This is a genomic window from Nocardia sp. X0981 (genome assembly GCF_977089955.1).
Map to the genome: position 1 here is coordinate 5,674,313 of NZ_OZ372435.1, position 230,686 is coordinate 5,904,998.

The following is a 230,686-nucleotide window of genomic DNA, read 5'->3' on the forward strand; positions in this document are numbered from 1 at the left end:
GTCCAGGGCGCCGGGGATCCGTTGCGCGAGGGGAACCAGCCCGTACATGACGCCGCCGTAGGTGGGTGAGGCAAGCCCCACCCAGGTCCCGACCGCGGGCGCGCCGCCGAGTTTGTTGATGTAGTAGCGGGTGACGGTGGCGCCCTGGGAGAACCCCACCAGGTCCACCTGATGAGCCCCCGTCGCCGCCCGCACCTCGGTGACGAACGCGGCGAGCTGGTGGGCGCTCAGCACGATGTCCTCGGTGCCGAAACTCACCGCACCCGGTTTACCGCCGTAGTTGAGCGCGAAAACGCAGTACCCCTGCCCCACCAGCCGGGGCCCGATGACCGACCAGTCGGTGTAGGCACTGGCATCGGTGCCATGGGCGAGGACGACCGGTCGCGGATGCGCGGCATCCGGGACACAGGAGAAGTCGTTGACGCCCTGGGGTACCGCGTCGGGATGCGATTTCATGTACAGCGCCGCACCCAGATGATCCGGTTGCGGCGGAGCCGGATCGGCGGGAATCACCGGCGGCAGATAACCGGGCGGCTGAGCGGCCCCGTGCGCGGTCCCGAACACCACCGCCCCGACCAGTACGACGACCACGGTCACCATGCGCAGCAGCCCGCGGCGTTGTGAACCGTCCCGCCCCGTCGGCCATCGATATTGTTCCATGCCACAATCTTCCACCCTGGCGGCAGGGTAGAGCAGCGAGGGTCGCGGTTTTCACCACCCCGTTACTTTTCGAAGGTGTCGTCTCCGGCGAGAATGCGGTACAAGGATTTCCGCGCTTCGGTGAGCACCTCGGCCGCCTTGGCCGCTTGGTCCGGCGTACCGACGGCGGCCACCTGCGCGACCGCGCCCATGAGCGGCGGGATCAGGGCGCGCAGATCACTGGTGTGCGCCCCCACCCCCTCCTTCACCTCGGTCCAGGGATCACCGAGTTCCTCCCGGTGTTCGGCGATATAGGCGGTACCCGCCTCCGTCAACTGCGCGGTTTTGCGGCCCGCGACCTTCTCGATCGTGATGAGTCCTTCGTCCTCCAACTGGGACAGCGCGGGATAGATGGACCCCGGACTGGGCCGCCAGAGATCGTCGCTGCGCTCCCGGATCCGCTGGATCAGTTCGTAGCCGTGCATAGGGCGCTCGGTGAGCAGTAGCAGCACCGCGGCCCGTACGTCGCCGCGGCGACCCCGGCCGCCACGGCCCCGGCCGCGCCCGAATCCAGGGCCGAACCCGGGGCCGAAACCCGGATCGAAGCCGGGACCGAAAACCGGCCCGAACCCGGGCGGACCGCCGTGCCGGAATCCGGCCCCGCCGGGACCGCATTCCGCGTCCGGGCGATGGCGGCGGTTCCACCGCCCCCGGCCCTTGCGGAACTCCGCGTTCTCCATGTTCTCCATAGCAGCCTCCTCAGCCACTCGATCTACTTTATTAGTATCGACGATATATCGTCAATCTATCCAGGGCAAGGGCCGCTCGAGGATTTCGAAAAACGCCGCATAGCAGCGGCCGTCGGGCACGGCTGCGCGAACTCCCTACCGACCTCGGACGTCCCGCCGGACCGGCGAAGCCGGGACAAGAACCCGGACAGCGACCTCAGCCGATATCCAGAGGATCCATCTGCACCCGTAGCGGCGCCTCCGCGCGGCGACTACTACGCACCGCCTGGGCGGCGGTGAGGGCACGAGCCAGTTCCGTACCGCGCGCACGAGCAGCCCGCAGCAGCACCCGTTCGACCGGGACGGCGTCGTCACCGGGCCGGGCGCCGGAGGGCAGCCGGGCGGTCGCCGGCAGCGGCACCGGCCCCAGGATCTCCACCGCGGCCGGAAGCGCGGTATCGGCGAGCAATTCCGTGATCGCGTCGGGCGTACCGTCGACGACGGCCATCCGGACCGCGGGCGGAAACCCGACCTCGGCACGCTGAGCCAATTCGGCGGCGGCGTGACCGGCGGGGTCCCAGCGCAGCAGCGCCTGCACGGTGGGTACGGCCGGGTCGGCCATCACGAGCACCTCACCGTCCGGCCGTACCAGCGCGGCCGCCCCCAGCCAGCGGCGCAGCGTGTCCTCGGCGGCGCGCAGATCGGCGCGGCCCAGCAAGGCCCAGCCGTCCAAGAGCAACCCCACGCCGTAGCCACCGCTCACCAGTGGTTCGGCGCCGACGGTCGCCACCACCACCTGGGGCCCCGGCGGAACGGTGTCCAGCATCGCCGCGCCACTCGAGCCACGGATCGGTACCCCCGGAAAGGCCCGGCCGAGTTCCTCCGCCGTCCGCGCGGCCCCGATGACCACGGCCCGCAGTGCCCGGCCCCCACAACCCGGACAGCGGAAAGCCGCCTCGGTCCGGCCGCACCAGCGGCACACCGGGCTGTGCGCCGTCTGCGCACCGGTACCCGCCTGCGCACCCGGTAGCGACAGCGGTCCCGCGCACTGGCGGCACCGGGCCGGTATCCGGCATCTGGTACAGGCCAGAGCCGGAACATACCCACGGCGCGGCACTTGGACCAGGACCCCGTGCCCGGCCGCCAATGCCCGCCGCGCGGCGGCGAAAGCGGCACCCGGGATCCGCACCGCCCGGGCGATCGGATCGCGTTCCAGGGCCACGTCGGTATCACCGGGCGCGCTGATCCGCGGCGCCGCGGCTCGGACGACCGCCCGGTCGGCCACGAGGTCGTGCGCCCACCCCGACTCCACGACCGCCTGCACCTCCGCGGTCCGCGCGAACCCCGCCGCGACGAAAGCCGCGCCGCTGTCGTGCGCCCGGAGCATGGCGACCTCGCGGGCGTGCGGATACGGCGCGCGGGGTTCGGCATAGGTATCGTCGCCGTCGTCCCAGATCGCGACGAGGCCCAGATCCGCCACGGGCGCGAACACCGCGCTGCGTGTGCCCACCACCACCCGGGCGGTTCCGCGCAGCACCGCCAGCCAGCGCCGGTACCGTGCCGCGGGCCCCAGCCCGGCCGACAGTCCGACCGCCGCGTCCCCCACCAAACGTTCGCATTCCCGGAGCACACGGTCCAGGTCCCGCTGGTCGGGAACCATCAGAATCGCGCTGCGCCCCCCTGCCGCGACAACCGACGCGAGTTCGGCCAACCGGCGCGCCCAATTCTCCCCGGGCAGTGCCTGCCAGGCCGCCCGCGCCCCCTGATGCCGGGCGAGCGCGGTGAGGAACGCCTCGCCGTGCCGGTACCGACGCCAGGCCTCGGCATCGACGGTGTCCGGGGTGATTCCCGGGCCGGATCGGGCACCGCTCGCACCGGGCCCCGGCCCGGATACCGCCGGATCCGTGTCCGGACCCCGCGCACGCCGGGAACGGACCGCGCCCGGCTCCTCCGGTTCCGGCTCGTCCCCGCACGATTCCGGGCCGGCGGGCGCCGCCGGTATCGTTTCGGCCCGGCACTCACCGTGGACATCCGCCGCCGGACCCCGTGCCGAAGTAGCGACCGGGCCCGCGCCGGCGGCCGACAGGTCCCCTGCTCGACGGGTTTCCGTGCCACGGAGCGTATCCGCGGGCGTAGCAACGCTTCCGCGGGCGGAAGCGCCTGCGGAATCCGGGTGGTCGCCGAGATCGTCGTTGCCCGAGACCTTCCCGGCATCCGTATCGGAAAGTCCGCCGACGCCCGGCGGCCGCGGCACCACCGACTCCTCCCCTGCCGTCCGCGAATCGCTTCGCGGCGCCTCTTTTTTCCCGTCACCGGCCTTCTCCACCCGGGCGTGCCGAGGCGGGATCGCCAGGCGCAGCACATCGGCCCGGGTCCCCGCACACCGGGCCGCCACCGTGGTGACCAACCGCAGGATCTCCGGGGTCAGAACCCGTTCCGCCGAAACCACTCGCTCGAGACGGACGAGTTTGCCCGGATGATCGGACCCGGTATGGCGGGAAAGCAGATAACCGTCCACCAACCGTCCGGCGAAACGGACCCGCACCCGGACCCCCGGCCGGGCGATCTCGTCCAGTTCGGGTGGGACGAGATAATCGAAGTCCCGGTCCAGGTGCGCGGGCGTGAGCAGCGGCAGCACCCGGGCGATCGGATGGGTGATCGTCACCGGGGCCGCGGACGCGGACTCACGAGCCGCCGCACGTGACGGGCCCGAATCGGACGACACCCCCGGCGACGCGGCGTCGCCGGGGGTGTCGTCCGTTGCACGGTCCACGCGAGACGCGGGTCCTACAGACCGGCGGCGGCGCGCAGCTTCTCCGCGCGGTCGGTACGCTCCCAGGGCAGGTCGATATCGGTGCGGCCGAAATGACCGTAGGCGGCGGTGGGCGCATAGATCGGACGCAGCAGGTCCAGATCGCGGATGATCGCCCCCGGACGCAGATCGAACACCTCGGTGATAGCGGAGGAGATCCGGGCCGGATCGGTCTTCTCGGTACCGAAGGTCTCCACGAACAGACCCACCGGCGCCGCTTTGCCGATCGCATACGCCACCTGCACCTCCACCCGGTCGGTGAGTCCGGCGGCGACCACGTTCTTGGCGACCCAGCGCATCGCGTACGCGGCCGAGCGGTCGACCTTGGAGGGATCTTTACCCGAGAACGCGCCGCCACCGTGCCGCGCCATACCGCCGTAGGTGTCGACGATGATCTTGCGGCCGGTCAGCCCGGCGTCGCCCATCGGACCGCCGAGCACGAATTTCCCGGTCGGATTCACCAGCAGCCGGATATCGGAGATATCCAGGTCGGGGATCGCGATATCGGCCAGTACCGCGTCCACGACCTTCTCCCGGATATCGGGGGCCAGCAGGTTGTCCAGATCGATATCGGCGGCGTGCTGGGTGGAGACGACCACCGTATCCAGCCGGACCGCGCGGTCACCCTCGTATTCGATGGTGACCTGGGTTTTACCGTCCGGCCGGAGATACGGGAGCACCCCCGTCTTGCGTACCTCGGTGAGCTTGCGGGACAGGCGGTGCGCCAGCGCGATCGGCAGCGGCATGAGTTCGGGGGTGTCGGTATTGGCGTAACCGAACATCAGGCCCTGATCACCGGCGCCCTGCTGTTCGATTTCGTCGTCGGAGCCGCCGACCCGCGCCTCGTGCGAGGTGTCCACACCCTGCGCGATATCGGGTGACTGGGCACCGATGGCGACGTTCACACCGCAGGAGTTGCCGTCGAAACCCTTTGCCGAGGAGTCGTATCCGATCTCCAGGATCTTCTCCCGGACGATATGCGGGATATCCGCATAGGCCTCGGTGGTGACCTCACCCGCGACATGCACCTGACCGGTGGTCACCAGGGTTTCCACGGCCACCCGGCTATGCGGGTCCTGGGCCAGCAGAGAGTCGAGGATGGAATCGCTGATGGCATCACAGATCTTGTCCGGATGACCCTCGGTCACGGACTCACTGGTGAAAAGCCGGCTACCGGACGTGCGCACAGTTTCCCTCATTCCTCAACGGTTACTCGTGTCCGGGAGGGACCGAAGCGCACCGCTCCGATCGCGACCCTGAACTTTCAGACTATTAGAACGAACGGCCTCTTTGGGGATTCGGACACCAACCCGGCGGGGTTTCCCGATCCGGCCGTGCCCGGGTGGCGGCCGATGCCACCGGGCGGCCGGCCACGGCGGCGGCACGGCCCAGCCGCCCGGAGCACGGCACAGCGGCATCCGGCCCGCGCGGGTGCGCGGCGCGGCCCGGGTGCGGCGAACCGGCGGGACTCAGCGCAGCAGCGGACCCAGCGCGTCCAGCACGCGGCTGGCCAGCAGCGCTTTGGAACCGTGATCGAGCGCCTGCTCGCTACCGTCGGCGCCCAGCAACCACCCGTCGTTGGTGTCCACCTCGAAGGCCTTACCCTCCCCCACCGCGTTGACCACCAGCAGGTCACAGCCCTTTCGGGCCAGCTTGGCCCGGGCATGGGTGATCACGTCGCCGTCCTCGTCACCGGTTTCGGCGGCGAATCCGACAATGGCGGTGCCGGGCAGCTGACCGTCCCGGCGGGCCTGGACCAGGCCGGCAAGGATGTCCTCGGTCCTGGACAGCGCGATGGTGTCCGGTTCGCCCTTACCCTTCTTGATCTTGGCCGCGGCCACCGTGGTGGGCCGGAAATCGGCGACAGCGGCGGCCATGATCACCGCATCCGCGCCGACCGCGTGTTTCTCGACGGCGGTCTTGAGCTGTTCGGCGGTGGTGATGTGGACGAGCTCGACCGCGGCGGGCGGGGCCATCTCGATGGTGTTACCGGCGATGAGGGTGACCTGGGCGCCGCGCTGGGCGGCCACCCGAGCCAGCGCATAGCCCTGTTTACCGGAGCTGCGGTTGCCCAGGAAACGGACCGGGTCCAACGGCTCCCGGGTCCCGCCCGCGGTGATCACCACTCGCCGGCCGGTCAGGTCCCGCGGGATCGCGTCGGCGCGTTCGAGCAGCAGCGACGCCAGACCGAAGATCTCCTCGGGTTCGGGCAGCCGGCCGGGGCCGGTATCGGTGCCGGTGAGGCGGCCCGAAGCGGGCTCCATCACCGTGGCACCGTGGGCACGCAGGGCGGAGACATTCGCGACGGTCGCCGCATGCTCCCACATCTCGGTGTGCATGGCGGGTGCGAACAGCACCGGACATCGGGCGGTGAGCAGGGTGGCGGTGAGCAGGTCGTCGGCTCGGCCGTGCGCGGCCCGCGCCATCAGGTCGGCGGTGGCGGGGGCGATCACGACCAGTTCGGCCTCCTGCCCCAACCGCACATGCGGAACCTCGGGCACATCGGCGAACACCCCGGTGTGCACCGGGTGGCCGGACAGCGCCTCGAAGGTCGCCTTACCCACGAACTGCAACGCCGCGTCGGTGGGGATCACCCGCACGGTGTGCCCGGTCTCGGTGAACCGCCGCACCAGGGCGCACGCCTTGTAGGCGGCGATACCGCCGCCCACACCGACAACTACCCGCGCCATCGCGCCTCCTGCCCTATCGGCTCCGCCCCGGTTACCGGGTCATTCGCCTTCGGTGTGCTCGAGCAGATCGCTGTGGATCTCCCGCATGGCCACCGACAGCGGCTTCTCCTGCGGCAGCGGCTCCACCAGCGGGCCGACATACTCGAGGATGCCGTCGCCCAGCTGGTTGTAGTAGTCGTTGATCTGGCGGGCCCGTTTGGCCGCGTAGATCACCAGGGCGTATTTGGACGAGGTGCGGTCGAGCAGCTCGTCGATCGGCGGGTTGGTGAGACCGACCGGGGTGTCGTAGGCGGGCGCGGCGGCAATGTCCGTACTGCTCACTGAGGAAGCTCCTGCGGGGTCGGGGGCGCGGATACGCGGCGGCTCTCCGGCCGCGTATCTGGCTACGAATTGGAATTCGTGCTGACGAACAACGATACCAACTGCTCACAGGCGCTGGTCACGGTGTCGTTCACGATCACGGTGTCGAACTCGTCACGCGCGGCCAATTCCACCCGCGCCGTCTCCAGCCGGCGTTCGATCACCTCCGGTGATTCGGTGCCGCGGCTGCGCAGCCGATCCACCAGCTCCTCCCAGCTCGGCGGAGCGAGGAACACCAGCACGGCCTCCGGCATCACCCGGCGGATCGACCGTGCTCCTTCGAGGTCGACCTCGATCAGCACGTGCAGACCCTCCGCCAGCGCGGCACGCACCGGCAACGCCGGGGTACCCGACCGCTGCAACCCGCCGTGGATATCCGCCCATTCGAGCAGTTCGCCGGCCTCGATCATCGCGTCGAACTCGGCCCGGCTGACGAACCGGTAGTCGCGGCCGTCGACTTCCCCGGGACGCGGGTCCCGTGTCGTCGCCGAGACGCTGAAAACCAGTTCCGGCAGCCGTTCGCGGACACAGCGCACCACAGTGGACTTGCCCACGGCCGAGGGGCCGACCAGTACAACCAGCCGACCCTTCGTCATGTTCTCGATCACCGAAACTGTCAGGCGCCGAGATCGAATTTGGCGAGCAGCGCCTTGCGCTGCCGATCACCGAGACCACGCAGCCGTCGGGTCGGCGCGATCTCGAGCTCGTTCATGATCTCCTCCGCCTTGACCTTGCCGACCTTGGGCAGGGCTTCCAGCAGTGCGCGCACCTTCATCTTGCCGATGATCTCGTCGGTCTCGGCCTTGCCGAGGACCTCTTTCAAGTCGGTGCCGCCGCGCTTCAGGCGATCTTTGAGCTCCGCCCGAGCACGGCGAGCGGCAGCCGCCTTCTCCAGAGCAGCGGCGCGCTGCTCGTCAGTCAGCTGGGGAAGGGCCACGGTTCCTCCGTCTCATCGTTCATTGCTTCAACTCCCTGCCGATAACCCGGCAGTCTCAGCGACCGTACCCACGACGCCCCCGGATTGCGAACCCACCCCCCAGGTCAGGGCATGAATCGCAGCCCTGCACCACGCCCCGCCGACCTCTCCGCATCCCTGCTTGCCCATGCCCCGAATACCCGCTACCGAACCGCGAAACACCGCTTCAGCAGCGGGTTTTCGGCAAGCACCGGGGGTAGCGGTGCGATAACCACGGCACCCTGCCACGGTCTGGCTACCTCCCAGCCGCCCTACCAGGAATTTTCTCGGAAATTTTCGTCAGCGGCCCTGACGAGGCCCGCAGGCGTGGCCCAGGGGTTGTGAACCGGGCGGCAAAGGGGACGAAAACACACGCGAGCGGGGGTACCGCAAAGACGAACGAGCGAGTGGGGCTGCCCACACAAAAGCGAGTAGCGGTATCTTCGGCCCCGCTTGCGGTGAGGCGTGGCTCGGGTCCCTTGCGTCTCGGGTCCGCACTCCTGCGCTCGGTCGCTCCGGACCCGAGACAGGCCCGAACCACGAACGCGAACCATCCGAAAAACAGGACACGGGTGCACCCCACCACCATTTCCCCGCCACGCAACCGCGCCCCGCCTCCCTCGCGAAGCAGCTCACCACCCCACCCTCGCGGGCCGGCTCACCTTCCACCTTCACGAGGCGGCCTCTCCCGCCTTCCGCGAATCCATCCACCTTCCGTAAGGCCCGCTCACCCCAGGAAGGAGAACTCCTCCTGCAAGGCCGCCAGGCGGGCGCGCAGAGCAGGCACCGACGGCCCCGCCCGGAGTACGTCGCGGGACACGGCCGGCACCGCCGCCGGCCATACCTCCTCGGGCAGCAGGGCACGGACCGTGTCCGGGGTGCCCCCCTGCGCGCCGACACCGGGCAGCAGGATCGGCCCGTTGAGCGCGGTGAGGTCCGGGATATCGGTGAGCGTGGCACCCACCACCACGCCCACCGAACCGTATTCCTCGCCCCGGTTGCTTTCCGCCACGGCGTCGACCACCGTCTGGGCGAGGGTCCGCCCGCCGGTGTCGGCCCGCTGTACGGCGGCGGCCTCGGGATTCGAGGTGGCGGCGAGCACGAACAGGCCGCGCCCGTTCTCCCGGGCCGTGTCGAGAGCCGGTCGCAGGGCACCGTAGCCCAGGTAGGGCGAGGCCGTGACCGCGTCCGCGCCGAGTGGCCCGTCGGCGAGCCAGGACCGGGCGTAGGCGGCCATGGTGGAGCCGATATCGCCGCGTTTGGCGTCGGCCAGCACCAGGGTCCCGGAGCCGCGCAGCGACTCGAGGACACGTTCGAGCACAGCCATACCCGCGGACCCGTATGCCTCGAAAAAAGCGACCTGGGGTTTGATCACCGCCGCGAAGCCGGCGAAGGCCTCCACGCACCGTTCGGCGAAGGCTTCCAGCCCGCTCACATCATCGGTGAGCCCCCACTCCGCCAGGAGGGCGGGATGGGGGTCGATACCGACGCAGAGCGGTCCGTATTCGCGCAACGCCGCGTCCAGGCGCGCACCGAAGGGGGTTGTCACGGTCGCGCCCCTCAGCCCCGCAGCGCCGAGTGCAGTTCCTGCAGAGAGCGCACCCCGAGTCCGCCGTTGCTACTGGCCTCGATGCCCTGGACGGCCGCGGCGGCGCCCTGCACGGTGGTGATACAGGGGATGTTGACGCTCACCGCGGCGCTGCGGATCTCGTAGCCGTCCACCCGGGGGCCCGAGTTGCCGTAGGGCGTGTTGATGACCATATCGACCTCACCGTCGCGGATCTGGTCCACGATGGACGGCGCGAACGTTTCGCCCGTGCCGGGCTCGGGCACCGGGTCGGAATGCTTGCGCACCTGTTCGCAGGGAATACCGTTGCGACGCAGCATTTCCGCGGTGCCCGCGGTGGCCAGGATCCGGAAGCCGAGATCGTGCAGCCGTTTCACCGGGAACACCATGGCGCGTTTGTCCCGGTTGGCGATCGAGACGAATACGGTGCCCTCGGTGGGCAGCGACCCGTAGGCCGCCGACTGGCTCTTGGCGAAGGCGGTACCGAAATCGGCGTCGATACCCATGACCTCTCCGGTGGATTTCATCTCCGGGGAGAGCAGCGAATCGATGCCGCTGCCGTCGGCGCGACGGAACCGGTGGAAGGGCAGGACCGCCTCCTTCACCGCCACCGGGGCGTCCAGCGGTACATGCCCGCCGTCGCCGTCGGGCAGCATGCCTTCGGCGCGCAGTTCGGCGATGGTGGCGCCCAGCATGATACGGGCGGCGGCCTTCGCCAGCGGGACCGCTGTGGCCTTGGAGACGAACGGCACGGTACGGCTGGCGCGCGGGTTGGCCTCGAGCACATAGAGGACATCGTCTTTGAGGGCGTACTGCACGTTCAGCAGACCGCGGACGCCGATTCCCTTGGCGAGTGCGGCGGTGGACCGCCGCACCGCCTCGATATCGCTGCGGCCGAGCGTGATGGGAGGCAGCGCACAGGCCGAGTCGCCGGAGTGGATACCGGCTTCCTCGATATGCTCCATGACCCCGCCCAGGAAGACCTCGTCACCGTCGCAGAGGGCGTCCACATCGATTTCGATGGCGTCTTCCAGGAAGCGGTCCACCAGTACCGGGTGTTCGGGGCTGAGTTCGGTGGCCCGGGAGATGTACCCCTCGAGCGACTGCTCGTCGTAGACGATCTCCATACCGCGTCCGCCGAGCACATAGGACGGACGGACCAGCACCGGGTAGCCGATATCGGCGGCGATCTTGCGGGCCTGGTCGAAGGTGGTGGCGGTGCCGTACTTGGGAGCGGGCAGACCCGCGGCGACCAGGACGTCACCGAATTCGCCACGATCCTCGGCCAGGTCGATAGCGGCTGCGCTGGTGCCGACCACCGGGACCCCGGCGGCGGTGAGCCGCTGTGCCAGCCCGAGCGGTGTCTGCCCGCCGAGCTGCACGATGACGCCGGCGACCGTACCGGATTCCGATTCCGCGTGGTACACCTCGAGCACATCCTCGAAGGTGAGGGGTTCGAAGTAGAGGCGGTCGGCGGTGTCGTAGTCGGTGGAGACGGTCTCCGGGTTGCAGTTGACCATCACCGTCTCGTAGCCGGCGGCCGACAATGTCTGTGCGGCGTGCACACAGGAGTAATCGAATTCGATGCCCTGCCCGATCCGGTTCGGTCCGGAACCGAGGATGATCACCTTGTCCCGGTCGGGCTGTGGGGCCACCTCGGATTCGGCCGCCGGGTCGAGTTCGTAGGCCGAATAGTGGTACGGGGTCCTGGCCTCGAATTCCGCGGCGCAGGTGTCGACGGTTTTGAACACCGGTCGCACGCCGAGCCGGTGCCGCAGGGCGCGCACCCCGTTCTCCCCGGCCAGCTCCGGCCGCAGCGCGGCGATCTGCCGGTCGGACAGTCCGTGGTACTTCGCGCGGCGCAGCAGCGCCTCGTCCAGGACCGCGGTCTCGAGGAGTTCCCGGCGCAGATCCACCAGCCCGGCGACCTCGGCCACGAACCACGGGTCGATACCGGAGGCCGCCGCGACATCGTCGATGCTCGCGCCGAACCGCAGGGCCCGTTCCACCTGGTAGATACGGCCCTCGGTGGGCGTGCGCAGATCGTCGAGGATTGCCTCGATCGCCGCGTCGATATCGGCCTGTGCCGCGGAGGCGGGAGCCCATTTCCCATCGTCGGCGGTCCAGAAACCGGTGGCCTTGGTCTCCAGCGAGCGCAGAACCTTGCCGAGGGCTTCGGAGAAGTTACGGCCCAGCGACATGGCCTCCCCCACCGATTTCATGGTGGTGGTGAGGGTGGGATCGGCACCGGGGAACTTCTCGAAGGCGAATCGCGGCGCTTTCACCACCACGTAGTCGAGGGTGGGTTCGAAACAGGCCGGGGTTTCCTTGGTGATGTCGTTGACGATTTCGTCGAGCGTGTAGCCGATGGCCAGCTTGGCCGCGATCTTGGCGATCGGGAAGCCGGTGGCCTTGGAGGCCAGCGCCGAGGACCGCGAGACGCGCGGGTTCATCTCGATCACGATGAGGCGCCCGTCGCGGGGATTCACCGCGAACTGGATATTGCAGCCGCCGGTGTCCACGCCGACCTCACGCAGGATCGCGATACCGAGATCGCGCATCTTCTGGTATTCGCGGTCGGTGAGGGTGAGCGCGGGGGCCACGGTCATCGAATCGCCCGTATGCACACCCATCGGGTCCACGTTCTCGATCGAGCAGACGATCACGACATTGTCGCGGCCGTCGCGCATCAGCTCGAGCTCGTATTCCTTCCAGCCCAGGATGGATTCCTCGATGAGCACGTTCGCGGTCGGCGAGGCGGCCAGGCCGCCCCCGGCGATCCGGTCGAGGTCGGCGTCGTCGTAGGCCATCCCGGAGCCGAGCCCGCCCATGGTGAACGAGGGGCGCACCACCACCGGGAAGCCCAGCTCGGCGACGGTGTCGCGGACCTCGTCCATGGTGTAGCAGACGCGGGAGCGGGCGCTCTCCCCGCCGACGCTCGCCACGATGTCCTTGAACTTCTGCCGGTCCTCACCGCGCTGGATGGCATCGAAATCGGCGCCGATCAGCTCGACCCCGTACTTCTTCAGCACGCCGCGATCGTGCAGAGCCACCGCGGTGTTCAGCGCGGTCTGCCCGCCCAGGGTGGCCAGCAGCGCGTCGGGGCGCTCCTTCTCGATGACCTTTTCGACGAATTCCGGGGTGATCGGCTCCACGTAGGTGGAGTCGGCGAACTCCGGATCGGTCATGATGGTCGCCGGATTGGAGTTGACCAGCGAGACCCGCAGCCCCTCCGAGCGCAGCACCCGGCAGGCCTGGGTACCCGAGTAGTCGAACTCGCACGCCTGACCGATGACGATCGGGCCCGAACCGATGACCAGGATGTGTTCGAGATCGGTACGGCGTGGCATCAGGCTCCCTCCATCAGACCGGCGAACCGGTCGAACAAATACGCGGCGTCATGGGGCCCGGCTGCCGCTTCCGGGTGGTATTGCACGGAGAAGGCCCGGCCGTCGACCAGGCGGACCCCCTCCACGGTGCCGTCGTTGGCGCAGACATGGCTGACCTCGGCTTTACCGAACGGGGTGTCGAACCGCTCGCCACGCTCACCTTCCAGCGCGAATCCGTGGTTCTGCGCGGTGATCGAAACGCGCCCGGTCTCGTGTTCGACGACGGGGATGTTGACGCCCCGGTGCCCGAACTTCATCTTGTAGGTGTCGCGGCCCAGGGCGCGGCCCAGGATCTGGTTGCCGAAGCAGATACCGAACAGCGGCAGACCCTTGTCGAGGATGCTCCGGGTGAGCGCGACAGCGGTATCCGCGGTGGCCGGGTCGCCGGGCCCGTTGGACAGGAAGGCGCCGTCGGGTTTCAACTCCAGGATCTGATCCAGGGTCGCCGAAGAGGGCACCACGTGCACGCGCATACCACGCGCGGCGAACATCCGCGGGGTGTTGGATTTGATCCCGAGGTCGACCGCGACCACGGTGAACCGCGGGGTACCCGCGGGGTCGATCGTGTAGATCTCCTCCGTGCTGACCTCACCGGCCAGATCAGCGCCGAGCATGGACGGCTGGCCGGTCACCCGGGTGAGCAGTTCCTCGGTCTCGGCCAGCGCCGGGCCGGAGAAGATACCCGCCTTCATCGACCCGCGGGTGCGCAGATGCCGCACCACCGCGCGGGTGTCGATACCGGCGATACCCACGATGTTCTGCCGTTCCAGCTGCCCGGGCAGGGTGCCGGTGGAACGCCAGTTCGAGGCGCGGCGCGCGGGATCGCGTACCGCGTAGCCCGCCACCCAGATCCGCTGCGATTCGTCGTCCTCGTCGTTCCAGCCGGTATTACCGATCTGTGGGGCGGTGGCCACCACGATCTGCCGGTGGTAGCTCGGATCGGTGAGGGTTTCCTGGTAGCCGGTCATGGCGGTGCAGAACACCGCCTCACCGAGGGTCTGGCCCACGGCACCGTAGGCGGTACCCCGGAAAACCCGGCCGTCTTCCAGAACCAGGGCGGCTGCTGTCGTACTCGTCATTCCTCGTCGTCTCCCGTCTCTGCCCCCACCCACGCCGGATACACCGTTTTGTCGTCGCCGCGGAACCCGGTATCGATCTCGGTTCCGGTCGGCAGGATCCAGCGGATCACCAGCACTCCGTCTTCGGTCATCACCTTGCCCGCGTGCCCGCGTTCGGTCCGGATCGCGGTGACGGACTCCGCCGGGATCCAGATCGCTGCCGCGCCCTGCCTGGCCAGCAGGATGCCGCGTTCGAAACGGGTGAGTTCCGCGGTGGCGCGGAAACCCAGACCACCTGCCGCGATCCGGTCCTGCCAGCTCGGCGCCACAGTGCTGCCGAGGTAGAGGCCGGTGGTCGGTTCCAGTAGTTGTGCCCCGGTGTCATCGGGCACCGGCGGCAGTTCGCCGATCAGGTCCGCCTGCCGGGCCGCACGGTTACGCCAGCCCCGGTACATCAGGTAGATGAACAGAGCCCAGAGTACAACGCAGGCGACAACCCACAGTGTGCGTTCCATCAGCGCTCCCCCGCTCCGGCACCGGCGGGCGCTGCCACGACCCCGTCACGGGCGGTGATCCGGCCGCGCAGCAGGGTGGTGGTGACCCGGCCCGGCAGGGTCATCGACTGGTAGGGCGTATTGCTCGCGATACTGGCGAGGTCTTCGCCCCGGACGGTCCAGGTGGCGTCCGGATCGACCAGTACCAGGTTCGCGGGTTCACCCTCGGCGATCGGCCGCCCGTGCTCGTCGAGCCCGACGATCTGCGCGGGCCGTTCGCTCATCACCCGCGCCACCCCGCGCCAGTCCAGCAGACCGGGCCGCACCATGGTCTCCACCACGATGGACAGGGCGGTCTGCAGGCCCAGCATGCCGGGCCGGGCCGCCGCGAACTCGCAGCATTTGTCCTGTTCGGCATGGGGTGCGTGATCGGTGGCGACACAGTCCACGATCCCCTCGGCCAGCGCCCGCCGCAGCGCCTCGGTATCGGAGGCCTCGCGAAGCGGCGGGTTCACCTTGTTCACCGCGTCGTAGGTTTCCAACCGCGCGTCGGTGAGCAGCAGATGATGGGGGGTGACTTCCGCGGTGATGGAGATCCCCTGCTCTTTGGCCCACCTCACCAGTTCCACGGTGCCCGCGGTGGAAGCGTGACAGATATGGACGCGGGCGCCGGCGTCCCGGGCCAGCAGCGCGTCCCGGGCCACGATGGATTCCTCCGCGGCCCGCGGCCACCCCGCCAGACCCAGCCGGGCCGCGATGGGGCCCTCGTGCGCGACCGCGCCGGAGGTCAGTCGCGGTTCCTCGGCGTGCTGGGCGATCAGCACGCCGAGCGAACGCGCGTACTCCAGCGCTCGGCGCATGATCAGCGGATCGTGTACGCAGTGCCCGTCGTCGGAGAACATGCGCACCGCGCCGGTGCTACCGGCCATGGTTCCCATCTCGGCGAGTTGCTCACCGGCGAGTCCGACGGTGACCGCACCCACCGGGTACACATCGACGAGCCCGACTTCCCGTCCGCGCCGCCAGACGTGATCGGTGACCACATGGGTATCGGCGACGGGCGAGGTATTGGCCATGGCGAAAACCGCCGTGTACCCGCCCAGCGCCGCCGCCGCGGACCCGGATTCGATGGTCTCGGTGTCCTCGCGTCCGGGTTCGCGCAGGTGGGTGTGCAGATCCACGAACCCGGGCAGCAGGATCTGGCCGTCGGCCGCGACGATTTCGGCACCGTCCGCCGACAGATCGGTCCCGATTCGCTGGATCACTCCGCCGGAGATCAGTACGTCGACCGGGTCCCCGGCTCCATAAGGCCGCACTCCGGTGAGCAGTACGGACTCGCTCATGCCGTGGTCTCCGGGCGCTCCGTGGTCACGCTCCGCTGCCTCCTCCGGACCCGGCCCGCTCATGCCGCGGCCTCCTGCACTCCGACCAGCAGGCGGAACAGCACCGCCATCCGCATATGAACTCCATTCGTCACCTGTTGCAGGACGGCCGCGCGGGGCGAATCGGCCACCGACGACGCGATCTCCATACCGCGCAGCATCGGCCCGGGATGCAGCACCACCGCATGCTCGTCGAGCAGCGCCAGCCGGCGTTCGGACAGGCCGTAACGGATGGCGTACTCCCGCGCCGACGGGAAGAAACCCCCGTTCATCCGCTCGGCCTGCACTCGCAGCATGAGTACCGCGTCGGCGCCGGGCAGTTCGGAGTCCAGGTCCACCGAAACGCGCACCGGCCAGTCCTCGACTCCCACCGGCAGCAGGGTGCGCGGGCCCACCAGCACCACTTCCGCGCCCAGGGTGGACAGCAGGAAGGCATTGGACCGGGCGACCCGGCTGTGCAGGATATCGCCGACGATCACCACCCGCCGCCCGGCGATATCGCCGAGCCGCTGCCGCAGCGTGAGCGCGTCCAGCAGCGCCTGGGTGGGATGTTCGTGCATACCGTCCCCGGCGTTGATCACCGCGGGTACCGAACTGCCCGACCGCCGCGACCAGTCCTCGAACCAGCGGCTGATCTGATGCGCGGCGCCGGAGGCGGGATGCCGCACGATCAGCGCGTCGGCCCCGGCCGCGTGCAGGGTGAACGCGGTATCGCGCAGGGATTCACCCTTGGCCACCGATGAACTGCTCGCGCTCACATTGATCACATCGGCGCTCATCCATTTACCCGCCACCTCGAAGGAAACCCGAGTACGGGTGGAGTTCTCGAAGAACACCGTCATCACCGTGCGACCGCGCAGGGTGGGTAATTTACGTACCTCACGACCGAGTAGTGCCTGTTCGAAGCGTTCGGCCTCGTCGAGCAGTCCGGTGGCGGTGGCACGGTCCAGATCGGTCACCGTCAGCAGATGTCTCACTGTCCCTCTCCCTGGTGCAGGAATACACCGTCGCGGCCGTCGTGTTCGGTCAGCAGCACCGAAACGTCCTCGGTCCGGGCGGTGGGCACGTTCTTACCCACGAAGTCGGCGCGAATGGGCAGTTCGCGGTGACCACGGTCGACGAGGACCGCGAGCTGGACGGCGCGGGGACGGCCGAGATCGCGCAGCCCGTCGAGGGCGGAGCGCACGGTCCGCCCGGAGAAGAGCACATCGTCGACGAGTACGACGAGCGCGTCCTCGATTCCACCCTCCGGAACGGAAGTGCGCTCCAGCGGACGATGCGGTTTGCTGCGCAGATCGTCGCGGTAGAGCGTGATATCGAGCGAGCCGAGCGCGGGCCGGACACCGGAGAACTCCTCGATCTTGCCGGTGAGCCGCGCGGCCAGGGTGGTCCCCCGGGTGGGGATGCCGATCAATACGACGCGCGGTGTCCCCGGATCACCCGAATCGAGGGCGGTACGTTCGATGATCTGATGCGCGATCCGCGCGATGGTCCGGCCGACATCGGCGGCGGACAACAGTTCCCGCCCCGCCGCCACCCATTCGGGCGTATGCCGTTCCGGGGGTGGCGTCGCCTCGGCAGCGCCGCGTTCTTCGGGCACGGCCATACCGACCTCCTTCCCCGCCTCACTGGACGGTCCGTTAAAGGATGTCTTACGCCGAGCAGCCTATCAGCCGCTCACCGGCGACTTTCACCAGGTGAGGGGCACGGGCGGGGTGTGAGCGAGACCACCACGCGCACTGTGAGCAGCATTACTCCGGGCTCATCGCCGGACGGAGAGAAGGTATCCGGTCCCGGAGCTCCGCCGCCGTAGCCACCAGCGCGCATGCTCCGCGCACAGGAGAGGACCGAGGAATTGCGAACGTATGTTCGAACAGGGCGTAGGCTGTCGCCATGACACTGCAGGGATCGCTGCTCGGCGGTTTCGGCGACACCGAACTCGGCCCGCTCACGGGCGTGCACCGAACCCCGCTGGCCCACGGCGCGTGGATCGATCTGCTCCCGGGATGGCTGCACGGCGCCGACGAACTGTTCGACCGGCTCGCGGCGAAGGTACCGTGGCAGGCGGAACGCCGGCCCATGTACGAACGGATCGTCGATATCCCCCGGCTGCTCTGCTTCTACGGTGAATCCGACTCTCTACCGGACCCCATCCTCGACGAGGCACGTACCGCGCTCAGCACCTACTACCGCCCCGAGCTCGGCGAGCCGTTCCGCACCGCCGGACTCTGCTACTACCGGGACGGGCGCGACAGCGTGGCCTGGCACGGCGATCGCATCGGTCGCGGCGCCGTCGCGGACACCATGGTCGCGATTCTCACCCTGGGCGCACCACGCCCGCTGCTCCTACGGCCGAGTGGCGGCGGTCCGAGCCTCCGCTTCCTCCCGGGGCACGGCGACCTCCTCGTCATGGGTGGTTCGTGTCAGCGCACCTGGGAGCACGCGGTCCCGAAGACCCGGCGGCCCACCGGGCCGCGGATCAGCATTCAGTTCCGGCCACGCGGGGTGCGGTGAGCGGTTGTTCCCGGATGGGCACCGCCGGTAGCCCGCGACGGCGGATGACACAGGCGCGCTCCTGGATACGCGATTCGACGGTATCCTCCGGATCGGTGGATACCGCGCATACTTCGGCCCGCGCCCGGCGCGCGGCACCGACCATCCGCCGGTACTGCCGGAAGATCTGTACTTCCCCTGCACCGGCCTCGTCGAGAAATACGTAGTCCGACCCCCCGGGCGCATCTTCGCCGAGCCAGGCGACGGACACCGCCCAACTGCGCAGCCACTGCGCGGAACCCGCGAACACGAGCAGCCGGCCGACCCGGTCCACCCGGCCGTGACCCCGCGGGGCGGGCATATGTTCGTACGTGCCCGCCGACATCCGTTCCCGCCATTCCCGCAGCTTGTCCGACTCCGCGGCCAGACCGAACGTCTGCCACCGGACCGTGCCCGCCGACCGGCCGCGCAATGGTAGTTTCCGGCGCAATTCCGCGGCGGCCTTTCTGGTGAACACCGTGCGATCCGAGGGCACCAGCACGATCGGATCGGCCGGCGCGGCATCGAACGGGTTCGGATCCAGATGCGCCGGGTCGAGCAGCACCAGCGTCCCGGGACGCCGCTGGTACGACAGTCCCCACAGCAGACGGGCGAGCACCCGGGCACCACGCCAATCGGAGAGCACATGCCATGTCTCGTGGAAGCGGTTGGTGGAAAAGCGGAAATCGGTGCCCGGACGCAGGGTCACCACCGTGTACACCCGGCCGTCGAGCATCAGGACGCGCCGATGCAGTTTCAGTGGTTCGCCGGTGGCCGCCACCCGGCGCGGCCTGCTGTTGCGCACGGTCATGTCACCTCCGAGAGCACCTCGCGTAGCCGGATCAGAAAAGCACGGAGAGCGAAGGGGGGCAACGAAGTTTCCGGACTCCGGTCGCTAGGAGGCCCGCAGCACCGATGCGACCAGGGCACGCACCGCCGCCAGCAACCGATCGGTCTCCTCCGCGTGGACCATCTCGGGGACGGTGGGGCCGGCGAGACCGTCCATCAGCAACCGGCCGACCGGCTCGGCGTCCAGATCCGGGCGCGCCTCACTCAGCAGAGTGGTGACGTGGTCACGCCAGAACCGGTGGAACTCTTCGGTCCGAGGGGCACGAACTCCTGGAATCGCGCACACCACTCGGGAAGGTGATCCCGGTACCGGACGCCGCCGCGCGCTGACCGCTCAGCGCTTCAAGACGAAGAAATACGGTTCGGGCAGGCCCCGCATATCCATCACCCCGAGCAGGGTGGCGTCGTCGACCCGGCGGAAATGGTCGATGATCGGCAAGTGGTCGTAGACCATTGCCGCGCTCACCACGCCCCGGTACTCGATATCACGCAGTCGTGCCGTCGCCTTACGAGTGCGCAGTAGCGGGGCCAGGGTTCGCAAGCGGTTCCGGACGGGCCGCAGCCAGTGCGCCGGGATCTTGCCGGCGAGCCCCAGCGGGACCCGGCGCGGGTCCACCGCGAACACGGTGCCGAGCTCATCGGTGAAGAGTAACGGATGCACCTGGTCGGGAGCGTCGAACTGTTTGCCGTACCAACCGGATTCGGAAAGTGTGCCGTCCATGGGGTGGCCGGTGGGCAGTTCCGCGCCGCGCCAGCGGCCGGTGGTGACCTCGTCCACCCGGGCCGCCGGGAGGGAATCGAAAATCTCCCAGGCCTGCGCGGCGGTACAACCGCCCTCGGGCAGGATGGCGATCTTCTCGCTCATTGTCCGCACTCCTCGACATCAGGGGACGTTGCGATAGATAGACTATCGTCCTCTCATTTGCGCGGAACCGGGCATACCGGATGGCCGGACAGCGATCCACCGGATCGATCAGCCGGTGATCTCCCACTCGTACACGGTCAGTTCCGAGGCGCCGGTGGTGTGCAGCGGGTCGCTGTACACCACCGCCTCGGCATCCGCCCGCGAATCGGCGAACACGATGTAGGCGCCGCCGCTACCGTCGGTGAACGGCCCGGTCTCCCCCAGCATGCCCCGCTCGCGCAGACCGTCCAGGAACTGCCGGTGCGGCTGGACCACCGAATCGTCGAAGGCCGGCGTTCGCATCGCCAGGACCAGATACTTGCGCATCTCAGCCCTCCTGCTCGGGCTCACCGGACCGGGCCGCGGCCGCGGCCCGGATCTGGGGTGCCACCAGCACCACCTGACCGAGCACCCCGTTGACGAATCCCGGCGAATCGTCGGTGGACAGTTCCTTGGCCAGTTCCACCGCCTCGTCCACCGCCACGACCGGGGGCACATCGGTGGCGTAGAGCAGTTCCCACACCGCGACCCGCAGGATGGCACGATCCACCGCGGGCAGCCGGGACAACGCCCAGTCGTGCAGATACGACTCGATGGTCCCGTCCACTCGATCGAGATCCTCGGCGATACCGTCCACCAGGGTGCGGGTGTAGGCGTGTACGGGCGCGACAGCCTGATCCCGGGCGGCCAGCTCGACCCGCTCGTCGGCCAGATCGGCGGGATCGATATCGCGAGCTTCGGCCTCGAACAGCAGGTCCACCGCTCGGCGGCGGGCCTTGTGGCGGGCGCCGAGTTTCTTGTACGCGGATTTCTTCTCCGCCGGCTGGTCCGCCACGATCAGGAGTTGACGCGGCCCAGGTAGCTGCCGTCGCGGGTATCGATGCGGAGCTTGTCGCCGGTGTTGATGAACAACGGGACCTGCACCTCCGCGCCGGTTTCCACGGTGGCCGGTTTGGTGCCGCCGGTGGAGCGGTCGCCCTGCAGGCCGATATCGGTGTGGGTGACCTCCAGCTCGACCGAAACCGGGAGCTCCACGTACAGCGGCTCACCCTCGTGCGTGGCGACCTGCACGGTCATGTTCTCCAGCAGGAAGCGGGCCTGCTCACCGATGGTTCCCTCCGCGATGGAGATCTGATCGAAGGTCTCACCGTCCATGAAGACGTAATCGGACCCGTCGTGGTAGAGGTAGGTCATATCCCGGCGATCGACGGTGGCGGTCTCCACCTTCACACCCGCGTTGAAGGTTTTGTCGACGATCTTGCCGGACAGCACGTTCTTCAGCTTCGTCCGCACGAACGCGGGACCCTTGCCCGGCTTCACGTGCTGGAATTCGACGATCTGCTGGAGATTACCGTCGATCTTCAGCACGAGGCCGTTCTTGAAGTCGCTGGTGTCCGCCACTGTGTTCGGGTCTCCTCGGTTCTCGGGCGACCGGCGTCATCCGACGACGGTCAGGTCTTTGCTGGTGTGGGTGAGCAGTTCCGGGCCCCCTTCGCGCACCACGAGCGTGTCCTCGATCCGGACCCCGCCGCGGCCGGGAAAGTACACACCTGGTTCGACGGTCACCGCCACGCCAGACAGCAGTGTACCCGTGCCCGTTTTGGCGATTCCGGGCGCTTCGTGGATACGCAACCCCACCCCGTGCCCCAGGCCGTGGACGAACAACCGGCCGTGCCCGGCGGCGGCGATCACGTCGCGGGCCGCGGCGTCCACATCGGCGCACGGCACTCCCGGCCGCAGGGCCTCGCACCCGGCACGCTGCGCGGCCCGGACGAGATCGTAGACCTCCCGCTGCCAGTCCGCCGGCTCGCCGAGCACGAAGGTGCGGGTCATATCCGAGTGATAGCCGTCCACCACCGCCCCGAAATCGATCTTCACGAAATCCCCGGGGGCCAGCACCGCGCCGGTGGGCCGGTGATGCGGGACCGCCGAGTTCGCCCCGGCGGCGACAATGGTTTCGAAGGCGACCCCCGACGCCCCCCGCTCGAACATGGCCCATTCGAGATCGCGGGCGACCTGCCGCTCGGTGCGGCCCGGCCGGAGCGCACCGGCCGCGAGCAGCGCGGCCAGCGCCTCGTCGCCGACCGCGCAGGCCGCGCGCAGCCGATCGATCTCGTACTCGTCCTTGACCATCCGCAACTGCTCGACCAGGCCCGGTGTGGCGACGAGATCCAGTCCGGTACCGAGTTCGGACAGGGACCGGTACTGGTCGACGGTGACGATATGGCTCTCGTATCCCAGCCGCCCGAACTTCCATTCCCCGGCCAGTTCCACCACCCGCCGGGTGACGGCACGGGCGATCTCGGCGCGCAGATCGGGCACCTGGGCGGCGACCTGGGTGTCGTAGCGGCCGTCGGTGGCGATCACCGTGCGATCCTCGGCGGGCGCGGTGTCCCACGAGTGCACCAGCAGCGCGGCGTTGGAGCCGGTGAAACCGGTGAGGTAACGGATGTTCACCAGATCGGTGACCAGCAGACCGTCGATTTCGTTCTCCACCAGCAGGTTGCGCAGCAATCCGCGGCGGGCGGCGTAATCGGGCCGAGTCTCCGGGGCGCGGCCGGCATCAGCAGACATGGCACAAAAGTACCGCCGACACGGTCTGCGTACACCTGCCCGCACGGGGCGGGCCGCATTCCGGAGCATGCGATGTTCACATGACACCGCCGCGCTCGCGGTTGTCCACATTCCGTATCCGCCGGCCCCGTCGTCGCGGCAGCGGCCCGATGGTGGTGGTGTGACGGCTGTCTGCTTTCCGCTCTTCGCCGCGTGGTGCGGGGTCTTGAGCGTTATCGATATCCGGACCCGGCGACTACCGAATCCCCTCACCCTGCCGGGCGCGGCCGCCGTATTCGGCTATGCGCTGTTCATCGGGGAATTCCCCGCCGCGGCCCGGGGAGCGGCCCTGCTCGCTACGCCCCACCTCCTGCTGCACCTGCTGCGCCCGGCGGCGCTGGGGGCCGGTGATGTGAAACTGGCACTCGGTCTGGGTGCCGCCGCGGGGCTGGGCGGCGCACAGGCCTGGGTCTGGTCGGCCGTGACGGCGCCGCTGCTCACCGCGAGCGCCGGGATCGGTCTCCTGCTCGCCCGCCGCTACTCGAGCGGGCGCCGCGGAACGGGTCCCGGCATCCGGCCTCTATCGCCGGATTCCCCGGCCACGACCGTCCCGCACGGCCCCTCGATGTGTGCTGCGACACTTCTGGGGCTACTGCTGTGCTGACCATCCGGTGCTCCCGCCCGCCGCCCGGTCATATGCCCGGTGGACACCACCGCCCGCATGCCCCGGTCGTCGCGCCGACATGGGAAGATGGTCGGCGTGCTGCGCTGGATAACTGCTGGAGAATCCCACGGACCCGCTCTCGTCGCCATCCTGGAGGGGATGGTGGCCGGTGTCGAGGTGACCTCGGAGGAGATCTCCGCACAGCTGGCGCGCCGGCGGCTCGGTTACGGCCGCGGCGCCCGGATGAAGTTCGAGGCCGACAAGGTCACCGTGATCGGCGGGGTCCGGCACGGGCGCACCATGGGCGGTCCCGTCGCCATCGAGGTCGCCAATTCCGAATGGCCCAAATGGACCACCGTGATGTCGGCCGACCCGGTCGACGAGGCCGAACTCGCCGAATTGGCCCGCAATGCCCCGCTCACCCGGCCGCGGCCCGGCCACGCCGACTACTCGGGCATGCTCAAATACGGTTTCGACGACGCCCGCCCCGTCCTGGAACGGGCCAGCGCCCGGGAAACCGCCGCCCGGGTGGCGGCCGGCACCGTGGCGCGGGCATTCCTGCGCCAGGCACTCGGGGTCGAGGTGCTCTCCCATGTGGTGTCCATCGGCACCGCGGCGAACACCAGCGGTGTCGTACCCGGCCCCGGCGATCTGGCCGCCATCGACCGGAGCCCGGTCCGGGCCTTCGACGCGGACGCCGAGGCCGCCATGATCGCCGAGATCGATGCGGCGAAGAAGGACGGCGACACCCTCGGCGGAGTCGTCGAAGTGGTGGTCGCGGGGCTCCCGATCGGCCTGGGTTCCTTCACCAGCGGCGAGAAACGTCTGGACTCGCGGCTGGCGGCGGCCCTCATGGGCATCCAGGCCATCAAGGGGGTAGAGGTCGGCGACGGCTTCGAAACCGCGCGACGGCGCGGGAGCCGGGCCCACGACGAAATGCGACCGGGGCCGGACGGTGTCCTGCGTTCCACCAACCGCGCCGGCGGCCTGGAGGGCGGTATGACCAACGGTGAGGCGCTGCGGGTGCGCGCCGCGATGAAGCCGATTTCCACCGTTCCCCGCGCCCTGGCCACGGTCGATATGTCCACCGGTGAGGAGGCCGTGGCCATCCACCAGCGCTCCGATGTGTGCGCGGTACCGGCCGCCGGTGTGGTCGCCGAATCGATGGTGGCGCTGGTGGTGGCGCAGGCGGCGCTGGAGAAGTTCGGCGGCGATTCGGTGGCGGAGACGGTGAGCAATCTCGACGGTTACCTGAAGCGGATCAGCGGGCGCCCCCACCTGAATCCGGGCGATCCCGTCGCCGCCGACCCGGCGTAATGAGCGTGCAGACCGATCCGCACAGCCCCCGGGTGGTGCTGATCGGCCCACCGGGTGCGGGCAAGACGACGATCGGGCGGAAGCTGGCCCGCGAGCTCGGGGTGGATCTCTACGACACCGACGCCGGTATCGAGGAGACCACCGGCCGGACCATTCCGGAGATCTTCGCCGCCGACGGTGAGGCCGGTTTCCGGCGGATCGAGGAAGAAGTGGTGGGCCGTGCCCTGCGTACCCAGCCGGGCGTGGTCTCGCTGGGTGGCGGCGCGGTGCTCTCCGAACGAACCCGGGCCCTGCTCCGCGAGCGGACCGTGGTGTACCTGGAGATCAGCATCACCGAAGGACTCCGCCGCACCGGGGCCGGCGATACCCGGCCGCTGCTGGGCGGCGCCGATCCGGGCGCCAAGTACCGGGAACTCATGCGGATCCGGCGGCCGCTGTACCGGGAGGTGGCCTCGGTACGTGTGCGTACCGACGGCCGCAGCCCCGGCCGGGTGGTCCGTGCCATCCTGGGGAAACTATCCCTGGAATCGGTCCGCACCGATACGGATACGGATACGGCGGGCGTCACGACCCCTGCGGGCCCGAGCTCACAGCGCACCAGCAGGTCTCGCGCGCGACGTCGCGCGCGGGCCCGGGCGCGACGGGCAGCGGCCGCCCAGCAGCGCACCGGGGTGGCATCCTCCGGTGCCGCGACACAGGCACCGGAGGCGACCGCCGGCGGTCCGGGCGCATCCGCGACGAACAACGCCGCCGCGGCACCGGACCCGGGTACGAACGGCGGCACAGCGGGCCCGGCTCAGGGCGACAACAGTCTGCGTACCCCTGGCCGTTCCCGGCGGGCGCGGGCTCGGCGGGCGCGCGCCCGCCGGCAACAACGTGAACAGGGCGAGCAGCCACAGACAGGATCGGAGCAGCACACGTGACAGAACCGACGCGTATCGAGGTCCGCACCGCCGAGCCCTACCCGGTGATCATCGGCCGCGGACTGCTGAACGAACTCGTCGAGGCGGTCACCGGTACGGGCCGGGCGCGCACGGTAGCCCTGTTCCACCAGCCGTCTCTGGTGGAAACCGCCGAAGTGGTGCGCACCGCCCTGGCCGAGGCCGGTCTCGACGCGCACCGGATCGAAATCCCGGATGCCGAGGCCGGTAAAGAACTCGCGGTCGCCGGTTTCTGCTGGGAGGTACTCGGCCGGATCGGCCTCACTCGTAGCGATGTGGTGGTCGGCCTCGGCGGTGGAGCGGCCACCGATCTCGCCGGTTTCGTCGCCGCCACCTGGATGCGCGGGGTGAAGATCGTGCACGTCCCCACCACCCTGCTGGCCATGGTGGACGCGGCGGTGGGCGGCAAGACCGGAATCAACACCGAAGCCGGGAAGAACCTGGTCGGCTGTTTCCACGAACCGGCGGCGGTGCTGGTGGATCTGGTGACTCTGGAGACCGTACCGCGCAACGAGATCATCGCCGGGATGGCGGAGATCATCAAAGCGGGTTTCATCGCCGACCCGGTGATCCTCGACCTGGTCGAGAGCGATCCGCAGGGGGCCCTCGATCCCACGGGCGAGATCCTCCCCGAGCTCGTACGGCGGGCCATCGCGGTCAAGGCGGAAGTGGTGGCGGCCGATCTCAAGGAGTCCGCGCTGCGCGAAATCCTCAACTACGGCCACACTCTGGGACATGCGATCGAACGCCGGGAACGCTACCGCTGGCGGCACGGTGCGGCCGTTTCGGTCGGGCTGGTCTTCGCCGCCGAACTGGGCCGCCTGGCGGGTCGTCTCGACGACGCCACCGCCGACCGGCATCGCCGCATCCTGGAAAGCGTCGGTCTGCCCACCACCTACGATCCCGACGCGCTGCCCCAGCTACTGGAGGCGATGCAGACGGACAAGAAAACCCGGTCCGGGGTGCTGCGTTTCGTGGTACTCGACGGGTTGGCGAAACCGGGCCGGCTGGAGGGCCCGGATCCGGCTCTGCTCGCCGCCGCGTACTCGGCGGTCGCCGGGGCCGGTACGACCGGGGGCGGGGCGATCCTGCTCTGAGCCGGAGTCGGCGGATCGGGCAACCGGCGCTCGCCGAGGCGCAGATGGCCGAAGCGTTCGTCTCGCTCCGGGTGTCGCGCCGGTTCCCGGATGCCTCGCCGACCCGGATCCTTTCGCATCCCGCAGCGGTGAGCACGTCGATCCGTAGTCGCCTTTCTGTCCGCGCATGGATACTCGCGCGGATCCGAACCGAGCCATGCCCGGACCGTCCCTCATAGGGACCGACAGCCCCGGTTGCGTTGGTGCTACCCCGCCTGGTTCATCAGCACATCGACCTCGCCGCGCGGCGTGGCCGGGTCGAAGCCGTACTCGACCGGCGGACTCCCCGCAGGCTCCGTAAACGACCACCACGCACGGATCATGTCGAGGTCGACGTCGGTGCGGGTCCGGTCGGCGTCGATCTTCAGGAAGATATCGCCTACGCGCAGGGTCGCGCGCTCGTGATGGGCCACGACGACCTCGACGTGTTCCACGCCCGGCAGCCGTCAGGCTGCCGAACCGGCCGGGCGCAGGGCCCCGGTATCCGCCGAACGATCGTTTTCCCGGCTCGCCAGCCGGCGCCCGATCGCCACACCGATCAGGGCGGGAACGAAGATCAGCAGCACGATGAACGCCGCGGCGGCGGTGGCCTCGAACAGCAGACCACCGTCTCCGAGATCGACCCGGGGCAGGAAATCCAGTGCCCAGGAGAGCAGACCGCTGCCGATACCCCCCGCCACCGCGGCCTGCAGCCAGCGGATGGTCAGATCGGTACCGCGCTCGGGGTTCGGCTCGGCGCGGCGGTCGGCGCGACCGTCGGCCAGTCCCCAGGCCACCGCGGCGCCGATCAGCACCACCAGGCACAGCAGCCGCAACCACAGCCCGTAGGTCGGGATGTAACCCATCGCGAAACCGAGGAGTACCCGCAGCACGACGGCCAGCCCACCGAGCGCCGATGCCCGCAACAACCACGCAGTCATGCCGATCACCATAACTCTCCGCGCGCCCCGACTAGAACCCGTTACAGAATTTCGGCAGCGAACCGCAGGACCGTCTCGGATCGGGTTCAGGCGGGAAGGTCGAGCACCGCGGCCATGGCCGCTCGGGGTGCGGGTTGTCCGGTGAACTGTTCTACCTGGCCATAGGCCTGTTCGAGCAACATCCGGAGTCCGCCGACCACGGTATGACCGGCGGCGGTGACCACCTCGGCCAGCGGCGTGGGCCAAGGGTTGTACAGGACGTCGAGCACTACGGGCGCGGCCGCGACCTGCGTCGCCACCGTGGCGGCCGCTCCAGACGGGATGGTGCTGACCACGGCACCCGCGCGGGCGCATCCGGCCGCCAGCTCCGGGGCATCGAAACCGATCACCTCCGGTTTCATCCCCAGCCGCTCGGCGAGTTCACGCGCCCCCGCCGCCCGTCCGGCATCGCGAGCCACGATGGTCACGCCCTCGGCGCCGAGACCGGCCAGCGCCAGCAGTGCGGGCCGGGCGGTACCGCCCGCCCCCAGCACCACTGCCTCGGACAGTTCCGTCACCCCGCCACCGCGCAGCGCCCCGAGCACACCGTCCACATCCGTACAGTCCGCGCGCCATCCCGTCGCGGTACGGACCAGGGTGTTGGCCGAGCCGACCAGAACCGCCCGCTCGCTCCGTTCGGTGGCGTACGCCAGAGCCGCCTCCTTACCCGGCATGGTCACCGAGAGCCCGACCCATTCCGGGCCCAGCCCGTCCACCAGCCGGGGCAATCGTTCGGCCGTACACTCGATCCGCTCGTAGAGCCAGTCCAGCCCGAGAGCACGATAGGCGGCCAGATGCAGCTGCGGGGAGCGCGAATGCGTTATGGGGCTGCCCAGGACCGCGGCACGCCGCGGTCCCGCCGCTTCACCGGCCACTGTCGAGAATCCCGCTTTCCAACGCGAGTTCGATGTTCTGCAGATGCTCGCTGTAGCTCTCGGTGAACAGCGTGGTGCCCTCCTTGTCGATGGTGACGAAGTAGAGCCAGGTACCGGGTTCGGGCTGCTCCATGGCCTCGAGCGCGGCGAGGGACGGCGAGGAGATCGGCGTCGCGGGCAGGCCGGCCATGGCATAGGTGTTCCAGGGGGTGACCTGCGAACGGTCGGCATCGGTGGTGGCCACTTCGGTGGTGTCGAGCGCGTAGTTGACCGTGGAGTCGAACTGCAGCGGTTGGTCGATCTCCAGCCGGTTCACGATGACCCGGGCGACCTTGCTCATATCCTGGGGCAACGCTTCCCGTTCCACCAGAGAGGCGCCGATCAATGTTTCGTACGGGCTCAGACCGTTGGCATTGCCGGACTCCAGCAATCCGGTGGCTTCGTAGCTGCGGGCGCTTTCGCTGACCAGATGCCGCAGGATCTCCTGCGCCGAACCGCGCGGATCGAAATCCCAGCTGCCCGCGGCGATGAGACCTTCGAGCTGGCGGGCGCGGTCGGGAACCTGCCGCACCGCCTCCATGGCCCATTCCGGTACGCCGAGGGCAGCCAGATCGGTGCCGGCACCGGCCTGTTCGAGTTGTTCGTAGGTGACGCACCGGCGTTCGGGCTCGCTGCCCACACAACTGGCCGCGGCGATCTTGGTGTAGATCCCCTCCTTACGCGCGCCGGTGTTCACATCGTGCTGGTCGTGTAGCTGCCGCCCCTCGGAAACCACCACATTGCCGACCCGGGATTCCGCTGAAACCAGTGCCGCGACCGCGTCCCGCGCCGGGCTGCGCTCGGGGATCTCGTAGTAGCCGGGCTGGACCGCGTTCATCCCCTCGTTCTGCACCGCGGCCTCGTAGAAGGCGGCGGAACTGGCCACCACCCCCGCCTCCTCCATCGTCGAAGCGATCTCCGAGGCGGTATCCCCGGCTTTCACCTGTACCACCACGGGCGCCCCACCGGGACCGGCGAAATCCTCCGCCGGGGTGTAACGGTTGACCAGCTTGTAGACCCCGGCCCCGAGGACGAGCACCACCAGAACGGCGGCCGTGATCCACAGGAGCCGACGACGTCCGCCACGTTCCCGCTCCGCCGCCCTGCGGGCAGCGGCCCGCCCCCCGCGGCGAGGCGCCGGACGCGCGGTGGCGCGGGCGCGACCACGCGCGCGGGATCGGGGCGCGGGGGTGGGCTCGTCGTACTCGTCGTCGTACTCGTCCTCGTCGATATCGTCCTCGTCGACATAGCGCGGGATGACGGTGGTGTCATCGTCCTCATAGGGATCCCAGCCGCTCTCCGGCTCCTCGTCCCACTCCGGATCGTCGGCGACCGGCGCGGACGCCCGGCGGGACCGCTCCCATGCCTGATCGTCGCGACGGTATTTCCGCTCGGCCTCACGCTGCCGGAATCGCGCCTCCGCCTGCGCCCAACGGTCCGTCATACATCGTCTCCGGACAACGCGGTACGGGCCGCGTCCTTGGCCGACCTCATCATCGAACTCCGTTCGTCCAACCAGCTCTGCAGGATCGATACGGCGGCCGCTTGGTCGATCACCTGCCGCTGTCCGCGCGCTCGAACACCGCTGTCCCGCAGAGCGCGTGCAGCAGACACCGTAGTCAAACGTTCGTCGGAAAGCCGGATCGGCGTATCGGGCAGCGAGTCGCGCAACCTTCCGGCGAACTCCGCCGCCATCCGCGCCGAGGTTCCTTTTTCACCGCGCAGCGTCCGCGGCAGGCCGACGATGATCTCCACCGCCTCGTACTCGTGGACGATCTCCACTATCCGCGCGATATCGGTACCGGGGGCGGTCGCGGCACTCGCGGAGCCGGCTCCGGATGGGGCGTGGTTCCCGGCGGGACGCGGCCGCCGCCCGGTCCGGCGGAACCGGGTATCCCGCGCCACGGTCTCCACCGGCGTCGCGAGAATCCCGTCGGGGTCGCTGGCCGCCACACCGATGCGCACGCTGCCCACATCGATGCCCAGCCGACGGCCCCGGCCCGGATCCGTCACGGGATCGGGCCGGTCGACCGGCGGGTCGTCTCCCGATGGCCCGGCCATCAGCCGGCGTGCGCGCCGATATGGTCGCGAACCGCCGCCAGGCCCGCGTCGATCCCCGACGGATCCGAGCCGGCGCCCTGGGCCATTTCCGGTTTACCGCCGCCGCGACCGGCGATACGCGGCCCGAAAACGGCCACGAGATCGCCTGCGGCATATCCCAGCGCCTGCGCGGGCTTGTTCACGGTGACCACGAAGGGGACCTTACCCTCGTTATTTCCGAGCAACACCACAATGGCGGGACTGCTGCCCAGCCGTCCACGGATATCGGTGGCCAAGGTGCGCAGATCGCCGGGCGCCACACCCTCCGGCGCGGCGGCGGCGACGAGCAGCACCTCACCGACCCGTTCCGCGGCATCGGCGTAGGCGCCCGCGGAGGACAGCACCGCGGCGATCTTGGTCCGCTCGAGTTCCTTCTCGGCGGCCTTGAGCCGGTCCACCAGCTGCTCGACCCGGCCCGGCACCTCCTCCGAGGGCACCTTCAGCATCGAGGCGACACCGGCGAGCAGTGCCCGCTCCTTGGCCAGGTGCCGGTAGGAGTCCAGGCCCACGAACGCTTCCACCCGGCGCACCCCCGACCCCACCGAGGACTCTCCCAGCAGGGTGATCGGGCCGATCTGCGAGGAATGGGCCACATGGGTGCCGCCGCACAGTTCCATGGAGAACGGTCCGCCGATCTCCACCACGCGCACCCGGTCGCCGTAGTTCTCCCCGAACAGCGCCAGCGCCCCCATCTCCCTGGCCTTGGGCAGATCGGTGACGAAGGTGTTGACCTGGAAATCGGCGCCCACCCCGTCGTTGGAGACCGCCTCGATATCGGCTTTCTGCTGTTCGGAGAGCTGGCCCTGCCAGTTGAAGTCGAAACGCAGATAACCCGGCTTGTTCAGCGAACCGGCCTGGACGGCGTTCGGGCCGAGTACCTGCCGCAGCGCGGCATGGACCATATGGGTACCGGAATGCCCCTGGGTGGCGCCCCGCCGCCAGGCCGGATCGACCTGTGCCAGCACCACGTCGCCCTCGGTGATCTGCCCCTGTTCCACCGTGCAGCGGTGCACCCACAGCCGCTTGGCGATCTTCTGCACATCGTTGACGACGAGTTTGGTGCCCGACGCGGTGATCGTGCCGCGGTCGGCGATCTGCCCACCGGATTCGGCATAGAGCGGACTGCGGTCCAGGATCACCTCGATATCGGTACCGGCCACCGCGGTCGGCACCCGGACCCCGTCACCGATGAGCGCCAGCACCCGCGCCTCGGAGGTCAGCTCATCGAACCCGGTGAACTCGGTATCGCCCCGGTCGACCAGTTCCTTGTACACGGACAGATCGGCGTGCGCGTGTTTACGCGCGTGCGCGTCCTCCTTGGCCCGGCGCCGCTGTTCGGCCATCAGCGTCCGGAAGCCCGCCTCGTCCACCGCCAGCCCGGCCTCCGCCGCCATCTCCAGGGTGAGGTCGATCGGGAAACCGTAGGTGTCGTGCAGGGTGAAGGCGTCGGCGCCGGAGATGGTGCCGGTGGCGCCGCCCGGCGTGGCGGCCTTGACCTGCGCGGCGGTTTCGTCGAACAGTTTCGAACCGGTGCTCAGGGTCTTACGGAAGGCCGTCTCCTCACCGACCGCCACCGTTTCGATCCGCGCGTAATCGGTGGCCAGGTCGGGATACGAGGGAGCCATCAACTCGCTGACGACCCGCATGAACTCGCTCATCACCGGTTGTTCGGCGCCGAGCAGCCGGGCCGAGCGCACGATCCGGCGCAGCAGTCGACGCAGCACATAGCCCCGGCCGTCGTTGCCCGGGTTCACCCCGTCGGCGATCAGCATCGCGGAGGTACGCGCGTGGTCGGCGATCACCCGGAACCGGACGTCGTCGGCGTGCTCGACGCCGTAGGAGCGGCCGGTGAGTTCTTCGGCCTTGTCGATGATGGGCCGCAGCAGATCGGTTTCGTAGACATTGTCCACGCCCTGCAGCAGCAGCGCGATACGTTCGATACCCATCCCGGTATCGATGTTCTTCTTCGGCAGCACACCCACCGGCGGATGCCCCAGCTTCGGGCTCAGCTCGCCGCGGATGTCCTGCATGAAGACCAGGTTCCAGATCTCCAGATAGCGATCCTCGTCGGCCACGGGCCCGCCCTCGCGGCCGTATTCCGGCCCCCGGTCGTAGTAGATCTCCGAGCAGGGCCCGCCGGGGCCCGGCACACCCATATCCCAGTAGTTGTCCTTACCGTCGCGGAACTGGATCCGCTCCTCGGGGATCCCCGCGACCCGCCGCCAGATCTCGGCGGCCTCGGGATCGTCCTGGTAGGCGGTGACCCAGATGCGCTCCGGGTCGAAACCGTAGCCGCCGTCCTCCTGGGCATTGGTGATCAGTTCCCAGGCGAAGCGGATGGCGCCTTCCTTGAAGTAGTCGCCGAAGGAGAAATTGCCCGCCATCTGGAAAAAGGTGTTGTGCCGTGTGGTGATACCGACTTCCTCGATATCACCGGTGCGCACGCATTTCTGCACGCTGGTCGCGCGCGGGTACGCCGGCGTCTGCTGACCGAGGAAATACGGTTTGAACTGCACCATGCCCGCGTTCACGAACAGCAGGTTCGGGTCGTCGAGAATCAGCGATGCACTGGGCACCTCCGTATGCCCGGCACGAACGAAATGGTCCAGGAATCGCCGTCTGATCTCGTGGGTCTGCACGGATATCCAGCCTACCGGTGCGGTTCACCCGATTTATCACCGAGCCGGTTTTGCGGGGCGCAGGCCGCGGACGATTCTGCGCAGGGTGCTCACCCGTGGGCCCACGGCCCGTTCGTTACCGTGATCGGTGGGGTGGTAGTAGTCCACGCCCACGAGTTCGTCCGGCGGGTACTGCTGGGCGAGCACTCCGTCGGGGTCGTCGTGCGGGTAGCGGTAGCCGCGGGCGTTCCCGAGACGTTCGGCACCCGCGTAGTGCCCGTCGCGCAGATGCGGGGGCACCGCCCCCGCCTTACCCGCCGCCACATCGGCCATGGCCGCACCGATGGCGGCCACCACCGCTCCCGATTTCGGTGCGGTGGCCAGGTGGATCGTCGCCTGCGCCAGGGCCAGCCGGCCCTCCGGCAGGCCGACCAGCTGCACGACCTGCGCGGCGGCGGTGGCGACCTGCAGCGCGGTGGGATCGGCCATCCCGATGTCCTCGCTGGCGTGGATCATCAGCCTGCGGGCGATGAAACGCGGATCCTCTCCCGCCGTCAGCATCCGGGCGAGGTAGTGCAAGGCCGCGTCGACATCGGAACCGCGGATCGATTTGACGAACGCGCTGATCACGTCGTAGTGCTGATCCCCGGCACGGTCGTAGCGGACGGCGGCCCTGTCGATACTGGCGGCCACCAGATCGAGGTCGATGGTGCCGTCGAGCGAGGATTCCGCCGAGGCCTCCAGCGCGGTGAGCGCACGCCGGGCATCGCCGCCGGCGATCCGCACGATATGGTCGAGCGCCTCGGCGGTGAGGGTGTACTGCCCGTCCAGACCCCGCGGATCGGCCAGGGCACGCTCGAGAACCGCACGGATATCGTCGGCGCCCAGCGACTGCAACTGCAGCACCAGCGAACGTGACAGCAGCGGCGCCACCACCGAGAACGACGGATTTTCCGTGGTCGCGCCGACCAGCAGCACGATGCGGTTCTCCACCGCCGCCAGCAGCGCGTCCTGCTGGGTCTTGGAGAACCGGTGTACCTCGTCGATGAACAGGACGGTCTGCTCACCCGCGGTGAGCCGCCGCCGCGCCACATCGATCACCGCCCGCACCTCCTTGACCCCCGCCGACAGCGCGGACAGCGCTTCGAACCGGCGGCCGGTGGCCTGCGAGATCAGCGACGCGAGGGTGGTCTTCCCGGTACCGGGCGGACCGTAGAGCAATACCGACGCCGCACCCGACCCTTCGACCAGCCGCCGCAACGGGGAACCGGGACCGAGCAGATGCCGCTGTCCGACGACCTCGTCGAGCGAGGCGGGCCGCATCCGTACCGCGAGCGGAGCCCGCGCACCGGCTTCCCACGCGGCCTGCCCGGGGGAGGCGACGTCCGGCGCGACCGCCGGCGCGCCGGGCATATCGAACAGACCATCACTCATGTCTGCGACGCTACCGTTGGCCGCCGACGCCTTCGGGCCCTAGCTGAAGTGCTCGTCGAGGAGCGCGCAGACGCCCTCGGCGAAATCGCCGACCGCGTCGTTGCCGAGGCAGCGCGCGTCCTCGGCCAGGCCGGCCCAGCGGTTGAGCAGGGCATCCGAACGAGGTACCGACAGGCCGTGCTCCCGGGCGGCGGCGATCCGGGCGTGATCGGCGGGCAGGAACCAGTAGGTACTGAGCCAGACCCAGATGAGCCGGGCCTCGAGGATCTTGTCCGCCAGCAGGGCGTCGTCGGCGAGGGCGGGCCACACCCCGACCACTTCCGCCCGCCAGGCCTCCACCATCTGGTTGGCGCGCTCCCGGGACAGTTCGATATCGCAGAGGCAGCCGGGGAAGGACACCAGGGCGTAGGCGATATCGAGGACGGCGTCGCGGAACCCGCCCCATTCGTAGTCGAGGATGCGGGCGCCCTCGTCGTTGATGATGACATTGTCGGGGCACAGATCCGAAGGGCTGAAGGCCCGGAAGCGGCCCCCGGAGAACAGCCGGGCACCGTGCGCGACCTGCTCGACGACCTCGTCGGGGACCTCGATGCCCAGTTCGCGGCGCAGCAGACCGGGCACCTCGGCGACGGCCGCCTCGGCCTGCTGGGCGATTCCGTCGACACGGTGGGTGACGTCGACGCGGCGCAGCAGGGCCACGAAATCGGGTTCACGCCCGACGGTCGCGGCGTGCATCCGCCCGAGCGCCTGCGCGAAGGCCATCATCGCGTTGCGGGTGGCCGGTTCGGCACCGGAGCGCAGCACATCGGTGAGTTTGGTGTTCTCCCCCAGATCGCTGAGCACGAGCAGGCGGTCGGGCAGGCTGTGCGCGATCAGATAGGCGCCGGGCCGTTCGCCGCGGCTCAGCGCCGTGGTGAACTGGTAGGACACGGCTTCGCGGAGGAACGCCGAGTCGACGCTGGCGACACCGGGGGCAATCGTCACGTTCTTGGGGTCGCGAACGGCACCGCGCACCTGCTTGACGATCAACGTGCGTGGTAGGGAAAAGGCGTTCTCGGCAACCCGGACGCGTAGGACTGTCGTCCTACCGCTGCCACTGAGTTCGACGGGGTCGCTCAGCTTCACCGGAGCACCCATTCGCTTTGTGAGCAACTGCTGCGCTGCGGATACGACTTCGGTGGCTCGTTCGGCCAGTAGTGCAGTCATCGCATCTCAAGTTACTCGCATCCGGTCACTTCTAGCGAGCGGTTCGACAACCTTTCCGTGTCGTCCGGCGTGTCCGGTGTGTTCGGCGCCCTGCTTGACACCGCACTTCCGGTCGGGTTTTCTCGATCTGAACTGCTGTGCGCCGCACCGGAAACCGCCCGAGCCGAAAGGTATGCCAGCGTGACCGACACCTCGCGTTCCACCCCCGGCTCACCCGGTGAACCCGGTGCGGCAGGCCGGCCACCCGCCGCCGCGAACAACCCCCACCCCGCGTCCGGGACACCCGCGGAAACCCCCGCGACCGGTGCGCACCCCGCTCCGGGGCCGGCGCCCTCGGGCCGGGGCCCTGCCGCGCCGCCGCCCCCGGCTGCGGGTAAGACCACCGGCCCGGACGCACCGCCCGGCACCGGGCACGGAGATTCCTCCGGCCGGCCGGTCTACGGACCACCGGGGACCGGACCGGCCCCCGAGGAACCGGTCTACGGATACCAGACGCTCGGTACCGGGATACCCGGCCGGCTCGATATCGGGCACGCGCTGAGCTACGGATTGGAGAAGTTCCGCCTGAACTTCGGCCCCTGGGTGGCGGTGACCTCGCTCGGCCTGATCATCTATCTGCTGTTCACCCTGGTCGTCCGGATCGTCGAACCGCGATCGATGCTCGCTCTGCTGGTGCTCTTCGCCGCTGTCATGGCCGGCCTGTGGGTGCTCCAGGCCGCGCTGGTACGCGGAGCACTCTACGAAACCGACGGCTACCGGCCGGGTTTCGGCTCCTACTTCTACTTCGGCAACCTCGGCAACGCCTTCCTCACCGCATTGCTGGCCTTTCTGGCCACCACCCTCGCCTCGGCGCTGTGCCTCGTCCCGGGGATCCTGGTGGGGATCGGCTGTATGTTCTCGCTGCATTTCGCGATGGAACAGGGACAGACCCCGGTCGAGGCCATCAAATCCAGCTTTCTGCTGGTTCTGCAGGATCCGTGGCGGGTCTTCCTGCTCGTACTGACGGTCATCGTCATTACGGTGCTGGGTCTGCTCGCATGCGGTTTCGGCCTGCTCGCGGCCGGGCCGGTGGCGGCGATCGCGGTCACCTACGCGTATCGCACGCTCACCGGCGGACCGATCTCCCCGGTGTAGCCGTGTCCTACGCGGTGCCGCCCGCCGCGGCCCGCGCCACGCCGTTACCGGTGGCCTTGTCCCCGGCCCGCGGATCCACGTCGAGCCCGGCTTCTTTGCGCTGCAGCGCGGTGATCGGCGCGGGCGCATCGGTGAGCGGGTCCACACCGCCGCCCGTCTTCGGGAAGGCGATCACCTCGCGAATCGAATCGAGCCCGGCGAGCAGGGCCACGATACGGTCCCAGCCGAAGGCGATACCACCGTGCGGCGGCGCACCGAAAGCGAACGCGTCCAGCAGGAAGCCGAACTTCTCCTGCGCCTCGGCTTCGCTGATCCCCATAACCTGGAAAACGCGTTCCTGGACATCTTTCCGGTGGATACGGATGCTCCCACCACCGATCTCGTTCCCGTTGCAGACGATGTCGTAGGCGTAGGCGAGCGCGGAGCCGGGGTCGGTGTCGAAGGTGTCGATCGATTCCGGCTTCGGCGAGGTGAACGCGTGGTGCACCGCGGTCCACGCCGAGTATCCCAATGCCACATCACCACCGGCGGTGGCATCGGCGGCGGGTTCGAACAGCGGAGCGTCCACGATCCATACGAACGACCAGGCGTTCTCGTCGATGAGCCCGACCCGCTGCGCGATCTCCGACCGCGCCGCGCCGAGCAGGGCCCGCTGTGCCTTGGCCGGACCGGCCGCGAAGAACACGCAGTCCCCCGGTTCGGCGCCGACATGGGCGGCCAGGCCGGCGCGTTCGGCCTCACTCAGATTCTTGGCGACGGGGCCACCGAGCGAGCCGTCCTCCCCGATCAGCACATAGGCGAGCCCCTTGGCGCCGCGCTGCTTGGCCCATTCCTGCCAGGCGTCGAGCTGGCGACGCGGCTGGCTCGCCCCGCCCGGCATCACCACCGCACCCACATAGGGCGCCTGGAACACGCGGAACGGGGTTTCGGCGAAGTACTCCGTGCACTCGGTGATCTCCACCCCGAAACGCAGATCCGGTTTATCGCTACCGAAGCGGCGCATCGCCTCCTCGTAGGTCATATGCGGGATGGGGGTGGGGATCCGGTAGCCCACCAGATCCCACAGCGCGGTGAGGATCTCCTCGGCCAGCAGGATCACATCCTCCTGGCGCACGAAGCTCATCTCGAGGTCGAGCTGGGTGAACTCGGGCTGGCGGTCGGCCCGGAAATCCTCGTCGCGGTAGCAGCGCGCGATCTGGAAGTACCGCTCGATACCGCCCACCATGAGCAGCTGCTTGAACAGCTGCGGGCTCTGCGGCAGCGCGTAGAAGTTACCGGGCTGCAGCCGGGCCGGCACCAGGAAGTCACGGGCACCTTCAGGAGTGGAACGAGTCAGTGTCGGCGTTTCCACCTCCACGAATTCGTGCCGGGCCAGCACCGAGCGCGCGGCGGCGTTCACCTTCGACCGCAACCGGATGGCATGAGCGGGAACCTCACGCCGCAGATCCAGGTAGCGGTATTTGAGGCGGGCCTCCTCACCGGGCTGCTCATCGAGCTGGAACGGCAGCGGGGCGCTTTCGTTCAGCACCTCGAGCTCCTTGACGTTCACCTCGACCGCGCCGGTCGGCAGTTCGGGGTTCTCGTTGCCCTCGGGTCGCTGTTCGACCACGCCGACGATCCGTACGCAGTATTCGGCCCGCAGCCGGTGTGCCTGCTCGGCCGCCGGACCTTCCCGGAACACCGCCTGCGCCACACCGGAGGCATCGCGCAGATCGATGAAGATCACGCCACCGTGGTCACGCCGCCGAGCCACCCAACCGGAAAGGGTGACGGTCTGACCGGCCTGTTCGCTTCGCAGTGAACCGGCCAAGTGGGTGCGCAGCACGGCTTTCCTTTCGACGTTCGGAGCACACCGGGACGGCCTCCGGGATGCGGTTGCCATCGTAGTGGGCCCCGCGCGAGGGGTGGAAACGGATATCCTGCGAACACCCGAGCAAAGCCGCAGCGACAGCTCACAGACGGGATCACTCATGACCTTCAACGAGCATGTGTCGATCGACCCCGGCCGGGCCTCGTCGGGCGGAGGCCCGGGGCCGGGCGGCAGAATCGCCCTCGGCGGTGGCGCCGGAGGGCTGATCGTCCTGGTCCTCGCGCTACTGATCGGCGGAGATCCGAGTTCGGTACTCGGCCAGTTCACCGGCGCCCAGGACACCGGGCAGCGTGAGGCGGGAACGGCCGGAACCCCGGAACACTGCCGGACCGGCGCGGATGCCAACACCTACGTGGATTGCCGGGTGGTGCTCACCGCGCAGAGCCTGGACGCGGTCTGGTCCCAGGAGCTGCCCGGGCAGACCGGCACCGGGTATGTCCCGCCCGATGTACGGCTGTTCAGCGGCGCCATCTCCACGGGCTGCGGTTACGCGACGAGTGAGGTCGGGCCGTTCTACTGCCCGACCGACCGGACCGCCTATTTCGACGTGACCTTCTTCCAGGAGCTGGTGGACCGGTTCGGCGCGACCGGTGGACCGCTCGCCCAGGAATACGTGGTGGCCCATGAGGTGGGGCACCACATCCAGAACCTGCTCGGCGACCTCGGCCGGGCCCAGCAGGATCCGCGAGGCCCGGACTCCGGCGCGGTACGCACCGAGCTGCAGGCCGACTGCTATGCCGGTATCTGGGCGCATTACGCCGACCGCACGCCGGCCCCTGGTTCGGATACGCCGTTTCTACGCCCGCTGATCGATACCGATATCCAGGACGCGCTCTCGGCCGCCGCGGCGGTGGGCGACGACCGGATCCAGGAGGCGGCGCAGGGCCGCGTCAATCCCGAAGCCTGGACCCACGGGGCGTCCGAGCAGCGGCAGGTATGGTTCCTCACCGGCTACCGAACCGGCCAGGTCGCGGCCTGCGATACCTATTCGGCGCGCGACCTGGACAATCCCTCCGCCCTGCGCTGATCCCCTCAGAACTGGCTGTCGTACCCGGCGTCCTCGTCGAGGTCCACCGCGCCGATGACCTCCGGTGCGGATTCCCCGAGCGGTCCGGTGAGATCGTCGTTACCGGTGGGGCTCCGATAGGACTCGACCGTGCGGGAATGCTGCTCATCGCTGCCGCGCTGGCCCGCCGCCGCGGCGCCCGGACCACCCATGAAGGAACTCGCGGGCGAGGTGGCCGCCGCGGTGGGCAGGCCCGTGGTCAGCGCGCCGGGGCGCAGCACACCGGTCAACGGGTTCTGGCTCGTGCCCGGGGCGCCGGGGGTCGCCGGTGATCCCGGAAGGCTCGGGGCGCCGCTCGGTGATCCGGTCGGCGTTCCGGGGCCGCCGGTCGAGAGCCCCGGACTGCCCGTGGTGCTCGGGGCACCGGAATTCAGGCCCGCGAGGGTGGTCGAGGCGGGATCCTCCCCGGATGAGCCCAGAACCGATTCCAGAGCCGAGCTGTCGGAGAGCACGCTCTGTGCCTGCTGCATGATCGGCTCGCCCACGCTCTGCGCCACGGATTGCGCCGTCTGAGCGACCTGCTGCCCGTCCACACCGAGCAACTGCTGCACCACCCCGCCCAGTTCCGCGGTCTTACCCGCGAGGTCGCCACGGGTGATGTTGGCGACGCTCACCGCTTGCCCCAGATGCGCGGTGGCCGAGGCGATGAGCGCGGTCTGCGCGGGCGGGGTCATCACCACGGGGGCCAGGGCGACCGCCTGACTCAGGAACGAGGAGGCGATGGTGTTCAGCTGGGCGTTGCCCTGCTGCACGACCGCGGCCGCCGCCTGGGTGAGGGCAGCGATATCGATACCGCGCTGGCTGGTCTGCCGGCCGGAGACGTTGGCTTCCTCCCCGGCGGTCTGGGCGGTGCGCGACGCCTCGCTCTCCCAGGCCTGGCCCATGGCGGTCAGGCTGCTCTTACCCACTCCCATCGCGATTTCGATGATCTGTGAGGACTGGCTCAGGATGGCGGTGGGGTCCAGCGCGCCGATGATCCCGGTACCGAAACTGCCGAGCAGCTCACGGATCGGCTGGAACAGCACATCGATACCGGGGAGCGCGGGCAGCGCGGCTCCTTCGAGCAGCGCACCCACCGGATCCGAGGGTAGGGCCGGGGCCGCGGCGGCCGGTGCCGCGCCGGTCGCCGCGGGGGGCGCACCGGTTCCGGTTCCGGTTGCGGTCAGCGCCTGACCGAGCACGCCCTGCGCTGTCTCGACCAATGGCGCCGCGGCCGCGTTCACCACTCCCAGCAGCGCGTCCGCCTGGGTGGACACCTCTGCGACGGTACCGGCGAGGATGTCCTGGGCCTCCGGTGCGCCGCCGTCGAGCCCCGAGAGCCCGGGAAAACCCGACAGTCCGGCCGAGGCGGGCGCGTCATCGGAGACACGCTGGGACAGGACGAATTCGGGCGCCTCGCCGGGCTGTTCTCCCTCGGGGAGCTGGGCCAGGGGTACGTCCTGGATGGCGGCAGCCGGATCCGGTCCGCCGGTATCGGGCGCGACCGGTGCCGTGGCGGGTACCGCCCGCTGCAGTTCGGGAGCGATGACCCCCGCGGAGCCGGTGCTGTCGAGCGGTTTCACAGCGCACCTCCCACGGCCCCCAGCACACCCGCGGTACCACTGTCGGTGCCGTCGTAGTTCAGCGCCGAGGAGAACGCCGCCTGGGACAGTTTCTGGTATTTGGCCGAGAGATCGTTGATATCGCGTGCCTGCAGCACCTGCGCGGCGGCGAACATGGCCAGGTAGTCCGCCCCGATCAATCCGAACACCGGTGTCAACGCCGCGACATGGGCGACGGCGTCGAAATTGCCGGCGGCCGCGATCTCGGTGCCGATTCCGGCATTCGTGACCCCGAACGCCCGCAGCGCTTCGGTTTCTACCGAGAGATCACTCATCGAGCTCCCCCCTGATTCGTCGTGGACATCATCATGACCCCCGGGTGGGATTCCTCGTTCGCCGCAACGACAACCCACCCCCGGCGGTGCCATATGGTTGCTGCCCGAATATAACCCACCGGGACACACGTGGACGAGGCAGCGGCACGGCCAAAACTAGAACCTGTTGCAAATTAGAACAAGTTCTATATTCTCGTCCCCATGAAGGTCGCAGTGACCGGCGCCGCCGGCTACCTGGGTTCGAATCTGCTCCCGCTGCTCACCGAGCGCGGCGACGATATCGTCGCCATCGACCGGGTGGCGCCCCGGCAGCCCACGGCGAACGTCACCTGGGTCGACGCCGACGTACTGGACCCGGCATCCATGCGGTCCGCGCTGGATGGAGTGGAACTGGTCTACCACCTGGTCGCCGTGATCACCCTCGCGGACAAACACGACCTCGCCTGGCGGGTGAACACCGAGGGCGTGCGCGTGGTCGCCGAGGCCGCCCACGCGGTGGGCGTCCGCCGTCTCGTGCACGCCAGTTCGATACACGCTTTCGACCAGTACAGCTGCGGTGGCAACATCGACGAGAACACGCCTCGTTCCACCGATCCCGGCCTCCCCGTGTACGACCGGTCGAAATGGGCCGGCGAGATCGAGCTCGGCAAGGTCGTCGCGGCCGGTCTCGATGCGGTGATCTGCAATCCCACCGGGGTTTTCGGCCCCGTCGACCACGGGACGCCGCTGTCCCGGATCAACCGCTCCCTGCGCGACGCCGCCCGGGGCCGCATCCCGGCCATGATCGACGGCGGTTTCGACCTGGTCGATGTGCGTGATGTCGCGCGCGGTCTCGTCCTGGCCGGTGAACACGGCCGGAGCGGCGAGAACTACCTCATCGGCGGCGAGATGATCTCCATGCTGGAACTGTGCCGGATGGCCGCCCGGCACGGCGGCAAGAAGGGCCCACGCTTTTCCATCTCCCCGAAACTCGTCTCGGGTCTCATCCCCCTGCTGGAGCCGGTCGGCAAACGACTCGGCACCGATATCATCTCCAAAGCCGCCCTCGGGGCGCTGGTTTCGGCCCCTCTGGTCGACCACGGCAAAGCCACACGCGAACTCGGCTACCGGCCGCGCCCGATCGACGACACCGTACGCGATCTGGTGGCCTTCTTCGCCGACCCGCACACGCCACTACCGGATTTCACGCCGACCGCTTGACACCCCCTAGAACGCGTGTTCGACTGGTTCGGTGCGGTGGCAGAACCAGACCCTGGACGACGGCGCACTCCCCGGCCTCGACCGGGCCGGGTTCACTCGCACCGTACAGGTCCCGGAATTCGACGGCATCACCTTTCACGAAGTGCTGTGCACGAGCGCGCTGAACAAGGTGGCCGACGAATCGGATCTGCCCTTCCGGTGGACGGTGAATCCCATGCGGGGATGCTCGCACGCCTGCCGGTACTGTTTCGCCCGCGATTCCCACGCGGGCCCGGAATTCGACGGCGGAACCGATTTCGACACCCGGATCGTGGTCGAAACCAATATCGCCGCGGTGCTGCGCCGCGAACTCACCCGCCGGTCCTGGCGCCGGGAACGGGTGGCGCTGGGCACCGACACCGATCCGTACCAGCAGGCGGAGGGCCGATACCGGCTGATGCCCGGAATCATCGGAGCCCTCACCGATTCCGGGACACCGTTCTCGATCCTCACCAAAGGCACGCTGCTGCACCGCGATCTGCCGCTGCTCACCCTGGCCGCCCGCGAAGTGAGCGTGCGTCTCGGGATCTCGCTGGCACTACTGGAACCCGAGCTGCACCACGGCCTCGAACCCGGCGCCCCCTCGCCCCACGCCCGGCTGGACCTGGTGCGCGCGTGCAGTGATGCCGGGTTCGCGGTGAACGTCATGGTGGCACCGATCGTCCCCTATCTCACCGACGGCCGCGCCCAGCTCGACGCTCTCTTCGGCGAATTGGCCGCGGCGGGAGCGGCTTCGGCCGTACCCCTGCCCCTGCGGTTGGGCGGCAGTACCCGCGGCTGGTTCCTGAGCTGGCTGACCGAGAACCATCCGGCGCTGCTGCGCCGCTATCGCCAGCTCTACCGCGGCACGGCGGTCGCCCCCGAATACGCGGCCTGGCTGCGCGAGCGGATCGATCCGCTCCTGCGCGCGCACGGCCTGCTCCGGGAAGAACCCGAACCGCCGCACGCGGAGCCCGCTCCGGAACCGGAGGCCACGTCCCAGCTGGAGTTGTTCGCCTGACCGCCACCTCCCGGGGAGACCGCGCGGACCGGGCTTCGTCACCGTCCGGCATACCGGCGGGACGAGGGCCCACCGCGGCCGCGCCGCCGTACGGCACCCGAACCCGGCGGCCCCGGAGCGGTAATACGCGCCCCGCGCCTTACTCGACCCCACCGGAAAGGAGATATAGCCTGGTAGAAGCCCTGTGGCGCTGCGCGGGGGCGCCACCGCGCCCGCACCGGCCGCCCACCCGGCATACGTTTTCCCGGCGCCGCACCCCGGCACCGGGGTAGGTTGGCGACTGGTAGCTCATTTCGACGAGGAAGTGAAGCACGCGTATGGTCTCGCACCACGACAATATCGCCCCTCCCGATACCGCACGCACCGAGAACGGTTCCGGCGCAGCGGTATTGGACCGCGTCGTCATCCGTTTCGCGGGCGATTCCGGCGACGGTATGCAGCTCACCGGCGACCGGTTCACCCATGAGGCGGCAGCCTTCGGAAACGACCTGGCGACCCAGCCCAATTTCCCGGCCGAGATCCGGGCACCCCAGGGCACGCTGCCCGGAGTGTCGTCGTTCCAGATCCAGATCGCCGACCACGACATCCTCACCGCCGGCGATCAGCCCGACGTCCTGGTCGCGATGAATCCGGCGGCGCTCAAGGCCAACCTCGACGAGTTACCCCGTGGCGGCACCGTCATCGTCAACACCGACGAGTTCACCAAACGCAATCTCACCAAGGTCGGCTACACCACCGACCCGCTGGCCGACGACAGCCTCACGGATTTCGTCGTGCACCAGGTGCCGATGACATCGTTGACGCTGGCCGCCACCGAAACGGCGGGCGTGGGCAAAAAAGACGGTCAACGTGCCAAGAACATGTTCGCGCTGGGGCTGCTGTCCTGGATGTACGGGCGGCCCATCGGCGGTACCGAGAAATTCCTCCGGGAGAAATTCGCGAAGAAGCCGGAGATCGCCGAGGCCAATATCCTCGCCTTCCGGGCCGGCTGGAACTACGGCGAGACCACCGAGGCCTTCGCCACCACCTTCAGCGTGGCCCCGGCCGCACTACCCGCGGGCACGTACCGGCAGATCACCGGTAACACGGCGCTGGCCTACGGGCTGATCACGGCGGGCTCGCTCGCCGGTCTCCCCCTGTTCCTGGGGACCTACCCGATCACCCCGGCCTCCGATATCCTGCACGAGCTGAGCAAACACAAGAACTTCGGTGTCACCACCTTCCAGGCCGAGGACGAGATCGCCGGTATCGGCGCGGCGCTGGGAGCGGCACTCGGCGGCGCCCTCGGGGTCACCAGCACCTCCGGGCCCGGGCTGGCCCTCAAGAGCGAAACCGTCGGGCTGGCCGTGATGACCGAACTACCGCTGGTGATCGTGGACGTCCAACGCGGGGGCCCGTCCACCGGCCTGCCGACCAAAACCGAACAGGCCGACCTGCTGCAGGCCCTGTACGGACGCAACGGCGAATCACCGGTCGCGGTGCTGGCACCCCGCTCCCCCGCCGACTGTTTCGCCACCGCTGTGGAGGCCGCCCGCATAGCCCTCACCTACCGCACACCGGTACTGCTGCTCTCCGACGGCGCGATCGCCAACGGATCCGAGCCGTGGGCGATCCCGGCGGTCGAAGAACTCGAGCCGATCGACCCGAATTTCGAGAGCGGTGGCGAGGGCGACTTCCAGCCCTACGCCCGGGATCCGGAAACCCTGGCGCGCCCGCTCGCGGTTCCGGGAACGGCGGGGCGGGCCCACCGGATCGGCGGCCTGGAAAAAGCCGACGGTAGCGGTGATATCTCCTACGATCCGGCCAATCACGACCTCATGGTGCGGTTGCGGCAGGCCAAGATCGACGGAATCACGGTCCCACCGGCGGAGGTGGACGATCCGGATGGCACCGCGGAGCTCCTGCTGGTGGGCTGGGGCAGCTCCTACGGTCCGATCGGTGAGGCATGCCGCCGGGTGCGGCGGCGCGGTGTCCGGGTCGCCCAGCTGCATCTGCGCCATCTCAATCCCCTACCCCCCGACCTGGGTGAGGTACTGCGGCGGTACCGCACCGTTGTCGCGCCGGAGATGAACGGGGGTCAGCTCGCCTTGCTGCTGCGGGCGAAGTACCTGGTGGACGTGCAACCCTGGACGAAGGTCGCGGGTACGGCGTTCTCCGCCCAGGAACTCGTCGGCGTCATCGACGCCGCGTTGGACGGCTCGCTCACCGAGCTGGAGCAGGACAAGGTCTTCACCGCGCGAGCGCGGGCCACCTATCGCACGAACGGGGGTGCGGCATGACGATCATCGAAACCTCGCCGGTCGGCAAGGAGCTCGGCATCACGCCGGTATCCGGCCAGGCCGGGGTACCGGCCGCGGAGGGCCCGCAGAAGGCCAAGGACTTCACCTCCGACCAGGAGGTGCGCTGGTGCCCCGGTTGCGGCGACTACGTGATCCTGGCCACGGTGCGCGGTTTCCTGGCCGACCTGGGTCTACGCCGGGAGAACCTCATGTTCGTTTCCGGGATCGGCTGCTCGAGCCGGTTCCCCTACTATCTCGACGCCTACGGTATCCATTCGATCCACGGCCGGGCCCCGGCGATCGCCACCGGTCTGGCGGTGACCCGGCCCGATCTCTCGGTCTGGGTGGTCACCGGGGACGGCGACGCCCTGTCCATCGGCGGAAATCACCTGATCCACGCGCTGCGCCGCAATGTGAACATGACGATCCTGCTGTTCAACAACCGGATCTACGGGCTCACCAAGGGGCAGTACTCCCCCACCTCGGAAGCGGGCAAGGTGACCAAATCCACGCCCATGGGATCGGTGGACCATCCGTTCAACACCCTGTCGGTGGCGCTCGGCGCCGAGGCCACCTTCGCCGCCCGGGCGCTGGACTCCGACCGGGCCGGCCTCACCGAGGTCCTGCGCGCGGCCGCCGAGCACCGCGGCACCTCGTTCGTGGAGATCCTGCAGGACTGCCCCATCTTCAACGACGGATCGTTCGATGTGCTGCGCCGCGGCGACAGCGAATCCCGGCTGATCCGGCTCCGACACGGCGAGCCGCTGCGTTTCGGCGCCGAGGGCGAGTACGCGGTGGTGCGGAAGGGTTTCGGCATGGCCGTGGTGCCGGCGGCGAGCGTGCCGGGCGGTGAAGTCCTGGTGCACGACGCGCATACCGACGACCCGGAATACGCCTACGCGCTGTCGCGTCTGTCCGACCAGGACCTCGGGCACGTGGTGACGGGCGTCTTCCGCTCGGTACGGCGCCCCACCTACGACGACGGTGTCCGCGCGCAGACCGCCGCGGCCCGGGAGAAGTCGCCGGTGGGCGCCGATTCGCTGCAACGTCTGCTCACCGGGCCGGAAACCTGGACGGTCGCCTGACCGCCCGGCCCCGGCGGGCGCGGATCGACCCGGCACCGGTACGTCCATCCGGCCCCGACGGCACGGCGACGGCTGTGCGCACCGGCCCCGGCCACTCTAGTAGAGGGCCGCGATCTCCTGATCGGTGAGAACGACCGTGCCGACATAGTCCTTCGCCCGTGCCACGGTGACGGCGCGGTACAGCGGCCGGTCCGCGAGCCCGGCATCGCGGGCTTCGGCACGCAACTGATGGACGAGCACGTCCGCAACCAGCACCGCCGAGGCCAGCTCGCTACATATCAGCGCGTCGGCCAGCCGCCGTAACCCCAGCAGATGCAGCTCCCGTCCGCTCCCGGAATCGGTGTACAGCGCCAGTGGTATCAGCTGACGGTCCGGCCCGGCGGTCAGCCTCAGCGCCACCCGGCTGAACCGGCCCGGATACACCAGCAGTTCGACGCCGGTCGCGGCCGATACTTCCAGCTGGCGGGTCCGCAGCAGCCGGCGGGCCTCGACAGTGGTTCCGCGCAGCCACAGGCGGCGCCGCGGCGCCATCAGTACGTGGCCCACGGCGGGCACCGCCACCACGAGACCGGCCACCAGCCCCGCGACCGGGCCGAACAATACGGTCGCGATCGCTCCCACGACGACGGCGAGGCCCAGCGCCACCAATGCCAGCCGGCGCAGCGTCGGTGCGTACACCTCAGGCGCCACCAGGTCCAGTCCGATGGGTTGGTCGGCGGCGGGAAACGGGGCATCGGTCACAGTGGGGCGCTCCGGTCCGGGGAGAGAGTCGCTCCGGACAGTACTACGCCCGGCCGGATCACGTACTCCACCGGCACGCCCTCGGACCACCGGCGAGCCGGCAGCTCAGGCTGTCGCGGCGGTCAGGGTGGCGACTATGTCGTCCAGCGGGATCTGCCGCTGTTCACCGGTGCGCATATCCTTCAGGCCGATGGTCCGCTCGGCCAGATCACGGTCACCGAGGATCAGGGTGAATCCGGCGCCCGAGCGGTCGGCGGCCTTCATGGCGCCCTTGACCCCCCGGTCGCCGTAGGCGAGGTCCACGCGAACCCCCGCGGCCCGCAGTTCCCCGGCCAGCACCACCAGCCGCTGTTTGGCGGCCTCGCCGAGTGGCACCCCGAACACCTCACAGCGGGCGGGATCGCCCGCGGTGACCCCCTCGGCGGCCAGCGCCAGGACGGTGCGGTCCACTCCGAGGCCGAACCCGATACCGGACAGCGCCTGCCCGCCGAGTTCGGCCATCAGGCCGTCGTAGCGCCCGCCACCGCCGATTCCGGACTGGGCCCCGAGGCCGTCGTGCACGAATTCGAAGGTGGTCTTCGTGTAGTAGTCCAGTCCGCGCACCATCCGCGGGTTCAGCACATACGGCACGCCGAGGGCATCCAGATGCGCGAGGACCTGTTCGAAATGGGTCTTCGCGGATTCCGAGAGGTGATCGAGCATCAGGGGGGCGTTGGCGGTCATCTCCCGCACCGCGGGCCGTTTGTCGTCGAGCACCCGTAGCGGGTTGATCTGCGCGCGCCGCCTGGTCTCGGCATCCAGATCCAGCCCGAACAGGAATTCCTGCAGCCGCTCCCGGTACTGCGGACGGCAGGTCTCGTCGCCGAGCGAGGTGATCTCCAGCCGGAAACCGCTCAGGCCCAAGCTGCGGAAACCGGCATCGGCGACCGCGATGACCTCGGCGTCCAGCGCCGGATCGTCCACTCCGATGGCCTCCACACCCACCTGCTGCAACTGCCGGTAGCGGCCCTTCTGGGGTCGTTCGTAGCGGAAGAAGGGTCCGGCATAGCTCAGCTTGACCGGCAGCTGGCCGCGGTCGAGACCGTGTTCGATGACCGCGCGCATGACCCCGGCGGTGCCCTCCGGGCGGAGGGTGACACTGCGCTCACTGCGGTCGGAGAAGGTGAACATCTCCTTGCTCACGACATCGGTCGACTCGCCGACGCCGCGGGCGAAGAGTTCGGTGTCCTCGAAAACCGGCAGTTCGATATGCCCGTACCCGGCGAGTCGGGCGGCCCGGATCAGGCCGTCGCGTACCGCGACGAACTCGGCCGAACCGGGCGGGACATAATCCGGCACCCCCTTCGGGGCGGAGAAGCTGCTGGTCTTGGTCACGGTGAACCAGTTTCCCCCACCCGGCCCGGCCGCGTCCAACCGGTTCCGCCACGACCACCGCCCCGAGAGATCATCCCGGGCGATCTCCTGGTACGCGGCGGCGGAGATGGCAGACTCTAGAACCGGAAGTAACAGACCAGCAGCGACCGGCCGGGCCCTGCCCGGCCGCCGCACGGGAGGAACGTGGTAGTGCCGAGCAACGAACAACGCCGAGCGGCGGCGAAACGCAAGCTGGAACGACAGCTCGCGAACCGGGCCGAACGCGCGCGCAAACGTAAGCAACTCACCATCGCCGGATCCGCCCTCGGCGTGGTCGTCGCGATCGCCGCGGTAACCGGTGTGTATTTCCTGACCCGCGGCGGTGACGACGCCGATACGGCAGCGCAGAGCAGCGCCTCGCAGACGCCCGACGCCTCGCTGTCCAGCACCCCGGGCGCGGCGCCGCCACCGGCGGCGGCCGCCAAACCGGCCAGCGTGAACTGCACCTACCGCGATACCGCCGAACCCGCGGCCAAACCGGTGCAGAAGCCGCGGACCGAGGGCATCCAGACGGCCGACGGCAACGCCACCCTCAGCCTCAGCGTGGACACCAACCACGGTCCCCTCGGTCTCACGCTGAACAACTCCGAGTCGCCGTGCACGGTGAACAGCTTCGCGAGCCTGGCCGGCCAGGGCTATTTCGACGGCACCCAATGCCACCGCCTCACCCAGGGCGAGGGACTGAAAGTGCTGCAGTGTGGTGACCCGACCGGTACGGGCACCGGCGGTCCGGGCTACGAATTCGACAACGAATACCCCACCGACCAGTACGCGCCGAACGACCCGGCACTGCAGCAGCCGATCAGCTACGAGCGCGGCGTGCTGGCCATGGCCAACGCCGGTCCGGGCACCAACGGCAGCCAGTTCTTCGTCGTGTACGGCGATTCCATGCTGCCGCCGAACTACACGATCTTCGGCACCGTGGACGAGGCAGGGCTGGCGACCCTGGACACGATCGCCGGGCACGGCCAGGACGAATCCAACGGCCCCGGTGACGGTAAGCCCACCCAGCCGGTGACGCTGAACTCGGTGCGGATCGACTGATCCGCACCGGCGGCCGCGTCCCCCGGAACCGGTTCCGTGCGATATATGCTGGTCGGAAATGCGTTGCGGCGACTATGCCCCTGTTTCTCGGGTAACCTCGAAACAGGGAGTGCGCGTGACCATCTCGTGCCCGCCGGTCGCAGTTCCGGGCCGGGGGCGTTGTTCGCGGGTTCTCCCGGTGTTCGCGTCAGACCGGGCGAGCGATCGCCGGGCGGTCAGCGGGTCGTGTGGCGGATCCCGGTTCGCCCCGTGGCTCGCCGCGCCGGGGCACCACAACATCCAATAGTGAACACCGCAGTATCGGGGAGCAGCCATGTCCGAGGAACTGGACGACATCGGCCGGGAAACCGCGGCCATGATGAAGACGATGTTGCAGATCGCGACACTTGTCGCGCTCAAGGCTCGGGAACGCGGTCAGCGTGAGGCCGAAATGCGCGTGAAACTCACCGAGGCCCGGGTGAAAGAGGCCCGGGAACTGCAGATCCGCGAGGCGCGTGACGCCAAGGCGAAGGATCCACGCAACCTGGCTCTGGCCCAGACCATCTCGCGGTCGGTGGCGGAGGTGAAAGCTCCGCCGACACCGCAGCGCGGATCGACCGGATACCGGGGAGTTCATCTGGAGAAGGACCGCTTCTCCCTCGGCGGGTCCGGTCAGGCGAGCAGCGCGGCCGAGACGGTACGCTACGACTCCGCCGAACGCCGGGCGGCCCTGGCCGCACATCTGGCCAAGATCGGTATCGCGCCCGAACTCGCCGCCGCCCGGATGCTGGTGGACGTCGGGCAGGCCACTCCCCCGAGCGAGGCGGTCCGTACCCGTCCCGACCGCACCCCGGCGGTCCAGCGGGCCCGTGAGCAAGAACTCGCCCGCGGTCTCGAACGCAGCCGCTAGGTTCGGCCCCGCGCGGAAAACGCCCGTCGGATGACGGGCGTTTTCGTTTTCGCGGCGCAGGCGCGGCCGGTCAGGGACGCGGCTCGCTGCCGGCGGGCTCGGCCTCACCCGCCGGGTCCACGGCATCGCCCGGATCGCTGAACATTCCATCCGGCGGCGGCGTCAGCGGCAGGGCGCCGAGCATATCCTTGTGCCCGTTGCGCACGCTGCAGTACTTGAACGGGCCCTTCGGGTCGAGGAGAACGGCCATGTGCTGATCGGCGTGGTCGAGGAACCAGACACTCATCCCGGTGGCGCCGTTCTGCCGCAGATGCTCCCAGGCCCGCCACATCGCGTCGAGCCGCGCGATGGCCTCCGTATGCTTCCACCATTCGGGGCACCAGACGGTATCGCTGAGATCGCTGACCTGCCGGCGGTAGACGACACTGAGGTAGTTCTCGACGAACTCCACCACGTTCTTGTAGGTCGGTGTCTGCTGTCGGGAAGACTCGGTCACGACGGTCGAACCTCCTGCCTTTCTCCCGGGCCGTTCTCCGGGCCCGGGGGTGTACTACCCGGACCGTTATCCGGTTCCGTCAGTGCGGCTGCCGGACCGTTGTCCGGCTGCGTGGGGGTCTGTTTGATCAGCGACGGGGAGCCGATGAGATCGGGGACCAGGGTTTTGCGCTGCGGATCGTGCTGCTCGATGGACTTCTTCACCGCGGCCGCGTATTCACCTTCCCACCACGGCACGGTGCGCACCAGCACCGGCGGTGCCCCGGAGGAGAACACGATGGCCCGGCCCCGCGGCAACGTGGCCAGGGCCTGCACGGTGAAGGTTTTGGACGAGCCCAGCGACCGCGAATAGCTCTTCCCGCCCTTGGACTCCGATACCGATGCCGAAATGGACGAATGCTCGCCGATGGCCTCCGAGCGCTCCCGCAGGAAGTTGGTGTCGTCCACACCGCTGCCGAGCACCTTGATATTCGCCGCCGACCACAGGGCGTTCATACCGTCCTCGCCCCAGCAGCGGGCGCCTTGCGCCCACGACTGCAGCACGGTCATGACCACGATGCCCCGGGAACCGAAATGGCTGTACTGCTTGGGCAGATCTTTCCAGCGGACCACGTTCGCGGCCTCGTCCAGCACCGCGAGCAACGGGATCGGCAGCCGTCCGTAGGCCGACCGCGAGGCCTTGCGCACGGCCACATCGATCACGGCCTCGGTGAGCGCGCTCACCAGCGGAGAGGCCGAACCCCGGCCCTCCAGGGACAGGCTGTAGAGCGTGCCGTTGTTCTCGATGAATTCCAGTTCGTCGAACGGCAGGCGCTGCCGCTCATCGCTCGACGTGCTCGGCGTAACCCATTTGTGCACATTACGCAGCTTCAGGCAGCGCACCATCTTCTTCGCGGTGCCGAAGATACCGCTGCGCGTGCGCGGATCGGCGTTGTACTGCGCGGCCAGACCGGAGGCGGAGAAATCGTGGCCGGCGTCCCGCAGATATTGGATGGGTTCGATGTTCTGCTGATCGGTCACCCATTCCCAGATCTGGGTGATCGGTTTCTCGGCGATCGCCGCGGCCAGGAACAACCCGGCGAGCAGATCCTCGGCCTCGGGATCGAAGTAGGCGTCCTGCCGGGAATCGGAACCACTGTCGCTGTCGGCGAAATGGCCGGCCAGCCGGGCTGCCCGCATTTCGCACCCGTCGCTGTGCGCGTCCACCCAGGACAGGGGGTTCCAGTACCACGTGGGTTCCTCACCGGCCACACCCTGCGGGTCGAAAACGAAAGTGCGGCTGCCCTTCGATTCACGGACATCCCGCGTCGCATCCACCACATCGCGTTTGTTGGAGGTGGCCAGCACCGGGCCGATGGCGGTGAGAATGGCCGGAATCACCCGCGAGGTGGATTTCCCCTGCCGAGGACCCCAGATATCCAGGTGCAGATCCTCGTAGGAGCCGTAGAGCATGGTGCCGTCGGCGACCGCTACCCCGATGGGCACGCCCGGGGAATCGTTGTAACCGAGCCGGACGCCGATCTGCTGTGCTTTCTCCCGCACTCCGGCTTCGGTGAGCGCGGCGATGGCGCCACCGTTACCCATCACATCGGCCTTGTCGTCCACGGCGAGCCGGCCCACGAGTCGTTTGGCCGCGGCGCGCCGCCGGAACACCACGAAACCCACCAGTGCGACGAGGACGAGCACGAGGATCACCGTCGCCCCGGTGGGCCAGCGCAGCTCTCCCTTGGCCAGCCCGACCACGATATCGATGGGGTTGATCGGCATGTCCTGCTTCTGCAGCGAGAACATATTGCCGAGGTGCAACGCCAGCCACAGGGTTGCCAGGACGGCGCCGCCGACGTAGATCGCGATGAGGCTCAGATCGGGCCCGACTACGGCCGGATCCTTCACCGGTTTCTTCTTCGCCATACCTGCCTCCTGAACGGTCCCTTCCGGTGGTCACCGATACCCGTCGAGCCGCCAGCCCTCGGGCGTGCGCACGACGGTCGCGATAACGGTGGACGGTGCCAGGGATTCCTCGCGGCCGTCCGGGTAAACGACAGTCTGCTCGATTCCGATCTTGAATTGCTGTACTGCGGGATCCGGCCCGGCGGGCGGGCGATCGCCGGAGGCGAAGGTGAACGCTTCGACCCGCGCACCCGCGGCCGCCCATTCGCCCCACCGTAGCGAGACTCCCGGCCCACCGGCGGTATCCGTGGAAGCATCCACTACGCGGAGCAGGCTGGGCCCCAACCATTTCCGAGCTCGCTCCAGCGACGCACCCGGTACCTCGACGGCGGGCTCCCACCGATAGATTTCGCGGATCGCCGCCACCGCGACCCCGTCCGGGGTCACCGGATCCGGTGCGGGCACGGCCTCGAGCCGCCGGACCGTCGTGGTCACCGGGCCGGTAGCCGTGCCCGGATCACCGGCGCCGCCGCCACACCCCGCGAGCACCGTGATGCCCAGCATCAGCATCACCACCAGTCCCGTACCCGCACGCTCGTTCTCGTTCCAGGCTAACCGCCGAGAAGCCGTACCCGGCAACGATCCGCGTGTGTTCACAGCACCCTCCTCGCCCGAGCGTCACCCGGTACGGCGGCCTCGGCCACCCCACCGGCGGAGCGCGCGCCCTCCGGGGGCGCGGCGTGGATCATCTGCCCGTTCCCGGCATAGATACCGACCTGCGCGGGCCCCCGGGGTCCGAAATCGCTGAAAACCAGGTCGCCGGGCCGTATTTCCGTGAGCGATACCTCCGCACCGGCTTCCCACTGCTGTTCGGCGGTGCGCGGCAACGATACGGCGCCCGACGAGGCGGCGAAAACCGCGGCCGCGGTCAGACCCGGGCCGTCGAGCCCGCCGCCGCTGGGCCCCTGCGGCCCACCGCCGCCCCAGACATAGGGGGTGCCGAGCCATTCGTGCGCGGCCCGCACGATCTGGTCGCCCGGTTCCCCCTCCTCGCCCGGGGTGAACCGGCCCGACGCACCGGGATCGCGGTACTCGGCCTCCATCGCCAGGATGTTCGCGACATACGGCTGGGTTTCGGAATAGTGCGCCGCCACCTGGTTGGGCATACCGCCCGAGGCCAGCACCGCGCCCTCACCGGCGTTGTAGGCGGCCAACGTCAGCGCCACCACATCGCCGTGGACCCGGCCCTCGGCGATCCAGCCCTGGATCTTGCCCGCGATGGCGCACATGTACCGGCCCTGGCCCATGATGGCGTCCCCGTCGTCCCATACGCTGGCCACCCCGTTGCCGTCCGCATCGATCACATAGGGTTGCCCGTCGTCGGGATTGGTGCTGGTCGCGGTACCCGGCAGGAACTGCGCGAGACCCTGTGCCCCCGCCGGGGAGGTGAGGCCCCGCCGGAAACCGGACTCCTGGCGCCCCTGCGCGGCCAGCAACGACGGCGTGACCTGCGGGCACAACGATCCCGCCCGCCGATACCAGATCTCCAGTTCCGGCGGAACTTTGCCGTCGGCCAGCGATCCCCCGGGCGTACCGAAACCGCGCACGCACCGCGGATCGGTCGAATAGGCGCGGGCACCACCCAGATCCGGGGTCGGAGCGCCGTCCAGCCAGGGCATCGGGTCGATCTGGCGGCCGCCGGTGAACCGGCCACCGGGTACGACCTCGAAATGCAGATGGGGGCCGCTGGATTCCCCGGCCGAGCCGACCGCGCCGATATGCTGCCCGGCCCGCACCGTCTCGCCGACCCGCACCAGTACCCCGTGGTCCCACATATGCCCGTAGACCGTGGAGAACGCGCGCCCGTTACCGGCGTCGACCGAATCGATGACGATCCAGTTCCCGAAACCGGAGGCCGGACCGGCGGCCACCACCACCCCGTCGGCCACCGCGAAGATCGGCGTGCCGTCGGCCGCGGCCAGGTCGATCCCTTTGTGCCCGCCACCGCGGGAGCCGAACACATCGGAAACCGAATAGGTACCGGCGGCCATCGGCTGGACACGGTCCAGCCGTCCGACACCCGCGGCCAGCGACGGTGTCGCGGTCGCGGCCGGGTTGGCGGTCGCGGTCTCCTCCGGCCCGGGCGATACCGCCGCGGCGCGCCGATCCCCCAGCGGGGGCGTCGTTCCCGCCCCGGGGTCGAGCACCGAGCCGCCCTCGCATACATCGTCGACCGCGGGCATCACGATCACCAACACCACTGTCATCAGGCCGAGCACCAACCCGAGGGCCGTCCCCAGCACCGATTTCGCGCTCACCGCCGGGTTCCGGGGGTCACGTGTTGCGCCGGGTCTCGTTGAGGGTGTCGGCCAGGGCGCGATTCACCTCCGCGGCGGCCGCCAGCTGCTGCTGTAGCAGAGCGACCTTGCGCCGCAGCGCGGCCGCGTCCATCCGCTCCAGGCTCGGTCCCTCGGCGGCCCGCACCCAGTTGCGCACCGAATTGGTGTGCACCCCGATCTGTTCGGCCACCACCCGGCACGCCTCCGATTCGCTGCGCAATTTTCCGGTGAGCGCGAGAACCTGTTCGACGGCGGCGGCCCGCACCTCGGGGGACACCCGACGATAGGACCGATGCGGCATCATACGCCGCTCCCGCCCGCCGGGTGCGCGCCGTCCGGTACGGCGGCCGGCTCACCACCGGACCGCCCGGGGTAGGAGGTGAACTCGTCGAACCGCTGATTGGTGTCGTGGATACCGCTGAGCTTCTCGGCGGCGGTGAATTCCATGTGGAACGGAATTCCGGGCCGGCGGTCCTCACCGATCTTCAGCAGGAATTTACCGGTGCCGGGCGGAGCCGGTCGCAGCTGTCCGGGTTTGAGTGCCTCCCCCGTGAGCGCTTGCGGCGCAGACCATGCGGTCACCATCTCCTCCTCGGCGGCGGTGAACGGCACCGTACTGTCCAGCCGTTTGATCTCCTCCGCGGGCAGCGCGCCGAAGATCTTGGCGCGCGCGCGTTCCAGGAAACCGAGCGCCTTGGCGATGGCGGCTTCCGAACCCAGCGCCTGCAGGTCCTTGATGGTGTGGCTGATCATGATCAAGGCGGTGGCGATACCACGCTGCAAGCGGGTGAGTTCGTCGACCCGGTCCACCATGAAATCGCCCAGGCCCAGAACCTGCCACAGCTCGTCCATCACCACCTGGAAGTACCGCTGCGGAGCCATCCCCGCGTCGGTGAGCGTATGCGCCGCCTCCACCGCGGCGAAACCGTCCGCCCAGCAGGCCAGCATCACGGCGGCCTTGAGTTTCTTGTCGCCGTTGGGGATATGGGAGACATCGATGCACACCGCCACCGAATCGGTATCGATCGGCACGGTGGTCTGGCCGTTGAACACGGCTCCGAACGGCCCCTGGGTGAGCGCGCGCAACGAGCGCCGCAGGCCCCGGATCGCGGCGTGGTATTCGGCCGGATCGTCGGCGCCGGCGTCGAGCATCATCTCCTCGCCTCCGGCGACGATGACCTCGAGCAGATTCTCCATGATGGGCGGCCGGTCAGGGGTGTAGCCACTGCCCGGCCGGTACAGAATGCGCAGGGCGGTGGAGATCAGGGTCTCCTCGTAGTCGCGCACCCGCGCCCCGCGTACCAGTTCCACCAGGCCCGCGATCAGGGTGACCTGCCGGGCCCGCAGATCCTGCAGCACCTGCAACTGCAGTTCCGGATGCCCGTCCAGGCGGGGCACGATATCACCCAGGACCCCACCGGCCAGCGGGTTGAGTTTGCCGTGCCCGTAACCGAGGTCGATCACCTGGCCGCCGACCAGTTCCACCAGCCGCCGGTAGTCGGGTTTCACATCGGCCAGGATCAGCGGGGTGATGTTCTGCGCCACCCCGCCGAGTACGATCCGGCGCACCAGCGAGGATTTACCGAAACCGTTGAGCCCGAGCACGAACAGGCTCGGCGCGGTGATGAAACTGCCGCGCATGAACCAGTTCATCGGATCGAAGCAGACCGGGGCGCCCGTGTGCAGATGGGAGCCCAGCGGGGTGCCGATGAGCGGTGCGCCGGCACCCACCGACCACGGCCACAGACCGGCGACCTGGGCTGTGGTGGCCCGATATTCCACCGGACGACCCACCACGTTCATCCGGCCGCCCCCGGCGCCCGCGAAACCGCGATCGGTGAGCTGCGCGGTCTGCCGGTCGAAACCGTCCTGGAATTCCTGTTCGGCCCGCGCGGCGTAGTTGCGGCGGCGGATATCGTCGGTGCGGACCCGGAACGTCGCCCACGCCGCGCGCAGTCCGGCGCCCTCGCGACTGATCTCCTCCAGTCGCGACCGGGTGGCCGCGTCCAGCAGCGGCGGGCCGGATCGACGCCGTTTCTCGGCCCGCATCCGGGCGCGGCGGGCGGCCTTGTCGAATTCCGGTGTACCCATGGCCCGGTCGGCGGTGGTGTCCACCCGGGTGCGGCGAGCACGGTCCCGGCTTGCCGGGGCACCGTCGCTGTCGGCCCGGTTCCGGCGCGGGGCACGCGAGCGTTCGCCGTCGCGCCACTCGGCGGGCGCACCGCCGCGCAGCCCGCCCCGGTCGCCGTCGCGGCCGGGGCGCGCCCGGTCGCCACCGGTGACCCGGACCCGGTCGCGTTCCCGTACGGGTGGCTCGTGCTCGCGTGCCATCAGTCGTTCACCCCGCCAATGCTTTCGGAATGGTCGCGTGCTCGGGCAGGATCACCCCGCAACCGAGCGATGCCGCGAAGGCCGCCGCCTGGTAGCGGTAGCAACGGCGAATCTTCAGCCGGGCCTGCGTGGACAGATCGCGGGTGATGGCCTCGATACGCGGCAGATCACCGCGCAGCGGTTCGGTGATGGTGACCAGCGCACCGAACCGGGTGACCCCGTGACCTCGTGCCTGTTCCTCGCGCGCCTGCTGGGTGGCGCCCACCCGCAGCGTCGCCGAGGCCGACACCACACCCCGCTCGCTCTGCTGGGCGACCAGGGCGTTCTTGAAATCGTCGTCCACGATCTCGGCCGCGTCGGCCGCCGAATGCGGCCGGTACACGATGGCGATCCGTTTCCGCGGCACCTCGGGATTGGGTGCGAGCAGCCGCTGCAGCACCCGTTCGTCCACCGCGCCCTCCGGAGCGGTGTCCATTTCCCAGGTGACCGATCGCCCGCCGTCGTGGATGAGGTGATCCCATTTCTCGTCGTGCGATACCGGGCCCGCGTCCGCCCAGTCCAGGCCGTGTCCCTCCGGTTCACCGGCGGCCACCTCGAGATCGGCCTGGGAGGCGGGATCGTAGCTGCGGCGGATGAACGAGATCACCTCGTCCGCCGACATCGGCTGGGCACGGACCCCGGCCTCGGCGAGCGCGGCGCAGATACCGGGCAGCCGGCGGCCGATCTCCACCGCTTCCTCCGCCGGGTTCTTCCGGCGTTCGGCGGTGGTGGCCTTGAAGGTGATCGCGACCCGCGGCAGCAGTTGCACCCGCTCCTGCGGCAATTCGGTGGCGAGTTCGTACATCACCTGCTGAGCCAGATCGGGCGCTTCGGGCCGGGTGATCGTGGAGACCTCGGTGAGCAACCGGTTCCCGGTTTCGGGGACGGTGTCGATCACCGGAACCACCGCGACGATATCGCTGGTCTGGCCCACCGAGGCCAGGAAGGTCCCCCACGCCGATACCCAGCGGTCGATCACCGGCTGGTCCACCGCCTCGTGCCCCTGGGGCCAGGCACGCAGCACCACGGTGTACTGCGCGAACTGGGGCAGGTGGATCATGCCGAAGCTGTAACCGCCGGCATCGATTCCCTCGTAGAGCTTGGAGGGGGCGAGCAGCCCCGGGAGCCGGGTGAAACCACCCGGGACCCGGGAGAACCGGCCGCCGCGATACACATGCTCACCGCGGCTGCGCGAACGCATCCAGTGGAACATCATCAATCCCGTCTCGTAGCCCGAACGGCCCCCGCTCCGCATGACCAGGGGCGCCATGATCACCACACCGGCCCCGCCCACGATCGCACCCCACTGGAAACCACCGACCATGGCGGTGACCAGCGCGGTGATCACCACGGCGAACCCGAGCACGGTCTCTTCCCAGCGCAAGCCGAAAAGACCGGCGCTGCGCGGTTTCTGCCACAGCCCGTAGGAGCGGCGTTCGTAGGTTTCGGTGCTCGTCATCGCGGGATCGTGCTCCTACCGAGGTCGGGGGAACGGTTGGCCCAGCGGTCGCCCGCGACATCACCCATGGCCTGATCCGCGCGGGACATCCCGGCGGTCGCGGATCTGGCAGCGCCGATCCTGTTGGCCACCCGGGACGCTCCGGACGGTACACCGCCGGCTCCGGACGGTTCACCCGACCGCTGGCCTCGTGCGGCCGGAGCAGGCGCGCCGCCGCCTCCGCCCCCGCGTGGGGGCGGGGTCGGGCGGGGCAGTCCGCCCCCGCGAGGCGGCGGGGGCGGACCCGCGGCGCCGCCGACGTATCCGGCTCGGCCGGGTGCGGCGGCGCCCTTGGCGCCCACCGCCTTGGTGCCCATGGCACCCAGTCCGGCCGCCGCGATCAGCGTGCCACCGGCCGCGGTCAGACCGGAACCGCCGCTGCCGACGATGGCGACCGCCGGGGTCACCAGGCGCATCAGCGCGGGTAGGACGAAGGCCACGCTGCACAGCAGGACGATCGCCACCAGCATCCGCTGGGCTTCCTCCGCCTCGGGCAGCCCGGCCGGAGTCATCTCGTCCACATGCCCGGCCGTGGTGAACGCGATCATGTACACGATCGCCGCCACGGGCTTCCACAACATGAAGGCGATGATCCAGCCCACGAGTTTCTGATACGACTGCTTACCGGTGTTCATCCCGGAGGCCGCGGCCGCCAGGGGCAGTACGCCGGCCGCGATCACCAGCAGGCCCTGCCGGACGATGGCGAGCACGATCTGGGCGAGCGCGCCGAGCAACCCGACGATCGCGATGATCAGCACCAGACCCGGCGAGAACGCTTGCAAAGCACTGGTTTTCACCATGAGTTCGGCCATGTTCCGGGCGTTGCCGTCGGTGGCGTCCTGGATGATCCACTCGGCGAAGCGGTCCGAGGCCTGTGTGCCGGCGACGATCACCGCGCCCAGCATCCAGGAGCTGAACACCACTCTGGTGAACATACGGAACGATTCGGCCGCTTCGTCCATCGCGGCCCCGCGTCTGGCCTCGGCCAGGCGTAGACCGGTGATGATGATCGAGGCTATGAGCAGCAGTATCTGTACTTGATAGGTGTAGTCGTTGATCTTGGTGAACAGGGTGCCGGAATCACTGGTCACCTCATTGGGCACCTTCATCCAGAAGGTGAGCGCCAGAATGATGGCTTCGCCCAAGCCGTTCATCAACGAATCGACCACCTTGCCGAAGGTCGAATCCCACGCCTTGTCCTTGACCGCGGTGGCGGCCTCGCCCGGATGTGCCGCCGCGTTACCCGCCTTGCACACCGCCGCCGCGGCATCGCCCAGGGAGAGCCCGGGCAGACCGATCTCGTCGAGAGCGTCGTGTATCTCGTTACAGGTCTCGTCGAATCCGTAGGTCTGACCGTAGGCCACGGTGGGCGTCGCCACCATCACGGTGAAGATCACCGCGAAAATGGTGACGAACCGTCTGGCCAGCGATACCCGTCGCGATATCGCGGGGTCCCGCTCCCGGTCGGCGGGCGAGCTGTCTTCGCGTGCTACCTGAGCTTCCACTTTCCGTCCCAACATCGGAATCACCATCGAGTCCACCCCTCGAGCGATTCGACATACTCGGTCTGTGTGTTCGGCGAGGTGGTCGGCTTGAGCCGCCAATCGCCCGCGTCCCACACCATGATCAGCCGCAAGGTCACCCATATCGGTTTGCCGTCCAGCGCCGGGGCGCGCAACGCCAATCGCACGATCGCCATATCGTCCGCGTAGTCGTCGATCTTGAACGCGTCGGAGGCCACGAGATACCTGGTCACCGATTCGGGCTGCTGCTGGGGCAGCAGATCCGATTCCAGCGCCTTGTCGTAGGCCGCGATCTGCTGCGCCGAAACCCGCACCTGACGCACGTACAGGTCACGATGCGCGGGCCGGGCATTGAGCCGGTAGGTGATCTGGGCCGCTGCCAGCGCGGCGCCCTGCGGGGTATGCGCATACCCCACGGCCAGGCCGTCCTCGATCCGTTGCGGACCGTCGGAAGTCGAGAACGGCACCGAGGCTCCGTACACCCGCTGCCAGCCACGGGGCTCGGTCGTGCCCGCCGGCGCCGCGGTCAGCCAGTCCGGGTCCGCCGGATTGCGCTGCGGCGACGGGTCCTGCGGGAGAACCTGTCCGGCCGGGTTGTTCGGGATATCCACCCGGCGGTTGAAAACGTCTACATCGGGATCGGCGAACCCTTCGCCGACCGCGGGCGGAGGCGCCGGAGCCGATTCGGGCTTCTCGTCCCGGCCGGTCCACATGACGACACCGACCACCACGATCAGGGCCAGTACCGCCGCGGACGCCACGACACCGAAGGAGACGCGGTCACGCTGATAGGTCTCCTTCCCGCTCACTTCGGTGCCTCCAATTTCACTGTGTCACTGGGTAATTCGTCAACGGCATCGATGGGACGCGTGGTCGATTCCGGATCCGGCAGCCGTAACCTCCAATCCTGCGCGAACCACTCCACCACGGTGTGGTTCACCGCCCTCGAACTATCCGAGTACTCGCTGTACACATCCACCGCCGCGCGCTGATCGGTGTACTCGGTGATCCGGTACCCCAGCAGTCGCGGCGCGTAGACCGGATCCGCGGGCCCGCTGATCGACAACTGCACCCGGTTCACCGCCCATTCGTCCTTCGCCGGGCCCGGAACAACTTCCCGGGCAACGATATTCGACCATTGCCCATCGTCGGCCACCGAGAGCCGCACGGTGTGCACCATGGCCGCCACGGCGGCACCCGGTGGAGAATGCTCGAAACCTGTTGCGGCACCGTTGGTTTCCGCCGAAGGACCTTGGTCGGTATGTGGCAACGATACGCCCTGGAAGGCTATCCAGCGCACATTCGTCGGCGGCGCGGACAAATCCGGCGGCGCGGTGGTGTCGCCGTCGCCACAGCCGACGGCACCGGCCAGCAGGGCCGCGGCGGCCAGCACGACCGCGGCACACGGCCGGCGGAACCGGCGCGCGGCCGGTATCACGGTCGAATTCATGCCCAGTTGTTCCCCTCGCCTCGCCGCCGGATCACCCGGGCAGGAACGCCAGGGCGATACCGGAGGCAGTGCTGGCGACGGTCGCGCCGAGCAGACTCATGAGTACCCCGTGCGAGGCGTCGTTCATCGCCAGATCACCCTTGAAGGTCAGCCACAGTTTTCCGGCCGAAACGATCATCCACGCGAGACAACCCATGAGAACGAACCACAGCAGCCAGTTCAACAACTGCATCAACGGTTCCAGAACCTCGGCCGGCATCTGCTTGTACGCCAGTACACCGACCGCCCCGACCACATCCATCACAACCTCACGTTCCGATAACGGCGTTCATGATGGTGCCCGCGCTGGTGGCGACCACACCGCCGATCATCGCGCCCGCCACCATCTTCGGAGATTCCAGACCGCCACCGGTCCACTTCTCCCAGGCGAATTTACCGCCCGCGTAGATGATGCCGCAGATACCGGACAGCAGCACGAACCAGGTGAGATACCGGACCAGCTGCAGGATCTTCTCCGACCCGGGCGGGGCCTCGGGGGTCGGATTGCCCACCTGCGCCACAACGACGGTGTCGTAGGCCTGGTGAACCGCGAGAAGTACGGTGCTCATCGGGTGCCTTTCTCGATAGCTGAGGTGCAATTCGGGGTCCGCGCGAGCGCGGGGAGCACAGAACGGGATACGTGCTCGACGGCGATCACGGCATCACTCCTCCACGAATCTCGATCGGCCCCGGACAGGGGCGGCCTCCGGTTCCTCCAGCGCGGCGCGGGCCGCCGCGACGATCTCCGAACCGATTTCCCGGACGTCCAGGGGAACCTCGTCCAACGGGTCGATCCGGCGGCGACGCTGAACCGCGGTGGCCGCCCCCGGAGTCCACACCGGCAGTTTCTCCGGTTCCACCAGCGTCCACTCCTCGTACCACGGCACCTGCCACACCTGACCGGCCAGTGAGGCCACCACATCCCGGTAGCGCCGGATCTCCGGTGCCATCCGTCCCGGGCGTGCGGCCACCGTGATCAGGCCCAGGACCCGGCTGGGGCCGGCGAATCCGGAGTGGTGCTGGCGCAGCAGATCATGGGCGTGGGTCAGACCGGCGATGGTTTCGCGGGCCACCAGCACCACGAAAGGAGACTCCCGGTCGAAGACGCCGGGCCAGCGACGGCCCGAATCCGCGGCGGGGGCGAGCACATGCGCCAGAGTGCTGACCCCGGCGCCCCCGTGGACACCCAGCAGCCACACCAGCGGCGCCCGTCCGGCGCCGGGAACGGGTCGGTCCCAGATCGCGGCGCAGCGCGATTCCGGTGGCGGCACCACTCCGGCGGTAGCGGTACGGTCGGGTCGGCGAGGAAGATTCATAGCAAGAGACATGATGCCTCCCTCGGAGACGCCGCACACGGTCCGCGGAGACCGCAGCGAAGGCGAAGGTACCGCACCTCCCTCGGAGACGCCGCACACGGTCCGCGGAGACCGCAGCGAAGGCGGAGGTATCGCATCATGACGCCATCCCCGCCAACAGTCGCTCATAGATCCGGCGGGTCTCCTCGGCGAGTGCGGTATGGCATACCAATTCGCCACGCGCCAGATGCGGGTCGTAGGGCACCTCGACGATATCGCGAACCCAGCCGGAGAGATGCTCGCGCAGATGGTCGGCCACCCGCGAATCGGCGCCCGGGTGCTGGTGTGAAACGACGATGGTGGTGTCGCCGACGATTCCGCCGCCCATCGGTTCGGCGGCATCCCCGTACTCGTCGTCCAGCCACTCCAGTGTCACCCGCAGCCGGTTCGCCGCGTCGCTACGCGCCGGGATGGTCAGGACCAGTGCCACATCCGCGTCGTCGAGCAGGGGACGTAATTGGCGGCTCGCGATGGGGCTGCCGCCGTCGTAGACGGCGGTGTATCCGTCCCGGTCCACCGCCCGCGCCACGGTGAGATAGCTGGCGCGGCGGCGCAGCGGCGCGGCATCCCGCCACAGCAGGCCGATCCCCGACGTGGCCCGCGACATACATTCCTTCAGCGGTGCCGCCTCGTCGTCGCCGCGCCCGTAGAGCCACTGCTGGAGGCTGATCGGGTGCAAATGCTCGTCGGCGCCGCGCAAGGCGAGATCACCCCCGGCCGGGGTGGCGTCGACCGCTACGGTATCGGTTCCCCCGAGACCGAGCTCGCCCGCCAGACCCAGTGCGGTGGTGGTCGTTCCGGCACCACCGCATCCGCCTACCACCAGGATCGGCCGGGCCGCCCCGGCGGCACGGTACCGGCTTTCGCCCCGCAAACGCACCACGGGCGCATTCCCGGCCGCGTCGGGCTCGTCGGCCGCACCGGAATCCGGTGCGGTATCGAGCCAGCGGCTCCAATCCTCTCCCATCGCTGCACTCTCCTCTACCCGGCCGCGATACCCGTGATGAGGGTGCGGCCGTCGACCACCGCGGTGGTGACCGTCTGCCTGCTGTAGGTGGCGGGTTCGCCACCGGGCCGGTACTCGGTGACCTCGACGGAGTACCGCCCCTCGGCCAGCGTCACGATCCGCACGCAGTGCCCGGTACCGGGCTCGACGCTGTCGATCCCGGCTTGGATGACCTCGGCGGTGGACACGGGTGCTCCGGGAGCGACGACCGCGTGTGCCTCGGTACCGGAACGCTGCACGTAGTAGGCGTATTGGAAGCGCAGTATCGCGGCCGGTCCGGAATCCGTTCCCCCGGGACCCGCGCCGCGCACCATGGTGCCGGTCTGTTCGGTGGGGCACCGATCGGCGGCCGGTCCCGTATCGGTGCTGCCGGAGGTGAATCGAAGGCCGGCGCCGTCGTCGGGAGTTGCGGCCTGCGGCGCCCCCGGGGCCAGGAGATACAGCACGACGGCCGCGGCGATGGCGAGTAGTACCACCGCGGCGGCGAGTACGACCAAGACACGGCGCCGCTGGACCTCGGTGCCCCCGGAGGTTTCCCGTGGTCGGGCGCGGCCGATCCGGAGGGGCTCGGCGGGTTCCCCCTCGCCGTCCGGCCACGGAAACCGCACCAGATCGCCCTCGTGATCGGTCTCGGGTTCGTCCACCCAGTCGGACCAGCCCCCGGTGAACTCGCTACGCCTGCCGGACAGTTCGGCGGGCGCCGGATCGGGTGAGGCGGAAGCGCTGCCCGCCTCCGCGATGTAGTCGGGATACCGGGCCGGACCGTCGTCCGCCGACTCCGTGACCTCGGCCCCGCGATCTCCGTGGCCGGCCGGCACGGTCGTGTCGCTCTCCGCTTCCGGCTCGAGCGGATCGTACCATCGGTCGAGCTTTTTGTAGGACTTCAACATTCCCCCATTCCCGTGGCGCCGGGCACGTGATATCGCATCATCGATCCCTCTCGGCGATCAGTTCACGGAGAACGAGTAGGTTCCGGTTGTCGACGGCGCGCTGGACGGGGCGGCCGCCGGCCCGTCCGAGGAAGCACCGTCGGCTCCTGTCCCAAAAGGAAATTGTCCCGTACCGGAGGGAGCGGGGGGAGGCGACGCGCCGGGGTCGGCGCCGAAAGATCCTTCCGAGGGCGGGACCTGCGCTTTCGTGGTTCTCTCGACTCGCGGCGAGTCGGCGGAAACCGGTTTGTTGCCGCTGCCGTGTACCGCGGCGAGATCTCGCGCGGCGGCGGCGAACCAGTCGGCGATGAACTTGGTCGGCGCCTCACCGGTGGCCGAAACAGCCGCGTTGCCATAGGCCTGATGCCGCTGGATGGTGTCCCAGTACCGGACCCAGGTCGTGGTGTCGAGCAGAGCGTGGTTATCGGTGATGTTCTCGACCACCGCGTCGAAAGCCTGGCTCACCAGCCGGATTCCGGTGGTCGGCGGGATGAGCTGCGGTATCGCGCCCAGCAGCTTGGTACCCAGGAGCAGCAGCGCCGCCGGAGGATTCGCCAGGCCCGCGGTGGCGAGTTCGGCGATCGCGGTGGGGTTCAGCACGGTGCGCACCACGGTGACCACCGCGTTCAACCCGATCAGGCCGACCTTCAGCAACGCACGCATGGCGCCCGGAATATCCAAGGGGGTGCGCGGATCGGCGGCGTCGGCCAGCCGTTCGGAGATCGACTTCTTGGGCGAGATGTTCAGCGTCGCCAGTGAGGTGCCCTGAATATCCTCGTTCACGACCTTGGTGGCGGTTTTGATCGAGGTGAACGCGAGCGCCTGCGCGACCGAGGTCAGCGAGGCGATCGGATCGCCACCACTGAGCTTGGCCTGGCCCACGATACCGGCCACCGCCTTGAGGATCGGCGCGCCCTCGGGTGCGTCGCAGGCGAGATCGCCGGCGGCGCAGAAACTGGCCACCCGTCCGGTGAGCGTGCCGAAATCCTCCGCCGCGTCCCGGTTCGGGGCGATACCGCCGCCGGTCGCCGGAGTCTGTGGCAGCGCGGCGATCTGCGCCGTCTGCGCACCCTCGGTGCCCGGTACGGGATCGGGAGTCGCCTTGCCCGGAGCGCCGGGGAAGAGCGGGGCGCCGGGAGTGCGGGTGGGGTCGCCGATGAGCGCCACCGCCGCGATCTTCTCGGCGGGCAGCGCCCCGTCGCCCTGGCCGATCTCCTGGGCGAACAGGGAAGCCACATGGGCGCCCTGGGAGTACCCGACAATGGCGAACCGGGTTTCGGGGCAGCGCTTCGCCACCGAACCGGCCATACTCCGCAACCGCATCAGGCCACCGCTGACCGAATCCGAATACGGTGTGGCGCTACCACCGTCCACACCACCGAAACTGGACTCGTAGGGCACGTAGGCCCGGTCCACCAGCCCCTGTTCCGGAGCAGCGGCCATAAGCGGCCGGAACACGGTGGAGAGCATGCCGGTATCGGTGGTGGGCGCCGCGTCCGGCGACGATTCACCGGTGCCCTGAATCCCCAACGCGTACAGCGCCGGACACGAGGAAACCGCGAGTTCGGTGGACGGGCCCGCCGGGTTCGGCGCCTGAGCGTACGCGGGGGCGGCGAGAGTGCCTGCTGCCGCGGTCGCCAGAGCGACGGTGAGTGCGAACAGCATCCCCGAAATTCTTGTGCATCCAGCCATAGCGACCCGCAATCAGTCCTACCGCAGTTACCGAGCGCGATGAAACGCAATAGACGGTAACAGATTCCGGCTATGACCGCTGAAAGGGCGAAGAGTTTACGCGACCCGCCTGGCCGACCCGCATACATGACGGCGCGCCGACGCCCGAATGTTACAAATTTTCCGGTAGAGCCAGTGGGGTTGACAAGTCCCCGAAACGCTCAGGCGGCGGACGTCACCCGGTAGACGTCGTAGACACCCTCGACGTTGCGGACAACATTCAGCAAATGCCCGAGATGCTTCGGATCGCCCATCTCGAAGGTGAACTTGCTGATCGCCACCCGGTCCCCGTGCGTGGCCACCGAGGCGGACAGAATGTTGACCTTCTCGTCGGCCAGCACCTTCGTGACATCGGAGAGCAGCCGGGTACGGTCGAGGGCTTCGATCTGGATCGCCACCAGGAACACCGAATGCGGCGACGGGGCCCATTCCACGTCGATGATGCGCTCCGATTGCGCCCGTAGCGAATCGGCGTTGGTGCAGTCCACCCGGTGTACACTCACCGCGCCACCGCGGGTGACGAAACCCATGATCTCGTCCCCGGGAACGGGGGTACAGCATTTGGCGAGCTTCGCGACGGTGCCCTCGGCGCCGGGGATCAGCACCCCGGCATCGCCGGTGAGCCGCTGCCGCGACGGGGTGGTGGACGGTGTGGAGCGTTCGGCGAGTTCGTTTTCCACATCGCCGATACCGCCCAGTTGCGCCATCAGCCGCTGCACCACGTGGTGGGCGGAGACCTGATGCTCCCCGACCGCGGTGTACAGCATGGAGATATCCCCGTAGTGCAGTTCGTGCGCGACCGCGTTCATGGCGTCGACGTTCATCAAGCGCTGCAGCGGCAGCCCGACGCGGCGGACCTCCTTGTTGATCTGGTCCTTACCGCTCTCCAGAGCCTCTTCGCGACGCTCCTTGGCGAACCACTGACGTATCTTGGCCTTCGCTCGCGGCGAGACCACGAAACTCTGCCAGTCGCGGCTCGGACCGGCATTGGGGGCCTTGGAGGTGAATACCTCGACCACCTCACCGTTCTCCAGCTGCCGCTCCAACGCCACCAGCCGCCCGTTCACCCGCGCGCCGATACATTTGTGCCCTACCTCGGTGTGCACCGCGTAGGCGAAATCCACGGGGGTCGACTTCTGCGGCAGGGTGATCACATCGCCCTTCGGGGTGAAGACGAAGATCTCCGGCGCCTTCAGATCGAACCGCAGCGATTCCAGGAACTCGGCCGGATCCGCCGCCTCCCGCTGCCAGTCGAGCAGCTGCCGCATCCAGGCCATATCGTCGACCTCGGCGGCGTCACCGGAATGGCGGCCCTTGGTCTCCTTGTAGCGCCAGTGCGCGGCGATACCGAATTCGGCGGTCCGGTGCATATCGTGCGTGCGGATCTGCACCTCGAGGGGTTTACCGTCCGGGCCGACCACCGTGGTGTGCAGCGACTGGTAAACGCCGTAGCGGGGCTGGGCGATGTAGTCCTTGAACCGTCCGGCCATCGGCTGCCACAGCGAATGCACCACGCCGACCGCGGCGTAGCAGTCGCGGACCTCGTCACAGAGGATCCGGATACCCACCAGATCGTGGATATCGTCGAAATCCTTCCCCTTGACGATCATCTTCTGATAGATCGACCAGTAGTGCTTGGGCCGGCCTTCCACGGTGGCGGGGATCCGGGACGCGGCCAGCGTGTTGACGATTTCCGCGCGCACCTTCGCCAGATAGGTGTCACGTGACGGCGCCCGGTCGGCGACCAAGCGGACGATCTCGTCGTACTTCTTGGGATGCAGGATCGCGAAGGCGAGATCCTCGAGCTCCCATTTGACGGTGGCCATACCGAGCCGGTGCGCCAGCGGCGCGATCACCTCGAGCGTTTCCCGCGCCTTCTTGGCCTGTTTCTCCGGCGGCAGGAACCGCATGGTCCGCATATTGTGCAGCCGGTCGGCCACCTTGATCACCAGAACACGCGGATCGCGCGCCATGGCGATGATCATCTTGCGAATGGTCTCGGCCTCGGCCGCCGCCCCCAGATTGACCTTGTCGAGTTTGGTGACCCCGTCCACCAGGTGCGCGACCTCGGAGCCGAAGTCCGCGGTGAGCTGCTCCAGCGAATACCCGGTGTCCTCGACGGTGTCGTGCAGTAGGGCCGCGACCAGGGTGGTGGTGTCCATCCCCAGTTCGGCGAGGATGTTCGCGACGGCCAGCGGATGGGTGATGTAGGGGTCGCCGGATTTGCGGAACTGGGTCGCGTGCCGCTCGTCGGCCACGTCGAAGGCGCGCTGCAGCAGGGTGAGGTTGGCCTTCGGGTACAGCTCACGATGCACGGTGGCCAAGGGCTCGAGCACCGGTTTCACCGCCGGGATACCACGCTGACCCGTCATCCGGCGGGCCAGCCTGGCGCGCACCCGCCGGGACGCCGAACTGGGCACGGCCCCCGACTGCCGTACGGCCCCCGTTTCGGCTGCCGAGCCGCCCTGCGCCCCGGCAGTGGGCGTGGGGGCATCGGCACCGTTGGACCGCGAGCCGGATGTCTGCTCGACATTCGCCTCGCCCAGATGCTGAGTCATGCCACCACCTCTCCGTGCCGCGGTCTGTCACCGCAACGTTCCAGACCACCAACTTTAGCCCCCGAGGTAGTGCGGGAAGCCCGCACCGCAACACCATCGACACCTATCGATACACATATCGCGCCGATCCGGCCCCGGCGCGAGCCAGAACTTCCCCGGCCCGGGCGGTTCCGGTTCATTCCATCAGCCCTTCCGGGGTGAGTTCCAGCCGCCGGGTCACCCCGATATCGTCAAGGAACCGCGGATCGTGACTCACCACGATGAGCGCCCCCTGGAACGCCGCCAACGCCTGGGTGAGATGGCCGAGGCTCACCAGATCCAGGTTGTTGGTGGGTTCGTCGAGGATCAGCAGCTTGGGCGCCGGTTCGGCGAGCAGCAGCATCGCCAGGGCCGCCCGGAGCCGTTCACCGCCGGAAAGCGCCGCGGCGGGCACATCGGCGGCGGCACCCCGGAACAGGAACCGGGCGAGCCGGGCCCGGATCCGCTCCGGATCCGCGTGCACCGCACCGTCCGCTACGTTCTCGTATACGGTCCGGCGCTCGTCGAAGAGGTCCAGCCGCTGCGGTAGCAACCGCCAGGGCACCCGCGGGGGTTCGTCGGTGATCCGCTGGAGCAGCGTCGTCTTACCGGCCCCGTTGCGGCCGGTGATCGCCACCCGCTGCGGACCGTCGATCGCCAGCGAGACCACCGGCCCGTTGGCCAGTGTCACCTCCGCCAGCGTGACGACCTCCTGCCCCGGGTACAGCCGGGTATCCGGCAGGTCCACCCGGATCTCCCGGTCGTCACGCAACAACTCCTGGGCCTGCTCGAGCCGCTCCTTCGCGTCCTCCACCTTCTCGAGATGGCTGTTGCGCAGTTTGCCCGCCGCTACCTCCGCCTGCCGTTTGCGCTCTCCCATCACGATCTTGGGTTCGCGCTTGTTCTCGTACATCTTCTGTCCGTACCGCTGCCGCCGGTCGAGTTTGATCCGCGCCTCCACCAGTTCGCGTGCCTGCTTACGGACATCGCTGCGCGCCTCGCGGATGGCCGCGCGGGCCGCTTCCTGCTCCTGGTCGATGATCCGCCGGTATTCGCTGTAATTACCACCGAAGAGGCGCAGCAGACCGCCGCGTAGTTCCGCGGTGGTCTGCATCCGCTCCAGCAGTTCCCGGTCGTGGCTGACCACCACCACGGTCCCGGAGAACTGCGCGACGACGTCGTACAGCCGCGTCCGGGCCACTCGGTCGAGATTGTTGGTGGGCTCGTCGAGGACGAGCACATCGGGCTCCCCGAGCAATTCGGCCACCAGGCCGAGCAGCACCGTTTCGCCCCCGGACAGTGTCTCCAACCTGCGGTCCAGGTGTTGTACCGTACCGGCCAGATAGTCCAGCCCGAGCCGGCCGAGCAGCGCCACGGCGCGCTCCTCGACATCCCACTGGGTACCGACGAGGTCGAAATCGGATTCGTCACCGGTACCGGATTCGATACGGTGCAGAGCACCGCGCACCCGATGGATGCCGAGCACCTCGTCCACTCGCTGTCCCCCGGCGAGGCCGAGATCCTGGCGTAGATACCCGAGGCGCCCGGTCACGGCGACGGAACCGCGAGCGGGCCGCAACTCTCCCGCCAGCAAACGCAGGAAAGTCGATTTACCGGCACCGTTGGACCCGACGAGACCGATATGCCCGGGCCCGAGCAGCGCGTCGAGCCCGTCGAATACCGGTGTGCCGTCCGGCCAGGAAAAGGAAAGATCGGAAACGGAGATATGCGCCATGCTGCCCCTGGGAGGTATCGAACCGAACGCGACGCGCATGGTGCGGGTCGCACGAGCGACTACCTCATGAGAGCAACGGCGACTCCGATCCCCGGGAACAAGACCTCGGCTATTATACTCGAACGAAAGCTGATCCGCAAAATAATCCTGCCGTGACCCGTATCCGGCGACGCTACCGAGGGCTGCGGCGACGCCGGGCGTCCCCTGCCGCGGTGAAGGTGTAGCGGGACGTCATACGGTGACTATCGCCGTAACGGGGTAGTCGCCCTGACGCGCGCGTCCGCCCAGCGCCTCGATCTCCAGGACGACAGCCGCGGCCACCACCTCCGCCCCCACACTGCCGAACAGGTCCGCCGCGGCGGCGAGGGTGCCGCCGGTTGCCAGCACATCGTCGAGCAGCAGCACGCGGCGGCCCGCCAGCGCGACCCCACTCGCGGGCACCTCCAGTGCCGCGGTGCCGTACTCGAGCCGGTACTCCTTGGTGATCACCGGTGGCGGAAGCTTGCCGCGTTTACGAACCGCGAGCACGCCGGTGCCCAGAACGGTCGCTACTCCCGCGCCGAGCAGGAAGCCACGGGCGTCGACCCCGGCCACCAGGTCCACATCGGGTACCAGGGTCGCCAGGCATTCGACCACGGCCCGGAAACCTTCCGGATCGGCGAAAACCGGGGTGAGGTCGGCGAATCGTACGCCCGGCTCCGGGAAATCGTCGGCCCAGCGGGTGCATCTGCGCACCGACGCGGCGGCCCGGCCGATTCTTTCGGAGACCGCGTCCACGGGTTCGGTTGCCGCGGACTCATTCATCGACCTACCTCCATTGTCCGTACCGGGATCACCGCTGCAGAACCCAGCGGTCCATGTTCCAGCCGGATCCGGCCCGGGTGGGCCCCGCGATGCCGTGCTGCAGGCCGCCGGCGAACGCGATGGTGCGCGGCGTCGCGAACAACGGCACACTCGGCAACTGCGTCCACAGCAGGTTCTCGGCCTCGGTGAGCAGATTCAGCTGATTCGTCGAATTGTCGTCGGCCGCGAGCTGAGCCATGATCGAGTCGAAGCGGTCGTTGCGGAACTTACCCACATTGAGCCCACTGCCGGTACGTAGCCCGCCGATGGCCGCGATACCGTCGATCGATCCGGCCGGGCCCGGAGCACCGCCGGGGCCACCGAGTATCGCGTCCACCGCACCACCGGTGAGTTGTGCGGGAGTGAAATCCGGTGTGCCGGCGTCCTGTACGGTGATGCCCGCCGGTTCACAGGCAGCGGCGATCATCGATACCGTCCGCGCCCGCCGCGCGTCGGGAGCGAGATAACCGATACGCACGGTGAGCTGTTTCTCCCCGGCCTGGGCCAGAGCCGCCTTCGCACCCGCCACATCGGCGCCGGTGAACGGCCCGGAGGCCGCCTCCGTAGCCGCCGGATAATACAGCGAATCCTGCTGCAGGGTGCGCGAGTTGGAGACCGCCGAACCCGGCCCCGATTCCGGCGCCTCGGGGGTGCGGCCGAGCTCGTCGAACAGCGCCTGCCGGGGTACGCACAGAGCGAAAGCCCGCCGCGCCGCGGCTGATTCGAATACACCGCCGGTATCGAGCACCAACTGTTCGACACCGCGACTGGGCAACCGTTCGACGGAGAACGCGTCCAGATTCAGCTCGGGCAGCGCTCCGGTACCGATATCCACCACCGCCACCGAGCCGTCCTCGATACGGGCGGCCAGATCGACCGGTTTCGGATACACCACGACCCGGCCGGTCGCCGGCGCCTCACCCCACCAACGCTCATTGGCCACCAGGACGAGACCGTCCTCGAGGTCGAAGGATTCGATCCGGTACGGGCCCGAAGACGGGAAGCGGGTGATGTCGAGGTCGCCCGGGGCCATATCCCAGCCCTTGTTCCAGAACTCGGCGAGCCGGTCCAGCGCGGCACGGTCGTCGTGCTGCACCGCCGCCACGATATCCGGGACGTTCGCGCTCTGGGTGGCCACATGGGCCGGCATCAGCTCCCCGGCGCCGAACAGGGTGCGCCACGGCAGGTAGCGCCGACCGGGCCGGAACACCACGGTGGCGTCCTTGGACCCCGGCTGGCACTCCACCCGCTCGATATCTTCGTACCCGGCCGTGCTCGCCGAATCGAAGCCGGGGAAACGACCGCTGCGAGCGGCCCAGGTGAACACCAGATCGTCGCAGGAGGTGGGTACGCCGTCGGAGTAGACGCCGCGGGGGTTCAGCCGGTACTGGATGGTCTGCGCCTCACCGGGCACCTCCTTGGCGGTGCCCGCATCGGAGTCGGCGACCGCCTGACCGTCGGGCCCGGTGTAGAAGAATCCCGTCAGGACCCGGCCGAACACCGCCTGCGCCGAGGCGGCGCCCGCCGTGGTGCCACCGTTGTAGGTGGTCACGGCGGTGTCGACGGCGTACCCGATCGACGGGACCTGATCCTTATCGGAGCACCCCGCCACCAGTCCGGTGGCCGCGGCGGTGGTAGCGAGCAGGGCGAACGCCCGGCGCAGATATGGCTGTCGCATCGATCCGTACCCCTCGTATGTCAGTGCCGCCTCTGTCGTTTACCGGTGGGACGTGCGCCGGGCGTCGGGCCGGCCGCGCCGGTGCGCCGCGGGGGCTGGGCGTTCCGGTTCTCGGCACCCACGGGCCGAGAACCGGGACCGGCGCCACGTTCGGGTGCGGAGCCGGGCCGAGCCCCGGATCCTTGGCCGGCGCGCCGCGCGTGCACCTTCCTGGTGTGCGCGGCCACCGGTCCCCAGCGTTCCTTGATGGATACCAGCAGCGGGGTGGCGAAGAAGATCGACGAATAGGCGCCGACCACCGTGCCGACCAGCTGCACCAGGGCCAGATCCTGCAGGGTGCCGACCCCGAGCATCCACACCGCGATGACCATCAGGCCGATGATGGGCAGGGCACCGATCAACGTGGTGTTGATGGATCGCATCAGCGTCTGGTTGACGGCCAGATTGGCCTGTTCCGCATAGGTGCGCCGGTTGGTGTGCAGAACACCCCGGGTGTTCTCCTCGACCTTGTCGAAGACGACGACCGAATCGTAGAGCGAGAAACCGAGGATGGTGAGCATACCGATCACCATGGCCGGGGTGACCTCGAAACCGACCAGGGAGTACACCCCGGCGGTCACCACGAGGTCGAAGAAGAGCGCGGCCAACGCCGCCAATGCCATATCACGCTCGTAGCGGATACCGATGTAGACGCTGACCAGCACCAGGAAAACCGCGAGTGCGATCAGCGCCTGGCGGGTGATCTGGCCGCCCCATGTCTCGCTGACATCGGAGGCGCTGATGGCGTTACGGCTCGGAGTGCCGCTGTCGTCGGTGGGCTGGAACTCTTCGAACAGGGCGTTCTGCAGGACACCGAGCTGTTCGGCGTCCAGCGTTTCCGAACGGATCAGGATGGTCGCGGAATCACCGGTCCCCACGGTCTGCACCGATTCGGGATCCGAGCCGATCGCCTCGGAGTACACCTGCTCCACCTGCTCGGTGGTGGCGTCGCCGGCCGGAAGCTGGATACGGGATCCGCCCACGAAGTCGATACCGAAGGTGAAACCGCGCACCGCCATACTGGCCAGGCAGACCAGCACGATCAGCGCGGTCACCACATACCAGCGGCGCCGATTGCCGACCACGTCGAGGACACCGGTGCCGGTGTAGAGACGGTTCATCCAGCCGCGCCGGGGCCCGGAGGGGCGCGGGGCGGGAGCTTTGTCCATGGTCATGCTCATCGTCACGCCTTCCCCACCGCGGCCTCGGCCGCCTTCCGCTCGCGGGCGAGCTGCTGCATCGCACCGAGCCCGTTCACCGACGGTTTGGCCCAGAACGCCGAACGCGAGGCCAGCAGCACCAGCGGCGCCGTCACCAGGATCACGACGACCACATCCAGGATCGTGGTCAGGCCCAGCGTGAACGCGAACCCGCGCACCTGCCCCACCGCCAGCACGTACAGCACCGCGGCGGCGATGAAGCTCACCGCGTTACCGGACAGGATCGTTTTCCGGGCGCGCTGCCAGCCACGCGGTACGGCGGAACGGAAACTGCGCCCCTCGCGCATCTCGTCCTTGATGCGTTCGAAGAAGACGACGAAGGAGTCCGCGGTCATACCGATACCGATGATCAGACCGGCGATACCGGCGAGGTCGAGGGTGAAGCCGATCCAGCGTCCGAGCAGCACCATGATGCCGTATACCGCGATACCGGAGCCGATCAGCGACAGGGCGGTGAGGAACCCCAGCATGCGGTAGTAGATCAGGCAGTACAGCAGCACCACGGCCAAGCCGACCGCCCCGGCGATCAGGCCCGCGCGCAGTGACGACAGGCCGAGGGTCGCGGAGACCGTTTCGGCTTCGGAGGTCTGGAAGGACAGCGGCAGCGAACCGTATTTGAGGGTGTTGGCCAGGTCCTTGGCGCTGGAGGCGGTGAAATTACCGGAGATCTGGGTCCGGCCGCCCAGCTGGGGACCCTGCTGGACCACCGGGGCGCTGACCACCTCCGAGTCGAGGACGAACGCGACGCGCTGCTGGATGTACTCACCGGTCAGCGAGGCCCACGCATCGCTGCCACCGGATTTGAAGGTGAGATTGATTTCGTGCCGAGCTTGTTCGGTGTTGAAACCGGAGGTGGCATCGGCGATCTCCTGGCCGTCGATCCGGCTCTTGTCGAGCAGGAAGACCTCGGTGCCGTCGGTGGAACAGGTCACCAGCGGCAGATTCGGATCGTCGTTACCGGCGAGCGGATCGGCCGCGGCGCAGTCCATGGCGGACATGGCCAGCTGCTGCATGGTGGGGTCGGTGCTCTGCCGGAGGGTGCGCGCGGCGTCGATTTCCTTCTGGGCCTGCTCCTGCGGCGTCAGCGATTCGTCGGCGGGGGCCGGCTCGCCCGGGGCGGGAGCGGGAGACGGCTCGGCGGGCACCGGGGTGGTTTCGGCGGGGGGCTGCGGTTCCTCGGTCACCTGGGCCGGCCGGACCTGGAGTTCCTCGGCGGGCACCGGGGCGGCCGCCGGGGTTTCCGCAGCCGGGGCGGACTGGTCCTGCGGCGTACCTTCGGCGGGAATGTCACCGCCGGTGGGCGCGGTCCCGTCCGTCGGCGCCGGCGCCGAATCGGTCGGCGTGCCCTGCTCCGGTGTCGTGGGCTGTCCCGGGGCGGCGGGCTGACCGGGCGCCTGCGGCTGCTGTGCGGTGGGCGCCGGGGCCGCTCGGAGCACCGGCCGGATGTACAGCTTGGCGGTGGTGGCCAGGGTGCGGGCCTGCTGGCTGTCGTCGCCGGGGACGGTGATGACGAGGTTGTCCCCATCGATCACAACCTCGGAGCCGGACACCCCGAGACCGTTGACCCGGTTCTCGATGATCTCCTGCGCCTTGGTGAGGCTGTCCTGGCTGGGCCGGTTCCCGTCCGGGGTCCGGGCGGTCAGCGTGACCCGGGTACCGCCCTGTAGGTCGATGCCCAGTTTGGGTGTCGGTGATTTGTCACCGGTGAAGAACACCAGCGCGTAGATCGCGGCCACCAGCACGCCGAACAAGGCGAGCCAGCGGAGTTGGTGCGCCGATCCCTGAGACGGTGGCACAGGTCGTCATCTCCTAGGCGGAAGTTCTGGGTGAAACGGCCACGGCACATGCCGGGACCACCGGTCGCCCGGAGTGTCCGGACCGGTGGCCGGGCCGTGGAAATCAGTCCTTGGTCAGCCGGATTTCGGTCTGCTCGGGGGTCTCCTCGGCAGCCGGGGCGGCCGGAGAGGCGGTGGACTCGGCGTCCGTGTCGTCGCTGTCGTCACCTGTCTCGTCGTCGGTGAAATCGTCGACGCGCACCTCACGGATCGCCTGACGCAGCCAGGTGGTGACGACATCCTCGGCGATCTCGATATCGACGGTGGTGTCGTCGACCTCGACCACGGTGCCGTACAGGCCCGAGGTGGTGGTGACCCGGTCACCGGCCTTCAGGCTGTCCTGCATCTGGGCGACCTTGTCGGCCTCTTTCTTCTGGCGGCGCATACCGAGGAACATCACTCCCAGCATCGCGGCCAGTACGAGCGGAAACAGCAGATCCATGATCGAAGTCGGTTCCTGATCTGGGTGAGGAGAGGGACAGGTACGCACACAGTCTGCCAGCTCTTCCGATCCGCGCCACACCCGCACGCCGGAACCGGCGCGTACCGGCGGCCCCCGGCCGATGTGCGTGGCCGATATCACCATCCCCCGGATACCCCGCGGGGGGCGGGGCCACCCGCCCATAATCGCGTCATGACCCCGGAAGATGTGCGGCATGTCGTATTCCGCAGGGCCCCGTTCGGCCGCCGCGGCTACCAGGAGAAAGCGGTGGACGACCTCCTGGACGAGATAGCCGCCGCGCTGGCCGGCGGCCCGCCCCTGACCTCCGAGCGCCTACGCGCCCTCCCGCCGCCCCGCGAACTGTTCGCCCGCGGCTACCACCCCGACGAGGTCGACGCCTTCCTCGCCAGAGTCCGCACCGAGCTCGGCCTCTGAACCACCGCCCGCGTCGTGTTTCAGCACTCGAAGCGCATGCGCCGCGAAATCAATCGAACAAATCCAGGGTGGGCTGCGGTTCCCGTCCCCGGACCTCGAGCGCCCCGACCGTCAGATCCGCCGGCGGGGTCAGGCCGAGATGCTCCCAGGCCGCGGCGGTGGCGACCCGGCCGCGCGGTGTGCGCGCCACCATGCCCGCCCGCACCAGGAACGGTTCGCACACCTCCTCCACGGTGGAGGCCTCCTCCCCGACCGCGACCGCGAGCGTGGACACCCCGACCGGACCACCGCCGAAACCTCGGACCAGCGCCCCCAGTACCGCGCGGTCGAGCCGGTCCAGGCCGAGCGGGTCGACGTCGTAGACCTCGAGCGCGGCCCGGGCCACGGGTACGGTGATCCGGCCGTCCGCCCGGACCTCGGCGTAGTCGCGGACCCGCCGCAGCAGCCGGTTGGCGATGCGGGGCGTGCCGCGTGAGCGGCCCGCGATCTCCGCCGCGGCGTCGGTATCGATCTCCACGCCCAGGATCTGGGCGGAGCGCTGCAGGATGAGCAGCAGTTCGGCGGGCTCGTAGAAGTCCATATGGCCGGTGAAGCCGAATCGGTCGCGGAGCGGCCCGGTGAGCGCGCCGGACCGGGTGGTGGCGCCGACCAGGGTGAACGGCGCGATATCGAGCGGAATGGAGGTCGCGCCCGGCCCCTTTCCCACCACCACGTCGACGCGGAAATCCTCCATCGCCAGATACAGCATCTCTTCGGCGGGCCGGGCTATGCGGTGGATCTCGTCGATGAACAGGACATCTCCGGTGACCAGGTTGCTGAGCATGGCGGCCAGGTCCCCGGCCCGCTCCAGAGCGGGCCCGGAGGTGATCCGCAGTGAGGTGCCCAGTTCGGTGGCGATGATCATCGCCAGGCTGGTTTTACCGAGGCCGGGCGGACCGGACAGCAGGATGTGGTCCGGGGTTCCGCCACGCCCCCGGGCGCCCCGCAGGACCAGGGCGAGTTGCTCCCGCACTCGCGGCTGACCGATGAAGCCGTCGAGGGAGGTGGGGCGCAGTCCGGAGTCGGTATCACCGTCCGAAGCCAGGTAACCGGCGCTGACGGGGGATTCTCCGGGGTCCGGCGCATCGTCGTATCGCGGATCTTCCATCACGGCCTAACGATTCTTGCCGAGCATGCCGAGCGCGGTGCGCAACGCCGTGGAGTTGCCGGCATCCGGGTGTTCGGCCAGCACGGCGTCGACGGCCGATTCGGCGTGTTTGAGCGGGAAACCGAGCCCGGTGAGCGCCTCCACGACCTGCTCGCGGACCGGGGTCCGCACCACCGCCGAGGTGGTTCGGGTGGTATCCGGCGGCACCGGGACGAGGTTCACCTTGTCCCGTAGTTCCACGACCATTCGTTCCGCCCCGCGTTTACCGATACCCGGCACCCGGGTGAGGGCCGCGATATCTCCCGCGGCCAGTGCCTTGCGCAGCGCTTCGGGTTCCAGGACGGCCAGGACGGCCATGGCCAGCCGAGGCCCCACCCCGGACACGGTTTGCAGCAGGCCGAACAGGTCCCGGGCCTCGGTATCGGCGAACCCGTAGAGGGTCATCGAATCCTCGCGCACGATCAGGGCCGTATACAGCAGCGCCTGTTCGCCACGGGTGAGCCCGGCCAGGGTCGCGGGGGTGGCATGGAGCTGGTAACCGACTCCCGCCGTCTCGAGGACCACATGGTCGAGGGCGAGTTCGAGGACCTCCCCGCGAATGGACGCGATCACCCGCGCACCGCCTTCCGCTGCTCTTCCAGTCGTTGGGTGTACTGCTGCCGGGCCCGTTCGGCCAGCGCCTCGGCCCGGGCCATCCGCTCCAGCAGGGGCGCCCGCCAGCAGTGGCAGATGGCGAGGGCCAGCGCGTCGGCGGCATCGGCCGGTTTCGGGGGCGTGGTGAGCCCGAGTATCCGGGTGACCATGGCGGTCACCTGTTTCTTGTCCGCCCCGCCGTTACCGGTCACGGCGGCCTTCACTTCACTGGGAGTATGGAACATCACGGGGATGTCCCGGCGGGCGGCCGCCAAGGCGATGACTCCACCGGCCTGCGCGGTGCCCATGGCAGTGCGCACGTTGTGCTGCGCGAAGACACGCTCGATGGCCACCACCTCGGGGCGGTAGGTCTGCATCCACTGCTCGGCGGCATCGGAGATCCGCAGCAGGCGCTGGGCGAGGTCGAGTTCGGCGGGGGTACGCACCACATCCACCGCGAGCGCCCGCACCGTGCGGCCGGTCCCCCCTTCGACCATGCTCACCCCGCACCGGGTGAGCCCGGGATCGACGCCCATCACCCGCACCACGAAACCTTCCCGAGAACGAACAGTTGTTCGAAGTCTAGTGCAGGCGCGAAACTCTCGGAGTCAGTGACACGGGTAGCGGGTGCGCCGTGCTCATCGCGCCAGTTCGGCCGCGAAGACTTCGTAGGCGGCCGTGTCGTAGAGCACGAAACGCACCTCCTCGAAGCCGGCCGCATGCTCCCGGACGGTGGTGACGGCGATACGTGCGCCATCGTCCATGGGCCAGCCGTACACACCGGTCGAAATCGCCGGGAAGGCCACCGTACGTGCCCCCAGCTCGGCGGCGACCCGCAGCGATTCGCGGTAGCACGAGGCCAGGAGCGGCGCGAGCTGCGCTGCGCGTTCACCCCGGGGCGACCACACCGGGCCCACTGTGTGGACGACCCAGCGGGCCGGTAGATCCCCGGCCGTGGTCGCCACCGCCCGGCCGGTCGGCAGCCCCCGCGGGTAGTCGGTTTCCCGCAATCGCCGGCATTCCGCGAGGATCGTGGGCCCGCCGCGCCGGTGGATGGCTCCGTCCACTCCCCCGCCACCGAGCAGTTCCGGATTCGCGGCGTTCACCACCGCGTCCACCTGTTGTTCGGTGATATCCCCGCGAACGAGCGTGAGAGCGACCATGCCGCCATTGTGCCTCCACCGAGCCTGCCCACCGTCGACCACACGCGTTTCCACCCGGCCGCTCGCCGTATGGCACGTATCGCGAGCAAATGCGTAACCGATATGTTACGCTTTTGCCGTGGACGAAGTAGCCGCCGCCATCGCGGATCCGATTCGGCGCGAAATCCTGGAGATACTGCACGGAAACAGGCTGACCGCCGGCGCGATCGCCGCGCGGTTCCCCGTCAGCCGGCCCGCGATCAGCCGGCACCTGCGAGTTCTCCGGGAGGGCGGACTGGTACACGACGAACTGATCGGGCGGGAACGCCATTACTCGCTGGACACCGCACCACTGCGTCGGCTGAGCGACTGGATCGCCGCCCTGGAACAGCCGGTGGGCTGGGAACACCGGCTGGACGCGCTGGCCACCGAGGTCCACCGCACCCGGCGAGAGCGTCGCGGCGCTCCCGCGCCCGAGCCCCGCGGCGGAACACACCCCCGCGAACCGCACCACGACAAGGAGAACTCCGCATGACCGTCCGCCCCACCGGCCGCCTGGAATACACCCCGAACGGCCGTGACCTGATCCTCACCCGGAGCTACCACGCCCCCATCGAGGACGTCTGGGCCAGTATCACCGAATCGGAGCGCACCGCCCGCTGGTTCGGGCCGTGGCAGGGGGAGGCGGGCCCCGGGCGCACCATCCGGGTGCAGCTGGTCCACGAGGACGGAAAACCCTGGGCCGACTACACGATCGACAGCTGCGATCCGCCGCGCCATCTCGCCCTGCGCACCATGGAAGAATACGGCAGCTGGCACCTCGAGGTGACGCTGTCCGAGGCGAACGGACGGACCGAACTCCTCTTCGTCCACCACCTGGACTCGGCGGACCAGGTCACCGAGATCGGACCGGGATGGGAGTACTACCTGGACGCGCTCGGGGCAGCCCGCGCCGGCCGGGCCCACCCCGATTTCGACGACTACTACCCCGCGATGCGGGACTACTACGCGGACCTGGTGGACTAGGCGTCCAGTTCGGCGAGCACCTCATCGGAGATATCGACATTGGTGTAGACGTTCTGGACGTCGTCGCTGTCCTCCAGAGCGTCGACCAGTTTGAACACCTTGCGAGCACCCTCCACGTCGACCGCGACGCTCACCGACGGCTGGAAACCGGATTCGGCGGAATCGTAATCGATCCCGGCCGACTGCAGTGCCGACCGCACCGCGACCAGATCACCCGGCTCGCTGACGACTTCGAAGGATTCGCCGAGATCGTTGACCTCCTCGGCACCCGCGTCGAGCACCGCCATCAGCACATCGTCCTCGGAGAGACCGTTCTTCTCCAGGGTGACGATGCCCTTGCGGTGGAACAGGTAGGCCACCGAACCCGGATCGGCCATATTGCCGCCGTTACGGGTCATGGCGACCCGCACCTCCCCGGCGGCACGGTTGCGGTTGTCGGTGAGGCATTCGATCAGGACCGCGACACCGTTGGGGCCGTATCCCTCGTACATGATGGTCTGCCAGTCGGCGCCACCGGCTTCCTCACCGGCGCCGCGCTTACGTGCCCGCTCGATGTTGTCGTTGGGAACCGAGGATTTCTTCGCCTTCTGGATGGCGTCGAAAAGGGTCGGGTTACCTTCCGGATCGCCACCACCGGTCCGGGCCGCCACCTCGATGTTCTTGATCAGCTTGGCGAACAGCTTGCCGCGCTTCGCATCGATCGCCGCCTTCTTGTGTTTGGTGGTGGCCCATTTGGAGTGGCCGCTCATTCCCTACTTCCTTCAGGTCGATGGCAGGTCTGCTGGTCCACGCTACCGGCTGGTCGAGCGGACAGTTTCGCTACCCTACTCGCGCCGCCGCCGCGGTGCCCGGTCAGCGGTCGCGAACCAGTTCGACGAACATCCGGTGGACGCGATGATCACCGGTGACCTCAGGGTGGAAGGCGGTCGCCAGTACCCGGCCCTGCCGCACCGCCACGATCCGGCCCGCGGCCGGTCCGCTGGGCACCCGGGCCAGCACCTCGACCCCGTCCCCGGCCCGCTCCACCCACGGCGCGCGGATGAACACCGCGCGCATCGGGCCACCGGACAGCCCGGCGAAATCCAGATCGGTTTCGAACGAATCCACCTGCCGCCCGAAAGCGTTGCGGCGCACCGTCATATCGATACCGGAGAGATGCCGGGCGTCGGGCCGGGTATCGAGCACCTCGTCGGCCAGCAGGATCATGCCCGCGCAGGAACCGAAGGCCGGCATCCCGTCGCGCAGACGCTGCCGCAGCGGCTCGAGCAGTTCGAATACCTGCAGTAGTTTGCTGATCGCGGTCGATTCGCCCCCCGGCAGCACCAGCGCGTCGACCGCGGCGAGTTCGGCCGGGCGGCGCACCAGCACCGGGTCGGCACCACACCGCTCCAGCACGGCGACATGCTCCCGGACATCGCCCTGCAGGGCCAGCACACCGATGGTGGGCCGAGTGCCGGGATCGAGGACCCCGGTATCCGGGCCGGTGGCCACCACGTCCGGGGAAACTGCGGATTCGTTCACCCGTGCGAGCTTACGAGCCCGGCCGGTGTGCGCGGGGTCACCCCGGAACCGGTCCGACCCGCACGCTCAGCCGCGCAGGGTGCGGATCAGCCCCTCCTGGACCACCGCGGCGACCAGCCGGCCGTTGCGATCGAAGATCTTGCCGCCGGTGAGCGCGCGCCCGAACCCGGCCGACGGGGACGACTGGTCGTAGAGCAGCCAGTCGTCGGTGCGGAACGGGCGCAGGAACCACATGGCATGGTCCAGCGAAGCGTTCTGGGTGGGTTCGTCGGGATGGGTGACCTTCGACGAGCCGAGCAGCGTCATATCGCTCATATAGGCCAGCGTGCAGACATGGAACAGCGGATCGTCGGGCAGCGGATGCCGGTAGCGGAACCACACCTGCTGAGGTGAGACCACCCCGGGCCGGCGGGTCACCCGCTCCTGCGGTACCGGACGGATATCCCAGTGCTCCCATTCCCGCATCGCCCACAGCCGCTCGGGGTCCATACTCGTGGCGGCGTCGGGCAGCTCGTCGGGCGGTTCCACATCGGCCATCTCGTCCTGATGCGTGGGGCCCTCGTCACCGATGTGGAAAGAGGCCGACATGGTGAAGATCGCGGCACCGTCCTGGACCCCGGTGACCCGCCGGGTGCAGAACGAGCGGCCGTCCCGGATCCGGTCCACCAGGTAGACGGTGGGCGCCTCCGGGTTGCCGGGGCGCAGGAAGTATCCGTGCAGGGAGTGCACCTGATAACGCGGCTCCACCGTACGCACCGCCGACACGAGCGCCTGACCCGCCACCTGCCCGCCGAAGGTCCGGGGAAGCTGGGTTTCGGTGGACGCGCCGCGGAAGATATCGCGCTCGAGGCGTTCGATCTCCAGTGCCTCTTCGATAGTCGCCATTCGCTGAGATTATCCCGAACGGTCCGATTTCCCTGAGCCGGTCGCGGGTAATCCCCGTCACCGGCTCCTCGGCCGGACCTGCTGTGATGGTCCGGTGCCCCGTTTCACGCCGACCACCTCCGATGCTCTGGCCGAACTACTGACCCGGGATCTGCGGACGCTGGACGGATATCGGGTGGTCGGTATCGACGGTGCCGATGCGGCGCGTCCGGCCGAATTCGCGGGCCACACCGCCGAGCGGGTGCGAGCGGACGGCCGGCCGGCCGAAACCGTCTCGCTGCACGATTACGTCCGTCCCGCCTCGCTGCGGATGGAATTCGGCCGCGACGAGAACTCCTACCGCACCGGCTGGTTCGACTATCCGGCGCTGCGCCGCGAAGTGATCGACCCCTTCCACAGCTCCGGCACCTGGCTGCCCGCGCTCTGGGACGAAGCCGCCGACCGTTCCGCGCGGGCACGCCGACGCACCGCGTTACCCACGACGGTGTTGTTCGTCGCGGGCCCCATGCTGCTGGGACGCGGCTTGCCCTTCGACCGCACTGTCCGGCTCGATCTGAGTACGGCCGCACTCACCCGCAACACACCGGATGCACAGGCGTGGACCCTCCCGGGCCTGCTGGCCCATGATCGGGAGCACCGCGAGAACCCGTCGTATTTCGTGCGCTGGGACCACCCCGGCCGCCCCGCCCTACGGGTCGGCCGGTATTGACGAAGGGCGGAATTTCCGTGCCCGCGCCGCGCCGGCACCGCCGGAGCGCACCGCCGGGATCACCAACCGCGCTCGGCCAGCCGGTGTGGCTGCGGGATCTCGTCGACATTGATTCCGACCATTGCCTCGCCCAGTCCACGCGATACCTTGGCGAGCACATCGGGGTCGTCGTAGAACGTGGTCGCCTTGACGATCGCGCTCGCGCGCTGAGCCGGGTTGCCGGATTTGAAGATGCCCGAACCGACGAAAACGCCCTCGGCGCCGAGCTGCATCATCATGGCCGCATCGGCCGGGGTGGCGATACCACCCGCGGTGAACAGCACCACGGGCAATTTCCCGGTTTCGGCGATCTCCTTCACCAGTTCGTAGGGCGCCTGCAGTTCCTTGGCCGCCACGTAGAGTTCGTCGGCGGGCAGCGAGGTCAGCCGGGTGATCTCCTGCCGGATCTTGCGCATATGCGTGGTGGCGTTGGAGACATCACCGGTGCCGGCCTCGCCCTTGGAGCGGATCATGGCCGCGCCCTCGGTGATCCGGCGCAGCGCCTCACCGAGATTGGTGGCGCCGCAGACGAAAGGCACCGTGAAATTCCACTTGTCGATATGGTTGGCGTAGTCGGCGGGAGTGAGCACCTCGGACTCGTCGATGTAGTCGACACCGAGGCTCTGCAGTACCTGCGCCTCCACGAAATGCCCGATCCGAGCCTTGGCCATCACCGGAATGGATACGGCCTCGATGATCCCGTCGATCATATCGGGATCGCTCATCCGCGATACCCCGCCCTGCGCGCGGATATCGGCGGGCACCCGCTCGAGTGCCATCACAGCGACCGCGCCGGCATCCTCGGCGATCTTGGCCTGTTCCGGGGTGACGACATCCATGATCACCCCGCCCTTGAGCATCTCTGCCATACCGCGCTTCACGCGGGCGGTACCGGCCTCGCGGGTCGCTTCGGCGGTCTGGGTGTTCTCGGGCGTGGTCACGGGCAGCTCCTGTGTCTGTTGCCAGCTGTGGATCGGGGACGAACACCACGATTCTAGGTGCGTCCGAAAACCGGATTCATATCCAGTCGAGACCGACTGGACTGGTCACGACCTGGGATTATCGGCTGCGACCCGACCACTGGACCGCCGGGAGGAAACCGCCGGACCGGTGCGGGACCGACCCGGCGGGATGTCGGAGTACCGACTCAGATCGGGTCGACGACCAGCAGTTTCGCCCAGTACTCGGCGGCGTCGGGCCCGAGAATCGGCAACAGGTAATCGAACAGGATGTAGGACATTTTCACCTCCACACACCGAATCGACACATCTCCGGTGTGTCAAACCGCCGTGACCCTATCACGCAAGTGAACCGCGTCACACCGGAAAGGCTGCCCGCCCGGACCGCACCCGGCCACACCTCACCGGATGGACCGGACCTCCGGATCGGTATCTCCGTCGGCCGCCCGTGCCGCCTCGGCGAGCAGTTCGTCCAGATGGTACGGATACACCGCTTCCCCGGCCGCCTCCCGCGACCGGATCTCCTCCGCCGTACACCACCGGCTGCCGGTGATCGACCGCTGTTCGACATAGGTCAGTTCGCCGGGCCGCACCTCGAACCGCGGCACCCGCAGCGCGAAGAACAGCTCCTCGGAGCGGATCAGATCACCGTTGAAGGGGAAGACCGCGACCCGCCGCCAGATCGGCCCGCGCAGCGCGGCCGGATCGGCCCGGTGGCCGGTCTCCTCGTACAGTTCGCGGACCGCCGCCTCCCGCAGCGACTCCCCCGGTTCGACCCCGCCGCCCACGGTGAACCAGAACGACACCTCCGGCACCAGGGGGTCGTGCCCGCGCATGAGCAGGATGTGGCCCTCTTCGTCGAGCAACGCCACCCGCGCCGAAACCCGGGTGGTGTCGACCTCCAGACCGGTCGATGCCGCGGGGGTGGCACGTTCGGCGATCTCGAAATAGGCCGGTACCGGCGCGGTGCCGCCGAGATGCAGCCAGCGCACCGGCCGCCGGGTACGCAGAGCCAAGGTGTCGCGCACCGCGTCGTTGTGGAAACGGCGGGCGATCAGCACCCGGGCTTCGGCATCGGCCAGTTCGGCCACCTGCTGAGTGGGCAGGCACCCGATATCCACCGCGGACAAGGTGGCGGCGAGCTGGTTCTCCACGGTTTCGCGGTCGTCACGGCCGGTCCGTTCGGCGCGGTCGGCGAGAATGGTGAGCCGGCGGGCGAGCTCGGCCGGTGCCGGGTCGGTGGCGGTGGGGTCGGTGCCGGGACGGGTCAGCGATATCGCCACCGCGCGGGCGACCACCGCCCGCCGGGCCAGGGCGGCCTCGAGCGCCTGCCAGGCCAGATCGGTGCGCACGTGCAGGCGGTCGAGCCGATTCGCCGTGGAGTAGGCCCATACGCCCAGCGCCACCACGAACGCGGCCACCAGGGCGAGAACGAGGACGGTGGTCGCGGAGAAGGTGATCATCCGGCCACCCGCACCCGCAGATCGCCCACCACCACGGTTTCGTAGACCCGCAGGATCTGTTCGGCCACCACCGGCCAGTCGTAGGTGCCGACGACCTGGGTCGCGGTACGCACCAGCTCGGCGCGCCGGGCGTCGTCGGCGAGCACGGTGGCCAGAGCGTCGGCCAAAGCCGCCGCATCCCCGACCGGAACCAGTACCCCGGCGGTTCCGTCGCGCAGCACGCGGCGGAAGGCGTCCAGTTCGCTGGCCACCACCGCGGTGCCGGCGGCCATGGCCTCGATGAGGATGATCCCGAAACTCTCCCCGCCCAGGTTGGGCGCGACATAGACATCCGCGCTGCGCATCGCCGACGCCTTCTCCGCGTCCGAGACCTGGCCGAGGAAACGCAGATGTCCGGCCAGTGCTCCGGCTTCGCGGCGCAGCCGTTCCTCGTCACCGCGGCCCACCACCAGAACCTCCACCCGCGGATGCCGGGCGACCAGCGCCGGGAGCGCGTCCAGCAGTACCTGCATCCCCTTGCGGGGTTCGTCGTAGCGGCCGAGGAACAGCACGGTCCCACCCGGGCGCGGGTAGCCGGGCAGCAGCGATGCCCGGGCGAAGGCCTGGACATCGACGCCGTTGGGGATCTCCACCGCATCCGAACCGAGCGCCTCGACCTGCCAGCGGCGAGCCAGTTCCGAGACCGCGATCCGCCCGCTGATCTTCTCGTGATACGGCCGCAGCACCCCCTGGAAGGTGGCCAGTACCAGCGATCTGGTGGTGGAGGTGTGGAAAGTGGCCACGATGGGGCCCTCGGCGATCTTCAACGCCAGCATGGACAGGCTGGGAGCGTTGGGCTCGTGAATGTGCAGGACATCGAAATCGTTGTTCTCGATCCACCGGCGGATCCGGGTGTAGGCGGTCGGCCCGAAGGACAGCCGAGCCACCGACCCGTTGTACGGGATCGCCACGGCGCGCCCGGCGGATACGACGAAATCGGGGAGTTCGGTGGTTTCCGAGGCGGGTGCCAGCACGCTCACCTTGTGACCGCGTTCCAGGAAAACCTGGGCCAGCTCCACCACATGGGCCTGGACACCACCGGGAACATCGAACGAATAGGGGCAGACCATGCCGATCTTCATGGGGTGCGCTCTCCACCCGCATCGAGCCGGGTATCGCGGCGGGCCTGTTCGGCCGCGATCCGGTCCAGCCGGGCCTCGGACAGATCCGTTTCCCACAGCGGCTGCAACATATGCCAGTCCGCCGGATGGGCGGCGATACCCTCGGCGAAGCAGTCGGCCAGCGCCTGCGTGGCGGCCTCGATCCCGCCCGAGACATCCAGCGGCTCCCGGGTGCGCACCACCCAGCCTTCACGGCCCGCCTCGTCCACGGTGAACCAGACGTGCACGGGCATGAGCGCCGCGCCGGTCTCCACGGCGAGTTTGGCCGAACCGGCCGGCATCCAGGTACGTTCACCGAAGAAGGTCACCGGTACGCCGCGGCCGGTCAGGTCCCGCTCCCCCATCAGGCAGACGATCTTGTTCGCGCGTAGCCGCTGCTCCAGTGCGGCGAAGGGCGGCTGCTGGCCACCGGTCAGCGGGAAGACCTCGAAACCGAGGCTTTCCCGATAGGAGACGAATCGTTCGAACAGCGACTCCGGTTTCAGCCGTTCGGCGACCGTGGTGAAGGTGCCGTAGTTCTGGACCAGCCAGGTACCGGCCATATCCCAGTTACCCGAATGCGGCAGCACGAACACCACCCCGCGGCCGCGGGCCAGCGCGGCGTCGAGGTGTTCGCGGCCCTGGATCGCGATCCGGCCGGAGCGCACCAGTTCGGCGTGATCCATGGCCGGCAGCCGGAACGCCTCCCGCCAATACCGGGCATAGGAGCGCATACTCGACCGGATCAGGGTGTCGGGCACCCGCTCCGGTGCGACCCCGAGCACTCGGGCCAGATTGCGCCGCAGCTGTACCGGCCCGCCCTTGCGGGCCGCGAAATCCGCGCCCCGGTCGAAGAGTACGCGCGCCGTCGGCTCGGGCAGAGCCCGCACCAGCCGCCACCCGGCCGCATAGCCACGATCGCTCAGCGCGGCCCGCAGTGCGCTCACGAGGGCCGCCCTGTTCCCTGCTGCGGCGTGCCCAGGACCTCCCGGGCGCCCGGCGAATTGCGGACGGCCAGCACCCGCTGCCCCACCGTCACGATGCTGAGCACGGCCAATATCCACATGGCCACATGGATCGCCCAGGTCAGCCAGTCGATGCCCCAGTGTCCGCCGATACCGGTGAGGCCCGCGCCGACCAGCACGATGACCAGCCGGTCCGGCCGCTCGATCAGTCCGCCGTCGGCGGACAACCCGCTGGCCTCGGCCCGCGCCTTGGCGTAGGAGATGACCTGGGAGGTCACCAGCACCACCAGGGTGGCGACGAACAGCGGTTCACTGCGCTCGTGGAAAACCGCCCACCAGGCGAGCGCACCGAAGATCGCGCCGTCGGCGATCCGGTCGCAGGTGGCGTCGAGCACCGCCCCGTACCGTGTACCGCCCCCACGGGCCCGGGCCATGGCACCGTCGAGCATGTCGAACATGACGAACAACCAGATCAGGATGGTCCCCCAGAACAGGTGTCCTGTGGGGAACAGGGTGACCGCGGCGGCGATCGAGGCGGCGGTACCGATCAGGGTGACCGCGTCCGGGGTGAGGCCGGTGCCCACCAGCGCTCTGCCCAGGGGAGCCGTGGCCTTGGCGAAGGTCGCCCGGCCGAAGATGCTCAGCACCTACGCCTCCGCCCAGGCCGTGGCCAGCAGGGCCCGCGTTTCGCGCAGCAGCTGCGGCATGACCTTCGCCCCACCGATCACCGTGATGAAATTCGCGTCCCCGCCCCAGCGCGGCACGATGTGCTGGTGCAGGTGGTCGGCGAGCGAGCCTCCCGCGACACCGCCCAGATTCAGCCCCACGTTGAAACCGTGTGGCCGCGACACCTTCTTCATGGTCCGGATGGCGCGCTGGGTGAACTCCATCAGCTCGGCCGCTTCGGCGGCGGTGAGATCCTCGAGGTTCGCGACCCGGCGGTACGGCACCACCATCATGTGTCCCGGGTTGTACGGGTACAGGTTCAAGACCGCGTACACCAGCTCGCCCCGGGCGATCACCAGGCCGTCCTCGTCGGACATCTTGGGGATATCGGTGAACGGGTGGCCGGTCGCTCCCTTGGGGGCCGAGGTGGCGGCTTCGGCGATATAGGACATCCGGTACGGCGTCCACAGCCGCTGCAGTCGATCCGGTTCGCCCGCGCCGCGGTCCACGATATCTCCGGACCGTAGCGCATCGGCGCCACCGGTTTCGCCGGTCAGACCGTCCGGCGCCGTGCGCTCACTCATAACTCCATTCCCTTCCCCGACCGGGCGGACCCGGTCTCACTCCGGCGCACCGCCCGCGCTGTCCACCAGGGGGCGGACCGATTCCGCGGTGGGCGAGGAATTGTCCCGGCGGCGGACCCATTCCACGATCACCCGTACGGCATCGGCCACAGGCACCCCGTTGACCTGGGTCCCGTCGCGGAAGCGGAAGCTCACCGCGCCGGCTTCCACATCCCGCGCACCGGCCAGCAGCATGAACGGCACCTTCTGGGCGGTGTGATTGAAGATCTTCTTCTGCATCCGGTCGTCGCCGCGGTCCACCTCGGCGCGGATCTCGGCGGCCCGCAGCTGCGCCACCACCGCGTCCAGATGCGGGACGAAGGTGTCCGCGACCGGGATACCGACCACCTGCACCGGTGCCAGCCAGGCCGGGAAGGCGCCCGCGTAGTGCTCGGTGAGCACACCGAAGAACCGTTCGATCGAGCCGAACAGGGCCCGGTGGATCATAACGGGGCGTTTCTTGGTGCCGTCGGAGGCGGTGTATTCCAGCTCGAACAGATCCGGTTCGAAGAAATCGAGCTGGATGGTGGACATCTGCCAGTTGCGGCCGAGCGCGTCCGTGGTCTGCACCGAGATCTTCGGCCCGTAGAACGCGGCGCCACCCGGGTCCGGTACCAGCTCGAGGCCGGAGGCGATCCCCACCTGACGCAGGGTTTCGGTGGCCTCTTCCCACAATTCGTCGGAACCGACGTACTTGTCCGGATCCTTGGTCGACAGTTCCAGGTAGAAGTCCTCGAGGCCGTAGGCCTTCAACAGGTCGAGAACGAATCGCAGGGTGTCGGTCAGTTCCTCGACGACCTGCTCCTGGGTGCAGTAGAGATGCGCGTCGTCCTGGGTGAAACCGCGGGCGCGGGTCAGGCCGTGCACCACCCCGGACTTCTCGTACCGGTACACCGAGCCGAATTCGAACAACCGCAGCGGCAGTTCCCGATACGACCGGCCACGGGACCGGTAGATCAGGTTGTGCATGGGGCAGTTCATCGGTTTGAGGTAGTAATCCTGCCCCGGCTTGCGCACGGTGCCGTCCTCGTTCAGTTCGGCATCCAGATGCATGGGCGGGTACATACCCTCGGCGTACCACTCGAGGTGTTTGGAGGTCTCGAACAGATGTGCCTTGGTGATATGGGGGGTATTGACGAACTCGTAGCCCGCCGCCACATGCTGCTGACGCGAGTAGTCCTCCATCTCCTTACGGATGATGCCGCCCTTGGGATGGAACACCGGCAGTCCCGAGCCCAGTTCGTCCGGGAAGGAGAACAAGTCCAGTTCCAGGCCGAGTTTGCGGTGGTCGCGCTTCTCGGCTTCCGCGAGCATGTGCAAGTACTCGTCCTGCGCCTCGGCCGATTCCCAGGCGGTGCCGTAGATCCGTTGCAGACCTTCCCGGTTCTGATCGCCGCGCCAGTACGCGGCCGAACTGCGGGTGAGTTTGAAGGCCGGGATGAACTTGGTGGTGGGGATATGCGGCCCGCGGCACAGATCCCCCCACACCCGTTCACCGGTGCGCGGGTCGAGGTTGTCGTAGATGGTCAGCTCGTTCCCGCCGACCTCCATGACCTCCGGATCGTCGATACCGGATTTGTCGCCGATGAGTTCGAGTTTGAAGGGCTCCTTCGCCAGTTCGATCCGCGCTTGGTCCGGCTCGACCACCCGGCGCGAGAACCGTTGCGCGCCTTTGATGATCTTCTTCATCCGGGATTCCAGTTTGGCCAGATCCTCGGGGGTGAAGGGCCGCTCGACCCGGAAGTCGTAGTAGAAGCCGTCCTTGATCGGCGGGCCGATACCCAGTACCGCCTCGGGGAACTCCTGCTGGACCGCCTGGGCCAGGACGTGCGCGGCCGAATGACGGATCACACTGCGACCGTCCTCGGTGTTCGCGGCGACGGGGGTGACCTCGGTATCGAGTTCCGGGGCCCAGGAGAGATCGCGCAGTTGTCCCGCGGCATCGCGGACGACGACCACGGTCTCGGGACCCTTGGTGGGCAGGCCCGCCTCGCGCACCGCGGCACCCGCCGTAGTCCCGGCAGGCACCCGGACGAGGGTGGCTGGGCTGCGGGGGGCTGTGGTGGTCACGGTAGCGCTCTCCTCGGGTTCCGCGGCCGGTCGGGTTCCGGCTCGCTCGGGCTTCGGACCGCCTGCATCGCTCCGGCTCGTGCCGGAGGAGGTGAGGGCTCGATCCTTCTTCGGTGACCGGGGCACAGCCCGGCCGCGACCATGCTATCGGGACAGCGGGACCGCGTGTCGATGGACCGGGCGAGCAGGCCGATCCCGCACCGCGCTCCCTACCGGCACCCCGGCCGGTGACCGGTGGGTATCAGCCGCGCTGGGCCCAGCCGGCGAGCAGCGCCTCACGTTCCGCGGGACGGCGCTTGGGGCAGCTGACGCATTTCTCGCATCCCGGTGCCTCGTAGATCAGGCAGCAGGAGGCGCGGCGCACGAAGGTCCGGCCCGCGACCTCGACGAATCGGGGCGCGGGCAGCGCATCCCCCAGCGCTGCGGTCAATCGCTGCCCGATCTGCGGCGTCCCCACGTCGAGGGCCCAGCCTGCGACGGCATCGGTGACCACCGCCCACAACGCGGGTTCACGCACTCCGGAAACGGCGGCGAGCCGGCCGATCACCGTGGCCAGGGTCTCCCGCAGGGCGGTGGGGATATCACCACTTCCCGTATCGGCATCGGCGATACGGATCTTCTCGACCGTACCGTCGGCCCGTACCGACAGATCCAACCGATCCAGGGTGGGAGCCGCGATCGACTCCTCCCGTGCGAGGGCCCGCACGACCTGTTCCACCAGTGACGATGCCGCCGTGCACCACCACAGGGTGGCGCCCACCCGCGGGGAATCGGTCCGCCAGGAGGCGTTGAGTTCCGCGATCCGGGCGGCCAGCCACGCCTCATCCGCCAGTAGTGGCCCCCGGGCGGTGTTCACGAGATCAGGGGACTGCGCAGCCACGGCCAGTCGACTCCGATCAGGTCACCGGCCAATCCGAATGTCCCGATTATCCAGAGGGTGGCCACCACCACCGCACAGGTCGCCAGGAAAGCCAGGATCTGCATGAGTGGACCGCGGGAGATGTACCAGGCCATCCCACGCCGGTACTTGTCCCGTAACCAGGTCAGCGCGTGGCGCGCCACCGCGAATTCGGTGGCGAGAATGCCGATACCGGTGAACACCAGGGCCCACCCGGGGCCGGGGAACGGAATCGTCACGACCCCCACCACGAACACGACGGTACCCACCACTGCCACACCGATGCGGTAGCAGAGATCGAGGGCGGGGCGGCGGGCGATCCGGTCCCGGTAGGCACGCCACCATACGGCCGGCCCGGAGCGCTCCGTTTTCTCGGCTGCGCCGCTGTCGCCGGTATCCGGTGCCACCACCCCGGCGGCGTCCGAGCCGGGCCGGTTCCCCACGGTTTCGGGACGGTTCTCCACGGCAACCAGACTACGAGGCGGGGCGCACGAGCCGGGAACCGTGACCCGCCCGGAGGTACCGGACGGGTCACCGGACTCGATCACCGGGACGCCGAAGCCGGTGCCCGGTGCAGCTGCGCCATCAGGCTCTCGTTCTCCTCGATGGGAGCGATTCCGTCGACGCGGACCTCGATGACCCGGGCACTGGCGATATCGAAGAACAGGCCGGAGACGCTGAGCCCCCGTTCTCCGGCGGCCCGGAGCACGGCCGGATGCCGGTTCAGGTTCTCCAGCTGAACCGCGATGTTCACCATGCTCAGCTGCTCCACGGGACCGAAGCCGGCGGCCTCGGCAGCCCGGCCGACCGCATGACCGGCACGGTACCGTTCCAGGCTCGGCCGGCCGTATTCGAGCCACCGGTCGATACCCGGTCCCGCGGATTCACCCGAGTGCAGGGCGTCCATCGCGCCGCAGGAGGAATGACCGCAGACGACCACCGAGCGCACATTGAGTTTCTCGACCGCGAAAACCAGCGCCGCTTCGACGGAGGCGTCACCGTGCTCGGGCACCAGGTTGCCCACATTACGGACGGTGAACAGGTCACCGGGTCCGCTGTTGGTGATCACATTGGGCACGATTCGCGAATCCGAGCAGGTCAGGAAGAACGAATCCGGGTCCTGCCGGTTACGCAGTTCGTCCAGGTGCGGCCGCATCAGGTGCGCGTGGCTGCGGTGGTAGGCGGCGATACCGGAAACCAGCGGGTTCCTGTTGTTCCCGGCGCCGTCCTGCGCGCCGTCGCGTTCGATCCGCCACGGTCCGATCACATCGTCGAGTACCACGCGGCCCAGGCTGCGCGACGGCGGCGCCGCCGCGGCCCGTGCCATCCGGGCTTCGCCGATCTCGACGAAGTCGACGGAACCACCGTTGTTCTCGTGCTGCCGTGCCCAGTCGGTGATGGCGTCGTAGGCGGCGTGATCGAGGAAGTCGACGGTCATCTCCACGGTCACCGGAACACCGGCGGGCACCTGGGCGAACGTGGACGAGAGTTTCGGTAGGGACAGGAATGTGCACGAACCGTCGATCCGGACGAGCCAGCGGTCGGTGCCGCCGAGCGGTTCGGCGGCGACGGCGACCCGCACCACCCGCCAGATCAGCAGCGCGAAGGCCAGTGCCAGACCGATGAGCACACCCTCGAGCAGGTTGAGGAACACCACGGCGACCAGGGTGGCGCCGTAGACCAGGAGATCACCGGTGCGGTGCGCGAGCCGGATATGGGCCATTTTCACCAGCTGCACACCGATGACGATGAGCAGGCCGGCGAGAGCCGCCAGCGGAATCTGCTCCACCAGCGCGGCCAGGACCACCGAGAAGACCAGCACCCAGACACCGTGCAGTACCGCCGAGGCCCGGCTGCGGGCACCGGCCGCCACGTTGGTGGAGCTGCGCACGATCACACCGGTGACCGGCAGGCCGCCGAGCAGGCCCGAGAGCACATTGGCCGAACCCTGCCCGATCATCTCGCGGTCGAAGTCGGCGCGCGGGCCGTTGTGCATCTTGTCGATGGCGACGGCGGAGAGCAGGCTTTCGACGCTGGCGATGAGGGCGAAGGTCAGGATTGTCACCGCTACCCCGGCCCAGTCGCCGCGGGGGAGTTCGGGGAGACCGATCGCATCGAACAGCGACCCGTCCAGGGTCACCCGCTTCACATCGAGCGAGAGCACCAGGGAGAGCACCGTGGCCGCCACGATGGCGGCCAGCGCGCCGGGCACCACTTTGACCCGCTCGGGAAGATACTTCCAGCCCAGCATGATGGCGATGACCACCAGGCCGAGGAACGCGGCCGGACCGTGCAGCGAGATCAGTTGCGCGGGCAGTTCGATGATGTTGGTCCAAGCGGTGCTGTTGGATTCACCACCGAGCAGCACATGCAATTGCTGCAGTGCGATGGTGATACCGATACCCGCCAGCATGGCGTGTACCACCACGGGCGCCACGGCCAGCGCCGCACGGGCGATCCGGCTGAGACCGAACAGGATCTGCAGGACCCCGGCGGCAGCCACGATGAAACAGGTTACCCGCCAACCGAATTGATGAATGGATTCGGCGACGATCACGGTGAGGCCCGCGGCCGGGCCGCTCACCTGCAGTACGGAGCCGCCGAGCGAGCCGGCCACGATACCGCCGACGACGGCGGCGATGAGACCCGCCGCCACGGGGGCACCGGAGGCGATCGCGATACCGAGCGACAGTGGTAGCGCGACGAGGAAGACGACGATCGAGGCCGGCAGATCATGGCGCAGGATCGAGGTCAGCCAGGCGGGGGCCGAGCGGTTACCGGACCCGGCGGGGGTGGCGGCCGGGCCCGGACCAGGCGGGGACACAGGGGGATTCGGACTTTGGGTTGCCATTGTTCTCCTTCGCCGACTCGGCCGCGGCCGAGGTCGGTTGACGATCAATATGTCCAGTCGGGCACAGACCGCGAACCGGCATCTCGCGGTGAAGTAGAGCCTCGGCACGGCAACGGGCCGAGTTCTAAACCATTGCCAGAGTATTAGTAAAGACTTAGCAAAGGCTGAGAAGGCACCTCCACTGCTGGTGATATCCGAACCGGCACCACGTTGTCCGATCGGTTCCGACCTCGGAAACCTGCGAAAACGTTGCAGAACAGAAGGTTACGAGCCGACGAGCAACACCCGAGCGTACCGCCCGGACCGCGGCACCACCGGCGTCCCGGCTGTTCGGAGCACTGCTCGTCAACTTCTCTTATAGTAAAGAACTACCCAAGTATGGCAACAGATATCGCCAGGCGAAAATGACAATCGCTACAGAATCGAAACAGTGTTGCACCCGCCACAACTGTTGCGCGGCGAGGAGAGAGGAACCATCGCGTCACCACCGGACCTCCCGCGGGCCGGCGACGCGCAGCGCGCTCCACCGGCCCATGGTGGCACCGAGCTACTCGGCCAGCGCGTCCAGCGATTCCAGATCGGCGACGGCCTGCAGGATGCGTTCGACATTCGCCAGACTGATATCGCGCGGTTGCATATCGGGCTGCATCCGTCCCTGCCCCAGAGTGCCGACCCAGGCGAAGACACCTTGGAAGACCTGCTGACGGTACTGCAGCCAGGCCGCATCGAAACCGGGCGCGTCACCGCCCGCGGCCTTCAGCCGATCGAGATAGAACTCCAGCAGGTCCCGCTCCCATTCCCGTCGTTGCTCGATGGTGAGCCCGGAAGCGATCGCGTACGCGAAGTCGACCGCCCAGTTCCCGCGCAGGGTGCACTGCCAGTCGTAGAGCCCCATTTCGCCGTCCCGCGTGACATACCAGTTCCCCGCGTGCACATCCGCGTGCAGCAATGTCTGCGGAGTACGGTCGTGCAGCGCCATCGCGCGAAACAGACCGGGCCACAGTTCGTTCCGGCGGCTACGCAGCTCCGCGGGGATCACATCCATCCCCCGTTCGATACCGTTGCGGAACATCCGGCCGGTATTGATCATGTTGTTCATCGTCGTATGCCATTGCTCACCGGTGAGCAGCCAGTGGAAATCCTCGCGCAACCGCGGGCTGTCCCAGTAGGCACCGTGATAGATCGCCAACTGGCTCACCATGCTCTCGGCCATCGTACGATCCAGTTCCCGGGTCAACGGGTTACCGAACGTCGCGCCCTTGCTCGCCACCACATCCTTGAGGATGAACAGCGAGCGGAACGACCGTGGATCGAAGGCCGTGTGGTAGGCCCACGGTGCTTCCATATCGAGTTCGGGCCGGATGACCCGGTAGAAGCCGGACTCGTTCTTCAGCAGTTCGCACAACCCGCACACCACCCGCATGGTCAGCGCCGTGGTCGATTTCGTGAACAACTGGGACGGCAGCCCCGCAGCACGCCCCGCCTCGTTGTATTCGACGGTCAGCCCCCGCCGCGACGACGTCCCGTCACTACCCCCGGTGAGGGTGAAGGACTCCACCCGCGCCCCGGGATGCCGCGCGCACAGGGCCTCGGTGAGCCACTGGGTGGTCAACCGATCGGGCGAGGCGGGCACCCGGCCGAGCTCCGTGGGGGACGATCCACGGATCACATCCTTCAGATAATGACCGGCAATCCGTGTGGTAAGACCTACCGCCCGGCCCTTTTCCCGCATCGACACCACAACCACCTAACCCTTCGGATCGAAAATCTGCGAACAGCAGATTATTTCGTTCCTGGATAAAGCGCTCGCCGAGCGGCAACATTCCCGCAGACCCGCGGCGGGCGGGCCGGCCGGCAACCCCTCAGGCAGTGCCCGACCGCAACGGCGCGGTCTCCGGGAACGTCACCGGAAGTGCCGTCAAGGACCGGTGGAAGGGACCGGGACGCCAGATCAGTTCCTCGGCCGGAACGGCCAGCCGGATCTCGGGCAGCGCGTCGAGCAGTTGGTCGATGGCATCCTGGGCGACGAGGTAGGCCACCGATTTCGCCGGGCACGCATGCGGTCCGATACTCCAGGCGAGATGGGATCGGTTGTCGGTGTAGGTGCCGGTATCGATCGCCGGATCGCTGTTGCAGCCGGCCATACTGATCACCACCGGCTGATGCGCCGGCAGCCAGACACCGTCGATCAGAATCGGCTGGCGCGGGAAGGAAACCGAGTAGTTCGACAGTGGTGGGTCGGTGAAGAGCACCTCGTCCAGCGCGTCCCGGGTGGACAGGCTGCCACCCAGGATACCGCCCGCGAAACGCTCGTCGATGAGCATCAGGCGCAGGGTATTGACGATCAGGTTCTGCAACGGTTCGATCCCCGCGCCGTAGAAACTGAGCACCTGGTGCAGCATTTCCTCGTCGTCGAGCTCGGCCGGATCCCGCAGCAGCCGGGTGACCACATCGTCGCCGGGCCGGGACTTCTTCAACTCGACCAGATCCGCCATCGCCTGCCCGAACATCGCGTTACCCGTGTCGGCGTCGACACCGTCGAACATGGCCGCCATCCCGGCGGCGGCGCGCCGGCCGATCTCGTCCGGGCAACCCAGCATGCGGTTGACCACCGCGAAGGTCAGCGGAAAGGCGTACTGGCCGATGAGCTCCGCCGTACCCGCCCGAACGAAGTTGTCGATGAGCGGGATCGCGATATCTTCCACGACGGCGTGCATCGCGAAGAGGTCGACACCGTCGAGACCGGCGACGGTGGCCCGCCGGTAGCGCGCGTGCAACGACCCGGTGTTGCGGATAGCGGCCGGACGCCATTCCAGCATGGACAGCACCGGGCAGTCTGCGGGCACACCTTGCTGCCAGATCCGGGAATCCGCTGGGAAATGCTCCGGGTCGTTGAGGATTCGCAACGCGGTGTGATAGCCGATCACCAGAGTCGCCGGAACCCCCGGTGCCAGTTCCACGGGCACCAGGGAGCCGTAGCGACGGCGCATATCGCTGTAGGCGCGGTGCGGATAGGTGGCGATCTCCTCGGAGTACAGCGGTACTCGCGGGCCCGCTGTACCCTCGGGCGAGTCGAGGGGTGAGGTGAGGGGTGGTACCGAAGCCAAAATATCCTCCAGTCGCGGCAGTCGAACGCGGCGACCGGGCCGGCCTGGTAGGTCCCGGAAGCGTCCGGTACGCGAGATTACCTGGCGCAGTAGGGATTCGAAGAACGCGGTCCCGCCTCCTGTCACATCCGCGCCACCGGGCGACAACCCGGGCCGGACGTCAGCCGATCGCGGCGGCCAACGCCGCGCGGTCCAGTTTGCCCCGGGGGGTACGGGGAAGCGCGGCCACGATATGAATCCGGGCGGGCATGCTCGGACCGGTCAGCACGGTGCGCAACCGCCGCCGGATCTCCGCCACACCGGGAGCCCGCTCGTCCACCACGACGGCGGCGACCGGCAGCTGACCCCATTTCTCGTCGGGCAGGCCCACACACGCCGCCTCGGTGATACCGGGGATCGCGGTGAGCGCCGCCTCCACCGCCGCGGGCTCCACGTTCAGACCGCCCCGGATGAGGGTTTCACTCGTCCGGCCGAACAACCGGAGACGGTTACCGTCCAAGGCCCCTCGATCCCCCACCGACATCCACCCGTCGACGGGACCACCCACCAGCCCCGCGTCGGTGAGATAGCCGCGGAAGAGCATATCGCTGCGCACATGCACCCGCCCCGCCCGGATCTGCACCTCCACCCCGTCGAACAGCTCACCCGCCGAACTCTCGTCCTCGGTACCGAACCCACGGTCGAACGAGACGAAACTCAGTTCCGAGGCGCCGTAGAAGTGGGTGAGCGTGGCCGCGGGCAGAACCTCGCGCAGGGCGACCCGTCCGTTGCGCGGCCACCGCGCCGCCGAGGACAGTACCTCGCGCACCCCCGGCACGGGACCGACCCCGGACCGCACCACATCCCAGGCGATCGTGGGCACCGAATAGAGATGGGTCGCGCCGGCGCGCAACGCCACCGGGGCGGTACGCAGATCGACGGTGGCGCCGCGGGTGAGCGCATGTAGCGCGCCGTAGAGGAAATGCGTATGGTCCAGCACACCCGGAACCGCCACGATATCGCCCGCGGCGATATCGAAGGTCCGGTCGGAGCGGTCCAGGGTGGCGGCCCACGACGCCTGGTCGCGGACGAAGAGTTTCGGTTCTCCGGTTGTCCCCGAGGTGATCCCGACCAGCAGTTCGCTGTCCGGCCGGGCCCGGCCGGCGGCCCCCTCCGACACCAGATCGCCGGCGGCCGGCAACGCGTCCGCGAAACCGAGGCGCCGCAACCGCCGGTGCTGGGACGCGGCGGCCACCACCGCGCCGGGGCGGGCCAGCGCCAGCACTCTGCGCAACTGGCCGGCGAGCAGATGCCGGTGCAGGAGTACCACACTCACCCCTGCCCGCATCGCCGCCGTCACCGTGACCAGGGATTCGATATCCGAGGAGGGCAGCACCGCCACCCGAGCCATACCGGCCAATCCCGCGGCGGTCCGGGTGACCCGCTCCCAGAACTCCGGGTAGCCGATACGCTCGTCACCGGTGATCACCGCCGGAGCACCGGAGGCCTGCGCGGCACACCGCGCGATACGCTCGGCGAGCAGATCAGTCATCGTCCACTCCCCGCGCCGCGAGCGCATCCCCCATGGCGTCGGCCGTCCGCAGCGACCGCACCAGCACCGGCGTGACCAGCGCGGTGATCGACCATTGCAGGCCGCGTGCCCGCCGCGCGTCGGCGACCTCGCGCACGATCCCGGCGAGTACCGGTACGCAGCGGATCGCCAGTGCCAGCAGCAGCCCGATACGGTCCGGGTCGACACCCACCCGGCGCAACGGTCCCAATGCCCGGGTGACGGCGTCCAGCATCTCGGTGACCCGGGTGGTGAGGGTGATCAGCGCCGCCAGCGCGACCGAAAACAGCAGCAGACCACATACCACGACCGCTCGGGCGGGCGAGGTGGTCAGCACCTGGAACACGCCGATGATCGCCAGCATCCACAGCACCGGGCGTATCTGGGCCAGTGCGGTACGCCACGGAATCCGGGCCACCGCGAACAGTGCCGTCACCACGGCCGCGAGGATCGCGACCGCGGGCGGCGTGCGCACGAACACCGTCGCCAGTGTGATGCTCACCAGCAGCCCGGCCAGTTTCACCCCCGCCGGGGTCCGGTGCACGACCGAGTTACCCGGGCGGTAGAGGCCGATCATCCGACCAGCTCCCGGTACGCCGGTACGGCGGCTTCCGGATCACCGTCGAAAGCCACCGCGCCGTCGTCGAGCACGATCACCCGTTCGAAACTCTCCAGGAGGGTGAGCTGATGGGTTACGACGATCACCTGCTGATCCACCGAATCCAGCGCCGCGGCGACCATCCGCGCGTTACGCAGATCCAGCAGGGTGGTCGGCTCGTCGGCGACGATCACCTCGGGATGGCGGATCAGTACCGCACCGAGGGCGAGCAGTTGCTTCTGGCCCCCCGACAGCAGATGGGAGGGATGTTCGGCGTGCCCGGCGAGCCCGAAACGGTCCAGCATCCCGGCCACCCGCGCGGCGATCTCCGCTTTCCCCAGCCCGGACCGCCGCAGCGAGAAGGCCAGATCCTCGGCCACCGTCGGCATGACGATCTGGGTATCGGGATCGGTGAACACGAAGCCGACCTTGCGCCGCACCCGGGCGCCCTTACGGGCCGCGTCCAGGCCGTCCACCGTGACGGTCCCGGAGGTGGGGGCGAGCAGGCCGTTGATCATGCGCGCGAGGGTGGATTTTCCCGACCCGTTGGCGCCGATGATGCCGACCCGGCGTTCCTCGATGCGCAGGTCGATACCGCGCAGCACCTGCCGCTCACCGTAGGAGTGCCGCACCCCGTCGAAGACGATTTCGCTCATTCCACCCGCTCCACCAGCATCGCGATCCCCTGGCCACCGCCGATGGCACATGCCGCCAGCCCCAGCGCGGGGCCGCCGGGACGCAGCATCCGGCTCGCCAGCCGTACGAGCAGTACCGCACCCGAGGCTCCCCACGGATGCCCCATCGCTATCGCACCGCCGTCCGGGCAGATCAGGGATTCGTCCAGCTCCAATTCGTCCGCGACGGCCAGCACCACCGAGGCGAAGGCCTCGGTGATCTCCACGACGCCGAGATCCGCCACCCGGCGGCCCGCCCGGCGCAGGACCGCACGAATAGCGGGCACCGGCCCCAATCCGGGAAGGGCCGGGTCGGACCCGGCGACGGCGGACGCGACGATACGCAAGGCGGGCAGCCCGGCCGCCCGGTCGGCGGTCGTGACCGCCACCACCGCCGCCCCGTCGGAGATACCACAGGAATTTCCCGCCGTGGCCGTACCGTCCGCGCCGAAGCCGGGCCGTAGCCGGGCCAGCCGCGCCACCGTCATACCCGAGCGGATGCGCTGATCCCGGGACAAGCCGCCGACCGGCACGATCTCGGCCGTGAAATCCGCGGCCGCGGCACGCGCATGCGACCGCGCCGCGTATTCGTCCTGGCGTTGCCGGCCGATACCGCGCCGGCGCGCGAGATCATCGGCGGCGGCCCCCATATCGGGATCGGGGAACCCCGGCGGCGCGAACGGCGCGCGGGTGTAGCGCACCGCCTCGGCACCGGGCGCCGGCGGCCAGTAGCGCCAGGGCGCGGTACTGGCCGATTCGGCCCCACCGGCCAGTATCAGCCGATCGCCGCCGCTACGCACGCGCAGCGCGGCCTGCATGACCGCATCCAGCCCGGAACCGCACTGACGGTCCACGGTCACCCCGGGTACGTGCACCCCCAGCCCCGCCTGCAGGGCCGCTATCCGGGCCGGATCGCCTCCGGGACCGAGACAGTTGCCCAGGACGACATCGTCCACCTCGTCGTCGATACCGGTCTCCCGCAGGGAGGACAGCACGGCCGCCAGGACCGGCGCGGCCAGATCGCTCACGGTCAGACCGGCCAAACCGTGCCCGGCCGTCCCGATGGGTGTACGCCGCGCCGCGACCAGAACGGGAACAGGGTTCATGCCAGCAAGTCTTTCAACCGGCCGCGCGCGATCTTCCCGGCGGCGGTGACCGGCAGTTCCCGCACGGGAACCCAGCGGCGCGGCATCGCCTCCTTCGCCAGTACCCGCCGCGCGTGGCGCCGGACGTCGTCGACCGCCACTCCCTCCAGTTGTACGGCCGCGGTGACGGTTTCCCCGTAGACGGCGTGGGGCGAGCCGATCACCACCGCGCCGACCACTCCCTCGATCGCGCTCAGCACCCGCTCGACCTCCTCGGCGACGACCGTGGTTCCCCCCACGTTGATCGCCGCCTCGCCCCGGCCGTGGACCACCAGTTCGCCGTTGTCCCCCAATTCCGCGAGATCACCCACGCAGAACCAGTCCGGCGCGCCGAGTACCGCGTACGGCGTTCGTACCTGCAGCAATCCGTCGTGGATCCGCGCCCGCACCCCGTCCAGCAGCCGCAGCGGTGCGGGCACCTCCCGGGCGGCGACCAGGGAGACCTCGGACGATCCGTAGTACTCCACGGTCCGCACGTGCCGGGCCGCGGCCAGGGCACCGGGGTCGGGAGCGATACCCGCGACGACGGCGGTGTGCAGACGCGGCGCCCGGGACACGACCTCGCGCAGGACGGCCGGCACCGCGTGGACGACGGTGGCCCGAGTGAGGTTGTCGGTGACGCACGCGCCGGTCCACAGCGCGTGCAGCGCGCCGAACAGGTGCATGGTGGCGTGCAGCGGGCCGGTGAGCAGCACACGGTCCGCGGCGGTCACCCGGGTGATCTCGGTGAATGCCGGGGAGCTGTCGTACCAGGAGGCGGCGGTGCGGGCCAGCGGCCGCGGATGCCCGGTGGAGCCGGAGGTGGCGACCAGCAGGAAAGCGCCCGGCGGCAGTACCTCGCGCCGCGGTCGTGCGGCCGGATTCTCGACGGCCACCGCGACCCCGCGCCGCGCGGCGGCGCATACGCAGATCAGCGCCTCGCCGGGCGGGAGTTCGGAGGCGTCGTAGCCGTTGGCTCCCGGCTCGTACCGCTCGATCCAGCGGTCCACCGCACGGTCGAGCTCGCGGTAGGTGTGGGCGCGGCCGCCGAGATCGAGCGCGAGAGCGTCGCCGGTGCCGCCGAGCAACCGCCTAGGCACCGGTCAGTCCCGGATACGCCCGGTGCACGCCCTTGGCCACCACGGTGGCGACGACGACCTTGAGCAGATCACCGGGGACGAAGACACCGTTCGCGGTGATCGCGGCGCGGAAATCCAGATCGGTCCGCAACAGCAGCCCGAGGGTGCCGAACAGGTAGATGATCAGCAGCCCGCCGATCGCATTGATCAGCAGTGCGGGTAGCAGCGGGTACTTCGGCACGATCCGGGCGGTGCACCACCCGATGAACAGGGTCGCCGGGATCCACCCGATCAGGTAGCCGGCACTGGGGCTCGCCAGCGCGGTGAGTCCGGTGCGACCTCCGGAGAGCAGGGGGAGCCCGATGATCGTCAGGGCGATGAACACCGCGACGGCGGCCGTGCCCTTACGCGGTCCCAGAATCGCACCGGCCAGGATCACCCCCAGGGTCTGCACGGTGATGGGCACCCCGCTGAACCCCACCGTGACGGCTCCGGGCAGCCCCAGTGCGGCGACGAGGGCGGCGAATACCGCGATCTGCGCCATATCCCGCGCCGTGGTGCGGGTCTTCGGCGCCCGCGACTCCTCGACACCGTCCATGACGCCATCCTTCGCAACAACCGGCTTGAACGACGTTCAAGATAGCAATGTGCCCGCCGCTCTCGGCCCCGGACCCCGCCCGTCGCCGCCGACCGGCCGACGGCGACGCCTACCGTGCCCTCAGGGGGACGGAACCGGGCACACCGTGGTCGCCCGGCCGGACCACGGCCATATCACCGAGAGGAACGCCTATGACGCGGCTCCGGCAGACCGCCACGCATTGGGGCAATTATCTGATGGGCCCCGGCAACGACGGGGAGCTCACGGTGGTTCCCGACGACCGCGACCCGCATCCCTCGCCCATCGGGCGGTCACTGGCCGCGCTCCAGGACCCGGACCATCGCATCGCCGAACCGGCGATACGCCTGGGCTACTACCGCGACGGGGTCGCGAGCGATACCACCCGGCGCGGACAGGAACCCTTCGTCGCAGTCGGCTGGGACGAGGCACTGGACATCACCGCCACGGCCCTGCGAACCGCGTGGGCGCGAGGCGGTCACCGCGCCGTGTACGGCGGCTCGTACGGATGGGCCGGCGCGGGCCGGTTCCATCAGGCGCGGGAACAGTTGCACCGCTTCCTGCGGCTGTCCGGCGGATACACCGGATCGGCCGACACCTACTCGTTCGCGGCAGCGGAGGTACTCCTGCCGCACGTGCTCGGCATGAACGCCTACCTCGCCGCGCAGCAATCGCCCACCACCGCGGAGATCGCGCGCCACTGCGCCCGCATCGTGTACTTCGGCGGCGCGGCGCCACGGAATACGCAGGTGAATTTCGGGGGAATCGGCGCACACCCGCCGCACGGCCGGTACTCCGCCTCCGGGCCGGAAACAATCCTCATCGGCCCCGTCCGCGATGATCTCGACGGCGATCCGGCGACCCGCTGGGTGCCGTGCCGGCCGAACAGTGATGTCGCGGTCATGCTCGCCATGGTGCACACCCTTCTCGTGGAGGGACTGCACGATCGGGCGTTCCTCGATCGCTACTGCACCGGCTTCGAGGAATTCGCCTCTTATGTGACCGGCCGCGGCGATGGTGAACCGAAAACACCGGAATGGGCGGCGGAACTGTCCGGGGTGCCCGCCACCCGGATCCGTGAACTGACCCGGCTCATGGCGCGTGAACGCTGCCTGATCGGGCTCCCCTATTCGTTGCAGCGGGCCGAACACGGCGAGCAGACCTATTGGGCCGCCTGGGCACTGGCTGCCGCGCTGGGCCATATCGGGCTCCCCGGCGGCGGTGTCCTCATGGGCACGGGCGTGGGCAAGACCACCGAGATGCAGCGCCGATATCTACCGTTTCCGATCGCCTCGGTCCCCCGGCCCGGGAATCCGGTACCGGATGTGATCCCGGTGGCCCGGCTCACCGAGATGCTGGAACGCCCCGGTGCCACGATCGATTACAACGGCACCACCCTGACCTACCCGGATATCGACCTGATCTACTGGGCCGGCGGCAATCCGTTCCACCACCATCAGGACCTCAACCGCCTGCGACGCGCATGGGCGCGTCCCCGTACCGTCGTCGTGCACGAGATCAGCTGGACCTCCACCGCTCGTCTCGCCGATATCGTATTGCCCACCACCGCCGCCCAGGAACGCGAGGATTTCGCCGGGGGCCGCCTCGACCAATGGCTCACGCCCATGCGGCAGGTCGTGCCGCCGTACGCGCAGGCGCGCGACGACTACGCGATCTTCGCCGCTCTCGCCGACCGGCTCGGCTTCGGTGACCGCTTCACCGAAGGACGTACGGCCCGGCAGTGGGTGGAGCATCTGTGGGAGGCGACGGTCCGCGGCGCGGCCGCCGCCGGTATCCGGCTACCGGATTACCCCGAGTTCCGCGCCGGTCCACCGCTCGATCTGCGACCCGCGCTCACCGAGAGCCGCCACGTCCTCGAGCAGTTCCGCCGGGACCCCGCTCGTCACCGGCTGCGCACACCGTCGGGCCGGATCGAGATCTTCTCTCGCACCATCGCGGCATTCGGGTATACCGATTGCGCCGGCCACCCGGCCTGGTATCCACCCACCGAGTGGCTCGGAAGTCCACTCGCGCGACGTTTTCCGTTGCACCTGCTCTCCCACCAGCCCGCCACCCGGCTGCACAGCCAACTGGACTACGGCGTAACCAGCCGGGAATCCAAGATCGAGGGGCGCGAACCGGCGCGCATGAACCCCGCCGACGCGACGGCGCGGGGCCTGCGCGACGGCGATATCGTCCGCGTCTTCAACGATCGCGGCGCCCTGCTGGCGGGTATCCGCCTTTCCGATGCCGTGCGGCCGGGCGTCCTGCACATGGCCACCGGCGCCTGGTACGACCCATTGGATCCGGCCGACCCGCTCTCGCTGGACGTACACGGCAACCCGAACACTGTCACCAACGATATCGGGACCAGTTCGCTGGCCCAGGGACCGTCGGCCAACAGCTGCCTGGTCGAGGTCGAGCGGTACACGGGAGAACTCCCACCGCTGCGGGTACGGAAACCACCGCCGCTGACCACGGCTGCCGCCGGTGAACCGGAGGTGGCGCACGGCCGGTCCGCGGGAGGGCCTACGCGACCGGCGGCTCCGCATGCGTAGCACACCGGAGCCCCACTACACGCTCAATAGCCTTTCGCCGGACGACCCGGATCGGCCTGCTGGACGTTCTGCTGCAGATTGCTGCCGTCGGGGGAAACGTCGTAGCGGTCCATGACGTAGTTCATGCTCGCGGCGACATTGGCGACCGGATCGTAGATGTTCGTCGAGGTTCCCGGCTGATGGTAGGCCTCGAAGGTGGACGGGATCGTCTGGGTCAGGCCACGCGAGTTCTGCCCACTGGCGGCATTGCTGTCCCAGTTGTTGATGATGTTCGGATCGCCCCCGGATTCGCGTTCGATCAGCACCCGGTAACCACGCATCCAGTTCTCCCGCGCTTCGGGATCGGTGATCCCCAAGGCGTCGAGCGCGCCCTCGATCGCCTGATCGATGGTCATACTGCCGGGATAGCGCGCATAATCCGCTTCCGAGGCCGGTCCCTCGTAATTGGCCTCGGGCGCGTCGTCCCCCGCCGGGCCGTAATCCGGCGACCCGGCGACAGGGAAACTCGGCGCGGCACTGCCGTAGTTGGGTGTGCTGGTCTGCACACTGCCCGCGTCCCGCATCGCCGTATCGCTGGCGCCCTGCGCCTGGGCGTACACGTATTCGACCGAATCGAGTATCACCTCGAGCAGTTCGTACTCGGTGTTCGGCGGCAGGGTGCCGTCCTCCCGCAATCGGTAGGGCGCCTTCAGCGCCGCCTCCAACTGCTGCGCTTCGGTTTTGATCGCGCCGAACGCCGCGGAGGATGTGTCGTAGGTGGCGCCGGCGGTGAGATTCACCGCTTGATGCTGCTGTTCCAGATCCCTTCGTACCTCGTCGATCCGCCACATCTTGTCCTTGTAGTCGGCGGCCATGAGGGAATTGTCTCCGGGCTCGACGAGTTTCTTCTCCTCGAAGAGCTTCAGCATGTTCCGGGCCTCCTGCCCGTCACCGGTGGCCAGGAGATCTGCGCAGTTCTGAATCGCCTGGTCGGCGGCGTCGACCACGGCCCTCAACCCCGCACTCGCTCCTTTGGGAGGCTCGAGCTTCACCTCCCAGTAATTCGCGGGCTTCATCTACCTGTGTCCCGGGATGCACATACACCAAGTATCCCGTGTCCACGATCCGGATATTTCCGGCATTGGGAACCGGGGGCTTTTCTCCAGCGTCCCACAGGGTTACCGGCGGTATTCGCGCAGCAACCCCTTGCTGATGATCGTCTTCTGGATTTCGCTGGTGCCTTCGCCGATGAGCAGGAACGGCGCCTCCCGCATGAGGCGTTCGATCTCGGCTTCCTTGGAGTAACCGAAGCCACCATGGATACGGAACGCTTCCTGGGTGACTTCCGCGCAGTACTCGCTGGCGAGCAACTTCGCCATACCCGCGCCGACATCGTTGCGTACTCCGGAATCCTGCAGCCGTGCCGCGTTCACCATCATCAGATGCGCCGCTTCGACCTTGGTCGCCATCTCGGCCAGTTTGAAGGCGATCGCCTGATGCTCGGCGATGGGTTTACCGAAGGTGGATCGCTGCTGCGCGTAGTCGATGGCCAGTTCGAACGCCCGGAGCGCGATACCGCAGGCGCGGGCGGCGACATTGACCCGGCCCACCTCGATACCGTCCATCATATGCGCGAACCCCCGGCCGGGCTCGCCGCCGAGCACGGTGTCCGCGCCGATCCGGAAATCGTCGAAGATCGCCTCGGTGGTATCGACGCCCTTGTAGCCCATTTTGTCGATTTTGCGGGGGATGGTGAGCCCGGGGAGCACCTCCCCGTAGCCCTCGGGTTTGTCGACCAGGAGCGTGGTGAGGTTCCGATGTGGTTTCGGCGCACCCAGATCGGTTTTCACCAGGACAGCGGTGAGGTTGGAAGTGGCACCGTTGGTGAGCCACATCTTGTTTCCGTTGACGAGATAGTCCTCGCCGGAACGGGTGGCGCGGGTTTTTATCGCGGCCACATCCGAGCCGAGGTCGGGCTCGGACATCGAGAACGAGCCCCGGATATCGCCGGTCGCCATCCGCGGCAGATAGTGCGCTCGCTGCGCTTCGGTACCGTGGCGCGAAATCATGTGCGCCACGATGAAGTGGGTGTTGACGACACCGGATACGCTCATCCAACCGCGGGCGATCTCCTCCACCACCAGGGCGTAGGTGAGCAGCGACTCCCCCAGGCCGCCGTACTTCTCGTCGATGGTGATGCCGAACAGCCCCATCTCCTTCATCCCGGCGACGATATCGGCAGGGTAGGTATCGGCGTGTTCGAGATGCTGGGCGTACGGAATGATCTCGCGGTCCACGAACGAACGGACGGTGGCGAGCATCTGCGTCTGGACCTCGGTCAGCCCGGCGGTCTCGGCGAGTCCGGTCACGTCTCGAACCTTTCGACGATGGCGGCCAGCCCCTGCCCGCCGCCGATGCACATGGTTTCCAGGCCGTACCGCCCGCCGCGACGCCGCAGTTCGCGTGTCATGGTCGCCAGGATGCGGGTGCCGGTCGCGCCGACCGGATGACCGAGCGAGATCCCCGAGCCGTGCACGTTCAATCGGTCGAAATCACCCGTCCCGAAACCCCATTCGCGGGTGCAGGCCAGCACCTGGGCGGCGAACGCCTCGTTCAGCTCGATCAGGTCGATATCGGACAGTTCCAGACCGGCGCGGTCGAGCGCCATCCGGGTCGCGGGCACCGGTCCGATACCCATCACCTTCGGTTCCACCCCCGCCACGCCCCAGGACACCAGACGCGCCAGCGGGCGCAGGCCGAGTCGTTCGGCCCGCGCCGGATGGGTGACGATACACAATGCGGCCGCATCGTTCTGGCCGCTGGCGTTACCGGCGGTCACGGTAGCGCCGGGATCCACACCGCCCAATACCGGCCGCAACCGGGCGAGAGTCTCGACAGTGGTGTCCGGACGAGGGTGTTCGTCGGTATCGACGAGTGTGTCACCGCCGCGCCCGGTCACCGGCACCGGGATGATCTCCTCCGCGAATATGCCCGCCTGCTGAGCCGCGACGGCCCGCCGATGCGAGACCACCGCCAACTCGTCCTGTTCGGCACGGGAGATCCCGTATGCACGGCGCAGGTTCTCCGCGGTTTCGAGCATGCCGCCGGGTACCGGATGGTCCCGGCCGCCCGCGGTGACCCGCCCCCGGGCCAGCCCGTCGTGCAGGGCAACGGCGGGGCCTTTGACGCCGAAGCGTATATCGGTGGCGTAGAACACGACATTGCTCATGCTCTCCACCCCACCGGCGACGATCACCTCGGCGGTCCCGGTGGCGATCTGCATCCCGGCCTGGAGCACTGATTGCAGACCCGACCCGCACCGCCGGTCCACTTGCATTCCCGGCACCCGGACCGGCAGCCCGGCGTTGAGCGCCACGACCCGGCCGATGGCAGGTGCTTCGCTACTGGGATAGCAGTTGCCGAGCACCACGTCGTCGATCGCCTCGGGATCCAGACCGGTGCGCTCGAGCACACCACGCAACACCACTTCGCCCAGTTCGGCGGCGCCGAGACCGCGCAGCGAACCACCGAACCGCCCGATCGGGGTACGCACCGGCTCGCAGATCACCACTTCGCGCATCACATGAACCTTCCCCCGGTGACTTCCAGCACCGCCCCGGTCATATAGGAGGACAGATCGGAGGCCAGGAACAGTACGACCGAGGCGACCTCACCCGGTTCACCCGCCCGCCCGAGCGGGATCTCGGCCATCTTCTGATCCCAGACCTTCTGCGGCATGGCCTCGGTCATCGGCGTCCGCACCAGTCCGGGTTGCACCGCGTTCACCCGTACGTTCTTGAACGCGACCTCTTTGGCGGCCGCTTTCGTCAGGCCGACGATCCCGGCTTTCGCCGCCGAATAGTTGGTCTGCCCGGGCAGGCCGATCTTGCCGGACAGCGACGAGATGTTCACGATGGCTCCGCGCCCGTGTTCACGCATCCGGTTCGCCGCGGCGCGGGTGCCGTTCCACGTGCCCTTGAGGTGTACACCGATCACCTCGTCGAAATCGGATTCGGCCATCTTCCGCATGGTCGCGTCCCGCGTCATCCCGGCATTGTTGACGAAAACGGCCAGCGGGCCGAACTGTTCGGCGGTATCGAGCAGGGCTTCGACCGCGGCGGCGTCCCGGACATCGCAGTGCGCGTAGCGGGCGACGTCCGCACCGCCGAGTTCGGCGACGGCGGCGGCGCCGGCGGCGTCGTTGATATCGCCGATCGCCACTTTCGCGCCTTCCCGGACGAAGGTCCGGGCGATCTCCAACCCGATTCCTTGGGCGGCGCCGGTCACGGCGGCCACCCGGCCGTCGAGCAACCCCATGGTCAGCTCCGATTCTCTCGCTTGTCCAACGGTGTCGTCATTGCACGATCCCGTCCGCGCGCAGCCGCGCGATCTGTTCGGGGGTGCGTCCGAGTTCGGTCAGCAGCGGCTCGGTGTGCTGGCCCAGAGCGGGGACCGGCCCCATTCGCAGTTCCACATCGGCGAATGTCATGGGTGGGAGCAGCGCCTGGATGGGGCCGGCCGCGGTAGCGACCTCGCGCCAGCGGTCGCGGGCCGAGAGCTGCGGATGGGCGATCAGGCCCTTCAGATCGTTGAGCCGGGCCGCGGGGACGCCGGCCCGCGCGAGCCGGGTGTCCAGGTCGGCGGTGGCGAAGCGACGGGTCTGCTCGGCCACCGCCGCGTCCACCGCGGCGCGATGGCGCACCCGGTCGATATTGGTCCGGAAACGAGGGTCCTCGGCCAGGTCCGGGCGGCCGAACACCTCGGTGACCAGGGTGCGCCAGCCGCGATCGTTCTGCACGCCGATCAAGATCTGCCCGTCGTCGGTGGGGTAGGCATCGTACGGCGCGATCGACGGGTGCGACAGCCCCATCCGCTGGACCTGTTCGTCCTGATACATCCGCATGTACATCGGGTGGCCGAGCCATTCGACCGTCGCGTCGAACATCGAGACCTCGATCGTGGCACCGGCACCGGTGCGCTCCCGGCGGAACAGCGCGGCCTGCACCGAGGACAGCGCGTACAACCCGGAAGCGATATCGGCCGACGGCACACCGGTTTTCGTCGCCGTATCCGGGGTTCCGGTGATCGAACACAACCCGGTCTCGGCCTGGATGAGCATATCGTATGCTTTACGGTCCCGATGAGGCCCAGCGGTGCCGTAGCCGCTCATGTTCACCACGATCAGCCGGGGGTGGTCGCGACGCAGGGTCTCGGCACCGAAACCAAGACGTTGTGCGGCGCCGGGCGCGAGGTTCTGGAGGAAAACGTCGGCACGAGCGATCAGTTCACCGAGCAGAGCCACACCCTCAGGGCTCTTGAGATCGAGGGCGATGGATTCCTTGCCCCGGTTGAGCCAGACGAAATGGGAGGCCAGACCGTGGACCGCGGCATCGTAGTTGCGCGCGAAGTCGCCTTCACCGACTCGTTCGACCTTGATCACCCGGGCGCCGAGATCGGCGAGGTGCCGGCTGGCCATCGGCGCCGCCACGGCCTGCTCCAGGCCGACGACGGTGACGCCGTGCAGTGGTAGGTCACCGGCGCGGGGATTCCCGGCCGTGCTCATCGCTGCCGCCCACCGGAGTTCCGCCCGGCCCGCCCGACCAGCTGCCCACCGATGATCAAGCGTTGGATCTCACTGGTGCCCTCGTACAACCGCAGCAGCCGCACATCCCGGTACAGCCGCTCCACCGGTACATCACGCATATATCCGGTTCCGCCGTGGATCTGCACCGCGAGGTCGGCGACTTTGCCCACCATTTCGGTGCAGTACAGTTTCGCCGCCGAAGGACCCACCCGCCGGTCCTCCCCGGAGACGTACCGGGCGGCGACATCACGCACCATCGCGCGACCCGCCAGCACCCCGGTGTACTGATCGGCGAGCATCGCCTGGACCAGCTGGAAATCACCGATCACGGTGCCGCCCTGGGTCGCGGTGGCGGCATAACTCACCGACTCGTCCAGAGCCCGCTGCGCGGCCCCGACCGCGAGCGCGGCGATATGGACGCGGCCACGCGCCAACGACACCATGGCCGCTCGGTATCCGATATCCTCGCTGCCCCCGACCAGCGCCGAATCCGGTACCCGGACACCGGTGAACCGTACCTCCGCCGTCCAGGCACCCTCCTGGCCCATCTTCCGGTCCTTGGGCCCGACCTCGACCCCGGGCGTATCCGCCGGCACCAGGAAGACCGCGATTCCGGGCCCCTCGGCGTCGGCGGGACGGGTCCGGGCGAACACCACGAACAGGTTCGCCGACGGCGCGTTGGTGATGAACCGTTTCTCACCATCGATGATCCAATCCCCACCGGCGCGCACCGCGGAGGTCCGCAGACCGGCCGGGTCGGAACCGGCGCCCGGCTCGGTGAGCGCGAAGGAAGCGACCACCGCACCGGAGGCAATGGCTTGCAGCCACCGTTGTTTCTGCTCGCCGGTGCCGTAGTTCACCAGCACCTGCCCGGCGATACCGTTGTTGGTACCGAACATCGACCGGAAGGCCAGGGTGGTGTACCCGAACTCCATCGCGAGCTCCACGTCCTGGGCCAGATCCAGGCCGAGCCCACCCCATTCCTGCGGGATCGCGTAACCGAACAGCCCCATCGACGCGGCATGCCGGCGGATATCGTCGGGAATGCGGTCGGTATCGGCGATCTCCCGCTCGCGCGGCATCACCGTCTCACGGACGAAAGTCCTGGTCTGCGCCAAGATATCGGCGAAATCCGCCGCGGAAACCTGTGTACCCGCGACCACGCCGGCACTGATGCCCTCGGCAGCCATCGTTACTCCTGTTCTCGTGAACGGTGCCGGTCAGCGCGGCGTACGGATCAATTTCTTGTTGGCGAATTCGCTGATGCCGTAGTGCGCGAGTTCCCGGCCGACGCCGGATCGTTTGACGCCGCCGAACGGCAGATCCGGAGAGGTCCTGCTGGTGCCGTTGATCCAGACCATGCCGGTCTCCAAGCGGTCGGCCACACTACGGGCGAGTTCCGCGTCGGCGCAGAACACCGACGCGGCCAGTCCGTACGGGGAATCGTTGGCCAGTTCCACGGCCGCGTCCACCGAATCCACCTTGTGCACCACCGCGACCGGCCCGAACAATTCCTCGTGGTAGGCACGCATACCCGGGGTGACGCCGGTGAGTACCGTGGCCTGGAAGTACGCGCCCGGCCCGGCGATGCGCTGCCCGCCGGTCACGACCGTCGCCCCCTTCGCGACGGCATCGCCGATCTGACGGGCGAGTTCGTCGACGGCACGCCGCGAGGACAACGGCCCGAACACGGTCGCCGGGTCGGTGGGGTCGCCGGGAACGCATTCACGCATGGCGGTGACGAAGGCGGCGAGGAAGCGATCGTAGACCTCGTCCACGACGATGAACCGTTTCGACGCGGTACACGCCTGCCCGGCGTTGGCCAGCCGGTTGCCGACCCCGGCGGCCACCGTTTTCTCCAGATCCGCGTCATCGAGGACCACGAACGGATCCGAGCCGCCGAGTTCGAGCACGTACTTCTTCAGGTGGCGGCCCGCGACCTCGGCAACGGCGGATCCGGCCCGCTCGGACCCGGTGAGCGACACCCCTTGCACACGCGGGTCGGCGATCATCGACGCGACCTGATCATTGCTCGCGAACAGATTCCGATACACCCCCGCGGGCAGCTCCGCTTCGGCGAACACCTCGGCGACGGCCGTTGCCGATTGCGGGCAGATCTGCGCGTGCTTGAGCAGAATCGTATTACCCAGCATCAGGTTCGGCGCCACGAACCGGGCCACCTGGTAGTAGGGGTAGTTCCAGGGCATGATCCCGAGCAGCGGGCCGATCGGTTCGGTACGCACGAAAGCCTCGCCCGTCCCCGCGATCGGTAACGGTTCGTCCGCGAGGAACGCGGCGCCGTTGTCGGCGTAGTACTCGTAGATAGCGGCCGTCACCGCCACCTCCTCCAGTGCCTGGGTTACCGGTTTGCCCATTTCCAGGGTCAGCAGCCGGGCCAGCTCGTCCGCGTGGGCGCGGTACCGGCCCGCGACCCGGCGAAGCAGTTCGGCGCGCTGTTCCAGCGGTGTGCGGCGCCACCGCTGGTAGCTCTCCCGCGCTCCGGCCAGCGCGTTCTCTATCTCGTCGGCATCGGCCGGCGCGAAGGTGGCGAGCAGCTCGCCGGTGGCCGGGTCGGTGGTGGCGTAATCGCTCATTGCTGTGGCGCTCCCAGGGCTCCGCGTGCGATCAAAACGTCGATTTCCTCCGGTGCCGCCCCGAGCAGTTCCCGCACCACCTCGGCCCCGTCGGCGCCCAGCGCCGGTGCGGCCCCGGCCGAGAGATGCCTACCGTCGAACGAGGCGGGTAGTCCGGCAGCGAGATAGGTACCGATCCGCGGCTGCTCGAGCACCGAGAACAGCGGGTTGCGGTCGAGTTCTCCGCTGCCGACCACCTCGGCGAAGCTGCGATAGCGCTCGAACAGCACCGAGCTGTCGCGGAGCGCCGCCTCCACATCGGCGGCGGTGTGTTCGGCGAACCAGGACGCGAACAGCGCGGTGAGGAGATCACGGTGGCGGTACCGGTCGGCGTCGGCGGAGAAGTCCACGCCCAGCGCGGCTTCCAGCGCGTCCACCGCGGCGATGCGGCCGGTGACCCGCACCAGATCCCGCATATGCCGGGCAGTGAGTGCGACCACCATGTAGCGCACACCGTCGGCGGTGACGAAGTCGTGGCCGTAGGTACCGTAGACGGCGTTACCGGTGGCTTCCCGGCCGGCACCGTTGATCTGGACCTCGGTGAGATAGCCCAGATATCCGGAAACCGCCAGCGCCACATCCGAAAGCGGAAGTTCGATCTCGATACCCTGCCCGGTCAGCTCGCGCTGCCGGACCGCCGCCGCGATCGCCAGCGCCGCGTACAGACCGGTGACCACATCCCAAGCGGGCAGCACATGGTTCACCGGACCGGCATGCTGGGTGGGGCCGGTGATCAGCGGAAAGCCACTGGCCGCGTTGACCGTGTAGTCGACGGCCGCGGCTCCTTCCGGGGTTCCGGTGATCCGGAGCGTGATGACATCGGGACACAGGTCGCGCAGCGTCGCATGGCTGAGCCATGCGCGGCCACCGGTATTGGTCACCAGGATGCCGCCGCCGGGTGCGGTGATCAGCCGTTGCACCAGACGCTGCCCCTCCAGACTGCGCATATCGCAGGTGACCGAACGTTTTCCGCGGTTGAGCCCGGTCCAGTAGATACTCTCGCCCGCCGCGGTGACGGGCCAGCGGTTCTTGTCCCCGGCCCCGCCGATGGGGTCGATACGAATGACTTCGGCACCCAGCTGGGAGAGCGTGAGACCGCACAGCGGCGAGGCGACGAAGCTCGACACCTCGATGATCCGCACGCCCGCCAACGGTCGCAGAGCAGGGAGTGGATTCATGCCATCAACCCCGTGAATCGCCAGTCCAGCACCGGTTGCTCCGGCGCGGTAGCGGTATGCGCGAAGACGATGGAGCGCAACCGCAGCGCTGTGCCCGACCGGTACGGCCGCGCGTCCTCGACATGTAGTTCACTGGTGAGTGTGTCACCTTCCCGGACGGGGCCGGTGTGCTCGCAGGATTCCCAGTCCAGCACCGTGATCAGATTCGGCAGCGCCCGGGTCGCCTGACCGAAGGCCAGCCCGATGGTATGCCCGCCGTACACCAGGCGACCGTCCCCACCGCTCCGATCGTCATGGTGGACGGCGGCGATATTGAGGGTCAGCCGGGCGAGTTCCGGCGCGCTGGAGACGATATCGCCGCTACCGCGGAACACCGAGCCGAGCAGGCCGGAGTCGAAATGCCGCCCGGGAACCCGCTCGCGGTATGCGGCGAGATCCCAGTCGCCGACCGCCTCGGGCGGCTCCCCGAGCTCACGACCGATCGTGGACAGGTCGTCGGCGTGTTTCCTCCGGCCCGAGGGGGCGGTGGCGCTCAACGGCAGCATCGCGCATCGGTGGAAGTCGAGTACGGTGCGGCCGTGCTGGTCGGTCGTCGTGATCCGCAGCGCGGCCAGCCCTGTCGGCGCACGTCCCGGCCGCTGCGAGTTCTCCCGTAACCCTACGACCTCGGTTCTGGTGCGGAGGGTGTCGCCGAGTACCGGGAACCGGTGGAAGCGCAGGCCGCGATAGAAGAGGTTCGCCTTGACGTGGTGGGTCGCCAGGGTCGACTGACCGATCGCGAGATCCCACACCAGCGCCGGGTGCGCGACCGGAGCCGGGGCACCGGTGACGGCCCGGGAGAGGGTCGCGTCGAGCGGGAGGCGGAGCCGGTCGCCCACGATCGCCTGATGGGTGGCGGCCAGACCGCTGGTCAGTGTGACGGCGGGTGCCGAATCGAATACGTCACCGTGTTCGAGCTCGTCGAAATACGGTCCGCCCACGTGATGCTCACTCACCGGCTGATTCCTGGTCAATGCGCGGGCTACCTCGATCCGTCTCGGCGGGCGCCGGCCCAGGTGATACGAGACCGGGATGAGTACCGCCCGCAACCGGCCCGTCGATGTTGACAGTGCGACAACAGCCATGTCAAGACCAATGGTGACTATGCTACGAATATGGCCGCTATATGGCCGTACAAATCGGACCGAAGAGGAAGATCAGCCGGATATGTCCAAGCTGAGCGACGAAGAGACCTATCTGGTCGACACCGTGCGGACGTTCATCGACCGCGAGGTCAGGCCGCGGGTCCGCGACCTCGAGCACGCCGACACGTATCCGGAGAAGTGGATCGAGCAGATGAAGCAGATCGGGATCTACGGTCTGGCCGTTCCCGAGGCGTACGGCGGATCACCGGTCAGCACCGTCTGCTACGCCCGGGTCACCGAAGAACTGGCCCGTGGTTGGATGAGCCTGGCAGGCGCCATGGGCGGGCATACGGTCGTCGCGAAACTGCTCACCGCGTTCGGCACCGAACAACAGAAGAAGCGCTACCTGCCCGAGCTCGCCACCGGCGAGATCCGGGCCACCATGGCACTGACCGAACCCTCCGGCGGCTCGGATCTGCAAGCGCTGACCACCCACGCCCGCGCCGACGGCGACGATCTGGTGATCAACGGGTCCAAGATCTGGATCAGCAACGCCCGCCGCTCCGGCCTGATCGCCCTGCTCTGCAAAACCGACCCCACCGCTTCCCCGCGGCACACCGGGATCTCCATCGTGCTGTGTGAACACGGCCCCGGCCTCGTCGTCTCCCGCGACCTGCCGAAACTGGGCTACAAGGGAGTGGAATCGTGCGAGCTGTCGTTCACCGACTACCGCGTACCCGCCTCCGCGATCCTGGGTGCCGTTCCCGGCAAAGGTTTCGCTCAGATGATGAAAGGCCTCGAAATCGGCCGTATCCAGGTGGCCTGTCGCGCCCTCGGCGTGGCCGCGGCCGCACTGGAGGATTCACTCACCTACGCCCGGCAACGGGAAAGCTTCGGCCGGCCCATCTGGAAGCACCAGTCGATCGGCAACTACCTGGCCGATATGGCGACCGAACTGACCGCGGCGCGACTGCTGACCCGGTATGCCGCCGAGAAGTACGACGCGGGCGAACGCTGCGATATGGAAGCCGGGATGGCGAAGCTGTACGCCTCGGAGACAGCGATGAAAACGGCCCTTTCGGCTGTTCGTATCCACGGCGGCTACGGTTACTCCACGGAATACGACGTGGAACGCTATTTCCGCGACGCGCCGCTGATGATCGTCGGAGAGGGAACCAACGAAATCCAGCGCAACGTCATCGCGGCCCAGCTCGTCGCGCGCGGCGGACTGTAGCGGTTCGGCGCTCCGCGCGGACAGCACCAGATCCAGGAGGACGCAGACCACCATGGCCGGCCGGGAACGTGACGCGGAACCAGCCCATCAGCTGGTATCGCGGGAGCTGCGCGCGGCCATCGCCGCGGGCGACTACCGCGGCGGAATCAAGTTGCCGACCGAAGCCGAACTCGCCCAGCGGTACCGGGTGAGCCGCCAGACCGTTCGCCGCGCCTTCCAGGATCTCGTCGCCGACGGTACGGTCTACCGGGTTCCCGGCCGCGGTACCTTCGTCACCGAATCCGGCGGACGGTACCTGCGCCACCACGGGTCCATCGAAGATCTGATGAACTTGTCCTCGGACACCACCATGGAGGTACTCGGCCCGCTCCAGCGTCGTGTCGATATCGACGCCGCGAGCCGGCTGCGGCTGGAAACCGATGTCGTGTACACGGTCACGTTCCGCCGGATCCACGAGGGCGTCCCGTTCGTACTGACCACGGTGTACCTGCCCGAGCACATCGCCCGGCCCCTCCTGGGCCTCCCGGAGGTCGCCGCCGGCGGAGTGAGTTCCCATACGGTGATCGGTTTGCTCGAACCGCGCCTGGACAGCCCGATCGTCGAAGCCGCCCAGTCGATCACCGTCGCACCGGCGAACGCCGATACCGCCACCGCCCTGGGGTGCGAATCCGGCCACTCGATGCTGCGGATCGACCGCTTGTACTCCGACACCACCGGACAGCTGATCGATCTGTCGATCAGCTACTTCCTGCCCGAGCACTACACCTACCGGGTCACCCTGCGCCGCAGCACACTCTGACCGGAAAGACATCACCGCCGGGCCCGGTGCCGGCGCCACCCGCACCGGGCGCTGCGGCGGCGATACTCACGGATACGGCAGCAGCGTCGCCCCACGCCGGTCGAGCGATACCGTCATCAACGTGATCTCCTGTTGCTGACCGTTGATCATCGAGACCGCGCGGTTGCGCACAGCGGGAACATCGGTGGTGTCCGCGGCGGCCGCCGCCATCTCGATCCCGCCCTGATGGTGGCGGATCATCAGTTGCAGGAACAGCACCTCGCGCTCGGTGCCCGTCGCGTGATGCAGCCGGGTCAGCTCCTCGTCCGAGGCCATTCCGGCCATTCCGGCGTGGTTGTCGTGGGAGTGCTCATGAGACCCGGTCGGTACCGGCCGCTGCAAAGGGGCCCCGGCCCATTCCAGCCAACCGGTCAGGGTTCCGATTTCCCGCCACTGCGTGGACCGGATCTGTTCGGCCACCGCGGCGATATCGGGCGCCACCTCCGAGCCCAGCATCTCCACCATCGTGATCGCCTGCTGGTGATGCACCGACATCTGCTGCGCGAAGGTGATATCGGTCTCCGCCGGCACCACCGTTGCCCCGTCCGGCCCCGGAGCGGCACCACGAACGGAATACCCGATCAGCATCCCGGCCGCGACGCACAGAACAGCTGCCACGACCGCGGCCCCCGGTGTGCGCCACCACCGTGCCCTACCCGTGACACTCATCGCGGCGGATACACTGCCGGGTCCAGCCGCAAGGCCATGAAACCGTTGTCCATACAGGCCACGTACAACATATCGCCGTGGAATTCCGGGGGCGACAGGCACCAGTCGGCGGACAGGTCACCACCGACGAGCCGGCTCTGATCGTTGACGACCCCGTCGAGTCCGGTCTGTCCCTGCATGACCGCGCGAGCCAGCGCCAGGGTGCCGATCACCGGCGGCCCGATGATCGAACCCAGCGTGGCATGCAGCGAATTCGGCAACTGGAGATGCTTACCGGTTTGGGCCGGCGGGTTGAAATAGGCGATCTCCCGGAAATCATCGGGGTCACGGATATCGAAGACCCGGATACCGGATTGGATCCAGCCACAGGCCAGGGCCTGCGGATCATCGGGGCGGTCCACCGAGCAGTAGTGCGCGTCGTAGCCGAACGCGCCGTTACCCGCGCTGCTGGATGCCCAGCGATCCTGGTGTTCGGGAAGGTTGATCGCCAGTTTGATGCTGTTGCGCCACGTCGGCCGGGCCGGTTCGGAGACGTCCATCAGTTTCACCCCGCCCGAACCACCCTCGTCGACGGTGAAGATATAGGGCCGGCCGTCGTAGGTGACGAAAACGCTGTGCTGGTTGATCTGCCCGTCGGTCCAGAACTTCTGGCCGATATGCGGCATCGGCTGCGATATCACGGTGTGTGGCACCCGGTTCTGCACCGCGGAGACATCGAGCACGGTCAGCCCGCCCAGATTGGCCAGGAACATGGTGTTGCCGTCCGGTGTGAAACCCATTCCGTGTGCCTCGATACCGGTCAGCCCACCCCACACCACCATGGGATGCGCGGGATCGCTGATATCGACCGCGCTGAGCCACCCCGGTGCGATACCGGAGGCCCAGTAGGTGTTGCCGTCCGGGGAGAAATCTCCCTCGTGTGTGGTGATAGGGACCGGCATGTTCAGCAGTGAGCCGGTGGTGGTGTTGAGCAGCCGCGGGTGCGCGCAGTCCTGGGAGATGTCGTAGATCGAGATGAAGCCCGCGCCCTCGATCAGCCCGACGCCGGTGCCGACGAGCAGACCCCGGCCCTCGTGGACCTTCAGCGATTCCCAGGTGCCGCCGAGCATGGCCGGCTCGGCGAGCACCGCCGTACGCACCGGACGGGCCGGATCGCTGACGTCGACCACATGCACACCCGCGTCGGGGCCGAGCAGGTTCGTCGGGAAGGTCGAGGCGATATAGGCGCAGTTCTCGTAGGAGGGGCTGACCGGACCGGCGCCGAGGCCCTGGTACTGCCCGATGAGGTCGATATTGCAGTTGTAGCCTGCCGTGCTGCGCCCGGATTTGCGATCGGCGAGCGGAACCTCGCCCTGGATACCGGTTTCGATCCGGTCTCCGGGACGGCAGGACGCCGGGTCCACCGCCGTCGGCCAGACTCCGGTGAATTCGTCGAAACCCGGAGGTGGCGCGGCGGTACCGACAGCCGAGCCGGTGAGCAGAACGGCCACCGCCGCGAGCACGGACCCCGCCCGTACGACCGCGCGCCGGCCCCGCCGCCACGGCGGATCGAGCCGGGGCCGGCACCACCGGCGATTCCAGCGGATATCGACGCCATTGTCCGGGCCGCTGATCATTGCGTTCCTCTTCTCTTCCGACGGCCCCGGCGCTCCCTCCGAGTCGCGCCGGAGGACTGCACCGGGACCTGCTACACCGCCTCGGCCGCAGCCGATGGCAGGATCCGTCGCAGCGCCGCCACGACGTCATCGGGCGCCTCCAGCGGAGAGCAGTGCCCGGTCTCGAGTTCGACGAGCTCCACCAGCTGTGGCAACTGCTCGGCGATACGGCGTGAGCGGTGCACCGGCGCGATGCGATCGTGCCGGCCGGCGATCACCAGGGTCGGCACGGTGAGGGCGGCAGCGTCGAGGGCGGTCACCATGCGCACCAGCGTCGCTCCGTATCCACCGCGCCCCCGGCTGGGTGTCGCGGCGATGATCCGGTCCAGACCCAGCGATACCGGCCGCTGCGCTCCCTCCCCCACGGCCACCGTGCGTAACAGGGCGTGCCGCAACGGAAGCCGGCGCGGCAGTGGAATACCGGCCAGCGGCACCACGGCGTGGGCGAGCCGGCGGCGGAGCCCGAGCAGTCGTTCGGGGCCGCGGAGGAACCGGACATTGTCGAGGATTTCGCCGGGAGTGGAGTTGATCAGCGCGGCCGCCGCGATCTTGGCGTCCACCTGCTCCGGATACCGTGCGGCCCAGGAGAGTACGGCGATTCCACCCATCGAATGACCGGCGAGTACGACGCGCTCTCCCGCGCCGACCGTGGCGTCGAGGACGGCGGCGAGGTCGTCACCGAGGTGATCGATGGTGTAGTGGCCCCGGCGAGGGGATTCGCTGCGGCCGTGACCGCGCTGATCGTAGGCCACGATCCGGTAGCCGGCCGCGAGTTCGTCGATGATCTCGCGCCAGAAGGGAGTCGCACACAGTATGCCGTGGGCGAGCACGAGCGTCGGCGCCTGTGCCGGGCCGTGGACCTCGGCGTACAACCGGGTTCCGTCGGCGCTGCGGACGGCCACGGTTTCCGGCGCCGCTTCCGGCCGGGTGCTCACCGGCGGGCGCCTTCACGCCGAGCCCGGGCGATCGCGTGCCGGGCCTGCGGTACCAGACGCAGGAAGCCCGGCAGCCGCGGCACCGTAGTGCGCAGGAGCACCGCGAAGGTGGTGAACAGCAGACGCCGGCGCCGGCCCCACCGCACACCCAGCAGTTCCCGCAATTCGGGCGGTAGCAGACCGGCGGTGATCACGGCATTCGTTCCGCCGGCGATCGGGCGCACCGTGTAGTTCCAGAGGAAGCCCCACCGCAGCACCGGCAACGGCGGCGGCTTCGGCGAGCTGAGCACGGCGAATACCCGGTCGGTCATATCGGAACGTTCCAGTTCGTTCCGCACCATTTCGTCGAACCAGGTGCAGAACGACGCCCAATCCGGCGGCATATCCTTCTCACGAACACCGTAGAGCCGCCCGACCCGGCGCATTTCCTGGTAGAACTGCTCCACCTCGCCGGGTTTCCAGCCGCGGCCCAAGACCTTCTGCTGGGTGTAGACGCCGTGCACCAGGCTGGCGTGTACCCAGTGGAACGCCTCGGGGTTGAGTGCGCTGTAGCGGCCACCGTCGGGTAGTTCACCGGTGAACTTCTGATGCAGGTCCCGCAGTCGCTGGGCGGTGGCCAGGGCCTCCTCGCGGCCGTAGACCACACCCATGATCATGTCGACGGTGCGTTCCGCGCGACCGTACGGATCGGTTTCGAAGACCGAGTAGTCACGCACACCGGCCGCGACCACCGGATGAGCGACATCGATGAGCAACCGGCGCGATGCGCCGAGCACGAACGTCAAATCCCCGAACACCCGCCAGGCCACCGAATCGGGCCCCAGCGGCGCACGCTCGGCCGGAGTCGGCTGCCCGGCTGTCGTGGCCGGAGCTTCGATCGCTTCAGTCATGATCCTATTAGTAACATAATAGTCTCACCTGCGATACTGATTTCGTGACTCGCCCCGGCGCACCTCTGTCCAACCTGTTCGAGCGCGCTATGGAACGCGCCGTCAGCGGTAGCGAAGACGAGGCGGACGAGCGAATCCTCGACGCGGCGCTGACAGTGCTCGCCGAACGCGGCACCAAGCTCGCGACCGTGGACGATATCGCCGCCGTCTCCGGGGTCAGCCGGGCCACCCTGTTCCGGCGCTTCGGCGGCAAGGACCGTCTGTTCGAACTCGCGCTGGCCCACGACCTGCGCCGATTCCTCGACTCGATCACCACTACCTTCCGCACCGTCACCGACCCCACCGAACGAATCGCCGAAGCCTTCGTGGCCTGCCTACAGCTGCGGGAACGCTTCTTCCCCGGCCGATCGGCACCGGAACGCCGCTGGGAACTGCTGTCCATGCTCGACCACGGCGACCCTTCCCCCATCGATATCGGCCACCGTTTCATCGCGGCACATATCGCCGCCGGCCAATCCGAAGGCGTTCTCCCCGACGGCGACCCCGATCTCCAGGCGGAGGCGGTCATCCGGCTGACCCTCGGCTATCTCTTCTTCCCCGCCAACCGGTTCGACCTCGACGAACCGGAGATCGCCCGCGAGGTCGCCCGCCGCACCATCGCCCCCTTGGTCACCACATCGTCCTGACAGGGCAGCGCCATGAGAACCGGCACCCTCGCCGCCGGAGCCACCGGACGACGAGGGCAGACCTCTATCGAGTACGTGGGCAGCCGGCCTGTGGGTGCCCGTTGCGCATGTGACGGCGTCCGAACACCTCGGCGGCCGCCGCGATCGAGGTTCCGGTTCGACAAGAGTGCTCGCACGAGCCGTCGGCGGGCGCCGTCAAGGCCGGGGCATCAGATCTCGGGCCAATTACACCGCGAGATGACCGACCCCACCGGACGCTCCGCCGACCAGGATGCGGCGGCCGGCGCGCGCCTCGACGGCGTCGAGCATCTGCCATGCCGTCAGGACGGCCATCGGCAAGCACGCTGCCTCGAGGAAGGACGCCGACCTCGGCATCGGCACCAGTTGATACGCGGGAACGGTCAGGTACTCGGCGTAGGTGCCCGCGGGATAGGGAAACCGAGCCAGACCGTAGAGGTGGTCGCCCACGGTGTAGCGGGTCACTCCGTATCCCACCGCGTCCACCACACCGGCCACGTCCCAGCCGGGGACGCAGGGCAATCGCATGGACTGCTCGTAGCCGGAGTTCGCGCCGGTGTGCATATCGATCGGATCCACGCTGGTCGCTTGTACAGCGACGCGGACTTCCCCGGCGGCAGGCTCCGGCCGCGCGACCCCGGCGACGTCGAAGTGGAAGCTTTCCCAGCTCACCCGGCCGTCGCGGAACCGGAACAGAATGAAGACCGGCACCTAGACCCGGTTGCCGTTGGGTACCGCGCCACCGAAGGTGAACGCCGGAGTGAACGCGATCTCACCCCAGCAGCACAGTGTTCCACCATCGAGTCCGTGACCGTCCAGCCGGACCTCGTAATCCGGCGCGAACGCGAACCAGCCTGTGACAGCTCCTTCGATCTCGGCCCCGCCGTAGTGACCGCCGAGCGGAGGCGATTCGAGCACACCGTCCGGGTGGTACACGGCCATCGCGGCCGCCACGTCCTGCCGGCTCTTCGCCTGTGCCAACCGTTCGACGATCTCGACGGCTTCCTTCACATCCAAGGTTTGCGCAACCATGTTCCACTCGCCTTCATCGGAGCAAAATCGAGACAGATCTGTCTCGATTTCAGGCTAGGGACGGGTCCGCGGGGCTGCCAATCCGTCGATCCACGACCGGACGGTCCGAGCCGCGCCGAAAGTCATGACCTTTCATTCATCACCCGCGGTGGGCACATCGGCATCGGCGCATGCATTCGCGGTGCGCCGGCACGGCGGACGAATCGCCGGCACACCCGGCCGATCCTGCAGAGCGCCGCACAGGTCGGCTGTCGACTTCCATACGAAGCTCTACGGAGAACCGAGGAAAGAGTGATCAGAAGCAGGTTCGCCGGTACCCGCCCGTCATCGAGGAAGCATCGGCCGCCGAACCCACCGAATCACAGTTGCCGACGCGGCCGAAGAGCGGCGGTGACAGAAGTGAGGTCGACTGGAACCACCGCACCTCGGGCACGAGGCCGTCCCGAGGGCCGTCGGAACACGCACCCTGTGCGCACGCCGGACCAGACAGCCGTCCACGACTCCATGGAAAACAAAACACCCCCTGAATGGTGAATATCAGGGGGTGTTCCTGTGGTCCCAGCTGGGATCGAACCAGCGACCTTCCGCGTGTGAGGCGGACGCTCTCCCGCTGAGCTATGAGACCGGGAAGAACCGCTCGGGGACGTTTCTCCGATGCCCTCCGAACGAGTACGAACCTTAACACGCACCACCCGTTCGCCACCAAATCACCACGTTGTCATCCGTAGGGACGCACCGATTCGCGTCGGCCCGGCCCCCGGCGGAAGGTTCGGGCACCGAAGAGGCCGGGCCACCCGTAGCGTCGACCCGGCTCACTTCCTCCGCTCGAGCGAGCACCCGGGCAGCTGAATTACATCGATGCAATTTCAGGCCTCCTACCAGGCGATTTGTAGGTTTCGCCGAACGTCGGCTAATGTTCTGTCTCGCACCACGGAGGACGGAAAAGCCCCGAGGATGCAAATGCGGACGTGGCGCAATTGGTAGCGCATCACCTTGCCAAGGTGAGGGTTGCGGGTTCGAGTCCCGTCGTCCGCTCGAGAGGTAGGGCCAGGCGCATTGAATGCCTTCCCCCTTTGCGCGGTGGAGTGGCCGAGTGGTGAGGCAACGGCCTGCAAAGCCGTGCACACGGGTTCGATTCCCGTCTCCACCTCGCGCGATTAGCTCAGCGGGAGAGCGCTTCCCTGACACGGAAGAGGTCACTGGTTCAATCCCAGTATCGCGCACCACCGTCCCATCGAGGATCCAGAGGCACTTTCCGATACATCGGGAAGTGCCTCTTCTGCTTTCCGGCTACCGCGCGGCTTCTGGCGGTGCTGTCGGTGGGCGCGGTTAAGCTGGCCCGCACGAACTCGAGGCGGCCGATCTCCGGGGTACCGGCAGGGGGTGTGTGTGCAAGCGGAACCAACCGGTGACACGGTACGTGCGCGGGCGGCCGGCACCGATACGGCGGATACCTTCCCGGACGATCTGCGCGATCACCTGTCCTTCGGCCTCGAGGACTGCGCCCACGAACTGGCCGAGCTGATCGGCGACTACGAGGTCGACCGGGAACGCGCCGGCATCATCCTCCGGTCGCGGCTCGGCATCACCGGGGAACGACCGGAAACACTCACCCGGATCGGCGCCCGATTCGATTGTTCGCGCGACCGGGCCCGGCAGTTGCACACCAAAGCGGTCGGCGATCTGCTCCGGCACACCGCCCGCTCCGGGCGGCTGCCGGTACCGGCGTACGCCCGGCGCTACCCCGTGGGGACGCGGGATTCGGCCCTCACGCGCGCGCTGCTGGCCGAAACCTACGCCACCGATACCGATATCGCCGTCAACGATCTGTCGTACCTGAAACTGCGTCTGGCGGGGCATACGGCGGCCGATGCGAAACGGATCTCCGGATTCGTCACCCAGCGCGTCGTGGGCTGGCGGAAGAAGACCAATCATCTGCTGTCCCGGCTACGGGAGACCGGCCCCCCGGCCGGACCACCGGCCCCGTGGCCGCACCGGATCGATTGGCCCACCGGAACGGGTTCGGCGGCACCGCTGCCCACCGTCGCCGGACGATCCCTCGATCTGGCAGACGACGGGCGCGGCCGGTTCTATCTACACAAACCGGGCCGCGATATCGGCTTCGACTCCGGGCTCGAGGCGCGGCTGCTACGGCTGCTCGACACCGACGACCGGATCCGCACCTTCCAGGAGTATCCCGAGGCGGTCGGATATCGCGTCCACGACGAGGAACACCTGTATTTTCCCACGGTGGTGGCCGAACTCACCGACGGGCGCCGGGCACTGATCGATGTACAACCGTTGGGCCATCTGGGCTTCCGGGTGAACCGGGCCAAGGCCGCCGCGGCCCGGGGCCTGGCGCACGAGAACGGGTGGGGCTGGCTGCTGTGGACCGGAAGTGTGGTGGGAGAACCGGAATTGGCCGAGTATCGCGTCCCCACCGAGATCGAGAACCGTCTCACCGAATCGCTGGCCGACGGCCCCGTACGGCTGTCCCGGCTCCGGCAACTGCGGGCGGAGACCGGGCTCGGCCTCCTGGACCTGATCGCGCTCACGGTCCGCAACGAATGGTGCTGGGAGCGTGCGCCCTTCCGGCTGACCGCCGCGCCCTAGGATCCCATCCGCGTGGCGGAGGCGATAGCGGACAACCGGACCGGCTCAGGGTTTGACCAGCAGGGCGGCCGTAATGAACGTCGCGAGCAACACCATCAGGAAAACCGTGATCAGCTGCCAGTTGTCGATGGTTTTGTGCAATCGGCGGATGGTGTCCTCCAGCGCGCGGTGCACCCGCTGTTCGTCGGCGATACGGCGGTGCGCCGCGGCCACCGCCTCGGCCTGCTCGCGCGCCCGCTCGGCCGTACGCTCCATCCGGGCGGCAGCCCTGGCCAGCTGACGCTTCTTCTCCCGCACCACCTGCCGGGTCACGGCCAGCGTCGTCCGCTGCAGCATCAACTCCTGCCGCTGCCGCTCGAGCAGCATCGCCTGCGCCCTGGTGTGCTTCTCCCAGTCGGTCACTGCCGCCCATCCCTTCCGCAAATGGTCGCGATAACCCCACGCGACCTCACCCACCACCCATTGCCGCAGGAACTCCCGCAATTCGTAGGGCCGTTCGTCCGGTACCACCAGCCCGTCCGGCCCCTGCTCCAGCATGCCGGCCACCACCCGGTACTCACAGGAAGCCGGGGCGAGATCGGAGATCCCGAGAGCGGGCAACTGCGCAACCCAGAAGCCCGGTGCGCACAACCACAGCACCCCGGTACACCCCAGCGACCGCAACCGATCCGTACGTTCTTGTGCGAGTTCCTGGGTCAGTGGCCCGGTCCGCACCTCGATCGCGAACTGTTCACCGCCGCGGCGCCACCAGACGTCCACCGTCACCGGGCCGCAGCGCCGGTCCACTCCGGCCTCGTCCGCACCGAACTCGAGCAACCGGCTCACCAGCCAGTACTTCAGTCGCTGCGCGTCCCACTGCGTGTCCACACAACGCGCGCAACGGCAACCGTGCCCCGGGGTGGTCTCCTCCGCCGGCTCCGTACGCACCGGAGCGTCGGATATTCCCAGATCGGACAGCATCGTCCGGCGCGCACACCGTATTTCAGTCCGCCGCTTCGTCTGCATGCGACCACCCATCTCAACCCGTCCCACCACATCGGCCCCGGCACCGACCGACCCTTCCAGAGTGCGCCACATACGCCGGTCACCGCCAGGTTTCTGCCCAGCAGTTACCCAAGTGGGACCCGCCGAACCTTTTCGTCGCGCGCTGTCCCGGTCACCGGATCACCGGCCGTGAGGACGGTGCGGACCAGCGTACGCAACCAGGCGTGCGCGGGATCGGGAGTATTGCGCGGATGCCAGGCCAAGGAGATCGTCACTTCCGGTAGCGGCAGCGGTATCTCGAACGGACACAACCCCAGCGCGGGCAATGTCGTTTCCGCGACAACGGCCGGCGCCGGGCAGACGACCGCCCCGGAACGGACGGTCAGCAGCGCGGTGGTGAGATCGGGCACAGTGGCCACCACCCGGCGGGTGCGGCCGTGCAGGGCGAGACGGTCGTCGATGGGGCCGCGGGCGATCCCGCGCGGCGAGATACTGATATGCGCCGCGGCGGCGTAGGCGGCGACGGTGACCCGCTCGACGGCCAGCGGATGCCCCGGTGCGGCGACACCGATCAGCCGGTCGCCGCGCACCCGCTCGACGCGGGTCTGCGGATCGGCGTGGGCGATCACCCCGACCTCGGCATCGATCCGGCCGTCTCGCAGCGCGCTCGCGGAATCAGCGGTATCACCCGGTACGAATCGCAGGGTCACGCCCGGTGCCCGCGTACGGACCTCGGTCAACAGCCGCCCGGCGAGTTCGGGCAGTACCGCGTCGTCCACGTGCAGGGCGAAATTGCGCACCAGTGCGGTGGGATCGACGGTATCCGGTTTGGCCAGCAGCGCCCGCCCCTGCTCGACCAGAGCGCTCACCTCGAACCGTAATTCCAGCGCACGCGGAGTGGGGACGAGCTGACGCCCGGCTCGTACCAGCAGCGGATCACCGTAGACCCGGCGCAGCCGGGCCAGGGTACGGCTCATCGCCGGGGGTGAGGTGTTCAGCCGTTCGGCCGCCCGGGTGACACTGTTCGTTTCGAGCAGCGCGTTCAGGGCAACCAGCAGGTTCAGATCCAGGTCCGGCACGCCGGGTCACGGGCGCGGAGCGCCGGTCGCCGATTCGGATCCGGCGTTCCGCCGCGGTAGGTCGTCGTCCCGCGCCGGACGTTCGGCAGAACCGCCGTCTTCCGTCTCCCCAGCGGCTTCCTCGGGGCCGGCGGACCCGTTCAGCGGTGCGGTGCCCTCGGCGAGGGTATCGGGCGCCTCCCCACCGGCCCGCTCCCCGGGGACGGCGTCGCTCGCGTTCGCCGCGGCCGGCGACCCGGTATCGCGGGGCTCGGCCGGCTGCGCCGCGGGCGCACCGGTGTCTTCCGCTATCTCACCGGACTCCGCGACCGATCCGGTCGTCGTCACTGCGGACTCCGCGACCTGGGGATCGCCCGGCGCCGCGGCGGGGACTACCGGATCGACTCGAGGCTCGGTACCCGCCACGGGCGGCGCATCGGGCGGGGCCGCCGACGGGGTGGCCGGTCGCGCGGCGGGATCGGTATCCGGTCGGGAGAGGTCCCGCACCGGCTCGCCCTTGCGCAGTATCGCCGGGGTGGCCTCCGAACCCCGTTCGGCTTCGGCGGACGCCGGATCCGCGGACGGCTGCTGCTCCCCTGCCGGTGGGGTGCCCGGAAAGTGCTGCGCCGCACGCATATCGAGCCGCACCGTCGGCGAGTTCGAACGGGCGGCGATAACCGCTGCCCGCTGCTCAGCCGCGGCCTTACGCGCCGCAGCCGCGGCCAGCGCGGCGTCCACGGAAGCCGGAGCGGGTTTGGGGGCCGGGGCCGAGGCCGGGCCTGGGGCCGGAGCCGGAGCCGAGGCCGGGCCTGGGGCCGGGGCCGGAGCCGAGGCCGGGCCTGGGGCCGGGGCCGGGGCCGGGGCCGGGGCCGGGGCCGGGGCCGGGGCCGGGGCCGGGGAAGAGGGGACCACAGGCGACCGCGGTGCTTCGACCGGCAAGGTCTGAGCGGTGGGGTCCGGTACGCGCAGAACCGCCGTACGGGCGGATGCGTTGACGGCAACGGCCTCGGGGATCTGCACCGTGGGCGAATCGGCGACTACACCGGTATCCACCGGCGCCGCGCCGGAAGGCTCGGGGTGCACCCCGGGGGCCGGTTCCGGAGCCGGTTGCGGTGCAGCGGGTGGCACCGGAGCCGCGACGATTCCGCCGCGCAGACCCTGACCTGCTGTGCCACGTTTACGACGCGATACCGCCCGATAGTCGCCCGGACGCACCGGGCGCACCCATTGCGCGGCCCGCGCCGCCCGGGGCAACGTCACTCCGAGATCCGCCAGCAGTTCGTCGATATCGCGGATCGCGTACGGCGTCACCGCGGCACCGTGCGCGTGGCGGCCGCCGGTACGCTCCTGCATCCAGCGCAACCGGTTGTCGATTCGCTCGCTCATCGTTTCGACCGCAGGCAACGTCAGCGCGCCCGTGAGCAGCGCCGCGGTCCAGTGCGCGCCGACCTCCGCCCCGATGGCGCTGAGCAGCGAGGAGTTGTAACCGGCGAAGGTCAGATGCGGTACATCCAGGGGCAGGATCTGGCGGTACAGCCGGAAATTGCCGTGGTCGTCGGTGAGCTGCCGTTGCACATAGGGCGTCAGGAACGGAACCCGCTGCTGGAAACCCGTGGCGCAGACGACGATATCCGCGCGTACCCGCTCTCCGTCGGACAGTTCCGCGAACGGCCCGGCCGGGCCCCCGCCCAGCCCGGCGACGCGGATACCTCCGCGCACCGCGATACGACCCGCCGCCACCTGTTCGGCGAAACCCTCGGTGGCCAGGCCGAACGCCGCTTCGTGCGCCTGTTCGAACCGGACATCCGGAACGAGGCCGAGTTCGGCGGCCCCGGAGCGCTGCGCCACCAGGGCTTCGACGAGATCGAGATTACTGTCCCGGAAAGAACGTCCCGGACCGTGCAGCAACCGCTCGAACCGGCCGGGTTCGGGGTGGGGGAAATGCGCGGCGCCGGTGCGGGTGAGCAGGACTCGTTCGGCGTCGAGCCCGGGGGCGAGACGCCGCGGCATCTTCCACAGCAGCCGACGCGCCACCACCGTGGTCGCCGCGGCCACCCGGCTGATCTCCGTCGCCAGATCACACGCCGCGGCGCCGTATCCGACCACCACGACCGACCGGTCCCGCACCGCCTCCACATCGAGGAACTGGGTGGAATGCCCCACCTGGCCGCCGGCGCGGGCGAATTCGGCCGCGCCCGAGAAATCGGGGACCTCGGGTTCGCTGAACACACCGTTGGCGATCACCAGATGATCGCAGGAGATGCGGTGCGCCCCGTCGGGATCGCGGATCTCCAGCAGCCAGCCGCCCTCGACCGGGTCGGCGGCCACCACTTCGGTACGCAGCCGCAACCGTTCGGTGAGCCCGAAAGCCCGCACATAGCTCGCCAGGTACTCCTGCATCCGCGCCCCGTCGAGCACCCGCGGGTAGTCGGCGGGCATCGGATGGTCGGAGAAGTGGTAGGTGTACTTGCTGCTCTGCGCGCGTAAGCCCGGGTAACGGCGAGTCTCGCTCCACACGCCGCCGATATCGGGGGCCCGGTCGAACACCTCGACCGCGAACCCATCCTCACTCAGGACCTTCGCGCAGACCAGACCCGCGATACCCGCACCGACGATCGCGATGCGGTTCCCGCTCCTCATGGGCGAGAGATTACGTCGGATGTGTCCGGCAGCAAAGCCGGCGACCACTTTACGCCGATCACCGCAGGTCGGACGAATGCGGCCGACGGCCGTAGCGCCGGTGCGCCGGTGCCCGCCGGACCTGCGTACTCCCCGCCGGACCGGGCCCGCTGTGGTCTCATGGAGCTATGACCACCGTCACCGTGGACCAGGCCGGCCTGTGGGATGCCGAAGCTCTCAGCGATGTCGCCGCCGCGACATTTCCGATGGCCTGCCCGCCGGGGACCGCTCTCGAAGATATCGAGGCGTTCCTCGCCGACGTGCTGTCCGGGGAGCGGTTCGGCGAGTACCTGTCCGATCCGGCGCGTACGGTCCTCAAAGCCGTCGACCGGGACGAGATAGTCGGTTACGCCATCCTGCACAGCGGTACGCCCACCGAGCCCGAGGTCGCGGCGGCGGTGGCGCTGGACCCGGTGATCGAGATCAGCAAGATGTACGTCCTGCCCGGCCATCACGGCACCGGGGTGTCGAGCGCGCTCATGCAGGTGGCGCTGGACCGGGCCCGGGAGGCGGGGTACGCCGGGGTCTGGCTCGGGGTGAACCAGCAGAACACGCGGGCGCAACGCTTCTACGCCAAATACGGGTTCCAGCAGGTGGGGACCAGGACGTTCACGGTGGGGCGCGAGGTCCACCACGACTACGTACTACGCCTGGTGTTCTGACCGCGATCCGGATTCAGGCCAGCATGCGCTGCCGGAGCGCGTCGACGTCCGCGGCGCTCAGGCGCAGCCCCTCGCTCACGTACCGGTCGAAGCTGCCGTAACTGGCGTTCACCTGCTCGAACGCGGCGTCCAGCCACTCCTGTCGTACTCCGCTCAGCGGTTCGCCGGGAGCGGCGCCGCGATAGTGATTCGACGCCAGGAAATCCTCGGTGACCGTGGCCCGGTCCACCCCGAGCACGGTGAGCAGTACCGCGGCGACCCACCCCGTGCGGTCCTTACCCGCCGTGCAGTGGAACAGCACCGCACCGCCCTCGGAACCACTGCGGGCGATATCGCGCAGCACCGCCGCCACGGCCTCGTTCGCGCCGGGCGCGGTGATGAACGCCCGGTACAGCTCGGTACCGCCGGCGAGGGTGGACATCAGTTCCGGGAGCGGAGCAGCGCCGATCATGTCGTACCAGTTGGCCCGGGCACCGGCCGGTAACCGGTCGGGCCCGAGGGCGCGCTCGTAGACGGTGCGCAGATCGTCGACCTGCCGGACCGTACGGCGGGTGAGTTCGGCCAGATCCGCCGGGGTGAGCTCGGTGAGCTGATCGGCGCGGTAGACGATTCCGGTACGGACGGTGTGACCGTCCGCGGTGTGGTAACCCCCGATATCCCGCGCATTGGGGGCACCGGCGAGGTGGAGGGACCGGTCGGTGGTGACCGTCTGGGCGGCGGCGGGCGGATCGGCGAGAGCCGGTGCGGTCGCCGGAGCGAATGCCATGAGCACGCCGGTGAGAACCACGGCGGGAACATGTGCCGGACGATGACGGGTCATGACCGAACTCCCCTCGGTGCTCGACGGCACCCGCGTGGTGCCCGCCTCAGCAAACCAACCCTCGGCGCCCTGGTCAACCAGGAAACGGCGCGGCGTGTTCGCTCGCGGCGTGCCTCTCGCCGGGCCGGCGCCCGGGTGCGGTCAGGCCGCCACTTCGAAGCGGGAGAGAGCCAGCAACCGGGAGACGGCGCGCAGATACTTCTTGCGGTAGCCGCCGTCGAGCATCTCCTGCGAGAAGATCTCGTCCAGTTTCGCACCGGAGACCGTCACCGGGGTCCCGGCGTCGTAGAGCCGGTCAGCCAGCACCACCAGGCGCAGCGCCACGGCCTGGTCGGTCACCGGGTGCACACCGGAAACGAATACCGCGGGTACGCCGTCGATCAGCGCACCGTACTTCGACGGATGCAGGGTGCTCAGATGCCGCAGGAGCGCATCGAACTCGTCCAGCGTCGCACCGGGGGTGGATTCCGCCCGTTCCGCCAGCTGTTCGGGGGTACTGGGTTCGGGTGCGGGTGGCAGATCGCGATGCCGGTAGTCGGGCCCGTCCACACGCACGGTGTCGAAGATCGACCCGAGTTTCTTGATTTCGCGCAGGAAGTCCTGGGCGGCGAACCGGCCCTCACCCAGTTGCCCCGGGAGAGTGTTCGACGTTGCCGCGATCGAGACCCCGCTCGCCGACAGTTCGGTCAGCAGCCGTGACACCAGCATGGTGTCGCCGGGATCGTCCAGTTCGAATTCATCGATGCACAGCACACTGTTGGCGGCGAGTCGCTCCACCGCGTTGGTGAAGCCCAGCGCCCCGACCAGATTGGTGAGCTCGCCGAACGTGCCGAAGGATTTCGGCGCCGGCGCGCTGTGGAAGACCGAGGCCAGCAGGTGGGTCTTACCGACCCCGAATCCGCCGTCGAGGTAGAGGCCCGCACCCTGGACCGGCTTCTTCTTGCCGAAGAACGACTTCTTGTTCGCGGCTTTGTGGATGGCCGCGACCTTATCCGCGAAAGTCCGGGCGGAGGCCACCGCGGCGGCCTGGCTGGGCTCGTTCGGATCGGGGATGTAGGTGTCGAAACCGACCTCGTCGAACATGGGCGGCGGCACCATCTGGGCGACCAACTGGTCTGCGGGGACCTCCGGGCGGCGGTCGACGAGGCGTTCTTGCATAGAAGTAGCCTAGTGACGTGGTATGAGCTGTTCCCATGCAGCGTAGCCCTGATGCGATCCAGCTCACAGACCTCGACAGCGATGCGCTGGCCGATCTGTACGCCTATCCGGCCGATCCGGAACAGTTCTGGCTCCGGGTCAATTTCGTGTCCAGTATCGATGGTGCCGCCACCGGCTCCGGTGGGGTGACCGAGGCGCTGGGCACCCCCGCGGACAAGCGGGTCTTCCATCTCCTGCGGGAACTCGCCGAGGTGGTGCTGGTCGGGGCCGGCACCGTCCGCGCCGAGAACTACGGCGGCGCGCAGACCGACCCGCGGCTGCGCCGGGAGCTGTATGCCCGGGGCCTGGGCGGCCACCCCCAGGGCGCCCCGCCCCCGATCGCCGTCGTGACCGCCGCCGCCGCGTTGGACCCGGCCCACCGGGTGATCACGACCGCCCACACCCCGCCCCTGATCCTCACCACCGCGGCGGCACCCGCGGAGCGCAAACGCGCCCTCGCCGCCGCGGGCGCGGAGGTGATCGAGGCCGCGGAGCGGGTGATCGAACCCTCCCAGGTCACCGCGGTACTCGCCGACCGTGGATTACGCCGGGTGCTGTGCGAGGGTGGTCCGCGACTGTTCGGTTCGATGGCCGCCGCCGGAGCCGTCGACGAACTCTGCCTCACCATCGCCCCGGTGCTCTGCGGCGGAACGGCGCGGCGGATCTCGGTCTCCCACGACGAGTTCGCCCGGCGGATGAATCCGGCGCATGTGCTGTTCGACACCGACGGGACCCTGTTGACCCGGTGGGTGCGGCCGTGATCGCGCGGCGGGCCGGATCCGGCGCGGACGGTGCGGCCCGGCGGTGAAGAGCGTCCCGCTCGGGCGAATCCGATCCGGACCTGGCAGGGTATAGCGCATGCGCTGGACTCGGGCAGTGGTGCCGGCCTCGGCACTCTTGATCATGATCGCCGGATGCGGCGCCGGTCCGTCGGACCGCCCGCACGTAGCCGTCGAACGTCCGCCTGTACCAGGCGGTTCCGCCACTTCCGCCGAGCTCCCGCCGCCGCCGGTCGTCGAGGTGCCGAAAAAGGACCTGGCCTGGCGCGAGTGCCCCCGCGAGACCCTGGACGGGCTGGGCGCGGACCCCGGCCCGGCCGGCGTGGTACTGGAATGCGCCGATTTCTCCACCCCGATCGACAGCGCGGGCTCGATACGGGGCAATTTCCGCACCGGCGCGATCCGCGCCCGCCTACCGCAGACTCCGCTGGACGCCGCCCCGCTGGTATTGACCTCCGGGGTGGACCGGTCCTCCGGCGCCACGCTGGCGGGGCTGGCCACCGGCCCGGCGAGCGCACTGCTCGCCGCCCGCCCCGTCGTCGCCGTGGACCGGCGCGGTATCGGCAGTTCGCAGGCGATCGACTGTCTGCCCGACGATATCCGCTCGGGGCTGCACGACAACGCCCAGTTCGTTCCGGGCGGCGATCAGGTGGCCGCGATGGCCGGACTCTCCCGGGACGGGACCGTCTCCTGCCGGGATTTCCTGCAGCCCTACGACGGCACCTTCGACGCCGCGCATGCCGCCGACGATATCGAGCAGCTGCGCCGGGAATGGGAGGTCGGCCATATCGCGGTGCTGGGCACCGGGAGCGGGGCACTGGTGGGACTGGAGTACGCGCGTAAATACGGCGACCATCTCGCCCGGCTCGTCCTCGACTCCCCCGCCCCCGTCGGAGTGGACGCGATCACCCGGACCGAGACCGCGGTGCAGGGCGCGGAGGCGGCGTTGACGGCTTTCGCGCAGCAGTGCGCCGGGATCGGCTGCTCGCTCGGGCCGGATCCGCGCGCCGCGGTGACCGCGCTGATCCAGAAAGCAGCCGCCGGACAGCTCGGCGACATCTCGGCAAACGCGGTACGCACCGCGGTGACCGGGTTTCTCGGCAGTCCGCGCGCGGATCAGGCCGGCCGTATCGGTGAACTCGCCGATACGTTGTCCGCGGCCGAGCGCGGCGACCCGGGGCGGCTCGCCGCCCTGGTCGACAGCCAGGAGACGGCTACCGCTGCCGACGGCCAGTTCGTCAACGCCTGTACCGATCTGCCGCAGTCCCCACCCGCACCTCAGGTCACCGATCTGGCCGGGATCTGGGCCCAGAAATACCCGGCTTTCGGCCGGGCGGCCGCACTGTCGATGCTGGTCTGCGCGGCGTGGCCGGTCACCGAGGCGCCGCCCGCTCTGGAGCGGCTCGACCTGCCGGTCCTGGTCCTGACCGGGGCAGGCGACCCGGTTACCGGGGCCGCGCAGGCCTCGGTGACCGGCGCGCTGGGGGCGGCGGGCGCACGGCACGCGACCATGACCTGGCAGGGCTGGGGCCATCCGGTCAGCACACATTCGGGATGTGCGCAGACCGCGCTGGTGGAGTACCTGAACGACGGCCGGCTGCCCGGCGACGGCACAGCCTGTCCGGCCTGAGCGACCCACCGCGCGACTCGCCCGGGGCCACAGGCCCATCCGACCGGCCCGGGGAGGGTGGGTCCCGGCAACACCACGGCACTGCCCGGTGTACCGTGCCGTGGTGTTCCTTCGACAGCTCGAGCCCCGCACCGCTCGAACCACCGCCGACGTGATCCGGTTCGCGCTCTGGCCGCTGGCAATCATGACCGTGCTGAACCGGGTGTTCATCAAGGCTGTCAACGGCTTCGTCACCGACGACTACAAGCCGGTCTACCAGGCCTCGCTGGATTTCCTGAACGGGCGCGAGGTGTACACGGCGAATTTCGATTCGGTCGATCCGCACTACCTGTACCCGCCCAGCGGAACCCTGCTCATCGCACCCATCGCGGTGATCGACTACGAGAAGTCGCGCTGGTTGTTCATCCTGCTCAACGCCGTCGCGATCCTCATCGCCTGGTACCTGCTGCTGCGGTTGTTCAACTACACCCTGCGCTCCGTCGCCGCGCCGGCGCTGCTGCTGGCGATGTTCCTGTCGGAAACGGTGATCAACACCCTGGTGTTCACCAATGTCAACGGATGCCTGCTGCTGGCCGAGCTGCTGTTCCTGGGCCTGCTGTTGCGGCGCCGCGATCTGTGGGCCGGGCTGATACTCGGCTTGAGTATGGCGGTCAAACCCACGCTGGCGCCGTTGTTGCTGATAGCCCTGGTGCGTAAACAGTGGACGCTGATCGTCACGGCGGTGTCGGTGCCGATCGTGCTGACCGCCGTGGCCTGGCCGCTGTCGAAGGATCCGGAGCAGTTCTTCACCCGCACGGCGCCCTACCTGTTCGAAACCCGCGACTACTTCAACAGCGCGATCCCGGGCAATGCCGAGTACTACGGGCTACCGGCCTGGCTGACCTGGACCATCCGCCTGTCGATGGCGGTTGTGGTGCTGATCTCGCTGTGGATCCTCTACCGCTACTACCGCGAGGACGAACTGTTCTTCGTCACCACCGCCTCCGGTGTGCTGCTCACCGCTTCCTGGCTGCTCTCCTCGCTGGGGCAGATGTACTACTCGATGATGCTGTTCCCGTTCCTCATGTCGGTGGTGCTGCGCAATTCCGTACTGCGCAATTGGCCGGCTTGGCTGGCGGTGTTCGGCTTCATGTCCTACGACAAATGGCTGTCGTACCGCTGGCCCGATATCGGCCGCAATCTCGAGTACCTGCGTATCACCTTCGGATGGGGTCTGCTGCTGGTCGTGGTGTTCTGTGTGCTCGGCGACCGGTACCTGGCCGCTCGGCGGAAAGGCCGGCTGCCGTATCTGGACCCGGACTGGATGGCCTCCGCCCCCGATCCCCGAGGCCCCGGTACCGGGAAGGTCCCGGAATCACGGCCGAGCACGCCGGACTCGTCCGCGGCTCCCGAGCCCACCGGCGCCCGGGTCGCGGAGACGCAGGCGGTGCGCGGCTGATACGAGACGCGGCGCGCACAACGTATTAGCGTGGAATTATGAGTTCCGAAAAGGACGCGACCGATACCTCCCTGCCCGCGCCGCGAATCCAGCTGACCCCGCAGCAGTGGCGGGCGAAACTCGACCCGATGGAGTACGCCGTCCTCCGCGAAGCCGGCACCGAGCGGCCGTTCACCGGCGAGTACACCGATACCACCACCGAGGGTGTCTACAGCTGCCGGGCGTGCGGCGCCGAACTTTTCCGCAGTACCGAGAAGTTCGAATCGCACTGCGGCTGGCCGTCCTTCTTCGACCCCGCGTCCGCGGAAGCAGTGCTGCTGCGGCCGGACGATTCGTTGGGGATGCGCCGTGTCGAAGTGCTGTGCGCGAACTGCCACAGCCACCTCGGACACGTTTTCGAGGGTGAGGGTTACCCCACCCCCACGGATCAGCGGTACTGCATCAACTCGATCTCCCTGCGGCTGCACCCCTCGACCAGCTCAGCGGAATGAGTACGCCCTCCGGCGAGCGGTACATTACGTAAAGACCGCCCGGTTCGCATGCCCCTGTTTCCGGGGGCAGCGGCCGGGCGGTTTCCGCGAGCCCTCAGGGCAGCGCGGCGACGAGCTGATCGATCTCGACCCGCGGTCCGGTGAAGAACGGCGTCTCCTCCCGGACGTGCCTGCGAGCGTCCGTCGCGCGCAGGTCACGCATTAGATCCACGATCCGGTGCAATTCCGGCGCCTCGAACGCGAGGATCCACTCGTAGTCACCGAGCGCGAAGGAGGCCACGGTATTGGCCCGGACGTCCGGATAGCCGCGAGCCTCCTTACCGTGGTCGGCGAGCATCTTGCGGCGCTCGTCGTCGGGCAGCAGATACCACTCGTAGGACCGGACGAACGGGTAGACACAGATGTAGTTACCGGGTTCCTCACCGGCCAGGAACGCCGGAATATGACTCTTGTTGAACTCCGCGGGCCGGTGCAGCGCCACATTGCTCCAGACCGGGGTGCTGGCCCGGCCCAGTTCGGTGGTCCGGCGGAAATCGGCATAAGCGGCCTGCAGATCCTCCACCCGTTCGGCGTGGGTCCACACCATGAAATCCGCGTCGGCGCGCATCCCGGCCACATCGTAGATACCGCGCACCACCACATCCCGGTCGGCGAGCCCGTCGAAGAAGGCCCGGGCCTCTTTGATCGCCGCCGCCCGGTCCTCACCCAGCGCACCCGGTCGTACCTGGTACACGGAGAACATGAGATAGCGGAGGGTGGAATTGAGAGCCTGGTAATCGAGTCGCGCCATGACCCCATCGTGCCACTCGCCGGTTCGGGATCCGGGCCGGGCTGGTGGGCGGGCTCTGCCGCGGCCGCCGGCCTCATCCCTCCCGGCTCGGGGCGGTGACCCCGGCGCCGGCGATCCGCCCGGCAGCCGCGGTGGCCGCGGCCACGCAGGCCGGCACCCCGACCCCGTGCAGATAGGCCCCGGCCACCGCGAGATCGGCGAAGCCGGCCAGTGCGGACTCCAGTTCGGCGACCCGTTCGGTGTGACCGGGCGCGTACTGGGCCAGCCCCCCGGGCCAGCGCTGGACCACCGCGGACCGTGGTTCGATCGGCACCCCGGTCACAGTGGCGAGATCGGCGGTCGCGGCACGGATCAGCTCGGCGTCGGAGAGCGACAGCGCGGAGTCGTCCCCGAAGCGGCCGAAAGAAGCGCGCACCAGCGCGGTCTCCCGGAGCGCCAGATGCGGCCATTTCCGGCTGGACAACGTGAAGGCCTTGGCGCGCAACGCTTCTCCGGTGGCCACCAGTATTCCCGAGTTCGGGGGGAGCGCGGTATCACCGGGCAGTTCCAGGGCGACGAGCGCCGAGGAGGACAGTTCGATGGCCGCGGCCGCGTGCGCCGCCGCCGGGGCGATCCCGGTCAGCAACCGGGCGGTGACGGGCGCGGGGGTCGCGAGGATCACCGCGTCGAAGTCCCCGATCGGATCCACCCGCCATCCGCCGGGCTTCCGGTACAGCCCGGTCACCGCGGTGTTCCGGACGGTGGTGGCCGCCGTACCATCGGCCAGCGCGCGCAACAGGGCGCCGTAGCCGTCGCGGAGCGCGCCGAACACCGGGGCATCCGAGGGCGGCGGCAGAGCGGCGGACACCGCCGCGGTGAGGCTCGGCGCCCCTTGGTCCAAGGCGGCCGCCAGGGTGGGCAGCGCTGCCCGGACCCCGATGGACCGGGCGCTACCCGCGTACACACCCCCGAGCAGTGGATCGACACTACGGGCCACGGTCTGCGCGCCGAACCGGTCCGCCACCAGGGTGAACACATCGGTATCGGTTCCGGGCCGCCAGCTCAGCGGGCGGGTGTGCTCGGTGGCTATACGCGTGAGTGTCCGCTCGTCGACGAGGCCGGCGACCGTATCGGGATCGGACGGGATACCCATCAGGGTGCGCTCCGGCAGCGGGTGCGTCCGGCCGTCCGCCCAGATCAGTGGTCGCAATCCGGCCGGATGGACCAGCTGATCGGCGATCCCGAGCTCCCGCAGCAATGCCGGGACCTCCGGCCGCCGGCCGACGAAAGCCTCGGCGCCCAGATCGACCGGATCGCCCGCGATCTCGCCCGTGCGCAGGACACCACCCACCCGGTCGCGACCCTCGACAACGGTGATCGCGGCCGAATCGCCGAGCGAGCGGCGCAACCGGTACGCCGCGACCAGCCCGCTGATGCCCCCACCGACCACCGCGATTCTCATACTCCGACCGTAGCCCGCACCCGCGGATCGGCAGTGCGCACCCCGCGCATACCGTCCATCTCGGCAGCGGATAACCCGGCGGGAGAAGGAATGCCGGGGAAGCGGCGGGTCGCCCGATCGAGAAGAATACGCGACACCGGCCCTATGGGCGGCCCCTCACAGCTCGTGGATCAACTCCACCAGCGCGGTGAGCACACCCGGGTCCGTCTCGGGCAGAACCCCGTGCCCCAGATTGAAGATATGCCCCGCGGCGCCCATGGCCAGTGCCGAATCGGCCTCGTCCGCGATGCGCCGGGCCTCGGCCTCCACCACCGGCCAACCCGCGAAGAGCACGGCGGGGTCGAGATTGCCCTGCAACGCTTTCCCGGGCCCGATCCGGCGCACCGCTTCGGTGAGCGGAAGCCGCCAATCGACCCCCACCACATCGGCACCGGCCTCCCCCATGGCGCCGAGCAGTTCACCCGTACCCACACCGAAATGGATCCTGGGCACCCCGGCATCGGCCAGCTCGGCGAATACGCGCTCGGAATGCGGGAACACATAGCGCCGGTAGTCGGCCTGCGAAAGCGCGCCCGCCCACGAATCGAACAGCTGCACGGCGTCCACTCCGGCCTCGAGCTGGGCCTGGAGGAACACGATGGTGATATCGGTGAGCACACCGAGCAGCGCGTGCCAGGAGGCGGAGTCGGCGTGCATCATCGCCTTGGTGCGCTCGTGGTGTTTGCTGGGTCCGCCCTCGACGAGATACGAGGCGAGCGTGAACGGCGCACCCGCGAAGCCGATCAGCGGTGTCTGCCCGAGTTCGCCGGTCAGCAACCGTACCCCGTCGGTGACCGCCCCGACCTCTTCGGGACGCAATCTGGGCAGCGCCTGCACATCCGCGGCGGTCCGCACCGGCGAGGTGACCACAGGACCCACCCCCGGCACGATATCGAGATCGATCCCGGCCGCCTTGAGCGGAACGACGATATCGGAGAAGAGGATCGCCGCATCGACACCGTGCCGGCGGATCGGCTGCATGGTGATCTCGCAGACCAGTTCCGGGTCGAAACACGATTGCAGCATCCCGATACCCGCCCGGAGCTCACGGTACTCCGGCAGGGAACGTCCGGCCTGGCGCATGAACCACACCGGCCGCCGGGCCGGGGTGGCGCCGGAGGCGGCGGCCAGGAACGGGGCATCGGACAACCGGCGGCGCGTATATGTGCTCATCACCCGCCATCGTATGCCGCCGGGCATCGTCCGGGGCGCGAGCCCGGACGGCGTTCCGGACGCAACCGCGCCCGCACCGGCGACGGCCGGGCCCGAGTGCGCGCTGTTTACCACGATCGGGCCCGTACACCCAGCAACGACGGTCGCCCGGCGCGCCTCCGCGCGCCCCGGGGGCGAGAGGTCTACCGTCATTCCCCGTGACACCGCTCGATATCCGCGACGGCGCACCGAACGATGGGCCCGGCGACGAACCCGCCTCGTTTCGTGCCGCCGTCTCGGCGATGGGCGCCGCCTCCGTACATCCGCGAATCGAGTTGTCCCCGATCCGGCCGCCGCAGCGCCTCGCCCCCTATTCCTACGCCCTGGGCGCCGAGGTGACCCACGAGGACTCACCCGTAGTGCCCGTCGACTCCGAAGGCGATGCTTTCGGCCGGCTCATCCTGCTACACGACCCCAACGGCGACGAAGCCTGGCACGGGGTGTTCCGCCTGGTCGCCTATATCCAGGCCGATATCGACGGTGCGCTTGCCGCCGACCCCCTGTTACCGGAGGTCGCGTGGAGCTGGCTGGTGGACGCCCTGGAGTCCCGGGGCGAACCGTTCACCGCCCTCGGCGGGACGGTGACCTCCACGAGTTCGGTGCGCTACGGCGATATCGCCGGACCCCCGCGGGCACACCAGTTGGAATTGCGGGCGTCCTGGACGGCGCGCACCACCGAAATGCGCCCTCATGTGGAAGCCTTCGGGGAAGTACTGGCCTATGCGGCAGGTCTGCCACCCGCGGGTATCACCGATCTACGGCCCTCCTCCCGGGGCAAGACCGACCGTGGTTGAATATCGGCCGTGGCCCCGGCCACGTAGAGTGGCCTTTTATGCCGGTAGTAGAGGAGCCCGAACACCTGTCCGGTGACCACCCGGACGGTGGCCCCGCCGCGCCCGGGATATCCCGTCCCGGGCCCCGGAACGAGGTGAGAGGCCCGACGCCGGAAGCCGGTTCCACCGAACCTCCCGCCCCGCTCCCGCTGCTGGAGCCCACCGAGGGCATCCCGCCGGTATGCGATACCCCCGACGCCGTGGCGGCCGCCGCCGAACGCCTCGCCGCGGGCTCCGGCCCACTCGCCGTCGACGCCGAACGTGCCTCCGGGTTCCGCTACTCGTCTCGGGCCTACCTGATCCAGTTGCGCCGCGCGGGCGCCGGCACCGTACTGATCGATCCCATTCCCGTCGCCGCCGCGCTCGGCCCGCTGGCGGCCGCGATCAACGATATGGAATGGATTCTGCACTCGGCCGACCAAGATCTACCGGGCCTGGCCGAACTCGGCCTGCGACCCGCGCAACTGTTCGACACCGAGTTGGGCGGGCGGCTGGCCGGCTTTCCTCGCGTCGGGCTGGCCGCCATGGTGGAGCAGCTGCTCGGCCGGGCACTGCGCAAAGGGCACGGCGCCGCGGACTGGTCCACCCGGCCGCTGCCCGAAGCATGGCTGAACTACGCCGCATTGGATGTGGAACTCCTGCCCGAGCTCCGCGAGGCGGTGGCCGCCTCGCTGGCCGAGCAGGGGAAAACCGACTGGGCCGCTCAGGAATTCGAACATATCCGGCTCGCCGAACCGGCCCCGCCGAAACCGGATCGCTGGCGTCGCACCTCGGGTATCCACACTCTGCGCCGCGCCCGCCAACTGGCCACGGTGCGCGAATTGTGGCTCACCCGCGATGCGCTGGCCCGCAGCCGCGATATCGCACCGTCGCGCATCCTGCCGGATTCCGCCATCATCACCGCCGCGAACGCCGATCCCCGAACCATCGGCCAGCTACGTGAACTACCCGTCTTCGGCGGCCCTCGGCAGCGCCGTTACTCCCGGGAATGGCTGGGTGCGGTGGAACGCGCCCGCGCGCTGTCCGAGGACGAGCTGCCCCGGATGACCCAACCCTACGACGGGCCGCCTCCGGTGAACCGGTGGGAACGCCGCGATCCGGCCGCCGCCGCCCGGCTGACCCGTGCCCGCGCCGTGATGGCCGGAATATCCGAGAGAGTCGCGGTACCGGTGGAGAACCTGCTCGCCCCCGATCTGGTCCGCCGCCTGTGCTGGGACGGCCTACCCGACTACCGGCCGGGGCCGGAACAGGCCGGGGAGCTCGCCGCCGCCGTCGACGGCTTCCTGAAGTTGCACGGGGCCCGGCCCTGGCAGCGTGGTCTCACGGTCGAACCGCTGGCCGGCGCATTGACCGCCCAGCCGGGCTGAGCTGCCGCCGACCGGGGAGCTCGCCGGTCGGCCGCCACCGGGGCAGTGGCTCCCGTAGCAGCCCGTACACACCGGCCGCGCCCTCGCGGCTGCCCGGCGGGCCGACCATCCCCGGTTGGTGCTCAGCGGCCGCGGGGTAGCGCGGGCAGCCGTCGACGGATATCTTCACCGGGCGCCGACCCCGGCCGGGGCCGGGTCACCGGGCATCGAGCCAGCCGGTGACCCGCCGCGCGATATCCGGGGCGGTCAGACCGAGCTCTTGGCGCACCTGCGCGATACTGCCGTGCTCGAGGAACTCCTGCGGAATACCGATATCGCGCGCGGGCACATCGAGACCCGCGGCGCGCAACCGGGCCGACACCGTGGAACCGATCCCGCCGTGGAGACCGCCGTCCTCCAGAGTCACCACCAGCCGGTAGTTCTCGGCCAGTTTGACGATGGTGTCGGAAACCGGCAGCACCCAGCGGGGATCGATGACCGCGGCGGTGATCCCCTCGGGCTCCAGCAGTTCCGCCGCCTGGAGCGCGGCGGGAACGAGTGCGCCGACCGCCACGAACAGCACATCGCCGCGCTGGGTCTGCGCCGACGGACCCTCCCGGTCCGGCAGCCACAGTACGTCCACACCGTCCAGCCGTTCCATCGCCCGGATATCGGCGCCCACGGTGTCCTTCGGGAAGCGCAGCGCGGTCGGGCCGTCGCTCACCGCGAGCGCCTCGGCCAGTTCCTCGGCCAGGGTGGCGGCGTCGCGGGGCGCGGCCACCCGCATCCCGGGCACGATACCGAGCAGCGACAGATCCCACATACCGTTGTGGCTGGCGCCGTCGGCACCGGTGATACCGGCCCGGTCGAGAACCAGCGTCACCGGTTGTTTCAGCAGGGCGATATCCATCAGCAGCTGATCGAAGGCCCGGTTGAGGAAGGTCGAGTAGATCGCCACCACCGGGTGCAGCCCACCGAGGGCGAGCCCGGCGGCCGAGGTCAGCGCATGCTGTTCGGCGATCCCGACATCGAAGAGGCGATCCGGGAAACGCTCGCCGAACGCGGCGAGCCCGGTGGGTCCGGGCATGGCGGCGGTGAGCGCCACGATATCGTCGCGGCGCTCGGCATGGGCGATGAGCTCCGCGGAGAAGACCGAGGTCCAGCTGACCGATTTACCCTGGCTCACGGCTTCGCCGGTACGCGGATCGATGGGGCCGCAGGCATGCATCTGATCGGCCACATGGTTCTCGGCCGGTTCGTATCCGTGGCCCTTCTGGGTGACGGCGTGTACTACAACCGGCCCGCCGAAATCCTTGGCGTGCCGCAGCGCCGATTCCAGGGCCACGATATCGTGCCCGTCCACCGGGCCGACGTATTTGAGCCCGAGATCGCTGAACAGTTCCTGCGGGCTCACCGCGTCCTTGATACCGGCCTTGACCGCGTGCACCATCGAATACGCGGAATCCCCCACGTGCGGAATGCTCTTCAGGATCCGGCGGCCCGTGTCGAGCATATGTTCGTAGGCCGGCTGGGTGCGCAGCGCGGTCAGCCGTTCGGCCAGGCCGCCGATGGTCGGTGCGTAGGAGCGGCCGTTGTCGTTGACGACGATGACCACCGGCCGGTCGGGTGCGCCGGCGATATTGTTCAGCGCCTCCCAGCACATCCCGCCGGTGAGCGCGCCGTCCCCGACCACCGCCACCACATGGCGGTCCTGTCCGGTCAGCGCGAAGGCCTTGGCCAAGCCGTCGGCGTAGGACAGCGAGGCCGAGGCATGGGAGGACTCCACCCAGTCGTGTTCGCTCTCGGCTCGGCTGGGATACCCCGACAGGCCGTCCTTACGGCGCAGAGTATCGAACCGATCCTTGCGACCGGTCACGATCTTGTGCACATAGGCCTGGTGGCCGGTGTCGAAGATCAGCGGATCGGTGGGCGAATCGAAGACTCGGTGCAGAGCCAGAGTGAGCTCCACCACACCGAGATTGGGGCCGAGGTGGCCGCCCGTGACGGCAACCTTGTGCACCAGGAACTCGCGGATCTCCTCCGCCAGCTCCCGCAGTTGTGGTACGGACAGCCCGCGCACATCTTCGGGCGTATCGACCCGGGAAAGCACTCCCACCTGACTCGCTCCCTCCGGATAGCGCAGTTGATCCGACCAGTCTAAGAGCCGCGGCCGACCGCATCACCCCGGCTGCGAGCGGGACACCGCCGTACCGGTCCGGATCCGCGGTCCGGCCGGTCCAGCCTAAAGTGAATGGCGGGCCCCGCGCGAACCGCATGCCGGCACAGGCCCCGGAGAAGCGGCGAACCGAGATCGCCGGACAGCCGACGCGAGGAGACCGGATGAGCCGATCGCGACCCGGCACGGTGACGGTGTTCGGGCACGGCACCGTACGCGCCGCCCCGGAACTACTGGTGGCGGCGATCGCGGTGGAATGCCGGGCCAGCACCGTCACCCTCGCCTACCAGCGGGCCGGACAGCGGATGAGCGCGGTGACCGCCGCATTGCGTGCGGACGGGGTGCCGGGAACCGATATCGCCACCGGTATGCTCTCGGTCCGCTCCGATCTGGCCTGGCAGGACGGTGTATCGCGGATCGCCGGGTACGTCGCCACCAGTGCGCTCACCGTCACTCTGGCCCACCTCGGCTCCGCCCCCGCCGACACCGGGCGGCCGGACCCCGCCGAGATCATCGCGCGGGCCGTGGCCGCCGGCGGTGACGATGTCCGGCTGGGCGGTCTGCAGCACACCTTCGCCGACCGGGACCGGCTGCTGGACCGCGCCCGGGACACGGCATGGGACAACGCCGTGGACAAGGCACGCCGGTACGCCCGCCGCGCCGCCCGGGAGCTGGGTCCCGTGTTGGAGATCACCGAGGACACCGCCGCACCCGCGCCCACCGCACCGGCGCAATCCGGCGGCGTGCGCATGGTGGCCGCCACGAGCCCGGCACCGGTGCCGATCGAACCCGGCGAAACGGAACTCGCGGCGACGCTGCGGATCACCTGGCAGCTCGGCTGAGCGGACGGTTCCTCTCTCCTACCCGGCGGGCGGGATCAGCGTTCCAGCAGCGCAAGGCATTCCACATGATGGGTGGCCGGGAACGCATCGAAGGCGCGTAACGCGGTCGCCCGGTACCCGGCGTCCAGGTACAGCCGCAGATCGCGGGCGAAAGAGGCCGGATCGCAGCCGATGTGCACGATCCGGTCGGGGTCCGCGCCCGTCACCGCCTCGATCACGACCTTCCCGGCCCCGGCACGCGGCGGGTCGAGCACCACGACCTGCGGGCGCGGACCCTCCCGGGCCGCGGCCCACTGCTCGACCCGGCCCCCGCGCAGATCCAGCCAGGGCAGATCGCCCAGCGCGGCATGCCCGTCGGCCACCGCCGAGCGCGAACTCTCGAGCGCGCGCACCGAGCCGGTGGGGCCCACCCGCTCGGCCAGCCGGGCGGCGAAAACCCCCGCGCCGCTGTACAGATCCCACGCGGTCGCACCGGGCGCGAGATCGGCCCATTCGGCGACGGTATCCGAATAGCGTTGCGCGGCCTCGCGGTGTGCCTGCCAGAAACCGGCCGCGGATACCTCCCAGCGGCGGCCGGATACGTACTGCACGGCTCGGCCGGTGCCCTCGACCACCCATTCGTCGCGGTCGGTGCGGGCGGCGGCGCGCCGGGCGGCCGCCCGCCGGCGCCGGGCGTTGCCGGTCTCCGGATCCGGTTCGTCCCGGTCCCCGGGCCGGCCCTGTTCGCGCGGCTGCCGGAGGTCACGCCGGACGCCGGTATGCCGGCCGGGACGGCCGCCCGGCCCCCGCCGTCCACCGCGGGTGCTACCGGGATCGGCCGGGGCGAGTTCGACGATATGCCGGGTCCCCTCGTCGTCCACCGCGACCACCAGATCCGCGCCGGGCGTCCAGCGCCGCTGCGCGATACCGTCCAGGGCTCCGGCCACGGGTTGCGGACACCGCAGATCGGTCAGCACCTCGGTGCCGCGATACCGGTGCACTCCGGCGCGCCCCGCGGCGTCGACCACCAGGCGTATCCGGGTGCGCCAGCCGCCGGTGCGCTCGATACCGATCGGCTCCACCTCGATACCGCGCTCGATACCGGCGATCCGCCGTAACTGCTCGGCGACCACGGTGGCCTTGAGGTCGCGTTGCGCCGCCGCGGTGGCGAAGGAGAAATCGCAGCAGCCGGCACCGCCGGGGCCCGCGACCGGACAGGTCGCCGGAATCCGGTCCGGAGAAGGTTCGACGATCTCCACCGCCTCGGCCCGGCAGAACGAGCCGCCGCGGTCCTCGGTGACGCGGGCTCGCACCAGTTCGCCGGGCAGACCGTGCCGCACGAAGACCACGCGGCCCTCGTACCGGGCCACACAGAAACCGCCGTGCCCGGGCGGGCCGAGGCGTACCGGCAGTTCGCGATCACGCCAGCTGCTCATCGGCGGACTCCCCCCTCGCCGGGAACGGTTCCGTCCATCCCACGGTCACCTCCGATCTCCGTAACCGCGCCGGACCGCGCCCGGCGCCGTATGCTCTCCCGCCACGCGGGCCCGCGCCGACGAGCTCAGCTGCCACGGCACACTGGTCACCATCACCCCCGGCTCGAACAACAGCCTGCCCTTCAACCGTAGGGCGCTCTGGTTGTGCAGCAACTGCTCCCACCAGTGCCCCACCACGTATTCGGGGATGAACACCGTCACCACATCGCGCGGAGCGTCCTTACGCACCCGCTGCACATAGTCCAGGACCGGTTTCGTGATCTCCCGGTACGGCGATTCCACCACCTTCAGCGGCACGGTGATATCGCTGTTCTCCCACTCCCGTACCAGTGCCCGGGTGTCGTCCTCGTCGACGTTCACGGTGATCGCCTCGAGGGTGTCCGGGCGGCCCGCCCGCGCGTAGGCCAGGGCTCGGCGCGTCGGCAGATGCAGTTTGGAGACCAGCACGATCGAATGGGAGCGACTGGGCAGCACCCCATCCCATTCGTGTTCCGCCAGCTCCCGGGCCACCGACTCGTAATGGTGGTGGATCATCTTCATCACCACGAAGATCACCGCCATGGTGACCACGGCGATCCAGGCACCGGCGAAGAACTTCGTGACCAGCACGATCACCAGCACGGTGCCGGTTGCCACCAGGCCGAGAGCGTTGATGGCGCGGGAGCGCATCATCTGCCGCCGCTGCGCCGGGTCCGTCTCCCGGCTCAGCAGGCGGGTCCAGTGCCGGAGCATGCCCGCCTGGCTGAGGGTGAACGAGAGGAACACCCCGATGATGTAGAGGTGGATGAGTTCGGTCACTTCCGCGCCGAAGGCCACCACGAAACCCATGGCGGCGAAGGCCAGGAACAGGATGCCGTTGCTGAAAGCCAGCCGGTCACCCCGCGTATGCAGCTGGCGGGGCAGGAACCGGGACTGGGCCAGGACCGAGCCGAGCACCGGGAAGCCGTTGAACGCGGTATTGGCGGCCAGCACCAGGACCAGGGCGGTCACCGCGGCCACGAAATAGAAGCCGGGGGTGAAATGGTCGAACACGGCATGGGCTATCTGGGCGATCAGCGTTTTCTGCTGGTAGCCCTCGGGTGCCCCGGCCAGCTGTTCCGGATGTTCGGCGATCACCACCTGCGTCTGCCGCGCGAGCACGATCATCCCGAGGAACAGGGTGATCGCGATGACACCGAGCATGAGCAGGGTGGTCGCGGCGTTACGCGATTTGGGTTTGCGGAACGCCGGCACCCCGTTGCTGATCGCCTCGACACCGGTCAGCGCCGCGCACCCCGAGGAGAAGGCTCGCGCCAACAGGAAGATCAGCGCCAGACCGGCCAGATGCTCCTCCTCGGCGCGTAGTTCGAAGCCCGCCGATTCGGCACGCACCTCGTCGTCGAGGACGAAGATCCGGAACAGTCCCCAGGCGAGCATGCCGAACATTCCGAGAAGGAACGCGTACGCCAGCAACGCGAAGGTCCGGCCGGACTCCCGGACCCCGCGCAGATTCAACGCGGTGAGCAGCCCGATGGCGGCCACCGCGAACAGCACTTTGTGTGTGGCGACGAACGGTATCGCCGACCCGATCGTGGACGCGGCCGAGGCGATGGAGACCGCAACCGTGAGCACATAGTCCACGAGCAGGGCGCTGCCCACCACCAAACCGGCGTTCGCGCCGAGATTGGTGGTGACGACCTCGAAATCGCCGCCACCGGACGGGTAGGCGTGCACATTCTGCCGGTAACTGGCCACCACGATGATCAGTACGACCGCCACCACCAGACCGAGCCACGGAGCGTAGGTGTATCCGGCGAGCCCCGAGACCGACAGCACGAGAAAGATCTGTTCCGGCGCGTACGCGACCGAGGACATCGGATCCGAGGCGAACACCGGCAGCGCGACACGTTTCGGCAGCAGAGTGTGGCCCAGGGAGTCACTGCGGAATGGCCGCCCCAGCACCAGGCGTTTGGTGGCGGTCGTCAACTTCGACACTGGACGGAGCATAAGCCTCTCTCCGGAGGCGGGCCGCGACGCATCACCGGAACCCGGAGTTTGGCCACCCGCGGCAGGGGGAACGTGGCAGGGGGCGAGAGCCGACGAGTACGGTTCGGTCTCGCGGCACCCGAGCGGCTGTTCACGGGGTCGCAGGCACACCGAGTCAGGAGCGAGGTTCACGGTGTACGTGGTGATCATGGGGTGTGGGCGAGTGGGGGCCTCGCTGGCCCGCGCCATGGTCCGGATAGGTCACGAGGTCGCCGTGATCGACCGGAATCCGGATGCGTTCCGCCGGCTGGGCACCGATTTCCCGGGCGGGACAGTGGTGGGGGTCGGTTTCGACCGGGAGGTCCTGCGCCGCGCGGGCATCGAACGGGCCGGGGCATTCGCGGCTGTTTCCTCCGGTGACAACTCCAACATCATCTCCGCCCGCGTGGCGCGCGAAATGTTCGGGGTCGAACGGGTGGTGGCCCGGATCTACGACGCCAAACGCGCCGCCGTGTACGAACGGCTCGGCATTCCGACCATCGCCACCGTGCCCTGGACAACCGACCGTTTCCTGCACAATCTCATCGGCGACGCGGGCACCACCACGTGGCGCGACCCCACCGGCACCGTGGCCGTCGCGCAACTGGCCCTGCACGAGGACTGGTACGGACGCACCGTCCGCGATCTGGAGGCGGCCCTCAGCGCCCGGGTGGCGTTCATCATCCGGTTCGGTCAGGGAATCCTGCCGGACGCCAGAACCCTCGTCCAGGCCGACGACATCGTGTACGTGGCCGCCACCTCCGGCTCCGCCGGTGAAGCGGTGGCGCTGGCCGCCAAACCCCCAGCGAACAAGGACTGATCATGAAAGTGGCCATCGCCGGAGCCGGGGCCGTCGGCCGCTCCATAGCCCGGGAGCTGCTGCGGTCCGGGCACAGCGTCATGCTGCTCGAACGTCAGCTCGACCATATCGACCCCGAAGCGGTACCCGAAGCGGTCTGGGTGCACGCCGACGCCTGCGAACTGCAACTGCTCGAGGACGCCGGGCTACAGGATTACGAGGTGGTCATCGCCGCTACCGGCGACGACAAGGCCAATCTGGTGCACAGTCTGCTGGCGAAAACCGAGTTCGGGGTGCGCCGGGTGGTGGCGCGGGTCAACGATCCACGCAACGAATGGCTGTTCGACGATGCCTGGGGTGTCGATGTCGCGGTCTCCACGCCACGTCTGCTGGCGTCCCTGGTCGAGGAGGCGGTCACGGTGGGCGATCTGGTCCGCTTGATGACGCTGCGGCAGGGACAGGCCAATCTCGTCGAACTCACGCTCCCGCCGGATACCACGCTGGCCGGGAAACCGGTCCGCACCCTCACCCTGCCGCGGGATTCCGCCCTGGTCACTATTCTCCGCGGCGGTCGGGTCATCGTGCCGCAGCCCGACGACCCGTTCGAAGGGGAGGACGAGCTGCTGTTCGTCGCCTCGGCGGAGGCCGAGGAGGCACTGCGCTCGGTGCTGGCACCGCACGGTGCCGTACCGGCGCCCGGCGCCGGTCTCACACCCTCGCAGGATGCCGAATACTGACCTCCCGACAGCATTCGACGCACCGCGGTTCAGGCAGCGACCGGCTGCCCCGCCCGGGCCCGGAGCTTGTTGAGCGCCCGGTACTGCATGACTCGCACCACGCCGGGGGTGGTACCGATCGCCGCCGCCGTCTCGGCCGCGCTCCATCCCAGCACGATCCGCAGCACCAGAACCTTGCGGTGCACCGGATTGAGTTGCTGCATGAGCTCGCGCGCCACCGCGCCGTGTTCGGCCGCCAGCGCCCACTCCTCCGGGCCGGCCGCCGTGGATGCCTGCTCGGGCACCTCCGCGACGGGATAGGCCGGGTGGATCTGCGCACCACGGAAAGCATCGGACACCTTGTTCGCCGCGATCCCGTAGACGAAGGCGAGGAAGGATTTCCCCTGGTAGCGATACCGGGGGACGGCCTGCACCGTCGCGATCAGCACTTCCTGCGTCACATCCTCGGCCGTTACCTGCAGATGCGTGGCATTACCGAGCCTGGTCCGGCAGTAACGCTGCACCAGGGGCTGTACCACGCGCAGGATTTCGGCCACGGCGGCACGGTCACCCGCTGCCGCGGAAGGGACCAGGGCCTCCAATTCGGCGGATACCCGGCGGCTCCGGGACCACGTCGGGTTGTCGCGCCCCCGCTCCGGGCGGGTGCTCGCGTGCTGCTCGGTACGCATTCGCCAGTCCTCTCGGCAGATCGTCGTCTGTAACGATCGTCCGACGAACAGCGGCGCCGGGATAGACACCAAAGGGTGGGTATTCGTCCACCCTTCGTACGAGCCGACCCGCGGAAAACGGGTACCGGAGGAATCAGGCCCGGTCGGCGGCGTGCCGACCGCTGGCGGCGGGCAGATGCCCCGCCCGGCGCACCGCCCAGACGGTCACCACCAGCGCGAGCGCCGTGAGCGGCCAGCCCATGGCGATACGCGCGGCGGCGAGCCAGCCGGTGCTGTCGGCATCGTAGAGATGATTCTGGACCAGGTAGCGGGCGCCGAAGACCAGAACCCAGGTCGCGGTCGCCACATCGTAGAGCCGCACCACCCGGGGATCACCGCGCCAATCGCCGCCATGGCCGTTGAGTACGCCCCACACCACACCGACCAGCGGCCGGCGCACCAGGATCGAGATCAGGAACGCCGCGCCGTAGAGAAGGCTGGTGTAGATACCGAACAGGAAGAAGCCCTTGGCCTCGCCCATCCGCCAGGCGATGAACGCGCAGATCCCGACGCCCAGGAAGCCGGAGACGGCGGGCTGGATCGGTTCACGCCGCACCAGCCGCCACACCAGGACCGCGGCCGCTACACCGAGCGCGGCCCATACCGCGGCGGTGAGCCCGAAAAGTGTGTTCACCGGTACGAACACCAGCACCGGCAGAGTGGAGTAGATGAGCCCGCCGAAGCCACCCAACTGTTCCAGCAGGGTTTGTTCGGCGGGCTCCGCACGCGGACCGTCCGCGGCGGCCGCTTCCGATGCGGTAGCGGCCCGCGGGATCGGGGTGGTGGCGTACTCGTCGCTCGATGGCATACGTCAGTTGTTTCCGCGCAGTTCGTAATAGGGGTTGAAGATCACCTTGCGGCCTTCGCGTTCACCGACCCGGCCGCGGACCATGATGTGCCGGCCCGACTCGATCCCGGGTATCCGGCGACGCCCGATCCACACCAGGGTGATGGCGTCGGTGCCGTCGAAGAACTCCGCCTGCACGCTCGCACCCGCCGACTGAGGACACGAATCGACACTGCGCAAACGGCCCAGCATCATCGCCTCCTCACCGCGTCGGCAGTCCGATACCCGGCAGGCGCCCGAAGCATCGGCCGTCTCCGCCAGCCGCTCGGCGTCGAGCTGATCGAGATCCTCGGTCAATCTACGGCCGAGCCTGCGAAAATATCCGGTAGCGGACTTGGCGCCCGCTCTTCTTCCTGCGGAGGAAGACATCGCCTGCTCTCCTAAGCGCGGATGACATGGGTCGCACATCATCCGGGTTTCCTGCTACGGCCCAGCTGTGGCCGTACTCGCCACTGTAGATGGGTCCCGGCAGCGCCGCTACGCTCGGTCCGGTGTTCGATTCCCCACGTCCGGCCCGCGTCGTGGCCCTGCCCGGAACCGGCTCCGATGCGCATTTCGCACGCCGCGCCTTCGCGCCCGCCTGCACCGCGCTGGGCCTCGAACTGGTGGCCGTGGATCCCGATCCCGCCGCGGTGATCGACAGCTACCGGGCCGCTCTCGACGACGCCGTCGCCCGTGGACCGGTTCTGGCGGCGGGTATCTCCCTGGGCGCCGCGGTCGCGGTCGAATGGGCGAGTACCCGCGGCCCGGCCGAGGTCACCGGGGTCGTCGCCGCCCTGCCCGCCTGGACGGGCCCGGATACCGCGCACTGTCCCGCCACCCTCAGCGCCGCCGTCACCGCGGCGCAGCTACGAGCCGAGGGACTGGAACCGGTGGTCGCCCGGATGCGGGCCGGGAGCCCGGCCTGGCTCGCCGACGCGCTGACCCGGTCGTGGCGGTCCCAGTGGCCGGGTCTTCCGGCGGCGCTGGAGGAGGCCGCGCGGTACAAATGGCCCGAAGCCGGTCTGCTCGACGCGTTGGCCGTACCCCTGGCGGTGATCGCCGCCGCGGATGATCCGGTGCACCCGGTGGCGGTGGGCCGGGAATGGGCACGCCGGGCACCGCGCTCGCTGCTCACCGAGATCACCCTCGACGAACTCGGCGCCGACCCCGGCATCCTGGGCCGCCTGGCGCTCTCGGGCCACACCGGCTGAACCGGCCCCTCCCCCTGGTGGTGGGGCCGGCCCGGTATCAGCCGCGTCCGAGTTGCTGCATCGCCGAACCCTCGGCGCCGCGGCGCGGTTGCTGCGGTTGCTGCGGGGGCAGAACCGCTCCGGTCGGCACGGGGCGCGCGCCCGGCTGCGGCCGGGCGGCGGCCTGCTGCTGCGCCTGCTGCTGCTGGTGTGCGGCGGTGAGCTGTTCGGCGAGCTGTTGTGGGAGCACCACCGGCAGGGGTTCGCGTACCGGCAGCGCGTCGGTGCCACGCCGGATGATCGTTTCGCTCAGCACCGTACGCGCGGCGACGACCAGGGGGCTGCCCGCCGCGGTCGCACCGGAGGGCCCCGCCGCGACCAGCCGGATCATCCAGCGGTACCCGTCGACACCGATGAACCGCAGATCGGCGCCCTCGGTGACCGCCACCAGTTCCCGGCCCCACGGTCCCTTCTCGACCGATACCCGGGCTCCGTCCTTGCGCAGTGATTCCGCGAGATCGGCGGCCACCGTACGCCACTGCCCCTTCGTCTTGGGGGCGGCGTAGGCGGCCACGGTGATACGCCCGTGCTCGGTGGCCAGGTGCACCGCCTGCGGGGTGCCCTGCGGGGTCATCTCCACCTGCAGCTGCCCGCCCTGCGGAACCGGCAGAATCACCGAGCCCAGATCGAGGCGGGTATCGGTGAAGTTCTCCAGGACCTCGGCGACATCGTCGTAGTCGTAGGGACCGCGCCGCTGCGGCTCGGTATCGGGGTCGTCGATCGCCGCATCGTAGGCGTCGCTGTAGGCGGCGCCACCGTATCCGTCGTCGTAGCTTTCGTCGTAGTCGTCCTGGTACGGCTCGTCGTGCTCGGCGCGGTGATATCCGCCGTCGTCGTAGCTCTCGTCGTACTCACCGGTGTCGTACTCGCCGGTCTCGTACCGATCCGCACCGGATCTGCGCCCGCCCGATTTCCGTCGTCCGAACATGTCAGGCCTCCTTGCCGCTCGCGGTGCCCGCACCGCCCGGCGTCAAACTCGCGTGTCCCCCGCTGGATCCGTAGCCGCCCGCGCCGCGCGCGGAGTCGTCGAGCCGGTCCACGGCCACGAAATCGACCAGTTCCACTCGCTGGACCAGTAGTTGCGCGATCCGGTCGCCACGGCGTAGTTCGATGGCCGTGCGCGGATCATGGTTGATCAAGCACACTTTGATCTCACCGCGATAGCCGGCATCGATCGTGCCCGGTGTGTTCACCACGGACAAACCGGTTTTGGCCGCCAGCCCCGACCGCGGATGGATCAGGCCCACGGTGCCCATGGGCAGCGCGACAGCGATACCGGTGCCGACCAGTACCCGTTCCCCCGGCTCCAGGACGACGTCCTTGGCAGTGCACAGATCCACGCCCGCGTCGCCCTCGTGCGCGCGCGCCGGCATGGGGATCCCGGGGTCCAGCCGGAGCAGTGGTATCGGTGAGAGTGCGTTCACGTCCGACCAGCCTACGCGCAGGGCCGACGTGCGTGTCGCTTAGTGTTGAGTCGTGTCCGACCAGCCTCGACCCACCGAAACCGAGCACCACGCGCGGCCGGAGCGCAGCGTCCATCGCGAGCGTCTCTGGGTGCCGCTGTGGTGGTGGCCGGTGGGCTTCGCGCTCGCCGGTCTGCTCGCCGCGGAGATCCATATGGGAGCTCCGGGTCTGCGGGCCTGGCTTCCCTACGTCCTGCTGTTCCCGGTCCCCGTCTGGGTGCTGTTGTGGATGAGCCGGCACCGGGTCGAGGTGGGACCCGATGCCTCCGGCACACCGGAACTGCGGGTCGACCGGGCACATCTGCCGGTATCGTTCGTCGCCCGCGCCACCGTGGTGCCCAAAAGCGCCAAGAGCGCGGCGCTGGGCCGGCAGCTCGACCCCGCGGCCTACGTGCAGCATCGTCCGTGGGTGCCCACGATGGTGCTGCTGGTGCTCGACGATCCCGAGGATCCCACGCCGTACTGGCTGATCAGTACGCGCCGGCCCGGAGAGGTGCTGGCCGCGCTCGGGATCCCGAGCGCGGAATGACCTCGCGGGCCGGTCAGGCCGCGCAGTCCATGCAGATCATCTGGCCGCCGCTCTCGCTGGCGAGCCGGCTGCGGTGATGCACCAGGAAACAGCTCGAGCAGGTGAACTCGTCGGCCTGTTTCGGGACCACCCGGACCGTCAGCACTTCCTCGGACAGGTCCGCGCCGGGGAGTTCGAACGACTCCGCGGTATCGGATTCGTCGACATCCACGACGGCGGACTGGGCCTCGTTGCGACGAGCCTTCAGCTCCTCCAGCGAATCCTCCGACACATCGTCGGATTCGGTACGCCTCGGTGCGTCATAGTCGGTTGCCATGTCGTCTTCCCCTCGTCCTTACTCCGTATATCCGGATCGGCGCACGCCGTCTCTGTCGACCGCGCCCGCCGCCCCGCCGGTGGTGCACTTCACACCCGACCCGGTCCCCTATCAGCGCGAATCCGCGGGATTCACCTTTGATAGCGTCCGGACAACGCATGAGTTGCCCTGCTTGTTCCCGCGACCGACCGCCGAATTACTCATGGATGTTTCGGTCTGGGCGGGCAGACAATAGCGGACGGTGCGGAAAATGTCGCAATCGAAACCCGGCCGTGTCGTAACCGCCGGTTTATCGATACCCCCGGTCACGGCCGCGCGGCACCGGTTCGGCTAACACGGCCGGAGCGTCCGGGCAATGCGCGAACCACCGGCCGGGGTACGTACAGTGTCGGCGTGGTTTCACTGATCACCGAAGGCAGTTCGACGGATGAAAAAGGCCGTCCTTTCCCGCGCCGGCGTATGCGGCCCTGGTTGATTCTGGTCGTGGTGCTCGCCGTGGTCTGCGCGGGCCTCTGGATCAAGGCGCTGACCACCAACGATGACGACTACACGCCGATGGCGTGCAATTCACCGAGCCCGGCCACCGATCCGAAGGCCGGGCCCCAGCCCCTACTCGGCCAGCGGGTCGGCGCGAGTGCTCTGGTGGATGTGGAGCCCGCCCCGATGGCGGATACCCAGGTGCGTGTCCTGAACGCCAACGGCCAGCGCGGACAGGCCGCCCATGTGGCGGCGCAGCTCGGTGATCTCGGTTTCGGCAGTCCACCCGGGGACGCATACGGTAACGATTCGATATATGCCAACGGCGATCTGGAATGCACCGGCCAGATCCGGTTCGGGGAGAGCGGTCGGCCGGTCGCCGCGGCGGTACAACTCGCCGTACCGTGCGCGGAACTGATCGAGGACAAGCGGACCGACGCAAGCGTCGATCTGGTGCTGGGTTCGGTGTTCGGCGGAGACCTGCAGCCGAACAACGACGCCGAAGAGGTGTTGCGGTTGCTGAAGAACCCGGTGAGCGGGGAGAACCCGGCCATCGACCCGGATATGCTCGCGGCCGCGCGGACCGCCCGCTGCTGAGACGGCCCCGGAGGTGCCTCAGACCTCCGGGATCGGCGCCGAGATCCCCAGGCGGTCCAGGAGGGCGAACAGTTCCGCCCCGATACCGGGCGCGGCGGCCACCACCAGCGCGCCGTCGGCGCCTGTGGTCGCGAGCGGAGGTAGCCGCAGCACCGCACCCGCCTCGGCCGCGATCAGCGCACCGGCCGCCCAGTCCCACGGATTGAGACCGTGTTCGTAGTGCGCGTCGACCCGTCCCTCGGCGACCATGCACAGGTCCAGCGCGGCCGCCCCGATACGGCGGATATCACGGACATGCGGTAGCAGCTCGGCCACGCAGGCCGCCTGACGGGTCCGGCGCGGCACGGCGTAGCCGAACCCGGTGGCGACCAGCGCCAAGCGCACCGAACGCACCGGATTGCAGCGCAGCGCGATATCGGTGCCGTCCGGATCGGTGCGGTGCGCGCCGAGGCCCACCGCCGCGGTGTACAGCGTGGCGGCGGCGATATCGGCCACCGCTGCGGCGACCGGCCGGCCATCGCGCACCGCGGCCACCGATACCGCGTACGCCGGTATGCCGTAGAGGAAGTTCACCGTGCCGTCGATGGGATCCACCACCCACACCACCTCGTCCGCGCCGGCCTCGGTGAGATCGCCACCGCCCTCCTCACCGAGGATGTGGTCGTCCGGGCGCAGCCGGGCGAGTTCGCCGCGGATCAGCTGTTCGGTCTCGGTATCGACGACGGTCACCGGGTCGGTCGGCGTGCTCTTGGTGCGTACCGCGGTATCGAGAGAACCGGCCGGCCCGAAGACCTCCGGCCGGCGTGCCCGCACATGCGCGGCGGCGATACCGGCCAGATGGGTCGCTATCCGGCGCAAGAGCACCGCATCGGCGGGCGCGGGTTCGGGGGTGGCGGGGAGAGACCAAATCGATTCCGGCACGCCTACCATCGCAGCACAGATCCTGCGGTCCGGGAATCCGGGCCCGCGCATTACCCTGTTGTGCACACCACACCGGCGCGGCGCCGGCCCGGAGGAGGCCGCGCCGCCGTACGGCCGGCTCGACGCCGTTTCCGACGTACTCGCGTACGGTCCGGCCGACGGGAAACCGGTGCGGTGCACCACGACATCAGCCAGCACAGGGAACGAGGGAACTCGCATGTCCGGTCGACGGCACGCGTTCGGTATCGATATCGGTGGTAGCGGCGTCAAGGGCGCCGCGGTCGATCTGGATACCGGAGAGCTCCGGTACGAGCGCATCAAGATCGCGACTCCGCGGCCGGCCACGCCGGACGCCGTCGCCGCGGCCGTGGTGGAACTGGTGGACAAGGCCGAGTGGGAGGGTCCGGTCGGGCTCACCCTGCCCTGTGTGGTGCTCGACGGGGTGGCCCATACCGCGGCCAATGTCGACAAATCCTGGATCGGCACCGATGCCCGGAGCCTGTTCGCCACGGCACTGGGCGGACGCGAGGTGACCGTACTCAACGACGCCGATGCCGCGGGCCTGGCCGAGGACCGCTACGGGGCCGCCCGGAACATCGACGGACTGGTGCTGGTGCTGACCTTCGGCACCGGAATCGGCTCGGCGCTGCTCAACAGCGGTACCCTGGTCCCGAACACCGAACTCGGACACCTCGAGATCGGTGGAACCGAAATCGAGCATCGGGCCGCGGCCTCGATCAAGGAACGCGAAAACCTCTCCTACCCCGAGTGGGCGGCGCGGGTCAGCACGGCGCTGAGCAGTTTGGAGAACCTGTTCTGGCCGACCGTATTCGTGGCCGGCGGCGGGATCAGCCGCGATGCCGGCCAGTGGATCCCTCTGCTGACCAACCGCACCCCCGTGGTGCCTGCCACCCTGAAGAACACGGCGGGTATCGTGGGCGCGGCCATGGCTATCGATGCAGGGATCACCCCCTGAGGATGTCCGCGACACGGGCAAGGGCACACTGGTCGGATCGTTACAATGGAAACCACCCGGCGGTGAGCCGGACCCCCGACCGGCGTTTTGGCCGGTAAACCCGACAGACCGCTCCGCCGGAACCTACTCTGGCGTGACGCCGCACGAGACCGTCACGAAAGGGCGTACGTGGTAGCCACGAATACCCGTCAGACAGCCGAATCGGCCGACGCCGAGGCCACGGAAGTTCCCGCGGCACGCCCGGCGCGTAAAGCCGCGGCCAAGAAGGCCCCCGCCAAGAAGGCCGCCGCCAAAAAGGCTCCGGCCAAGAAGGCCGCCGCCAAGAAGGGCGCGGCGAAGAAGGCCCCCGCCAAGAAGGCGGGCAGCGCCGGCGCGCCGGCCGCGGGCGAAGAACAGCTCGACGACGACTCGCTGGATGTGGCGGATCTCGGTGATCTGGAGGTCTCCGAGGACGATCTCACCGACGAGGGCGAGGATCTGGTCGCCGAGGTCGCCGAGGAGGAAGCCGAGGGCGAGGCCGACGGCGCCGCCGAGCCGACCGCGGCGGACAAGGCCTCCGGTGATTTCGTCTGGGACGAAGAAGAGTCCGAGGCGTTGCGTCAGGCCCGCAAGGACGCCGAGCTCACCGCCTCCGCCGATTCGGTGCGCGCCTATCTCAAGCAGATCGGCAAGGTCGCGCTGCTCAACGCCGAGGAGGAGGTCGAACTCGCCAAGCGGATCGAGGCCGGTCTCTATGCCGCGGAGAAGATGCGCGAGTTCACCGAAGCCGGGGAAAAGCTCCCGGTGGCCACCCGGCGTGATTTCAACTGGATCATTCGCGACGGTAACCGGGCCAAGAACCATCTCCTCGAGGCCAACCTGCGCCTGGTGGTCTCGCTGGCCAAGCGCTACACCGGTCGCGGGATGGCCTTCCTGGACCTGATCCAGGAAGGCAACCTGGGCCTGATCCGCGCCGTCGAGAAGTTCGACTACACCAAGGGCTACAAGTTCTCCACCTACGCCACCTGGTGGATCCGGCAGGCCATCACCCGCGCCATGGCCGACCAGGCCCGTACCATCCGCATCCCGGTGCACATGGTGGAGGTCATCAACAAGCTGGGCCGGATCCAGCGTGAGCTGCTCCAGGATCTGGGCCGCGAGCCCACTCCGGAGGAACTGGCCAAGGAAATGGACATCACCCCGGAGAAGGTGCTGGAGATCCAGCAGTACGCCCGGGAGCCCATTTCACTGGATCAGACCATCGGCGACGAAGGCGACAGCCAGCTCGGTGATTTCATCGAGGATTCCGAGGCCGTGGTCGCGGTGGACGCGGTGAGCTTCACCCTCCTGCAGGATCAGTTGCAGTCGGTTCTGGAGACCCTGTCCGAACGCGAGGCCGGTGTGGTGCGGTTGCGGTTCGGGCTCACCGACGGCCAGCCGCGCACGCTCGACGAGATCGGCCAGGTCTACGGGGTCACCCGGGAACGTATCCGGCAGATCGAATCCAAGACCATGAGCAAGCTGCGCCATCCCAGCCGCTCCCAGGTGCTGCGCGATTACCTGGACTGAGCCACGAGAGTTCGCGCACGGCCCCTGAACACACCCGGAAATCCCGGAGCCCCGTGTTCGGGGGCCGTGGCGTATCCGTATCAGGAATCGAGCGGCGGGCGGGCGACCGATGCCCCCGGCAGCGCCGCCTCCGAGGTGTCCTTCAGGGCGATACCGGAACGGCCGAGCCGGTGCGCTCCGGCCAGCAGCCCGGCGATCACCTCGGCGGCCCGCCGGTATCCCAGGCCCTCCGGCGGGTGGATATTGGATACGCAGTTGCGGTCGGCATCGGTACGGCCGGGACGCGGACGATGGGTGAGGTAGACGCCGAGGCTGTCGGCGACCGACAGGCCGGGACGCTCCCCGATCAGGACCAGTACCGTCGACACCCCCGCCGCGGCGCCGATATGGTCACCGAGCGCCACCCGCGCCTGAACGGCCACCACCGGTGGCGCGAACGAATATCGCGGGCGCAGCAGGTCCAGTAGCGCCGCGAGGGTCGGCGGGCCGTGTTCGGCGAGTGCCCGGGCGGAGAGACCGTCGGCGAGCACCACACCGATATCGGCCCCGGCCGCCGGTACGACCGGGGTATGCCCCGCGGTGGCCGGGAGACGGCCCAGATCGGGTCTGCGCAGGTATTCGGCGCGATCGCGCGCCCGGCTGCGGACGACGAGCGGCGCGCCGAGACCCAGTTCCGCGATTCGCGCGGTGAAAGCCGCGGTATCGAGCGGGGTGTGCACCGCGTCGCGGGCGGCGGCATGCGCGGCGGCGGCTTCGAGGACCCGGCGGGTGGGCAGGGCGTCCCCCGCCCGGCCCAGGCCGATACGCGCCTGGGTCAGCAGGCGTAGCTCCGCCCAGAACGCCTGGACGGATTCGCCCGCCGCGGCGTTCACCGGGACTCCGTCAACGCGCGCAGCGGCGAGGCGGCCGGTGATACCGGCAGCACCCGGCCGGCGGGGTCCAGCATGCCCAGCCGGTCGAGCCACGCCGCGAATTCCGGTGCCGGTCGCAGGCCGAGTACCCGGCGGGCGTAGAGAGCGTCGTGGAAGCTCAGGCTCTGGTAGCCCAGCATGATGTCGTCGGCGCCGGGAACCGCGATCACGAAGGCGCAGCCGGCCGCGGCGAGCAACGTCAGCAGCGTGTCCATATCGTCCTGATCGGCCTCGGCGTGGTTGGTGTAGCAGACGTCCACCCCCATCGGCAGCCCGAGCAATTTGCCGCAGAAATGGTCCTCCAGCCCCGCGCGGACGATCTGTTTCCCGTCGTACAGATACTCCGGCCCGATGAACCCGACCACGCTGTTGACCAGTAGCGGACGCAACTCCCGGGCTACCGCGTACGCCCGTGCCTCCAGTGTCTGCTGGTCCACCGGCCGTCCCCCGGTGCCCAGGTGGGCACCGGCCGAAAGCGCCGACCCCTGGCCCGTTTCCAGGTACATCACATTGTCGCCGGCTGTTCCCCGGCCCAGGGAGCGTCCGGCCTCCTCCGCTTCGCGCAGCAGGGCCAGGTCCACCCCGAAGGCCGCGTTGGCGGCCTCGGTACCGGCGACGGACTGGAACACCAGATCCACCGGCGCCCCGGCCGCGATCAGGTCGAGGGTGGTGGTGACATGCGCCAGCACGCACGATTGGGCGGGAATATCGAATCGGGTGCGGATATCGTCCAGTAGCCGCAGGAGCTCGGCGGCGGCGCGCGGTGAGTCGGTGGCCGGGTTGACCCCGATCACGGCGTCCCCACAGCCGAGCAGCAGGCCGTCCAGCACGGCGGCGGCGATACCGCGCGGATCGTCGGTGGGATGGTTGGGTTGTAACCGGGTGGCGAGGGTACCGGGCACACCGATGGTGGTCCGGAACGCCGAACGCACCCGCACCGCGCCCGCCACCGCGATCAAATCCTGATTGCGCATGATCTTGCTGACAGCGGCGACCATCTCCGGGGTGAGTCCCGGCGCGAGATCACGCAGAGTCGTATCCGGGTCGGCCCCACCGTCGCCGGCGACGATACCGAGCAGGTGGTCACGGAGATCGCCGACGGTGAGCGAAGCGATCGGCGCGAACGCGGCGCGGTCGTGACCGTCCAGGACGAGCCGGGTCACCTCATCGGATTCGTAGGGCACCACGGGCTGTTCGAGAAACTCGGTGAGCGGTATCTCGGCCAGGACCCACTGGGCGGCCGCCCGCTCGGCATCCGTGGCCGCGGCGCAACCGGCCAGTTCGTCGCCGCTCCGCCGCGGCGTGGCCTTGGCCAGGACATCGACGAGGCCCTCGAATCGATAGCCGGTGCCGTGGAGCTGCTGGGTGTAGACGCGCATCGGGCTCCCGTCCGTCCGGGCCGCCCGCGAGTTCCGCCGGCCCGGTGCCCGCGGCACGGCCGCAATACGTCGTGAACACGCAGAGTACCGCCGCCGACCGGCCCGCGCCTACCGGTCCACGACGAAACGGGCCGGGGGTTTTTCGTTCGCTACAACGATCGGTATCCCGCCCGGATCCCCCGCTCCGGGCGCGGAGCCCGTGCCGGGGGTCATCATTTCGATGGACTCCCGCCGACCGGCCGTGTGTTGAGATGAGGAGATGCAACGGTGGTGGACGGCGGTGTCGCCGACGACGCGCGATACCGTCGTGGCGGGCGGTTGGTTCGCCTTCGGCGCGCTGTTGTACGCGGCCGGGTTCCACCTGATGTTCATCACCGACGACGCGTCTTCCGGTCCCCTGGCTCCGCGTTTCGCGCTCCTCGCCCTGGCCTGTGCCGTCCTGCTGGTGCGGCGGCGGGCGCCGGTCACGGCCATGGTGGCCGGGCTTCTACCCCTGATCATCGATCTGATGCTCGGACCTACATTGCCGATCTGGCTCGTCTACACCGATCTCATCTACGCGGCCGTGGTGTACGGCACGAGACGCCAGATGCAGGGCGCGGTGGTGGCCTGGCTGGCGTTGTCGGTCACCGCGGCCGGCGCGGTACTGGCGTTCACCGGCAACTGGCGGCTGATGGTGCTGGCGCTCGTGCTCGCGGCCGCCTTCGTCGGCACCTCGCTGTGGTGGGGCCTGACAGTGCGCGCGCACAAGGAGACCGCCGAGGCCGAACGGGCCCGCCGGCGTGCCCTGGCGCTGGTATCGGAGCTGGACCGCCGCGCGGCGGTCGCCGACGAGCGCAAGGCCATGGCCCGCGATCTGCACGATGTGATCGCCGGACATCTCTCCGCGATCGCCCTGCAATCCGAGGCCGCGCTGGCGGGGTTGGACCACCGCACCGCGGACCCTGGACTACACGGCATTCTGACCGCTATTCGTGGTAACAGCGTCGAGGCCCTGCACGAGATGCGCACCATGATCGGGCTGCTGCGCCGCGACGGCGATACCGCCGAGACCGCGGCACCGGGGCGCCTGGCGCAGCTGTCGCGACTGGTGACCGCGGCCCGGCACGCGGGTATGCGGGTGCGGGTCCACCAGGACACCGGGGATATCGCGAGCGCCGTCGATCAGGCCGCGTACCGCATCATCCAGGAAGCCGTGACGAACGCCATGAAACACGCGCCCGGACAGGAAGTCGATATAGACGTGCGCGCCGCAACCACCGCACTCGTGCTGACCGTGCACAACCCACTTCCGCCTGCGGATCCGCCGGCAGCGGGCTCCGGCGACCCCCCGGCCGGACGCCGGGGCCTGACGAATATGCGGGAACGCGCGACGGCGCTGGGCGGTACCTTCCACGCCGGCCCGGAAGCCGGCGGCTGGTGGGTGCGCGCCCGGCTGCCGCTGGCCCCGGTGGCGGAACCGGTGGGTGAGTCGCGATGACCATCCGGGTATTGCTCGCCGACGATCACGCCGCGATCCGCGCAGGACTGCGCATGATCCTGGACACCGCCGGGGATATCGAAATCGTCGGCGAGGCGGCGGACGGCGAGGTGGCGCTGGCCCAGGCCCGGGCACTGCGTCCGGATGTGGTGGTCATGGATGTGCGGATGCCGGGGGTGGACGGCATCACGGCCACCGCCGGCATCACCGCGGCCGGTTGGGCCCAGGTGCTGGTTCTGACCACATTCGATCTGGACGAATACGTATTCCGCAGCCTCCGCGCCGGCGCGGCCGGATTCGTGCTGAAATCCGCCTCGGCCCCGGCATTGATCGACGCGGTGCGCGCGGTGGCGGCCGGGGAGGGGGTACTGGCCCCCGAGGTGACCCGGGCGGTGATCGATACGTTCGCGGGTACGGCGGCTCCGGCCCGGCCACGCCCGCCCCGTGGCCTGGCCGATCTCACCGGCCGCGAGCGGGAGGTGTTCGCCTGCCTGGGCGGCGGCCTCTCCAACGCCCAGATCGCGGCGCGCCTGTTCATCAGCGAGACCACGGTGAAAACCCATGTCTCCCGGGTGCTGACCAAGCTGGGGATGCGCTCGCGGGTCCAGGCGGCGATCCTGGCCCGGGAACTGGACGAGGGACGCGGCACCACCTCCGCGCCCCGCTGATACGGCGGCGGTCAACCGGTCAGGGCGGCGAACAGCCCATCGGGGCCCGGCAGGTAGGGGTCGACCCCCACCACCGCCGCCACCGGTAGCGGTCCGTACAGATGAGGGAATCGCAGAGTGGGATCGTCACCGGGGACCCCCGGCTCCCAGCGCACCGGAGCGCCCAGTAGCGCCGGCTCCAGCCGGAGCAGCAGCATATCCCGGCGGCCCGCGAAGAGACGGTTGGCCGGTAGATGCACCTGATGCGGGGCGGACAGGTGCACGAAGCCCTCGGAATCCAGGGACGCCGGCCGATGCGCGCCGGATTGCTGTGCAATGGCCCACTCAGCGGGAGTGCAGAGGTGAACAAGGGTGTGAGTGTCCGTGGGCACGGGTAACCTCCGATACACGACTCGACAGTCGATCCGGAGCACGGTCAGGTTTTCCACACCCGATCCGCGCTGTTCGCCGAAAGCGAAAAGCGCTGGTCGTGTTAGGGAAAACACATAGGTTCCCACAGGGGAACAAAGCCATCGCCCCGAACGTCTGACAGAGTAGTCATACCACTGCTGGGAAGTAGCGGAAGCGAGCCCGCGGAGTGACCACGGGCCTCACACCAGGTGAACGGTTTCGTGCCGGAAGCCAGGACGGAGGAGTCATGCCAGGAACCCTGACTAGCACCCCACTGACCGCGGTCGATCGCTGCGATCGCTGCGGGGCGGCTGCGCGTGTACGTGCCGTTCTGCCCGCAGGTGGCGAGTTGCTCTTCTGCCAGCATCACGCGAACGAACACATGGAACGACTGCGTGAGCTGGACGCCGTGATCGACACGGAGTCCGCTCCCGCCCTCTGACCCGTCCGCGCGTCCGACACAACAGCATCGAACAACAGAACACCGCTTGTCGTGGCGGGCGATCCGAGTGATCGCCCGCCACGAACGTTATCCGGGAACGATACCGTCGATCAGGCGCGCGAGACCGTACTCGAAATCGCCCGCCGGATCGCCCGGAGCTTGGTACAACTCGCCGACGGCGGCCCCGACCCGCGCGGACAGGGGGTACTCGGCAGCCGGCATCAGCCGGGTGAGCAGGGGTCCGTAGGTTTCCCACCAGTCGGCGTCGGACTGCTCCCGGACACTGTGCGCCGCGGCGAGCGCTGTGCGCGCGTTACCGGTGGCGAACTGGGTCAGCACCGCGATCACCCGATCCATTTCGGCATCGGACAGACCGAGGCCGTCCACTGCCGCCAGCTGCCGCTCGTACCGGCGGATCCGGCCGGGACCGATCACCATCCGCCAGCCCGGAACCTCGAACAACCAGGGATGGGCCAGGAATTCGTCCCGGACCCGCCGGGCGACGGCGGTGAGCCGGTCGCGGGCCGGTAGCTCCGGCGGGATGGGTGGGTCCTCGGCCGCGACGGCGTCGACCATCAGGGTCGTCAGGGCTTCTTTGCTGGGCACGTAGGTGTACAGACTCATCGGCCGCAGGCCCAGTTCGGCGGCAACGGCCCGCATCGACACCTTCTCGTAGCCCTCCCGGTCGGCGAGACCGATCGCCGCCGCCACCACCTCGTCCACGCTCACGGTCTGTTTCGGGCCTCGGCCGCCGCGGCGAGCCGGCAACTCGTGCCGCCACAGCAGTTCCAGCAGCGCATGGGCCTGATCCCTGTGCTCGGCGTCTTTCATGCCCGGCCCCGTGACCGCGCACCCCGAACCGCCGGCACGCCGGGCACCCCCTGGGCCGGTGGCTGTGTGACCGAGCCGGATCGTCTGTTCCCCGATGCGGTGTGACCGCCGTTGCTCATCGAACTCCCTTTCCGACCACGTGCGGACCGAAGAACCGAACGTGGAACAAATCCGGTACTCTACGCGTTGGCCGTATTACTCCGTACGCCATACGATGATTTTAGGGGTGCGCCCTGCAGACCACCGAAACCACCTACCTACCCGACCGGCACATGTTCGCACTGTGGAGCTGGACCGGCTGGGAGCCCGGATCGGCCCCGACAGAGTTCGGCGACCCCGCGGACCTCCCGCTGGTGGTCCCCGACGGCACCCTGGCCCAGACCCGAGCCGGGAGCGCGACGCTGCGGATCGCCCAGGTCCCCTGTGCGCTGGTGGACCCCGCCGGGTTCGCCGAGCTCGCCCTGCCCGAGCCGGGCCCCTCCACCCGCGCCTGGCGGGCCGTGCTGGCCGGTGGATCGGCGCAGCTGCCGATCGCCGGTCACGCGGTCCCCAATGCCACGGGTACCGCGCTGACCAGCCGCGAGCACGTGCTGGCGGTACTGCGGGAGACCACCGGCGTGGCCGCGGAACTCCGGGCGGATCTCCATGCCCAACTACGCCCCTACCAGGCGCGCGGAATCGGCTGGCTGCGCGAGACGGTGGCCCGGCACGGCGGCGCGATCCTCGCCGACGAGATGGGACTCGGCAAAACCCTGCAAACCGTCGGACTGCTCCTCGGCCGTGCCGGGCAGGGAACGCAACTCGTGGTCTGCCCGACCTCGCTGGTGGGCAACTGGGTGCACGAGATCACCCGCTTCGCGCCGAGCCTGCGGCCGGTGGCCTGGCGCGGCGGCACTCCCGAAACCGGTCCCGCGACGGTGGTCGTCACCGGGTATCCGACGCTGCGGTTACACGGCCACCTGCTCGCGGATATCGAATGGGCCACCCTCGTCTGCGACGAAGCGCAGGCGTTGAAGAATCCACGCACCCAGGTGTCGAAGGCGGTGCGAGCCCTGCGGGCGACCGCGGTCGTCGCACTCACCGGAACCCCGGTAGAGAACCATCTGGACGAACTCTGGGCACTGCTGCACCTGGTGGCTCCGCGCCTCTTCGGCCATCGCACCCAGTTCCGCCGCCGGTTCGTCAAACCGATCGAGCAGGGTTCGGCGGAGGCGGCCGCCCGGCTGCGGGACGCGATCGAACCGGTCCTGTTGTCCCGGCGGAAAGCGCAGGTCGCCGCCTCGTTACCGGCCAAGATCCATACGGATCTGCTGTGCGATCTCACCCCGGAACAGCAGCGGCTCTACGACGAGTTGCTCGACCGCGCCGTGGCCGAAGGCTTCGGCGCCGGGGCTCAGCGACAGACCCGGGTACTGGCGGCCCTCACCGCGCTCAAACAGGTGTGCAACCATCCCGGACTGGTCAGTGGCGACCAGGACGAACTCGCGGGCCGCTCCGGGAAACTGGATCTGTGCACCGATATCGTGGCGAACAACCTGGACAACGCCGCTCCGACGCTGATCTTCACCCAGTATCGCGGCACCGGGGAACTCCTGACGCGGCATCTGTCCGAACAGTTCGGGATCACCGCACCGTTCTTCCACGGCGGACTCTCCCAGGCCGAGCGCGCCGCCCTGGTCGCCGGGTTCCAATCCCCGGACGGTCCCCCGGTCCTCGTCCTCAGCCTCCGCGCCGCGGGAACCGGCCTCACTCTCACTCGCGCCGCCGATGTGATCCACTTCGATCGCTGGTGGAATCCCGCGGTCGAAGCCCAGGCCTCCGATCGGGCGCACCGGATCGGGCAGACCCGCACCGTCACCGTCACCACCCTCACCTCGGCGACAACCGTGGAGGAACATATCGCGGCCATGCAGCGGCGCAAATCCGCGCTCACCGACCTCGGCGACGGCGGCGGTATCGCCGAACTGTCCCGGCTCGACGACGACCGGCTCCTGGAGATCCTGCGGCGTAAGAGGGGCAACTGATGGCAGACAACGAATTCGGGTACACCACCTGGGGTATGGACTGGGTGCGGCTGGCCGAGCCGCTACGGCAGACCCGCCCCGATCCGCTGCTGCCGCGGGCACGCAGTATCGCGCGCAACAACGGGGTCCGGGCCGAAACCGAGGGGCGTGTGGTGCGTGCGCATATCCACCGTGGCGGTCAGGCCTCGGTCACCCATATCGAAATCGCCCCGCTGTCCCGCGAGGTCGTCACAGCACTGGGCGCGATCCTCGGTTCCGGTCACACCGTGCCCACCGACGAGATGCACGCCACCGCGGTCGCGGCCGGAATCCCGGTGGCGCCGCAACCCGCGGCGATCGACTGCTCGTGTACGGCCCGTACCGCACGCTGTGTGCATGTACTCGCCACGTACTACGATCTCGCGCGGCGAGTGGACGAGAACCCCCGATATGGCTTGGACCTGCAAGGTTACGGTTCGGAGGTCGCACCGGCCGATTCCGGCGACTCTGCCGGGCCGGCGCGCTGGGTGCCGCTGAACACCCTGGACCCGGCGGCCTTCTTCGAAATCTGAAGCCCGCGGGGCCGGCCCCGCGGCGGCGTCGGGCGAGCTACACCGGGCCCGGCATGGTGAGCAGTGTGTGCAGAGCGGCGGCGGCCGCGAGCAGCGCCCCGGAACGGGCGTCGATCGCGGCGTCCCGCTCGGCCAGCACCGCCGCCATATCCTCCCAGCCACCGGCGCCGCGCAGCCGGGGAATCAGCTCCCGGAGAGCATCGATCCGGTAGCCCGCCAGGCGGAGCTGATGGACCAGCCGGGCGAGGCGTACATCGCCGGGCATGTACCGGCGCGCCTCCCGGCCCCCCGCCCGATGCGGTACGACCAGCCCCATCGCGTCCCAGTGGCGCAGTGTGGAGGGCCGCACACCGAGGGCACGCGCCAGTTCGGAGACGCTCATGGCGTCCGTCGGCCGGATATCGCCGACCGGCTCGTCGCCGATCGCGCGGGCGGCCGCACGGGCGAATCCCAGATCGCGCCGCTCCCGGTCCAGCCGGGCGTGCGCGTGGTCCAGCAGTTCGTACAACCGCGACGGGCCCTGCTCGCGCCCCGCGCGCAGGATTCGTTTGGCCTCGACGGGACCGGCACCGGCCGCCAGTGCGCGATAGGCCCGCACCGACCACACGTGGACTTCGCCGTAGACCCGGTAACCGGTGGGCGTACGCGGCACCGGGGGCAGTACACCGTCGCGCTCCAGATTGCGTATCTGCTGTACCGAGTATCCGGTCCGCCGCGCCACATCCGCGGTACGCGAACCTGCGCACTTGCGACTTCGCCCCGGCGGAACCGGCCATTTCTCGTCCCAGGTCTCCACAAGCACTTCAATGTAATGCTCGAACCCATGAGCATCGACGAGATCATCGAATTCCTCGGCACGTTCGACGGGGTGCTGGTGCTGCGGCCCGGCCCCGGTGACGGCTCCCCGGAGCTCGCGTGGGGCGATACGTTCTTCTATTACGCGCCCGACGGTGAGATCCCCGCCCGTACGCAGCCGTTCGCCACCATCGTGACCAAGGACTATCCCGGCGACGAGCGCTCCCGTCTGAACCGGCCGGGTGCTTTCCGCCTCAACATCAGTGCCGGTACGGAACTTTTCACACAGTGGACCGGCCGGGCCCCCCGCGACGCGGAGACCGCCGATACGGACCCGAGTGCGGCCGATACCGTGCTGGCCCACCCCGTATACGGGAAGGCCGGATGGCTGGCCGTGGTCGACCCCGGCCCGCGCACCACCGAACCGATCCGGGAACTACTGCGTGCCGCGTACGACCGGGACCGCTCGCGCGCCCAGCGCCGCACCGGAACGCGGTGACGAACGGACCGGGGGCGCGGCGGGCCGCCACCGAGGAGTCACATCCGGCGGAGCGCGGCGATTCGCTCGCCGAGCTGTTCGGCGGTGGCGAGGGCGGTCGGCGGGCCGCCGCACTGGCGACGGAGCTCACCGTGGATCACCCCGTGCGGTTTACCGGTGCGATGGTGGTGCATGGCGACCAGGCTGTTGAGTTCCCGGCGCAGTTCGCCGAGTTTATCGGCGGTCGCCACCCGCTCGGCGGCCTGTCCCGCCGGCCCCGCGGGGGGCGTGGGGGCAGGCGGTACCGCTTCGGCCCTGGACCGTTCGGCGAGCTGGCGCGCCTGGCGTTCCCGGAGCAGCGCGCGCATCTGCTCGGCATCCAGCAAACCCGGGATACCCAGATAGTCGGCTTCCTCCGCGCTTCCGGCGAAGGTCGCCGTACCGAACGATGAGCCGTCGTAGATCACCTGATCCAGCTCGGCGTCCGCGGCGAGCGGAACGAACGGTTTCTCGTCCTCGCCCGGCTCGTCCTTCTGCTTGTTGGCCTCGGTGAGCAATTCGTCGTCGAGGCCGTCCTTCTCCCGATGCGGTTTGCCGATGACGTGGTCGCGCTGCAGTTCGAGCTGCGCGGCCAGGTCCAGCAGCACGGGTACCGAGGGCAGGAACACGCTGGCCGTCTCGCCCGGACGGCGGGCACGCACGAACCGGCCGATGGCCTGGGCGAAATACAGCGGGGTGGAGGCGCTGGTGGCGTAGACGCCGACGGCCAGGCGCGGGACGTCGACCCCTTCCGAGACCATCCGCACCGCGACCATCCAGGGCTGGGTACCGGCACTGAACTCACCGATACGCGCCGAGGAGGCCGGATCGTCGGACAGGACGAGTACCGGTTTGTTGCCGGTGAGGTGCTCGAGGAGTTCCGCGTAGGCGCGGGCGCGCTCCTGATCGGAGGCGATCACCAGGCCGCCGGCATCGGGCATACCGGCCTCCCGCAACTGGGCCAGCCGCATATCCGCGGCGCGCAGTACGGCGTAGATCCAATCGCCCGCGGGATCGAGCGCGGTACGCCAGGCGCGGGCGGTCTGTTCGGCGTTCAGCGGTTCGCCGAGCCGGGCCGTGTACTCCTCACCGGCGCTGTCCCGCCAGTGCGCCTCACCGGAATAGGCCAGGAAGACCACGGGCCGCACGACACCGTCGGCGAGCGCCTCCGCATAGCCGTAGGTGTGATCGGCACGGGACCGCGGCAGCCCGGCCTCGTCGGGTTCGTAGGTGATGAACGGGATCTGGCTGTCGTCGCTGCGGAACGGGGTACCGGTGAGCGCCAGCCGCCGGGTGGCATCGCCGAATGCCTCGGCTACCGCCTCACCCCAGCTCTTGGCGTCGCCCGCGTGGTGGATCTCGTCCAGGATCACCAGGGTGCGCCGGTTCTCGGTACGCACCCGGTGCTTGAAGGGGTGCGCGGCGACCTGGGCGTAGGTGACGACCACTCCGTGGTAGTCGCCGGAGGTACCGCCGGTGCTGTTGGAGAAGTTCGAGTCCAGCGCGAGCCCGGCGCGCGTCCCCGACGCGGCCCACTGATGTTTCAAGTGTTCGGTGGGGGCCACCACGGTCACCTGGTCGACCGTGCGGTCGGCCAGCAGTTCCGCGGCCACCCGCAGCGCGAAGGTGGTCTTACCCGCGCCGGGCGTGGCGACAGCCAGGAAATCGCGGGGTTTGGTCGCCAGGTACCGGGTGAGCGCACGCCGCTGCCAGGCGCGCAGACTTGCGCCCGGAACTTCCGTCGCAGTAGCACCGCTCGCATCGGTCACGGAGACAAACACTAGCGGCCGGTGCCGGACCCGCGCCAAACCGGCGTGGGCGGCGCGACGGGTGTCACACACCACGCCCGGCCCGCCTTCCCGCCCGCGGTAACCCGTGATCCGACCGCCGGGTGCCGGCATGTTGCCGGGTGCCACAACGCTGTCCGCACACGTGCGCGATGCTGGACACATCATGCACAGCTACGGACGCGAACCCGGCGCGGATCAGCCGGGTACCGTGCGGCTCCGCCACACCGCCGCCCAGGCCCGCCGGCTCGTCGCCCGCGTCGCCGTCAAATCCTGGGATGACTCGATTTTCGCCAAATCGGCGGCAGCGGCGTTCTGGCAGACGCTGTCGCTGGTGCCGCTCCTTTTCGGAGTGCTCGGCGGTCTGGGTTATGTCAGTGGACTGTTCGGCCCGGACACGGTGAAGATCGTCGAATCGAAAACCCTGACCTTCAGCCGGAATCTGTTCAGCCCCAGTGTGGTCAGCGATCTCATCGAACCGACGGTCGGTGATGTGCTGGGCCAGGGCCGGGCGGCGGTCGTCTCGGTGGGTTTCGTGCTGTCGCTGTGGGCCGGCTCGTCGGCGATGTCGACCTTCGTAGATTCGATCGTGGAGGCGCACGACCAGCAGGACGCGCGCAACCCGGTCTGGCAGCGTATCTTCGCGCTGCTGCTGTACGTGCTGTTCCTGATCGCGGCGGTGTTCATCCTGCCGCTCGTGGCGCTGGGCCCGGTGTTGATCGGCCGGATCCTGCCCGATACCTGGCGGGAGCCCGGGCTGCGGCTGATCGATACGTTCTACTACCCGGCGGTAGGTCTGCTGCTCATCATCGGCCTCGCCACGCTGTACAAACTCGCCCTGCACAGCTCGCTGCCGTACCACCGGCTCTTCTGCGGGGCCCTGGTCGCGGCGGTGTTCTTCATGGCGGCCAGCGAGGGGTTGCGCCGGTATCTGAGCCTGGTCACCCGCACCGGGGTCAGCTACGGGGCGCTGGCCACACCGATCGCGTTCCTGCTGTTCACCTTCTTCCTCGGCTTCGCGGTGATCCTCGGTGCCGAGTTCAACGCGGCGGTACAGGAGTTCTGGCCCGCGCGGGCCACCCGGATGGAGCAGTTCAAGGCGTGGCTGGCCAAACGCCGCGGTACGCCCGCGGAAGAGGCCCCCACGCCGGAGCCCGGCGCGCACCGCGTACCACCACGCCGACGCGGCCCCGACCGGGGGCACGACACACAGGGCGGCGACGGGACACCGGCGCCGCTACCCCGGCGCTGAGGCGGGGCTCAGTCGCCCTTACGCAGCTGTTCGTAGACCTTCTTGCATTCCGGGCAGACCGGCGAACCGGGTTTCGGCGAGCGGGTGACCGGGAAGACCTCACCGCACAGGGCGACCACCATGGTGCCCATGACGGCGCTCTCGGCGATCTTGTCCTTCTTCACGTAGTGGAAGAACTTCGGGGTGTCGTCACCGGTTGTCTCGTCGGTGGTCGTATCGGGGCGAACCAGAGTATCGGTACTCACGCCTTCCATGATGCCGCACGACCCACCATGATCACCGGAGTGCCCGCCTCGGCGGTTCCGGCAGGCGACCTCCGGTTTCGCCCGGGGGACGGAGTGTGCACCGCGACGGCAGTAGTGCAAGACTCGGAGGTATGCAACAGCACCGCGAAGACTCCGGGCACGACCCGGAGCACCTCGACGCCGGTGCGAGCGGTCGTGGTGCGCAGTCCGGCACCCCGCGACCGGCCCGTCCCTCCCGTTCGCCCGGTTACTTCCCCGGTGACGACGCCAGACACGCCGCCCTGATCACCAAGGCCGCCCCCTCCTTCGAGGAGCAGCATCGTGCCCGGGTCCGTCGCTACACGATCATCATGGCGTTCCGGATCCCGGCACTGGTGTTGGCGGCCGTCGCCTACGCCGCCTTCGGAAACGGCCTGGTCTCGATCCTGATCATGGCGGCCTCCGTTCCGCTCCCGTGGATCGCGGTACTGATAGCCAACGACCGCCCGCCACGGGAGAAGAACGAACCCAGCCGGTGGGACCGTCCCCGCCCGGCCCTGGAAGAACACCGGCACGACGCGATCGACGGCTAGGTTCGCACTCCGGCCACGCCGCACCCCGTCCTTCTCCGGGTGCGGGCGCCCGGGCACGCGCGAGCAGGTGGCAGAGTACCGCTGTGCCCACCTACGGATCGACCACCACATCACCCCTGACCGCGTTGTGCCCGGCCCTACGGACCGCCCTGACCCGGGTCGGGTACGACGCGGACACCCTGCTGGAGGTACTCGGCACCGATGTGCACGCGGCCCTGGGCCGCGGCGAGCCCGTACCGGTGCGCCGGGCCGCGCGTGCCGCCGGTGAACTGGGCACGCTGATCCGGCTGCTGCTCCTCGGCGACCCCCTACCCGAACCGGAAGTGGCCGCCGCGCTGGCGCCGGTCCGTATCGACGATGCCGTGGCCGCCGGGCTCCTCACCCGTGCGGACGGCCGGATCCGGGCGGCACTGGACCTGCGGCCCCTGGACGCCGGTGCGGGCAATCGCTGGATCCTGTCCGATCTGGACGATGCGATGCGCCGGCGCACCCTGACCGAAGACCATGTGCTCGGGGTGGGGCACGCCTCGTTGTCGCTCCTGCGCGCCACCCCTACCGCGCCGGCCGGTTCGGTCCTGGACCTGGGCACCGGCTGCGGCATCCAGGCGGTGCACGCGGCCTCCTACGCGGCCACCGTGACCGCCACCGATGTGAACCCCCGGGCGCTGTGGCTGGCCGAGGCCACCGCCGCCCTCAACGAACTGGATATCGAATTCCTGGCGGGCTCGTGGTTCGAACCGGTGGCCGAGCGCCGGTTCGACCGGGTGGTGGCCAATCCACCCTTCGTAGTGGGTCCCGCACGGATCGAGCACACCTACCGTGATTCCGGGCTGGCCCTCGACGGCGCCAGCGAACTGGTGATCTCCCGGACTCCCGAGCTACTCGCGCCCGGCGGTACCGCCGCCATGCTCGCGGCCTGGGTGCATACCGAGGACGAGGACTGGCGGCAGCGTGTTTCGGGCTGGCTGCCGGAATACGGTATCGACGCCTGGATCGTCCAGCGCGATATCGCCGATCCGGCGCTCTACGTCGGCACGTGGCTGCGCGACGCCGGCCTGGACCCGCGCAGCCCCGCGGCGCAGCAGCGGGCCGAGGAGTGGCTCACCACGTTCGAGGAGGCCGGGGTGAGCGGTATCGGGTTCGGATTCGTGTACCTCCGGGCCTGCGACGGGCCGACGGAGGTGCTCGCCGAGGATCTGGCCCACGGTTTCGACGATCCGCTCGGCACCGAGGCCCTGGCCTACTTCGAACGCTCCGCCTGGCTGCGCGCGGTAGCCGCCGACCCGGACCTGGCCTGGCGTTCCCGGTACCGGGTGGACGCGGCGACCGCCCTCGAACGGGTGTATCTGCCGGGCGCCGAGGGCTGGACACCGCGCGTCACCCGGGTGCACCGCGGGGACGGTCCGCGGTGGCAGCACGAGGTGGACGAGACCTCCGTCTCCCTGCTCGCGGGAATGCGGCCGGACGGTCTGCCGTTGTACGACCTGATCGAACTGCTGGCCCTGTCCGAGGGAGCCGACGAGGTCGCACCCGAATTCGCGGACGCGGCGCTGGGGGTGGTCGCCGGTCTCGTACGCCACGGACTGATCCACCCGGTCCCGCAAGGCGACTGAAACAGGGGTTCCCCGGCCTGCCGATGGGTTCTCGTTCTCAGGAACTTCTCAGAACACCATGGCGAAAACCGCAGTTCAGAGCGGTTTATCCGCGCCCGGCGAGGGAACTTTCCCTATGTCGGGTCCGTTGTTCGGAGTGAGACACCACCGACAGGAGGCAAGTCATGACAAGCCCCGCCACCACTCGTGTGCGCCCCAGTGATACGGACCTCGACGCTCAGAGCCCTGCCGCCGACCTGGTACGTGTGTACCTGAACGGTATCGGACGGACCGCGCTGCTCACGGCTGCCGACGAAGTAGAGCTGGCCAAGCGCATCGAGGCGGGTCTCTATGCCCAGCACCTGCTGGAGACCGGCAAGCGATTGTCGGCGACCCGCAAGCGTGATCTGGCGATCGTGGTCCGGGAGGGCCAGGCCGCGCGGTCGCATCTGCTGGAAGCCAACCTACGTCTGGTCGTCTCGCTGGCCAAGCGGTACACCGGTCGCGGTATGCCCCTGCTGGACCTGATCCAGGAGGGCAACCTCGGGCTCATCCGGGCGATGGAGAAGTTCGACTACGCGAAGGGCTTCAAGTTCTCGACGTACGCCACCTGGTGGATCCGCCAGGCGATCACCCGGGGTATGGCCGATCAGAGCCGCACCATCCGGCTTCCGGTCCATCTCGTGGAACAGGTCAACAAACTGGCCCGTATCAAGCGCGAACTGCATCAGCAGCTCGGCCGGGAAGCAACCGATGAGGAGCTGGCCGCCGAATCCGGTATCGCGGTGGAGAAGATCGCCGATCTGCTCGACCACAGCCGCGACCCGGTGAGCCTGGATATGCCGGTCGGCAACGACGAAGAGGCTCCGCTGGGCGATTTCATCGAGGATTCGGAAGCCACCTCGGCCGAAAGCGCTGTCATCGCCGGCCTGCTGCACCATGATGTGCGGAGCGTGCTGAACACCCTCGACGAGCGCGAACAGCAGGTTATCCGGCTGCGGTTCGGCCTCGACGACGGACAGCCGCGCACGCTGGATCAGATCGGCAAACTGTTCGGCCTTTCTCGCGAACGTGTCCGGCAGATCGAGCGTGAGGTGATGTCGAAACTCCGCAAGGGTGAGCGGGCGGACCGCCTGCGCGCCTACGCCAGCTGAGCGGAGCATCCCCAGCTGAGCGGAGCATCCCGAGGGTGATCGGCCCCGCGGCCGGTCACCCTATATTCCCGCTACGGCCCACGTCCGCGTGCCCGGACGATTTCCGGGCGGATATCCCTTCCCGGCACAGCCGGGTCCCGAACGGTGACCGCTGCGGTCACCGGGCGCCGATCGAGCCGGCGCGCCCGTCCCCTCGGGGCCGCGCGGCTCCTCGGCGCCCTCGACCCCCGGGCTTCGGCCCGGAGGGTCGTCCTCTCCCGGAAGCGATGGCAGTCACAGCACCGCCCGCGACGATCACCGCCCCGGCCCCTGCTGCCGAGCCGAGCCCGGCCCACCGGCAACGGACGCGGCCTTCGCCCGGTCAGCCGAGCCGCCGCGGCCCGGTATCGAAACGACTCGGCTGCGGGCCGATCCGCGCCCGGGCATACAGGATCGCGGCCGATTCCGGAGAGGCCAGGACCGGTTCGCACGAGAGCTCCCGCATTTCCGGAAGGTCGTCGAACATCGCCGATATACGCTGTGTCAGATCGACGAGCGCCGCCTTGTCGACCCGTGGACTGGCCGGAGTCCCGTTGAGCAACGGCGCCGCTCGTGGAGCATCGATCAGCGCCGCCGCTTCCGCCTCGGAGAGCGGCAGCGCCCGGTAGGCGCGGTCACCCAGGAGTTCGATGATGGGCCCGGAGAGACCGAATTCGATCACCGAACCGAATGCCGGATCGTCCTGGACCTTCAACACGCAGCCGACACCCTTGGGCGCCATCCGCTGGATGTGCACGAGCGGATCCCCGCACAGTTCGGCCAGATCGCGGTACGCCTGCCGCACCGCGTCCGGACGCCACAGATCCAAGCGGACCCAGCTCAGGTCCGGGCGACGACGCCAGCTCTCGTTCGTGGCTTTGGCGGCCACCGGATAACCCAGTGCCGCCGCGGCCGCGACCGCCGCGTCGGCATCGCGCACCGCGCGGAACTCCACCACGGAGACGCCGTAGCAGTCGAGCAGTTCCACCGTTTCGTCATCGGTCAGCCACCGCCCACCCGGTTCGGTCGTCCACCGCGCCATCAGCCGGGTGGCCCGGTCGGTGTCGATTCCTTCCGGACGCCCGGCTCCACCGCCGGGCAGGGCCGCGCCGTCTCCGGTCGGGGACGCGGGCAGATCCCGCCACCGGGCATAACGGTGCACCCTGGCCAGTGCGCGTACCGCGCGCGCCGGATCCGGATAGGAGGGGATGGAACCGCGGATCGCCACAGCTCCCGGCCCCCGCATGGCGAGCAGATTCGGAATACCGTCGCCACCGGCGAAGGTCGTCAACACCGGCTTCGAACTGTCCGCGGCGGCGACCGCGGCCCGGATCGCCTCGGCGTAACCGCTCTGGGGTAGCGGGATCGGGGGCGCGAAGATGACGATCACCGCGTCGACCTCCTCCGCTTCGAGGGCCGCCGTGACCGCGGCGTAGTACTCCGCCGGGGTGGCCTGCGGCCCGAGGTCCACCGGCTCCGATACGGTGAGACCCTCGCTCCGGGCGGCGTCGGAGGTGAGCCAGTTGAGTGCCGTGCTGTTGCCGACGACCGCCGGGCGCGGCCCCCGCGGCAGCGGCTGGTAGCCCAGCAGGGCCGCGCAGTCGAACATCTCCGAGATCGAATCCGACTGGATCACACCGGATTGCGCGAAGAGGTCACGCACGATGGAGCGATCCAGCTCCCCCTCGGTGAGACTGCGGGCGGCCAGCCGGCTGGGACTGACCGCCACGATCGGTTTGTTCCGGGCCACGCGCCGGGCGATCCGGGAGAACTTACGGGGATTACCGAAACTTTCCAGATACAGCAGGATCACATCGGTATCGGCGTCGGTATCCCAGTACTGCAGGAGATCGTTACCGGAGACATCGGCGCGATTGCCGGCGGAGACGAAGGTGGACAACCCCAGATTCCGGGTGGCCGCCTCGGCGAGGATCGCCACGCCGAGCGGTCCGGATTGGCAGAAGAAACCGATTCGGCCCCGGCCCGGCAGCAGGGTGGCCAGTGTCGCGTTCAAGCCGACCGCCGGATCGGTGTTCGCGATCCCCAGCGCGCTCGGCCCCACCACCCGCATCCCGTGCCCTCGTGCCGCGGCCACCAGCTCCGCCTCCGCGGCCCGGCCCTGCTCCCCCGTCTCTCCGAAACCGGAGGAGAGCACCAGCAGGCCCTTCACCCCCTTGGCCATACAGTCGTCGAGCACCGAGCCGATGGCGGCCGCGGGCACCGCGACCACGGCCAGATCCACCTCGTCCGGGATATCGCGCACGGTCGGGTAGGCATGGACCCCGCGCACCGCGCCGCGTCCGGGATTCACCGGGTACACCGCGCCCTGGAAACTTCCGTCCAGCAGATTGGCCAGTACCACCCCGCCGACCCGTCCGGTGCTCGGCGTCGCGCCGATCACCGCCACCGAACGCGGAGCCAGGAGGTTCCCCACGCTGCGGGCCTCGGACGCGCGCTCGCGCGCATCCCGTACCGACCGCAGCGCCTCGGTGGGGTCGATAGCGAATTCCAAGTGCAGAACCGAACCGTCCCGGCTGCGCTCCACTTGATAACCCGCCTCACGGAACACCGTGACCATCACCGTGTTCTCGGCCAGCACCTCGGCGACGAAGGTATCGATCCGGTTCTCCGCCGCCGCACCGGCCAGATGCTCCAGCAGGATCGACCCGAGACCGCGGCCCTGGTGTTCATCGGCCACCACGAAGGCGACTTCCGCGGCACGGGATCCGGTGCGGTCCAGCAGTTCGTAGCGGCCGACGGCGATGATCGCCTCACCGAGCACGATGACCAGCCCGACCCGGTCGCGATAGTCGAGATGGGTGGTGCGATACAGATCCTTCGGCGAAATACGCGGATAGGGCCCGAAATAGCGGAGATAGCGGGTGCGCTCGGACAGGGCGGTGTGGAAACGCTGCAGCTCGTCGGCGTCGTCGGGGGTGATCGGGCGCAACCGCACCACACCGCCGTCGGAGGCCAGGACATCGGCGTGCCAGTGCTGCGGCGCCGGTGCCGGATCGTCGGGAACGCTGTCGGCGGAGTCAGTCACGCGGATCCTCCGGGTCCAGGCCGAGCGGGCCGAAGCACGCTCGGCGGGTGGCGAGAACGGCCGTATCGACAGCGCGTTGAGCGCGGTCCACCCGGGCATCCCCGGTTTCCGCGGTTCCCCCCGGCCCGTCCCACCGTTGGAACGTGACATCCACACCGTCGCCCATGGTGCGGGGCGGCGCTACCCGCGGCCTGTCGGCATGTACGAGATCTATCCAATCCTGCGGTATCGCGGTGGCCGGGTCCACCGGGCGGTCCAGGGCGATGCCCAGGAGATGCGTCCAGGCTCGGGGCACCACGCGGACCACCCCGTAGCCGCCGCCACCGACCGCCAACCACCGTCCCTCGGCGTACCGGTCGGCCAGCTCGCGCATCGTGACGAAAGCAGCCCGCTGGCCCTCCACCCCGAGTTCGAGATCGGCGAGCGGATCCTCCCGGTGGGTATCCACTCCGCACTGACTGATCACCAGCTGCGGCCGGAACGCCGCCACCGCCGCGGGGACCACCGCATGGAAGGCACGTAGCCACTGCGGGTCGCGAGTGCCCGGCATAACCGGCAGATTGATCGCGGTGCCGTCCCCGGCACCGCTACCGGTTTCGTCCGGCCATCCGGTATTCGGCCAGAGCGTCGCCGGATGCTGGTGGATCGAAATGGTCAGCACCCGTGGATCACGGTAGAAGGCGTGCTGTACCCCGTCGCCGTGGTGGACGTCCACGTCGATATAGGCGATACGGTCGAAACCGTGGCCGAGCAGCCAGGAGATGGCCACCGCCACATCGTTGTACACGCAGAAACCGGCCGCCCGCCCCGGCATGGCGTGGTGCATCCCGCCGCCGATACTCACCGCACGCCGGGTGGTCCCGGTGGCAATGGCCTGTGCGGCGGCCAGCGTACCGCCGACTATCACCGACGATGCCTCGTGCATCCGTGGGAAGACGGGGTTGTCCGCGGAGCCGAGACCGTAGGGCGGGTCCGTGGGAGGATCGCCCGGACCCTCCGGTGGGATCGCCTGCCGCACGGCCTCGATGTAGTCCGCGGCGTGCACGCGCATCAGGTCGGCGCTATCGGCCGGACGGGGTTCCAGCAGTTCGATTCCGTCGAGTACACCGAGCGCGCGCGCCAGCGCCATGGTGTAGCGCAATCGCACCGGTTTCATCGGGTGTTCGGGGGTCCACGAGTAGTCCAGGAACCGGTCGCTCCATACGACGGTTCCCGTCTGCCCGGGGCGGGAATTTCCGTCCGGTGGTGCAGTGGCCATGATCGCAACCGTATCGGGAAGGGTGAACCCCCATCGCACGTTGTCATGCAGTAGAAATACATGTATGCGCGACTGCGGCGCCGGGCCGCGCGCCGACAGTATTCCCATCGCGTCAGGCGATCCGCTCCATTCGATCGGGGTCGCTGGTGCGCAGGTAGAATTCGTGCCGACGAAGGGGCAACAGTGAAGGATCTGGTCGACACCACGGAGATGTATCTCCGTACCATCTACGACCTCGAGGAGGAGGGCGTAGTACCCCTGCGCGCCCGCATCGCCGAACGTCTCGAGCAGAGCGGTCCGACGGTCAGCCAGACCGTGGCACGGATGGAGCGCGACGGACTGCTGTTGGTGGCGGGCGATCGCCATCTCGAACTGACCGAGAAGGGCCGCAGTATGGCCGTGGCGGTGATGCGCAAACACCGGCTCGCCGAGCGGTTGCTGGTCGACATCATCGGGCTGGACTGGCAGAACGTCCATGCCGAGGCATGTCGGTGGGAACACGTGATGAGCGAAGACGTCGAGCGACGGCTGGTCGAGGTGCTCAATCATCCGACCACCTCGCCGTACGGCAATCCCATCCCCGGATTGGACGAATTGGGGATCACCGCGTCCGAACTCCTGGAAGAGCCGCTGAAGCGTTTGTCGGAGCTGCCGCAGGGCGAGACCCACGCCGTGGTGGTGCGCCGGCTGGCCGAGCATATCCAGACCGACCCCGAGGTGATCGGACGGTTGCGCGAGGCGGGTGTGGTGCCCGACGCCCGGGTGACCGTGGAGAGCAAACCGGGCGCGGTGGTCATCACGGTACCGGGGCATACGGGTTTCGAATTGCCCGATGAAATGGCCCACGCCGTTCAGGTGAAACTGGTCTGATCGATGAAACTTCTGGTTACCGGCGGGGCCGGTTATGTGGGTGGGGTCTGCGCGCTCGTTCTGCGGGAGCAGGGCCACGACGTGGTCGTCCTCGACGATCTGTCCACCGGAAACGCCGACGGCGTACCCGAGGGCGTGGAATTCGTCCGCGGTGATATCGCCGAGGCGGCGCCGGAACTGCTGCGGACGCGGCAGTTCGACGGGGTATTGCACTTCGCGGCGCAATCGCTGGTCGGCGAATCGGTTCAGCAACCCGAAAAGTACTGGTACGGCAATGTGGTGAAAACCCTCACGCTGCTCGAGGCGATCCGGGAGACCGGGACACCCCGGCTGGTGTTCTCCTCGACCGCGGCGGTCTACGGGGAGCCGGAACAGGTTCCGATCACCGAGGAGGCGCCGACACGGCCCACCAATCCCTACGGCGCCTCGAAACTGGCGATCGACCACGCCATCACCTCGTACTCGGCCGCCCACGGGCTGGCGGCGACGAGCCTGCGCTATTTCAACGTGGCCGGCGCCTACGGCGGTCTCGGCGAGAACCGCGTGGTGGAAACCCATTTGATTCCGCTGGTGCTGCAGGTGGCCGCGGGGCACCGGGATTCCATCGCGGTCTTCGGTACCGACTGGCCGACACCCGATGGAACCGCGATCCGCGACTACATCCACATCCTGGATCTGGCGCAGGCACATCTGCTGGCCCTGGAAAGCGCTACGGCGGGTACCCACCGCGTCTTCAATCTGGGCAGCGGTACGGGATTCTCCGTACGCGAGGTGATTTCGGCGTGTGAACGGGTCACCGGAGGTCCGATCGCCGCGGTGGACGCCCCGCGCCGAGCCGGTGATCCGGCGGTACTGATCGCCTCGAGCCGCCGGGCCGTCGACGAACTCGGCTGGCGGCCGAAGCACAACGATCTCGATGAGATCGTCTCCACCGCATGGTCGTACCTGCGGGGGCTCGGCTCCCGCGCCCACAGCGCACGCTGACCGCCACGCGGGGTGGGTCACCGCTCCGCATCCAGGTCGATACCGAGGTCGGCGGCGGTTTCCCGCCCGCAGCGCGCCAGATCGCGCAGGCGGCGGGGCCGCATGCCGGCCTCGAGCGCGGTATGCAGCAGATTGGCCATGGAATGGCGCGGATCGGCCTCCAGTGCCGCGTCCAAAGCGATTCCGGCGAGCGGGCCGTCACCCCGTACATAGGCGAAATACCCCAGCAGCATTGCCGTTTCGGCACGGTCGGCGCCGTCCAGGGCACGGGTGAGCCGGCCCCACAAACTTTCCGACGCTTCGGCGTGCCCGGTTTCCGCCAAGGCGAACATGGCGTCACGGACAGCCCGGTCGCGCAGGGCCACCGCGATATCCGCCAGCTCGCGCGGGCTCAATTCCGCTCCGGACTCGGTGTTCGTGATCAGCCAGAGCACCGTCATCAGTTCGCCCCGTAGAAAACCGGCCGGGTCGTCGCGCCGGGCCGCGGCCGCATAGCGATCCTTGGCCCGGGTCCGTGCCTCGTCGAGTTCTTCCGCGACCCGGTCTCGTAGCGCGTCCTCCACGGCGATCAGCGCGGTGAGCTCCTCCCGGCTGCTATGGATGGGCCGGCCGTCCAGTACGCGGCCCAGGGTGACGGTCGATGCCACCGGGTCGGCAATCCTGCCTCTGCGCGCCGGTACGGTCAGACTCCACCACGGCTGCCCGGCGACGATCGCCCGGACGGCCCAGACGCCCCGTATCGGTACAGCGTGAGAGGCCAGCCGCCGCTCGAGTTCCTGGAGTACCGGCACACGGTGCGCGACCGCGGTACCCGGCTCGGGGAGCTCGTCGTCGACGAGGACCGCGAGCACCCCCACCACGCCGGGACGGGCACAGACCCGGGCGGCAGCGGCGGCCACCGTCGTGCCGGCGCCGGGAGGCTCGGTGGCGGGGTGCCGCAGATCGAACCGTACGACGAGGTCGATGAGCGCGCTGTTCGCCGCGCCGGGAGCCGCGCACAGGACCGCCAGCACCAGCGACCGTTCCGGCTGGAAACCGAGCATCGCGGGGATCGCGGCGATGAGATCGCCGGGTTCGTCGAGCCGGGCGGGCCCGGAAAGGGGCCGCCCGTACCCGTCGCCCGAACGGTCGGCGCAGCGGATCGGGGCGGTATCGGCCCCGGTCCCGTACCGGTGCGCAGCCGGCTCGGGACCGGTATCCGGCCCGGGGCGGGATGTGGGGCGCAGCGCCCCGGCCGCCATCGCCCGTGCGGTGGGGCACCGGTACCGGGTCGGGGCCGTCTCGGCCCCGGTCGTACCGGATCGTCGCCGTGTCCCGGGACGGCAACGCGCCGTACGGGCGGTGGCGGTGGCGGCAGTGGCGGGTGTCACAGCGGGGTTCATGGCATCAGCATGCGCGCCGAGGATCCGGCGTCACCTCTCGCGACCTGGGAAAACAGCAGAATTCGACAGGTCTGTGGAAATACCGCGGGCTGTGGACAACTTCGTTTCCCACCCGGTGGCCCCGGCCGCCCGTCCGCCTCGCGCACCACCGGCCCGGAATTCGGGCGCATCCCGGCCGGCACTGTGCCACACTCCCCGGTGATGTTCGCCGGCCACATCGTCGCCACCCGGCACGAGACCGACCGGAGTCCGGGGAATTCACCGGCGGCGGTAGCTGTTGTCGGAAACGGAGCCGATGTGCGGCCGCGTGTAGCCGTTCATCGTCATGGGGGACAATGAAGGGTGATTCGCGGCTCGCGGCGGCAGCGAATACCCGCACTGTTGTTCGACCGGCCCGCCGACGAATCGCGCAGGAAGGAGTACGCGATGGACTACGAGTCGCGAATGTACGAATTGGAGTTCCCCGCTCCGCAGCTGTCGGCCGACGACGGCTCGGGCCCCGTCCTGGTGCACGGCCTGGAGGGGTATTCCGACGCGGGGCATGCGGTACGGCTGGCCACCACTCATCTGCGGGAAAGCCTGGAAAGCGAGCTGGTCGCCTCGTTCGATGTCGACGAGCTGTTGGACTACCGGTCGAGACGGCCCCTGATGACCTTCAAATCCGACCATTTCGCCGAGTACGCCGAACCCGAGTTGAACCTGTGGGCGCTGCGCGATACCGCGGGTACGCCGTTCCTGCTGCTCGCGGGGATGGAGCCGGATCTGCGCTGGGAGAAGTTCACCTCCGCGGTCCGCTTGCTGGCCGAACAGCTCGGGGTGCGCCGCAGCATCGGCCTGAGCGCCATCCCCATGGCCATACCGCACACCCGCCCGCTGGGCGTCACGGCGCATTCGTCGAACCGGGAGCTCATCCCGGACAATCAGCGCTGGCCGGGCGAGCTGCAGGTGCCCAGCAGCGCCTCCACGCTACTGGAGTACCGGATGGCCCAGCACGGCCACGAATCGCTGGGTTTCTCGGTTCATGTTCCGCACTATCTGGCCCAGACCTCGTATCCGGAGGCCGCGCAGACCCTGCTCGAACATGTCGGGGAGAACGCCGGGCTCCAGATTCCGCTGGCCGCGCTCGGTGAGGCAGCGGCCCGGGTGCGCGAGCAGGTCAACGAGCACATCGCCGGCAACGCCGAGGTGGAGACGGTGGTGCATGCGCTGGAGCGGCAGTACGACACCTTCGTCACCGCTCAGGAGCGGCAGTCCAGTCTGCTGGTCGGCGAGGGCGAGCTGCCCAGCGGCGACGAGCTGGGCGCCGAGTTCGAACGGTTCCTGGCCGAACAGGGTGGCTACTCCGGCGACGACGACGAACGCGGCTGAGTACGCCGGCGCGCACCGGCACCGGGCGACCGTGCCGGTGCCGGGTGCCGGCTACGCCGTAGGGTGGCCCGGGTGGATCTGACCGAACTGCTCGAGATACCGGGAACCGACGCCGACGCGCTCTACGAGTCGTTCACAGCATGGGCCGCCGAGCAGGGCACGCCGCTCTACCCCGCCCAGGACGAGGCGGTCATGGAGCTGGCATCCGGCTCGCACGTGATCCTCGCCACCCCGACGGGGTCGGGGAAGTCGCTGGTCGCCGTGGGCGCGCATCTGTTCGCGCTGACCCAGGGCCTGCGCACCTACTACACGGCACCGATCAAGGCGCTGGTGAGCGAGAAGTTCTTCGCGCTCTGCGAGGTGTTCGGCGCCGAGCGGGTCGGTATGGTCACCGGCGACGCCGCGGTGAACCCGACCGCTCCCATCATCTGCGCCACCGCCGAGATCCTCGCCAATCTCGCGCTCCGTGAGGGTCCCGACGCCGATGTGGGCCAGGTGGTGATGGACGAATTCCATTTCTACGCCGACCCCGATCGGGGCTGGGCCTGGCAGGTTCCGTTGCTGGAACTGCCCCGGGCCCAGTTCCTGCTGATGTCGGCCACACTCGGTGAAGTCGATTTCTTCGCCGCGGATCTCGAACGACGCACCGGGCGCGCCGCCGCGGTGGTGGCGGGCACCCAGCGTCCGGTGCCCCTGCACTTCTCCTATGCGCGTACCCCGATCACCGAAACGCTCGGCGAACTGGTGAGCACCCATCAGGCGCCCGTGTACGTCGTGCATTTCACCCAGGCCGCCGCGCTGGAGCGGGCGCAGGCGCTGACCAGTGCGAATTTCGCCAGTCGCGCTGAAAAGGACGCCATTGCCGAGGCGCTCGGCGAGTTCCGGTTCTCCTCCGGGTTCGGCAAAACGCTCTCGCGGCTGATCCGCCACGGTATCGGCGTGCACCACGCGGGAATGCTGCCCAAATACCGGCGGCTGGTGGAACGCCTCGCCCAGGACGGCCTGCTCAAAGTGGTGTGTGGCACCGACACCCTGGGTGTCGGTATCAACGTCCCCATCCGCACCGTACTGCTGACGGGCCTCACCAAATTCGACGGCGTACGCACCCGCCGGCTGAAGGCCCGCGAATTCCATCAGATCGCCGGTCGCGCCGGCCGGGCGGGCTTCGACAGCATGGGCACGGTGGTGGTGCAAGCGCCGGAACACGAGATCGAGAACACCCGGCTGCTGGCCAAGGCCGGTAACGACCCCAAGAAGATGCGGAAGGTACAGCGGCGCAAACCGCCCGAGGGTTTCGTCTCGTGGAGCGAGGAGACCTTCGACCGGCTGGTTACCGCCGCACCGGAACCGATGGTGTCCCGGTTCGCGGTGACCAATTCGATGCTGTTGAACGTGATCGCCCGTCCGGGCAACTGTTTCGAGGCGATGCGGCATCTGCTCGAGGACAATCACGAACCGCGCCCGGCGCAGCGCCGGCATATTCTGCGCGCGGTACGGCTCTACCGCGCCCTGCGCGACGCCGGGGTGGTGCAGCAGCTGCCCGAACCCGATGAACAGGGCCGCTATGCCCGCCTCACGGTCGATCTGCAACGGGATTTCGCACTGGACCAGCCGCTGTCACCGTTCGCCCTGGCCGCTTTCGAACTGCTCGACACCGGATCACCCAGCTATGCCCTGGATATGGTGTCGCTGGTGGAGGCGACGTTGGAGGATCCCCGGCAGTTGCTGATGGCCCAGCAGCACAAGGCCCGGGGGGAGGCCGTAGCCGAGATGAAGGCCGAGGGTATCGAATACGACGAGCGGATGGAACTGCTCGAGGAGATCACCTGGCCGAAACCGCTGGCAGAGCTGATCGAGGGCGCCTACGAGACCTACCGGGCCGGGCATCCGTGGCTCTCGGAATTCGCCCCGTCACCGAAATCGGTGGTCCGCGACATGGTGGAGCGGGCCATGACCTTCACCGAACTCATCTCCTACTACGAGCTCGCCCGCTCGGAAGGTGTGGTGTTGCGTTACCTCGCCGATGCCTATCGCGCGTTGCGCCGCACGGTGCCCGAGGCGGCCCGCACCGAGGAACTCGACGATCTCACCGAATGGCTGGGAGAGCTCGTGCGGCAGGTGGATTCGAGCCTGCTCGACGAATGGGAACAGCTGACCGGTGCCGGTGCGGAAACCGATGCCGAGCAGATCGCGTTCGGCGCCGAGACCGTGCGGCCGATCACCGCCAACGAACGCGCGTTCCGGGTCATGGTGCGCAACGCCGTGTTCCGCCGGGTGGAGCTCGCGGCACGGCGGCGCTGGGACGAACTGGAGGCCCTGTCCCCCGGTCCGGACTGGGAGACCGACCTCGCCCCCTACTTCGAGGAGTACGGAACCATCGGTACCGGGCCGGACGCACGCGGCCCGCAGCTGTTCCGGATCGAGACACGTCCCGGGTTCTGGGAGGTACGCCAGATACTCGACGATCCGGCGGGCGATCGCGGATGGGCGATAATCGCGACCGTGGACCTGACCGAATCGGATGCCGCCGGCGATGTGGTGTTCGACGAGGTCTCGGTGGTGGCGGGATGAGGCACGGGCAGGGTAGAAGTGGGTGGGGGTGAGAGGTGACGGCGGAATTCACCGGCCGGCACGTGCTGGCCGAGTTCGGGGGCGTCGACAGGGCGCTCTGCGACGATATCGTCGCGCTGGAGGCGGCGCTGCGGGCCGCGCTGACCGGCGCGGGCGTCACCATCTGCGAGGTGGTGGGTCAACAGTTCCGGCCGCACGGGGTCACGGTGCTGGCGCTGCTGGCCGAATCCCATGCGTCCCTGCACACCTATCCGGAAACCGGTGACATCTTCGTCGACGTGTTCACCTGCGGGTCCGCCGCCGACAGCGCGGGTACGGTGGCCGAACTGCTCCGCGCCGCGCTCGCCCCCCGGTACGTGCGTATCTCCACCGTGCACCGTGGCCGGGCCGCGGCCGACCCCTCCCCGCTACCGCCTCCGGCGCCGAGTGGGTCTGTCGGCTCAGCCCACCGCGCCGGCGATCAGCATGTACGCCATGCCGAGGTCCATGATCAGGTGCGGCAGGATCGCCGACGGTAGTCCGCGGCCGGGTGCCCACTGCACCGGGTGGGCCGACCACCGGCGGCCGCGGCCGGTCCGCGCGGTGACGAGCACCACGACCGCGTCCATCAGGAACAGGGCGGCGAAGCCGAACGCCACGAGCGGCTGCGGCACCGCTGTGTGACCGGCACCGGAATGCCCCGACATCGTGTACAGCATCACCCCGGCCGCGACCACATGGTAGGCGAGGGCCGCGACCGGGTGCCCGGGCCGGGCGGGGCGTTCGCGATACCAGCGCACGGCCCGATCGGCGAACAACAGCGCGAACACCAGGGTCATCGCGAGGAGCAGACCGTGCAGGGCGTGCCCGTTCAGCTGCTGCGGAAACAACACCATGATCAGCATCACCGCGCACATGAGTAGGTGCGCCGCATCGGATTCGTGGTCGCCGTCCGCGCAGTGGGCTGCACCGCCGCGCTCGCCGGTGACCAGTACCGGCCGGCCGAACACCCGTGCCAGCACCACCAGCGCCGCAACCGCGAAAGCCGCCGCAACCAGCAGGCGCATCCCCATCTGATAGATCTCGAATTCGGCCATGCCGCACTGCCTTTCGCGGAGATAGCAACCCTCCCATGGTCGCATGACCATTACCGTGGCAGCTCCCCCTCGTGGTCCGGACGGGTATCCCGGACGGTTCGCACCACACCCCACGATCCGGCCCGCGGTCCCGCGCTCTCCCGGCGCCGCGCCGCGCGACACCACGAACGGTCCAGGCCGCAGCGGCCGCCCCACCCGGCTTCGTTACCCTGGTTGACGCAATGACCAGGACCGCAGTCAGCCAGCGGGAGCTTCGCACTCGCTTGGCCTCTCTCACCCTCCGCGACGAACACCGGCTGCGCAGGCAGCTGGATCGGGCGCGGGGCGGCGATCTCTCCCGGGTAGCGGCGGAGATCACGGCCGCCGAACAACGCATCGCGGCCCGGCGCGCGGCGCTACCGGTGATCACCTATCCGGAACAACTTCCGGTGACCGGGCGCCGTGACGATATCGCCGCCGCCATCGCCGCCCACCAGGTGGTGGTCGTGGCGGGGGAGACCGGCTCCGGGAAGACCACCCAGATCCCCAAGATCTGCCTCGAGCTCGGTCGCGGTATCCGCGGTGCGATCGGCCATACCCAGCCGCGCCGGCTGGCGGCGCGGACGGTCGCCGAACGGATCGCCGAGGAACTGGACACCGAACTCGGCGACGCGGTCGGCTACACGGTGCGTTTCACCGATCAGGCCGCCGAGCACACTCTGGTGAAACTGATGACCGACGGGATCCTGCTGGCCGAAATCCAGCGGGACCGGTTGCTGCGCGCCTACGACACGATCATCATCGACGAGGCCCACGAACGCAGCCTCAATATCGATTTCCTGCTCGGCTACCTCAAGCAGTTGCTACCGCGCCGCCCGGATCTGAAGATCGTCATCACCTCGGCCACCATCGATCCGGAACTGTTCGCCCGGCATTTCACCGACGACGCGGGTGATCCGGCCCCCATCGTGGAGGTCTCCGGCCGTTCGTATCCGGTGGAGATCCGGTACCGCCCGCTCGCGCTGCCGGTTCCGGCGGAGGACGAGGCGGAAGAGGACGAGCAGCGGGCGGTGGACCGCGACCCGGTGGACGCGATCTGCGCGGCGGTCACCGAATTGTTCACCGAAGGCGACGGCGATGTCCTGGTTTTCCTCTCCGGTGAGCGGGAGATCCGCGATACCGCCGACGCCCTGAAGGATCTGAAGCTGCCCCGCACGGAGATCCTGCCGCTCTATGCCCGCCTGTCGGCCGCCGAACAGCACCGGGTTTTCGCCTCGCACACCGGCCGCCGGGTCGTGCTGGCGACGAATGTGGCCGAGACCTCGCTGACCGTGCCGGGGATCCGGTACGTCGTGGACCCGGGCACCGCGCGGATCTCGCGGTATTCGATGCGTACGAAGGTGCAGCGCCTACCGATCGAGCCGATCTCGCAGGCGTCGGCACGGCAACGGGCCGGCCGCTGCGGCCGTGTCGCGGACGGTATCTGCATTCGCCTGTATTCCGAGGACGATTTCGAGTCCCGGCCCGCGTTCACCGATCCGGAGATCCTGCGCACCAATCTGGCGGCGGTCATCCTGCAGATGACCGCGCTGGGTCTGGGTGAGATCGAACGGTTCCCTTTCGTCGAGGCCCCGGACAACCGGGCTGTTCGCGACGGCATCGCCTTGCTCGAGGAACTGGGTGCCCTCACCCGCGCCGGCGCTGCGGGGTCCGCGGCGGCCGATGGGCGCGCGGCGCCGGCCGGTTCGCCGCCGCCGGACGGCCGTGCGGCGGTAGCGGAATCCGCCGCCGGTGAGCCGGGCCGGTCGCGATCCGAGACCGCCGCCGGCACGGAGTCCGGCGAGAAGGCCGGAACCCGTTCGACGGGCCGGGTGCTCACCCCCACCGGCCGGGAGATGGCACGGCTGCCGGTGGATCCCCGGATGGGCCGCATGCTCGTCGAGGCGCACCGCACCGGCTGCCTGGCCGATGTCCTGGTGATCGTGGCCGCCCTCTCCATCCAGGATGTCCGGGAACGCCCGGCCGACCAGCAGCAGGCGGCGGACGCCCAGCACGCCCGGTTCACCGTGCCGAACTCCGATTTCCTGGCCTACCTGCGGCTGTGGGAGTACCTGACCGGCCAGCGAAGAACCCTGTCCGCCAATCGCTTCCGGCGGATGTGCCGGGAGGAGTTCCTGCACTATCTACGGATCCGCGAATGGCAGGACCTCTACGGACAGCTGCGCACCATCACCAAAGGGATGGGCTGGTCGCTGCACGACCGGACCGATACCCGGAAGGAGGCCGGGCCGGCCGAACGCGGCCCCGGCGCACCGGTCACGCGCCGCCGGCGCGGCCGGAAAGGCGGTACACCGGATTCTCCGGCCGCGGGCGCACCTACCGACAGCACCGCGCCCACCCGGCAGCACACCGGGCCACGGCGGGTCGAAGAGATGACGCCGGATACCGACCCGTGGGACGCGACCGCCATCCATCAGGCTCTGTTGTCGGGCATGCTGTCGCATATCGGGGTGCGCGAAGCCGAATCCCGCGAATTCCTCGGCGCGCGGAACGCGAAGTTCATGATATTCCCGGGTTCGGCGCTGGCCAAGAAACCGCCACGCTGGGTGATGGCGGCCGAATTGGTGGAGACCTCGCGTCTGTGGGGCCGGATGGCCGCTCGTATCGAACCCGAATGGGCGGAACGGCTCGCCGGTGATCTCGTGAAACGCACCTACTCCGAACCTCATTGGTCGGCCAAGCGCGGAGCGGCCCGGGCCTACGAACGGGTGACGCTCTACGGCATACCTCTGGTCACCGGGCGGCCTGTCGACTACGGCCGGATCGACCCGGAGATCTCCCGGGAACTGTTTCTGCGGCATGCCCTGGTCCAGGGCGAGTGGCAGACCCGGCACGAGTTCTTCCATCACAATCGCGCGCTGCTCGAGGATATCGCCGATCTCGAACACCGGGCCCGCCGCCGCGACATCCTGGTCGACGACGAGGTCCTGTTCGAGTTCTACGACCGCCGGATCCCGGCCGATATCGTCTCGGTACGGCATTTCGACACCTGGTGGAAAACAGCGCGCCGCCAGGATCCCCACCAACTGGATTTCACCACCGACACCGTGGTGAACGAGGGCGCCGACCGCCTGGATCCCGCCGCTTTCCCGGACATGTGGCGCCAGGGGGAGCTGTCCTTCCCACTCAGCTACCAGTTCGAACCGGGCCGGGCCGACGACGGGGTGACGGTCCACATCCCGGTGGCGCAACTGGCCCATGTGCGGGCGGTCGGGTTCGACTGGCTGGTCCCCGGAATGCGTACGGAGCTGGCCGCGGGGCTGATCAAAACCCTGCCCAAACAACTGCGCCGCGCGGTGGTGCCCGCACCGGACTTCGCGGCGGCCGCCCTGTCCGCGCTCACGCCGCGCGCCGAACCGCTGCGCACCGGGCTGGCCCGGGAACTCACCCGGCTCGCGGCCACACCCATCGCACCCGGCGATATGGATCCGGGCGCGCTTCCCGACCATCTGCGGATGACCTTCGCCGCCACCGGTGCCGACGGCGAAATCCTCGCCACCAGTAAGAGTTTGGCCCAGCTGCGGAGCCGGCTCGCGGATCAGGTCTCGGCTTCGGTGGCGGCGGCGACCGCGAGTGCGGAACGAGCCCCGGCAACAGTGTGGACATCGGAGTCCCTGGGCACGCTGGCGCCGACAGTGCGCCGGGAGGTCGGGGGGCAGACCATCACCGGATATCCCGCGCTGGTCCCGGAAAGCGAGGGGGTGGCGGTCCGGGTGCTCAAAACTCCGGCCGAACAGGCACGGGCTATGCGCGCGGGTACTCGGGCGCTGGTACTGCGCGCGATTCCCACCTCGGTGCGCGGGGTGACGGCCGGTCTGTCGCCGGCGGACCGGCTGGTATTGAGCCAGAACCCGTACGGTTCGGTGGAGGCCCTGGTCGAGGACTGCCGGGCCGCGGCCGCCGATCAGCTCATCGCGGCGGCGGGCGGACCGGTACGCGATCCGGCCCGCTTCGAGCAACTCCTCACCGCGATCAGGCCGAAACTGAACGATGTGGTGATCCGGATCATCCGGCTGGTGGTTCCGGTGCTGGCCGCCACCCACGAGGTATCGACCGCGCTCGCCGCGGCCCGGGAAGCCGATATCGCCCAGGATGTGCGGGACCAGCTGGACGAGCTGCTCTTCGCCGGTTTCATCGCACGATGGGGTCCGGCCCGGCTCCGGGAGCTACCCCGGTATCTGCGGGCCGCGGCGGCCCGGCTCGCGGCATTGCCCGCTTCGGCCGCGCGGGACCGCCAGAGTATGGCGGAGGTCGACGCCGCGCTGAGCGCTTACGATCAGCTGCTCGCCCGGCTGCCGGAATCGCGCCGGAACGCGGCCGAGGTCACCGAGATCTGGTGGATGATCCAGGAGCTGCGGGTGAGCCTGTTCGCACAGAAACTGGGCACCCCGCATCCGGTTTCGCTGAAACGGATCCAGAAGGCGATCGGGGCCGTCCGCCGCTGATCCGCCCGGTTCCGTGCCGAGCGTTCACCGGTCTCGGTGTGCCACCCGCGAGACCGGCATGCGGTACTCGCCCGCCTGGTCACTCCCCCGCGCCGACGGCCGCGGCCCGGGCCCGCCGCATCTCCCGGATCTCCCGCTCGAAATCCTCGGCCGAGGAGAACGAGCGATACACGGAGGCGAAGCGCAGATACGCCACCTCGTCCAGTTCGCGTAACGGCCCGAGTATCGCCAGCCCGACCTCATGGCTCGGCACTTCCGGCGCCCCTTTGGCCCGTACCGCGTCCTCGACCTGCTGGGCGAGCAGGTTCAGCGCGTCGTCGTCCACCTCCCGGCCCTGGCAGGCGCGACGTACCCCTCTGATGACCTTCTCGCGGCTGAACGGTTCGGTGACCCCGCTGCGTTTGACGACCGACAGGATCGCCGTTTCCACCGTGGTGAACCGGCGACCGCATTCCGGGCACGCGCGTCTGCGGCGAATGGCGGCGCCCTCGTCGGCCAGTCGCGAGTCGACGACCCGGGAGTCGGGGTGTCGGCAGTACGGGCAGTGCATCCGGGGTCCTTCGTCGCTGCGAACGCTCGCGGCCGGACCGGCACCGGTCGCGGGCCCGGCGAGCGCGGGTACCGGGTGGGTGCCCGGTACCGGGTGAGCCGGTGACGGGCACCGGCACATCGGCATACCACGGTCGAGAATACCGGCACGGGGTGTCTCGTGGGTGCGCTCACCCCGGTACCGGACGCACACGAGACCGTCATGTTATCCCGGTCAGGGAGCGCCCACCTCCACCGGCGGGGCCGGGACGGCCGGTGCCGGAGCCGGGTCGGGGGCACGCAGATGCGCCAGGGCCAGGAAGGCGACCACCACCGCCGCGCTGACGACCGCCGTCAGCGCCGTCGCCGCGTACCCGGCCCGGGCACGCTCCACCAGTTCCGCGGGAGTGGCCGGCGCGGCTTGCGGCGGCCGGGCCGGACGGCAGCGGTGGGCCACGGCGGGGCGCGGAGCCATTGCCACCGCACGGCCGCCCGCCCCGCTTCCTCGCGGCACCGCGGGGCAGGGGCGGGGCGGGCGGACCCGTGGCGTCGTTCGCACCGGCAACCCACCCCCGGCCGGACCGTCTGTTCCGGTCTCCCCCAGCTGGATCGGAACGGACGGTGCCCGCCCGGTGGCGTCTTCCCGCGTACCGGTGCGGAACGCGCTGGTGGCAGTGTTCATCGGATAGACCTCCGTGCTGGTTGCCGGTGGAACCGCGAGCGGTATTCGATCAAATGTTCGACGAACTGGTGTTCGATTTCTACCACGTTCGAGGGATAATGTCAGTAGCAACGCCGGACATACCTCGAACAGATGTTTGATAGATCGGAGTGCGCGGACTAGATTCACTGCACGACATGAACTTCGAGCACGGCCGGGCCGGGCCCGCTCGCCGGGACGCAGATCCACCGGACCGGAGATCGATGAGAAAGGGCGGTTGTAGTGAGCCGATCAGATGACGCGGGGGCCGGCCCCGGCGCCGAGCCGGCGGCGAACGGCACGGACCTCACCGTGCGCCAGCGCAAGGTGCTCGAAGTCATCCGCTCCTCGGTCAGCTTGCGCGGCTATCCGCCCAGCATCCGCGAAATCGGTGACGCGGTGGGGCTGAACTCCACTTCCTCCGTCGCACATCAACTGCGCACCCTGGAACGCAAGGGATACCTGCGGCGCGACCCCAATCGTCCCCGGGCCGTGGACGTCCGCGGTATGGACGAGGCCGTACGGTCGGTCACCACCCTCGCCCCCGCCGAGACCACCACACCGGGCCGGCCCACCCCGGCCACCGATACCGAGCAGCCGGTTCCCACCTATGTGCCGGTACTCGGACGGATCGCCGCCGGCGGCCCGATCCTGGCCGAACAGGCCGTGGAGGATGTCTTCCCCCTCCCTCGCGAACTGGTCGGCGACGGATCGCTGTTCCTGCTCAAGGTCGTAGGAGAATCCATGGTCGACGCGGCGATCTGCGACGGCGACTGGGTGGTCGTCCGCCAGCAGAACGTGGCCGACAACGGCGATATCGTCGCCGCGATGCTCGACGGCGAGGCGACCGTGAAAACGTTCAAACGCAGCGGCGAGGACGTCTGGCTGATGCCGCACAACCCGCTGTTCGAACCCATTCCGGGCAACGACGCGCGGATTCTCGGCAAGGTCGTCACCGTGATCCGTAAGATCTGACAGGTGGCCGGACCGGCCATCGAGCCGTTCCGGCCACCGTCCCGTGCTCCGGCCGGAAACGGAGAAACCATGGCCACGCACCCCTACGATCGCCGCTCCGGCATACCGGACCGGATCTGGTATGCGGCCTATGGTTCGAACACGAACCCGCAACGACTGAACTGCTATGCCATGGGGACGGCTCCGCCCGGCGCGACCGAGTACGCCGCGGGGCCCTTGGCGGGCGGCTGGCGCGACCGGGCCTCCCCGGTATGCTCGGCCGGCCTCGTACTGCCCGGCCTGCTCTATTTCGCCTCGGAATCGGCCATCTGGACCGGGGGCTGCGCCTTCTACGATCCGAGCACCCTCTCCGGGACCGCGGTCCGGGTATATCTCCTGAGCCGGGCTCAGTTCAGCGATCTCGTCGCCCAGGAGATGTACCGGTCGCCCGGTACCGATCTCGATCTCACGGAGGTACTGCGCGCCGGGAGTTCCCGGCTCGGCCCCGGTCGCTACGAAACCTTGGTGTGCCCGGGCACCTACGCGGGCATACCGGTTATGACCTGCACAGCCCCTTGGCGTTGGCGCGATCTCAGCGGTAACCCGCCCGCGGCCGCCTATCTCCGCCATATCGCGACCGGTCTCCGCGACGCCCACCGGTGGTCATTGCGGGAAACCGCCGGTTATCTCGCCAGCCGGCCCGGTGCGGACACCCACTGGACCCCGCAGGCCTTGGCCCGGGTGCTGCGAGCCGGTACGAACATCTGAATCCGTACCCGCGCCGCGCCACCCGGCCCGGAGCGCCCCCGATGCCTCCCCCTCACTCTTGCTCGCCCGCCGTCTGCAAGGCCACGGAAATCGCCTGGGCGCCCGCGCGGACGATATCGATATAGCGGGCCCGGTCCACCGGCCCGACCTCCGCCCGCAACGGGCCCAGCTGCAGTTCGTAGGGCGCCTCGCCGCCGCGGAGGACCGGAGCCGATACATAGCTGACCGGCAGCGGATACGGGACGTCGATATCGGCGGCGGAGTAGGCGCGGGAGGTCAGGCGCCCGAGCTGACGCAGCACCCGGGTACGGAGCGCGGGTTGCAGGAGTTCGGCCCCGATGGCTCCGAGCAGTTCGGTGAGTACATCGACCAGCCCGGCGTCGTCGGTTTCCGGCCGGAACATCGCGAAGCCGTGCGTGGTGACGAAATCCAGCAGTTCCCGCGCCTCGGTCCGCTCACCCGCCGAACCGAGCCAGCGCTCCCGGACGGCGGCCGTACGCCACGGCATGACCGCGGCGCCGGCGGGATAGGTCACCGGGATCGACTGGCCCACCGAAAGTCCCGGCACGATACGCTCCCCCGCGTAGTGCTTCGCGACGATGGTGAGTCGTTCACCGGAGATCCGGCCGAGGGTGGCCCCGCAACCGGCGGCGTCGGCCGCTGCCGCCAGTTCCGCCCGGATCGCGGCGGTGGCCGCGGCCGGTTCCGCCACGCCCAGCCGCTCCAGAGCGGGTCCGAGCCGGTACGCCAGGCCGGTATCCCGTACCACCCAGCCCGCCGCGCACAGTTCACCGAGTACCGCCGTCACGGTCGCGCGGGCCAACGACAGGCGCGTCACGATTTCCGATACGGTCAGCGCGCGTTCGGATTCCGCGAGCAGTTCGATCACCGCAACCACCCGGCGGGTGGGCGGTGAGGCCGCAGGGGCCATCCGACACGCTCCCTTGTCGACCGGTCGCCCGGAACCTACACTGCATCGACTATTCGTCGATAAAACGTCGAATAGTCGTCATCCAGTGTAGTCGAGCGCAGGAGACGCCATGATTCTGGACCGGTTCCGACTAGACGACCGGGTCGCCATCGTGACCGGCGCGGGCCGGGGGCTCGGCGCCGCCATCGCCCTCGGTTTCGCCGAGGCCGGTGCGGATGTACTGATCGCCGCCCGAACCGAATCCGATCTGAACGATATCGCCGGCCAGGTGCGGGAGCTGGGCCGCCGGGCACATATCGTGGTGGCCGATCTGGCCGATCCCGAGGCCTGCGCCGCGCTGGCGACAGCGGCGGCGAACGAATTCGGCCGGCTCGATATCGTGGTGAACAATGTCGGCGGCGCCATGCCCCGGCCCCTCCTCGACACCACTCCGGAGGCGCTGACCCAGGCCTTCGGTTTCAATGTCGCCACCGCGCATGCCCTGGTCCGAGCCGCGGTACCGATCGTCCTGGACACCGCCGGCACGGGATCGATCATCAATATCACCTCCGCGGTAGGCCGCCTGCCGGGCCGGGCCTTCGCCGCATACGGCACCGCCAAGGCCGCGCTCGCGCACTACACCCGGCTCGCCGCGGCGGATCTGTGCCCCCGGATCCGGGTGAACGCCATCGCCCCCGGCTCCATCGCCACCTCGGCGCTCGAGATCGTCGCCGCCGACGAGAATCTGCGCGGCGCCGTAGAGAAAGCCACCCCGCTGCGCCGCATCGGCGACCCGGCGGATATCGCGACGACCGCGCTCTTCCTGGCCGCACCGGCCGGCGGCTATCTGACCGGCAAGGTGATCGAGGTCGACGGTGGCCTGATCGCCCCGAACCTCGAAATACCGATTCCGGACCTGTGAGGAGAGACCCGTGACCTATCGCGTAGTGCACTGGGGTACCGGCAATGTCGGCACCCACGCCCTGGCGGGAATCATCGCCGACCCGCGTCTGGAACTGATCGGCGTGCGGGTGTCCAGTAGCGCGAAGGCGGGCCGGGACGCCGGTGAGCTCGCGGGTTCGGATATGCGCACCGGGGTCACCGCCACCACCGATACGGCGGCGCTGCTCGCCGCGAAGCCCGATTGCGTGGTGTACACCGCGATGACCGACAACCGGCTCGTCGAGGCTCTGGCGGATCTGCGCACGATACTGAGCGCCGGGATCAATGTGGTGGCCAGCGCTCCGGTTTTCCTGCAGTATCCCTGGGGAGTACTACCGGAGGATATGCTCACCCCCATCGAAGAGGCCGCGGCCGCGGGTGGCGCGTCGCTGTTCGTCAACGGTATCGATCCCGGTTTCGCCAACGATCTGCTGCCGTTGACCCTCGCCGGCACCTGTCGGCGGGTCGATCGCATCCGCTGTATGGAGATCCTCGACTACGCGACCTACGACAACACGGCCGTGATGTTCGACATCATGGGCTTCGGTAAACCGCTGGACGAGACACCCGTGCTCCTGCAGCCCGGGGTGCTCTCACTGGCCTGGGGCAGTGTGGTGCGCCAGCTGGCGGCCGGTATCGGCGTGGAACTGGACGCTGTCACCGAAACGCACGAGCGGATTCCCGCGCCGGAGGATTTCGAGATCGCCGCGGGCAGGATCGCCGCGGGCACCACGGCCGGGGTGCGGTTCGAGGTGCGCGGGATGGTGGGCGACAGCCCGGTCACCGTGCTCGAGCACATCACCCGGCTGCGCGCCGATCTGGCTCCCACATGGCCGCAACCGGCCCAGGAAGGCGGCTCGTACCGAGTGGAGATCACCGGCGAACCGCACTATGCGATGGACCTCTGTCTTTCCAGTGACAACGGCGACCACAACCACGCCGGCCTGGTGGCCACCGCCATGCGGGTGGTCAATGCCGTGCCCGCGGTGGTCGCGGCGGCTCCCGGTATCCGGACGACCCTGGGTCTTCCCCTGATCACCGGTCCCGGCCGTCCGGCGGGAACAGCCCCCTCCTGAGACACCCGGCCTTTCTTCGGGGACTTCCGAGGTTCTTCGCCTGCGCTCTGGAGCGGGACGGAACGGACGCCTCTGCCCGTGAGAGCACAGGACTACCGCGACTGGACTCACCGCGATCACCGATCGTCAACCCGAGGTTGACGACGGCCTGTATCGTCAACTATTAGTTGACGATACAGGCCGAGGCGCGGAATGCGTTCGGCGCAGACCGACAGATCCAGGAGCGACCATGGCGGCGAGCCGAGAAACCAGCGGCCCGGACAAGACACCGGTCCAGCGAGCGGTCGTGGTGGGAGCCGGTATCGCCGGCCTGGCCGCGGCCCTGCGACTTCATCAGCACGGCTGGGAAGTGGTCGTGGTCGAGCGCTCCCCGGCCCGTCGCAGCAGCGGCTACCTGGTCAATCTGCACGGTCCGGGCTACGACGCCGCCGAGCGGCTCGGCCTGCTCCCAGCGCTGGCCCCGCGCGATATCGGATCCTTCACCTCGATCCTGGTGCACGCGGACGGCCGGGAGAAGTTCACCGTGCCCGGCGATACGGCCACGGCCGCCCTCGGCACCAGAATTCTGACGCTCTTCCGCGGCGACCTGGAATCGGTGCTGTACGACGCGGTGGCACCCGCGGTGACCATCCGGTTCGGCACCACCGTACGAAGCCTCACCCAGCATCCCGGCGCGGTCGACGTGGAACTGAGCGACGGGAGCGGCGTGCGGGCCGATCTCCTCGTCGGCGCCGACGGGGTGCGCTCCGGAATCCGCGCGCTCGCCTTCGAAGGCACCGACGAGTGCCTGGTCGACCTGCGGCATATGGTCGGCGCCTTCCCACTGACCCGGAGGCCCGGACAGGTAGCGGAAGGAGCCGGTACCACCTTCATCGGCCCCGGACGTACCGCGGCGGTGATGAACCTGGGACCGCGACGGTCCTCGGCGTTCTTCACCTACCGTTGCCCCGACCCGGCGGCCGAACTGGCCCTGGGCCCCGGCCCGGCGCTCGCCGCCGCCTTCGGCGATCTCGGCGGCGGCGTCTCCGACGCGCTCGACGAGCTCGCGGCCGACCCCACCATCGCGTACTTCGATTCGGTGAGCCAGGTCGTACTGGACCGGTGGAGCCGCGGGCGGGTGGTACTGCTCGGCGACGCCGCCTGGTGCGTCACCGTTTTCGCGGGCTACGGCGCGGCGCTCGCGCTCGACGGCGCGGACCGGCTGGGCCGCGCGCTCGCCGCACGTCCCGGCGATATCCCGGCGGCGCTGACCGAATGGGAGAGCTCGCTGCGCGCCGAGGTGACCAAACGGCAGGCACTGGCCCGCAAAGGTATGAGCCGTTTCGCCCCGCCCAGCCGGGCCCATGTCCTGGCCGGCGACCTGATGCTGCGCGCCCTGCAGTTGCCCGGCCTCCGGGGCCTGGCACACCGCGCCGCCCGGCGGGCGAACAACTGAGGTTCCGCCCCGGCTCCGCCGAGCACTTGAAAAGATGAACGGCATGCCGACCCCCGCCGAGGACCTCGTCACCGAAGCCGAACGCGACGGCGTACAACAACTCGTCGTCGGCGCGGTGGTCGAACACAACGGCCGCATCCTGCTCCTCCACCGCCCCGGCGACGACTTCATGGGTGGTATCTGGGAATTACCCAGCGGCAAAGCCGAACCCGGCGAAAACCTCTACCAGGCCCTCGCCCGCGAGGTCGCGGAAGAAACCGGACTGCGGGTCACCCGCATCGGCCGCTACCTCGACAGCTTCGACTATCGCTCCGGTAGTGGAAAACACAGCCGCCAATTCAACTTCGCCGTCGAATGCGCCGCTCCCGGGCCGATCCGGCTCACCGAACACGACTCCTGGACCTGGATCGCGCTCACCGAAGAACCCCCGGTCACCGAGGCCGTCGCGCAGACACTCGGCGTCTATCGAAGCCGGGCCGCGGCCCACGCTCTCGCGCCGGTGGAATCGAACAGTGAGGAATGAAAAATACCTGCACCCCGAGGGGTACAGGTATTCCCACTTTCCGATCAACGCCCCGGACCGGGACACAGACGAGACGAAGTCCCCGCCCGGGACCCTGGAATCCCGGTGATCAGGACAGTTTCAGCGACCGGCCGATGATCTCCTTCATGATCTCGGTGGTACCGCCGTAGATGGTCTGCACCCGGGCGTCCAGATAGGCCTGGGCGATCGGGTATTCGCGCATATAGCCGTAGCCGCCGTGCAGCTGCAGGCAGCGGTCGATCAGATCGACCTGCTCCTCGGTGCTCCACCATTTGGCCATGGCCGCGTCCTCGGCGGTCAGGGTGCCGGCGTTCAGTTCGGAGATGCAGCGGTCGACCAGCACCCGCACCGCGGTGGTCTTGGTGGCGAGTTCGGCCAGCACGAACCGGGTGTTCTGCAGGGCGCCGATCGGCTTACCGAACGCTTTGCGGTCCCGTACGTACTGGCAGGTGTGATCCAGGCAGCTTTCCATCGCGGCGGCGGCCATAACCGCGATGGACAACCGCTCCTGGGGCAGGTTCTGCATCAGGTGGATGAAACCCTTGCCCTCCTCGCCGAGCAGGTTGGCGGCGGGCACTCGCACATCGGTGAAGCTGAGCTCGGCGGTGTCCTGCGCCTTCAGCCCGAGCTTGTCCAGGTTGCGGCCCCGTTCGAAACCGGGCATCCCGCGTTCCACCACGAGCAGGCTGAAACCCAGGGCGCCCGCGTCCGGGTCGGTCTGGGCGACCACGATGACGATATCGGAGTTGATGCCGTTGGTGATGAAGGTCTTGGCCCCGTTGAGTACCCAGTCGTCACCGTCGCGGACCGCGCGGGTCTTGATGCCCTGCAGGTCCGAACCGGTGCCGGGTTCGGTCATGGCGATCGCGGTGATCAGCTCGCCGGAACAGAACTTCGGCAACCAGCGCTGCTTCTGCTCCTCGTTGGCGAGCTCCAGCAGGTAGGGGGCGATGACATCGTTGTGCAGGCTGAATCCGAGTCCGGAGTACTGTCCGCGCACCGATTCCTCGGTGATGATGGCGTTGTAGCGGAAATCCCGCACCCCGCCGCCACCGTATTCCTCCGGCACCGCCATTCCCAGGAAGCCTTGTTTACCGGCCTCGAGCCACACGGCACGGTCGACGACACCCTGCTCCGCCCACTGGTCGTGGAACGGCGCCACATGCATTTCGAGAAACTTGCGGTACGACTCCCGGAACAGCTCGTGCTCGGGCTCGAACAGTGTGCGCTCCACACCAACCTCCTAGTGAACACCGTGACGGGACCGCACCGGCCCCGTCGCTGTGTCCTACCGTACCCGGAGTGCGAATCGTTGTTTACTTCACTCTCGAAATCAGCTGGTGCCCCCGTTCGATCACCGGACTCCGGACCGCCCCTGCCATTCACCGGCGCGGGCGCGGGAAAGCGGAACGGCTCAGACCGGCAGCAATTCCCGCAGCCGTCCGCCGAAGGTCCGGCCGCGGTCGCGGTCTCGTTCACCGAACAGGAATGTCAGCTCCTCACGCACCGCTTTGCGCACCATCGCGGCGAGTTGCCCGGCTGCCTCGTCCAGGTCGGTCACCTCACGCCACGGCTCCGGCTCGATCGGCGAGCCGGCGGAGAAATAGAACCGCTCCGGACGCGGAACGGGGGTGGGGCCGATACCGCGGACCAGCGGCGGGGTGAGTTCGGGATGGATCCCCAGTGCCTCGACCAGGAAGCGTAGCGGCCGCAGTATCCGGTCGTCCTTGTCGGCGACGATATCGTAGGCATCGTCGATACCGATCATGGCTACCGGCACGATCGGCGCCCCGCATTCGATCGCCATCCGGGCGAATCCGGTGCGACCCTCCCAGCGCAGAGCGTACTTCTCACCCTTGCGGCGGATCGCTTCGCGCCCTCCGCCCGGGAAGACGATCACCGCTTCGCCCCGCTCGAGCAAGGTGCGGCAATTGTCCCGGGTGCCGCGAACCGACCCGTAGTAGTGCAGCAGGTGCCGCACACCGGGCGTGCGGATGAGGAGATCCTCGGCCAGGCCGCGGATCAATCGGCCGCGGGTGCGCAGTATCTCCGGTAGCAGCAGCGGCGCATCGATGAGCCCCAGCAGGTTGTGATTGGCGACCAGTAGCACGGGCCCGGTGGCGGGAATGTTCTCCAAACCGAAGAACGCGGGGCCGGTCCACACGCGCACCGGGGAGAGCGCCGCTTCGAGGATGCGCAGATCCCACTCGCTGAGATCGACCGACAGCGGAGCGCCATCGCTCAGCCCCGAACCGGCCCGCGTATCGCGTATCCGTTCGTCGCCGACGGTGGGGCGGCTGCCCATATATGACATGGATCCCTCCTGAAGTCGATTGATGCCGATTGTGAATCGACCTCGGGAAAGATCACCACCCGGATATGCGATGTTCCACATTTTCGCCGCGGCCAGGGGTGTGGCCCGGCGAAGCGGGTACTCGTTACGCTTCCACGGCCCCCGCGTGGGCGTATTCGGACAGCACCGCCGCGAGCGAGCGGGGCACGCGCGCCTGCACCCGGGTTCCGCTCTCGGTGTGCTCGGAACGGGTGATCCTGCCGTCGGCATGGATCCTGGCCAGCAGGTCGCCCCGGGTGTAGGGCAGCAGGACACTCACCTCGACATCCAGCCCGCCGAGCACTTCGCCCAGTCTGCCGCGCAACCGCTCGATACCCAGATCCTTGTGCGCGGAGACGAATTCGGCATCGGGCAACAGGGCGCGCAATCGCGTCAACTCCACCGGATCGATATTGTCGATCTTGTTGACCACCAGCAGTTCCGGCGGCGCCGGGTGGCCCGATTCCCGGACCACATCGGTGATCACCTCACGGACCGCCTTGATCTGCTCGGTGGGCAGCGCGTCGGAACCGTCGACCACGTGCAGCAGCAGATCGGCCCCGGTGACCTCTTCCAGAGTGGAACGGAAGGCCTCGACGAGCTGGGTGGGCAGATGCCGGACGAAACCGACGGTATCGGTGAAGACCACCTCGCGTCCGTCCTCCAGCTGCGCGCGGCGGGTGGTGGGGTCCAGGGTGGCGAACAAGGCGTCCTGGACCAGTACCCCCGAGCCGGTGAGGACGTTCATCAGACTGGACTTACCGGCATTGGTGTATCCCACGATCGCCACGGACGGCACTCCGCTGGAGGTGCGCCGCGCGCGTTTGGTGTCGCGGGCGGTTTTCATCTCGCGGATCTCCCGCCGGAGTTTCGCCATCCGTTCCCGGATACGGCGCCGGTCCGTCTCGATCTTGGTCTCACCGGGGCCGCGCAGACCCACACCACCGTTGCTACCGGCGCGACCACCCGCCTGCCGCGACATCGACTCACCCCAGCCACGCAGCCGGGGCAGCATGTACTCCATCTGCGCGAGAGCGACCTGCGCCTTGCCCTCGCGGGAGGTGGCGTGCTGGGCGAAGATGTCCAGGATCAGCGCGGTCCGGTCGACCACCTTGACCTTCACCACCTTCTCCAGCGCGGTCAGCTGCGCCGGAGTGAGCTCACCGTCACAGATCACGGTATCCGCGCCGGTGGCCAGTACCACCGCACGCAACTCCTCGGCCTTACCGGAACCGATATAGGTCGCCGGGTCGGGGCGGTCACGGCGCTGGATCAACGCCTCGAGAACCTCGGAGCCCGCGGTTTCGGCCAGCAGGGCCAGTTCGGCCATACTCGCCTCCGCGCGCGCCACACTGCCCTCGGTCCACACACCCACCAGCACCACGCGTTCGAGGCGCAACTGGCGGTACTCGACCTCGGTGATATCGGTGAGCTCGGTGGACAGGCCCGCGATACGACGCAACGCGCTGCGGTCTTCCAACTGGAGTTCACCGGTGGTGGGGTCGGCCGACCAGCCACCGCGGCCTCCGGCGGGCGTCTCACTGTCCTCGACGCTCATATCGATATCGTCGGCGGCGAAGACCGTATCCGTAGCGGCCGGTTCGGCGTCGAACGATTCAGGGGACCCGTTCGGGGTCCCGGAAATGTCAGCTTTTCTCATACACCATCCATGCTGCCACCGATGCGCTGGTCGGCGCATGTGAATTTACGGCGTGAACTGTTATCGGGCGTTCCACCAGTCCGCGGTCAACCGCCCGGTGGCGACCAGTTCGGAAGGTCCCCGCAGCTGGGCCGCCCCCGCACTCATCCCCACCCGGACCTGCCCACCGGGCACTCGCACGGTCACCTCCCCCGTCCCGGCCGCGAGGTCGAAACCGGTCGCGGCCAGCGCCGCGGCCGCGGCGGCGACCGTGCCGGTACCGCAGGAGCGGGTCTCCCCCACACCGCGCTCGTACACCCGCATATCGACCGCGCCGTCCGCGTCGAGCCGCGTGAGGATTTCGACGTTCACCCCGCGCGGGAACAGGCCGGGGTCGTATCCCGGGGGTGCCGACAGGTCGAGTTCGCCCAGCGCCTCGGCCGACAGGCCGCCGGCCACGCAGGCCAGGTGCGGGTTGCCGACATCGATCCCGAGGCCCGGATACTCCATGCCGGCGAGGGTGGCCGTCGACTCGCCCAGTACGCGGACCCGGCCCATGTCCACGGTCACCTCGCCGCGCATCTCGCCGGCGCCGTGCACGACGACCGGACGGGCGCCGGCCCGGCTACCCACCACGAACCGCCGGGTCTCGGCCAATCCCCGCGCCACCAGGTAATGGGCGAATACGCGGACACCGTTACCGCACATCTCGGCCACCGAACCGTCCGCATTGCGGTAGTCCATGAACCAGTCGTCGGACCCTACGCCCTCGGGCAGACTGCCGAGCACCCCGGCCGCCAGCAACCGCCCGGCCCGCGCGACGCGCAGCACACCGTCGGCGCCCAGCCCACGGTGCCGGTCGCACAGCGCGGCCACCCGGTCAGTGGTGAGTTCGAGCCGCACCTCGGGGTCGGGCAGCACCACGAAATCGTTCTGGGTGCCGTGGCCCTTGGTGAATTCGACGGCTGTCCCGATACCGGTAATGGGTTCGTCCTCTCGTGATCGGTCCACGGGCGTCCGGGGATCTCATCCGGCAAACGTCCGGCGCTGCCGGGATATTTCGTACAGTGCCACCGCCGCGGCCGAGGGAGCCCCCAGAGAGCTGGCGGTGCCACCCATCGGAATGGTGACGATGTCGTCGCAGGCGGCGGACCAGGCGGCGCTCATACCACTGGTCTCGTTACCCACGACCAGAATCGTGGCATCGCGCAGATCGTGGTCGAAGATCGCGCGGCTACCGCGCTCGTCGGTACCCACGACCCGGGTGGGGACCCCGCGCCGGACCTGCCGGTCCCGCAACCGCAGCACCTCGGCCGGGCCGGCCGCCCGCAGCACCGGCACCGCGAAGAGCGAACCGGTGGAGGCGCGAACACAACGCGGGTCGTACTGATCGGCTCCGTGCCCGGTCACCACCACCGCCGACGCGCCGAAGGCGTCGGCGGAGCGGATGAGAGTGCCGAGATTACCCGGCGAATTGGGCCGGTCGAAAACCACGATCACCGGTGCTTCGCCCGGTTCTCCGGCGCTGTAGGTGGCCAGATCGGTCGGCGCGTGTTTCGCGACGGCCACCAGTTCGGGCGGGTCACCGGCCTTCTCACCGAGGTCGGCCATCAACGCCGGCGCCAGCCCGACGGCCGGTACGGCGCTCGTTTCCAGGATCTGCCGCGCCCACGACGAGAGCGCCGGATCGCCCAGCCGGTACAGCAATGTTTCGAGTGGCCACCCGTGGTCGACCGCCTGCGTGATCGGGCGGACCCCGTGCACCAGGAAGCGGCCGTCCCGATGCCGTTTGGTGCGATTGTCGAGGTAGGCCGTCCATACCTGGACGGCGGCGTTACGGCTGTGGATCTGCCGGGTCACGGGCTGGTCGGCTCCTTCGCTGGGTGCGCTGCGGACCCGGCCGAGTCTGCCAGGAGCGCCAGCGCGGTCTCGGCGGCGGCCGGGTCCGCGCCGTCGATCCAGCGCACCCGGCGGTCGCGCCGGAACCAGGAGCGCTGGCGCCGCACATACCGCCGGGTACCGATGAAGGTGCGCTCCTGGGCCTCGGTCAGGTCGTACTCGCCGTCCAGGTGGGCCAATACCTGGGCATAACCGATCGCCCGGCGCGCGGTCTGCCCTTCCCGCAGGCCGCGCTCGGCCAGTTCACACACTTCCTCGACCAGCCCGCTGCCGAACATCCCCGCCGTACGCCGGGCGATGCGCTGATCGAGTTCGGTGGTATCGCGGTCCACCCCGAGAATCCGGGTTCCCCAGCGCGGGTCCCCGATCACCGGCGCCGATGCGGCGAACGGCCGGCCGGTGAGTTCTACGACCTCCAGCGCACGCACCATCCGCCGCCCGTCGGTGGGCAGAATCGTCGCCGCCGCGGCGGGATCCGCACGGCGCAACGCTTCGTGCACGGCACCGACCCCCTCCGCGGCCAGCAGTGCCTCCCATTTGGCCCGTACCGCGGGGTCGGTCGCCGGGAACGCCCATTCGTCCAGCAGCGCCTGCACGTACATCATCGACCCGCCCACGACGACCGGGGTACGCCCGCGCGCCATGATCGCCTCGATATCGGTGGACGCGGCGGCCTGGTAGGCGGCGACCGTCGCCGTCTCGGTGACCTCGAGGACGTCGAGCTGATGGTGGGGAATACCGCGACGCTGATCGAAGGACAGCTTCGCGGTCCCGATATCCATGCCCCGGTACAGCTGCATGGCGTCGATGTTCACGATTTCGCCGTCGAGCCGTTCGGCCAGCTCGAGCGCCAGATCCGATTTTCCGGTGGCGGTGGGTCCGATCACCGCCACCGGGCGACGCGGACCGCTCACCGGTTCACGGCCCGGGGTCGCCACAGCCCGGCGAAATAACCGACGCCGAACGGCGCGCCCCGGTATCGCTCGGTCACCTCGGGCGGCTCGGCATCACCGGCGAACAGGCCGGCCAGGGCTTGGTAGGCGGCGCGGCCGGTCACCATCAGGTCGGCGCACAGCCCGGGCTCGAGATCCAGCAAGGCGGACCCGTCACCCGTACCCAATGCCCGATCGAGGCGGTTCTGCACCGCTTCGGCTCGTTCGTCGAAATACCCGGGTGCCGCCGTCGACAGGGTCGCGGCGCCGTCGGCCACGACCAGCACCCCCCGGGGCCCGTCCGCGGCGTCGAGTTCGGCACGCAATCCCGCACCGATCTCCGCGCACCGGGGCGCGGGATCGCCTGCGGCGAGTATCCGTACCCGGACCGAGGCGTGCGGGGCCACCGCCCCCCGCAACCAGCCGGCGACCAGCACGGGCAACGGCAGATCGGGATCGGGTGTGTCCGGCGTGGCCGTACCGCCCAGCGAGACCGGAACATCGACGCCGAACCCGCGGAAGGTCCCGACGGTCTCGGGGCCGTAGCAGCCCGCGGTCGGCGCCACTGCGAGAACCGTCCAGTGCGCGGCGACCTCCGCCAGCGCCGCCCCCACTCCGAGCACGGCCGACCGGATATCGGTGTCCGGGCCCTCCGTCCGGGCACCCGGAGCCGCCGGGGCCGCTCCCCCACACAGTTCGGGAACCAGAATGGGCGGCGAGGGTATCAGAGCCGCGAGACAGAACACAGCGTCCACCGTAGCCCGTGCGATCCGGACCGGGATGCCCGGTGCCTGGCGCGTGAGCACGAGTGTCTCTCCCGGAAACCGGGTGGCAATTGCTAGGGTGCGAAGTATCCGGACAGGGTCGCGAGAGGTCCGGAACCGCAGGTCCGGCTACCCGCCACCACGACGGTGGCCGACCGGATCGCGGCCGGGCCGAAACGCGCACCGAGCAGCACGGTCGGATGAGTGGCCGTAGCCAGAATGCGCGGGCGTGGCCAGAATGAGCAGAGCATAGCCAGAATGTGCAGCGCGTAAACCAGGCAGCCGTGACGCGCGGCAGGGACGAGGAGCAATGACCCACAGCAACGGAACAGCCAAACCCGGCCCCGGCACGCCCGGTCGCCCGTCCGCCGCTCCCAAACCCGGTCACCGTCGCAAACCGGGGCAGGCCCATCCGACCCCCGCCGCCATGAAACCGGCCGCGCCGGCGGCAGAACATCCGCATCCGGTGGTGGTGCCCACCACCACCGACCCCAGTGCGTGGGGCCGGGTGGACGAGGACGGTACCGCCTGGGTGAAGACCGCCGAGGGGGAACGGGTGGTCGGATCCTGGCAGGCGGGAGACGCCGCCGAGGGACTGGCCCATTTCGGGCGCCGGTTCGACGACCTCGCCACCGAGGTCGCTCTGCTCGAGGCCAGGCTGGCCGCCGGGACCGATGCCCGTAAAACCAAGGCCGCCGCGCTCGCCCTCGCCGAGACGCTGCCCACGGCCGCGGTGATCGGCGATATCGAAGGACTGGCCGTCCGCTTGCGCGCCATCGCCGAGCATTCCGACGAGGCCGCCGCACAGGCCAAGGAGGAGAAGGAGCGCACCCGGCACGAACACACCGAGCGCAAGGAGGCGCTCGCCGCCGAGGCCGAGCAGATCGCCGCCGAATCCACCCAGTGGAAGGCCGCCGGCGACCGGCTACGCGAGATCCTCGACGAGTGGAAAACCATCCGCGGTGTCGACCGCAAGGTCGACGACGCGCTGTGGCGCCGTTATTCGAAGGCCCGCGAGGCGTTCAACCGGCGCCGCGGCGCCCATTTCGCCGAGCTCGACCGGGAACGCGCGGCCGCCAAGGTCCGCAAGGAGGAACTGTGCGCCCGCGCCGAGGAGCTGTCCGGCTCCACGGACTGGGCGGCAACGGCCGCGATCTTCCGGGAGCTCCTGCTGGAATGGAAGAACGCGGGCCGGGCGCCCCGGGAGGCGGACGAAGCCCTGTGGCGGCGGTTCAAGAGCGCCCAGGACGTGTTCTTCGCCGCCCGCAACGCGGCGGCTTCCGAACGAGACGCCGAGTTCGCGGACAACGCCGCCGCCAAGGAGGAGCTGCTGAGCAGCTACGAGCCGCATATCGACCCGGACAAGGATCTGGAGGGCGCCCGCGCCGCCCTGCGCGATCTCCAGGAACGCTGGGATGCCGTCGGGAAGGTTCCCCGGGAGCGGATGCACGAACTCGAGGGCAGATTGCGGGCGCTCGAGAAGCGTGTCCGTCAAGCCGCGGACGCGCAATGGCGGCGTACCGACCCGGAGGCTCTGGCCCGGGCGGCCCAGTTCCGCGAACGGGTCGCCCAGTTCGAGGAGCAGGCCGCCAAGGCCACCGCCGCCGGCAAGACCCGCGAGGCGGAAAAAGCTCTCGAACAGGCCCGGCAGTGGCGGGAATGGGCCGAGGCGGCCGAAGGCGCGGTCAGCAACCTCTGACGTTCCTACCGACCGGATGGCCGCGGCTCGTGACCGCGGCCCTCCGGATCAGTCCTCGCCGAGCCGCCGGCGCCGCTGGCGTTCCTCTTCGGCGGCCGCGGCGATGCGCCGCTGCTCCTCCGCCGCCAACTGCAGGGCGGTGCGGCTCCACACCACCTTCACCCAGTGGAAGGTGAGAACCATGATCGCGAGCGTGCCCAGGATCAGGCCGAACCCCGGTCCGGCGCCCACGTAGTTGTTCAAGCCCGGCGTCTGCCGGTGCCAGATCGAGAACACCCCGAACGCGCTGGCGATCGCCGAACCGGCGAGCGCGATCCAGGCCAGCACCCAGCGCCGGGTCATCAGCGCCAGGAGCGAGAACCCGATCCCGAACACCAGCACGAACCACACGAAGATCCGTGAGGGCAGTCCGATGTGCTCGAGGGTGGCCACCTCCGAGCCGAGCAGCACGTCGAAACCCCGGGCATTACCGGCATGCGGCAGCACCAGCGAGAACAACAGCACGAACACCGCACCCGCCACCACCATGGCACGCATACCGGGGTCGATCTCTCCCGCGATCCGGCGCTCGACCGCATCCAGATCGGCGCGGAACTCCTCGAATCGTTCGGTGGTCTGGGCCGGGTTCACTGTTTCCTCGTTTCCGTCGCCTGATCCGTTCTCACCCGCTGCCGGGCCGTCACCGGCTTTCGGTGCTCCCGCGCCCGCGGCTTCTTCGGCGGATCGTTCCCGGTCCGCCGGGCCGCGGCCCACGCCCTCGCCCCGGGCCGGTTCGCCCCGATCGCCGGAATCCCGCGGCCCGGTCATGTCCCGCATCCGGTGGAACACCCCGCGGCCACCGGTTCCGGCGCGGGCGCCCCGATGCGCGGCAGGCCGAGCCCGACGCCGATCGGTGCGGTCTTCGGGGTGGTACCGGCCTCATGGGCATCACCGGCCCGCGTCCGGCGATGGGCGCGAACACCGGCATCCGCGACCAGATGATGCGGCGCCGCACCGGTCACCTCGACGGTCACCAGATCCCCCGGGCGGATCGGTTCGGCGGCACCGTCGGGCCGGAAATGCACCAGCCGGCCGTCCCGGGCCCGCCCGCTCATCCGGGCGGTCGCCGCGTTCTTCTTCCCGGCACCCGCGGCCACCAGCAGTTCGACCTCGCTGCCCACCAGCTCCTGATTGGACTCCAGGCAGATCTGCTCCTGCAACGCGATCAGCCGGTCGTAGCGTTCCTGGACCACCTGTTTGGGCACCTGGTCGGCCATTTCCGCGGCCGGTGTGCCGGGCCGCGGGGAGTACTGGAAGGTGAAGGCACTGGTGAAACGGGCCTGCCGGACCACCTCGAGGGTCTGCTGGAAATCCTCCTCGGTCTCTCCCGGGAAGCCGACGATGATATCGGTGGTGATCGCCGCATGCGGCATGGCCGCCCGCACTTTCTCGATGATGCCCAGGTAGCGGGCCTGGCGGTACGAACGGCGCATGGCGCGCAACACCCGGTCGGATCCCGACTGCAACGGCATGTGCAGCTGCGGGCAGACGTTCGGGGTCTCGGCCATCGCCTCGATCACGTCATCGGTGAACTCGGCCGGATGCGGGGAGGTGAACCGCACCCGCTCCAGCCCCTCGATCCCACCGCACGCACGCAGCAGTTTCGCGAAGGCCCCGCGATCGCGCGGCTGCTCCGGGTCGGCGAACGAGGCGCCGTAGGCGTTGACGTTCTGCCCCAGCAGTGTCACTTCCAGTACGCCCTGATCCACCAGTGCCTGTACCTCGGCGAGTACATCGCCGGGCCGGCGGTCCACTTCCTTGCCGCGTAGCGCGGGAACGATGCAGAACGTGCAGGTGTTGTTGCAGCCGACCGAGATCGAGACCCAGCCCGCATAGGCCGATTCGCGGCGCGCGGGCAGTGTGGAGGGGAACGCTTCGAGCGAGTCCAGGATCTCCATCTGGGCTTCTTCGTTGTGGCGGGCACGCTCGAGCAGCACCGGCAGCGAACCGATGTTGTGGGTGCCGAACACCACGTCCACCCAGGGCGCCTTGCGCAGCACCGTATCGCGGTCCTTCTGCGCCAGGCAGCCACCGACCGCGATCTGCATACCCGGGCGTGCTTCCTTCACCGGCGCGAGATGCCCCAGTGTGCCGTACAGCTTGTTGTCGGCGTTCTCGCGTACCGCGCAGGTGTTGAACACCACCAGGTCGGCCGTGGCACCGGGCGCGGCCCGGGTGTAGCCCGCATCCTCGAGCAGGCCGGACAAGCGTTCGGAATCGTGTACGTTCATCTGGCAGCCGAAGGTGCGGACCTCGTAACTACGCGCTCCAGCCGGCCGGGTGGGGGGCGCTACCTGTCCGATCGAATCCACCCGTCCAGGGTACGGGCCGCCGTCTCACCGCTCCGCAGCAGATCCACCCCACGCGGCGGAGGCCGCCCCGGAGCCACCCGGGGTGTGACGTACCTAACGGTCGGTTCGCCGGTGCGGTCCGATCGCCGGGAAATTCGCGTTATCCTCCCGCTCCGCCCGGCGCAAGCAAATCTCCGCCGAGCGAAGGGATTACGGAGGATTACCTTCGGGTTAAAGCCGAATTTCCCCACGGTATGGCGCCGGAGGTGTGCCACAGAAAGCCTCGCGGAATCGGAAATTCCGCTTAAGGTCATGGTTATGACCGACGCCACCGACGCCGACGCGCCCGGTAGGGCCGGCAATAGCGCCGCCCCGCCGATGCTCGCCCTACGCGCTGTCGACAAGCACTTCGGTGCACTGCACGTACTGCGCGATATCAACCTCGAAGTGCCTCGCGGGCAGGTCGTGATCGTGCTCGGACCCTCCGGTTCCGGCAAGTCGACACTGTGCCGCACCATCAACCGCCTCGAGCCGATCGATTCCGGAGAGATCAGAGTCGACGGCGTGCCCCTGCCCGCCGAGGGACGCGCCCTGGCGGCGCTGCGCGCGGATGTCGGGATGGTGTTCCAGTCGTTCAATCTCTTCGCGCACAAGACGATCATGGAAAACGTCATGCTGGCGCCGCTGAAGGTGCGCAAAGCGAAGAAGGACGATGCCCGCGCGCGGGCCCTGGAGCTGCTGAAACGTGTCGGTATCGCCGACCAGGCCGATAAGTACCCGGCGCAGTTGTCCGGTGGCCAGCAGCAGCGCGTGGCGATAGCCCGGGCATTGGCCATGAACCCGAAGGTGATGCTGTTCGACGAGCCGACCTCGGCCCTCGACCCGGAAATGGTGAACGAAGTCCTCGACGTGATGGTCTCGCTGGCCAAAGAGGGGATGACCATGCTGGTGGTCACCCACGAAATGGGATTCGCCCGCCGGGCCGGCGACCGGGTCCTGTTCATGGCCGACGGCCGAGTGGTGGAGGACACCGACCCGGAAACGTTCTTCAGCGCCCCGAAGTCCGACCGTGCCAAGGACTTCCTGGGCAAGATCCTGAGCCACTGAGAGCTCGCCCCGCTCGCTACGGGGCGCAGGCACAGTGCGATGGCACAACGCCATCGTGAGATGAGGGAAGGAAACCGATGAGGATCAACCGAGCACTCCGCCTTGCGGTCGGTGCGGTCGCGGTGGCCGTGACCGCCGCCACCACGGCGGCCTGTGGCGGCGGCAGCGACAAAACCGCGCTGGAGAACGCCCAGGAGGGCAAACTCACCATCGGCATCAAATACGATCAGCCCGGTCTCGGTCTGCGTAATACCGACGGCACCTACAGCGGCTTCGATGTCGAGGTCGCCGAATACGTGGCCGCGAAACTCGGCGTGCAGCCGGACGGCATCACCTTCAAGGAAGCCCCTTCCGCACAACGGGAGACCCTGATCGAGAACGGCCAGGTCGATTTCGTCGTCGCCACCTACTCGATCACCGATTCCCGCAAGGAGAAGGTCGATTTCGCCGGCCCCTACTACGTGGCGGGCCAGAGCTTGCTGGTCCGTGCCGACAACAACGAGATCACCGGTCCGGAAAGCCTCGCCGGGAAGACGGTGTGCTCGGTGACCGGCTCGACACCCGCGCAGAACATCCAGAAGCAGTACCCGCAGACCCAGCTGCAGACCTACGACACCTACTCGCTGTGCCTCGAGGGCCTGAACAGCGGCGCGGTGGCGGCGGTGACCACCGACGACATCATCCTGGCCGGTTACGCCTCGCAGTCGCCCGGCAAATACAAGGTCGTCGGCGAGAAGTTCACCACCGAGAACTACGGGATCGGCCTCAAGAAGGGCGACCGGGAAACCCGCGACAAGATCAACGACGCCATCGAGGAAATGATCGGCTCGGGCGCCTGGGAGACCGCGTTCCAGGAGTCGGTCGGGCGGGCCGCGAGCTACGCCACCCCGGCGGCACCGCAGGTGGACCGGTACTGACCCACTGAACCGGGTGGCCGGGCCGAGTACGGCCCGGCCACCCGGTTCCGGCCAATCCCGCCGATCGGAGGCGCGCAACCACCGTGTTCGATTTGATCTCTGAATACGACACCCAGCTGCTCGAAGCATTCTGGATGACCATCAAACTGACCGTGTTGTCGGCGCTCGGGTCGCTGGTGCTGGGCACCCTCGTCGCCGGAATGCGGGTCTCACCGGTACCGGTCGCCCGCTGGGTCGGCACCGCCTATGTGACGATTTTCCGCAACACCCCGCTCACCCTCATCCTGGTGTTCTGTTCGCTCGGCCTGTACTCGACGCTCGGCTTGAGCCTGGCCTCGCAGGGGCCCACCTCGCTGGCCGACAACAATTTCCGCTGGGCGGTCATCGGATTGAGTGTGTACACGGCGGCTTTCGTCTGTGAATCGCTGCGCGCCGGTATCAACACCGTCCCGCTGGGGCAATCGGAGGCGGGGCGTTCGCTGGGGCTGAGTTTCCTGCAGAATCTGCGGATCATCGTGCTACCGCAGGCGTTCCGGTCGGTGATCGCACCGCTGGGCAGTGTGTTCATCGCATTGACCAAGAACACCACGGTCGCCTCCGCGATCAGTGTCGCCGAGGCCTCCTTCCTGATGAAGAACATGATCGAAACCGAAGCGGCACTACTGACCATCGGCCTCGTCTTCACGCTCGGATTCGTGATCCTGACGCTGCCGGCCGGCCTGCTCTTCGGATATCTGGCCAAACGATTCGAGGTGGCCCGATGAGCCGCAAAGCAACCGTCCTCTACGACGCTCCGGGGCCCATCGCCCAGATCCGCAATATCCTCCTGTCTCTGCTCGTCCTCGCGGCGGTAATCGTCGTAGCCTTCTACGTGCTCATCGGATTCGCCGGTAAAGGTCAACTGACGGCCGAGAAATGGGAGCCGTTCCTGGACGGTGCGGTATGGAGTACCTACATCCTGCCCGGGCTGCGGGGCACGATCGTCGCCGCGCTGCTGTCCATCGTGTTCGCGCTCGTCCTCGGCATGATCTTCGGGATCGCACGGCTCTCCGACCACCGCTGGGTGCGCTGGACCGCCGGTACCGTCGTCGAGATCGCCCGGGCCATCCCGGTGCTGATCCTGATGATCTTCCTGTTCGCCCTGTACTCCGAGTACGACCTGTTCGATTCCGAGTACCTGGCGCTGGGCGCCGTGGTGACCGCGCTGACCATCTACAACGGCTCGGTCATCGCGGAAATCGTCCGCGCCGGAATTCTCTCGCTGCCCCGGGGGCAGTCCGAGGCCGGTGCCGCGCTCGGCCTGCGCAAGGGCCAGTTGATGCGACTGATCCTGCTCCCGCAGGCGATCACCGCCATGCTGCCCGCCCTGGTTTCGCAGATGGTGGTCGCGCTGAAGGATTCGGCACTCGGCTATGTGATCACCTATGAGGAGGTCGTGCGCAGCGCCCAGCAGCTCGGCGCCGCGGAATCGAACACCATTGCGGCCCTGGTCGTCGTGGCGCTCATCATGATCGTGCTGAACGTGCTGCTCTCCACGGTCGCCACCCTGCTGGAGAAGCGGCTGCGATCCGGACGCCGCACCCGCGGCGCCGCGGTCGTGGCAGCGGATTCGGTGATCACCGACGCCGCACCGGGTGTGGATCTGAGCAAGTAACAGGGCCCCCTGGCCCAGGGTTGCCCCGGAGCCGGCGCTCCGGGGCCGTGCCCGCCCCGGACCGAGTGCGCCTGCCGTACCCACCGCGGCGCCCCGCAGCCCCGGTCCGCTCAGTCGGACGGTGGGGCTTCCTCCGCAGCACCGGCGTCCCGGCCGGTGGCCGCCCATTCGGCTTTGACCACCGCGTACGCCACCTCGTGACCGTATCCGCGACGCGCGAGCATACCGACCAGCCGGCGCATCGCCTTCTCCCGTTCCAGGCCGGCGGGCAGGGTGCGCAGCTTACGGCGCACCAGTACGGTGGCGCGGTCGTATTCGTCCTCCGTGGTGACAGCGTCCAGTGCGGGCGCGGCATCCTCCGCTGCGACACCCTTGCGCCGCAATTCCTGGGCCAGTGCCTGACGGCCCTTACCGGAGAATCCGTGTCGCTGCCGCACCCATTCCCGCGCGAAATCGGCATCGTCGATCAGCCCCACCTCGGCGAGCCGGTCGAGAGCCGTATCGGCTGTATCGGCGGGAAAACCCTTCGCGGACAACCGGCGCGCGAGCTCGGCCCGGCTGCGTGCCCGTACGGCAAGCAGGCGCAGGCATACCTCTTTCGCCTGCTCGACCGTCCCGCCCGGATCGTCGCCGGGGGAATGGGAAGCGGTACCGCGAGGCGGCCGGCCGGGCGCCGGAGTGCCGGAACCGGCCGGACGAGCCCGCTGCGGATCGGACTCGTCCGGCCGGAAACCCCGGGCGGGTCCGGTGGTCCCACCACCGGCCGCCAGGAGCTCATCGAGGCGGCGCCGCATCTGTGCCACCGGATCGGATCCGCCGGAGCGCGGCGCATCGTGCATCTGATCAGAAATCGGCCGGGGCCTCTTCCGTTGCGGTCACATCCGCGCCGATACCCAGCTTCTCCTTGATCTTCTTCTCGACCTCGTCCCGGATATCGGTGTTCTCCAGCAGGAATTTCCGGGCGTTCTCCTTGCCCTGGCCGAGCTGATCGCCCTCGTAGGTGTACCAGGAACCGGATTTACGAATGAATCCGTGTTCCACACCCATATCGATCAGCGAGCCCTCCTTCGAAATGCCGTGACCGTACAGAATGTCGAACTCGGCCTGTTTGAAGGGCGGCGAGACCTTGTTCTTCACGACTTTCACGCGCGTACGGTTACCCACCGCGTCGCTGCCGTCCTTCAGGGTTTCGATCCGGCGCACATCGAGACGTACGGACGCGTAGAACTTCAACGCCTTTCCACCCGTGGTCGTTTCGGGGGAACCGAACATGACACCGATCTTTTCCCGCAGCTGGTTGATGAAGATCGCGGTGGTCCCCGAATTGTTCAGGGCGCTGGTCATCTTGCGCAGGGCCTGACTCATCAGCCGCGCCTGCAGACCGACATGGCTGTCGCCCATTTCGCCTTCGATCTCGGCCCGGGGTACCAGCGCGGCGACCGAGTCGATGACGATGATATCGATGGCGCCGGAGCGGACGAGCATATCGGCGATTTCCAGGGCCTGCTCACCGGTATCGGGCTGGGAGACGAGCAGCGCGTCGGTATCGACGCCGAGCTTGCGCGCGTAATCGGGATCGAGCGCGTGCTCGGCATCGATGAAGGCGGCGACGCCGCCGGCGGCCTGAGCGTTGGCCACCGCGTGCAGGGCGACGGTGGTCTTACCGGAGGATTCCGGGCCGTAGATCTCCACGATCCGGCCGCGGGGCAAACCGCCGATTCCCAGGGCGACGTCGAGGGCGATGGAACCGGTGGGGATCACCGAGACCGGCTGACGGGCCTCTTCCCCGAGCCGCATCACCGCCCCCTTGCCGAAACTCTTCTCGACCTGCGCGAGCGCGAGTTCGAGTGCCTTGTCGCGGTCGTAGGGTTGTGGTGCCATCGTGTCTCCCCTTTTCACCGGGTGGTCGGTAGGTGGTGTGGTTGGCGCCCACAGTAGAGGGCGGCACCGACAAGTTCCGGAGCTCAGCCTAGACGAACAGATGTTCGAGTCAAGCGACGTCTCCGCGCGTCGCGCGTTCGCCCCGGCCCGTTCCGCCCCCTCGGCCTTCTCCGGCCGGGCCCCGGTGAAATCACCGTCACCAGCGGGAACGCGGAACGTCGAATTCGGCACAGAGCGCGCGCCACACCTCCCGGGGGTCCACTCCGGCCTCGATCGCCGCGGCACCGGTCCGGCCGTCCAGCGCGAGGATGACGTGATCGTTGAGCAGAGTGTCCCCGCGGGTCACGCCGAATTCGGTGTGCAAAAGTTCCTGGAATTCCGTCAACCGCACCGTGCACAAGATACTCGGCCGGGTACGGGCGGGTCAGTGCGCCCGCACGGAAGCGAGCACCCGGTGGCAGATACGCACCGGGTCGGCCACCGCGGTGGCCCCGGCGGCCGCCGCCCGGGCCGCCGCGGCGAATCCCGGTTCGGCCAGTACTCGGAGCACAGCCGCGCGTACCGCCTCGGCGGTGAGCGGACGGACCAGCAGTGCGACCCCCTGCCGAGCCGCGCGATTGGCCAGCTCCCACTGATCGCCACCGCCGGGGACCGTGACCAACGGAACCCCTGCGGACAGCGATTTCGCGAGTAGCCCGTGCCCACCGCCGCCGACCACCACATCGGCGTGGGTGAGCAGTTCGTCTTGGCGGCCGAGCCCGGCGGTCGCCCACTCCGGCAGCGGCCGGGGCGGCTCGTCCAGCATGGAGATCGCCACCCGGACACCGGTCCCGTCGAGAGCGGCCAGAACCGTCTCCGCCATACCCGGGACTCCGGTGTGCGCGGTCGACGGCGCCACGACCACCAACGGCCCATCACCCGGCGGCGGTTCCAGCCGCCGGTCGGTGGGCTCCCACAGCAGCGGGCCGACCAATTCGGCTTCTTCGGGCCAATCCGGGCGCGGCATCTCCAGTGCGGGCAGGGTGGCGATCAGCCGGGCGGCCGGCCCCGGATCGGTGGGCGGCAGACCCACACCGACCCTGGCCATTTCACGCTGCCGTTGCCCGGTGCGCAGGGCACGGGCGGTCAGGGCCCGCAGTACCGTATCCCGGGCCCGCCCCCTTATCCCGCTACCCGGGGCGAGCCCACTTCCGATGGGCGGCAACCCTTTCGACGGGAGATACAGCGGATGCGGCGACAACTCCACCCACGGCACCCGCAGGCGTTCGGCGGCCATACCGCCGCCCGCGGTGAGCACATCGGAGACCACCAGTTCCGGCAGCATGGCCCCGAGCTCGGGCAGGATCTCGGTCGAAATATGGGCCGCCCGTTGATGGATCCGGGCACCGGCGTCGGCGTCGTCGTCGATCGGCCGGGGCGCCAGGCCTTTCAGGCGGCGCACCCCGATCCCGGCGGCGCGGGCGGCGTCGAACCAGCGTGGCCCCGTGAAGAGTACGGGTTCGTCACCCGCGTCCAGCAGACGCAGGCAGAGCGCGATAGCGGGAAACGCATGACCCGGATCGGGGCCGGCGACGACGGCTACTCGCATCCGCCCAGCCTGCCATACCGCCGGAACCCCGTCTCGGGGTCACCGGCCGTGCGGTCCGGCTGCGCTCACCCGGCGAACGTGAAGAGTTCGAAGCCGACCGCCCGTTCGGCGGCGAACCCGTCGAGGGGCGCGGTCGTCATGGCTACCACGGCCCGCACCTGTTCCGTCACGGGTTCGGGGCTCAATACCTCCAGGTACCGGCGGTGTTCGGCCAGCGACGCCTCGGCCACGTCGATCACGGAGGTGACGTCCACGGCATGGGTGGCACCGGCGGGCACGGCCACCGCCGCCCAGCGCGCGGTCCACGGCGCGAGATCGGCTATCTCGGGAAATATCCATTCGTTGCCCGCATCCGATACCGCATCCAGGCCGGCCCGGCCCACCGCACGGTGATCGGCGCTGTTGACGATCCCCGGCGCCCAGGTGGGCCCGAAATATCCGAGCACCACCAACTCCGGCCGGTGCCGGCGGATGGCGGCCGCGAGATCACGCCGTAGACCCGGCCCCTCTTCGATCCGCCCGTCCGGATAGCCGAGGAACTCCACCTCACGCACCCCCACGACGGCCGCCGAGGCACGTTCCTCGGCCTCCCGTAAGGGCCCGGCCCCGGCGGGCGGCATACCGGCGATCCCCGCCTCCCCCGAGGTCGCCAGCACATATCGGACATCCTTGCCCTGAGCGGTCCATCGCGCCACGGCCGCGGCCACCCCGTACTCGATATCGTCGGGGTGGGCGACGATCACCACGGCACGCTGCCAGTCCTCGGGAAGATGCTGCACGGTCGTCATCCGACCATGGTGGCACGGCCGGAAAGAACCACGAGCGGAAAGACGGGACCGTATGTCCCGCCCGCGAAAGCGCCCCGCCGATACCCCGGCCCCACGCCGCCGCAGGCGCCGCGAACGAACACGGCTCAGACTTTGGTGATCTTGTTCTCGTTCGATCCCGAGATGGCCTTGTAGAGCAGGTACAGACCGAAGACGACGGCGCTGATCACCAGGATAGGGAACAACCCCTCGATCAGTGCGCCGATCACCGACAGCGCGATCCACACCACGGCCACCACACCGATGATCTTCCAGAACATTATGCCTCCCAGCGGTTGTCTCCTGCTTCGAGCATGGCAGCGCGGTGCGGAGAAATCACCAGGTGAAAGGCGATATCCGGGGGAAGATCAGGGTTGACCCTGAGATCAGGGACGGACCGGTTCCGTGGCCGCAGGCCACGGTGCGCCGGTGGCGGCGGCCGGGGGCAGCAGGTTCTCGGGATGCCGATCGGCCAGTTCGGTGAGCGCCTGGGCCCAGCCGTCCATCCGGTCGGCGGCATGGCGGAGATCGGCGACGACACCGTCGAATCGATGGCGCAACGCGCCCGTTTCGTCCACCGCGAGGACCCGGGTGGCCGCGGCCACCACCTGCTCGTATTCGGCGACACCGGTATCGAGCCGGGCCACGACGGACCGGAGGGTTTCGCGCAGCCGATGCGCCTCGGCGCTTCCGGCGAATTCGGCCGCCCCACCACCGAGGGTGCGCGCGGCTGCTTCCATGGCGGCGATATCGGCCGCGAGGGCGGTCAGCGCGGCCGCCCCGGAGGCGGCCGTGGCGACCATATCCTCGAGTTCGTCCTGAGGGAGGCGGTGTGAGCGGGCGATCTGCGCGGCCACCTCGTGCAGAGCCCGTTCGGCACGGGCCAGACGGGTCATGGCCGGCCGCGCGGCGGATCGGGCGGCGGGCAGTTTGCGGGGGATATAGCCCGCCGGCGGCAGCGGGGCGCGACGTAGCCGGAGATAACGTCGGGTGCTCAGCGCGGCACCGGTGATCAGTGCGACCGCACCTCCGCCCAGTACCACCACCGCCCAGGCGGGCGCCGACAGGACGACCAGACCGAGTGTTCCCGCGGTGGTGAGCCCCGATGCCGTACCCAGGCCGATACTGCGGCGGCGGGACCGGCGGCGCCTGCGGAGTTCCCGTTCGCGCGGGTCCGCCCAGCGGCGGACCGCGACCAGGGCGTTCCCTCCGGCCTCCCGCAGGGTTTCGGCGACGTAGGCGGCCTGGGGCTGCAATTCCGGCCAGGCGCGGGTGAGATCCCGGGTCCCGCTGGGGAATCGGGGCCGATCAGATTTCATCCTGTTGTTCCTCGCCGAAATCTCGAACCGCTACTGCTGCGCGGTCTGACCTTTGTTCATCTGGGGCTGCGACTGCGCCGGCTCACCCGTGGCCCGCCCGGATTCGATCGCCGGGTTGGTGTTGCCCGCGGGCAGCGCGTCCCCGCGCATGGAGGCGCGGATCTGCTCGAGTCGGCTGTGACCGGCCATCTGCACGCTGGCCTGCTGTACCTCCAGCATCCGGCCCTGGACCGTGTTCTGGGCCAGTTCGGCCGAACCGAGCGCGGTGGCGTAGCGGCGTTCGATCTTCTCCCGCACCGCATCCAGGCTGGGCACACTGCCGGGAGCGGACAGGGTGCTGTCCATCTGCTGCAGGGAGGCACTCACCTGCTCCTGCATCTTGGCCTGTTCGAGCTGGCTGAGCAGTTTGGTGCGTTCGGCGACCTTCTGCTGGAGCAGCATGGCGTTCTGTTCGACCGCCTTCTTGGCCTGTGCGGCGGCCTGCAGCGACTGGTCGTGGAGAACCTTGAGATCTTCCACCGCCTGTTCGGCCGTCACCAACTGCGCCGCGAAGGCTTCCGCGGCGTTGGTGTACTGGATGGCCTTCTCGGTATCACCGGCGGCATTCGCCTGGTCGGCCAGGACGACGGCCTGCCGCGCGTTGGCGTTGAGCTTTTCGACCTCGTCGAGCTGACGGTTGAGTTTCATCTCCAGTTGGCGCTGGTTACCGATCACCGAGGCGGCCTGCTGGGACAGGGCCTGGTGCTGCCGCTGAGCTTCTTCGATAGCTTGCTGAATCTGGACCTTCGGATCCGCGTGCTCTTCGATCTTGGAGTCGAAGAGGGCCATCAGGTATTTCCAGGCCTTCGTGAACGGATTAGCCATCGGTTGATCCCGCCTCCATCTGCTGTGCCGCCTGGGCGGCTCGGAGTGCGCGACCGTCACGCACTCGTATATGCCTATCCTCCACCATGCGGCGCCCGGTACCGGCCACCGAACGACGCCGCGTCTCGCCGCGGACGGTCCGCGCCGACACAGAAGCGCACGGCCGGAACGGACGTGGAAGTACGCCTACTACGAATCTATCCGGTCCCGCGTAACACGCGCATTGTCACGATCGGGTATACCCCGGCTATGACCGGTCAGGCGGCTTCCACCAGGATCAACGGCCCATTGGTGGGCGCCGGGATGACGATCCGGGTATCGCCGTCCACCTGCGGCCGGGCCGCCGACATCGACGCCCCCGCGGTAGCGGGCTCGCCGGCCTCCGCGGCGGATCCGGCAGCGGGTGCGGCGGCCACCTCCTCCGCGGTCGCGGATCCGGCCGGGGCCGGAGACGCGCTCTCGGCGGCGATGGTCGTGCTCACATCCCACAACACCCGGGACAGCGGCACATCGAGGGCCTCGCAGATGGCGGCCAGCAGTTCGCTGGAAGCCTCCTTGCGGCCCCGTTCGACTTCGGACAGATAACCCAGACTCACCCGCGCCGAGGTGGATACTTCGCGCAGGGTCCGGCTCTGGGCGAGGCGCGCACGCCGCAGACTGTCCCCGATCGCTTCTCGCAGCAGCGTCATCGAGTTCTCCTTCTCCCGGTAGGCGTCGCCCACGGCACGCACGCGGTTCTCTCTTCGCACAACGTCGGAACCGGTCCCGGAGGTTCCCGGGCCGGTCGCGGAACTGTTCACCGGGTGGGTGAACCGCCCCGCACGCACCGCAGCAGTTCCTGTACCGCGGCACGTGTCGCCGTGAACCTGATATTCCACCGGTCGCCGGTGAGTTTCAACCGGATCACCTCGGTGTGCTCCGGGCCGGCCAGCCCGAGGAACACCGTGCCCACTTCGACACCGTCCTGCGGATCGGGCCCCGCGACCCCGGTGAGGGATATCCCCCAGTCGGCACCGCAGCGGGTTCGCGCACCCACCGCGAGTTGTTCCGCGGTACTCGCGGCGACCGGCCCTTCGGTGTCGAGCACCTGCTCCTCGACCCCGGCCAGACTGTGTTTGAGATCGGTGGCGTACACCACCAGCCCGCCGCGCAGCACGGCACTGGACCCGGGAATCCCGGCGATGGTGGCCGCGACCAGGCCCGCGGTCAGCGATTCGGCCGTGGCGACCGTCTGCCCGCCCGCACATAACGCGGCGACCAGCTCGGCCGCCTCGGTTCCCGCGGTCAGTGGGCCGGTGTGGTCCACGGTCATCCCCGGCCGCGATGGGGACCGGCGAGCCAGAGCCGGGCGGCCTGGCCGACATAGTCCAGTCCGGTGGCCACGGTCAGCAACAACGCGAGCCACATCAACACCATTCCCGCGGTCGCGAACCCACCGGACAGCGGCAGCAGCAGAACACCGATGGCCACCGACTGGACCAGCGTTTTCAATTTGCCACCGCGTCCGGCGGGGATCACCCCGCGTCGCACCACCGCGAGCCGCAACAGGGTGACCCCGATCTCCCGGGCACAGATGACCACGGTCATCCACCACGCCAGATCGCCCAGTAACGACAGTCCGATCAGCGCGGAGCCGATGAGCGCCTTATCGGCGATGGGATCGGCCAGTTTGCCGAACTCGGTGACCAGGCCGTATTTACGGGCCAGCTGCCCGTCGAACCGATCGGTGACAGCGGCGAGGGCGAACAGCGCGGTCGCGGTGAAGCGCCAGCCGCTCTCGTGGCCCCCACCGGCGAACAGGGCGGCCACGAACAGCGGGACCAGGGCGATCCGCAGCATGGTGAGGATATTGGCGATGTTCAGCAGCGGGACCGCGGATTCGGCGGGCGCCGGAACCGATCCCGGGCGCAATGGCGCGGGCGCGGCGAGAGGCCGGTCCATCTCCTCGGGGTGCACGCTCATGGCCGCCTCTGCACCGCCGCGCCGGGGCGGGCGCGCGGTATCGAGCGGGAGGTCGGAGTCTGCGGCACAT

At 69.0% G+C, this 230,686-nt stretch carries 214 protein-coding genes, 4 tRNA genes and 1 pseudogene (1 of these 219 only partly in view); 67 read left to right on the forward strand and 152 right to left on the reverse strand.

What is annotated here, in order from left to right; genetic code table 11:
* From ACYR7D_RS25045 to pyrR, 15 genes are all read right to left on the reverse strand, one after another.
* Positions 1–660, reverse strand: the 5' portion of a protein-coding gene (locus ACYR7D_RS25045) for an esterase/lipase family protein (RefSeq protein ID WP_459546967.1). 363 nt of this gene lie to the left of the window's left edge; the window shows 660 of its 1,023 coding nt (coding positions 1–660); the start codon lies at positions 658–660; its stop codon lies off the left edge, out of view.
* A gap of 62 nt (positions 661–722) precedes the next feature.
* Complete coding sequence (locus ACYR7D_RS25050) at positions 723–1,379, reverse strand: PadR family transcriptional regulator (protein WP_459550283.1); 657 nt, start codon at positions 1,377–1,379, stop codon at positions 723–725.
* 205 nt (positions 1,380–1,584) lie between these two features.
* Positions 1,585–4,032 (reverse strand): primosomal protein N', encoded by a 2,448-nt coding sequence (locus ACYR7D_RS25055; RefSeq protein WP_459550284.1) that lies wholly within the window; start codon positions 4,030–4,032, stop codon positions 1,585–1,587.
* Between the two features lie 122 nt (positions 4,033–4,154).
* Positions 4,155–5,366, reverse strand: a complete 1,212-nt coding sequence (gene metK / locus ACYR7D_RS25060) for a methionine adenosyltransferase (protein WP_459550285.1) — start codon at positions 5,364–5,366, stop codon at positions 4,155–4,157.
* A 282-nt stretch (positions 5,367–5,648) separates the two neighbouring features.
* Positions 5,649–6,869: a bifunctional phosphopantothenoylcysteine decarboxylase/phosphopantothenate--cysteine ligase CoaBC gene (gene coaBC / locus ACYR7D_RS25065; RefSeq protein WP_459546968.1), complete on the reverse strand. Its 1,221-nt coding sequence runs from the start codon at positions 6,867–6,869 to the stop codon at positions 5,649–5,651.
* A 39-nt stretch (positions 6,870–6,908) separates the two neighbouring features.
* Complete coding sequence (gene rpoZ, locus ACYR7D_RS25070; protein ID WP_459546969.1) at positions 6,909–7,190, reverse strand: DNA-directed RNA polymerase subunit omega; 282 nt, start codon at positions 7,188–7,190, stop codon at positions 6,909–6,911.
* 62 nt (positions 7,191–7,252) lie between these two features.
* Positions 7,253–7,825, reverse strand: coding sequence for a guanylate kinase (gene gmk / locus ACYR7D_RS25075; RefSeq protein WP_459546970.1), 573 nt, complete (start codon positions 7,823–7,825; stop codon positions 7,253–7,255).
* Between the two features lie 20 nt (positions 7,826–7,845).
* The gene (mihF, locus tag ACYR7D_RS25080; protein ID WP_459546971.1) at positions 7,846–8,166 is read right to left on the reverse strand and encodes an integration host factor, actinobacterial type; all 321 of its coding nucleotides are present in this window, start codon (positions 8,164–8,166) and stop codon (positions 7,846–7,848) included.
* Between the two features lie 745 nt (positions 8,167–8,911).
* Entirely contained in the window at positions 8,912–9,733 is an 822-nt protein-coding gene (pyrF, locus tag ACYR7D_RS25085; RefSeq protein WP_459546972.1) for an orotidine-5'-phosphate decarboxylase, read from the reverse strand.
* An 11-nt stretch (positions 9,734–9,744) separates the two neighbouring features.
* Entirely contained in the window at positions 9,745–13,101 is a 3,357-nt protein-coding gene (gene carB, locus ACYR7D_RS25090; RefSeq protein ID WP_459546973.1) for a carbamoyl-phosphate synthase large subunit, read from the reverse strand.
* A complete protein-coding gene (gene carA, locus ACYR7D_RS25095; RefSeq protein ID WP_459546974.1) occupies positions 13,101–14,219 on the reverse strand; it encodes a glutamine-hydrolyzing carbamoyl-phosphate synthase small subunit in 1,119 nt (372 codons plus the stop codon). Before carA ends, carB begins: the two co-directional genes overlap by 1 nt.
* A complete protein-coding gene (locus ACYR7D_RS25100) occupies positions 14,216–14,713 on the reverse strand; it encodes a PH-like domain-containing protein (RefSeq protein ID WP_459546975.1) in 498 nt (165 codons plus the stop codon). Before ACYR7D_RS25100 ends, carA begins: the two co-directional genes overlap by 4 nt.
* The gene (locus ACYR7D_RS25105; protein ID WP_459546976.1) at positions 14,713–16,035 is read right to left on the reverse strand and encodes a dihydroorotase; all 1,323 of its coding nucleotides are present in this window, start codon (positions 16,033–16,035) and stop codon (positions 14,713–14,715) included. Before ACYR7D_RS25105 ends, ACYR7D_RS25100 begins: the two co-directional genes overlap by 1 nt.
* Positions 16,036–16,094: 59 nt before the next feature.
* Positions 16,095–17,051 (reverse strand): aspartate carbamoyltransferase catalytic subunit, encoded by a 957-nt coding sequence (locus ACYR7D_RS25110; protein WP_459546977.1) that lies wholly within the window; start codon positions 17,049–17,051, stop codon positions 16,095–16,097.
* Positions 17,048–17,680 carry a bifunctional pyr operon transcriptional regulator/uracil phosphoribosyltransferase PyrR gene (pyrR, locus tag ACYR7D_RS25115; protein WP_459546978.1) on the reverse strand — a complete coding sequence of 211 codons (633 nt, stop codon included), beginning with the start codon at positions 17,678–17,680 and terminating at the stop codon, positions 17,048–17,050. The genes ACYR7D_RS25110 and pyrR overlap by 4 nt, the downstream gene beginning before the upstream one ends.
* Before the next feature lie 287 nt (positions 17,681–17,967).
* On the opposite strand from pyrR, the gene ACYR7D_RS25120 reads away from it, so the two are divergent.
* Positions 17,968–18,588: an alpha-ketoglutarate-dependent dioxygenase AlkB gene (locus tag ACYR7D_RS25120; protein ID WP_459546979.1), complete on the forward strand. Its 621-nt coding sequence runs from the start codon at positions 17,968–17,970 to the stop codon at positions 18,586–18,588.
* On the opposite strand, the gene ACYR7D_RS25125 is transcribed toward ACYR7D_RS25120, so the two are convergent.
* The 7 genes from ACYR7D_RS25125 to ACYR7D_RS25155 all read right to left on the reverse strand — a co-directional run bounded on the left by ACYR7D_RS25125 (position 18,554) and on the right by ACYR7D_RS25155 (position 22,933).
* A complete protein-coding gene (locus ACYR7D_RS25125; protein WP_459546980.1) occupies positions 18,554–19,417 on the reverse strand; it encodes a hypothetical protein in 864 nt (287 codons plus the stop codon). The two genes, ACYR7D_RS25120 and ACYR7D_RS25125, sit on opposite strands and share 35 nt — an antisense overlap.
* An 84-nt stretch (positions 19,418–19,501) precedes the next feature.
* A complete protein-coding gene (locus ACYR7D_RS25130; RefSeq protein ID WP_459546981.1) occupies positions 19,502–19,741 on the reverse strand; it encodes a hypothetical protein in 240 nt (79 codons plus the stop codon).
* Between the two features lie 48 nt (positions 19,742–19,789).
* Positions 19,790–20,329 (reverse strand): DUF4334 domain-containing protein, encoded by a 540-nt coding sequence (locus tag ACYR7D_RS25135; protein WP_459546982.1) that lies wholly within the window; start codon positions 20,327–20,329, stop codon positions 19,790–19,792.
* Between the two features lie 99 nt (positions 20,330–20,428).
* On the reverse strand, positions 20,429–20,686 hold the full coding sequence (locus ACYR7D_RS25140; protein ID WP_459546983.1) for a YciI family protein: 258 nt from the start codon (positions 20,684–20,686) through the stop codon (positions 20,429–20,431).
* A 1-nt stretch (position 20,687) separates the two neighbouring features.
* Positions 20,688–21,194: a transcription antitermination factor NusB gene (nusB, locus tag ACYR7D_RS25145; RefSeq protein ID WP_459546984.1), complete on the reverse strand. Its 507-nt coding sequence runs from the start codon at positions 21,192–21,194 to the stop codon at positions 20,688–20,690.
* 2 nt (positions 21,195–21,196) lie between these two features.
* Entirely contained in the window at positions 21,197–21,760 is a 564-nt protein-coding gene (efp, locus tag ACYR7D_RS25150) for an elongation factor P (protein WP_459546985.1), read from the reverse strand.
* A 36-nt stretch (positions 21,761–21,796) separates the two neighbouring features.
* Positions 21,797–22,933, reverse strand: coding sequence for a M24 family metallopeptidase (locus ACYR7D_RS25155; protein ID WP_459546986.1), 1,137 nt, complete (start codon positions 22,931–22,933; stop codon positions 21,797–21,799).
* Positions 22,934–23,093: 160 nt separating this feature from the next.
* Here ACYR7D_RS25155 and ACYR7D_RS25160 point away from each other — a divergent pair, with 160 nt between their 5' ends.
* The 4 genes and pseudogenes from ACYR7D_RS25160 (at position 23,094) to aroB (ending at position 26,931) form a co-directional block, all read left to right on the forward strand.
* The gene (locus ACYR7D_RS25160; RefSeq protein ID WP_459546987.1) at positions 23,094–23,576 is read left to right on the forward strand and encodes a prepilin peptidase; all 483 of its coding nucleotides are present in this window, start codon (positions 23,094–23,096) and stop codon (positions 23,574–23,576) included.
* 87 nt (positions 23,577–23,663) lie between these two features.
* Positions 23,664–24,893 carry a chorismate synthase gene (gene aroC / locus ACYR7D_RS25165; RefSeq protein ID WP_459546988.1) on the forward strand — a complete coding sequence of 410 codons (1,230 nt, stop codon included), beginning with the start codon at positions 23,664–23,666 and terminating at the stop codon, positions 24,891–24,893.
* Positions 24,893–25,555 (forward strand): annotated as a pseudogene (locus ACYR7D_RS25170) (shikimate kinase); the annotation flags it as partial. The gene aroC and the pseudogene ACYR7D_RS25170, both read left to right, overlap by 1 nt.
* A gap of 257 nt (positions 25,556–25,812) precedes the next feature.
* The gene (aroB, locus tag ACYR7D_RS25175; protein WP_459546989.1) at positions 25,813–26,931 is read left to right on the forward strand and encodes a 3-dehydroquinate synthase; all 1,119 of its coding nucleotides are present in this window, start codon (positions 25,813–25,815) and stop codon (positions 26,929–26,931) included.
* Positions 26,932–27,176: 245 nt separating this feature from the next.
* On the opposite strand, the gene ACYR7D_RS25180 is transcribed toward aroB, so the two are convergent.
* From ACYR7D_RS25180 to ACYR7D_RS25215, 8 genes are all read right to left on the reverse strand, one after another.
* Entirely contained in the window at positions 27,177–27,404 is a 228-nt protein-coding gene (locus tag ACYR7D_RS25180) for a hypothetical protein (protein WP_459546990.1), read from the reverse strand.
* Between the two features lie 12 nt (positions 27,405–27,416).
* Positions 27,417–27,890, reverse strand: a complete 474-nt coding sequence (locus ACYR7D_RS25185; protein WP_459546991.1) for a B-4DMT family transporter — start codon at positions 27,888–27,890, stop codon at positions 27,417–27,419.
* 86 nt (positions 27,891–27,976) lie between these two features.
* The gene (locus ACYR7D_RS25190) at positions 27,977–28,804 is read right to left on the reverse strand and encodes a shikimate dehydrogenase (RefSeq protein WP_459546992.1); all 828 of its coding nucleotides are present in this window, start codon (positions 28,802–28,804) and stop codon (positions 27,977–27,979) included.
* Positions 28,794–30,287 (reverse strand): endolytic transglycosylase MltG, encoded by a 1,494-nt coding sequence (locus ACYR7D_RS25195; protein WP_459546993.1) that lies wholly within the window; start codon positions 30,285–30,287, stop codon positions 28,794–28,796. The genes ACYR7D_RS25190 and ACYR7D_RS25195 overlap by 11 nt, the downstream gene beginning before the upstream one ends.
* Complete coding sequence (gene ruvX, locus ACYR7D_RS25200; protein WP_459546994.1) at positions 30,284–30,904, reverse strand: Holliday junction resolvase RuvX; 621 nt, start codon at positions 30,902–30,904, stop codon at positions 30,284–30,286. Before ruvX ends, ACYR7D_RS25195 begins: the two co-directional genes overlap by 4 nt.
* Positions 30,904–33,582, reverse strand: coding sequence for an alanine--tRNA ligase (alaS, locus tag ACYR7D_RS25205; RefSeq protein WP_459546995.1), 2,679 nt, complete (start codon positions 33,580–33,582; stop codon positions 30,904–30,906). The genes ruvX and alaS overlap by 1 nt, the downstream gene beginning before the upstream one ends.
* A gap of 36 nt (positions 33,583–33,618) precedes the next feature.
* Positions 33,619–34,995, reverse strand: a complete 1,377-nt coding sequence (locus ACYR7D_RS25210; protein WP_459546996.1) for a replication-associated recombination protein A — start codon at positions 34,993–34,995, stop codon at positions 33,619–33,621.
* Positions 34,996–35,034: 39 nt separating this feature from the next.
* Positions 35,035–36,201, reverse strand: a complete 1,167-nt coding sequence (locus ACYR7D_RS25215) for a phosphotransferase family protein (RefSeq protein WP_459546997.1) — start codon at positions 36,199–36,201, stop codon at positions 35,035–35,037.
* A 180-nt stretch (positions 36,202–36,381) separates the two neighbouring features.
* Here ACYR7D_RS25215 and ACYR7D_RS25220 point away from each other — a divergent pair, with 180 nt between their 5' ends.
* Positions 36,382–37,335, forward strand: a complete 954-nt coding sequence (locus ACYR7D_RS25220; RefSeq protein ID WP_459546998.1) for a DUF2189 domain-containing protein — start codon at positions 36,382–36,384, stop codon at positions 37,333–37,335.
* Between the two features lie 7 nt (positions 37,336–37,342).
* Here ACYR7D_RS25220 and aspS read toward each other — a convergent pair whose 3' ends face one another.
* A complete protein-coding gene (gene aspS / locus ACYR7D_RS25225; protein ID WP_459546999.1) occupies positions 37,343–39,160 on the reverse strand; it encodes an aspartate--tRNA ligase in 1,818 nt (605 codons plus the stop codon).
* Positions 39,161–39,305: 145 nt separating this feature from the next.
* Here aspS and ypfJ point away from each other — a divergent pair, with 145 nt between their 5' ends.
* Positions 39,306–40,232 carry a KPN_02809 family neutral zinc metallopeptidase gene (gene ypfJ, locus ACYR7D_RS25230; RefSeq protein ID WP_459547000.1) on the forward strand — a complete coding sequence of 309 codons (927 nt, stop codon included), beginning with the start codon at positions 39,306–39,308 and terminating at the stop codon, positions 40,230–40,232.
* 5 nt (positions 40,233–40,237) lie between these two features.
* On the opposite strand, the gene ACYR7D_RS25235 is transcribed toward ypfJ, so the two are convergent.
* Complete coding sequence (locus ACYR7D_RS25235; RefSeq protein WP_459547001.1) at positions 40,238–41,833, reverse strand: hypothetical protein; 1,596 nt, start codon at positions 41,831–41,833, stop codon at positions 40,238–40,240.
* Entirely contained in the window at positions 41,830–42,147 is a 318-nt protein-coding gene (locus ACYR7D_RS25240; protein WP_459547002.1) for a type VII secretion target, read from the reverse strand. Before ACYR7D_RS25240 ends, ACYR7D_RS25235 begins: the two co-directional genes overlap by 4 nt.
* A 201-nt stretch (positions 42,148–42,348) precedes the next feature.
* On the opposite strand from ACYR7D_RS25240, the gene ACYR7D_RS25245 reads away from it, so the two are divergent.
* The 4 genes from ACYR7D_RS25245 (at position 42,349) to ACYR7D_RS25260 (ending at position 47,750) form a co-directional block, all read left to right on the forward strand.
* Positions 42,349–43,347 (forward strand): NAD-dependent epimerase/dehydratase family protein, encoded by a 999-nt coding sequence (locus ACYR7D_RS25245; RefSeq protein ID WP_459547003.1) that lies wholly within the window; start codon positions 42,349–42,351, stop codon positions 43,345–43,347.
* 31 nt (positions 43,348–43,378) lie between these two features.
* Positions 43,379–44,386: an Rv2578c family radical SAM protein gene (locus tag ACYR7D_RS25250; RefSeq protein WP_459547004.1), complete on the forward strand. Its 1,008-nt coding sequence runs from the start codon at positions 43,379–43,381 to the stop codon at positions 44,384–44,386.
* A 317-nt stretch (positions 44,387–44,703) separates the two neighbouring features.
* On the forward strand, positions 44,704–46,665 hold the full coding sequence (locus ACYR7D_RS25255) for a 2-oxoacid:acceptor oxidoreductase subunit alpha (protein WP_459547005.1): 1,962 nt from the start codon (positions 44,704–44,706) through the stop codon (positions 46,663–46,665).
* Entirely contained in the window at positions 46,662–47,750 is a 1,089-nt protein-coding gene (locus ACYR7D_RS25260) for a 2-oxoacid:ferredoxin oxidoreductase subunit beta (protein WP_459547006.1), read from the forward strand. Before ACYR7D_RS25255 ends, ACYR7D_RS25260 begins: the two co-directional genes overlap by 4 nt.
* A gap of 96 nt (positions 47,751–47,846) precedes the next feature.
* On the opposite strand, the gene ACYR7D_RS25265 is transcribed toward ACYR7D_RS25260, so the two are convergent.
* Together ACYR7D_RS25265 and hisS are read right to left on the reverse strand one after the other, a co-directional pair.
* A complete protein-coding gene (locus ACYR7D_RS25265) occupies positions 47,847–48,491 on the reverse strand; it encodes a hypothetical protein (RefSeq protein ID WP_459547007.1) in 645 nt (214 codons plus the stop codon).
* Positions 48,492–48,596: 105 nt separating this feature from the next.
* The gene (hisS, locus tag ACYR7D_RS25270) at positions 48,597–49,865 is read right to left on the reverse strand and encodes a histidine--tRNA ligase (RefSeq protein WP_459547008.1); all 1,269 of its coding nucleotides are present in this window, start codon (positions 49,863–49,865) and stop codon (positions 48,597–48,599) included.
* A gap of 189 nt (positions 49,866–50,054) precedes the next feature.
* Here hisS and ACYR7D_RS25275 point away from each other — a divergent pair, with 189 nt between their 5' ends.
* Positions 50,055–50,948, forward strand: coding sequence for a peptidylprolyl isomerase (locus tag ACYR7D_RS25275; protein ID WP_459547009.1), 894 nt, complete (start codon positions 50,055–50,057; stop codon positions 50,946–50,948).
* Between the two features lie 313 nt (positions 50,949–51,261).
* Positions 51,262–51,837 (forward strand): hypothetical protein, encoded by a 576-nt coding sequence (locus ACYR7D_RS25280; RefSeq protein WP_459547010.1) that lies wholly within the window; start codon positions 51,262–51,264, stop codon positions 51,835–51,837.
* Between the two features lie 70 nt (positions 51,838–51,907).
* On the opposite strand, the gene ACYR7D_RS25285 is transcribed toward ACYR7D_RS25280, so the two are convergent.
* From ACYR7D_RS25285 to yajC, 23 genes are all read right to left on the reverse strand, one after another.
* Entirely contained in the window at positions 51,908–52,333 is a 426-nt protein-coding gene (locus ACYR7D_RS25285; protein WP_459547011.1) for a DUF4913 domain-containing protein, read from the reverse strand.
* The gene (locus ACYR7D_RS25290; protein ID WP_459547012.1) at positions 52,330–54,243 is read right to left on the reverse strand and encodes a type IV secretory system conjugative DNA transfer family protein; all 1,914 of its coding nucleotides are present in this window, start codon (positions 54,241–54,243) and stop codon (positions 52,330–52,332) included. The genes ACYR7D_RS25285 and ACYR7D_RS25290 overlap by 4 nt, the downstream gene beginning before the upstream one ends.
* Positions 54,244–54,273: 30 nt before the next feature.
* Complete coding sequence (locus ACYR7D_RS25295; protein WP_459547013.1) at positions 54,274–54,879, reverse strand: hypothetical protein; 606 nt, start codon at positions 54,877–54,879, stop codon at positions 54,274–54,276.
* Positions 54,876–56,540, reverse strand: coding sequence for a peptidoglycan DD-metalloendopeptidase family protein (locus ACYR7D_RS25300; protein WP_459547014.1), 1,665 nt, complete (start codon positions 56,538–56,540; stop codon positions 54,876–54,878). Before ACYR7D_RS25300 ends, ACYR7D_RS25295 begins: the two co-directional genes overlap by 4 nt.
* Positions 56,541–56,556: 16 nt before the next feature.
* The gene (locus tag ACYR7D_RS25305; protein ID WP_459547015.1) at positions 56,557–56,865 is read right to left on the reverse strand and encodes a transposase; all 309 of its coding nucleotides are present in this window, start codon (positions 56,863–56,865) and stop codon (positions 56,557–56,559) included.
* Positions 56,862–58,892, reverse strand: coding sequence for a hypothetical protein (locus ACYR7D_RS25310; protein ID WP_459547016.1), 2,031 nt, complete (start codon positions 58,890–58,892; stop codon positions 56,862–56,864). Before ACYR7D_RS25310 ends, ACYR7D_RS25305 begins: the two co-directional genes overlap by 4 nt.
* Positions 58,893–58,899: 7 nt before the next feature.
* The gene (locus tag ACYR7D_RS25315) at positions 58,900–60,390 is read right to left on the reverse strand and encodes an SCO6880 family protein (RefSeq protein ID WP_459547017.1); all 1,491 of its coding nucleotides are present in this window, start codon (positions 60,388–60,390) and stop codon (positions 58,900–58,902) included.
* On the reverse strand, positions 60,387–61,949 hold the full coding sequence (locus tag ACYR7D_RS25320) for a hypothetical protein (RefSeq protein WP_459547018.1): 1,563 nt from the start codon (positions 61,947–61,949) through the stop codon (positions 60,387–60,389). Before ACYR7D_RS25320 ends, ACYR7D_RS25315 begins: the two co-directional genes overlap by 4 nt.
* A gap of 5 nt (positions 61,950–61,954) precedes the next feature.
* Positions 61,955–62,761, reverse strand: coding sequence for a hypothetical protein (locus ACYR7D_RS25325; RefSeq protein ID WP_459547019.1), 807 nt, complete (start codon positions 62,759–62,761; stop codon positions 61,955–61,957).
* Positions 62,758–63,402, reverse strand: a complete 645-nt coding sequence (locus ACYR7D_RS25330; RefSeq protein ID WP_459547020.1) for a hypothetical protein — start codon at positions 63,400–63,402, stop codon at positions 62,758–62,760. The genes ACYR7D_RS25325 and ACYR7D_RS25330 overlap by 4 nt, the downstream gene beginning before the upstream one ends.
* 31 nt (positions 63,403–63,433) lie before the next feature.
* Positions 63,434–63,703, reverse strand: a complete 270-nt coding sequence (locus tag ACYR7D_RS25335; RefSeq protein WP_459550286.1) for a hypothetical protein — start codon at positions 63,701–63,703, stop codon at positions 63,434–63,436.
* A gap of 7 nt (positions 63,704–63,710) precedes the next feature.
* Positions 63,711–64,010 (reverse strand): hypothetical protein, encoded by a 300-nt coding sequence (locus ACYR7D_RS25340; protein ID WP_039825607.1) that lies wholly within the window; start codon positions 64,008–64,010, stop codon positions 63,711–63,713.
* 93 nt (positions 64,011–64,103) lie between these two features.
* Complete coding sequence (locus tag ACYR7D_RS25345) at positions 64,104–64,769, reverse strand: DUF6668 family protein (protein ID WP_459547021.1); 666 nt, start codon at positions 64,767–64,769, stop codon at positions 64,104–64,106.
* A gap of 124 nt (positions 64,770–64,893) precedes the next feature.
* Positions 64,894–65,763: a MinD/ParA family ATP-binding protein gene (locus ACYR7D_RS25350; protein ID WP_459547022.1), complete on the reverse strand. Its 870-nt coding sequence runs from the start codon at positions 65,761–65,763 to the stop codon at positions 64,894–64,896.
* A gap of 14 nt (positions 65,764–65,777) precedes the next feature.
* Positions 65,778–66,692 carry a hypothetical protein gene (locus ACYR7D_RS25355; protein WP_459547023.1) on the reverse strand — a complete coding sequence of 305 codons (915 nt, stop codon included), beginning with the start codon at positions 66,690–66,692 and terminating at the stop codon, positions 65,778–65,780.
* Between the two features lie 57 nt (positions 66,693–66,749).
* Entirely contained in the window at positions 66,750–68,396 is a 1,647-nt protein-coding gene (locus tag ACYR7D_RS25360; protein ID WP_459547024.1) for a cutinase family protein, read from the reverse strand.
* A 227-nt stretch (positions 68,397–68,623) separates the two neighbouring features.
* A complete protein-coding gene (locus ACYR7D_RS25365; RefSeq protein WP_459547025.1) occupies positions 68,624–71,020 on the reverse strand; it encodes a RelA/SpoT family protein in 2,397 nt (798 codons plus the stop codon).
* Between the two features lie 175 nt (positions 71,021–71,195).
* A complete protein-coding gene (locus tag ACYR7D_RS25370) occupies positions 71,196–72,773 on the reverse strand; it encodes an ABC-F family ATP-binding cassette domain-containing protein (RefSeq protein ID WP_459547026.1) in 1,578 nt (525 codons plus the stop codon).
* A 231-nt stretch (positions 72,774–73,004) separates the two neighbouring features.
* Positions 73,005–73,577: an adenine phosphoribosyltransferase gene (locus tag ACYR7D_RS25375; protein ID WP_459547027.1), complete on the reverse strand. Its 573-nt coding sequence runs from the start codon at positions 73,575–73,577 to the stop codon at positions 73,005–73,007.
* 28 nt (positions 73,578–73,605) lie between these two features.
* Positions 73,606–75,294: an ABC transporter substrate-binding protein gene (locus ACYR7D_RS25380; RefSeq protein WP_459547028.1), complete on the reverse strand. Its 1,689-nt coding sequence runs from the start codon at positions 75,292–75,294 to the stop codon at positions 73,606–73,608.
* Between the two features lie 20 nt (positions 75,295–75,314).
* The gene (gene secF / locus ACYR7D_RS25385; protein WP_459550287.1) at positions 75,315–76,508 is read right to left on the reverse strand and encodes a protein translocase subunit SecF; all 1,194 of its coding nucleotides are present in this window, start codon (positions 76,506–76,508) and stop codon (positions 75,315–75,317) included.
* 8 nt (positions 76,509–76,516) lie between these two features.
* Positions 76,517–78,349 carry a protein translocase subunit SecD gene (gene secD, locus ACYR7D_RS25390; protein ID WP_459547029.1) on the reverse strand — a complete coding sequence of 611 codons (1,833 nt, stop codon included), beginning with the start codon at positions 78,347–78,349 and terminating at the stop codon, positions 76,517–76,519.
* A 103-nt stretch (positions 78,350–78,452) separates the two neighbouring features.
* Positions 78,453–78,830 (reverse strand): preprotein translocase subunit YajC, encoded by a 378-nt coding sequence (gene yajC / locus ACYR7D_RS25395; RefSeq protein ID WP_459547030.1) that lies wholly within the window; start codon positions 78,828–78,830, stop codon positions 78,453–78,455.
* Positions 78,831–79,022: 192 nt separating this feature from the next.
* Between yajC and ACYR7D_RS25400 the strand changes: the two genes are divergently transcribed.
* Entirely contained in the window at positions 79,023–79,265 is a 243-nt protein-coding gene (locus tag ACYR7D_RS25400) for a DivIVA domain-containing protein (protein ID WP_459547031.1), read from the forward strand.
* A gap of 49 nt (positions 79,266–79,314) precedes the next feature.
* On the opposite strand, the gene ruvB is transcribed toward ACYR7D_RS25400, so the two are convergent.
* The 4 genes from ruvB to ACYR7D_RS25420 all read right to left on the reverse strand — a co-directional run bounded on the left by ruvB (position 79,315) and on the right by ACYR7D_RS25420 (position 82,208).
* Entirely contained in the window at positions 79,315–80,412 is a 1,098-nt protein-coding gene (gene ruvB, locus ACYR7D_RS25405; RefSeq protein ID WP_459550288.1) for a Holliday junction branch migration DNA helicase RuvB, read from the reverse strand.
* 6 nt (positions 80,413–80,418) lie between these two features.
* A complete protein-coding gene (ruvA, locus tag ACYR7D_RS25410; protein ID WP_459547032.1) occupies positions 80,419–81,024 on the reverse strand; it encodes a Holliday junction branch migration protein RuvA in 606 nt (201 codons plus the stop codon).
* Positions 81,021–81,590, reverse strand: coding sequence for a crossover junction endodeoxyribonuclease RuvC (ruvC, locus tag ACYR7D_RS25415; RefSeq protein WP_459547033.1), 570 nt, complete (start codon positions 81,588–81,590; stop codon positions 81,021–81,023). Before ruvC ends, ruvA begins: the two co-directional genes overlap by 4 nt.
* A gap of 93 nt (positions 81,591–81,683) precedes the next feature.
* Positions 81,684–82,208 carry an O-acetyl-ADP-ribose deacetylase gene (locus tag ACYR7D_RS25420; protein ID WP_459547034.1) on the reverse strand — a complete coding sequence of 175 codons (525 nt, stop codon included), beginning with the start codon at positions 82,206–82,208 and terminating at the stop codon, positions 81,684–81,686.
* A gap of 118 nt (positions 82,209–82,326) precedes the next feature.
* On the opposite strand from ACYR7D_RS25420, the gene ACYR7D_RS25425 reads away from it, so the two are divergent.
* Both ACYR7D_RS25425 and ACYR7D_RS25430 read left to right on the forward strand, forming a co-directional pair.
* Positions 82,327–82,722 carry a metalloregulator ArsR/SmtB family transcription factor gene (locus tag ACYR7D_RS25425; RefSeq protein ID WP_459547035.1) on the forward strand — a complete coding sequence of 132 codons (396 nt, stop codon included), beginning with the start codon at positions 82,327–82,329 and terminating at the stop codon, positions 82,720–82,722.
* Positions 82,719–83,213 (forward strand): SRPBCC family protein, encoded by a 495-nt coding sequence (locus tag ACYR7D_RS25430; protein WP_459547036.1) that lies wholly within the window; start codon positions 82,719–82,721, stop codon positions 83,211–83,213. Before ACYR7D_RS25425 ends, ACYR7D_RS25430 begins: the two co-directional genes overlap by 4 nt.
* Here ACYR7D_RS25430 and ACYR7D_RS25435 read toward each other — a convergent pair.
* The 3 genes from ACYR7D_RS25435 to ACYR7D_RS25445 form a co-directional block, all read right to left on the reverse strand.
* Complete coding sequence (locus tag ACYR7D_RS25435; RefSeq protein WP_459547037.1) at positions 83,210–83,962, reverse strand: YebC/PmpR family DNA-binding transcriptional regulator; 753 nt, start codon at positions 83,960–83,962, stop codon at positions 83,210–83,212. The genes ACYR7D_RS25430 and ACYR7D_RS25435 overlap by 4 nt on opposite strands.
* Before the next feature lie 103 nt (positions 83,963–84,065).
* The gene (gene pdxT / locus ACYR7D_RS25440) at positions 84,066–84,704 is read right to left on the reverse strand and encodes a pyridoxal 5'-phosphate synthase glutaminase subunit PdxT (RefSeq protein WP_459550289.1); all 639 of its coding nucleotides are present in this window, start codon (positions 84,702–84,704) and stop codon (positions 84,066–84,068) included.
* A 96-nt stretch (positions 84,705–84,800) separates the two neighbouring features.
* Positions 84,801–85,619, reverse strand: coding sequence for an acyl-CoA thioesterase (locus ACYR7D_RS25445; RefSeq protein WP_459547038.1), 819 nt, complete (start codon positions 85,617–85,619; stop codon positions 84,801–84,803).
* Between the two features lie 94 nt (positions 85,620–85,713).
* Here ACYR7D_RS25445 and ACYR7D_RS25450 point away from each other — a divergent pair, with 94 nt between their 5' ends.
* Complete coding sequence (locus ACYR7D_RS25450) at positions 85,714–86,328, forward strand: nucleoside/nucleotide kinase family protein (protein WP_459547039.1); 615 nt, start codon at positions 85,714–85,716, stop codon at positions 86,326–86,328.
* A 59-nt stretch (positions 86,329–86,387) separates the two neighbouring features.
* Here the strand turns inward: ACYR7D_RS25450 and pdxS are convergent, their stop codons facing one another.
* From pdxS to ACYR7D_RS25540, 18 genes are all read right to left on the reverse strand, one after another.
* A complete protein-coding gene (pdxS, locus tag ACYR7D_RS25455) occupies positions 86,388–87,308 on the reverse strand; it encodes a pyridoxal 5'-phosphate synthase lyase subunit PdxS (protein ID WP_459547040.1) in 921 nt (306 codons plus the stop codon).
* A gap of 419 nt (positions 87,309–87,727) precedes the next feature.
* Entirely contained in the window at positions 87,728–88,786 is a 1,059-nt protein-coding gene (locus tag ACYR7D_RS25460; RefSeq protein WP_459550290.1) for an NUDIX hydrolase, read from the reverse strand.
* Entirely contained in the window at positions 88,786–89,910 is a 1,125-nt protein-coding gene (locus ACYR7D_RS25465; RefSeq protein ID WP_459547041.1) for a glycosyltransferase family 4 protein, read from the reverse strand. Before ACYR7D_RS25465 ends, ACYR7D_RS25460 begins: the two co-directional genes overlap by 1 nt.
* Positions 89,907–90,875: a phosphatidylinositol mannoside acyltransferase gene (locus tag ACYR7D_RS25470; RefSeq protein WP_459547042.1), complete on the reverse strand. Its 969-nt coding sequence runs from the start codon at positions 90,873–90,875 to the stop codon at positions 89,907–89,909. Before ACYR7D_RS25470 ends, ACYR7D_RS25465 begins: the two co-directional genes overlap by 4 nt.
* Complete coding sequence (gene pgsA, locus ACYR7D_RS25475) at positions 90,872–91,540, reverse strand: phosphatidylinositol phosphate synthase (protein ID WP_459547043.1); 669 nt, start codon at positions 91,538–91,540, stop codon at positions 90,872–90,874. The genes ACYR7D_RS25470 and pgsA (ACYR7D_RS25475) overlap by 4 nt, the downstream gene beginning before the upstream one ends.
* The gene (locus ACYR7D_RS25480) at positions 91,541–92,143 is read right to left on the reverse strand and encodes an ATP adenylyltransferase (protein ID WP_459547044.1); all 603 of its coding nucleotides are present in this window, start codon (positions 92,141–92,143) and stop codon (positions 91,541–91,543) included.
* A 36-nt stretch (positions 92,144–92,179) separates the two neighbouring features.
* On the reverse strand, positions 92,180–94,252 hold the full coding sequence (thrS, locus tag ACYR7D_RS25485; RefSeq protein WP_459547045.1) for a threonine--tRNA ligase: 2,073 nt from the start codon (positions 94,250–94,252) through the stop codon (positions 92,180–92,182).
* A gap of 241 nt (positions 94,253–94,493) precedes the next feature.
* On the reverse strand, positions 94,494–95,132 hold the full coding sequence (locus tag ACYR7D_RS25490; protein WP_459547046.1) for a (2Fe-2S)-binding protein: 639 nt from the start codon (positions 95,130–95,132) through the stop codon (positions 94,494–94,496).
* Positions 95,105–95,614, reverse strand: a complete 510-nt coding sequence (locus ACYR7D_RS25495; protein WP_459547047.1) for a TIGR02611 family protein — start codon at positions 95,612–95,614, stop codon at positions 95,105–95,107. Before ACYR7D_RS25495 ends, ACYR7D_RS25490 begins: the two co-directional genes overlap by 28 nt.
* A gap of 80 nt (positions 95,615–95,694) precedes the next feature.
* Positions 95,695–98,001 carry a SulP family inorganic anion transporter gene (locus ACYR7D_RS25500; RefSeq protein ID WP_459547048.1) on the reverse strand — a complete coding sequence of 769 codons (2,307 nt, stop codon included), beginning with the start codon at positions 97,999–98,001 and terminating at the stop codon, positions 95,695–95,697.
* Positions 98,002–98,548: 547 nt separating this feature from the next.
* Positions 98,549–99,733 carry an aminoglycoside phosphotransferase family protein gene (locus ACYR7D_RS25505; protein WP_459550291.1) on the reverse strand — a complete coding sequence of 395 codons (1,185 nt, stop codon included), beginning with the start codon at positions 99,731–99,733 and terminating at the stop codon, positions 98,549–98,551.
* Positions 99,734–99,863: 130 nt separating this feature from the next.
* Entirely contained in the window at positions 99,864–101,108 is a 1,245-nt protein-coding gene (locus tag ACYR7D_RS25510) for a cytochrome P450 family protein (RefSeq protein ID WP_459547049.1), read from the reverse strand.
* Between the two features lie 160 nt (positions 101,109–101,268).
* Positions 101,269–102,639, reverse strand: a complete 1,371-nt coding sequence (locus tag ACYR7D_RS25515) for an AMP-binding protein (protein WP_459547050.1) — start codon at positions 102,637–102,639, stop codon at positions 101,269–101,271.
* Complete coding sequence (locus ACYR7D_RS25520) at positions 102,632–103,234, reverse strand: energy-coupling factor transporter transmembrane component T family protein (RefSeq protein ID WP_459547051.1); 603 nt, start codon at positions 103,232–103,234, stop codon at positions 102,632–102,634. The genes ACYR7D_RS25515 and ACYR7D_RS25520 overlap by 8 nt, the downstream gene beginning before the upstream one ends.
* Entirely contained in the window at positions 103,231–103,911 is a 681-nt protein-coding gene (locus tag ACYR7D_RS25525) for an energy-coupling factor ABC transporter ATP-binding protein (RefSeq protein ID WP_459547052.1), read from the reverse strand. Before ACYR7D_RS25525 ends, ACYR7D_RS25520 begins: the two co-directional genes overlap by 4 nt.
* On the reverse strand, positions 103,908–105,035 hold the full coding sequence (locus ACYR7D_RS25530; protein ID WP_459547053.1) for a thiolase family protein: 1,128 nt from the start codon (positions 105,033–105,035) through the stop codon (positions 103,908–103,910). The genes ACYR7D_RS25525 and ACYR7D_RS25530 overlap by 4 nt, the downstream gene beginning before the upstream one ends.
* The gene (locus ACYR7D_RS25535) at positions 105,032–106,153 is read right to left on the reverse strand and encodes an AMP-binding enzyme (RefSeq protein WP_459547054.1); all 1,122 of its coding nucleotides are present in this window, start codon (positions 106,151–106,153) and stop codon (positions 105,032–105,034) included. The genes ACYR7D_RS25530 and ACYR7D_RS25535 overlap by 4 nt, the downstream gene beginning before the upstream one ends.
* On the reverse strand, positions 106,146–106,730 hold the full coding sequence (locus tag ACYR7D_RS25540; RefSeq protein WP_459547055.1) for a biotin transporter BioY: 585 nt from the start codon (positions 106,728–106,730) through the stop codon (positions 106,146–106,148). The genes ACYR7D_RS25535 and ACYR7D_RS25540 overlap by 8 nt, the downstream gene beginning before the upstream one ends.
* Positions 106,731–106,921: 191 nt before the next feature.
* Between ACYR7D_RS25540 and ACYR7D_RS25545 the strand changes: the two genes are divergently transcribed.
* Complete coding sequence (locus ACYR7D_RS25545) at positions 106,922–109,306, forward strand: molybdopterin-dependent oxidoreductase (RefSeq protein ID WP_459547056.1); 2,385 nt, start codon at positions 106,922–106,924, stop codon at positions 109,304–109,306.
* Between the two features lie 23 nt (positions 109,307–109,329).
* Here ACYR7D_RS25545 and ACYR7D_RS25550 read toward each other — a convergent pair whose 3' ends face one another.
* The 9 genes from ACYR7D_RS25550 to ACYR7D_RS25590 form a co-directional block, all read right to left on the reverse strand.
* A complete protein-coding gene (locus tag ACYR7D_RS25550; RefSeq protein ID WP_459547057.1) occupies positions 109,330–110,361 on the reverse strand; it encodes a transglycosylase SLT domain-containing protein in 1,032 nt (343 codons plus the stop codon).
* 102 nt (positions 110,362–110,463) lie between these two features.
* A complete protein-coding gene (locus ACYR7D_RS25555) occupies positions 110,464–111,654 on the reverse strand; it encodes an acyl-CoA dehydrogenase family protein (protein WP_459547058.1) in 1,191 nt (396 codons plus the stop codon).
* Entirely contained in the window at positions 111,651–112,865 is a 1,215-nt protein-coding gene (locus tag ACYR7D_RS25560; protein WP_459547059.1) for an acetyl-CoA C-acetyltransferase, read from the reverse strand. Before ACYR7D_RS25560 ends, ACYR7D_RS25555 begins: the two co-directional genes overlap by 4 nt.
* The gene (gene fabG / locus ACYR7D_RS25565) at positions 112,865–113,602 is read right to left on the reverse strand and encodes a 3-oxoacyl-ACP reductase FabG (protein ID WP_459547060.1); all 738 of its coding nucleotides are present in this window, start codon (positions 113,600–113,602) and stop codon (positions 112,865–112,867) included. Before fabG ends, ACYR7D_RS25560 begins: the two co-directional genes overlap by 1 nt.
* A 37-nt stretch (positions 113,603–113,639) precedes the next feature.
* Positions 113,640–114,848, reverse strand: a complete 1,209-nt coding sequence (locus tag ACYR7D_RS25570) for a CaiB/BaiF CoA transferase family protein (RefSeq protein ID WP_459547061.1) — start codon at positions 114,846–114,848, stop codon at positions 113,640–113,642.
* On the reverse strand, positions 114,845–116,059 hold the full coding sequence (locus ACYR7D_RS25575) for an acyl-CoA dehydrogenase family protein (RefSeq protein ID WP_459547062.1): 1,215 nt from the start codon (positions 116,057–116,059) through the stop codon (positions 114,845–114,847). Before ACYR7D_RS25575 ends, ACYR7D_RS25570 begins: the two co-directional genes overlap by 4 nt.
* 30 nt (positions 116,060–116,089) lie before the next feature.
* Positions 116,090–117,463: an NAD-dependent succinate-semialdehyde dehydrogenase gene (locus ACYR7D_RS25580; RefSeq protein WP_459547063.1), complete on the reverse strand. Its 1,374-nt coding sequence runs from the start codon at positions 117,461–117,463 to the stop codon at positions 116,090–116,092.
* Positions 117,460–118,680: a CoA transferase gene (locus ACYR7D_RS25585; RefSeq protein ID WP_459547064.1), complete on the reverse strand. Its 1,221-nt coding sequence runs from the start codon at positions 118,678–118,680 to the stop codon at positions 117,460–117,462. Before ACYR7D_RS25585 ends, ACYR7D_RS25580 begins: the two co-directional genes overlap by 4 nt.
* A complete protein-coding gene (locus ACYR7D_RS25590; protein ID WP_459547065.1) occupies positions 118,677–119,675 on the reverse strand; it encodes a MaoC family dehydratase in 999 nt (332 codons plus the stop codon). Before ACYR7D_RS25590 ends, ACYR7D_RS25585 begins: the two co-directional genes overlap by 4 nt.
* Before the next feature lie 211 nt (positions 119,676–119,886).
* Here ACYR7D_RS25590 and ACYR7D_RS25595 point away from each other — a divergent pair, with 211 nt between their 5' ends.
* Together ACYR7D_RS25595 and ACYR7D_RS25600 are read left to right on the forward strand one after the other, a co-directional pair.
* Positions 119,887–121,038 carry an acyl-CoA dehydrogenase family protein gene (locus tag ACYR7D_RS25595; RefSeq protein WP_459547066.1) on the forward strand — a complete coding sequence of 384 codons (1,152 nt, stop codon included), beginning with the start codon at positions 119,887–119,889 and terminating at the stop codon, positions 121,036–121,038.
* A 52-nt stretch (positions 121,039–121,090) separates the two neighbouring features.
* Positions 121,091–121,837: a GntR family transcriptional regulator gene (locus tag ACYR7D_RS25600; protein ID WP_459547067.1), complete on the forward strand. Its 747-nt coding sequence runs from the start codon at positions 121,091–121,093 to the stop codon at positions 121,835–121,837.
* A 66-nt stretch (positions 121,838–121,903) separates the two neighbouring features.
* On the opposite strand, the gene ACYR7D_RS25605 is transcribed toward ACYR7D_RS25600, so the two are convergent.
* The 4 genes from ACYR7D_RS25605 to ACYR7D_RS25620 form a co-directional block, all read right to left on the reverse strand.
* Positions 121,904–122,494 carry a DUF305 domain-containing protein gene (locus ACYR7D_RS25605; RefSeq protein WP_459547068.1) on the reverse strand — a complete coding sequence of 197 codons (591 nt, stop codon included), beginning with the start codon at positions 122,492–122,494 and terminating at the stop codon, positions 121,904–121,906.
* A gap of 47 nt (positions 122,495–122,541) precedes the next feature.
* Positions 122,542–124,161: an LVIVD repeat-containing protein gene (locus ACYR7D_RS25610; RefSeq protein ID WP_459547069.1), complete on the reverse strand. Its 1,620-nt coding sequence runs from the start codon at positions 124,159–124,161 to the stop codon at positions 122,542–122,544.
* 71 nt (positions 124,162–124,232) lie between these two features.
* On the reverse strand, positions 124,233–125,135 hold the full coding sequence (locus ACYR7D_RS25615; RefSeq protein WP_459547070.1) for an alpha/beta fold hydrolase: 903 nt from the start codon (positions 125,133–125,135) through the stop codon (positions 124,233–124,235).
* A complete protein-coding gene (locus ACYR7D_RS25620; RefSeq protein WP_459547071.1) occupies positions 125,132–126,025 on the reverse strand; it encodes an oxygenase MpaB family protein in 894 nt (297 codons plus the stop codon). The genes ACYR7D_RS25615 and ACYR7D_RS25620 overlap by 4 nt, the downstream gene beginning before the upstream one ends.
* 44 nt (positions 126,026–126,069) lie before the next feature.
* Here ACYR7D_RS25620 and ACYR7D_RS25625 point away from each other — a divergent pair, with 44 nt between their 5' ends.
* Entirely contained in the window at positions 126,070–126,711 is a 642-nt protein-coding gene (locus ACYR7D_RS25625) for a TetR/AcrR family transcriptional regulator (protein WP_459547072.1), read from the forward strand.
* Positions 126,712–126,936: 225 nt separating this feature from the next.
* Here the strand turns inward: ACYR7D_RS25625 and ACYR7D_RS25630 are convergent, their stop codons facing one another.
* The 3 genes from ACYR7D_RS25630 to ACYR7D_RS25640 form a co-directional block, all read right to left on the reverse strand.
* The gene (locus tag ACYR7D_RS25630) at positions 126,937–127,440 is read right to left on the reverse strand and encodes an alcohol dehydrogenase catalytic domain-containing protein (RefSeq protein WP_459547073.1); all 504 of its coding nucleotides are present in this window, start codon (positions 127,438–127,440) and stop codon (positions 126,937–126,939) included.
* The gene (locus ACYR7D_RS25635) at positions 127,441–127,761 is read right to left on the reverse strand and encodes a YybH family protein (protein ID WP_459547074.1); all 321 of its coding nucleotides are present in this window, start codon (positions 127,759–127,761) and stop codon (positions 127,441–127,443) included. It lies immediately after the preceding gene.
* A 553-nt stretch (positions 127,762–128,314) separates the two neighbouring features.
* Positions 128,315–128,386: transfer RNA gene (locus tag ACYR7D_RS25640), tRNA-Val, on the reverse strand.
* Between the two features lie 337 nt (positions 128,387–128,723).
* On the opposite strand from ACYR7D_RS25640, the gene ACYR7D_RS25645 reads away from it, so the two are divergent.
* From ACYR7D_RS25645 to ACYR7D_RS25660, 4 genes are all read left to right on the forward strand, one after another.
* A tRNA-Gly gene (locus ACYR7D_RS25645) sits at positions 128,724–128,796 on the forward strand.
* A gap of 44 nt (positions 128,797–128,840) precedes the next feature.
* Positions 128,841–128,911: transfer RNA gene (locus tag ACYR7D_RS25650), tRNA-Cys, on the forward strand.
* Position 128,912: 1 nt separating this feature from the next.
* Positions 128,913–128,987 (forward strand) — tRNA-Val (locus ACYR7D_RS25655).
* Between the two features lie 163 nt (positions 128,988–129,150).
* On the forward strand, positions 129,151–130,374 hold the full coding sequence (locus ACYR7D_RS25660) for a hypothetical protein (protein ID WP_459547075.1): 1,224 nt from the start codon (positions 129,151–129,153) through the stop codon (positions 130,372–130,374).
* Between the two features lie 45 nt (positions 130,375–130,419).
* Here the strand turns inward: ACYR7D_RS25660 and ACYR7D_RS25665 are convergent, their stop codons facing one another.
* The 3 genes from ACYR7D_RS25665 to ACYR7D_RS25675 all read right to left on the reverse strand — a co-directional run bounded on the left by ACYR7D_RS25665 (position 130,420) and on the right by ACYR7D_RS25675 (position 135,056).
* The gene (locus ACYR7D_RS25665; protein WP_459547076.1) at positions 130,420–131,334 is read right to left on the reverse strand and encodes a hypothetical protein; all 915 of its coding nucleotides are present in this window, start codon (positions 131,332–131,334) and stop codon (positions 130,420–130,422) included.
* A gap of 149 nt (positions 131,335–131,483) precedes the next feature.
* Positions 131,484–132,428: a LysR family transcriptional regulator gene (locus ACYR7D_RS25670; protein ID WP_459550292.1), complete on the reverse strand. Its 945-nt coding sequence runs from the start codon at positions 132,426–132,428 to the stop codon at positions 131,484–131,486.
* A 15-nt stretch (positions 132,429–132,443) separates the two neighbouring features.
* Entirely contained in the window at positions 132,444–135,056 is a 2,613-nt protein-coding gene (locus ACYR7D_RS25675; RefSeq protein ID WP_459547077.1) for an FAD-dependent oxidoreductase, read from the reverse strand.
* A 167-nt stretch (positions 135,057–135,223) separates the two neighbouring features.
* Between ACYR7D_RS25675 and ACYR7D_RS25680 the strand changes: the two genes are divergently transcribed.
* Positions 135,224–135,757, forward strand: a complete 534-nt coding sequence (locus tag ACYR7D_RS25680) for a GNAT family N-acetyltransferase (protein WP_459547078.1) — start codon at positions 135,224–135,226, stop codon at positions 135,755–135,757.
* A 13-nt stretch (positions 135,758–135,770) separates the two neighbouring features.
* Here ACYR7D_RS25680 and ACYR7D_RS25685 read toward each other — a convergent pair whose 3' ends face one another.
* Both ACYR7D_RS25685 and zapE read right to left on the reverse strand, forming a co-directional pair.
* The gene (locus ACYR7D_RS25685) at positions 135,771–136,577 is read right to left on the reverse strand and encodes a tyrosine-protein phosphatase (protein WP_459547079.1); all 807 of its coding nucleotides are present in this window, start codon (positions 136,575–136,577) and stop codon (positions 135,771–135,773) included.
* A 141-nt stretch (positions 136,578–136,718) separates the two neighbouring features.
* Positions 136,719–137,735 (reverse strand): cell division protein ZapE, encoded by a 1,017-nt coding sequence (gene zapE / locus ACYR7D_RS25690; protein WP_459547080.1) that lies wholly within the window; start codon positions 137,733–137,735, stop codon positions 136,719–136,721.
* Between the two features lie 35 nt (positions 137,736–137,770).
* On the opposite strand from zapE, the gene ACYR7D_RS25695 reads away from it, so the two are divergent.
* The 4 genes from ACYR7D_RS25695 (at position 137,771) to msrB (ending at position 142,112) form a co-directional block, all read left to right on the forward strand.
* A complete protein-coding gene (locus ACYR7D_RS25695; RefSeq protein WP_459547081.1) occupies positions 137,771–138,535 on the forward strand; it encodes a pyrimidine reductase family protein in 765 nt (254 codons plus the stop codon).
* Positions 138,536–138,632: 97 nt separating this feature from the next.
* Positions 138,633–140,183 carry an alpha/beta hydrolase gene (locus tag ACYR7D_RS25700; protein WP_459547082.1) on the forward strand — a complete coding sequence of 517 codons (1,551 nt, stop codon included), beginning with the start codon at positions 138,633–138,635 and terminating at the stop codon, positions 140,181–140,183.
* A gap of 103 nt (positions 140,184–140,286) precedes the next feature.
* Positions 140,287–141,621: a glycosyltransferase family 87 protein gene (locus ACYR7D_RS25705; protein WP_459547083.1), complete on the forward strand. Its 1,335-nt coding sequence runs from the start codon at positions 140,287–140,289 to the stop codon at positions 141,619–141,621.
* A 38-nt stretch (positions 141,622–141,659) separates the two neighbouring features.
* A complete protein-coding gene (msrB, locus tag ACYR7D_RS25710) occupies positions 141,660–142,112 on the forward strand; it encodes a peptide-methionine (R)-S-oxide reductase MsrB (protein WP_459547084.1) in 453 nt (150 codons plus the stop codon).
* A gap of 94 nt (positions 142,113–142,206) precedes the next feature.
* Here msrB and hemQ read toward each other — a convergent pair whose 3' ends face one another.
* The 3 genes from hemQ to hemE form a co-directional block, all read right to left on the reverse strand.
* Positions 142,207–142,902, reverse strand: a complete 696-nt coding sequence (gene hemQ / locus ACYR7D_RS25715) for a hydrogen peroxide-dependent heme synthase (RefSeq protein WP_459547085.1) — start codon at positions 142,900–142,902, stop codon at positions 142,207–142,209.
* Positions 142,903–142,975: 73 nt separating this feature from the next.
* Positions 142,976–144,343 carry a protoporphyrinogen oxidase gene (locus tag ACYR7D_RS25720; RefSeq protein ID WP_459547086.1) on the reverse strand — a complete coding sequence of 456 codons (1,368 nt, stop codon included), beginning with the start codon at positions 144,341–144,343 and terminating at the stop codon, positions 142,976–142,978.
* A 156-nt stretch (positions 144,344–144,499) separates the two neighbouring features.
* Positions 144,500–145,555, reverse strand: a complete 1,056-nt coding sequence (gene hemE / locus ACYR7D_RS25725; protein ID WP_459547087.1) for a uroporphyrinogen decarboxylase — start codon at positions 145,553–145,555, stop codon at positions 144,500–144,502.
* Between the two features lie 197 nt (positions 145,556–145,752).
* Between hemE and ACYR7D_RS25730 the strand changes: the two genes are divergently transcribed.
* Entirely contained in the window at positions 145,753–146,388 is a 636-nt protein-coding gene (locus tag ACYR7D_RS25730; protein WP_459547088.1) for a DUF3000 domain-containing protein, read from the forward strand.
* 38 nt (positions 146,389–146,426) lie between these two features.
* Positions 146,427–147,794 (forward strand): HRDC domain-containing protein, encoded by a 1,368-nt coding sequence (locus ACYR7D_RS25735; RefSeq protein ID WP_459547089.1) that lies wholly within the window; start codon positions 146,427–146,429, stop codon positions 147,792–147,794.
* A gap of 196 nt (positions 147,795–147,990) precedes the next feature.
* Here the strand turns inward: ACYR7D_RS25735 and dxs are convergent, their stop codons facing one another.
* The gene (dxs, locus tag ACYR7D_RS25740) at positions 147,991–149,889 is read right to left on the reverse strand and encodes a 1-deoxy-D-xylulose-5-phosphate synthase (protein WP_459547090.1); all 1,899 of its coding nucleotides are present in this window, start codon (positions 149,887–149,889) and stop codon (positions 147,991–147,993) included.
* 224 nt (positions 149,890–150,113) lie between these two features.
* Between dxs and ACYR7D_RS25745 the strand changes: the two genes are divergently transcribed.
* A complete protein-coding gene (locus ACYR7D_RS25745; RefSeq protein ID WP_459547091.1) occupies positions 150,114–150,791 on the forward strand; it encodes an SIMPL domain-containing protein in 678 nt (225 codons plus the stop codon).
* A gap of 35 nt (positions 150,792–150,826) precedes the next feature.
* On the opposite strand, the gene ACYR7D_RS25750 is transcribed toward ACYR7D_RS25745, so the two are convergent.
* Positions 150,827–152,206, reverse strand: coding sequence for a class I SAM-dependent RNA methyltransferase (locus ACYR7D_RS25750; protein ID WP_459547092.1), 1,380 nt, complete (start codon positions 152,204–152,206; stop codon positions 150,827–150,829).
* Positions 152,207–152,251: 45 nt separating this feature from the next.
* Positions 152,252–154,240, reverse strand: coding sequence for an APC family permease (locus tag ACYR7D_RS25755; protein ID WP_459547093.1), 1,989 nt, complete (start codon positions 154,238–154,240; stop codon positions 152,252–152,254).
* Between the two features lie 184 nt (positions 154,241–154,424).
* Here ACYR7D_RS25755 and ACYR7D_RS25760 point away from each other — a divergent pair, with 184 nt between their 5' ends.
* Positions 154,425–155,090, forward strand: coding sequence for a potassium channel family protein (locus tag ACYR7D_RS25760; protein ID WP_459547094.1), 666 nt, complete (start codon positions 154,425–154,427; stop codon positions 155,088–155,090).
* A gap of 2 nt (positions 155,091–155,092) precedes the next feature.
* Positions 155,093–155,806, forward strand: coding sequence for a potassium channel family protein (locus ACYR7D_RS25765; RefSeq protein ID WP_459547095.1), 714 nt, complete (start codon positions 155,093–155,095; stop codon positions 155,804–155,806).
* A gap of 29 nt (positions 155,807–155,835) precedes the next feature.
* On the opposite strand, the gene shbA is transcribed toward ACYR7D_RS25765, so the two are convergent.
* The 3 genes from shbA to ACYR7D_RS25780 form a co-directional block, all read right to left on the reverse strand.
* Complete coding sequence (shbA, locus tag ACYR7D_RS25770; protein ID WP_459547096.1) at positions 155,836–156,474, reverse strand: RNA polymerase sigma factor ShbA; 639 nt, start codon at positions 156,472–156,474, stop codon at positions 155,836–155,838.
* Between the two features lie 133 nt (positions 156,475–156,607).
* Positions 156,608–157,321, reverse strand: a complete 714-nt coding sequence (locus ACYR7D_RS25775; protein ID WP_459547097.1) for a DUF3159 domain-containing protein — start codon at positions 157,319–157,321, stop codon at positions 156,608–156,610.
* 3 nt (positions 157,322–157,324) lie between these two features.
* Positions 157,325–157,729: an OB-fold nucleic acid binding domain-containing protein gene (locus ACYR7D_RS25780; protein WP_459547098.1), complete on the reverse strand. Its 405-nt coding sequence runs from the start codon at positions 157,727–157,729 to the stop codon at positions 157,325–157,327.
* An 89-nt stretch (positions 157,730–157,818) separates the two neighbouring features.
* Here ACYR7D_RS25780 and ACYR7D_RS25785 point away from each other — a divergent pair, with 89 nt between their 5' ends.
* A complete protein-coding gene (locus tag ACYR7D_RS25785; protein WP_459547099.1) occupies positions 157,819–158,553 on the forward strand; it encodes an alpha/beta fold hydrolase in 735 nt (244 codons plus the stop codon).
* A 37-nt stretch (positions 158,554–158,590) separates the two neighbouring features.
* On the opposite strand, the gene ACYR7D_RS25790 is transcribed toward ACYR7D_RS25785, so the two are convergent.
* Together ACYR7D_RS25790 and dut are read right to left on the reverse strand one after the other, a co-directional pair.
* A complete protein-coding gene (locus tag ACYR7D_RS25790) occupies positions 158,591–159,520 on the reverse strand; it encodes a DUF3710 domain-containing protein (protein WP_459547100.1) in 930 nt (309 codons plus the stop codon).
* Position 159,521: 1 nt separating this feature from the next.
* Positions 159,522–160,016: a dUTP diphosphatase gene (gene dut, locus ACYR7D_RS25795; RefSeq protein ID WP_459547101.1), complete on the reverse strand. Its 495-nt coding sequence runs from the start codon at positions 160,014–160,016 to the stop codon at positions 159,522–159,524.
* Positions 160,017–160,068: 52 nt separating this feature from the next.
* Here dut and ACYR7D_RS25800 point away from each other — a divergent pair, with 52 nt between their 5' ends.
* Positions 160,069–160,584 (forward strand): DUF3093 domain-containing protein, encoded by a 516-nt coding sequence (locus ACYR7D_RS25800; protein ID WP_459547102.1) that lies wholly within the window; start codon positions 160,069–160,071, stop codon positions 160,582–160,584.
* Positions 160,585–160,597: 13 nt separating this feature from the next.
* Here the strand turns inward: ACYR7D_RS25800 and ACYR7D_RS25805 are convergent, their stop codons facing one another.
* Entirely contained in the window at positions 160,598–160,900 is a 303-nt protein-coding gene (locus ACYR7D_RS25805) for a DUF4193 domain-containing protein (RefSeq protein ID WP_459547103.1), read from the reverse strand.
* Between the two features lie 393 nt (positions 160,901–161,293).
* On the opposite strand from ACYR7D_RS25805, the gene cei reads away from it, so the two are divergent.
* Positions 161,294–161,974 carry an envelope integrity protein Cei gene (gene cei / locus ACYR7D_RS25810; protein ID WP_459547104.1) on the forward strand — a complete coding sequence of 227 codons (681 nt, stop codon included), beginning with the start codon at positions 161,294–161,296 and terminating at the stop codon, positions 161,972–161,974.
* A gap of 18 nt (positions 161,975–161,992) precedes the next feature.
* Here the strand turns inward: cei and ACYR7D_RS25815 are convergent, their stop codons facing one another.
* Entirely contained in the window at positions 161,993–162,895 is a 903-nt protein-coding gene (locus ACYR7D_RS25815; protein WP_459547105.1) for an inositol monophosphatase family protein, read from the reverse strand.
* 217 nt (positions 162,896–163,112) lie between these two features.
* Between ACYR7D_RS25815 and ppgK the strand changes: the two genes are divergently transcribed.
* Both ppgK and ACYR7D_RS25825 read left to right on the forward strand, forming a co-directional pair.
* Positions 163,113–163,871 carry a polyphosphate--glucose phosphotransferase gene (gene ppgK, locus ACYR7D_RS25820; protein ID WP_459547106.1) on the forward strand — a complete coding sequence of 253 codons (759 nt, stop codon included), beginning with the start codon at positions 163,113–163,115 and terminating at the stop codon, positions 163,869–163,871.
* A 168-nt stretch (positions 163,872–164,039) separates the two neighbouring features.
* A complete protein-coding gene (locus ACYR7D_RS25825) occupies positions 164,040–165,419 on the forward strand; it encodes an RNA polymerase sigma factor (protein WP_459547107.1) in 1,380 nt (459 codons plus the stop codon).
* Positions 165,420–165,499: 80 nt separating this feature from the next.
* On the opposite strand, the gene eutC is transcribed toward ACYR7D_RS25825, so the two are convergent.
* Positions 165,500–166,291: an ethanolamine ammonia-lyase subunit EutC gene (gene eutC, locus ACYR7D_RS25830; protein ID WP_459547108.1), complete on the reverse strand. Its 792-nt coding sequence runs from the start codon at positions 166,289–166,291 to the stop codon at positions 165,500–165,502.
* Positions 166,288–167,709, reverse strand: coding sequence for an ethanolamine ammonia-lyase subunit EutB (locus ACYR7D_RS25835; protein WP_459547109.1), 1,422 nt, complete (start codon positions 167,707–167,709; stop codon positions 166,288–166,290). Before ACYR7D_RS25835 ends, eutC begins: the two co-directional genes overlap by 4 nt.
* 280 nt (positions 167,710–167,989) lie before the next feature.
* On the opposite strand from ACYR7D_RS25835, the gene ACYR7D_RS25840 reads away from it, so the two are divergent.
* Positions 167,990–169,189, forward strand: a complete 1,200-nt coding sequence (locus tag ACYR7D_RS25840; protein ID WP_459547110.1) for a sensor histidine kinase — start codon at positions 167,990–167,992, stop codon at positions 169,187–169,189.
* Entirely contained in the window at positions 169,186–169,857 is a 672-nt protein-coding gene (locus tag ACYR7D_RS25845; RefSeq protein WP_459547111.1) for a response regulator, read from the forward strand. The genes ACYR7D_RS25840 and ACYR7D_RS25845 overlap by 4 nt, the downstream gene beginning before the upstream one ends.
* Positions 169,858–169,868: 11 nt before the next feature.
* On the opposite strand, the gene ACYR7D_RS25850 is transcribed toward ACYR7D_RS25845, so the two are convergent.
* Positions 169,869–170,228 carry a DUF952 domain-containing protein gene (locus ACYR7D_RS25850; RefSeq protein ID WP_459547112.1) on the reverse strand — a complete coding sequence of 120 codons (360 nt, stop codon included), beginning with the start codon at positions 170,226–170,228 and terminating at the stop codon, positions 169,869–169,871.
* Between the two features lie 266 nt (positions 170,229–170,494).
* Between ACYR7D_RS25850 and ACYR7D_RS25855 the strand changes: the two genes are divergently transcribed.
* The gene (locus tag ACYR7D_RS25855; RefSeq protein WP_030521621.1) at positions 170,495–170,689 is read left to right on the forward strand and encodes a DUF7455 domain-containing protein; all 195 of its coding nucleotides are present in this window, start codon (positions 170,495–170,497) and stop codon (positions 170,687–170,689) included.
* An 87-nt stretch (positions 170,690–170,776) separates the two neighbouring features.
* Here the strand turns inward: ACYR7D_RS25855 and ACYR7D_RS25860 are convergent, their stop codons facing one another.
* A complete protein-coding gene (locus tag ACYR7D_RS25860) occupies positions 170,777–171,520 on the reverse strand; it encodes a TetR/AcrR family transcriptional regulator (RefSeq protein WP_459547113.1) in 744 nt (247 codons plus the stop codon).
* 272 nt (positions 171,521–171,792) lie between these two features.
* On the opposite strand from ACYR7D_RS25860, the gene ACYR7D_RS25865 reads away from it, so the two are divergent.
* Both ACYR7D_RS25865 and ACYR7D_RS25870 read left to right on the forward strand, forming a co-directional pair.
* Positions 171,793–173,544, forward strand: a complete 1,752-nt coding sequence (locus ACYR7D_RS25865) for a DEAD/DEAH box helicase (RefSeq protein ID WP_459547114.1) — start codon at positions 171,793–171,795, stop codon at positions 173,542–173,544.
* A complete protein-coding gene (locus ACYR7D_RS25870; RefSeq protein ID WP_459547115.1) occupies positions 173,544–174,095 on the forward strand; it encodes a hypothetical protein in 552 nt (183 codons plus the stop codon). Before ACYR7D_RS25865 ends, ACYR7D_RS25870 begins: the two co-directional genes overlap by 1 nt.
* A gap of 37 nt (positions 174,096–174,132) precedes the next feature.
* Here ACYR7D_RS25870 and ACYR7D_RS25875 read toward each other — a convergent pair whose 3' ends face one another.
* Entirely contained in the window at positions 174,133–174,816 is a 684-nt protein-coding gene (locus ACYR7D_RS25875; RefSeq protein WP_459547116.1) for a MerR family transcriptional regulator, read from the reverse strand.
* A 102-nt stretch (positions 174,817–174,918) separates the two neighbouring features.
* Between ACYR7D_RS25875 and ACYR7D_RS25880 the strand changes: the two genes are divergently transcribed.
* Complete coding sequence (locus ACYR7D_RS25880) at positions 174,919–175,389, forward strand: DUF6194 family protein (protein ID WP_459547117.1); 471 nt, start codon at positions 174,919–174,921, stop codon at positions 175,387–175,389.
* 38 nt (positions 175,390–175,427) lie between these two features.
* Here the strand turns inward: ACYR7D_RS25880 and ACYR7D_RS25885 are convergent, their stop codons facing one another.
* On the reverse strand, positions 175,428–177,176 hold the full coding sequence (locus ACYR7D_RS25885; RefSeq protein ID WP_459547118.1) for a DEAD/DEAH box helicase: 1,749 nt from the start codon (positions 177,174–177,176) through the stop codon (positions 175,428–175,430).
* A 184-nt stretch (positions 177,177–177,360) separates the two neighbouring features.
* Here ACYR7D_RS25885 and ACYR7D_RS25890 point away from each other — a divergent pair, with 184 nt between their 5' ends.
* Positions 177,361–178,446 (forward strand): YihY/virulence factor BrkB family protein, encoded by a 1,086-nt coding sequence (locus ACYR7D_RS25890; protein WP_459547119.1) that lies wholly within the window; start codon positions 177,361–177,363, stop codon positions 178,444–178,446.
* An 8-nt stretch (positions 178,447–178,454) separates the two neighbouring features.
* Here the strand turns inward: ACYR7D_RS25890 and ACYR7D_RS25895 are convergent, their stop codons facing one another.
* Positions 178,455–178,691 carry a DUF3039 domain-containing protein gene (locus tag ACYR7D_RS25895; protein WP_459547120.1) on the reverse strand — a complete coding sequence of 79 codons (237 nt, stop codon included), beginning with the start codon at positions 178,689–178,691 and terminating at the stop codon, positions 178,455–178,457.
* A 131-nt stretch (positions 178,692–178,822) separates the two neighbouring features.
* Here ACYR7D_RS25895 and ACYR7D_RS25900 point away from each other — a divergent pair, with 131 nt between their 5' ends.
* From ACYR7D_RS25900 to ACYR7D_RS25910, 3 genes are all read left to right on the forward strand, one after another.
* Positions 178,823–179,263 (forward strand): DUF3099 domain-containing protein, encoded by a 441-nt coding sequence (locus tag ACYR7D_RS25900; protein ID WP_459547121.1) that lies wholly within the window; start codon positions 178,823–178,825, stop codon positions 179,261–179,263.
* A gap of 83 nt (positions 179,264–179,346) precedes the next feature.
* On the forward strand, positions 179,347–180,876 hold the full coding sequence (locus tag ACYR7D_RS25905; RefSeq protein ID WP_459547122.1) for a DUF7782 domain-containing protein: 1,530 nt from the start codon (positions 179,347–179,349) through the stop codon (positions 180,874–180,876).
* 164 nt (positions 180,877–181,040) lie between these two features.
* Entirely contained in the window at positions 181,041–182,009 is a 969-nt protein-coding gene (locus ACYR7D_RS25910; protein WP_432909589.1) for a sigma-70 family RNA polymerase sigma factor, read from the forward strand.
* 361 nt (positions 182,010–182,370) lie between these two features.
* On the opposite strand, the gene ACYR7D_RS25915 is transcribed toward ACYR7D_RS25910, so the two are convergent.
* Together ACYR7D_RS25915 and ACYR7D_RS25920 are read right to left on the reverse strand one after the other, a co-directional pair.
* Positions 182,371–185,073 (reverse strand): bifunctional acetate--CoA ligase family protein/GNAT family N-acetyltransferase, encoded by a 2,703-nt coding sequence (locus tag ACYR7D_RS25915; protein WP_459547123.1) that lies wholly within the window; start codon positions 185,071–185,073, stop codon positions 182,371–182,373.
* Positions 185,066–186,331 carry an acetoin utilization protein AcuC gene (locus tag ACYR7D_RS25920; protein WP_459547124.1) on the reverse strand — a complete coding sequence of 422 codons (1,266 nt, stop codon included), beginning with the start codon at positions 186,329–186,331 and terminating at the stop codon, positions 185,066–185,068. The genes ACYR7D_RS25915 and ACYR7D_RS25920 overlap by 8 nt, the downstream gene beginning before the upstream one ends.
* Before the next feature lie 183 nt (positions 186,332–186,514).
* Between ACYR7D_RS25920 and ACYR7D_RS25925 the strand changes: the two genes are divergently transcribed.
* Positions 186,515–187,201 (forward strand): metal-dependent transcriptional regulator, encoded by a 687-nt coding sequence (locus ACYR7D_RS25925; RefSeq protein WP_459547125.1) that lies wholly within the window; start codon positions 186,515–186,517, stop codon positions 187,199–187,201.
* Positions 187,202–187,204: 3 nt separating this feature from the next.
* Complete coding sequence (gene galE / locus ACYR7D_RS25930) at positions 187,205–188,185, forward strand: UDP-glucose 4-epimerase GalE (RefSeq protein ID WP_459547126.1); 981 nt, start codon at positions 187,205–187,207, stop codon at positions 188,183–188,185.
* A gap of 17 nt (positions 188,186–188,202) precedes the next feature.
* Here the strand turns inward: galE and ACYR7D_RS25935 are convergent, their stop codons facing one another.
* A complete protein-coding gene (locus ACYR7D_RS25935) occupies positions 188,203–189,567 on the reverse strand; it encodes a DUF4192 domain-containing protein (protein WP_459547127.1) in 1,365 nt (454 codons plus the stop codon).
* Positions 189,568–189,993: 426 nt separating this feature from the next.
* Between ACYR7D_RS25935 and ACYR7D_RS25940 the strand changes: the two genes are divergently transcribed.
* The 3 genes from ACYR7D_RS25940 to speD all read left to right on the forward strand — a co-directional run bounded on the left by ACYR7D_RS25940 (position 189,994) and on the right by speD (position 194,024).
* On the forward strand, positions 189,994–190,935 hold the full coding sequence (locus tag ACYR7D_RS25940; RefSeq protein ID WP_459547128.1) for a PAC2 family protein: 942 nt from the start codon (positions 189,994–189,996) through the stop codon (positions 190,933–190,935).
* 72 nt (positions 190,936–191,007) lie between these two features.
* Positions 191,008–193,506: a DEAD/DEAH box helicase gene (locus ACYR7D_RS25945; RefSeq protein ID WP_459547129.1), complete on the forward strand. Its 2,499-nt coding sequence runs from the start codon at positions 191,008–191,010 to the stop codon at positions 193,504–193,506.
* A 35-nt stretch (positions 193,507–193,541) separates the two neighbouring features.
* On the forward strand, positions 193,542–194,024 hold the full coding sequence (speD, locus tag ACYR7D_RS25950) for an adenosylmethionine decarboxylase (RefSeq protein ID WP_459547130.1): 483 nt from the start codon (positions 193,542–193,544) through the stop codon (positions 194,022–194,024).
* Here speD and ACYR7D_RS25955 read toward each other — a convergent pair.
* Positions 193,947–194,582 (reverse strand): DUF5134 domain-containing protein, encoded by a 636-nt coding sequence (locus ACYR7D_RS25955; RefSeq protein WP_459547131.1) that lies wholly within the window; start codon positions 194,580–194,582, stop codon positions 193,947–193,949. The genes speD and ACYR7D_RS25955 overlap by 78 nt on opposite strands.
* 221 nt (positions 194,583–194,803) lie before the next feature.
* Between ACYR7D_RS25955 and hrpA the strand changes: the two genes are divergently transcribed.
* On the forward strand, positions 194,804–199,066 hold the full coding sequence (gene hrpA, locus ACYR7D_RS25960; RefSeq protein ID WP_459547132.1) for an ATP-dependent RNA helicase HrpA: 4,263 nt from the start codon (positions 194,804–194,806) through the stop codon (positions 199,064–199,066).
* 79 nt (positions 199,067–199,145) lie between these two features.
* On the opposite strand, the gene nrdR is transcribed toward hrpA, so the two are convergent.
* On the reverse strand, positions 199,146–199,616 hold the full coding sequence (gene nrdR, locus ACYR7D_RS25965) for a transcriptional regulator NrdR (RefSeq protein ID WP_459550293.1): 471 nt from the start codon (positions 199,614–199,616) through the stop codon (positions 199,146–199,148).
* A 213-nt stretch (positions 199,617–199,829) separates the two neighbouring features.
* A complete protein-coding gene (locus tag ACYR7D_RS25970) occupies positions 199,830–200,276 on the reverse strand; it encodes a hypothetical protein (protein WP_459547133.1) in 447 nt (148 codons plus the stop codon).
* 261 nt (positions 200,277–200,537) lie between these two features.
* Between ACYR7D_RS25970 and lexA the strand changes: the two genes are divergently transcribed.
* Both lexA and ACYR7D_RS25980 read left to right on the forward strand, forming a co-directional pair.
* Positions 200,538–201,269, forward strand: a complete 732-nt coding sequence (gene lexA / locus ACYR7D_RS25975) for a transcriptional repressor LexA (RefSeq protein WP_459547134.1) — start codon at positions 200,538–200,540, stop codon at positions 201,267–201,269.
* Between the two features lie 69 nt (positions 201,270–201,338).
* The gene (locus tag ACYR7D_RS25980; protein WP_459547135.1) at positions 201,339–202,016 is read left to right on the forward strand and encodes a histone deacetylase; all 678 of its coding nucleotides are present in this window, start codon (positions 201,339–201,341) and stop codon (positions 202,014–202,016) included.
* 52 nt (positions 202,017–202,068) lie between these two features.
* On the opposite strand, the gene ACYR7D_RS25985 is transcribed toward ACYR7D_RS25980, so the two are convergent.
* The gene (locus tag ACYR7D_RS25985; protein ID WP_459547136.1) at positions 202,069–202,947 is read right to left on the reverse strand and encodes a helix-turn-helix domain-containing protein; all 879 of its coding nucleotides are present in this window, start codon (positions 202,945–202,947) and stop codon (positions 202,069–202,071) included.
* A 109-nt stretch (positions 202,948–203,056) separates the two neighbouring features.
* On the opposite strand from ACYR7D_RS25985, the gene ACYR7D_RS25990 reads away from it, so the two are divergent.
* The 4 genes from ACYR7D_RS25990 (at position 203,057) to ACYR7D_RS26005 (ending at position 206,902) form a co-directional block, all read left to right on the forward strand.
* Positions 203,057–203,848 carry an SDR family oxidoreductase gene (locus tag ACYR7D_RS25990; protein ID WP_459547137.1) on the forward strand — a complete coding sequence of 264 codons (792 nt, stop codon included), beginning with the start codon at positions 203,057–203,059 and terminating at the stop codon, positions 203,846–203,848.
* A gap of 10 nt (positions 203,849–203,858) precedes the next feature.
* Positions 203,859–204,944, forward strand: a complete 1,086-nt coding sequence (locus ACYR7D_RS25995; protein ID WP_459547138.1) for an NAD(P)H-dependent amine dehydrogenase family protein — start codon at positions 203,859–203,861, stop codon at positions 204,942–204,944.
* 229 nt (positions 204,945–205,173) lie between these two features.
* The gene (locus ACYR7D_RS26000) at positions 205,174–206,379 is read left to right on the forward strand and encodes an FAD-dependent oxidoreductase (RefSeq protein ID WP_459547139.1); all 1,206 of its coding nucleotides are present in this window, start codon (positions 205,174–205,176) and stop codon (positions 206,377–206,379) included.
* A gap of 43 nt (positions 206,380–206,422) precedes the next feature.
* Positions 206,423–206,902, forward strand: coding sequence for an NUDIX hydrolase (locus ACYR7D_RS26005; protein WP_459547140.1), 480 nt, complete (start codon positions 206,423–206,425; stop codon positions 206,900–206,902).
* A 109-nt stretch (positions 206,903–207,011) separates the two neighbouring features.
* Here the strand turns inward: ACYR7D_RS26005 and ACYR7D_RS26010 are convergent, their stop codons facing one another.
* The 8 genes from ACYR7D_RS26010 to ACYR7D_RS26045 form a co-directional block, all read right to left on the reverse strand.
* Positions 207,012–208,157 (reverse strand): acyl-CoA dehydrogenase family protein, encoded by a 1,146-nt coding sequence (locus ACYR7D_RS26010; RefSeq protein ID WP_459547141.1) that lies wholly within the window; start codon positions 208,155–208,157, stop codon positions 207,012–207,014.
* Positions 208,158–208,337: 180 nt separating this feature from the next.
* Entirely contained in the window at positions 208,338–209,237 is a 900-nt protein-coding gene (locus ACYR7D_RS26015; RefSeq protein WP_459547142.1) for a lysophospholipid acyltransferase family protein, read from the reverse strand.
* Positions 209,238–209,361: 124 nt separating this feature from the next.
* Positions 209,362–210,813, reverse strand: a complete 1,452-nt coding sequence (hflX, locus tag ACYR7D_RS26020) for a GTPase HflX (RefSeq protein WP_459550294.1) — start codon at positions 210,811–210,813, stop codon at positions 209,362–209,364.
* Between the two features lie 162 nt (positions 210,814–210,975).
* Positions 210,976–211,878: a diaminopimelate epimerase gene (gene dapF / locus ACYR7D_RS26025; RefSeq protein WP_459550295.1), complete on the reverse strand. Its 903-nt coding sequence runs from the start codon at positions 211,876–211,878 to the stop codon at positions 210,976–210,978.
* Between the two features lie 42 nt (positions 211,879–211,920).
* Entirely contained in the window at positions 211,921–212,754 is an 834-nt protein-coding gene (locus ACYR7D_RS26030) for a TrmH family RNA methyltransferase (RefSeq protein ID WP_459547143.1), read from the reverse strand.
* On the reverse strand, positions 212,751–213,707 hold the full coding sequence (miaA, locus tag ACYR7D_RS26035; RefSeq protein ID WP_459547144.1) for a tRNA (adenosine(37)-N6)-dimethylallyltransferase MiaA: 957 nt from the start codon (positions 213,705–213,707) through the stop codon (positions 212,751–212,753). Before miaA ends, ACYR7D_RS26030 begins: the two co-directional genes overlap by 4 nt.
* Positions 213,704–214,531: a class III extradiol ring-cleavage dioxygenase family protein gene (locus ACYR7D_RS26040; RefSeq protein WP_459547145.1), complete on the reverse strand. Its 828-nt coding sequence runs from the start codon at positions 214,529–214,531 to the stop codon at positions 213,704–213,706. The genes miaA and ACYR7D_RS26040 overlap by 4 nt, the downstream gene beginning before the upstream one ends.
* Before the next feature lie 32 nt (positions 214,532–214,563).
* On the reverse strand, positions 214,564–214,740 hold the full coding sequence (locus ACYR7D_RS26045; protein ID WP_459547146.1) for a hypothetical protein: 177 nt from the start codon (positions 214,738–214,740) through the stop codon (positions 214,564–214,566).
* A gap of 59 nt (positions 214,741–214,799) precedes the next feature.
* Here ACYR7D_RS26045 and ACYR7D_RS26050 point away from each other — a divergent pair, with 59 nt between their 5' ends.
* A complete protein-coding gene (locus ACYR7D_RS26050; RefSeq protein ID WP_459547147.1) occupies positions 214,800–216,188 on the forward strand; it encodes a DUF349 domain-containing protein in 1,389 nt (462 codons plus the stop codon).
* Between the two features lie 48 nt (positions 216,189–216,236).
* Here ACYR7D_RS26050 and ACYR7D_RS26055 read toward each other — a convergent pair whose 3' ends face one another.
* Complete coding sequence (locus ACYR7D_RS26055) at positions 216,237–217,004, reverse strand: Rv2732c family membrane protein (RefSeq protein WP_459547148.1); 768 nt, start codon at positions 217,002–217,004, stop codon at positions 216,237–216,239.
* The gene (gene miaB, locus ACYR7D_RS26060; RefSeq protein ID WP_459547149.1) at positions 216,992–218,539 is read right to left on the reverse strand and encodes a tRNA (N6-isopentenyl adenosine(37)-C2)-methylthiotransferase MiaB; all 1,548 of its coding nucleotides are present in this window, start codon (positions 218,537–218,539) and stop codon (positions 216,992–216,994) included. The genes ACYR7D_RS26055 and miaB overlap by 13 nt, the downstream gene beginning before the upstream one ends.
* A gap of 357 nt (positions 218,540–218,896) precedes the next feature.
* Here miaB and ACYR7D_RS26065 point away from each other — a divergent pair, with 357 nt between their 5' ends.
* The 4 genes from ACYR7D_RS26065 to ACYR7D_RS26080 all read left to right on the forward strand — a co-directional run bounded on the left by ACYR7D_RS26065 (position 218,897) and on the right by ACYR7D_RS26080 (position 222,196).
* Positions 218,897–219,625: an amino acid ABC transporter ATP-binding protein gene (locus ACYR7D_RS26065; protein ID WP_459550296.1), complete on the forward strand. Its 729-nt coding sequence runs from the start codon at positions 218,897–218,899 to the stop codon at positions 219,623–219,625.
* Positions 219,626–219,702: 77 nt separating this feature from the next.
* Positions 219,703–220,542, forward strand: a complete 840-nt coding sequence (locus tag ACYR7D_RS26070; protein WP_459547150.1) for a glutamate ABC transporter substrate-binding protein — start codon at positions 219,703–219,705, stop codon at positions 220,540–220,542.
* An 83-nt stretch (positions 220,543–220,625) separates the two neighbouring features.
* Positions 220,626–221,306 carry an amino acid ABC transporter permease gene (locus ACYR7D_RS26075; RefSeq protein WP_459547151.1) on the forward strand — a complete coding sequence of 227 codons (681 nt, stop codon included), beginning with the start codon at positions 220,626–220,628 and terminating at the stop codon, positions 221,304–221,306.
* Positions 221,303–222,196, forward strand: a complete 894-nt coding sequence (locus ACYR7D_RS26080) for an amino acid ABC transporter permease (RefSeq protein WP_459547152.1) — start codon at positions 221,303–221,305, stop codon at positions 222,194–222,196. Before ACYR7D_RS26075 ends, ACYR7D_RS26080 begins: the two co-directional genes overlap by 4 nt.
* A gap of 110 nt (positions 222,197–222,306) precedes the next feature.
* Here ACYR7D_RS26080 and recX read toward each other — a convergent pair whose 3' ends face one another.
* The 11 genes from recX to pgsA (ACYR7D_RS26135) form a co-directional block, all read right to left on the reverse strand.
* Positions 222,307–222,966: a recombination regulator RecX gene (gene recX, locus ACYR7D_RS26085; protein ID WP_459550297.1), complete on the reverse strand. Its 660-nt coding sequence runs from the start codon at positions 222,964–222,966 to the stop codon at positions 222,307–222,309.
* 73 nt (positions 222,967–223,039) lie between these two features.
* On the reverse strand, positions 223,040–224,077 hold the full coding sequence (gene recA, locus ACYR7D_RS26090; protein WP_459547153.1) for a recombinase RecA: 1,038 nt from the start codon (positions 224,075–224,077) through the stop codon (positions 223,040–223,042).
* A 196-nt stretch (positions 224,078–224,273) separates the two neighbouring features.
* A complete protein-coding gene (locus ACYR7D_RS26095; RefSeq protein WP_459547154.1) occupies positions 224,274–224,468 on the reverse strand; it encodes a DUF3046 domain-containing protein in 195 nt (64 codons plus the stop codon).
* A gap of 33 nt (positions 224,469–224,501) precedes the next feature.
* Complete coding sequence (locus ACYR7D_RS26100; protein WP_459547155.1) at positions 224,502–225,665, reverse strand: glycosyltransferase; 1,164 nt, start codon at positions 225,663–225,665, stop codon at positions 224,502–224,504.
* Between the two features lie 65 nt (positions 225,666–225,730).
* Positions 225,731–226,444, reverse strand: a complete 714-nt coding sequence (locus tag ACYR7D_RS26105) for a PIG-L deacetylase family protein (RefSeq protein ID WP_459550298.1) — start codon at positions 226,442–226,444, stop codon at positions 225,731–225,733.
* Positions 226,445–226,578: 134 nt separating this feature from the next.
* Entirely contained in the window at positions 226,579–226,752 is a 174-nt protein-coding gene (locus ACYR7D_RS26110; protein ID WP_459547156.1) for a hypothetical protein, read from the reverse strand.
* Positions 226,753–226,857: 105 nt separating this feature from the next.
* A complete protein-coding gene (gene pspM, locus ACYR7D_RS26115) occupies positions 226,858–227,790 on the reverse strand; it encodes a phage shock envelope stress response protein PspM (RefSeq protein ID WP_459547157.1) in 933 nt (310 codons plus the stop codon).
* A 30-nt stretch (positions 227,791–227,820) separates the two neighbouring features.
* Complete coding sequence (locus tag ACYR7D_RS26120; protein WP_459547158.1) at positions 227,821–228,654, reverse strand: PspA/IM30 family protein; 834 nt, start codon at positions 228,652–228,654, stop codon at positions 227,821–227,823.
* Positions 228,655–228,911: 257 nt separating this feature from the next.
* A complete protein-coding gene (locus ACYR7D_RS26125) occupies positions 228,912–229,343 on the reverse strand; it encodes a helix-turn-helix domain-containing protein (RefSeq protein WP_459550299.1) in 432 nt (143 codons plus the stop codon).
* 107 nt (positions 229,344–229,450) lie between these two features.
* Positions 229,451–229,966 carry a CinA family protein gene (locus tag ACYR7D_RS26130; RefSeq protein WP_459547159.1) on the reverse strand — a complete coding sequence of 172 codons (516 nt, stop codon included), beginning with the start codon at positions 229,964–229,966 and terminating at the stop codon, positions 229,451–229,453.
* Positions 229,963–230,616 carry a CDP-diacylglycerol--glycerol-3-phosphate 3-phosphatidyltransferase gene (gene pgsA, locus ACYR7D_RS26135; RefSeq protein WP_459547160.1) on the reverse strand — a complete coding sequence of 218 codons (654 nt, stop codon included), beginning with the start codon at positions 230,614–230,616 and terminating at the stop codon, positions 229,963–229,965. Before pgsA (ACYR7D_RS26135) ends, ACYR7D_RS26130 begins: the two co-directional genes overlap by 4 nt.
* Positions 230,617–230,686 lie beyond the last annotated feature (70 nt).

What these genes read in the sequence shown, in the direction of transcription:
- ACYR7D_RS25500 (WP_459547048.1), bottom strand. Translation starts at nt 98,001, where the DNA reads ATGGCAACCCAAAGTCCGAATCCCCCTGTGTCCCCGCCTGGTCCGGGC.
- ACYR7D_RS25595 (WP_459547066.1), top strand. Translation starts at nt 119,887, where the DNA reads ATGTCCAAGCTGAGCGACGAAGAGACCTATCTGGTCGACACCGTGCGG.
- ACYR7D_RS26015 (WP_459547142.1), bottom strand. Translation starts at nt 209,237, where the DNA reads ATGTCATATATGGGCAGCCGCCCCACCGTCGGCGACGAACGGATACGC.
- ACYR7D_RS25430 (WP_459547036.1), top strand. Translation starts at nt 82,719, where the DNA reads ATGACCGTCCGCCCCACCGGCCGCCTGGAATACACCCCGAACGGCCGT.
- ACYR7D_RS25140 (WP_459546983.1), bottom strand. Translation starts at nt 20,686, where the DNA reads ATGCGCAAGTATCTGGTCCTGGCGATGCGAACGCCGGCCTTCGACGAT.
- ACYR7D_RS25970 (WP_459547133.1), bottom strand. Translation starts at nt 200,276, where the DNA reads ATGAACACTGCCACCAGCGCGTTCCGCACCGGTACGCGGGAAGACGCC.
- ACYR7D_RS25940 (WP_459547128.1), top strand. Translation starts at nt 189,994, where the DNA reads ATGGACTACGAGTCGCGAATGTACGAATTGGAGTTCCCCGCTCCGCAG.
- msrB (WP_459547084.1), top strand. Translation starts at nt 141,660, where the DNA reads ATGAGTTCCGAAAAGGACGCGACCGATACCTCCCTGCCCGCGCCGCGA.
- ACYR7D_RS25320 (WP_459547018.1), bottom strand. Translation starts at nt 61,949, where the DNA reads ATGTTGGGACGGAAAGTGGAAGCTCAGGTAGCACGCGAAGACAGCTCG.
- ACYR7D_RS25525 (WP_459547052.1), bottom strand. Translation starts at nt 103,911, where the DNA reads ATGAGCGAAATCGTCTTCGACGGGGTGCGGCACTCCTACGGTGAGCGG.
- ACYR7D_RS25880 (WP_459547117.1), top strand. Translation starts at nt 174,919, where the DNA reads ATGAGCATCGACGAGATCATCGAATTCCTCGGCACGTTCGACGGGGTG.
- hemQ (WP_459547085.1), bottom strand. Translation starts at nt 142,902, where the DNA reads ATGGCGCGACTCGATTACCAGGCTCTCAATTCCACCCTCCGCTATCTC.
- ACYR7D_RS25780 (WP_459547098.1), bottom strand. Translation starts at nt 157,729, where the DNA reads ATGTCTTCCTCCGCAGGAAGAAGAGCGGGCGCCAAGTCCGCTACCGGA.
- hemE (WP_459547087.1), bottom strand. Translation starts at nt 145,555, where the DNA reads ATGAGCACATATACGCGCCGCCGGTTGTCCGATGCCCCGTTCCTGGCC.
- pgsA (WP_459547160.1), bottom strand. Translation starts at nt 230,616, where the DNA reads ATGAGCGTGCACCCCGAGGAGATGGACCGGCCTCTCGCCGCGCCCGCG.
- ACYR7D_RS25890 (WP_459547119.1), top strand. Translation starts at nt 177,361, where the DNA reads ATGCACAGCTACGGACGCGAACCCGGCGCGGATCAGCCGGGTACCGTG.
- ACYR7D_RS25990 (WP_459547137.1), top strand. Translation starts at nt 203,057, where the DNA reads ATGATTCTGGACCGGTTCCGACTAGACGACCGGGTCGCCATCGTGACC.
- ACYR7D_RS25260 (WP_459547006.1), top strand. Translation starts at nt 46,662, where the DNA reads ATGACGATCATCGAAACCTCGCCGGTCGGCAAGGAGCTCGGCATCACG.
- ACYR7D_RS25785 (WP_459547099.1), top strand. Translation starts at nt 157,819, where the DNA reads ATGGGTCCCGGCAGCGCCGCTACGCTCGGTCCGGTGTTCGATTCCCCA.
- ACYR7D_RS26005 (WP_459547140.1), top strand. Translation starts at nt 206,423, where the DNA reads ATGCCGACCCCCGCCGAGGACCTCGTCACCGAAGCCGAACGCGACGGC.
- ACYR7D_RS25380 (WP_459547028.1), bottom strand. Translation starts at nt 75,294, where the DNA reads ATGCGACAGCCATATCTGCGCCGGGCGTTCGCCCTGCTCGCTACCACC.
- ACYR7D_RS26110 (WP_459547156.1), bottom strand. Translation starts at nt 226,752, where the DNA reads ATGTTCTGGAAGATCATCGGTGTGGTGGCCGTGGTGTGGATCGCGCTG.
- yajC (WP_459547030.1), bottom strand. Translation starts at nt 78,830, where the DNA reads ATGGATCTGCTGTTTCCGCTCGTACTGGCCGCGATGCTGGGAGTGATG.
- ACYR7D_RS25195 (WP_459546993.1), bottom strand. Translation starts at nt 30,287, where the DNA reads ATGACGGACCGTTGGGCGCAGGCGGAGGCGCGATTCCGGCAGCGTGAG.
- ACYR7D_RS25560 (WP_459547059.1), bottom strand. Translation starts at nt 112,865, where the DNA reads ATGCGCGAAGTGGTGATCTGCGAGCCGGTGCGTACCCCGATCGGGCGG.
- ypfJ (WP_459547000.1), top strand. Translation starts at nt 39,306, where the DNA reads ATGACCTTCAACGAGCATGTGTCGATCGACCCCGGCCGGGCCTCGTCG.
- ACYR7D_RS25155 (WP_459546986.1), bottom strand. Translation starts at nt 22,933, where the DNA reads ATGTCTGCTGATGCCGGCCGCGCCCCGGAGACTCGGCCCGATTACGCC.
- ACYR7D_RS25550 (WP_459547057.1), bottom strand. Translation starts at nt 110,361, where the DNA reads ATGAAGCCCGCGAATTACTGGGAGGTGAAGCTCGAGCCTCCCAAAGGA.
- ACYR7D_RS26100 (WP_459547155.1), bottom strand. Translation starts at nt 225,665, where the DNA reads ATGCGAGTAGCCGTCGTCGCCGGCCCCGATCCGGGTCATGCGTTTCCC.
- ACYR7D_RS25255 (WP_459547005.1), top strand. Translation starts at nt 44,704, where the DNA reads ATGGTCTCGCACCACGACAATATCGCCCCTCCCGATACCGCACGCACC.
- ACYR7D_RS25765 (WP_459547095.1), top strand. Translation starts at nt 155,093, where the DNA reads ATGAAAGTGGCCATCGCCGGAGCCGGGGCCGTCGGCCGCTCCATAGCC.
- ACYR7D_RS25100 (WP_459546975.1), bottom strand. Translation starts at nt 14,713, where the DNA reads ATGGAACGCACACTGTGGGTTGTCGCCTGCGTTGTACTCTGGGCTCTG.
- ACYR7D_RS25360 (WP_459547024.1), bottom strand. Translation starts at nt 68,396, where the DNA reads ATGCTGTTCGCACTCACCGTCGCTCTGGCGACCGCGGCAGCAGGCACT.
- ACYR7D_RS25435 (WP_459547037.1), bottom strand. Translation starts at nt 83,962, where the DNA reads ATGAGCGGCCACTCCAAATGGGCCACCACCAAACACAAGAAGGCGGCG.
- ACYR7D_RS25480 (WP_459547044.1), bottom strand. Translation starts at nt 92,143, where the DNA reads ATGAGTGAGCGCACGGCGCCGGACGGTCTGACCGGCGAAACCGGTGGC.
- carA (WP_459546974.1), bottom strand. Translation starts at nt 14,219, where the DNA reads ATGACGAGTACGACAGCAGCCGCCCTGGTTCTGGAAGACGGCCGGGTT.
- ACYR7D_RS25520 (WP_459547051.1), bottom strand. Translation starts at nt 103,234, where the DNA reads ATGATCGGCCTCTACCGCCCGGGTAACTCGGTCGTGCACCGGACCCCG.
- ACYR7D_RS25545 (WP_459547056.1), top strand. Translation starts at nt 106,922, where the DNA reads ATGACGCGGCTCCGGCAGACCGCCACGCATTGGGGCAATTATCTGATG.
- recA (WP_459547153.1), bottom strand. Translation starts at nt 224,077, where the DNA reads ATGGCACCACAACCCTACGACCGCGACAAGGCACTCGAACTCGCGCTC.
- ACYR7D_RS26045 (WP_459547146.1), bottom strand. Translation starts at nt 214,740, where the DNA reads ATGCTCTGCTCATTCTGGCCACGCCCGCGCATTCTGGCTACGGCCACT.
- ACYR7D_RS25585 (WP_459547064.1), bottom strand. Translation starts at nt 118,680, where the DNA reads ATGAATCCACTCCCTGCTCTGCGACCGTTGGCGGGCGTGCGGATCATC.
- ACYR7D_RS26065 (WP_459550296.1), top strand. Translation starts at nt 218,897, where the DNA reads ATGCTCGCCCTACGCGCTGTCGACAAGCACTTCGGTGCACTGCACGTA.
- secF (WP_459550287.1), bottom strand. Translation starts at nt 76,508, where the DNA reads ATGACCATGGACAAAGCTCCCGCCCCGCGCCCCTCCGGGCCCCGGCGC.
- ACYR7D_RS25665 (WP_459547076.1), bottom strand. Translation starts at nt 131,334, where the DNA reads ATGCTGTCCGATCTGGGAATATCCGACGCTCCGGTGCGTACGGAGCCG.
- ACYR7D_RS25600 (WP_459547067.1), top strand. Translation starts at nt 121,091, where the DNA reads ATGGCCGGCCGGGAACGTGACGCGGAACCAGCCCATCAGCTGGTATCG.
- ACYR7D_RS25580 (WP_459547063.1), bottom strand. Translation starts at nt 117,463, where the DNA reads ATGAGCGATTACGCCACCACCGACCCGGCCACCGGCGAGCTGCTCGCC.
- ACYR7D_RS25245 (WP_459547003.1), top strand. Translation starts at nt 42,349, where the DNA reads ATGAAGGTCGCAGTGACCGGCGCCGCCGGCTACCTGGGTTCGAATCTG.
- nrdR (WP_459550293.1), bottom strand. Translation starts at nt 199,616, where the DNA reads ATGCACTGCCCGTACTGCCGACACCCCGACTCCCGGGTCGTCGACTCG.
- ACYR7D_RS25635 (WP_459547074.1), bottom strand. Translation starts at nt 127,761, where the DNA reads ATGGTTGCGCAAACCTTGGATGTGAAGGAAGCCGTCGAGATCGTCGAA.
- hflX (WP_459550294.1), bottom strand. Translation starts at nt 210,813, where the DNA reads ATGAGCGTCGAGGACAGTGAGACGCCCGCCGGAGGCCGCGGTGGCTGG.
- ACYR7D_RS26080 (WP_459547152.1), top strand. Translation starts at nt 221,303, where the DNA reads ATGAGCCGCAAAGCAACCGTCCTCTACGACGCTCCGGGGCCCATCGCC.
- ACYR7D_RS25610 (WP_459547069.1), bottom strand. Translation starts at nt 124,161, where the DNA reads ATGATCAGCGGCCCGGACAATGGCGTCGATATCCGCTGGAATCGCCGG.
- ACYR7D_RS25900 (WP_459547121.1), top strand. Translation starts at nt 178,823, where the DNA reads ATGCAACAGCACCGCGAAGACTCCGGGCACGACCCGGAGCACCTCGAC.
- fabG (WP_459547060.1), bottom strand. Translation starts at nt 113,602, where the DNA reads ATGGGGTTGCTCGACGGCCGGGTGGCCGCCGTGACCGGCGCCGCCCAA.
- ACYR7D_RS25515 (WP_459547050.1), bottom strand. Translation starts at nt 102,639, where the DNA reads ATGACTGATCTGCTCGCCGAGCGTATCGCGCGGTGTGCCGCGCAGGCC.
- ACYR7D_RS25620 (WP_459547071.1), bottom strand. Translation starts at nt 126,025, where the DNA reads ATGACTGAAGCGATCGAAGCTCCGGCCACGACAGCCGGGCAGCCGACT.
- ACYR7D_RS25355 (WP_459547023.1), bottom strand. Translation starts at nt 66,692, where the DNA reads ATGTTGAAGTCCTACAAAAAGCTCGACCGATGGTACGATCCGCTCGAG.
- ACYR7D_RS25375 (WP_459547027.1), bottom strand. Translation starts at nt 73,577, where the DNA reads ATGAATGAGTCCGCGGCAACCGAACCCGTGGACGCGGTCTCCGAAAGA.
- ACYR7D_RS25050 (WP_459550283.1), bottom strand. Translation starts at nt 1,379, where the DNA reads ATGGAGAACGCGGAGTTCCGCAAGGGCCGGGGGCGGTGGAACCGCCGC.
- ACYR7D_RS25330 (WP_459547020.1), bottom strand. Translation starts at nt 63,402, where the DNA reads ATGAATTCGACCGTGATACCGGCCGCGCGCCGGTTCCGCCGGCCGTGT.
- ACYR7D_RS25365 (WP_459547025.1), bottom strand. Translation starts at nt 71,020, where the DNA reads ATGACTCAGCATCTGGGCGAGGCGAATGTCGAGCAGACATCCGGCTCG.
- shbA (WP_459547096.1), bottom strand. Translation starts at nt 156,474, where the DNA reads ATGCGTACCGAGCAGCACGCGAGCACCCGCCCGGAGCGGGGGCGCGAC.
- ACYR7D_RS25540 (WP_459547055.1), bottom strand. Translation starts at nt 106,730, where the DNA reads ATGGACGGTGTCGAGGAGTCGCGGGCGCCGAAGACCCGCACCACGGCG.
- zapE (WP_459547080.1), bottom strand. Translation starts at nt 137,735, where the DNA reads ATGCAAGAACGCCTCGTCGACCGCCGCCCGGAGGTCCCCGCAGACCAG.
- ACYR7D_RS25865 (WP_459547114.1), top strand. Translation starts at nt 171,793, where the DNA reads ATGTTCGCACTGTGGAGCTGGACCGGCTGGGAGCCCGGATCGGCCCCG.
- ACYR7D_RS25805 (WP_459547103.1), bottom strand. Translation starts at nt 160,900, where the DNA reads ATGGCAACCGACTATGACGCACCGAGGCGTACCGAATCCGACGATGTG.
- ACYR7D_RS26000 (WP_459547139.1), top strand. Translation starts at nt 205,174, where the DNA reads ATGGCGGCGAGCCGAGAAACCAGCGGCCCGGACAAGACACCGGTCCAG.
- carB (WP_459546973.1), bottom strand. Translation starts at nt 13,101, where the DNA reads ATGCCACGCCGTACCGATCTCGAACACATCCTGGTCATCGGTTCGGGC.
- ACYR7D_RS25870 (WP_459547115.1), top strand. Translation starts at nt 173,544, where the DNA reads ATGGCAGACAACGAATTCGGGTACACCACCTGGGGTATGGACTGGGTG.
- ACYR7D_RS25675 (WP_459547077.1), bottom strand. Translation starts at nt 135,056, where the DNA reads ATGAGGAGCGGGAACCGCATCGCGATCGTCGGTGCGGGTATCGCGGGT.
- ACYR7D_RS25835 (WP_459547109.1), bottom strand. Translation starts at nt 167,709, where the DNA reads ATGCGCGTCTACACCCAGCAGCTCCACGGCACCGGCTATCGATTCGAG.
- ACYR7D_RS25530 (WP_459547053.1), bottom strand. Translation starts at nt 105,035, where the DNA reads ATGAACCCTGTTCCCGTTCTGGTCGCGGCGCGGCGTACACCCATCGGG.
- ACYR7D_RS25280 (WP_459547010.1), top strand. Translation starts at nt 51,262, where the DNA reads ATGTCCGAGGAACTGGACGACATCGGCCGGGAAACCGCGGCCATGATG.
- ACYR7D_RS25400 (WP_459547031.1), top strand. Translation starts at nt 79,023, where the DNA reads ATGACCCCGGAAGATGTGCGGCATGTCGTATTCCGCAGGGCCCCGTTC.
- ACYR7D_RS26120 (WP_459547158.1), bottom strand. Translation starts at nt 228,654, where the DNA reads ATGGCTAATCCGTTCACGAAGGCCTGGAAATACCTGATGGCCCTCTTC.
- ACYR7D_RS25685 (WP_459547079.1), bottom strand. Translation starts at nt 136,577, where the DNA reads ATGACCCGTCATCGTCCGGCACATGTTCCCGCCGTGGTTCTCACCGGC.
- ACYR7D_RS26055 (WP_459547148.1), bottom strand. Translation starts at nt 217,004, where the DNA reads ATGCGGGACATGACCGGGCCGCGGGATTCCGGCGATCGGGGCGAACCG.
- ACYR7D_RS25935 (WP_459547127.1), bottom strand. Translation starts at nt 189,567, where the DNA reads ATGAACCCCGCTGTGACACCCGCCACTGCCGCCACCGCCACCGCCCGT.
- ACYR7D_RS25240 (WP_459547002.1), bottom strand. Translation starts at nt 42,147, where the DNA reads ATGAGTGATCTCTCGGTAGAAACCGAAGCGCTGCGGGCGTTCGGGGTC.
- ACYR7D_RS25105 (WP_459546976.1), bottom strand. Translation starts at nt 16,035, where the DNA reads ATGAGCGAGTCCGTACTGCTCACCGGAGTGCGGCCTTATGGAGCCGGG.
- ruvB (WP_459550288.1), bottom strand. Translation starts at nt 80,412, where the DNA reads ATGGAAGATCCGCGATACGACGATGCGCCGGACCCCGGAGAATCCCCC.
- coaBC (WP_459546968.1), bottom strand. Translation starts at nt 6,869, where the DNA reads ATGGCGCGGGTAGTTGTCGGTGTGGGCGGCGGTATCGCCGCCTACAAG.
- ACYR7D_RS25340 (WP_039825607.1), bottom strand. Translation starts at nt 64,010, where the DNA reads ATGAGCACCGTACTTCTCGCGGTTCACCAGGCCTACGACACCGTCGTT.
- ACYR7D_RS25980 (WP_459547135.1), top strand. Translation starts at nt 201,339, where the DNA reads ATGGCCACGCACCCCTACGATCGCCGCTCCGGCATACCGGACCGGATC.
- ACYR7D_RS25465 (WP_459547041.1), bottom strand. Translation starts at nt 89,910, where the DNA reads ATGAAGATCGGCATGGTCTGCCCCTATTCGTTCGATGTTCCCGGTGGT.
- ACYR7D_RS26070 (WP_459547150.1), top strand. Translation starts at nt 219,703, where the DNA reads ATGAGGATCAACCGAGCACTCCGCCTTGCGGTCGGTGCGGTCGCGGTG.
- ACYR7D_RS25680 (WP_459547078.1), top strand. Translation starts at nt 135,224, where the DNA reads ATGACCACCGTCACCGTGGACCAGGCCGGCCTGTGGGATGCCGAAGCT.
- ACYR7D_RS25775 (WP_459547097.1), bottom strand. Translation starts at nt 157,321, where the DNA reads ATGCCATCGAGCGACGAGTACGCCACCACCCCGATCCCGCGGGCCGCT.
- ruvX (WP_459546994.1), bottom strand. Translation starts at nt 30,904, where the DNA reads ATGGCCGGGCCATCGGGAGACGACCCGCCGGTCGACCGGCCCGATCCC.
- ACYR7D_RS25575 (WP_459547062.1), bottom strand. Translation starts at nt 116,059, where the DNA reads ATGGCTGCCGAGGGCATCAGTGCCGGCGTGGTCGCGGGTACACAGGTT.
- ACYR7D_RS25920 (WP_459547124.1), bottom strand. Translation starts at nt 186,331, where the DNA reads ATGGCCACTGCACCACCGGACGGAAATTCCCGCCCCGGGCAGACGGGA.
- ACYR7D_RS25910 (WP_432909589.1), top strand. Translation starts at nt 181,041, where the DNA reads ATGACAAGCCCCGCCACCACTCGTGTGCGCCCCAGTGATACGGACCTC.
- pyrR (WP_459546978.1), bottom strand. Translation starts at nt 17,680, where the DNA reads ATGGCCGTGCCCGAAGAACGCGGCGCTGCCGAGGCGACGCCACCCCCG.
- ACYR7D_RS25125 (WP_459546980.1), bottom strand. Translation starts at nt 19,417, where the DNA reads ATGACCGTGCGCAACAGCAGGCCGCGCCGGGTGGCGGCCACCGGCGAA.
- ACYR7D_RS25750 (WP_459547092.1), bottom strand. Translation starts at nt 152,206, where the DNA reads ATGAGCAGCTGGCGTGATCGCGAACTGCCGGTACGCCTCGGCCCGCCC.
- ACYR7D_RS25185 (WP_459546991.1), bottom strand. Translation starts at nt 27,890, where the DNA reads ATGACTGCGTGGTTGTTGCGGGCATCGGCGCTCGGTGGGCTGGCCGTC.
- ACYR7D_RS25790 (WP_459547100.1), bottom strand. Translation starts at nt 159,520, where the DNA reads ATGTTCGGACGACGGAAATCGGGCGGGCGCAGATCCGGTGCGGATCGG.
- ACYR7D_RS25335 (WP_459550286.1), bottom strand. Translation starts at nt 63,703, where the DNA reads ATGGATGTGGTCGGGGCGGTCGGTGTACTGGCGTACAAGCAGATGCCG.
- ACYR7D_RS25855 (WP_030521621.1), top strand. Translation starts at nt 170,495, where the DNA reads ATGCCAGGAACCCTGACTAGCACCCCACTGACCGCGGTCGATCGCTGC.
- ACYR7D_RS26125 (WP_459550299.1), bottom strand. Translation starts at nt 229,343, where the DNA reads ATGACGCTGCTGCGAGAAGCGATCGGGGACAGTCTGCGGCGTGCGCGC.
- galE (WP_459547126.1), top strand. Translation starts at nt 187,205, where the DNA reads ATGAAACTTCTGGTTACCGGCGGGGCCGGTTATGTGGGTGGGGTCTGC.
- ACYR7D_RS25345 (WP_459547021.1), bottom strand. Translation starts at nt 64,769, where the DNA reads ATGTCTCTTGCTATGAATCTTCCTCGCCGACCCGACCGTACCGCTACC.
- ppgK (WP_459547106.1), top strand. Translation starts at nt 163,113, where the DNA reads ATGTCCGGTCGACGGCACGCGTTCGGTATCGATATCGGTGGTAGCGGC.
- ACYR7D_RS25695 (WP_459547081.1), top strand. Translation starts at nt 137,771, where the DNA reads ATGCAGCGTAGCCCTGATGCGATCCAGCTCACAGACCTCGACAGCGAT.
- ACYR7D_RS25215 (WP_459546997.1), bottom strand. Translation starts at nt 36,201, where the DNA reads ATGACTGCACTACTGGCCGAACGAGCCACCGAAGTCGTATCCGCAGCG.
- ACYR7D_RS26050 (WP_459547147.1), top strand. Translation starts at nt 214,800, where the DNA reads ATGACCCACAGCAACGGAACAGCCAAACCCGGCCCCGGCACGCCCGGT.
- ACYR7D_RS25745 (WP_459547091.1), top strand. Translation starts at nt 150,114, where the DNA reads ATGAGCCGATCGCGACCCGGCACGGTGACGGTGTTCGGGCACGGCACC.
- ACYR7D_RS25420 (WP_459547034.1), bottom strand. Translation starts at nt 82,208, where the DNA reads ATGGTCGCTCTCACGCTCGTTCGCGGGGATATCACCGAACAACAGGTG.
- pspM (WP_459547157.1), bottom strand. Translation starts at nt 227,790, where the DNA reads ATGAAATCTGATCGGCCCCGATTCCCCAGCGGGACCCGGGATCTCACC.
- ACYR7D_RS25315 (WP_459547017.1), bottom strand. Translation starts at nt 60,390, where the DNA reads ATGACGAGCACCGAAACCTACGAACGCCGCTCCTACGGGCTGTGGCAG.
- ACYR7D_RS25700 (WP_459547082.1), top strand. Translation starts at nt 138,633, where the DNA reads ATGCGCTGGACTCGGGCAGTGGTGCCGGCCTCGGCACTCTTGATCATG.
- ACYR7D_RS25985 (WP_459547136.1), bottom strand. Translation starts at nt 202,947, where the DNA reads ATGGCCCCTGCGGCCTCACCGCCCACCCGCCGGGTGGTTGCGGTGATC.
- ACYR7D_RS26130 (WP_459547159.1), bottom strand. Translation starts at nt 229,966, where the DNA reads ATGACCGTGGACCACACCGGCCCACTGACCGCGGGAACCGAGGCGGCC.
- ACYR7D_RS25350 (WP_459547022.1), bottom strand. Translation starts at nt 65,763, where the DNA reads ATGGGAGAGGATTGGAGCCGCTGGCTCGATACCGCACCGGATTCCGGT.
- ACYR7D_RS25955 (WP_459547131.1), bottom strand. Translation starts at nt 194,582, where the DNA reads ATGGCCGAATTCGAGATCTATCAGATGGGGATGCGCCTGCTGGTTGCG.
- ACYR7D_RS25210 (WP_459546996.1), bottom strand. Translation starts at nt 34,995, where the DNA reads ATGAGTGATGGTCTGTTCGATATGCCCGGCGCGCCGGCGGTCGCGCCG.
- ACYR7D_RS25735 (WP_459547089.1), top strand. Translation starts at nt 146,427, where the DNA reads ATGCCGGTAGTAGAGGAGCCCGAACACCTGTCCGGTGACCACCCGGAC.
- ACYR7D_RS25290 (WP_459547012.1), bottom strand. Translation starts at nt 54,243, where the DNA reads ATGGCGAAGAAGAAACCGGTGAAGGATCCGGCCGTAGTCGGGCCCGAT.
- ACYR7D_RS25310 (WP_459547016.1), bottom strand. Translation starts at nt 58,892, where the DNA reads ATGGCACGCGAGCACGAGCCACCCGTACGGGAACGCGACCGGGTCCGG.
- ACYR7D_RS25445 (WP_459547038.1), bottom strand. Translation starts at nt 85,619, where the DNA reads ATGGCGACTATCGAAGAGGCACTGGAGATCGAACGCCTCGAGCGCGAT.
- ACYR7D_RS25305 (WP_459547015.1), bottom strand. Translation starts at nt 56,865, where the DNA reads ATGATGCCGCATCGGTCCTATCGTCGGGTGTCCCCCGAGGTGCGGGCC.
- ACYR7D_RS25120 (WP_459546979.1), top strand. Translation starts at nt 17,968, where the DNA reads ATGACACTGCAGGGATCGCTGCTCGGCGGTTTCGGCGACACCGAACTC.
- gmk (WP_459546970.1), bottom strand. Translation starts at nt 7,825, where the DNA reads ATGACGAAGGGTCGGCTGGTTGTACTGGTCGGCCCCTCGGCCGTGGGC.
- ACYR7D_RS25505 (WP_459550291.1), bottom strand. Translation starts at nt 99,733, where the DNA reads ATGCGGGAAAAGGGCCGGGCGGTAGGTCTTACCACACGGATTGCCGGT.
- ACYR7D_RS25860 (WP_459547113.1), bottom strand. Translation starts at nt 171,520, where the DNA reads ATGAAAGACGCCGAGCACAGGGATCAGGCCCATGCGCTGCTGGAACTG.
- ACYR7D_RS25720 (WP_459547086.1), bottom strand. Translation starts at nt 144,343, where the DNA reads ATGAGAATCGCGGTGGTCGGTGGGGGCATCAGCGGGCTGGTCGCGGCG.
- hrpA (WP_459547132.1), top strand. Translation starts at nt 194,804, where the DNA reads ATGACCAGGACCGCAGTCAGCCAGCGGGAGCTTCGCACTCGCTTGGCC.
- ACYR7D_RS25370 (WP_459547026.1), bottom strand. Translation starts at nt 72,773, where the DNA reads ATGGCGCATATCTCCGTTTCCGATCTTTCCTTTTCCTGGCCGGACGGC.
- ACYR7D_RS25845 (WP_459547111.1), top strand. Translation starts at nt 169,186, where the DNA reads ATGACCATCCGGGTATTGCTCGCCGACGATCACGCCGCGATCCGCGCA.
- ACYR7D_RS25570 (WP_459547061.1), bottom strand. Translation starts at nt 114,848, where the DNA reads ATGAGCACGGCCGGGAATCCCCGCGCCGGTGACCTACCACTGCACGGC.
- aroC (WP_459546988.1), top strand. Translation starts at nt 23,664, where the DNA reads ATGGTCGGCGTGCTGCGCTGGATAACTGCTGGAGAATCCCACGGACCC.